This is a genomic window from Clostridium neonatale (genome assembly GCF_900465025.1).
Lineage (GTDB): Bacteria > Bacillota > Clostridia > Clostridiales > Clostridiaceae > Clostridium > Clostridium neonatale.
Window position 1 is genome coordinate 1,095,757 of record NZ_UICR01000002.1, and the last position, 230,686, is coordinate 1,326,442.

The 230,686-nt window shown below is 28.5% G+C and carries 207 protein-coding genes, 3 pseudogenes, 1 riboswitch and 1 other annotated feature (2 of these 212 running past the window's edge); of the genes and pseudogenes, 33 read left to right on the top strand and 177 right to left on the bottom strand.

All coding sequences use genetic code 11. The features are described 5' to 3' along the window. Both dnaG and CNEONATNEC86_RS16630 read right to left on the bottom strand, forming a co-directional pair. Positions 1–1,126, bottom strand: the 5' portion of a protein-coding gene (gene dnaG, locus CNEONATNEC86_RS16625; RefSeq protein WP_058296275.1) for a DNA primase. The gene continues 647 nt to the left of window position 1, outside the view; only the first 1,126 of its 1,773 coding nucleotides appear in the window; the start codon lies at positions 1,124–1,126; its stop codon lies off the left edge, out of view. A 210-nt stretch (positions 1,127–1,336) separates the two neighbouring features. After that, positions 1,337–2,362, bottom strand: a complete 1,026-nt coding sequence (locus CNEONATNEC86_RS16630; protein WP_058296276.1) for a deoxyguanosinetriphosphate triphosphohydrolase — start codon at positions 2,360–2,362, stop codon at positions 1,337–1,339. Positions 2,363–2,573: 211 nt separating this feature from the next. On the opposite strand from CNEONATNEC86_RS16630, the gene CNEONATNEC86_RS16635 reads away from it, so the two are divergent. Continuing rightward, positions 2,574–3,641 (top strand): CotS family spore coat protein, encoded by a 1,068-nt coding sequence (locus tag CNEONATNEC86_RS16635; protein WP_125150127.1) that lies wholly within the window; start codon positions 2,574–2,576, stop codon positions 3,639–3,641. Positions 3,642–3,674: 33 nt separating this feature from the next. Here the strand turns inward: CNEONATNEC86_RS16635 and ppdK are convergent, their stop codons facing one another. From ppdK to CNEONATNEC86_RS16725, 18 genes are all read right to left on the bottom strand, one after another. Next, the gene (gene ppdK / locus CNEONATNEC86_RS16640; RefSeq protein WP_125150126.1) at positions 3,675–6,302 is read right to left on the bottom strand and encodes a pyruvate, phosphate dikinase; all 2,628 of its coding nucleotides are present in this window, start codon (positions 6,300–6,302) and stop codon (positions 3,675–3,677) included. A 94-nt stretch (positions 6,303–6,396) separates the two neighbouring features. After that, positions 6,397–7,035: a transcriptional regulator CcpN gene (gene ccpN / locus CNEONATNEC86_RS16645; RefSeq protein ID WP_125150125.1), complete on the bottom strand. Its 639-nt coding sequence runs from the start codon at positions 7,033–7,035 to the stop codon at positions 6,397–6,399. Positions 7,036–7,236: 201 nt separating this feature from the next. Continuing rightward, on the bottom strand, positions 7,237–7,860 hold the full coding sequence (locus CNEONATNEC86_RS16650; protein WP_058296279.1) for a DUF4342 domain-containing protein: 624 nt from the start codon (positions 7,858–7,860) through the stop codon (positions 7,237–7,239). A 6-nt stretch (positions 7,861–7,866) separates the two neighbouring features. After that, positions 7,867–8,616 carry a DNA repair protein RecO gene (gene recO, locus CNEONATNEC86_RS16655; RefSeq protein ID WP_058296280.1) on the bottom strand — a complete coding sequence of 250 codons (750 nt, stop codon included), beginning with the start codon at positions 8,614–8,616 and terminating at the stop codon, positions 7,867–7,869. A gap of 2 nt (positions 8,617–8,618) precedes the next feature. Continuing rightward, on the bottom strand, positions 8,619–9,509 hold the full coding sequence (era, locus tag CNEONATNEC86_RS16660; protein ID WP_058296281.1) for a GTPase Era: 891 nt from the start codon (positions 9,507–9,509) through the stop codon (positions 8,619–8,621). 443 nt (positions 9,510–9,952) lie between these two features. Beyond that, positions 9,953–10,654 carry a diacylglycerol kinase gene (locus tag CNEONATNEC86_RS16665; protein WP_058296282.1) on the bottom strand — a complete coding sequence of 234 codons (702 nt, stop codon included), beginning with the start codon at positions 10,652–10,654 and terminating at the stop codon, positions 9,953–9,955. A 119-nt stretch (positions 10,655–10,773) separates the two neighbouring features. Continuing rightward, the gene (gene ybeY, locus CNEONATNEC86_RS16670) at positions 10,774–11,274 is read right to left on the bottom strand and encodes an rRNA maturation RNase YbeY (RefSeq protein ID WP_058296283.1); all 501 of its coding nucleotides are present in this window, start codon (positions 11,272–11,274) and stop codon (positions 10,774–10,776) included. Positions 11,275–11,279: 5 nt separating this feature from the next. After that, positions 11,280–13,412: an HD family phosphohydrolase gene (locus CNEONATNEC86_RS16675; protein WP_125150123.1), complete on the bottom strand. Its 2,133-nt coding sequence runs from the start codon at positions 13,410–13,412 to the stop codon at positions 11,280–11,282. 32 nt (positions 13,413–13,444) lie between these two features. Continuing rightward, entirely contained in the window at positions 13,445–14,575 is a 1,131-nt protein-coding gene (yqfD, locus tag CNEONATNEC86_RS16680) for a sporulation protein YqfD (protein ID WP_125150122.1), read from the bottom strand. 5 nt (positions 14,576–14,580) lie between these two features. Continuing rightward, a complete protein-coding gene (yqfC, locus tag CNEONATNEC86_RS16685) occupies positions 14,581–14,859 on the bottom strand; it encodes a sporulation protein YqfC (protein ID WP_058296286.1) in 279 nt (92 codons plus the stop codon). A 423-nt stretch (positions 14,860–15,282) separates the two neighbouring features. Continuing rightward, positions 15,283–15,735 (bottom strand): GatB/YqeY domain-containing protein, encoded by a 453-nt coding sequence (locus CNEONATNEC86_RS16690; RefSeq protein ID WP_058296287.1) that lies wholly within the window; start codon positions 15,733–15,735, stop codon positions 15,283–15,285. Between the two features lie 29 nt (positions 15,736–15,764). Then, complete coding sequence (gene rpsU, locus CNEONATNEC86_RS16695; RefSeq protein ID WP_008429643.1) at positions 15,765–15,941, bottom strand: 30S ribosomal protein S21; 177 nt, start codon at positions 15,939–15,941, stop codon at positions 15,765–15,767. Between the two features lie 137 nt (positions 15,942–16,078). After that, entirely contained in the window at positions 16,079–16,423 is a 345-nt protein-coding gene (locus CNEONATNEC86_RS16700) for a histidine triad nucleotide-binding protein (RefSeq protein WP_058296288.1), read from the bottom strand. A gap of 390 nt (positions 16,424–16,813) precedes the next feature. Next, entirely contained in the window at positions 16,814–18,187 is a 1,374-nt protein-coding gene (gene mtaB, locus CNEONATNEC86_RS16705; protein ID WP_159136423.1) for a tRNA (N(6)-L-threonylcarbamoyladenosine(37)-C(2))-methylthiotransferase MtaB, read from the bottom strand. A 6-nt stretch (positions 18,188–18,193) separates the two neighbouring features. Continuing rightward, a complete protein-coding gene (locus CNEONATNEC86_RS16710) occupies positions 18,194–18,955 on the bottom strand; it encodes a 16S rRNA (uracil(1498)-N(3))-methyltransferase (RefSeq protein WP_125148244.1) in 762 nt (253 codons plus the stop codon). Positions 18,956–18,975: 20 nt separating this feature from the next. After that, positions 18,976–19,920 carry a 50S ribosomal protein L11 methyltransferase gene (prmA, locus tag CNEONATNEC86_RS16715; protein ID WP_058296291.1) on the bottom strand — a complete coding sequence of 315 codons (945 nt, stop codon included), beginning with the start codon at positions 19,918–19,920 and terminating at the stop codon, positions 18,976–18,978. A gap of 623 nt (positions 19,921–20,543) precedes the next feature. Continuing rightward, entirely contained in the window at positions 20,544–21,197 is a 654-nt protein-coding gene (gene trmB / locus CNEONATNEC86_RS16720; RefSeq protein ID WP_058296292.1) for a tRNA (guanosine(46)-N7)-methyltransferase TrmB, read from the bottom strand. Positions 21,198–21,382: 185 nt separating this feature from the next. Beyond that, the gene (locus CNEONATNEC86_RS16725; protein ID WP_159136424.1) at positions 21,383–22,930 is read right to left on the bottom strand and encodes a nitrite/sulfite reductase; all 1,548 of its coding nucleotides are present in this window, start codon (positions 22,928–22,930) and stop codon (positions 21,383–21,385) included. 261 nt (positions 22,931–23,191) lie between these two features. On the opposite strand from CNEONATNEC86_RS16725, the gene CNEONATNEC86_RS16730 reads away from it, so the two are divergent. Continuing rightward, positions 23,192–23,611 carry a FlxA-like family protein gene (locus tag CNEONATNEC86_RS16730; RefSeq protein ID WP_159136425.1) on the top strand — a complete coding sequence of 140 codons (420 nt, stop codon included), beginning with the start codon at positions 23,192–23,194 and terminating at the stop codon, positions 23,609–23,611. 81 nt (positions 23,612–23,692) lie between these two features. Here CNEONATNEC86_RS16730 and dnaJ read toward each other — a convergent pair whose 3' ends face one another. From dnaJ to gpr, 10 genes are all read right to left on the bottom strand, one after another. After that, positions 23,693–24,829 carry a molecular chaperone DnaJ gene (gene dnaJ / locus CNEONATNEC86_RS16735; protein WP_097919306.1) on the bottom strand — a complete coding sequence of 379 codons (1,137 nt, stop codon included), beginning with the start codon at positions 24,827–24,829 and terminating at the stop codon, positions 23,693–23,695. Positions 24,830–25,096: 267 nt separating this feature from the next. After that, the gene (gene dnaK / locus CNEONATNEC86_RS16740) at positions 25,097–26,935 is read right to left on the bottom strand and encodes a molecular chaperone DnaK (protein WP_058296296.1); all 1,839 of its coding nucleotides are present in this window, start codon (positions 26,933–26,935) and stop codon (positions 25,097–25,099) included. A 68-nt stretch (positions 26,936–27,003) separates the two neighbouring features. Continuing rightward, positions 27,004–27,606, bottom strand: a complete 603-nt coding sequence (grpE, locus tag CNEONATNEC86_RS16745; protein WP_058296297.1) for a nucleotide exchange factor GrpE — start codon at positions 27,604–27,606, stop codon at positions 27,004–27,006. Positions 27,607–27,648: 42 nt separating this feature from the next. Then, positions 27,649–28,677 carry a heat-inducible transcriptional repressor HrcA gene (hrcA, locus tag CNEONATNEC86_RS16750; protein ID WP_125148249.1) on the bottom strand — a complete coding sequence of 343 codons (1,029 nt, stop codon included), beginning with the start codon at positions 28,675–28,677 and terminating at the stop codon, positions 27,649–27,651. Between the two features lie 197 nt (positions 28,678–28,874). Further along, a complete protein-coding gene (gene hemW, locus CNEONATNEC86_RS16755) occupies positions 28,875–30,002 on the bottom strand; it encodes a radical SAM family heme chaperone HemW (protein ID WP_125148250.1) in 1,128 nt (375 codons plus the stop codon). Positions 30,003–30,149: 147 nt separating this feature from the next. Beyond that, positions 30,150–30,593, bottom strand: a complete 444-nt coding sequence (locus tag CNEONATNEC86_RS16760; RefSeq protein ID WP_159136426.1) for a tellurite resistance TerB family protein — start codon at positions 30,591–30,593, stop codon at positions 30,150–30,152. Between the two features lie 157 nt (positions 30,594–30,750). Then, positions 30,751–32,556 carry a translation elongation factor 4 gene (gene lepA, locus CNEONATNEC86_RS16765; RefSeq protein WP_125148252.1) on the bottom strand — a complete coding sequence of 602 codons (1,806 nt, stop codon included), beginning with the start codon at positions 32,554–32,556 and terminating at the stop codon, positions 30,751–30,753. Between the two features lie 379 nt (positions 32,557–32,935). After that, positions 32,936–33,277: a hypothetical protein gene (locus CNEONATNEC86_RS16770; RefSeq protein WP_307993373.1), complete on the bottom strand. Its 342-nt coding sequence runs from the start codon at positions 33,275–33,277 to the stop codon at positions 32,936–32,938. Positions 33,278–33,420: 143 nt separating this feature from the next. Next, positions 33,421–34,500, bottom strand: coding sequence for a stage II sporulation protein P (locus CNEONATNEC86_RS16775; protein WP_370468883.1), 1,080 nt, complete (start codon positions 34,498–34,500; stop codon positions 33,421–33,423). Between the two features lie 191 nt (positions 34,501–34,691). Next, positions 34,692–35,672, bottom strand: coding sequence for a GPR endopeptidase (gpr, locus tag CNEONATNEC86_RS16780; RefSeq protein ID WP_159136427.1), 981 nt, complete (start codon positions 35,670–35,672; stop codon positions 34,692–34,694). Positions 35,673–35,841: 169 nt separating this feature from the next. On the opposite strand from gpr, the gene rpsT reads away from it, so the two are divergent. Further along, a complete protein-coding gene (gene rpsT / locus CNEONATNEC86_RS16785) occupies positions 35,842–36,105 on the top strand; it encodes a 30S ribosomal protein S20 (RefSeq protein WP_058296305.1) in 264 nt (87 codons plus the stop codon). 79 nt (positions 36,106–36,184) lie between these two features. On the opposite strand, the gene holA is transcribed toward rpsT, so the two are convergent. From holA to CNEONATNEC86_RS16845, 12 genes are all read right to left on the bottom strand, one after another. Next, positions 36,185–37,219 carry a DNA polymerase III subunit delta gene (holA, locus tag CNEONATNEC86_RS16790; RefSeq protein WP_125148257.1) on the bottom strand — a complete coding sequence of 345 codons (1,035 nt, stop codon included), beginning with the start codon at positions 37,217–37,219 and terminating at the stop codon, positions 36,185–36,187. Positions 37,220–37,277: 58 nt separating this feature from the next. Beyond that, positions 37,278–38,981 carry a ComEC/Rec2 family competence protein gene (locus tag CNEONATNEC86_RS16795; protein ID WP_159116740.1) on the bottom strand — a complete coding sequence of 568 codons (1,704 nt, stop codon included), beginning with the start codon at positions 38,979–38,981 and terminating at the stop codon, positions 37,278–37,280. 31 nt (positions 38,982–39,012) lie between these two features. Then, positions 39,013–41,523, bottom strand: coding sequence for a P-type ATPase actuator domain-containing protein (locus CNEONATNEC86_RS16800; protein ID WP_159136428.1), 2,511 nt, complete (start codon positions 41,521–41,523; stop codon positions 39,013–39,015). Positions 41,524–41,728: 205 nt separating this feature from the next. Then, entirely contained in the window at positions 41,729–42,085 is a 357-nt protein-coding gene (gene spoVAE, locus CNEONATNEC86_RS16805) for a stage V sporulation protein AE (RefSeq protein WP_058296308.1), read from the bottom strand. Positions 42,086–42,102: 17 nt separating this feature from the next. Next, positions 42,103–43,119 carry a stage V sporulation protein AD gene (gene spoVAD, locus CNEONATNEC86_RS16810; protein WP_058296309.1) on the bottom strand — a complete coding sequence of 339 codons (1,017 nt, stop codon included), beginning with the start codon at positions 43,117–43,119 and terminating at the stop codon, positions 42,103–42,105. 434 nt (positions 43,120–43,553) lie between these two features. Then, positions 43,554–44,021, bottom strand: coding sequence for a stage V sporulation protein AC (spoVAC, locus tag CNEONATNEC86_RS16815; RefSeq protein ID WP_058296310.1), 468 nt, complete (start codon positions 44,019–44,021; stop codon positions 43,554–43,556). A gap of 751 nt (positions 44,022–44,772) precedes the next feature. Beyond that, positions 44,773–45,528 (bottom strand): RNA polymerase sporulation sigma factor SigF, encoded by a 756-nt coding sequence (sigF, locus tag CNEONATNEC86_RS16820; protein WP_058296311.1) that lies wholly within the window; start codon positions 45,526–45,528, stop codon positions 44,773–44,775. 9 nt (positions 45,529–45,537) lie between these two features. Continuing rightward, a complete protein-coding gene (spoIIAB, locus tag CNEONATNEC86_RS16825; protein WP_058296312.1) occupies positions 45,538–45,969 on the bottom strand; it encodes an anti-sigma F factor in 432 nt (143 codons plus the stop codon). Positions 45,970–45,983: 14 nt separating this feature from the next. Further along, positions 45,984–46,319, bottom strand: coding sequence for an anti-sigma F factor antagonist (spoIIAA, locus tag CNEONATNEC86_RS16830; protein ID WP_058296313.1), 336 nt, complete (start codon positions 46,317–46,319; stop codon positions 45,984–45,986). Positions 46,320–46,548: 229 nt separating this feature from the next. Beyond that, the gene (locus CNEONATNEC86_RS16835; protein WP_125148260.1) at positions 46,549–48,861 is read right to left on the bottom strand and encodes an AAA family ATPase; all 2,313 of its coding nucleotides are present in this window, start codon (positions 48,859–48,861) and stop codon (positions 46,549–46,551) included. Positions 48,862–49,030: 169 nt separating this feature from the next. Further along, positions 49,031–50,074 carry a DNA polymerase IV gene (locus tag CNEONATNEC86_RS16840; protein ID WP_125148261.1) on the bottom strand — a complete coding sequence of 348 codons (1,044 nt, stop codon included), beginning with the start codon at positions 50,072–50,074 and terminating at the stop codon, positions 49,031–49,033. 70 nt (positions 50,075–50,144) lie between these two features. Beyond that, entirely contained in the window at positions 50,145–51,098 is a 954-nt protein-coding gene (locus tag CNEONATNEC86_RS16845; RefSeq protein WP_159136429.1) for a DUF4003 family protein, read from the bottom strand. Positions 51,099–51,395: 297 nt separating this feature from the next. Between CNEONATNEC86_RS16845 and CNEONATNEC86_RS16850 the strand changes: the two genes are divergently transcribed. Continuing rightward, entirely contained in the window at positions 51,396–51,827 is a 432-nt protein-coding gene (locus tag CNEONATNEC86_RS16850) for a hypothetical protein (protein ID WP_058296317.1), read from the top strand. Positions 51,828–52,077: 250 nt separating this feature from the next. Here CNEONATNEC86_RS16850 and CNEONATNEC86_RS16855 read toward each other — a convergent pair whose 3' ends face one another. The 34 genes from CNEONATNEC86_RS16855 to CNEONATNEC86_RS17015 all read right to left on the bottom strand — a co-directional run bounded on the left by CNEONATNEC86_RS16855 (position 52,078) and on the right by CNEONATNEC86_RS17015 (position 84,675). After that, a complete protein-coding gene (locus CNEONATNEC86_RS16855) occupies positions 52,078–54,672 on the bottom strand; it encodes a calcium-translocating P-type ATPase, PMCA-type (RefSeq protein ID WP_125148262.1) in 2,595 nt (864 codons plus the stop codon). 287 nt (positions 54,673–54,959) lie between these two features. Next, complete coding sequence (locus CNEONATNEC86_RS16860) at positions 54,960–56,606, bottom strand: putative manganese-dependent inorganic diphosphatase (RefSeq protein ID WP_159116745.1); 1,647 nt, start codon at positions 56,604–56,606, stop codon at positions 54,960–54,962. Positions 56,607–56,807: 201 nt separating this feature from the next. Further along, on the bottom strand, positions 56,808–57,575 hold the full coding sequence (locus CNEONATNEC86_RS16865; RefSeq protein WP_125148264.1) for a flagellar hook-basal body complex protein: 768 nt from the start codon (positions 57,573–57,575) through the stop codon (positions 56,808–56,810). A 12-nt stretch (positions 57,576–57,587) separates the two neighbouring features. Further along, positions 57,588–58,358, bottom strand: a complete 771-nt coding sequence (locus CNEONATNEC86_RS16870) for a flagellar hook-basal body complex protein (protein ID WP_125148265.1) — start codon at positions 58,356–58,358, stop codon at positions 57,588–57,590. Beyond that, the gene (locus tag CNEONATNEC86_RS21860) at positions 58,355–58,477 is read right to left on the bottom strand and encodes a hypothetical protein (protein ID WP_268259275.1); all 123 of its coding nucleotides are present in this window, start codon (positions 58,475–58,477) and stop codon (positions 58,355–58,357) included. Before CNEONATNEC86_RS21860 ends, CNEONATNEC86_RS16870 begins: the two co-directional genes overlap by 4 nt. A 74-nt stretch (positions 58,478–58,551) precedes the next feature. Next, the gene (locus CNEONATNEC86_RS16875; protein ID WP_159116748.1) at positions 58,552–59,007 is read right to left on the bottom strand and encodes a hypothetical protein; all 456 of its coding nucleotides are present in this window, start codon (positions 59,005–59,007) and stop codon (positions 58,552–58,554) included. 34 nt (positions 59,008–59,041) lie between these two features. Continuing rightward, complete coding sequence (locus CNEONATNEC86_RS16880) at positions 59,042–59,770, bottom strand: FliA/WhiG family RNA polymerase sigma factor (protein ID WP_058296323.1); 729 nt, start codon at positions 59,768–59,770, stop codon at positions 59,042–59,044. Between the two features lie 27 nt (positions 59,771–59,797). Next, positions 59,798–60,439: a flagellar brake protein gene (locus CNEONATNEC86_RS16885; protein ID WP_159136430.1), complete on the bottom strand. Its 642-nt coding sequence runs from the start codon at positions 60,437–60,439 to the stop codon at positions 59,798–59,800. Positions 60,440–60,450: 11 nt separating this feature from the next. Continuing rightward, entirely contained in the window at positions 60,451–61,320 is an 870-nt protein-coding gene (locus tag CNEONATNEC86_RS16890) for a MinD/ParA family protein (RefSeq protein WP_159136431.1), read from the bottom strand. Beyond that, positions 61,314–62,591: a flagellar biosynthesis GTPase FlhF gene (gene flhF / locus CNEONATNEC86_RS16895; protein ID WP_159136432.1), complete on the bottom strand. Its 1,278-nt coding sequence runs from the start codon at positions 62,589–62,591 to the stop codon at positions 61,314–61,316. Before flhF ends, CNEONATNEC86_RS16890 begins: the two co-directional genes overlap by 7 nt. A gap of 1 nt (position 62,592) precedes the next feature. Next, positions 62,593–64,638 carry a flagellar biosynthesis protein FlhA gene (flhA, locus tag CNEONATNEC86_RS16900; protein ID WP_410470465.1) on the bottom strand — a complete coding sequence of 682 codons (2,046 nt, stop codon included), beginning with the start codon at positions 64,636–64,638 and terminating at the stop codon, positions 62,593–62,595. A gap of 33 nt (positions 64,639–64,671) precedes the next feature. Continuing rightward, positions 64,672–66,516 (bottom strand): fused FliR family export protein/FlhB family type III secretion system protein, encoded by a 1,845-nt coding sequence (locus CNEONATNEC86_RS16905; protein WP_159136434.1) that lies wholly within the window; start codon positions 66,514–66,516, stop codon positions 64,672–64,674. 10 nt (positions 66,517–66,526) lie between these two features. Further along, on the bottom strand, positions 66,527–66,796 hold the full coding sequence (locus tag CNEONATNEC86_RS16910; RefSeq protein ID WP_058296329.1) for a flagellar biosynthetic protein FliQ: 270 nt from the start codon (positions 66,794–66,796) through the stop codon (positions 66,527–66,529). An 11-nt stretch (positions 66,797–66,807) separates the two neighbouring features. After that, positions 66,808–67,587, bottom strand: a complete 780-nt coding sequence (gene fliP / locus CNEONATNEC86_RS16915; protein ID WP_159136435.1) for a flagellar type III secretion system pore protein FliP — start codon at positions 67,585–67,587, stop codon at positions 66,808–66,810. Then, positions 67,577–67,942 (bottom strand): flagellar biosynthetic protein FliO, encoded by a 366-nt coding sequence (locus CNEONATNEC86_RS16920; RefSeq protein WP_058296331.1) that lies wholly within the window; start codon positions 67,940–67,942, stop codon positions 67,577–67,579. Before CNEONATNEC86_RS16920 ends, fliP begins: the two co-directional genes overlap by 11 nt. Before the next feature lie 13 nt (positions 67,943–67,955). Next, the gene (locus CNEONATNEC86_RS16925; protein WP_058296332.1) at positions 67,956–68,432 is read right to left on the bottom strand and encodes a flagellar basal body-associated FliL family protein; all 477 of its coding nucleotides are present in this window, start codon (positions 68,430–68,432) and stop codon (positions 67,956–67,958) included. Positions 68,433–68,437: 5 nt separating this feature from the next. Then, a complete protein-coding gene (locus CNEONATNEC86_RS16930; RefSeq protein ID WP_058296333.1) occupies positions 68,438–69,178 on the bottom strand; it encodes an OmpA family protein in 741 nt (246 codons plus the stop codon). 3 nt (positions 69,179–69,181) lie between these two features. Next, positions 69,182–69,994 (bottom strand): motility protein A, encoded by an 813-nt coding sequence (locus CNEONATNEC86_RS16935; protein WP_058296334.1) that lies wholly within the window; start codon positions 69,992–69,994, stop codon positions 69,182–69,184. Positions 69,995–70,007: 13 nt separating this feature from the next. Beyond that, entirely contained in the window at positions 70,008–70,199 is a 192-nt protein-coding gene (locus CNEONATNEC86_RS16940; protein ID WP_058296335.1) for a flagellar FlbD family protein, read from the bottom strand. Between the two features lie 144 nt (positions 70,200–70,343). Next, positions 70,344–71,372, bottom strand: a complete 1,029-nt coding sequence (locus CNEONATNEC86_RS16945; RefSeq protein ID WP_058296336.1) for a flagellar hook-basal body complex protein — start codon at positions 71,370–71,372, stop codon at positions 70,344–70,346. Between the two features lie 196 nt (positions 71,373–71,568). Further along, a complete protein-coding gene (locus CNEONATNEC86_RS16950; protein WP_058296337.1) occupies positions 71,569–71,967 on the bottom strand; it encodes a TIGR02530 family flagellar biosynthesis protein in 399 nt (132 codons plus the stop codon). 28 nt (positions 71,968–71,995) lie between these two features. After that, positions 71,996–72,931, bottom strand: a complete 936-nt coding sequence (locus tag CNEONATNEC86_RS16955; protein ID WP_058296338.1) for a flagellar hook assembly protein FlgD — start codon at positions 72,929–72,931, stop codon at positions 71,996–71,998. Between the two features lie 12 nt (positions 72,932–72,943). Next, positions 72,944–74,269, bottom strand: a complete 1,326-nt coding sequence (locus CNEONATNEC86_RS16960) for a flagellar hook-length control protein FliK (RefSeq protein WP_159136436.1) — start codon at positions 74,267–74,269, stop codon at positions 72,944–72,946. A gap of 26 nt (positions 74,270–74,295) precedes the next feature. Next, positions 74,296–74,736 (bottom strand): flagellar export protein FliJ, encoded by a 441-nt coding sequence (gene fliJ, locus CNEONATNEC86_RS16965; protein WP_159136437.1) that lies wholly within the window; start codon positions 74,734–74,736, stop codon positions 74,296–74,298. A gap of 35 nt (positions 74,737–74,771) precedes the next feature. After that, positions 74,772–76,088: a flagellar protein export ATPase FliI gene (gene fliI / locus CNEONATNEC86_RS16970; protein ID WP_159136438.1), complete on the bottom strand. Its 1,317-nt coding sequence runs from the start codon at positions 76,086–76,088 to the stop codon at positions 74,772–74,774. Between the two features lie 25 nt (positions 76,089–76,113). Next, positions 76,114–76,893 carry a FliH/SctL family protein gene (locus CNEONATNEC86_RS16975; RefSeq protein ID WP_159136439.1) on the bottom strand — a complete coding sequence of 260 codons (780 nt, stop codon included), beginning with the start codon at positions 76,891–76,893 and terminating at the stop codon, positions 76,114–76,116. After that, a complete protein-coding gene (fliG, locus tag CNEONATNEC86_RS16980; protein ID WP_083498944.1) occupies positions 76,877–77,890 on the bottom strand; it encodes a flagellar motor switch protein FliG in 1,014 nt (337 codons plus the stop codon). The genes CNEONATNEC86_RS16975 and fliG overlap by 17 nt, the downstream gene beginning before the upstream one ends. A gap of 15 nt (positions 77,891–77,905) precedes the next feature. Next, the gene (gene fliF, locus CNEONATNEC86_RS16985) at positions 77,906–79,465 is read right to left on the bottom strand and encodes a flagellar basal-body MS-ring/collar protein FliF (protein ID WP_159136440.1); all 1,560 of its coding nucleotides are present in this window, start codon (positions 79,463–79,465) and stop codon (positions 77,906–77,908) included. Positions 79,466–79,497: 32 nt separating this feature from the next. Further along, on the bottom strand, positions 79,498–79,803 hold the full coding sequence (fliE, locus tag CNEONATNEC86_RS16990) for a flagellar hook-basal body complex protein FliE (RefSeq protein WP_058296344.1): 306 nt from the start codon (positions 79,801–79,803) through the stop codon (positions 79,498–79,500). Positions 79,804–79,811: 8 nt separating this feature from the next. After that, a complete protein-coding gene (flgC, locus tag CNEONATNEC86_RS16995) occupies positions 79,812–80,222 on the bottom strand; it encodes a flagellar basal body rod protein FlgC (RefSeq protein WP_159136441.1) in 411 nt (136 codons plus the stop codon). 13 nt (positions 80,223–80,235) lie between these two features. Continuing rightward, complete coding sequence (flgB, locus tag CNEONATNEC86_RS17000; protein ID WP_058296949.1) at positions 80,236–80,631, bottom strand: flagellar basal body rod protein FlgB; 396 nt, start codon at positions 80,629–80,631, stop codon at positions 80,236–80,238. Positions 80,632–80,953: 322 nt separating this feature from the next. Beyond that, a riboswitch (cyclic di-GMP riboswitch) is annotated at positions 80,954–81,037 on the bottom strand. A gap of 129 nt (positions 81,038–81,166) precedes the next feature. Then, positions 81,167–82,009, bottom strand: a complete 843-nt coding sequence (locus tag CNEONATNEC86_RS17005) for a flagellin (protein ID WP_159136442.1) — start codon at positions 82,007–82,009, stop codon at positions 81,167–81,169. A gap of 1,068 nt (positions 82,010–83,077) precedes the next feature. Continuing rightward, on the bottom strand, positions 83,078–84,304 hold the full coding sequence (locus CNEONATNEC86_RS17010; protein ID WP_159136443.1) for a motility associated factor glycosyltransferase family protein: 1,227 nt from the start codon (positions 84,302–84,304) through the stop codon (positions 83,078–83,080). Positions 84,305–84,336: 32 nt separating this feature from the next. Further along, positions 84,337–84,675: a DUF8042 domain-containing protein gene (locus CNEONATNEC86_RS17015; protein WP_159136444.1), complete on the bottom strand. Its 339-nt coding sequence runs from the start codon at positions 84,673–84,675 to the stop codon at positions 84,337–84,339. Positions 84,676–86,085: 1,410 nt separating this feature from the next. On the opposite strand from CNEONATNEC86_RS17015, the pseudogene CNEONATNEC86_RS22050 reads away from it, so the two are divergent. Then, positions 86,086–86,904, top strand: a pseudogene (locus tag CNEONATNEC86_RS22050) (IS30 family transposase); the annotation flags it as partial. Positions 86,905–86,947: 43 nt separating this feature from the next. Here CNEONATNEC86_RS22050 and CNEONATNEC86_RS17025 read toward each other — a convergent pair. Both CNEONATNEC86_RS17025 and CNEONATNEC86_RS17030 read right to left on the bottom strand, forming a co-directional pair. Then, the gene (locus tag CNEONATNEC86_RS17025; RefSeq protein WP_159136445.1) at positions 86,948–87,238 is read right to left on the bottom strand and encodes an IS30 family transposase; all 291 of its coding nucleotides are present in this window, start codon (positions 87,236–87,238) and stop codon (positions 86,948–86,950) included. Positions 87,239–88,524: 1,286 nt separating this feature from the next. Continuing rightward, positions 88,525–89,223: an acylneuraminate cytidylyltransferase family protein gene (locus CNEONATNEC86_RS17030; protein ID WP_159136446.1), complete on the bottom strand. Its 699-nt coding sequence runs from the start codon at positions 89,221–89,223 to the stop codon at positions 88,525–88,527. Between the two features lie 120 nt (positions 89,224–89,343). On the opposite strand from CNEONATNEC86_RS17030, the pseudogene CNEONATNEC86_RS17035 reads away from it, so the two are divergent. Beyond that, positions 89,344–90,020: pseudogene (locus tag CNEONATNEC86_RS17035) on the top strand (DDE-type integrase/transposase/recombinase); the annotation flags it as partial. 143 nt (positions 90,021–90,163) lie between these two features. On the opposite strand, the gene CNEONATNEC86_RS17040 reads toward CNEONATNEC86_RS17035, so the two are convergent. The 40 genes from CNEONATNEC86_RS17040 to CNEONATNEC86_RS17235 form a co-directional block, all read right to left on the bottom strand. Further along, the gene (locus CNEONATNEC86_RS17040; RefSeq protein WP_243145362.1) at positions 90,164–90,862 is read right to left on the bottom strand and encodes a PIG-L deacetylase family protein; all 699 of its coding nucleotides are present in this window, start codon (positions 90,860–90,862) and stop codon (positions 90,164–90,166) included. Continuing rightward, positions 90,825–91,733, bottom strand: a complete 909-nt coding sequence (locus tag CNEONATNEC86_RS17045) for a formyltransferase family protein (protein ID WP_200848539.1) — start codon at positions 91,731–91,733, stop codon at positions 90,825–90,827. Before CNEONATNEC86_RS17045 ends, CNEONATNEC86_RS17040 begins: the two co-directional genes overlap by 38 nt. After that, the gene (gene neuC / locus CNEONATNEC86_RS17050) at positions 91,726–92,898 is read right to left on the bottom strand and encodes a UDP-N-acetylglucosamine 2-epimerase (RefSeq protein WP_159136448.1); all 1,173 of its coding nucleotides are present in this window, start codon (positions 92,896–92,898) and stop codon (positions 91,726–91,728) included. Before neuC ends, CNEONATNEC86_RS17045 begins: the two co-directional genes overlap by 8 nt. Continuing rightward, on the bottom strand, positions 92,895–93,893 hold the full coding sequence (neuB, locus tag CNEONATNEC86_RS17055) for an N-acetylneuraminate synthase (protein WP_159136449.1): 999 nt from the start codon (positions 93,891–93,893) through the stop codon (positions 92,895–92,897). Before neuB ends, neuC begins: the two co-directional genes overlap by 4 nt. A gap of 9 nt (positions 93,894–93,902) precedes the next feature. Beyond that, the gene (locus CNEONATNEC86_RS17060; RefSeq protein ID WP_159136450.1) at positions 93,903–94,535 is read right to left on the bottom strand and encodes an acetyltransferase; all 633 of its coding nucleotides are present in this window, start codon (positions 94,533–94,535) and stop codon (positions 93,903–93,905) included. Between the two features lie 20 nt (positions 94,536–94,555). After that, complete coding sequence (locus tag CNEONATNEC86_RS17065) at positions 94,556–95,605, bottom strand: nucleotidyltransferase family protein (RefSeq protein ID WP_159136451.1); 1,050 nt, start codon at positions 95,603–95,605, stop codon at positions 94,556–94,558. Between the two features lie 16 nt (positions 95,606–95,621). Next, positions 95,622–96,671 carry a radical SAM/SPASM domain-containing protein gene (locus CNEONATNEC86_RS17070; protein ID WP_159136452.1) on the bottom strand — a complete coding sequence of 350 codons (1,050 nt, stop codon included), beginning with the start codon at positions 96,669–96,671 and terminating at the stop codon, positions 95,622–95,624. An 18-nt stretch (positions 96,672–96,689) separates the two neighbouring features. Further along, the gene (locus CNEONATNEC86_RS17075) at positions 96,690–97,850 is read right to left on the bottom strand and encodes a LegC family aminotransferase (protein ID WP_159136453.1); all 1,161 of its coding nucleotides are present in this window, start codon (positions 97,848–97,850) and stop codon (positions 96,690–96,692) included. A 24-nt stretch (positions 97,851–97,874) separates the two neighbouring features. Further along, positions 97,875–98,891, bottom strand: a complete 1,017-nt coding sequence (locus tag CNEONATNEC86_RS17080) for a radical SAM/SPASM domain-containing protein (RefSeq protein ID WP_159136454.1) — start codon at positions 98,889–98,891, stop codon at positions 97,875–97,877. A gap of 30 nt (positions 98,892–98,921) precedes the next feature. Beyond that, positions 98,922–99,908, bottom strand: coding sequence for an NAD-dependent 4,6-dehydratase LegB (locus CNEONATNEC86_RS17085; protein ID WP_159136455.1), 987 nt, complete (start codon positions 99,906–99,908; stop codon positions 98,922–98,924). Then, positions 99,908–101,698, bottom strand: coding sequence for a motility associated factor glycosyltransferase family protein (locus tag CNEONATNEC86_RS17090; protein WP_159136456.1), 1,791 nt, complete (start codon positions 101,696–101,698; stop codon positions 99,908–99,910). Before CNEONATNEC86_RS17090 ends, CNEONATNEC86_RS17085 begins: the two co-directional genes overlap by 1 nt. A gap of 196 nt (positions 101,699–101,894) precedes the next feature. Beyond that, the gene (locus CNEONATNEC86_RS17095; RefSeq protein WP_159136457.1) at positions 101,895–102,704 is read right to left on the bottom strand and encodes a flagellin N-terminal helical domain-containing protein; all 810 of its coding nucleotides are present in this window, start codon (positions 102,702–102,704) and stop codon (positions 101,895–101,897) included. Positions 102,705–102,877: 173 nt separating this feature from the next. Next, a complete protein-coding gene (gene fliT / locus CNEONATNEC86_RS17100) occupies positions 102,878–103,207 on the bottom strand; it encodes a flagellar protein FliT (protein WP_159136458.1) in 330 nt (109 codons plus the stop codon). Between the two features lie 22 nt (positions 103,208–103,229). Continuing rightward, a complete protein-coding gene (fliD, locus tag CNEONATNEC86_RS17105; RefSeq protein WP_159136459.1) occupies positions 103,230–105,308 on the bottom strand; it encodes a flagellar filament capping protein FliD in 2,079 nt (692 codons plus the stop codon). A 25-nt stretch (positions 105,309–105,333) separates the two neighbouring features. Continuing rightward, complete coding sequence (fliS, locus tag CNEONATNEC86_RS17110) at positions 105,334–105,711, bottom strand: flagellar export chaperone FliS (protein ID WP_159136460.1); 378 nt, start codon at positions 105,709–105,711, stop codon at positions 105,334–105,336. Positions 105,712–105,723: 12 nt separating this feature from the next. Further along, positions 105,724–106,017, bottom strand: coding sequence for a hypothetical protein (locus CNEONATNEC86_RS17115; protein WP_159136461.1), 294 nt, complete (start codon positions 106,015–106,017; stop codon positions 105,724–105,726). 26 nt (positions 106,018–106,043) lie between these two features. Further along, positions 106,044–106,451 carry a flagellar protein FlaG gene (locus CNEONATNEC86_RS17120; RefSeq protein ID WP_159136462.1) on the bottom strand — a complete coding sequence of 136 codons (408 nt, stop codon included), beginning with the start codon at positions 106,449–106,451 and terminating at the stop codon, positions 106,044–106,046. 33 nt (positions 106,452–106,484) lie between these two features. Continuing rightward, entirely contained in the window at positions 106,485–106,703 is a 219-nt protein-coding gene (gene csrA / locus CNEONATNEC86_RS17125) for a carbon storage regulator CsrA (protein ID WP_058296374.1), read from the bottom strand. 4 nt (positions 106,704–106,707) lie between these two features. Beyond that, positions 106,708–107,133 (bottom strand): flagellar assembly protein FliW, encoded by a 426-nt coding sequence (gene fliW / locus CNEONATNEC86_RS17130; RefSeq protein ID WP_159136463.1) that lies wholly within the window; start codon positions 107,131–107,133, stop codon positions 106,708–106,710. Between the two features lie 15 nt (positions 107,134–107,148). Continuing rightward, entirely contained in the window at positions 107,149–108,186 is a 1,038-nt protein-coding gene (gene flgL, locus CNEONATNEC86_RS17135) for a flagellar hook-associated protein FlgL (RefSeq protein WP_058296376.1), read from the bottom strand. Between the two features lie 19 nt (positions 108,187–108,205). Next, positions 108,206–110,020 (bottom strand): flagellar hook-associated protein FlgK, encoded by a 1,815-nt coding sequence (flgK, locus tag CNEONATNEC86_RS17140; RefSeq protein WP_058296377.1) that lies wholly within the window; start codon positions 110,018–110,020, stop codon positions 108,206–108,208. A 244-nt stretch (positions 110,021–110,264) separates the two neighbouring features. Next, positions 110,265–110,675, bottom strand: coding sequence for a flagellar protein FlgN (locus CNEONATNEC86_RS17145; RefSeq protein ID WP_058296378.1), 411 nt, complete (start codon positions 110,673–110,675; stop codon positions 110,265–110,267). Positions 110,676–110,680: 5 nt separating this feature from the next. After that, positions 110,681–110,950, bottom strand: a complete 270-nt coding sequence (locus CNEONATNEC86_RS17150; RefSeq protein ID WP_058296379.1) for a flagellar biosynthesis anti-sigma factor FlgM — start codon at positions 110,948–110,950, stop codon at positions 110,681–110,683. A 121-nt stretch (positions 110,951–111,071) separates the two neighbouring features. Beyond that, complete coding sequence (fliY, locus tag CNEONATNEC86_RS17155; RefSeq protein ID WP_058296380.1) at positions 111,072–112,238, bottom strand: flagellar motor switch phosphatase FliY; 1,167 nt, start codon at positions 112,236–112,238, stop codon at positions 111,072–111,074. Continuing rightward, on the bottom strand, positions 112,228–113,229 hold the full coding sequence (gene fliM / locus CNEONATNEC86_RS17160; protein WP_058296381.1) for a flagellar motor switch protein FliM: 1,002 nt from the start codon (positions 113,227–113,229) through the stop codon (positions 112,228–112,230). The genes fliY and fliM overlap by 11 nt, the downstream gene beginning before the upstream one ends. Positions 113,230–113,250: 21 nt before the next feature. Beyond that, the gene (locus tag CNEONATNEC86_RS17165) at positions 113,251–113,652 is read right to left on the bottom strand and encodes a chemotaxis protein CheW (RefSeq protein WP_058296382.1); all 402 of its coding nucleotides are present in this window, start codon (positions 113,650–113,652) and stop codon (positions 113,251–113,253) included. A 48-nt stretch (positions 113,653–113,700) separates the two neighbouring features. Further along, complete coding sequence (locus tag CNEONATNEC86_RS17170) at positions 113,701–114,060, bottom strand: response regulator (protein ID WP_058296383.1); 360 nt, start codon at positions 114,058–114,060, stop codon at positions 113,701–113,703. A 21-nt stretch (positions 114,061–114,081) separates the two neighbouring features. Further along, positions 114,082–114,681 carry a chemotaxis protein CheC gene (locus CNEONATNEC86_RS17175; protein ID WP_058296384.1) on the bottom strand — a complete coding sequence of 200 codons (600 nt, stop codon included), beginning with the start codon at positions 114,679–114,681 and terminating at the stop codon, positions 114,082–114,084. 39 nt (positions 114,682–114,720) lie between these two features. After that, positions 114,721–116,739: a chemotaxis protein CheA gene (locus CNEONATNEC86_RS17180; protein WP_159136464.1), complete on the bottom strand. Its 2,019-nt coding sequence runs from the start codon at positions 116,737–116,739 to the stop codon at positions 114,721–114,723. A 14-nt stretch (positions 116,740–116,753) separates the two neighbouring features. Beyond that, entirely contained in the window at positions 116,754–117,521 is a 768-nt protein-coding gene (locus tag CNEONATNEC86_RS17185; RefSeq protein WP_058296386.1) for a CheR family methyltransferase, read from the bottom strand. Positions 117,522–117,531: 10 nt separating this feature from the next. Then, positions 117,532–118,599 carry a protein-glutamate methylesterase/protein-glutamine glutaminase gene (locus tag CNEONATNEC86_RS17190; RefSeq protein ID WP_125147446.1) on the bottom strand — a complete coding sequence of 356 codons (1,068 nt, stop codon included), beginning with the start codon at positions 118,597–118,599 and terminating at the stop codon, positions 117,532–117,534. Between the two features lie 14 nt (positions 118,600–118,613). After that, on the bottom strand, positions 118,614–119,102 hold the full coding sequence (locus tag CNEONATNEC86_RS17195; RefSeq protein ID WP_159136465.1) for a chemotaxis protein CheD: 489 nt from the start codon (positions 119,100–119,102) through the stop codon (positions 118,614–118,616). Between the two features lie 9 nt (positions 119,103–119,111). Continuing rightward, positions 119,112–119,561, bottom strand: coding sequence for a chemotaxis protein CheW (locus CNEONATNEC86_RS17200; RefSeq protein WP_058296389.1), 450 nt, complete (start codon positions 119,559–119,561; stop codon positions 119,112–119,114). A 10-nt stretch (positions 119,562–119,571) separates the two neighbouring features. Further along, a complete protein-coding gene (locus tag CNEONATNEC86_RS17205) occupies positions 119,572–121,569 on the bottom strand; it encodes a flagellar assembly protein A (RefSeq protein ID WP_159136466.1) in 1,998 nt (665 codons plus the stop codon). Between the two features lie 125 nt (positions 121,570–121,694). Beyond that, positions 121,695–122,426 carry an aminotransferase class IV gene (locus tag CNEONATNEC86_RS17210; protein WP_159136467.1) on the bottom strand — a complete coding sequence of 244 codons (732 nt, stop codon included), beginning with the start codon at positions 122,424–122,426 and terminating at the stop codon, positions 121,695–121,697. Between the two features lie 26 nt (positions 122,427–122,452). Further along, positions 122,453–123,091, bottom strand: coding sequence for an HAD family hydrolase (locus tag CNEONATNEC86_RS17215; protein WP_058296391.1), 639 nt, complete (start codon positions 123,089–123,091; stop codon positions 122,453–122,455). Positions 123,092–123,256: 165 nt separating this feature from the next. After that, on the bottom strand, positions 123,257–124,450 hold the full coding sequence (locus CNEONATNEC86_RS17220) for a pyridoxal phosphate-dependent aminotransferase (RefSeq protein WP_125147451.1): 1,194 nt from the start codon (positions 124,448–124,450) through the stop codon (positions 123,257–123,259). 421 nt (positions 124,451–124,871) lie between these two features. After that, the gene (locus CNEONATNEC86_RS17225) at positions 124,872–125,231 is read right to left on the bottom strand and encodes a DUF1292 domain-containing protein (RefSeq protein ID WP_159116779.1); all 360 of its coding nucleotides are present in this window, start codon (positions 125,229–125,231) and stop codon (positions 124,872–124,874) included. A gap of 234 nt (positions 125,232–125,465) precedes the next feature. Continuing rightward, positions 125,466–128,972: a pyruvate:ferredoxin (flavodoxin) oxidoreductase gene (nifJ, locus tag CNEONATNEC86_RS17230; RefSeq protein WP_159136468.1), complete on the bottom strand. Its 3,507-nt coding sequence runs from the start codon at positions 128,970–128,972 to the stop codon at positions 125,466–125,468. A 428-nt stretch (positions 128,973–129,400) separates the two neighbouring features. Next, entirely contained in the window at positions 129,401–130,474 is a 1,074-nt protein-coding gene (locus tag CNEONATNEC86_RS17235) for an undecaprenyldiphospho-muramoylpentapeptide beta-N-acetylglucosaminyltransferase (protein WP_159136469.1), read from the bottom strand. 114 nt (positions 130,475–130,588) lie between these two features. On the opposite strand from CNEONATNEC86_RS17235, the gene CNEONATNEC86_RS17240 reads away from it, so the two are divergent. Beyond that, positions 130,589–130,780: an alpha/beta-type small acid-soluble spore protein gene (locus tag CNEONATNEC86_RS17240; RefSeq protein WP_058296396.1), complete on the top strand. Its 192-nt coding sequence runs from the start codon at positions 130,589–130,591 to the stop codon at positions 130,778–130,780. 672 nt (positions 130,781–131,452) lie between these two features. Here CNEONATNEC86_RS17240 and recJ read toward each other — a convergent pair. From recJ to CNEONATNEC86_RS17290, 10 genes are all read right to left on the bottom strand, one after another. Next, positions 131,453–133,219, bottom strand: coding sequence for a single-stranded-DNA-specific exonuclease RecJ (gene recJ, locus CNEONATNEC86_RS17245; RefSeq protein ID WP_159136470.1), 1,767 nt, complete (start codon positions 133,217–133,219; stop codon positions 131,453–131,455). 102 nt (positions 133,220–133,321) lie between these two features. Then, entirely contained in the window at positions 133,322–133,879 is a 558-nt protein-coding gene (locus CNEONATNEC86_RS17250) for a DJ-1 family glyoxalase III (RefSeq protein WP_159136471.1), read from the bottom strand. 287 nt (positions 133,880–134,166) lie between these two features. After that, entirely contained in the window at positions 134,167–137,058 is a 2,892-nt protein-coding gene (locus tag CNEONATNEC86_RS17255; RefSeq protein ID WP_159136472.1) for a DNA topoisomerase IV subunit A, read from the bottom strand. Positions 137,059–137,197: 139 nt separating this feature from the next. Next, positions 137,198–139,147, bottom strand: coding sequence for a DNA gyrase/topoisomerase IV subunit B (locus CNEONATNEC86_RS17260; protein ID WP_159116781.1), 1,950 nt, complete (start codon positions 139,145–139,147; stop codon positions 137,198–137,200). A 403-nt stretch (positions 139,148–139,550) separates the two neighbouring features. Further along, entirely contained in the window at positions 139,551–140,945 is a 1,395-nt protein-coding gene (locus tag CNEONATNEC86_RS17265) for a glycosyltransferase family 2 protein (RefSeq protein ID WP_125147459.1), read from the bottom strand. Between the two features lie 360 nt (positions 140,946–141,305). Continuing rightward, entirely contained in the window at positions 141,306–142,652 is a 1,347-nt protein-coding gene (gene gdhA, locus CNEONATNEC86_RS17270; RefSeq protein WP_159136473.1) for an NADP-specific glutamate dehydrogenase, read from the bottom strand. 174 nt (positions 142,653–142,826) lie between these two features. Next, a complete protein-coding gene (locus CNEONATNEC86_RS17275; RefSeq protein ID WP_125147460.1) occupies positions 142,827–143,441 on the bottom strand; it encodes a DUF2238 domain-containing protein in 615 nt (204 codons plus the stop codon). Then, positions 143,441–144,430, bottom strand: a complete 990-nt coding sequence (locus CNEONATNEC86_RS17280; RefSeq protein ID WP_159136474.1) for a rhomboid family intramembrane serine protease — start codon at positions 144,428–144,430, stop codon at positions 143,441–143,443. Before CNEONATNEC86_RS17280 ends, CNEONATNEC86_RS17275 begins: the two co-directional genes overlap by 1 nt. Positions 144,431–144,831: 401 nt before the next feature. Beyond that, a complete protein-coding gene (gene pepF, locus CNEONATNEC86_RS17285; protein ID WP_159136475.1) occupies positions 144,832–146,622 on the bottom strand; it encodes an oligoendopeptidase F in 1,791 nt (596 codons plus the stop codon). Between the two features lie 170 nt (positions 146,623–146,792). Then, complete coding sequence (locus tag CNEONATNEC86_RS17290) at positions 146,793–147,191, bottom strand: DUF6762 family protein (protein WP_058296405.1); 399 nt, start codon at positions 147,189–147,191, stop codon at positions 146,793–146,795. 302 nt (positions 147,192–147,493) lie between these two features. On the opposite strand from CNEONATNEC86_RS17290, the gene CNEONATNEC86_RS17295 reads away from it, so the two are divergent. The 3 genes from CNEONATNEC86_RS17295 to CNEONATNEC86_RS17305 all read left to right on the top strand — a co-directional run bounded on the left by CNEONATNEC86_RS17295 (position 147,494) and on the right by CNEONATNEC86_RS17305 (position 149,488). Further along, entirely contained in the window at positions 147,494–147,910 is a 417-nt protein-coding gene (locus CNEONATNEC86_RS17295; protein WP_159136476.1) for a hypothetical protein, read from the top strand. Between the two features lie 84 nt (positions 147,911–147,994). Next, a complete protein-coding gene (locus CNEONATNEC86_RS17300) occupies positions 147,995–148,666 on the top strand; it encodes a metal ABC transporter ATP-binding protein (protein ID WP_159136477.1) in 672 nt (223 codons plus the stop codon). Between the two features lie 21 nt (positions 148,667–148,687). Continuing rightward, complete coding sequence (locus CNEONATNEC86_RS17305; RefSeq protein WP_058296408.1) at positions 148,688–149,488, top strand: metal ABC transporter permease; 801 nt, start codon at positions 148,688–148,690, stop codon at positions 149,486–149,488. Positions 149,489–149,626: 138 nt separating this feature from the next. Here CNEONATNEC86_RS17305 and dut read toward each other — a convergent pair whose 3' ends face one another. The 4 genes from dut to CNEONATNEC86_RS17325 form a co-directional block, all read right to left on the bottom strand. Next, the gene (dut, locus tag CNEONATNEC86_RS17310; protein ID WP_159136478.1) at positions 149,627–150,067 is read right to left on the bottom strand and encodes a dUTP diphosphatase; all 441 of its coding nucleotides are present in this window, start codon (positions 150,065–150,067) and stop codon (positions 149,627–149,629) included. A 719-nt stretch (positions 150,068–150,786) separates the two neighbouring features. Beyond that, positions 150,787–151,299, bottom strand: coding sequence for a prealbumin-like fold domain-containing protein (locus CNEONATNEC86_RS17315; protein WP_200847577.1), 513 nt, complete (start codon positions 151,297–151,299; stop codon positions 150,787–150,789). 68 nt (positions 151,300–151,367) lie between these two features. Then, a complete protein-coding gene (locus CNEONATNEC86_RS17320) occupies positions 151,368–155,942 on the bottom strand; it encodes a GGDEF domain-containing protein (RefSeq protein WP_159136479.1) in 4,575 nt (1,524 codons plus the stop codon). A gap of 236 nt (positions 155,943–156,178) precedes the next feature. Then, positions 156,179–156,643: a hypothetical protein gene (locus tag CNEONATNEC86_RS17325; RefSeq protein ID WP_159136480.1), complete on the bottom strand. Its 465-nt coding sequence runs from the start codon at positions 156,641–156,643 to the stop codon at positions 156,179–156,181. A gap of 142 nt (positions 156,644–156,785) precedes the next feature. On the opposite strand from CNEONATNEC86_RS17325, the gene CNEONATNEC86_RS17330 reads away from it, so the two are divergent. Beyond that, on the top strand, positions 156,786–157,505 hold the full coding sequence (locus CNEONATNEC86_RS17330) for a polysaccharide deacetylase family protein (RefSeq protein WP_159136481.1): 720 nt from the start codon (positions 156,786–156,788) through the stop codon (positions 157,503–157,505). A 60-nt stretch (positions 157,506–157,565) separates the two neighbouring features. Here the strand turns inward: CNEONATNEC86_RS17330 and CNEONATNEC86_RS17335 are convergent, their stop codons facing one another. The 4 genes from CNEONATNEC86_RS17335 to CNEONATNEC86_RS17350 all read right to left on the bottom strand — a co-directional run bounded on the left by CNEONATNEC86_RS17335 (position 157,566) and on the right by CNEONATNEC86_RS17350 (position 160,380). Then, positions 157,566–158,084: a tryptophan transporter gene (locus CNEONATNEC86_RS17335; protein ID WP_125147465.1), complete on the bottom strand. Its 519-nt coding sequence runs from the start codon at positions 158,082–158,084 to the stop codon at positions 157,566–157,568. A gap of 44 nt (positions 158,085–158,128) precedes the next feature. Then, entirely contained in the window at positions 158,129–158,653 is a 525-nt protein-coding gene (locus CNEONATNEC86_RS17340) for a tryptophan transporter (protein WP_125147466.1), read from the bottom strand. A 134-nt stretch (positions 158,654–158,787) separates the two neighbouring features. Next, positions 158,788–159,020, bottom strand: a binding site (T-box leader). 180 nt (positions 159,021–159,200) lie between these two features. Further along, positions 159,201–159,389 carry a DUF4250 domain-containing protein gene (locus CNEONATNEC86_RS17345; RefSeq protein ID WP_125147467.1) on the bottom strand — a complete coding sequence of 63 codons (189 nt, stop codon included), beginning with the start codon at positions 159,387–159,389 and terminating at the stop codon, positions 159,201–159,203. A 118-nt stretch (positions 159,390–159,507) separates the two neighbouring features. Beyond that, positions 159,508–160,380: a tRNA 2-thiocytidine biosynthesis TtcA family protein gene (locus CNEONATNEC86_RS17350; protein ID WP_058296416.1), complete on the bottom strand. Its 873-nt coding sequence runs from the start codon at positions 160,378–160,380 to the stop codon at positions 159,508–159,510. A gap of 816 nt (positions 160,381–161,196) precedes the next feature. Here CNEONATNEC86_RS17350 and CNEONATNEC86_RS17355 point away from each other — a divergent pair. The 3 genes from CNEONATNEC86_RS17355 to CNEONATNEC86_RS17365 all read left to right on the top strand — a co-directional run bounded on the left by CNEONATNEC86_RS17355 (position 161,197) and on the right by CNEONATNEC86_RS17365 (position 163,264). Beyond that, positions 161,197–161,406 (top strand): PspC domain-containing protein, encoded by a 210-nt coding sequence (locus CNEONATNEC86_RS17355; RefSeq protein ID WP_058296417.1) that lies wholly within the window; start codon positions 161,197–161,199, stop codon positions 161,404–161,406. 199 nt (positions 161,407–161,605) lie between these two features. After that, positions 161,606–162,196, top strand: coding sequence for an ECF transporter S component (locus CNEONATNEC86_RS17360; protein ID WP_125147468.1), 591 nt, complete (start codon positions 161,606–161,608; stop codon positions 162,194–162,196). Positions 162,197–162,298: 102 nt separating this feature from the next. Then, positions 162,299–163,264, top strand: coding sequence for a P1 family peptidase (locus CNEONATNEC86_RS17365; RefSeq protein WP_125147469.1), 966 nt, complete (start codon positions 162,299–162,301; stop codon positions 163,262–163,264). Between the two features lie 86 nt (positions 163,265–163,350). Here CNEONATNEC86_RS17365 and CNEONATNEC86_RS17370 read toward each other — a convergent pair whose 3' ends face one another. From CNEONATNEC86_RS17370 to CNEONATNEC86_RS17390, 5 genes are all read right to left on the bottom strand, one after another. Next, positions 163,351–164,310 carry a hypothetical protein gene (locus CNEONATNEC86_RS17370; protein ID WP_125147470.1) on the bottom strand — a complete coding sequence of 320 codons (960 nt, stop codon included), beginning with the start codon at positions 164,308–164,310 and terminating at the stop codon, positions 163,351–163,353. Between the two features lie 156 nt (positions 164,311–164,466). Continuing rightward, a complete protein-coding gene (locus CNEONATNEC86_RS17375) occupies positions 164,467–165,000 on the bottom strand; it encodes a GNAT family N-acetyltransferase (RefSeq protein WP_230131900.1) in 534 nt (177 codons plus the stop codon). 225 nt (positions 165,001–165,225) lie between these two features. Next, positions 165,226–166,605, bottom strand: a complete 1,380-nt coding sequence (locus tag CNEONATNEC86_RS17380; protein ID WP_125147472.1) for a cation:dicarboxylate symporter family transporter — start codon at positions 166,603–166,605, stop codon at positions 165,226–165,228. 207 nt (positions 166,606–166,812) lie between these two features. Next, positions 166,813–167,748, bottom strand: a complete 936-nt coding sequence (locus CNEONATNEC86_RS17385) for a M14 family metallopeptidase (RefSeq protein WP_058296423.1) — start codon at positions 167,746–167,748, stop codon at positions 166,813–166,815. Beyond that, entirely contained in the window at positions 167,748–168,683 is a 936-nt protein-coding gene (locus CNEONATNEC86_RS17390) for a M14 family metallopeptidase (protein ID WP_125147474.1), read from the bottom strand. The genes CNEONATNEC86_RS17385 and CNEONATNEC86_RS17390 overlap by 1 nt, the downstream gene beginning before the upstream one ends. 322 nt (positions 168,684–169,005) lie before the next feature. Between CNEONATNEC86_RS17390 and ahpC the strand changes: the two genes are divergently transcribed. The 3 genes from ahpC (at position 169,006) to CNEONATNEC86_RS17405 (ending at position 173,019) form a co-directional block, all read left to right on the top strand. Continuing rightward, positions 169,006–169,569, top strand: coding sequence for an alkyl hydroperoxide reductase subunit C (gene ahpC / locus CNEONATNEC86_RS17395; RefSeq protein ID WP_058296425.1), 564 nt, complete (start codon positions 169,006–169,008; stop codon positions 169,567–169,569). A gap of 331 nt (positions 169,570–169,900) precedes the next feature. After that, positions 169,901–171,577: an FAD-dependent oxidoreductase gene (locus CNEONATNEC86_RS17400; RefSeq protein WP_125147475.1), complete on the top strand. Its 1,677-nt coding sequence runs from the start codon at positions 169,901–169,903 to the stop codon at positions 171,575–171,577. A gap of 119 nt (positions 171,578–171,696) precedes the next feature. Continuing rightward, on the top strand, positions 171,697–173,019 hold the full coding sequence (locus CNEONATNEC86_RS17405) for an IS3 family transposase (RefSeq protein ID WP_159136483.1): 1,323 nt from the start codon (positions 171,697–171,699) through the stop codon (positions 173,017–173,019). Positions 173,020–173,079: 60 nt separating this feature from the next. Here the strand turns inward: CNEONATNEC86_RS17405 and CNEONATNEC86_RS17410 are convergent, their stop codons facing one another. Beyond that, a complete protein-coding gene (locus tag CNEONATNEC86_RS17410) occupies positions 173,080–173,694 on the bottom strand; it encodes a hypothetical protein (protein WP_058296427.1) in 615 nt (204 codons plus the stop codon). Between the two features lie 69 nt (positions 173,695–173,763). Further along, on the bottom strand, positions 173,764–174,600 hold the full coding sequence (locus CNEONATNEC86_RS17415) for a ComEC/Rec2 family competence protein (protein WP_159136484.1): 837 nt from the start codon (positions 174,598–174,600) through the stop codon (positions 173,764–173,766). 205 nt (positions 174,601–174,805) lie between these two features. On the opposite strand from CNEONATNEC86_RS17415, the gene CNEONATNEC86_RS17420 reads away from it, so the two are divergent. The 3 genes from CNEONATNEC86_RS17420 to CNEONATNEC86_RS17430 all read left to right on the top strand — a co-directional run bounded on the left by CNEONATNEC86_RS17420 (position 174,806) and on the right by CNEONATNEC86_RS17430 (position 178,001). After that, the gene (locus tag CNEONATNEC86_RS17420) at positions 174,806–175,480 is read left to right on the top strand and encodes a DUF624 domain-containing protein (RefSeq protein WP_125147477.1); all 675 of its coding nucleotides are present in this window, start codon (positions 174,806–174,808) and stop codon (positions 175,478–175,480) included. A gap of 110 nt (positions 175,481–175,590) precedes the next feature. Continuing rightward, positions 175,591–176,496 carry an ArsR/SmtB family transcription factor gene (locus CNEONATNEC86_RS17425; RefSeq protein WP_058296430.1) on the top strand — a complete coding sequence of 302 codons (906 nt, stop codon included), beginning with the start codon at positions 175,591–175,593 and terminating at the stop codon, positions 176,494–176,496. Positions 176,497–176,577: 81 nt separating this feature from the next. Further along, positions 176,578–178,001, top strand: a protein-coding gene (locus CNEONATNEC86_RS17430) for an IS3 family transposase (protein ID WP_230132317.1) whose coding sequence is annotated in 2 segments (ribosomal slippage) — positions 176,578–177,067 and positions 177,067–178,001 — 1,425 coding nt in all. Because the reading frame shifts where the segments join, the coding sequence is not laid out codon by codon here. 85 nt (positions 178,002–178,086) lie between these two features. Here the strand turns inward: CNEONATNEC86_RS17430 and CNEONATNEC86_RS17435 are convergent. From CNEONATNEC86_RS17435 to CNEONATNEC86_RS17465, 7 genes are all read right to left on the bottom strand, one after another. Then, positions 178,087–179,412, bottom strand: a complete 1,326-nt coding sequence (locus CNEONATNEC86_RS17435) for an arabinan endo-1,5-alpha-L-arabinosidase (protein WP_159136485.1) — start codon at positions 179,410–179,412, stop codon at positions 178,087–178,089. A gap of 79 nt (positions 179,413–179,491) precedes the next feature. Beyond that, entirely contained in the window at positions 179,492–180,385 is an 894-nt protein-coding gene (locus CNEONATNEC86_RS17440; RefSeq protein ID WP_230132077.1) for a carbohydrate ABC transporter permease, read from the bottom strand. A 21-nt stretch (positions 180,386–180,406) separates the two neighbouring features. After that, positions 180,407–181,312 carry a carbohydrate ABC transporter permease gene (locus tag CNEONATNEC86_RS17445; protein WP_083498858.1) on the bottom strand — a complete coding sequence of 302 codons (906 nt, stop codon included), beginning with the start codon at positions 181,310–181,312 and terminating at the stop codon, positions 180,407–180,409. Between the two features lie 106 nt (positions 181,313–181,418). After that, positions 181,419–182,792 carry an ABC transporter substrate-binding protein gene (locus CNEONATNEC86_RS17450; protein ID WP_058296432.1) on the bottom strand — a complete coding sequence of 458 codons (1,374 nt, stop codon included), beginning with the start codon at positions 182,790–182,792 and terminating at the stop codon, positions 181,419–181,421. 618 nt (positions 182,793–183,410) lie between these two features. After that, entirely contained in the window at positions 183,411–184,388 is a 978-nt protein-coding gene (locus CNEONATNEC86_RS17455) for a glycoside hydrolase family 43 protein (RefSeq protein WP_172437823.1), read from the bottom strand. A 550-nt stretch (positions 184,389–184,938) separates the two neighbouring features. Continuing rightward, positions 184,939–185,193, bottom strand: a complete 255-nt coding sequence (locus CNEONATNEC86_RS17460) for a DUF6171 family protein (RefSeq protein WP_058296434.1) — start codon at positions 185,191–185,193, stop codon at positions 184,939–184,941. A gap of 4 nt (positions 185,194–185,197) precedes the next feature. Continuing rightward, complete coding sequence (locus CNEONATNEC86_RS17465) at positions 185,198–186,673, bottom strand: alpha-N-arabinofuranosidase (protein WP_159136486.1); 1,476 nt, start codon at positions 186,671–186,673, stop codon at positions 185,198–185,200. Between the two features lie 311 nt (positions 186,674–186,984). On the opposite strand from CNEONATNEC86_RS17465, the gene CNEONATNEC86_RS17470 reads away from it, so the two are divergent. Beyond that, on the top strand, positions 186,985–187,917 hold the full coding sequence (locus CNEONATNEC86_RS17470) for an ArsR/SmtB family transcription factor (RefSeq protein ID WP_058296436.1): 933 nt from the start codon (positions 186,985–186,987) through the stop codon (positions 187,915–187,917). A gap of 46 nt (positions 187,918–187,963) precedes the next feature. Here CNEONATNEC86_RS17470 and CNEONATNEC86_RS17475 read toward each other — a convergent pair whose 3' ends face one another. The 3 genes from CNEONATNEC86_RS17475 to CNEONATNEC86_RS17485 all read right to left on the bottom strand — a co-directional run bounded on the left by CNEONATNEC86_RS17475 (position 187,964) and on the right by CNEONATNEC86_RS17485 (position 190,093). Then, a complete protein-coding gene (locus CNEONATNEC86_RS17475) occupies positions 187,964–189,427 on the bottom strand; it encodes a glycoside hydrolase family 43 protein (RefSeq protein WP_159116795.1) in 1,464 nt (487 codons plus the stop codon). Positions 189,428–189,650: 223 nt separating this feature from the next. Continuing rightward, entirely contained in the window at positions 189,651–189,953 is a 303-nt protein-coding gene (locus CNEONATNEC86_RS17480) for a hypothetical protein (RefSeq protein ID WP_159116796.1), read from the bottom strand. Further along, entirely contained in the window at positions 189,950–190,093 is a 144-nt protein-coding gene (locus CNEONATNEC86_RS17485) for a beta-L-arabinofuranosidase domain-containing protein (protein ID WP_230132079.1), read from the bottom strand. Before CNEONATNEC86_RS17485 ends, CNEONATNEC86_RS17480 begins: the two co-directional genes overlap by 4 nt. Before the next feature lie 230 nt (positions 190,094–190,323). Here CNEONATNEC86_RS17485 and CNEONATNEC86_RS17490 point away from each other — a divergent pair, with 230 nt between their 5' ends. Beyond that, positions 190,324–190,536: an AraC family ligand binding domain-containing protein gene (locus CNEONATNEC86_RS17490; protein ID WP_159136487.1), complete on the top strand. Its 213-nt coding sequence runs from the start codon at positions 190,324–190,326 to the stop codon at positions 190,534–190,536. Between the two features lie 177 nt (positions 190,537–190,713). After that, a complete protein-coding gene (locus tag CNEONATNEC86_RS17495; RefSeq protein ID WP_159116799.1) occupies positions 190,714–191,214 on the top strand; it encodes a helix-turn-helix domain-containing protein in 501 nt (166 codons plus the stop codon). A gap of 328 nt (positions 191,215–191,542) precedes the next feature. Here the strand turns inward: CNEONATNEC86_RS17495 and nspC are convergent, their stop codons facing one another. The 9 genes from nspC to CNEONATNEC86_RS17540 all read right to left on the bottom strand — a co-directional run bounded on the left by nspC (position 191,543) and on the right by CNEONATNEC86_RS17540 (position 200,586). After that, the gene (gene nspC / locus CNEONATNEC86_RS17500; RefSeq protein WP_058296441.1) at positions 191,543–192,685 is read right to left on the bottom strand and encodes a carboxynorspermidine decarboxylase; all 1,143 of its coding nucleotides are present in this window, start codon (positions 192,683–192,685) and stop codon (positions 191,543–191,545) included. Positions 192,686–192,935: 250 nt separating this feature from the next. Beyond that, positions 192,936–194,135: a saccharopine dehydrogenase family protein gene (locus CNEONATNEC86_RS17505; protein WP_125147484.1), complete on the bottom strand. Its 1,200-nt coding sequence runs from the start codon at positions 194,133–194,135 to the stop codon at positions 192,936–192,938. Positions 194,136–194,274: 139 nt separating this feature from the next. After that, positions 194,275–195,126, bottom strand: a complete 852-nt coding sequence (gene speE, locus CNEONATNEC86_RS17510; RefSeq protein WP_159136488.1) for a polyamine aminopropyltransferase — start codon at positions 195,124–195,126, stop codon at positions 194,275–194,277. A gap of 3 nt (positions 195,127–195,129) precedes the next feature. Further along, positions 195,130–196,590 carry an aminotransferase class I/II-fold pyridoxal phosphate-dependent enzyme gene (locus tag CNEONATNEC86_RS17515; RefSeq protein ID WP_159136489.1) on the bottom strand — a complete coding sequence of 487 codons (1,461 nt, stop codon included), beginning with the start codon at positions 196,588–196,590 and terminating at the stop codon, positions 195,130–195,132. Positions 196,591–196,609: 19 nt separating this feature from the next. Then, the gene (gene speD / locus CNEONATNEC86_RS17520) at positions 196,610–197,428 is read right to left on the bottom strand and encodes an adenosylmethionine decarboxylase (protein WP_172437824.1); all 819 of its coding nucleotides are present in this window, start codon (positions 197,426–197,428) and stop codon (positions 196,610–196,612) included. 369 nt (positions 197,429–197,797) lie between these two features. Then, on the bottom strand, positions 197,798–198,490 hold the full coding sequence (locus tag CNEONATNEC86_RS17525) for a hypothetical protein (RefSeq protein ID WP_125147486.1): 693 nt from the start codon (positions 198,488–198,490) through the stop codon (positions 197,798–197,800). Positions 198,491–198,693: 203 nt separating this feature from the next. Further along, complete coding sequence (locus CNEONATNEC86_RS17530) at positions 198,694–199,053, bottom strand: DUF3892 domain-containing protein (protein WP_058296447.1); 360 nt, start codon at positions 199,051–199,053, stop codon at positions 198,694–198,696. 78 nt (positions 199,054–199,131) lie between these two features. Continuing rightward, a complete protein-coding gene (locus CNEONATNEC86_RS17535; RefSeq protein ID WP_125147487.1) occupies positions 199,132–199,734 on the bottom strand; it encodes an HAD family hydrolase in 603 nt (200 codons plus the stop codon). A gap of 63 nt (positions 199,735–199,797) precedes the next feature. Further along, positions 199,798–200,586, bottom strand: coding sequence for a hypothetical protein (locus CNEONATNEC86_RS17540; protein ID WP_058296449.1), 789 nt, complete (start codon positions 200,584–200,586; stop codon positions 199,798–199,800). A gap of 367 nt (positions 200,587–200,953) precedes the next feature. Between CNEONATNEC86_RS17540 and CNEONATNEC86_RS17545 the strand changes: the two genes are divergently transcribed. From CNEONATNEC86_RS17545 to CNEONATNEC86_RS17570, 6 genes are all read left to right on the top strand, one after another. After that, on the top strand, positions 200,954–203,071 hold the full coding sequence (locus CNEONATNEC86_RS17545) for a methyl-accepting chemotaxis protein (RefSeq protein ID WP_230132080.1): 2,118 nt from the start codon (positions 200,954–200,956) through the stop codon (positions 203,069–203,071). Between the two features lie 259 nt (positions 203,072–203,330). Then, complete coding sequence (locus CNEONATNEC86_RS17550; RefSeq protein ID WP_058296450.1) at positions 203,331–203,771, top strand: hypothetical protein; 441 nt, start codon at positions 203,331–203,333, stop codon at positions 203,769–203,771. 266 nt (positions 203,772–204,037) lie between these two features. Continuing rightward, positions 204,038–205,207 (top strand): galactokinase, encoded by a 1,170-nt coding sequence (locus tag CNEONATNEC86_RS17555; protein ID WP_058296451.1) that lies wholly within the window; start codon positions 204,038–204,040, stop codon positions 205,205–205,207. 176 nt (positions 205,208–205,383) lie between these two features. After that, a complete protein-coding gene (gene galE, locus CNEONATNEC86_RS17560; protein WP_125147488.1) occupies positions 205,384–206,373 on the top strand; it encodes a UDP-glucose 4-epimerase GalE in 990 nt (329 codons plus the stop codon). Between the two features lie 112 nt (positions 206,374–206,485). Beyond that, complete coding sequence (gene galT / locus CNEONATNEC86_RS17565) at positions 206,486–207,979, top strand: UDP-glucose--hexose-1-phosphate uridylyltransferase (protein WP_125147489.1); 1,494 nt, start codon at positions 206,486–206,488, stop codon at positions 207,977–207,979. Positions 207,980–208,098: 119 nt separating this feature from the next. Next, positions 208,099–209,124, top strand: coding sequence for a LacI family DNA-binding transcriptional regulator (locus CNEONATNEC86_RS17570; RefSeq protein WP_125147490.1), 1,026 nt, complete (start codon positions 208,099–208,101; stop codon positions 209,122–209,124). 70 nt (positions 209,125–209,194) lie between these two features. Here CNEONATNEC86_RS17570 and arfA read toward each other — a convergent pair whose 3' ends face one another. From arfA to CNEONATNEC86_RS17615, 9 genes are all read right to left on the bottom strand, one after another. Next, complete coding sequence (gene arfA, locus CNEONATNEC86_RS17575) at positions 209,195–210,709, bottom strand: arabinosylfuranosidase ArfA (protein WP_125147491.1); 1,515 nt, start codon at positions 210,707–210,709, stop codon at positions 209,195–209,197. Positions 210,710–210,747: 38 nt separating this feature from the next. Beyond that, positions 210,748–211,620, bottom strand: a complete 873-nt coding sequence (locus CNEONATNEC86_RS17580; RefSeq protein WP_097919309.1) for a carbohydrate ABC transporter permease — start codon at positions 211,618–211,620, stop codon at positions 210,748–210,750. Position 211,621: 1 nt separating this feature from the next. Next, complete coding sequence (locus tag CNEONATNEC86_RS17585) at positions 211,622–212,512, bottom strand: carbohydrate ABC transporter permease (protein WP_058296456.1); 891 nt, start codon at positions 212,510–212,512, stop codon at positions 211,622–211,624. Between the two features lie 111 nt (positions 212,513–212,623). Beyond that, a complete protein-coding gene (locus tag CNEONATNEC86_RS17590; protein WP_125147492.1) occupies positions 212,624–213,979 on the bottom strand; it encodes an ABC transporter substrate-binding protein in 1,356 nt (451 codons plus the stop codon). A 233-nt stretch (positions 213,980–214,212) separates the two neighbouring features. After that, positions 214,213–216,030, bottom strand: coding sequence for a glycoside hydrolase family 127 protein (locus tag CNEONATNEC86_RS17595; RefSeq protein ID WP_159136490.1), 1,818 nt, complete (start codon positions 216,028–216,030; stop codon positions 214,213–214,215). A 26-nt stretch (positions 216,031–216,056) separates the two neighbouring features. Then, positions 216,057–216,890 (bottom strand): carbohydrate ABC transporter permease, encoded by an 834-nt coding sequence (locus CNEONATNEC86_RS17600; RefSeq protein ID WP_125147494.1) that lies wholly within the window; start codon positions 216,888–216,890, stop codon positions 216,057–216,059. Positions 216,891–216,905: 15 nt separating this feature from the next. Beyond that, on the bottom strand, positions 216,906–217,889 hold the full coding sequence (locus CNEONATNEC86_RS17605) for a carbohydrate ABC transporter permease (RefSeq protein WP_200847578.1): 984 nt from the start codon (positions 217,887–217,889) through the stop codon (positions 216,906–216,908). An 83-nt stretch (positions 217,890–217,972) separates the two neighbouring features. Further along, positions 217,973–219,247, bottom strand: coding sequence for an ABC transporter substrate-binding protein (locus CNEONATNEC86_RS17610; RefSeq protein WP_185738635.1), 1,275 nt, complete (start codon positions 219,245–219,247; stop codon positions 217,973–217,975). A 341-nt stretch (positions 219,248–219,588) separates the two neighbouring features. Beyond that, a complete protein-coding gene (locus CNEONATNEC86_RS17615; protein ID WP_125147495.1) occupies positions 219,589–220,626 on the bottom strand; it encodes a LacI family DNA-binding transcriptional regulator in 1,038 nt (345 codons plus the stop codon). A 310-nt stretch (positions 220,627–220,936) separates the two neighbouring features. On the opposite strand from CNEONATNEC86_RS17615, the gene CNEONATNEC86_RS17620 reads away from it, so the two are divergent. Continuing rightward, positions 220,937–221,998, top strand: coding sequence for an aldose epimerase family protein (locus CNEONATNEC86_RS17620; protein ID WP_125147496.1), 1,062 nt, complete (start codon positions 220,937–220,939; stop codon positions 221,996–221,998). A gap of 269 nt (positions 221,999–222,267) precedes the next feature. After that, complete coding sequence (locus tag CNEONATNEC86_RS17625) at positions 222,268–223,206, top strand: L-lactate dehydrogenase (protein ID WP_058296461.1); 939 nt, start codon at positions 222,268–222,270, stop codon at positions 223,204–223,206. A gap of 69 nt (positions 223,207–223,275) precedes the next feature. Here CNEONATNEC86_RS17625 and CNEONATNEC86_RS17630 read toward each other — a convergent pair whose 3' ends face one another. Continuing rightward, positions 223,276–224,481, bottom strand: a complete 1,206-nt coding sequence (locus tag CNEONATNEC86_RS17630) for an MFS transporter (RefSeq protein WP_159136491.1) — start codon at positions 224,479–224,481, stop codon at positions 223,276–223,278. Between the two features lie 150 nt (positions 224,482–224,631). On the opposite strand from CNEONATNEC86_RS17630, the pseudogene CNEONATNEC86_RS21645 reads away from it, so the two are divergent. After that, a pseudogene (locus CNEONATNEC86_RS21645) lies at positions 224,632–224,817 on the top strand (LysR family transcriptional regulator); the annotation flags it as partial. 578 nt (positions 224,818–225,395) lie between these two features. On the opposite strand, the gene CNEONATNEC86_RS17640 reads toward CNEONATNEC86_RS21645, so the two are convergent. Next, positions 225,396–225,962, bottom strand: a complete 567-nt coding sequence (locus CNEONATNEC86_RS17640) for a beta-class carbonic anhydrase (protein ID WP_058296464.1) — start codon at positions 225,960–225,962, stop codon at positions 225,396–225,398. A gap of 194 nt (positions 225,963–226,156) precedes the next feature. Between CNEONATNEC86_RS17640 and CNEONATNEC86_RS17645 the strand changes: the two genes are divergently transcribed. After that, positions 226,157–226,636 (top strand): hypothetical protein, encoded by a 480-nt coding sequence (locus tag CNEONATNEC86_RS17645; RefSeq protein ID WP_159136492.1) that lies wholly within the window; start codon positions 226,157–226,159, stop codon positions 226,634–226,636. Between the two features lie 58 nt (positions 226,637–226,694). Here CNEONATNEC86_RS17645 and hydG read toward each other — a convergent pair whose 3' ends face one another. From hydG to CNEONATNEC86_RS17665, 4 genes are all read right to left on the bottom strand, one after another. Continuing rightward, positions 226,695–228,113: a [FeFe] hydrogenase H-cluster radical SAM maturase HydG gene (gene hydG, locus CNEONATNEC86_RS17650; RefSeq protein WP_159136493.1), complete on the bottom strand. Its 1,419-nt coding sequence runs from the start codon at positions 228,111–228,113 to the stop codon at positions 226,695–226,697. A 118-nt stretch (positions 228,114–228,231) separates the two neighbouring features. Further along, positions 228,232–228,483 (bottom strand): TM1266 family iron-only hydrogenase system putative regulator, encoded by a 252-nt coding sequence (locus CNEONATNEC86_RS17655; RefSeq protein ID WP_058296467.1) that lies wholly within the window; start codon positions 228,481–228,483, stop codon positions 228,232–228,234. A gap of 410 nt (positions 228,484–228,893) precedes the next feature. Beyond that, positions 228,894–229,730, bottom strand: coding sequence for a DegV family protein (locus CNEONATNEC86_RS17660; protein WP_159116814.1), 837 nt, complete (start codon positions 229,728–229,730; stop codon positions 228,894–228,896). A gap of 153 nt (positions 229,731–229,883) precedes the next feature. Continuing rightward, positions 229,884–230,686 carry the final stretch of a methyl-accepting chemotaxis protein gene (locus CNEONATNEC86_RS17665; protein ID WP_159136494.1) on the bottom strand. Its footprint extends 913 nt past the window's final position, so the window shows 803 of its 1,716 coding nt (coding positions 914–1,716); the start codon falls outside the window, past its right edge; its stop codon occupies positions 229,884–229,886.

Consider the following 230,686-nt stretch of genomic DNA (forward strand, 5'->3'; position numbering starts at 1 on the left):
CTTTAAAATTCACTCCTTGAGATGCTTTCTTTATTCTGTACTCAATCAATGGTAATGCTTCATCAATCAATCTTAAAAATGCTTCTTTACCATTATTTCTTACGAACTCATCTGGATCTTTACCTTGTGGAACTGTAAGAACTTTTATTTCAAATCCAGCGTTTTTTAAGATTTCAAGCCCTCTTAGAGTTGCTGTCTGTCCTGCAACATCAGCATCATATGATATTATAACTTTGCTAACATATCTCTTTAAAAGGCGTGCCTGATTTACTGTAAGAGCTGTACCAAGTGATGCTACTACATTTGTTATACCAGCCTGATGTAATGCTATTAAATCCATATAGCCTTCTACTATTATTATGAAATCTTCTTTAAGATTATTTTTTATAGCAAAATTCAATCCATAGAGATTAATTCCTTTTTGGAAAATAATTGTTTCAGGTGAATTCAAATACTTAGGTTTAGAATCATCCAAAACTCTACCACCAAACCCAATTACATTTCCTTTCACATCAAATACAGGAAACATTACTCTATTTCTAAATCTATCATATAAATTTCCTTTTTTTTCACTCCTTAAGATTAACCCTGCCTCTAAAAGTATTTCTTCTTTATATCCCCTTTTTTTTAAATAATTCATTAGAGCATGCCAGTTATCTAATGAATATCCTAATCCAAAGCGTTTTATTGTTTCTTCTTTTATACCTCTGTTCAAAAAGTAATCTTTTGAGTATTTGTTTTTTTGTAAATTAGCAAAAAAATACCTAGCACTATCCACATTAATTTTATACATTAGTTGCTTTTTTTTTGATACAGCACTATTTTCCTTACTTCCCATATTAAGTGTAATACTAGCTTTATCCGCCAAATACTTTGCTGCCTCTAAAAAATTTAACTTTTTATATTTCATAATAAATGTCAATACATTTCCTGCCTCTCCACATGAAAAACATTTATATATCTGCTTATCTTGAGAAACAGTAAATGATGGACTTTTGTCATTATGAAACGGACATAATCCGATATAGTTTCGCCCACTTTTCTTTAATCTTATATCTTCTGATATTATTTCAACTATATCATTCTGCTCTTTTATTTTTTCAATTAGTTCTTGTGGTATTTGCAAGGAGTATTCCTCCCTCCTCCACTGTTTTTTTCAACAATTATTTAATATTCGACATTTTATCAATTATTCCTTCTTATTTATTTATAAATATTAATTTTAAATGGCGTATGTAAGTAAATAATAAGTTATTTAATATTATCATTAATAATAATAATTCTTTCTTTTAGTTAAAACTCCTCTTTTCATTTTTGATTTTAAAACAACACTCCTCTAATCTATAACTAATTTAGGAACAAAAAGTTTATTAAACAATAGTAAACAATAATCATCACTCATCCCTGCTATATAATCAGCAACACCTCGCTCTAATCCTTCCTCATTCACTATATTCATATATATTTCCGGCATTTCACTTGGATTTTTAGTAAAATACTCTATAAGCTCATTTAATACAAATTTTGCTTTTTTCCTTTCATTCTTTAATGTTTCTCCTAAATATATATTTTTAAACATATATCCTCTTAATTCATTCATTGCTTCATTTATTTCATTACTTAACCCTATAGCCTTAATACCATTTTCAAGATTTTTATTTGAATTATTTATAAAATCGTATATTAATGTTCTGAGTCTTTCATCTGAACTATCCCCTAAAACTTTGACTATTTCTTTTGGTATATCATCTTTACTTAAAAGTCCAGCTCTTATAGAATCATCTATATCATGATTTAGATATGCCATCTTATCACTAAATTTAACTACAATACCTTCTAATGTTATTATATCTTTTGTTGTTCCAAGACCACTATGATGTAATATTCCATTAATAACTTCTTTCGTCAAATTAAGGCCTTTCCCTTCATTTTCTAGTCTAGTCACTACTCTAACACTCTGCTCATTATGTCTGAATCCACCTTTTAAATATTTATTTAAAACTTCTTCACCATTATGTGCAAAAGCTACATGGCCTAAATCATGACCTAATGCTATTGCTTCAATCAAATTTTCATTTAATCCAATTCCCACTCCAATTGTTCTTGCTACTTGTGATACTTCAAGTGTATGTGTAAGTCTAGTTCTATAGTGATCGCCTTGGGTTTTAATATATACTTGTGTTTTATGCTTTAAACGTCTAAAAGATTTACTTTGAATAATTCTATCCCTATCAATCATGTAACATGTTCTAATATCATCTTCTTTCTCTTCTTTTTCTCTTCCCAATGAATTCTTAGAAAATGCTGCCTCTTTTATAAGTGTCAAGCTTTCAAATTCTTGAATTTTTTCTTTCACGCCCATATATAATCACCTCTAATTATATATTCTATATTTATCACCATATTCCTTTATTTATTACCACTACTTATTATTTGCAATAATTTAGAAATAATATTCACATAATAATTTTTTATTCTTTTATTTAATTCTTTATGTATATTACTACCATATTCTTAATATTATTAATAATGAAGATTTTTCTTAAAATGATAATTTGCAAAGGAGATTGCATATGAATAATGAAGTTCCGCCTTCATCAAATTATAATTTATCACCTGAAATTATTAAGCAAAAAGTTCTACCATTTTACAACTTAAAAAATGCAAAAGTTTCAATGGTTAAATTTAAAGATAGCGATAAACAAAGAGCCGTCTACAAAATAACTAACGATGAAAAAAACTACTGTTTAAAAAAAGTCTATTATAATAAAAATGATTTATTATATGTATATTCTGCTATTGAGTGGCTTTATCAAAATAATATAAATGTACCCAAACTATTACCTACTGTTAATAATGGTAGATTTATATCACATGATAATATGTTATTCATTTTAACCCCTTGGATTGAAGGTGAAAAATGTAGCTTTGATAATAACAATCACGTTAGCCTTTCGATAAAAACGTTAGCAAATATTCATTCAGTATCTAAAAATTTTTATCCTATAAACAATAATTCCTCAAAAATTGGTTTTGATGATTATTACATATCTACTCTAAAGCATTTTCAAGATTTACTTAAATCCTCTAATGATGCATTTAAATATAAAGATAGTTTTTCAAAAGACTTTTTAGATAACTTTGATGTTAATATTAAGCTGGCAAAGATATCTTTATATATGTCTAGAAATATAGATAAAGAGCTTTTATCAACTGCTCTATGTCATGGTGATTATGTAAATAAAAATATTATTTTTACTGATTCCAATAATGTATGGATAATTGATTTTGATAAATGTAAAGAAGATTATTGTGCACGTGATTTATCATATTTTATGAGAAGAATACTTAAAAGAGAAAATACAAATTGGGATTCTGATTTAGCAATATCTATTTTAAAAGATTATACTTCAATAAAATCACTTTCATCTTCAGATTTAAAATATATAGTATCATATATTTGCTTTCCTCAGAAATACTGGAAAATTTCCAGAGATTACTACAGAAATATTAAACGATGTAATAAATTAGCTTTCAAAAGATTATTATCAACTGCAACTTTAAAAAGCAAAAATCAATATAAATTTGCTTTAGAAGTAATAAACAAAGTTGAGAATGAGTTTAATATCTCTTTAATATAAAAAACCTGTCATATGACAGGTTTTTTATATTAACTATCTTGGATTTTTTACTTGTGCTTGTGCTGCTGCAAGTCTTGCAAGTGGCACTCTAAATGGTGAACATGATACATAATTAAGTCCTATATTATGGCAGAATTCAATTGATGAAGGATCTCCGCCATGCTCTCCACATATTCCTAAATGGATGTCTGGACGAGTAGACTTTCCTTTTTCTACTGCTATCTTAACTAATGATCCTACACCAGTTTGATCTAGCTTTCCAAATGGATCTTGTTCGTAAATTTTCTTATCATAATATGCATTTAAGAACTTAGCAGCATCATCTCTTGAGAATCCAAATGTCATTTGAGTTAAATCATTTGTTCCAAATGAGAAGAATTCTGCTTCTTTAGCAATCTCGTCAGCTGTTAATGCAGCTCTTGGAATTTCTATCATTGTGCCTACTTTATAATTTAAAGTTACACCTTTTTCTGACATAACTTCTTTAACTGTATTTACAATTACATCTTTTACATATTTCAATTCTTTAATTTCACCAACAAGAGGAATCATTATTTCAGGCACTATATTATAGCCCTTGCTTTGATTAACTTCTATAGCTGCTTCTATAATTGCTCTCGCCTGCATTTCTGCTATTTCTGGATATGAGACTGCAAGACGACATCCTCTATGTCCCATCATAGGATTGAATTCGTGTAAGCTTTGAACTGTAGCCTTTAACTCATCAAAAGTAACACCCATTTCAGATGCTAATGCCTTAATATCTACATCTGTGTTTGGTAAGAATTCATGTAATGGTGGATCTAGTAATCTAATAGTTACTGGCTTTCCTTCAAGTGCTTCATATATTCCTACAAAGTCTTCCCTTTGCATTGGAAGTATTTTATCTAATGCAGCTTTTCTTTGTTCAACATCTTTTGATATAATCATTTGTCTAACAGCCATTATTCTATCTTCTGCAAAGAACATATGCTCTGTTCTACAAAGGCCTATACCTTCTGCTCCAAATTCAACAGCTTGTTTAGCATCTCTTGGACTATCAGCATTAGCTCTAACTTTTAAACTTCTTATTTCGTCTGCCCATGCCATAAATGTTGCAAAATGTCCTGTTATTTCTGGTGCAACAGTTTTAATCTTTTCGCCATATACATTACCTGTTGCTCCATCTATTGAAATATAGTCATCAGCAGTATAAACTTTTCCATCTACTTCGACTATTCTCTTTTCTTCATCAACTTTTAAGCTTCCACAACCAGCTACACAGCAAGTTCCCATTCCTCTAGCAACAACTGCTGCATGAGATGTCATACCTCCTCTTACTGTAAGTATACCTTTTGCTGCAATCATACCTTCTATATCTTCTGGTGAAGTTTCAAGTCTTACAAGAACTACATCTTCTCCAAGTGCTGCTCTTTCCTTAGCTTCATCAGCACTGAATGCAATCTTACCACATGCTGCTCCTGGTGATGCTGGAAGTCCTTTTGCGATTGGATTAGCTTTCTTTAAATCCTCAGTATAGAAAGCTGGATGCAATAATGAATCTAACTGTTTAGGTTCAACCTTCAATATTGCTTGTTCTTTTGTAAGCATACCTTCTTCAACTAAATCAACTGCAATCTTAAGTGCTGCTTGTGCTGTTCTTTTACCATTTCTTGTTTGTAAGAAGTATAATTTTCCTTCTTCTATTGTTATCTCCATATCTTGCATATCTTTATAGTGATTTTCTAATTTATCAACAATTGCTTCAAATTGCTCATATATCTTAGGAGCTTGTTCTTGTAATTTAGATATTGGAAGTGGTGTTCTAATACCAGCAACAACGTCTTCACCTTGTGCATTCATTAAATACTCACCATATATAGCTTTTTCTCCTGTTGCTGGGTTTCTTGAAAATACAACCCCTGTACCTGATGTATCTCCTTTATTACCAAATACCATTTGCTGAACATTTACAGCTGTTCCCCATTCACCTGGTATATCATTTAATCTTCTATATACTATAGCTCTTGGATTGTCCCATGATCTAAATACAGCAGTTACCGATTCTATTAATTGAACCCTTGGATCTGATGGAAAATCTTCGCCTTTTTCTTTCTTATAAATTTCTTTAAAACTAACTACTAAATCTTTTAAATCATCTGCTGTTAAATCCGTATCAAATTCTATGCCTTTTTCTTCTTTTAATTCATCTATTTTATTTTCAAATAATCTTTTTTCAATACCCATAACAACATCTGAAAACATTTGAATAAATCTTCTATATGAATCATAAGCAAATCTTGGATTATTTGTAAGACTAGCTAAAGCTTCAACTGCAATATCATTTAATCCTAAATTTAAAATTGTATCCATCATACCTGGCATTGATACTCTAGCTCCTGATCTAACTGAAACTAGCAATGGATTTTGATTATCTCCAAATTTCTTTCCTGTTTCTTCCTCAAGCTTTCCTAGACATTCATAAATTTGTTCAATTATCTCATTAGAAATAAGTTTTCCATCTTCATAATACTTATTACATGCTTCAGTACTAACTGTAAATCCTCCCGGAACCGGTATTCCAAGATTTGTCATCTCAGCTAAATTTGCGCCTTTACCTCCAAGCAAATTCTTCATTGAAGCATTTCCTTCACTAAATAGATAAACGTACTTTTTTGTCATTTCAATACTCCCTCTCTTCTTCATTAAATTTCTCACCATTTTTATATATACTATCGATAACAATTTGTATCGTAGTTACCCATATAATTTAAAATTATTTATTAACGTCTCCAAGCTTAACAAATAATTTTGTTATATTAGTTTTAGAAACCTTACCTATTATTTGTATTATATTTTTACCCTCATTATTCATATAACTCTTAACTACAGGAATGCTATCAATCTCATGTTCAATAATCTTTTTAGCCAAATCATAAGCATTGTCATTTTCATTGGCACAAATTATATTCGGCATTCTTGTCATTATTACTCCTACTGGTACTTTGTGAATATCTGTTCCACCTATCGAAATTTTAAGAAAGTCTTTTCTTGAAACTGCACCAGTAAGTACTCCATTATTTTCTACAAATAAAGTTCCTACATCATTTAAAAATAAGAATACGATTGCATCATATACCATTGTATCTTCACTTACAGTAATCGGTTTAGACATTATTTCTGAAACCTTAATTTTACTTATGTATTCATAAACCAATCCTGCTGATGATTCTCCTAGGTATACATATCCAACCTTAGGTCTTGCTGCTAACGTACCTATCATAGTTAAAACAGCTAAATCAGCCCTAAGGGCTGCTCTAGTTACACCCAATCTTTCAGCTAAAGCTTCACTAGTTATTGGTTGATTTTCTTTTACTAAACTTATAATTTCCTCTTGTCTAGATGATAAATTCATATCATACCTCTTTCTATAAGCAAAAGAAATATTTAGCTTTTATCCATATATTTCTTGATACAATCTAATTATACCATTTTATTTCATTTTTACTAGACTAAATTTTCAGAAAAATCAAATAAATTCGCCAAACATTTCTTTTATACTTATTTCATTTTAACTTTAATCTCATTTTTATCCAAATTAATACATATTAAGCTCTTACTTGTCAGAATCTTCTTCATCAAATTTTACAGTGTAACTATATATTGTTTCACCGCCTGTATAAATTTTCTCTTTATTTTCATCAGTAAATATAGGATTTTCCTTTTTAACTTCATTAACTTTATTTTTTACTTTTCCTGCTATATCACTAGCCTTCTCTTTAACGTCACTAGCCACTTTAGAAACATATTTATTAACAACCTCAACAGTACCGTCTTCTTTTGTGATCTCTATTGTTATCTTAGTTGCTATGGCAGCAATTAAAGCGGCAGCAAGTATTGGTGGTATTATAATTCCTATAACTGTTGCTGCAACCCCTGCATTCACTGGAATGTCTGCTAATTCTTTTTCATCTTTTTTTATTTTTATTCTTGTAACATTGCCTTTATCAATCAATTCTTTTATATAGGCTTTTAATTCATCTACAGAAACTGAACTCTTATTATTTTCTTCGTTTTCACTATTATCTTCATCCACTATTTTGGGTTGATTTTTTTCTATATATATTAGGGCCTCTAATACATCACCATTACAAAATTCTAATGCTTCTTTAGCTTCTTCATAAGTAACATTTGTTCTATCCTTGACCATATCAACTTTTTCTAGAGTTATATTTTCCATAATTCATCACTCCTTAATATATTTTAGCATTTCTAAACTCTTTGGTTTTTTAGAATAATTATTCGATATCAAAAAAGTTGTTACTCTTTCTATCTCATTCTTTATTTCAGAATTTAAATTTAATCTATATAATTTGCTTATATGCATATTTTTTAGAAACCTCAAAGCATTATATCCACCTTTTGATATATAAGTACCATTTTCTTTAGGACATTCATCACAAACGCCCCCATAATTAGATAAATTTATATAATTTGATGTACTTATTTTTTTACCACATACGCTACAACTATCTAGATTTATATTGTATCCAGTATATCTTAAAAGTTTTATTTCAAATGCTCTAACAAGCAATTCATAATCTAATGCATCTGTATTTAATAGATATAAGGTAGTTACAAAATCCTTAAAGATATACTCATTAGATTCTTCATCTGAACATGCTATATCAACTAATTCACATAAATATGATGAATAAGTAAGCTTATCTAAATTATCTAAAAGTCCTTGAAATGAATTTAAGATTCTTCCTTCTTGAAGAGTATATAAATTCTTTCCTTTATACATTAAATATTCCCCATAGCATAAAGGTAATGTTAATGATAAAAATTTGCTTTTACTCTTTTTAGCGCCTCTAACAACAGCTGTGATTTTACCCATATTTTCAGTGTAAAACCAAACTAATTTATCATTTTCTTTAAAGTCTTGAGTTTTTATTACGACAGCTCTTGTTGTAAATAATGTTTGATTTCCCATTGTTATTTATTCTTTTTATATCCAAGTTCTTTTAATAGATTTTGATTATCTCTCCACTCTTTTCTAACTTTAACCCAAATCTTTAAATTAACTTTTGATCTTAAGAATCTCTCCAATTCATACCTTGCAGTTTCACCAATCTTTTTAAGGCACTGTCCATTCTTTCCTATTATTATTCCCTTATGTGAATTCTTTTCACAAATCAAATCAACTTCAATATGATATGTTCCTTTTTCATTTTGTTTCATTTGAATTATATCTACAGCTATTCCATGTGGAACTTCATCTCTAAGAGTTCTTAACGCTTTTTCTCTTATTATTTCTGATACAACAAATTTTTCTTGAACATCTGTTATCATATCATCTGGATAATATTTAGGCCCTTCAGGTATGGCATTCTTCATTAAATTAATTAATGTATCTACATTCTTTCCCTTTATTGCTGAAATAGGTATTATTTCAGCAAAAGGAAACTCATCGCTAAACATTTGTAATGTTTTTGCAACTCTATCTTGAGTGCTTTCATCCACTTTATTTAAAACAAGAAATACTGGACATTTTTTATCTTTTAAACTTTCTAAAATAAATTTATCTCCTTTTCCTATTTCATCGCATGGATTTGTTAAAAATAATACTAGATCAACATCCTTTGTTGATTCTTTTGCTGCATTTACCATATACTCACCTAATTTGTGTTTAGGCTTATGTATTCCCGGCGTGTCAACAAATATCATTTGAAAATCGTCTTCTGTTAAAATTGTTTGTATATTATTTCTAGTTGTTTGCGGTTTATTGGAAACTATCGATAATTTTTCTCCCATTATATAGTTTAGTAAAGTTGATTTTCCCACATTAGGTCTTCCAACTATTGTAACAAAACCTGATTTAAACATATTTCCTCCTTATGTTCTGCTTAAGTAGTAATTAAGCCTTCCTCTATTGTTAAAATACTTAAAAAGATATTTCGTATTAAATATTATACTCTAAATGTATAAATAGTATATCACTAAGTTCTTTAATTAACAATCCACAGTTGACAGTTGACAGTTGACAGTTGACAGTTGACAGTTGACAGACCATTGTACTTTTGCCTTTATTCATGTCAAGTGTATTTTTTATTTATTTTAGTTCTAATTAGGCTTTTAATTTCATATTTTAACTGTATCTATCATAAAGTTAAAAACATAGATCTTATTTATAAAATCTAAAAAATTAAAGATAGTAAAAAAACAGCTAAAAATTGTATAACAATTTTTCATGCAATACTACATTTCAAAAAAATCTGTAAGTTTTTTTCTCCTTGATTGTCAACTGTTCACTTTCAATTCTAAACTATCTAAAGTCTAAATACAGTAAAAATAATAAGTGTTAATAATGTTCCAAATATTGCCCCAACAACAACCTCAAGTATACTATGAACTTCAGAATCAACTCTGCTTTGAGCTGTAATAAAGGCTAATAAAAAACTAAGAAGTATACATATTGGTTCTTCTGTTATTAATGATATTGCAGTTGCTATAGAAAATCCCAAAGCACTATGACCACTAGGCATACCACCCTTTAAAGGTGTTCCTTCTCCAAAGATTGCCTTAACTATTATAGTTGCTATACATACTATAAATAACACTATAAGCATGGTATACGGCTCTGAATTTTTAACTTTATTTATTAAATTATACGAAAGATTTGATACCTTATCCCAAAATATAACGTATCCTACTACCAATGCATTAATTGCTGTTATAAGAACAGCTCCTGCTGCTGCATTTTTTGCTACCTTTGCTAATGGATGATAATAATTAGTTGTCATATCTATAGTTGCTTCTATAGCCGTGTTAACTAATTCAGCTGCTATTACCATTGATATAGTAACTGTTAGTATTAAAAACTCAACTTTGCTTATATCAAAACAAAAACAGGCTATTAGTACTCCCAAAGTAGCAATTAAATGTATTCTCATATTTCTCTCTGTTCTTACTGTATCAATAATTCCATTTATGGCATTATTGAAACTATCCAATGTTTTTTTTATTTTCATCAATTACAGCCCCTTTTATAAAGAAACACATAGACTTATAAAATATAAATTATTATAATTTTATTATTATTAAATCCTATACTTTATTATTCATATTAAATAGTTCAAGAATTAATAAATTATCTTAATATATTTAACTTTCCTAATATTTCTTCTTCTCTTTTTCTCATAATGATTTTCTCATCATCTTTCATATGATCATATCCAAGCAAATGAAGTACCGAATGTACAACTAAGTATGATGCTTCTCTTTCAAAAGAATGATTATATTCCTTACTTTGCTCTAAGGCCTTTTCTAACGAAAGAACAATATCTCCAAGTACAAGTTCTTCTCCATCTAAGTCACTAGGCAAAAATTCATGATCTTTATATTGTTCTTTAAACACTTTATTTTCTGAGTATTCTAGCATAGGAAATGATAAAACATCTGTTTCCTTATCAATATTTCTAGTTTCATTATTGATTTCTTTTATCTCATCATTATCTACAAATAATAATGAAACTTCACATTTCACACTTACTTCTTCTTCTTTCAATGCGAATTCTATAACATAAGTTAATTGATCAATTAATTCTTTATCCACATTTATCTTTGTCTGCCTGTCATCCACATAAATCATATTTATTACTCCTTATTGTCTTCCTTTTTCTTTTCTTTAGGATACTCTACCCTTTCATGATACATTCCATTTAAACTTGACATAAAGCATTTTCTTATCTTATCTAAGTCTTTTAATGTCAATTCACAATTGTTTAATTGGCCTGTTGCTAATTTATCATTAATTATATTGTTTATCATTTCATCAACTTTTTCTTTATTTGGTTCTTTTATTGATCTTACAGCTGCTTCAGTGCTATCTGCAAGCATTACTATTCCAGCTTCTTTTGAACTTGGTATTGGTCCCGGATACCTGTAATCATCTTCTTTTATATCCTCTAAATTATCAGAATTATTTTTCATTGTATAATAAAAATATTTTACCAAAGTATTCCCATGATGTTGTGCAATAATTTCTTGAATAACTCTCGGTAAATTATGTTTTCTTGCAAGTTCTAATCCATCCTTTACATGAGAAATTATAACTGATGCACTTAAATTAGGTGATATCTTATTATGAGGATTTTCCATACCCATTAAATTTTCACCAAAGAAATATGGTCTTTCTGTTTTTCCAACATCATGATAATATGCTCCAACCCTTGCTATTACAGCATTAGCTCCCACTTCTTCTGCGGCGAGTTCTGCTAAATTAGCAACCAAAATACTATGATGATATGTTCCCGGTGCTTCCATCAACAGTTTTTTTAGTAATGGTGAGTTTGGATTAGATAGTTCCAATAACTTAAGTACTGTAACTTCATTAAATGTACTTTCTAAGAATGGTAATATTCCCATTGCAAATACACCTGATAATATACTGCCTATAAATGATATACCACTTTTAATGAATACATCCATGAAATCACTTGATATCAGCATTCCTGTAGTTACTGTAATTATTGCACTTACAATTGCAATATATACAGTCGTATATAACAATTCATTTCTTTGCTGCATTCTTTTAAGTAAAGTAGAAGCTAATATTGAACTTACAATTCCTATCATCATTACTTGAATATCAAATCCATTTAATGCACTTATGAGAATCATATTTAATGAACTAACAACAAGTGATATCTTATAATTTATTAGCAACGATATAAGCATAGGTGCACATGCAAACGGCATTAAGAGAGGCGATACAAAACCTAGTGCACGTGCAAATACTAATGACATTATATTAATTAAACTTATTAAAGCTAACTTTTTAGTATCTTTATATACAGCTACGTAATTAGATTTTATATATATAAATTGTAAAAACATTATTGTAGCTAAAAATACTCCTACTACAAGATAAACATATGAATATACTTTAGCATTTTCATCATCAAGCATTCCTAAGTCTGATAATAATTGAAGCTGTTCAGCTGTTACAGGTTCCCCCTCTTTTACTATTATTTGATTTTGCTTTATTATAACCTTAGATACATTCTTTTGCGCTTCTTTAATTTTTTCTTCTGTTTTATCTACATCATAAAAGAAATTTGGATTTATCTCATTACTTACAATTGCTGAAAAAGCATTTGATAACTCCTCACTTAATCCCAAAACTTTTACATCCTTCGTTGCATTTTCTCTAGCTTCTTTAAGTGATTCTTCATCATTTTCTTCTAAGTTTTTTTCATATGCCGTATTTATTATGTTAAGAATATTTTTTTGTAAACTATCCAGATTTTCTTTTGGAATATCTAATAAAGCTTTATATTCATTTTGTGTTAAAGTAACATTTATAACTTTTTTAAGCTCTGCGATTTTCTCATATTGAGTTTTTAAATTATCACTTTCTTTATCATTTGAATCTTCTTCATCATTTTTCTCTCCAACTAATGAAACACTTTCATTTAATTTATCAAACAATATTTTTATATTGTTCTCTGCCTCACTTTTAACTTCTCCTCTTAATGTGTATTGTTTTCCAACTTTTTCAATAGCCTGATTTTCTTTTTCAAGAGTTGACTTTTCATCAACAATATCCCTGGTTGCCTTGATATCGACTCTTGGTATATCCCCTTCTTTTAAATTATATTGCTTAGGCGTTACAGTACTAATAAGTAATATATATGCTATCATGTATACTACAAAAAATAACACTATTCTCCTAATCTTTATATTATTATGTTGTACACTATTATTTTTATTCTGTCCATCCTTCATGTATATCACCTTCTCATCTCATAATAAAGCAATTACCATACTTTTTCTGCTATATCTTGCTCTACAGTAAACGTAATTTTAACTATTATTTTGCCATTACCTAAGTCGTCTTCTTCTATTTTTTTGTCTATAATTTTAGCATCCTTACTCAAGCTTTTTTCTAACGATTTTTGTAAATTTAAAGCACATTCATTTATAACTGTATCTTTATCTAAATTTATTTGTTCGCCTTTCTTTTCAAAATATACAACTTTATTTAACAGTCCTTTCCTTTCTTCTATTTTATCATAATATTCAAAATCATTTATAGCCTTTTTTAAGTAAATTTTTTTGTTACAAATATTTATATAGATGTCACTATCCTTATTTCCAGTTCGTTTTAATTTTTCACCACTTATTTGGACTTCCATAAACTTATCATAGAAGGTATTAGCTATTACAGTTCCACTAGGTTTAACCTCTTTTTCAAACCCCTCTCTTCCTTCCTTCTGCAAAATCAATACATCGCCTTTTTTTACTATATCTCCAGGTACAACAGCAGAATTTCCTGAAACTGTAAACACTCTTTTAATTTCCCCATCCATCTTAGCTAAAACTTCATTAGGAAGTTCTTTTTCAGTTAAAGGCGGGTTTATTTTTTCTTTTATAACAACTCTAAGAGTTGATCCTTCAATTCTTACTCGAATCCACATTATTTGATCATCTAAATCTTCCATTTTCCTTTCTATATTGTAAACGTTAATATTAGCTTTCTTTATTCCCGGAGTTATTCCTATTGATGTTAATTCTTTTCGAACCTCAAACGGAGTTAAGTTATTTTGTGTTTCAATATCTATTGCCCAGATATTATTAGATAACAAATATAATAATATGAAAAATACCACAAACCCAACAGCTAAAGAAAGCCTCCTTTTTATTTGTAATATAAATACTATTACCCCATTCATTCCAATAACTTTTATTTTTCCCTTTAACTTTTTTACTACATTTACAGCTTGTTTATATTCTGAATACATTATCGAACATCTAATCGTTGTTAAATTCCTCCTAGTAACATTTGAAGTTTGAATATTATTTTTCCATAACGCATTCAATATTTTTTCTATTGATAAAGCACTTATTTCTATTGTTATTTTCCCAGACTTTAATTTTTCTAAATTCATTTTTTCTACCTCTCATATGAAATACCTTTAAATATTCCGCTTATAGTCATTGTGGTATCTCCAATAAACAATATTTCAAAATCTTTTCCATTTATAGCTATACTACCAATTCTAGAATTTATTTTAATCTGATCACTTTCAAAAGATAATATTCCCTTATGATTTTCAATTGTTATCTCTTTATCTCCAGTTACTATTATTTTAGGTAGGTCTAAAGTAATATCACTAGGAAAATCAAGTTTACTCAAAATCTTCTCTCTACCCTTTTGAAATTTCTCCTCCATAATTTTCTCCTCCATAATAAAGTTATTCATTTTTAATTTATGATATATAATCAAAATTAATGCTATAAATACCACCTTTTATGTTATTACTTTGAATAAAAAAATCGCCAAGGCGACTATGATATAATCCCCTATAAAATATAAATCCAATAGAATACAATAATTTAAATTCAATAAAATCCTTTAGCCGTCGATTTTTTTCAGCGCATTCTGGATTTTCTGAGCTTGCCGAAGAAAAGGCCAGGCGCATATAATTTATTTTTTATTCTTTAGGAGCTGTGCATTTAGTTTAGTGCAATATTTTTTTAAATAACCTATCCACAGATTGTCCGTGAATATAATTTCCTAAAGAATAAAAAAGAGCCGCTTTATAGCGACTCTTTTTAAATAATAAAAGAACTCAAGTATACTTGAGTTCTTTTATTATTTATTATTTAAATATTCTTTAACAATTTGACTAACAAGTTTGCCATCTGCTTTACCTAAAACTTTAGGTCTAACTACTGCCATAACTTTTCCCATGTCTTTAATGTTATTTGCACCCACTTCTTCAGCTGACTCTTTTACTATTTGTTTTATTTCTTCTTCGCTTAACTGCTGAGGAAGGTATTTTAAAAGGATTTCTATTTCAGCCTTATTTTGCTCAACTAGATCTTCTCTGTTCCCTTTTTCGAAATCAGCCAAAGCTTCTCTTCTTTGTTTGATTTCTTTTGCTAATATACTAATAACATCATCGTCTGCAAGTACTTTGTTCTCAGTCTTTTCAACTAATAATACCGCAGCCTTAGCTGTGCTAAGTACATTAGCTGTGAACTTATCTTTAGTCTTTAAAGCAGTTTTCCAATCATTTTGTAATTGTTCTTTAATTGTTGGCATATCCGTACCCTCTTTCAAAAGAAATAATTCTACTTGAACTTTCTCTTTCTAGCAGCTTCTGATTTCTTCTTCTTCTTAACGCTTGGCTTTTCGTAATGTTCTCTCTTTCTAACTTCTGAAAGAACTCCAGCTCTAGCACATTTTCTTTTAAATCTTCTTAACGCACTTTCAAGTGTTTCATTTTCTCCAACTTTAATTTCTGACATTGATATCCCTCCCTCCGCTAGCTAAAATTAATCAGCTATGGGCTTAATAACACATGATATATTATACAATATTTAAATAAACTATGTCAAGAATTAAGTAAAAAAATCAAAAGCTTATATCTAGAAACGGAGACAGTTTAAGTCAATTTCATAGGTAAAGTTTTTCCACCAAGTACGTGGAAATGAATATGATTTACAGTCTGACCACCATCTCTACCACAATTATTAATAATTCTATAACCTGAATCAGCTATTTTTTCTTCTTTAACTAACTTATTTATAACTTTAAATATATGTGCTATTATATCTGAATTTTCTTCATTTAGTGCATTAACACTTTCTATATGTTCTTTGGGCACAACTAAAAAATGAATAGGTGCTTCAGGATTTATATCATGAAAAGCTATTACTTTATCATCTTCATATAGTTTTTTACTTGGTATTTCACCTTTTATTATTTTACAAAAAATACATTCATCCATGCTCTCACCCCCTTAATCAATCCATGTCCTTTAGGATACCCATCATGGCAATTCATAATTTATTTTTATAAATTCAGCATTCAAAATATACATTTCAAAATTTAAGTAAGATCATTTACTTTTTAATGAATGTATGAATTGTATTACTAAATTTATCTTGCCTACCATCTGATTTATCTTTTATCTAAATTAATATTTACTTGTTTTAACATTATATTTTGTAGATACTTCATATTTTTTATTAAATGTACTACTATTTATTATACCAATATATATGTTAAATTTCTACATTTCAAAACAATATAACTTAGATTTTATGTTGTTTCATTTATAAAATACTTTCTTATTTATATATCTACCTTACAAAAGATTTTGTTATAAACATATTAATTATGACAAAATCTTACCACTTACATAATCACCATTTGCTTCTTCTATCTTACATTTAACTATTTTTCCAATTATATCACTTTTTTCACTTTCAAATACAACTCTAACATAATTCCTAGTATAGCCTTCAAAATATCCAGGCTTTTCATTGAGTTCTTTTTCAACTAAAACATCCATTTCTCTTCTAACTAAAGATTCACTAAATTCACCTTCATTTTTATTATTAAGTTCAATTAATGCCTTACTTCGCTTTTCTTTAATTGTCCCATCAACCTGGTTAGGCATGTTTTCAGCCTTAGTACCCTTTCTTGGACTAAATTTAAATATGTGTGTTTTAGTTAGTTTTATTCTTTCTAAAAATTTATATGTTTCATTAAACTCTTCATCCGTTTCTCCTGGAAACCCTACAATAACATCTGTTGTTATTGATGCATCTTTAAGATTTTCTCTTATTTTATAAACAGCTTCTTCATATTCTTTAGCTGTATATCTTCTATTCATTCTTTTTAAAGTTTCATCACATCCACTTTGAAGTGATAAATGGAATTGTGGGCATAATTTTTTCATATGCCTCATTTTTTCAATAACTTCATCTGTAAAGAAACTTGGCTCAATAGATCCTATTCTTACTCTTTCAATTCCATCTAATTTTTCAATTTCTTGAAGAAGACTTATAAGAGTTACATCTCCTTCTAAATCTACACCATAAGACGCTGTATGAATTCCAGATAATATAATTTCTTTAAACCCGTGTTCTTCTAGTCTTTTTATTTCTTCTAAAACCTTATCTGGATCTTTTGAGCAAGTTCTTCCTCTTGTATATGGTATTAAGCAATATGTACAAAATCTATTGCAGCCATCTTGTATCTTTAAGAATGCTCTAGTCTTATCTTGATATTCTTCTATGTTAAGCTCCTCGAAAGTTTTATTCTTAAGAACTTCCCCAACAGCCACCTGCATCTTGCCTTCATCTTTAGCCTTATTTACATAATAAACAACATCACCTTTGTTTCTAGTACCAAGAACAACGTCAACTCCATCTATTTTAGAAACTTCATCTGGAGATACTTGTGAATAACATCCCACTGCTGCAATAACAGCATTTTCATTTTTCCTTCTAGCTCTTCCTATTATTTGTCTAGATTTCTTGTCACTCATATTTGTTACTGAGCATGTATTGATTACATAAACATCTGCGAAATTATCAAATTCAGTTATTTCATATCCTTCCCTAAGGAATTTTTCCGTCATTGCTTCCGTTTCGTAATGATTTACTCTACATCCTAATGTTGCAAAAGCCACACTAGGTTTTCTATTTTTCTTTAGTTCTTCTTCATTTTTTTCTTGAACTATCTTAATTTGGCTTTCTACCATATTAATCTAAATCCCTCCTAAGTCTCCTAATTCATATTGCAATAATGCTGCTAACGTAAATCCTGCTGTTTCAGTTCTAAGTATTCTATTTCCAAGTGTTATAATCTTAGCACCTTTTTCTCTTAGTAGTTCTATTTCCTCTTCTTCGAATCCGCCTTCAGGACCTATTAATATACCAATGTCAACTATATCTTCTAGCTTTATATTATTCTCTTCAAATTGATTTATTAGGCTTCTTATCCCATAATTCTCTGCATTCTCATATGCTACTAGAAATAAATCCATATCTTTTAATTCATCTATTGCTTCATCAAAGTCAACTACTTCTTTTACTTTCGGTATTATGCTTCTTTTAGACTGTTTGCAGGCCTCCAATGCTATTCTATTTAATCTATCAAGTTTTTTAAACTCACCTTTAAGTTTTACATCAACTCTTGAAGTAATAGTAGGAATAAATTCAAAAACTCCAAGTTCAGTTCCTTTTTGAACTATTAAATCCATCTTTTGTCCTTTAGGAAGACCTTGAAACAAATGAATTCTTATACTGCTTTCATTGTTTTTATCTAATTTTTCTATTATTTTTACAATGACTTCAGATTTAGTAATGCTGTCTATTTCACATAAATATTCAATACCTTCACAATTATTTAGGATTATTTTTTCACCTTCATCTAATCTTAAAACTTTGTATATATGTTTAACATCATCACCTAATATTTTTCCTTCACTTGTTGTAATATTACATGGCTCTGTAAAAAATTTATGCATAATCTTCTCCTTTAAAACATTTATTTAATACATTTTGCAACTATGCAATTCCATTCACCATCTTTATTTATTTCAATTACTTCAAATCCACATTCATTTAATTTATTTGTTACCATTTCAACTCTATCATGGATTATTCCTGATGTTATGAATAATCCTCCATCATTAAGTGCTTTCTTAACATCTTCAGTTAATACGCATATAATTTCAGCAATTATATTTGCAACAACAACATCTGCTTTTCCATTTACTACATCTAATAAATTACCTTCTAAAACTTCTATATTATCTAAATTATTAAAGCTTATATTTTCTTTTGAAGAATCAACAGCTACAGGATCTAAATCAACACCTATAACATGTTTTGCACCAAGCTTTGCTGCTGCTATTGCAAGAATTCCTGATCCACATCCAACATCGAATACAGTTGTATCTGGTTTAACATATTTATCTAAAGCTTGAATACACATTCTTGTTGTTTCATGAGTACCTGTTCCAAAAGCCATACCTGGATCTAATTCTATTACTAAATCTTTTTCATTCGCCTCATATTCTTCCCATATTGGCTTAATTACAATTTTATCTGTAATTTTAACTGGCTTATAGTACTTCTTCCAATTGTTGGCCCAATCTTCTTCATGCATTGTTTTTGCTTCAACTATACCTTCACCAATATCTATTCCCATTGATTTTATTTCTTCAAGTTTTTCCTTAGTATACTCAACAATTTCATCTACCTTATCATCTTGTGAAAAATAAGCTTTAACCACTGCTGCGTTACCTTTATGTTCTAATATATTTATATCTGCAAAATCCCATGTTAATGGTCCCTGATCTCTAGATAGCAAATCTTCTGGATCTTCTATTGCAACATTAGGGCATCCTAATCCATAGAAAATACCTGATATTGGTTCTAAAGCCTCACTCTTTGTTATTACACTAACTTCTATCCATATTCCATCCATTATATAATCTTCCCTTCCTAATTTATTATAATTTATTTATCTCATTATTTTTATTAATTTCTAACGCAAAAATATATTGTAATATTATCTCTAAGATAATAAAACAAGTAGAATATATGTATTTCAGCATAGCTGCTCTTTTGCATATAATGCTTAGTTAGATACAAACCTATCGGTATAGCCCATCTTCATCTACTGATGAAGATGTTTCCTTAAGCAGAGAGCCCAAATCTTGTATTTTGTGCGAATCGCTTACACCTATGAATGTATATGATTAGGTGTTTCCTTATTTTTAATTACATCTAATCTCCATAATATAAGCATATTCTTATATTCTTATATTCTTATATTCTTATATTCTTATATTCTTATATTCTGGGCATTTTTTCATTCTTAAAATAATTACACAATAATTTTTTTATTTAACCTGTGTCACTTCTTTACTTTTAGTTGTCGTAACTTCTAGTTATTCACATTTTAAAGGAAACTCACTATTCACATCCGTTCATAGGAGTAAGTTCGATCAGCCAAATATATTCGGAAACTTCTACTCACATTCGTTCGTAGAAGGGCTATACCACTAAACTCGTTCCTCACCAAGTTTTATATGCCAATTTGGGTTCTCACTTAACTGCAATTAAAAACTTTGTCCTTATTCCTTTTTCAGTAAACATCTTTTCATGTTCAGTTTCAACATTACCTATAAAATCACTATTATGTAAATCATAAGTTATATATTTAATTGTAAACTTACTTTCCTTAAAATATTCAAGAGATTCTTCAAATAATTCATCATCATCAGTTTTAAAATAAATTTCTCCATTATCACGCAAAAAAGTTCTATATTGATTTAACTGCCTAGTGTGAGTTAATCTTCTCTTTTTATGCTTTTCTCTTGGCCAAGGATTGCAAAAATTTATATAGATTCTATCTATAACATCATTTTCATCAAATATGTTGCTTATGAGGCTTATTTCTTGTGCCATTAATTTAATATTGGTAAGTGGCATATTTTTTTCTTCATATGCTTTAACAATATTTCTCTTCGCCAGTCCTAATACTTCATCTTTTATATCAATTGCCATATAATTTATATTTGGATTTTCTGAACCATGTACAGCCATAAACGTTCCTTTTCCACATCCTAATTCTAAATATATAGGCTGATCTTTTTCAAAAGTTTCTCTCCATTTCCCTTTATTTTCTTTAGGATTTATAACAAAAAAGCTACAAGCCTCTAATTCAGGTCTCGCCCATGGTTTTTTTCTCATTCTCATAGTTATTCACTCCATTATTTATCATTCATAATAATTATACATATATAAAAATATATTGCAATTTTTTGTTCCTTTTACTCTATAATTCATATAAATATATATATTTTTTTAATCTAAATAAGCCACAATAAAGTTTAAACATATTAATATCGTAAACTTTACTGTGGCTAATATATTATTCTTTACTATGAATATATTTTTACTAGATCCTTTAACTCATTTTCATATTTATCTACAAACTCTTCAAAATTAACATTTTTTTCTTCTACCTTTATTGCAAGTTCGTATAAGAATTCCGGAATTTTTTCACTTAAAATACTTCCATAGACTTTCCCTAATCTTGCATTTCCCTCTTCAAACGATCCATTAATATGAAGTTCAAATACATCTTTAAGTTCACCATCAATTCTTTTACGACTTCCAGCAAATCCTATCATCGAAGCTTCATGAATACCGCACGAATTCATGCAACCTGACAAATGAACCCTTGGAAGAACATCTTTTTTATAACTTTTTTCTCTAAAATATTCTAATATATTAAATAGGGTCTTTTGACTTTCACAGATACCAATTTGACAAGTAGGTACTCCTATACATGATACACTTTCTTCTAGATGTGTTTCTCCCCCACGACCTTCTGTAATATCTAGAACCTTTCCAGCTTCATCACCATTTAAGTTTCTTATATATATTCCTTCTGTCATTGTAAGGCGTAATTCCACTTGCTTCATATCTTCAATACAATCTAATATATCTTCTAAATCTTTTAAGTGTAATTGCCCTCCAAAAGGATGAAAATATACACTATATAATCCATTTTGTTTTTGAGCATATAATCTTTGATTATTTATTTCTGTTTTCTTTCCTTCTTTATCAATTTCAATTGGATGTAAATCTAAAGTTAAATCTTCATCTTTCATCACATCATCAAGCTTTTCTTGATAGCATTTTAGAAATTCTTCTTTTCCCATCCTCTCTACAATATATCTTATTCTTGCTTTATGTTTATTTTCATAGTCTCCTTGTTCAATAAACAGTTTAGTCATTGCTTCAACGTGATATAAAACTACACTTGGATCTATTAACTTTGGGTATTCTATACTTAATTTAGGATTAGCACCTAGTCCACCTCCCAAGTATACCTTAAAATATTTCTTATGATCTTTAATTGTTGCTAAAAACCCTAAATCTGTAATATTACAATGACCACAATCCATATTGCTGCTTGAAAAAGATACCTTTAACTTTCTTGGTAGTTTATATGAAGTTATCTTTTTTAGAAAATGATTATTTACTATTAATGCATATGGAGTTACATCAAATGCTTCAAATCTGTCAACACCTGCTAGAGGAGAAATAGCAACATTCCTTGGATAATTACCACCTGCGCCTCTTGTGTATATATTTTCTTCTAGTGCTTCTTTCATAAGGTCACAAACCTCATCTATTGTTAAATCATGAAATTGTATTGCTTCTCTTGTTGTTAAATGAACCTTTTCCAATCCATACTTTTTAGCTGTATCTAAAATCCACTTCATTTGTTTCTTGCTTGTTATACCAGATGGAATTCTTAGTCTTATCATAAACCCATTTTTATTTCTTTGAGCATATACTCCCATGCCGCCAGATACTTTCTTAAATTCCATAATTGAAATTTCATTTTCTAAAAATTTATGTCCAACTTTTCTAAACTCTTCGATTTCTTTTAATAATTCTTTTTTTAAATCATCCATTTGTTAATCTTCCCCTCAATTTAGATTTGATAAATATATTCTATAAATAATATTCTGATATCCGCTCAAAAATATTCATAAATACTTATATCTTTTGATACACTCCGAATTATTAATAAATTTTACAAAAACTTTTTATAAATTTTTCATAAAATTTATAACGTAATTATAAATTAAATTAACTTTTTATAAAATTAGTAAATTATTGTAGTTTTCCATCGATATATTTTTTGAATATAACAATAAAGGAGATGGAAAGTCATGCAAATAAACAGTATAACAAATAGTACTAATAATAATTATTCTTCAACACAGACCAATAACAACTCAAGCGAACTATCAGAACTAAAATCTCAATTAAAAGAATTACAAAGTGATTTATCAGAAGTTCAAAGCGATTCTTCATTAGATGAAGATACCAAAACAACAAAAACTTCTCTTTTGCAATCACAGATTTCATCAGTTCAAAATCAAATAACAAAGTTAAAAACTGAGGAAAAGGAATCGCAATCTCAAACAAAAGATTCACCAAACAATTCTGATAGTGAAAAAAGTGGAGTAGTTGTATCTGGAAATTTAAGTAGACTCATAGATGCTAATCGCTCTGGTGATAAATCTGTTATTAAGCAAATTAAATCTAAGCAAGAAAAAGAAAAGAATAATACTTACACTATATACTAATATTTTATTTGTATCAATTAGTACACATAATTTATAAAATAAGAGCATTTATTCTAAGTTAATAAATGCTCTTATACATTCCTATTTATTTTTTCCAAACAATTTTTTCTTATGAGTTCCTGTAGCTGCATCTGGTTCTTCACCACTAGCTACCATAAATGCTCGAAGTGCTTCTTCTTGAGCTTTTGTTAATGATTTTGGAATATCAACTATAACTTTAACATATTGATCTCCACGTCCTGATGAGTTAACTCTTGGTATACCCTTGCCTTTTAATCTAAACATAGTTCCAGATTGAGTACCAGCAGGAACTGTATATTTTACATTACCATCTACAGTAGTAACAGTTATTTCTGTTCCAAGAGCAGCTTTTGCCATAGATATATGAGTATCTATATAAACATCATTTCCTTTTCTAGTAAACACTTTAGATGGAGTGACATTAATCCTTACATATAAGTCTCCTGCACTTCCCCCTCTTAATCCATGTTCTCCTTGTCCTCTTAGAGGCATTACATTTCCTGTATCAACACCTGCTGGAATATTTACTGTTATCTTTCTAGATTTTCTTACGTTACCTTTACCTCTACATTCTTTACATGGAGTATCAATTATTTCTCCTGTACCATTACATTTATCACATGTAGATTGTGATACAAAATTTCCAAATGGAGTTTGTCTTTGTACTCTCATTTGTCCTGTTCCATTACATGTAGGACATGTTTTTTTATTTGTTCCAGGTTCTGCCCCTGATCCATGACAATGATCACAATTTTCACTTCTAGTTATTGTTATTTCTTTTTCAACACCAAAGATAGCTTCTTCAAAAGTTAAATTTAGAGTATATTCAATATCATTTCCTCTTACTGGACCATTTCTTCTTCTTGAGCTTCCACCACCGCCGCCAAAGAATGAATCAAATATATCACCAAATCCACCCATGTCAAATCCATCAAAACCACTAAATCCACCGCCGCTGAATCCACCTGTTCCATCAAAGGCAGCTGATCCAAATTGATCATATTTAGCTCTTTTCTCTGAATCTGAAAGAATCTGATAAGCTTCATTTATTTCTTTAAATTTAGCCTCTGCTTCTTTATCACCTTGATTTCTATCTGGATGATATTTAACAGCTAGTTTTCTAAAGGCCCTTTTTATCTCATCGTCACTTGCAGTTTTATCAACTCCAAGAACTTCATAATAGTCTTTACTTGCCATTTATTATATTCACCACCTAGTTTTATTTACATTGTATCCATTATATATATTTTTTATATTGGCTACAACTATACGAACCACTCAAATCAAAAAGCTTTTTTATGCTTTTTACCTAAACAAATTTATTTTACTAAACTTTTATATATTTCTCAATTAAAAATTAATTAATAAAAATATATTTTCATTAATTAATTATTCAATGCTTTATAAAAAGGGAAGACTAAAGCATCGCCTTCCCTTATAGATTATTATTTTAATAACTTAATACTATTTATCTTCATCTACTTTAAAATCTGCATCTACAACATTGTCATCATGTGGTGCACTTTGCTGTGCTCCAGCTGCATTTGGATCCATTCCTGCAGCTGTTGGATCTTGTTGATACATTTTAGCAGCTATTGGATAAAATGCTTGATTAGCAGCTTCTATAGCAGCCTTAATTGCTTCTACATCTTCTCCATCTTTAACCTTCTTAAGTTCATCAAGTTTATCTTGAACTGCTTTCTTTTCATCTTCAGTAGCCTTGTCACCAATTTCACTTAATGTTTTTTCTAATTGATAGATTGTTTGATCAGCATTATTTGCAACCTCTATCTTTTCTTTTCTTTTTTTATCTTCTTCTGCAAATTTTTCTGCTTCTTTTACAGCCTTATCTACTTCATCATCACTTAAGTTTGTTGAAGCTGTAATTGTTATATTTGCTTCTTTTCCAGTTCCTTTATCTAAAGCAGACACTTTAACAATACCATTTGCATCTATATCAAATGTAACTTCTATTTGAGGAATTCCTCTTGGAGCTGGTGCTATTCCTGAAAGTGTAAATCTACCTAATGACTTGTTATCTACAGCCATTTGTCTTTCACCTTGAACTACATTGATTTCAACTGAAGTTTGGTTATCAGCATAAGTTGAGAATACTTGACTCTTCTTTGTTGGAATAGTTGTATTTCTTTCTATTAATGGAGTAGCTATTCCACCAGCTGTTTCAATACCAAGTGTTAATGGAGTAACATCAAGTAATACTACATCTTTAACTTCTCCTGTAAGTACTCCAGCTTGTATAGCAGCACCAACTGCAACACATTCATCTGGGTTAACTCCTTTTGAAGGTTCTTTTCCTGTAAAGTTCTTAACTGCTTCAACAACAGCTGGAATTCTTGTAGATCCTCCAACTAATATTATTTTATCTATATCACTTAATGAAAGTTTAGCATCAGCTAAAGCTTTTTTCATTGGTTCGATACTTCTTTGAACTAAATCATGAGTAATTTCATTAAACTTAGCTCTTGTTAATGTCATATCTATATGCTTTGGACCAGTGCTATCCGCAGTGATGAATGGTAAGTTTATATTTGTTTGAGTTGAAGATGATAATTCAATCTTAGCTTTTTCGGCAGCTTCTTTTAATCTTTGAAGAGCCATTTTATCCTGCATTAAATCAATTCCATTTGCTGCTTTGAAATCATCAGCTATATACTTCATAATTTTTTCATCAAAGTCATCTCCACCAAGCTTTGTATCACCATTTGTAGATAATACTTCAAATACTCCATCACCTAAATCTAGGATAGATACGTCGAAAGTACCACCACCTAAGTCGTAAACTAAAATCTTGTGTGCTGAATCAGTTTTATCTAATCCATAAGCAAGAGATGCTGCTGTTGGCTCGTTGATTATTCTTAATACTTCAAGTCCTGCTATTTTACCTGCATCTTTAGTCGCTTGTCTTTCGCTATCATTAAAGTAAGCAGGAACTGTTATAACTGCTTGAGATACAGTTTCACCTAAATAAGCTTCTGCATCAGCTTTAATTTTTTGAAGAACCATAGCTGAAATTTCTTGTGGTGAATAATCTTTTCCATCTATATTAACTTTATAATTAGTTCCCATATGTCTCTTTATTGATATAACTGTTTTGTCTGGATTAGTTATTGATTGTCTTTTCGCAACTTGACCCACAAGTCTTGACCCATCTGCTTGGAATGATACTACTGATGGAGTAGTTCTAGCGCCTTCTGAGTTAGCAATAACTACTGGTTCTCCACCTTCCATAACTGCTACACATGAATTTGTAGTTCCTAAATCAATACCTATAATTTTTCCCATGATATATTCCTCCTAAAACTAAATAGTTTATTTTCTTCATTTTTAATTTCTGTATATGTTTAATTATATTAATTAGCTACTTTTACCATTGTATGTCTTATTATTTTTTCACCTTTTTTATATCCTTTTTGGAAGACTTCAGCTATTACATTTTTATCTAAGCCTTCATCTTCTATATGCATAACTGCATTGTGGAAGTTTGGATCAAATTCGCCACTTGCATCAATCTCTTCAACGCCAAGTTTAACAAATGCATCTTGACAACCCTTCATTGTCATTTCAACACCTTTTTTAAGATCATCTACATTTCCTTCTGCTGCCATAGCTCTTTCTAGATTATCTATTACAGGAAGGATTTCCTTTATTACATCTATATATGCATCTGCATATATGCTTTCTTTTTCTTTTGTTGTTCTCTTTCTATAGTTATCATATTCAGCTGTCAATCTAAGCAATCTGTCTTTAGTTAGATCTAATTCCTCTTGCATTTTCTTATTTTCTTCTTTAAGTTTCTTGGTCATGTTAAGTTCATCCTCTTCTTCAACCTCATTTGTATTTTCAGCAGTATTCTCCATTACTTCCTCATCTTTTAATTCAGTGTCTTCATTTACTTCTTCATTTAAATTTTCTTCTTTAATTTCTTCATTTTTTAAATCTTTATTATTTTCCATTAGTTTAAGCACACCTCGTCTCTGATATATAAAATCTAGATTTTATTTAACATGATCATTTAATATATTATTAAGTTCTTTAACAACTTCACTCATTATAGCTATTACTTTTGAATAATTTATTCGTCTTGGTCCAATAAGTCCAATTTTTCCTATTGGTCTATTTCCAAAAGAATATTCAGCTGATATTATGCTACATTCTTTAGCCTGAGGTTTATAGTTTTCTTCTCCAATACTTATAGTAATGTCATCTTGCGGATTAAATAATTCCATAACAGCTTGCTTATCACTTAATAATGAAAGTAATTCCTTTGCTTTATCTATATCATGATATTCTGGATAATTAAATATATTTGTTGCGCCATCCATGAATACTTCTGATGAATCAGCATCATTTAATGTCTCATATAGGCTTGGTAATATTGCATTAAATATTTCTTCATATTCAACCAAATCCTTTTTAAGATTATTTATTACTTCAAGGTTTATTTCTGCTATAGAAAGATTAACCAATCTATTATTTAATACCTCATTAATTTTATTTAATGCAGCTAAAGTTGGCATCTTATTTAATTTCATTACATGATTCTTTATAAGACCTGTATCTGTTAAAAATATAGTTACTAGACTGTTCTCATCAACTCTTATAAGCTGTATTGATTTTATAAAACTCTTTTTAACTGATGGAGCCTCAATAATACATGTCAAATTTGTTAATTCTGATAATAAAGCACTTGTTTGCCTTACTACCTTATCAACTTCAAGCATTGCAGAATCTATAATATATTGCTTTATTCTTAGATCTTCTTCTGCTGTAAGCATTTGGCTATCCATGAGTTTATCAACATATAGCCTATAGCCCTTACTTGATGGAATTCTTCCCGCTGAAGTATGAGGTTGCTCTAGATATCCCATAGCTTCAAGATCTGACATTTCATTTCTTATTGTCGCAGAACCAATTCCTAAATCATAATTTTTAGCAAGAGTTCTTGATCCTACAGGATCTCCAGTACGAATATAATCATTGATAATAGCTTGAAGTATTTTTATTTTTCTATCATCAATCCTCATAATCTCACCTCTTTTGTTAGCACTCGTCATCATCGAGTGCTAATGACTATGGTTTTAATATATTCTTTCTTAACTTTTTTGTCAATCCTGTTTATTTTTAAAAATATTAATTATAGCTTATATTTATTAGATTTTCCCATGCTATCTTTAACTTTCTGCTTTTTTCTCTGATTTTCTATCGTATGTATTTAAGACTGTTATGTTAATATAAAATCACTCATAACATAATTACTTAACTCAATTCCTTTAGAAGTCAAATATATATTCCCCTTTTCATTAGCTAATAATTCTTCATCCATATGTTTTTTTATTACCTCTGCATACACATCATATATATTTCTATTAAATCTTTCCTTAAATTCACAAATATTTATTCCATTAATCATTCTAAGTCCCATAAACACAAATTCTTCCATACTATCTTCTAAAGTATTTGTATGAACTTCTTCTTCAACACTTTTCTCTTCATTTATATTTTTTATATATTCTTCTATATTATCAATATTCTTAAATCTAGCATTATCTATAAAAGAACTTGCTGAAACTCCTACGCCTAAGTAATCTTCACATTTCCAATAAATTTTATTGTGGAAACATTCTCTATCTTCTTTAGCGTAATTTGATATTTCATATTGCTTATAATTATTCTTACTTAATATTTCTTTTGTGATTTTATACATTTTCCTTTCAGTATCTTCATGAGGAAGATTAAGTTTATTAGAATTATATAGTTTATAAAAACATGTACCTTCTTCTATTATTAGACTATATGCGGATATATGGTCTGGATTTAATTTAATTATTTCTAATAATGTATTTTTCCACTCTTCTAGGTTTTGATTCGGCAGACCAAACATCAAATCTACATTAATATTGTCAAAACCTAGTTGTCTTGCTAATAAAAAATTCTTTTTAAATATTTCATATGTATGGATTCTTCCTATATCTTTTAGTAAAGAATTATTAGTTGATTGTAAACCAATACTAAGTCTATTTACATTATGAGTTTTCATTATCATTAATTTTTCTTTTGTTAGAGTTCCCGGATTACATTCAATGGTAAATTCAATATCTTCTTTAAATTTCAACTCGTTCAATGTTTCAAGTAAACTTTTTAAGGCTTTTTCATCAAGATATGATGGAGTTCCGCCGCCAATAAATATACTTCTTATGGTATATCCTTCTGCTTTTTCTAATATTTCTTTATTTAATGCTTCCACATACACATCTATATATTTTTCTTTTCCTGAATAAGAAGGAAAATCACAATACATACATTTTTGTTTGCAAAAAGGTATATGGACATATAACGCTATTTCTTTCATAATAACTCCTCCAAATATTTGAATATATTAATTATAGTCTCTTATATTTATTATTTTAATCTATATCACATAGATGATATCATATAATAAAAAATACATGTTTATTTCTATATAAAAAATAAACATGTATCATATTTCTAAAATAAGCTACTTGGCTATAAGTTTTTCTGCTTGTTCCTTTAATAATTCAATTTTACTGTCCGAGTCCACTACAGAGAAATTATAAACATCAATAAAATTATAAAAATAGTTTGCAAATGCTATTTTCTTACTACGAGCTATATTAAATCCTTTTCCTATTTTTTCCAAAAACTCAACTTCTTTTTCTTCATATTCTCCATCAATAAGTGCTAATCCTACTAGTTCAAAATAGATAATCTCTTTAGACCTGTCATTTGATCCACTTAATAATGTAAATACATCTTCAATCTTTGAATCATTTATATCGGATTCTTTTAAATTCAATTCCTTTAGATAATCAATATATAGGTCCTTTTCTTCCTTAGAAAAAGTTTCATCTATATTTGCAAGCTGCTTTACTAATTTGATAAATGCTATCCCCTCATCCTTTTTTAATTCATTTAAAAACATATATTCATCCTCCTTTTACATATACCTGTTATTATCCATTTTAATTAAATATATACAAATTTTAATTCCTATATTAATTTTAATGCACAATAAACATTTTATAAATAGCTTTTTTGCATTTACAAATATTCATTGTGCATAATTTTATTTAAATATATTAATCTACTTTCAAGACTGACATAAATGCTTCTTGTGGAACTTCAACAGATCCTACCTGTCTCATTCTCTTTTTACCTTCTTTTTGCTTTTCAAGAAGTTTCTTCTTTCGTGAAATATCTCCACCATAACATTTAGCTAATACATCTTTTCTCATAGCTTTTACTGTTTCTCTTGCTATAATTTTAGATCCCACAGCTGCCTGAATAGGAATTTCAAATAATTGTCTTGGAATGATTTCTTTTAGCTTTTCTGCTATCGCTCTTCCCTTATGATATGCTCTTTCATCTGGTACTATCATAGACAGTGCATCAACTACATCTCCATTTAATAAGATATCTAATTTAACCAACTTGGTTGTAGTATATCCCTTCATTTCATAATCTAGAGATGCATATCCTCTAGTTCTAGATTTTAATGTGTCAAAGAAATCATATATTATCTCATTTAAAGGTATATCATAATTTACAACAGCCCTAGTTTCTTCTATATATTGCATGTCAATATATGTTCCTCTACGATCCTGACATAACTCCATTACAGCTCCAACATACTCTTTTGGAGTTATAATAGATGCTTTAACTACAGGTTCTTCCATATAGTCTATTTCAGTCATAGGAGGTAAATTAGTTGGATTGGTTATTTCTAACATTTCTCCATCTGTTTTTATAACTTTATATATAACTGATGGTGCAGTTGTAATTATATCTAGATTGAATTCTCTTTCAACACGTTCTTGAATTATTTCCATATGCAATAACCCTAAAAATCCACATCTAAAACCAAATCCTAAAGCAACTGATGTTTCTGGCTCAAAATTAAGGGCTGCATCATTTATCTGTAATTTTTCCAATGCTTCTTTTAACTCATCATATTTAGCTCCATCAACTGGATATATTCCTGAATAAACCATAGGAATAGCTGGCTTATATCCAGGAAGTGCTTTGTCTGTTGGTCTTGCTGCTTCAGTTATTGTATCTCCAACTCTTGCATCTCTTACATTTTTTATTGATGCAGTTACATATCCAACATCACCTGCGCTAAGTTCCTTTATTGGAAGCACTCCTGGTGTAAATACTCCAACTTCAGTAACATCATATACTTTATTAGTGGCCATTAATTTAATTTTATCACCAATTTTTATCTTTCCATCCTTAATTCTTACTATACATACAACGCCCTTGTAACTATCATAGTAAGAATCGAAAATCAATGCTTTAAGAGGTGCCTCTTCATCGCCTTCTGGCGCTGGAATATTTTTAACTACTGATTCTAATACATCTTTTATATTTAAACCAGTTTTTGCTGAAATCATTGGTGCTTCTTCTGCATCTATTCCAATAACATCTTCAATCTCTTGTTTTACTTCATCAGGTCTTGCAGATGGTAAATCTATTTTATTTATTACTGGTGCAATCTCAAGATCATTATCTAATGCTAAATAGCAGTTAGCTAATGTTTGTGCTTGAATACCTTGTGTTGCATCAACTACTAACAATGCGCCCTCACATGCTGCTAAACTTCTTGAAACTTCATAATTAAAGTCCACATGACCTGGAGTATCAATTAAATTAAGAATGTATTCCTGTCCGTCATCTCTTCTATATACAAGTCTTGCTGCTTGTGATTTTATTGTAATTCCTCTTTCTTTTTCTATCTCCATATTATCTAGAACTTGTTCCTGCATTTCCCTTTCAGTTAAGGTTCCAGTAGTTTCAAGTAATCTATCTGCAAGGGTTGACTTACCATGATCAATATGAGCTACTATTGAAAAATTTCGGATATATTTTTGTCTTTCACTTTTCATATAAATAAACCTTAATCAATTCACAATTAATAGTTTATACCTTTTATGGCACACAAACTGGCAATTCACAATTTTATAATGATGAAATTACTTTTTAATTTCTTTAAGATATTTTTTATAATACCTTTTTCATAAGATTTAAAATTAATAAACTATTTATTAATTTTTTTAATCTTCTATATTATTTAAAATATCATCAAAATTTTTAACTGTGATCTGCTAACTGTTAACTGTCAATTGTATTGGTTTTCTCACCCCCGTTTAATTAAATCAGCTAAATTATATCATACCTACCTTTAAAAAGGCTATAAGTTTTATACTTATTATTATTTTAAGGCAATTTATTATTTATTCAACTATTTATTTTAAATATCTTTTATTAATCTTTTATAACGGTATTAATCTTCTCTCTAACATTATTAACTAAGATTTCTACTTGTTTTGTAATATTAGACTGATTAGTTATTCTAAAATTATTTTCACCTATCCTTACTAAAATATCACTATCTTCTTTATATATTTTTAAAAATGAGTTATCTTTTATAAAGTTTGAAAAATCTTCGCCAAATTCTTCACTTACCAATTGGTAGTTTTCATTGGTATTTCCAAGTGGCGATAAAGAACTTGTATTTTTTATATTTATAGATATTATTCCGCTCATCATTAAAAATAAAATTATAATTGAAGGCATAACTTTTCTAGTAATGTACTTCTTTTTCATATATTTCATCTCCTCGTTAAAATTAACATACGTTAAAAGAAAATTTATCTAATATTATTTCCATATTAAAAAACGCTATACAAAAAAATTAAGCTAATATCTTATTAGAAAGAATATAGCTTAATTTTATCAGACATTTCATCCTAATTATTACCATTTAAAATCTCAGCAATAACTCTTGCCATGCATTCAGCTGTTACCTGTGATTCCTGTGGAGTATTATAATGTGACCCTATTTCTAAGAGTACACTATTGTCACTTTTACTTTGATTAAATGCGTTTTTTCCCCTCGGATAAGTAGTTATTTCCCTCGGTAATGTTGGAAATAACTCTTTTGTTTTATTAAAAATCTTTTCTGTAATCTCTTTATTTTTCTCATATCTCTCGCTATTTTGGGCCGTAACAAGAGCCATTCTTGCTGCACTCTTTCCATAAATCTCAGTTGTAGTAATACTTTTATTTGTAATAGAATCTCTATGAAGATCTATTATAAGCCTAAAATCTCCATATTTATTTAGATATTTGTCTACTGTCTCACTTGATCTAGCATAGCTGTCATTATATGATATACAGTGATCTGTCTTATCATGTATCACTGATATACCATATTTTTCTTCCAATTCTTTAGCTAACACATCCCCTACACCAACTACATTTGTTTCCTCATTTATGCTGTCCGGCTCTTCTTGGGAATAGTTTTCATGGGTATGAGTATGATAAATCAATATTTCTGGTTTAGATGCATTAAGAGTTTTCTTTAACGCAGCGTTATAAATTTGGTCTCCTATTGTAGATTCATTCAAATTTATTTTTGATATACTATCTTCATTTATTTTATAAGAATCAAATGTAAGTCTTTCTTTACTTTCACCTGAATCAGTGGAAAATATGTTGAATAAACTTATCTCTTTATTAATTATATTTCTAGACGTAAAGTTATTGATTCCTGTCGCTTCCATAAGTATATATTTTAATGAAATTCTATTTTCAGCATAGTTACCTTCATCATAAATTTGATTTTCTATAATTGGCATCCCAAAATTCAATAACTGCACATACGCAAAAGCGCCTCTTTCATTATTATTTTTTAATACTTCGTAAACCCTAACAAAAGATATCGTTGTAATAGTTAACAAAACTATTATCAGTATGTTTGATACTTCATTCGTTTTAATATTCTTTTGTTTAATTCTTTTTTTTCCTAATTGGTTCATATAAAACACCTCAATTTTCATTGAACTCTTTTATATGTATATTAGGTAATTTACATAATTATTCTATAAAATATTTATTAGTGAGAAGAATTTAATGGCTGCTTCTCACCATTTTTATCAGTGTAAAAGATCCGAATTGCGGCATAGCCGCTCTTTTTATTAGTGATAAGTTCCGAATTGCGGCATAGCCGCTCTTTTTATTAGTGCATAAATTTATTTATATCATCCATATCCATATTGGGCTGGAGGGATATATTTATACCATCTGCTATTATTTTAGAAAGAGAATCTATCACTAAATCTATATCTTTAGGCGTAACAAACATATCTCCAAGTGATTTAGAATATAATACTTCTTTTATTAATGATTGTTTCTCATTTCTATCTAAATTTTTTAGCATATTATAGAACTCGCTACCAGACTGAGTAGAGTTTATCAATGAATCTAATACTAGATCAATTGTATCATTTGCAATTGTAACAGCATCTACCACAGTTGGAACTCCTATAGCTATAACCTTAACGCCTAAGTTTTCTTCATTTATCTGTTTTCTATTATTTCCAACACCAGCTCCTGGTGATATTCCTGTATCACCAATTTGTATTGTTCTATTAACTCTTTCAACTCTTCTTGCTGCTAATGCATCAATACATATTACAAGCCCTGGCTTAGTTTTTTCTACAAGCCCTTTAATTATTTCAACAGTTTCTATTCCAGTTATCCCAAGTACTCCTGGGGCTATTGAAGATACTGGTCTTACACTGTCATCCATAACTTCTGGCATTACTGATTTTAAGTGACGTGTTACCATAATTTTTTCTGCTACTTTTGGTCCTAACGCATCAGGTGTTACATGCCAGTTTCCAAGACCTATAACTAAAGCATTTTTTGTATAGTCTATATCCACCAATCTCGATAATGATTTTCCAACGACTTGTGCTACTTTATCCATAGTTTCTCCGTCATAAGCTGTGAAATCTGGTATATCAATTGTAATATAACTTCCTACAGGTTTTCCTATTTTTTGAGCTCCTTCTTCATTTTTTACTTTTACTGTTGTTATATTTACTTCATCCTGCTTTTCATTTATTACTTCTATTCCTTCAATTTCATTATTATTATTTTTTTGCTTATATATTTCTCTAGCCTCTAAAGCTAAATCTGTTCTTACATTTATCATAACATCACCTCACAAATATAATCATTCTATTTTTCCTCTCTCTTTTAAATTTAATACTTGAATTACATAACTTTTGGTGCTATAATAAAGTTTGTTGAATATGAACTCGTACGCAGATTTCCCCAAAAACTGCAGAGACCCTATAAAAATTTAAGGGGGTGAATGAAGAATGGCAAATATTAAATCAGCAAAAAAGAGAATTAAAGTTATCGAAACTAAGACTTTAAACAACAGAATGATTAAATCAGCTTTAAAAACTACTATAAAGAAGTTTGAAGCTGCAGTTGAAGCTAAAAACGTTGAAGACGCAAAAGCTTTATTTACATCTGTTACTAAGTCATTAGATATGGCTGCTTCTAAAGGAGTAATCCATAAGAATATGGCTGCTAGAAAGAAATCAAGATTAGCTGCAACATTAAATGCAATGGCATAATCTATAACCCACCTTTAATGGTGGGTATTTTTCTGTTCAAAAGCAAAGTTAAAGGAATCGGTTTATCCAATTCCTTTATCTATTTAGGCACTGTTAAAGTATTTATTAATAAAAATTCCATTTCCATATCTTTATCAAAACCTGTAGATTTTAAATTTTTTTCTGTTCTAACACAAAGTTTAATTAACTCCATCAACTGTTTTTCAGAAAAACTTTTACTTTGAATTATTAGTTTTTCACATACGAATTGAGGAATTCTGAATTTCGAAACAAAATCATCAACTTTTTTTCCACTTATAAGCCCAATCTTAATTTCATATAAACGATAAAAATGTCTTTCTATAGCCGTAATCATTAACATATGCTGATCAGATTTATATAAAATATCTTTCATTATGTCTATTGCTCTATCTATCTTCCTTTGCGCTATAAGTTCAACCAAGTCAAATACATCATCTTCATTACTATTTGTAATTAGCAAATCAATATCATTTTTCTTTATCTCACGTCCATCTGTATATGATATTAATTTATCCACTTCTCTTTTTATTATATCAAAGTTATTTTGAACTTTCTCACAAAAATAACTTAATTCTGTCCTTCCTATTCCTTTATCTCTTTCTTTAAAAACTTCATTAACTTTTTTTATGTACCTGTCTCTCTTTAACTTATCACAAAAAACTACTGATAAATTTTTACCTAATTGAGTTAACTTTTTATTTTTATTAGGCTTATCTCTTTTATCTTTAAATAAATAGTACATTATTAAAATTGTATAGGGTGGCAAATCTTCTATATATTTTTTTATTTCATTATATATTTTTGTTCCTGATGAATCACTTTTTTCTTGAAGAAAATTAGCTCTATAAATGATAACCACTTTTTTCTCACTCATAAACGGCATAGTCTCACATGCATTAAATATGTCATCAAACGTTGTATTCATTCCATCTATTTTTATCAAATTTAATTCTTCTAATTCTTTTTCAACTGTTTTTTTTACAACAAGATTTACTCCATCTTTAATTAACTCTTCATCTAATCCACAAAATACATATCCATTTTTTATATTGCCTTTCTCAATTTCTTGCTCATAAAATTCATAATTAATCACTTTATTTCCTCTCATTCTATCTTCACAGTTTATATATCATTAATAAGTGTATAATCTTTTAAAATATCCTATATATCTGATCCTGAAAGATTATAATTTTTTTCACCTTACCGTCTTTAAAATTTATTATATCACAATCTTCAGACTCATATTTATTCATGGTCATTTTTAAAAAATATTTTTCATCATTAACATATAAAATATAATTTTGACCTTTAGATTTAATATTGCATATGTCTTCTATATATATTTCATCTACATCTCTATATAAATGTGTTGCATGTGATATCTTTGAAAGTCTTTTAATATCTATTGGATTTTTATTGGTGATTAATATATTCCTCCCCATATGACTAAACACTATTGCCCCTTCTCTATAATACTCTATATATGGCAATGGACTATAAATCTGTATTATTATAATTATCATAGATATAACTGGTAGATATATGAATTTCTTATATCCCTTTCGATAAAAATAAAAGCAAAATAGTAAAATACAATAAAAAAACGCTACATAATCATTACTGTAAAACATAGGTAGGGTAATATTCTCAAATATATTCACCATGTAATCAAAAATATTCACTAGTTTCAGCATTAAATAACAAATAAAATCAAATACTGGTACGCATGAATATGTTAATATCAAAAGATTTCCAAGTATTACAATAGCATTGACAAATGGTAATAAAAATATATTTCCTATTATAAAGTTTAGAGAAAAATCATTAAATATAACCATTAAATAGGGTATAGTTAAAATTTGTGCACTTAACGTTATACTCACTGTCTCTCTCAAATTTTTCTGAAGTTTATATAGTAAATTATTCAGCTTTTTATTATATAATATTATCCCTATAGTTGCCAAGAATGATAACTGGAATGATATTTCAAAAGCAGAATATGGAGATAGCATTAAGATTATAATCCCCGACAAGCTTATAGATGATAATGAATTATTATTTCTTTGAAAAATATCTGCTCCTTCTACAGCTGCCAGCATTATGAATGCCCTTATACAAGAATACTCACTACCTGTTAAAATTACATATAAAATAGTTCCTAAAAGCCCCAACTTATTTCCTGTTACTTTTTTAATAAATGCATAAACTATTGCTACATGTAATCCAGACACACTAATACTATGTATTATTCCAAAGTTTTTCATATCATTTTCATCTTCTTCATCCAAATATTCTTTATATCCAAAAGAGATAGATGATATTAATGCTGATTTTCTTTGTCCTAGATTCTCTTTCAATAATTCATAAACATTGTATTTCATTTTATATATGTTTGTAATCCAATCATCTTCTATTGGAATACACTTTTCTACTAAAACTTCTCCTACAATTCCTTTTGACTTATCTGTATTGCTTTGAGCTTTACCTTGAATATAATACCTTTTTGAAACCTCTAAATCACTATCTTTTAAATCATCTAATATTATTTTTTTTCCATTACAAGTTGAAACAATATCATAAGAAGTCATTTGCTTTATTCTAACAATTCCATTAAATTTCTCATCAATACTATAATATGAAACATTAATTAGAATTCCTATAATAAAAATGATCAACATTAGAGAAGAAAAATTAATTCCGCAGTTGTAAATTAATATAATAAAAAAGGAGGTTACAACAAAAATTGTAAGCCCCCTATAGTCACCATTAAGTCCATAGCATATACAACTCATTAATAAGCTGATAAAAATATATACTATTGGATTTCCTATATCTTTTACTTTTTTTAGAGTCATTAGCTCACCCATATTCTTATATTTCTCATATTTATGAGTTTTGCCACTTTTCTGATAAAATTTCATATGTAAGCAAAATAACTATTGAAATTATAATTTCAATTATTATTATATCTCTTATGATAATACCATTAATAAATGTTATTAAAAATGCAGAAATAAGTATTATAAATAATGTAACTATTCCAAGTGTCAATTCATTTGATATTTTCCTTATTGAGACTTTGTTGTTTAATAGTGTAAATATTAAAGCATCTGTTCCTAGAAATATCAAAGGAATTATTTGTCCTTCTGAAGGTTCAACTTTATAAATAGAAATTAATGTTATTATACTTACTACAATTGACCTTATTATCATACCAATTATTGATACTTCTTTTCCTGATCTCAATACTGTAATAATTGATAATGGAATCATTACTATAGCATTTACTATTAACATTATCCAAAAATTCATTATACCTATTTGTCCCAAAATTAAACATCCAGATAAAATTATTAATTCTGATAATACTGTCATAAAAAACAATTTTAAAGCTCTTTGAATGTTTGTTTTTATTTCTTTAGAGTATTTTCTTATATTAAATAAACCTTCTAAATAGTTATCTTTAATATAAACATCAGATATCTTTTTAACCATCTCAGTTGCTTCACCTTTACTAATTCCAACATTAGCCAAGTTTAAGACAGGTATATCATTTAAGTTTTCTCCAACTGTCGCAACCTTATATCCATCTTTAACAAATAGTGCAACAATTTTTGCTTTTATTTCTGGAGTAACTCTACAGAATACTCTAACTCTCCCAACAAGCTCTTTAAACTCATCTTGATTTAACGAGTCTAATTCTATGCCTGCTACTACTTGATTTTTATTTCTTATAATCTCACATTTTAAGCAATTGGTAATTGCACTTAATTTACTTTCCTCAGTAAATAATATTGGAACAATACCTCTATCTTTTATATTCCTAATGTCATTTTTTATATTATGTATTAATGGATTTTCTAATCCTGCAATACCTACAAAAACCATATTGCTTTCAATATTTTCTGATTTAGAAGGCTGATAATTAAAATTTCTATAAGCAAATCCTTGAGTTATTAAACCTTCTGTAGAAAAACTCATATCTATAAGTTTTATTCTATTTCTTATTTCATCTGTAAGCTCTCTTTCAATACCTTCCAGCATAATATGTGTGCATTTATCTAACACAATATCTAAATTTCCTCGCGTGTTAGCCCTATATCTTCCTTTGACATTTGTAACTACAGTAAAAAGCTTTTTATCAGGATCCATTGGTATCTCAAATAATTTAGTATTATTAATATCAACAGCTGATTTAAATACTTTCTTTCTAGCTGCATATCCTAAAAATGCAACCTCTGCTAAATCTCCTGTGCCAGTACCTTCAGCTACATTATAACTTGAATTATTACAAATCAAAGAAATTTCAAGCAATCTATCAGAAGTTATTTCTTTTTTATATGTATCATCTTTACCTATTATACTTTCATTTACATATATTCTATCAACGACCATCTCTTCTTTACTTATTGCACCTATTTTATCTAAGAATAATATGTCTATATCATTCACTAGATTAAAAACAGAAAAATTAATAATCTCAATATCATCTTTTGCATATTGGTTTATTATTAAATTATATGATAATATAGCAACTACAGATAATGGCATGCAACCTATTGCAAATAATGCTTTTGTAAAAAATGTTTTATCTGCATCTTGTCCAGATATTATAAAAAACATTCCTACTGAAATTATTATAATAAAGAATATCAATAAATATTTTTCTACGATATTAGTAGTCATCTTTTTAAAACTATGCTTTCTTGTATTAGCTGATTTAAACATAGCTAATAGTTTTCCTATTTGAGTTGAATTTCCAACTTCAATAACAACACCTATTCCACTTCCATCACATACTGTTGAACCTTTGAACAACAAGTTTTTCATATCTGAAATAGATAAGTTACCACTTAATATTTTATTTTCAAATTTTTCTTTTAATAAATCTTCTCCAGTAATAGTCTTCTCATTAACCCTTAAATGATCAGATTTTATTATTCTTATATCTGCTGGTATTAAAGAATTCCTAGAAAATCGAACAATATCTCCAACTACAAGTTCTTCACTTTTTATTATCTTTTCCATTCCATCTCTTATAACCACAGTCTCAGTTGAATTCAACCTTTGTAAATTTGATACTTCCTTATCTCTTTGAAGAAAATATAACGTATTTATCCCCATATCACTTATTAGTATTCCTATGATTATAAGACCTGGTATATATTTTTGAAAAACAAATAATAAAATTGCAATTATTATCTTTATAATAGTATATTTTTCTTTTAAAGAATTTAATATGTATTTATATATTTTTGTTTTATCTGGTAAATCAATTTTATTTGATCCTTTTCTTCTCCTTATTATTTCACAGTCCTTTTCACTTAACCCCATCTCAATATCACTATTTAAAAGCTGAACAATCTGCATCCAAGAACTGTTGCAATATCTTTCCAAAATAACCCCACCATCCTAAATTAATATTTATTATTAAATTAAATCACTATAATTATTTCGATAAAAAAATTTTAATATTAACATACTTCTTTAATATAATTTTTGTATTTTATTACAAAACTAATTTATATTATAAAGCTTTACTATAAAAAAGGCAAAACACTCTTTTTAATTATAGTTTAACTAATAATATTGGATTTTTCTATCACTTTTTAGTTTTTGGATTAAATATAAGAGAAGCTAAATATCCAAAGAATATAGATGCAGTAATTCCTGCTGCACCACCTTTAATTCCACCAGTAAATGCTCCCCAAAAACCAATTTCTTTTACTTCTTTTATAGCTGCTTTAGCAAGAGCATTTCCAAAACTCGGAAGTGGTATTGTAGCTCCTGCACCGCCAATTTCTATTAATTTATCATACCATCCAAATGCACCACAAATAGCTCCTATTGTTACAAATGCTACTAATATTCTTCCTGGAGTTAATTTTGTAGTGTCAATTAATATTTGACCTATTACACAAATAATTCCCCCAACAACAAATGCACTTATATATTCCATTGTTATCTTCCTTTCAATCAATTCATTTCAATAGCAACAGCATGCGCTATTCCTGGTATAGTTTCACCCTGAAGCGATGATGTAGTACTCATTAAAGCTCCTGTTGAAACTAATAAAACTCTTTTTATTTCTTTTTTCATCAGTTTCTTATATAAATATCCTGTAAATACAACTGCCGAGCATCCACATCCGCTTCCGCCAGAATCAGTATTTTGCTTTTCATTATCAAAAATCATTTCTCCACAATCTATATGCACACCTCTTATATTATATCCAAGCTCCTCTATTAATTTATCGGCTAATTCTTTTCCTACAACACCTAAATCACCAGTTGCAATAAAATCATAATCACTAGGCTTTCTTCCTGTATCCTTAAAGTGCTTTGCTATAGTGTCTGCTGCTGCTGGTGCCATAGCTGCTCCCATATTATTAGGATTTTTTTGTTCAAAATCTTTTACTTTTCCAGTAGTTACATATGTTATTTGTGGATAATTCCCTTCGTGTCCTAATACTAATGCTCCTGATCCTGTAACTGTCCATTGAGCTGTCTTAGGTCTTTGTGAACCATATTCTAAAGGAAATCTAAACTGTCTTTCAGCCGAACTAAAATGTGATGATGTTGCTGCAACAACATATTTTGCAAAACCTCCATCCATTATAAGTGATGCTAAACTTAACGATTCTGACATCGTCGAACAAGCTCCATACAATCCAAAAAATGGAATACTAAATTCCCTTGCTGCAAAACTTGATGATATGATTTGATTTAATAAATCCCCAGAAAACAAATAATTTATATCTTTCTCTTTAAGATGAGCTTTATTTATAGCTTCAGAAATAGCTGTAAACATCATTTGACTTTCTGCCTTTTCAAAACTATCTTCTCCATAAGTATCATCACTTAAAACTTGATCAAAATATCCACTTAGAGGTCCTTCTCCTTCTTTAGGTCCAACAATTGAATGTGTTGCTATTATTTTAGGTGGATTCTCTAATTTTACAGTCTGCTCTCCTAATCTTTTATTTATTGTCATTTTTCACACTCCCTTATACAATTCAAAGTTCACAATTCACAATTTTTATATAGCTAACAGTTGACAAGTGACAATTAATTTAGAAATCTAAAAAAGATTTCTTTATTTTAATATTGCATATGGTGCTATCGCATAAAATAATTTGCGTATGCTCCTTTTTGTGGATGTTACAAACTAAAATTTATATTTTAAACGTGAAGATATAAAAATGGTGAATATCTCAAAGTTATAAATTTTACATTCTACAAACTTCATCAAAACATAAAATTTAGAAAGCTTAAATCTTTTTTTCTTAACTATAATCTATTCATTCATACTCTTTCTCTCTTAAATCAAAATTTGTAAGCGCGACAGTCACAAGCAGCTTTTAATAATGTATAAACATTATTTTTCTATTTAAATTATGAATTGTGCATTTTGAACTGTGCATTGTCTTAAAATAATCCAATAACATAATATATTATTCCTATTATTACAGATGTACCTATTCCATATACTAATACAGGTCCTGCAATAGTAAACATCTTTGCTGCTACTCCAAAAATATATCCTTCTTTTTTAAATTCTATTGCCGGTGCAACTACTGCATTAGAAAACCCTGTAATTGGAACTACAGTACCAGCACCACCAAAACTAGCCATTTTACCATATATACCAGTTCCTGTTAATACTGCACCTATAAATACCATTATTATAGGAACTATATTCATTACTTGTTCTTTTGGATAACCAAAACTTTCAATTATATTCATAATTAATTGTCCAATATCACATATAATTCCACCAACCAAAAAGGCTTTTAAGCAATTCTTGAATATTTCTGATTTAGGAGTTGCTTCTTTAGCCATCTGCTTATATTTATTTTTTATTTGTTCTTCTCTTCTTTTACTATTGCTGCTCATTTTTCACACTCCTTTTTCTTATATGATTATTATTCACATTTTTTTTTAAATTAATTATGTTATATTATTCCACAACATAAATCAGGGATGTAGAAAGTTTAGAGTGAGATAACCGAAATAAAACTCATAGTATCTATATTATTTCTGTTATAAATGAATATATTTTTTTAATTAATGAATAGTTATCTATATGTTAAAGATTAAATAATTTAATCTTTTATCAATTTTTAAAAGTAATAAGTCTATGAATATAAAATTTTGATTATTATCTAAACGTAGAAGAAATTTTTAAAGTGAAATATCTTCAGCAGTAGATGAAGATGATCTAAGATAGCCTATCTTGTTAGTTTTGTACATCATCAAGCATTATATACCAAGGAAATACGCACTTTTATTAGTAGCATCATAAGTTATAATAATTGATTGAAAACTGTATTTTAGGTATTGAATATTTACCAAAATATAAATTACATTAAATAATGGGTTTAGAGAAAAACAAAGAAATTCAATATATGATAGGCGTAGTATTGTATTAAGAAATTTAAGCTTTTAACTTCTTAGACAGAGGCTGTTCCAAAATTATTTGTCCAACACTTGCTGTTGGAGCAAATTGTTTTGGGTACAGCCTTTGTCTTTAGATGTTTTAGCTTAAATTCCCCTACAATCGAGCCTATCATATATTGAATTTCGGTGTTATCCACTAAACTATGATTCTACGTCCCTTATTTATATTATAAACATTCATATTTTCTTATTCTTCTAATCTTTTTTTCATCTGAGCTAGAACCTTTTTCTCTATTCTAGATACTTGTACTTGACTTATTCCTAACATCTTTGCTACCTGAACTTGTGTTTTATCTTTAAAGTATCTAAGCATTATGATTTGCCTAGCCTTTTCATCTAGGCTTCTTAATGCTTCTTTAAGTGCTATTCTTTCAATTAAATTATCATCACATTTCTTTTCTTCACTTAACTTATCAATTAATAAAACTGGCGCTCCATCATCCTGATGTATAGTATCATATAAATATTGAAGACTATTTGCTGATTCAATAGCAAATATTATTTCTTCCTTATCTACACCTGCATATTCTGCTAATTCTTCAATTGTTGGACTTCTTTGTAATGTCTTGCTTAGTTGTTCCTTATAGATGCTAATTTTTCTAGCTAAGCTTTTTACATTTCTACTAACTTTAATCATTCCATCATCTCTTAGGAATCTCTTTATTTCACCTATAATCATCGGAACTGCATATGTAGAAAACTTAACATTATAATCCGTATTAAAATTATTAATAGCTTTAACTAAACCAATAGATCCAATTTGAAATATATCCTCATACTCATATCCTCTATTTAAAAACTTTTTACTAATTGACATAACAAGCGGTAGATTCATTTCTATTAATTTATTCATAGCTTCTGAATCTCCATTTTTCGCTAAATTAAGCAGTTCTGGATTATGGTCATAATTATAAGCCTCTCTTTTTCTATCCTCATTTCCCATATCTTTCACCTAACTTACTATGTTAAATTTTTTCTTAATTACAACCCTTGTTCCAATCCCTTTCTCACTTTCAACATGTAATTCATCCATAAATGTCTCCATCACCGTGAATCCCATTCCAGAGCGTTCTAGATCTGGTCTAGATGTATATAACGGTTCCATAGCTTGTTTGATATCATCTATACCTTTTCCCTTATCAGAAATTGCTATAATCACTTCATTTCCTATTATTTCTGTTTCTATTTTTATCATTTTATCTTTTTCATTCTCATACCCATGTATTATGGCATTAGTCACAGCTTCTGATACTGCTGTCTTTACATCACTCAATTCATCTATTGTTGGATCTAGCTGTGAAATAAACGCTGCTACTGCGACTCTTGCAAATGCTTCATTCTCAGATTTAGCTATAAATTCCAAACTCATTTTATTATCAAACATGATAACCCCTCCATTTAAATACACCCTACTGCTTCTTCTATGGTATTGTATTTTTTTATAACTTTATATAAGCCAGCAAGTTCAAAAATTTTATTTACATTTTTATTTACATTACTTATAAAAAGATTTCCACCTCTATAAGAAATTTTCTTATATCTTCCCATAACTGCTCCGATTCCGGAACTATCCATAAATGAGACTCCCGAAAAATCTAGAATTATATTTTTTGCTTCATTCATATCAATCTTATCATCAATTTTAACTCTAACTTCCTCTGCACTATTATGATCTAGCTCTCCTTTTAAAGTTACAATTAAAATATCTCTTTGCATATTAAAATCTAAAAACATATTTTTATGAGATTACCTTTAATAATTTATGTTAATCTGTAAGGTATTCCCTTACCTCCCCTCTTTATTTTTATATTTTTTATCATCTTTACCATATTTTAACACATAATTTTACTGCTAGTCAATTTTTTTATTACGAAAATTAATCAATATTTTTTTAAACATTAAAAAGCTACATCAATAATATTTTGATGTAACTTTTTCTTATCAGATCTAGTATCTATTTTTATTATTTTTTTCTTTTACTTGTTTTATATTTAGAAATTTCATCTTCAATTTCTTTTAGAAAACTCTTCATGGTATCTTCTTCATTAAAAATAAGAACTCTAAGTGCATCTTCCAAGGTATCCATGGAATAAATATGAAATTTATTATTCTTAACATCATCTTCTACATCACACTTTAAAATAAGCTCATTTTTATTGGAACTAGGAATCAAAACCCCCTTACCATCTACTGTGTCCAAAATACTACAAACTCTATGAAATCCTTCTATCTTTTCATTCACTCCACCTATTGGCTGAACTTCTCCAAATTGATTTATTGATCCCGTTACTGCTATATTCTGTCTTATAGGTCTTTTGCTTAAGGCAGATAAAATACATACAATTTCTGCAACAGATGCACTATCCCCATCAATCATTCCATAAGTCTGCTCAAAGCTTAATTGAAAATCTACTGGCAGTTTTTCATACGGAGTTATTAGCGCACTTAAAATTCCTCTCAATATACTAATTGACTTTTCATGAATACTTCCACTCATATTACATTCTTTATGAATATCAATTATATTCCCACTGCCTTGAAGTGCAATACATGTTATTCTCATTGGTTTACCAAAACTATAAAATTCAGTTCCAACTACAGCTAAGCCATTAACGATCCCAATTTTTTCTCCGCTTGTAGTTATTAATATTTTTCTATATTTATAGCTGTCCATAACTTCTTTTAAAATTTCTTCATCTTCATATGCTACTTCTAGTATATCTTCTTTATCGATAGATGTCTTTTTTTTCATTTTTGCATTATTATCTGCTAAATACAAAACTCTATTAATATAATAATCATCTATTGAAATTTTATTTCTACTTCCAGATATTCTTGTTAAAAACTTAATTATCTCTTTTATACCTTCATTGTTTATTTCTAATAAACGATCATTCTCTATTTTTCTTCTTATATTAGATATTATATAATTCTGAGCTTCTTCTTCATAATGTAGTCTTCTTTCTACTTCTATTCTAATTGGAAAAATTCTTTTGAAGTCCTCATCTTTATCATATAATACTTCAAAACTTTCATAATCTCCAATTAAGATAACCTTAACGTCAATAGGTATAGGAGCTGGTTTTAATCCTGCAATAGCTAACATTTCTAAATAACTTTTTGAGTAATTATAATCAACTCGTCCATGCATTAAAGCCTTCTTTAAATAATAATAGCTTATTCCATTTCCACTGTTTATTAATGAAGTCAGTCTCACTATTAAACATCCCTCATTAGCCTTAACCAAACTTCCTGCCTTTATAAGTGACATATCAGTTATATATTCACCATTATGATTTCTATATTCTATATTCCCAAGCAGATTAGCTAAACTAGGATCATCTTCATAAATAACTCTAGGATGTTCTATATTTAAATTGTCTACTATTACATTAACTTGATATTTATCAAGGATTTCTTTTATTTTCCCCTCGTCTTCTTCAAGATTTATAGTATAACAATCCACTATCTCATCATCAATACAATCAAACATTTCTATCAAATATCTATATACATCATCTTCAGTAAGAAATTCTAATAACAAATCATCCTTGTATTGTTCCATAGTACCTTTTAAATAGTCTCTATATATTATTTTTAATTTTTCTATAGATAGATTTTCTATGTCCTTTAGCTTTTCTAAAATTTCTTCTGCTTGAATTTTTAGTTTTGAAGCCTGCTTCTCTATAACTTCTTGAGTATCCTCTTCTAAATTGTCGTATTCTTCCTGTGTCATTTCATTTCCGCCATCTTTTAATGGAATAAATATAAATCCTCCACTAGTAGACTTCACATCAAAATTCTCTACTTTTGCCATTTGCATAAGCTTTGTTATATAATTATTTCTTTCTTCATTTATATTCTCAATTATAGATTCTTTTTCCTCAATAGATGAACTACTATAAAATTCATTTATGTCATACAAGTACTTCTTTTTCACTTCTTCTAATAAATCTTTTAGTAAAACCCCTTTTCCATTTTTTAAGAATATAATTTTAGGTGATGTGGAATCCTGATTTGTAACATAACAAATATCTTTTGGTGCTTCTTTTTCTTTATAAATTTCAGAAATTTGTTCTGCTAATATTTCAACTTTTTCTTTTGAAAATGAATCAACATAATATATATTGAACCCATCTTTTTTAATATTTAAAGCCTTTTTTATTTTATCAAAACCTATATACTTTTTAGATGATACGTCATCATTTAATTTCTTCATTGTATTCTCACACGAAGTGCAAAAAATTATTTCTTTTGGAGTTAACTCTTTCTTCATATATCATCCCACTTTGAAGTTATAATTGTAAATTACATCAAACACTACAAAGCAGTTACCTCCTTATTCAAATTTTAGGTATCTATAATATTTTTAAATACCTTCTATTAATATTAATATTCTTTAAGAGGTAATTTAGATATACTTTTTTCTTAAATATATATAATAATTAAAATAAGCTTATTTGCTCTACTTCATTTTCTTTAAATGATGACGCACTTAATCCTATTAACCTGACCATTCGTAATTTTTCTGCTTCTAAAAGTTCTTTTGCTGCTTCATAAATTTCTTTATTATTAGATATATATTTATTTAATGTTTTGCTTCTAGTATGATTTTCAAAATTTTCAGTTTTATATTTTAAGGTTATCGTCTTTGCCATAACATTTTTTCTTAATAGATAATCTTCTATTTCATATGAGAATTCCCTAAGAAATTCTAATAGCTCTTCCTTATTATTCGTGTTAAATTTTAGTGTTCTCTCTTTACCTATAGATTTACGTTCATGTTCTAATTCTATTTTTCTTAAATCTACACCTCTAATTCTCTCATATATATCAACTCCATTTTTGCCCAAATACTCTACAAAAAACTCTCTTGGCATTTTATATAAATCTTTAACATAATATATTCCCATGTTATTTAGTTTACTTACTGATATTTTTCCAAGACCATGAATTCTATCTATTTTTAACGGAAATAAAACTTCCGGAAGCATATCTCTGCTTATTTCCTTTATTCCATTTGGTTTGTTCCAGTCAGAAGCAAGCTTTGCTAAAAATTTATTATAAGATATTCCTATTGATAGAGTTAAATTTAATTCTTTAAATACTCTATTTTTTATATATCTCGCTGCTTCCATACCATTTTTTATCTTTCCTTGGCTTAAGTCAAGATATGCTTCATCTATAGAAACAGATTCAACCAAAGGTGTTACTTCATTAAATATTTTAAATATTTCCTGGGAAATTTGAACGTATCTGCCATATCTGCCCGAAATATATACACCTGTCGGGCACTTTTCTTTCGCAATAAAAATTGGCATTGCTGAATGTACTCCAAATTTTCTTGCTTCATATGAACATGTTGATACTACACCTCTTTCGCTATTTCCACCAACAATTACAGGTTTACCTTTAAGATTTGGATTATCCCTCTGTTCGACAGATGCAAAGAAGGCATCCATATCTACATGAAGTATATTATTTTTCATTTAAATTCCTACCTTCCCTTATAAATAAAAAGAAGAAATTCATTTAGAATTTCTTCAAAACTTCACATATTTATGCAAGTACTTCATTCAATATTCCTTGATTTTTACTAACTAAAAATGAATAAACTCCAAATGCTAAAATTTCATCTACATACTTAACATCTTTTTTATTATTATACATAAATACAATTACTACTGCAATCATATTTCTAAAATCTTTATCTATATAATAGTAATATTCAGTTTCTTCATTAGATAAATATTTTAAAATTTCTTTGATTTTATATATAGTATTATCAATATTATATTCATTATCAAAGAAACCTACAAGCTGTAAAAATTGATTTCCAATTTTTAAATCATTCTCTTCCAGCTTTATTATCAGCTTTGATATTGGTTCTATTAATTCTTCAGCATTATTTAATAAAATTGAATTTGTTAATCCCTGAAGTTCATTTTTGTTAAATAAATCCAGTTTCTTGAAATAATCAAATATGTTGTCCATTTTTTCATATATATCATTATATTTAACATTTTCTAATGAAAGTAATGCACATAAAACATAATCATCTTGTTTTGTACATGAACCATATTTTTGTTTTATTATGTTAAATATATATTTCATTCGTTTACATATTATTTTTCTTTCTTTTTTATCTCCATATTTAGTTATTGCATAAGCTGCTATTACTAAATGCCCGCATTCAATAAAGTTTTCTTCTACAAGTTCATTAAATGTATCTAATAATTCATCAACAAATTTTTCAGTATCTAAATCATTTTCAACTAATAAAAATGATAATATGTAAAGAATATCTCCCCTAAAAGGTGACATATTCATTGTTCTTCTTTTTATCAAGCTTCTAATTGCTTTTACCCTATCATCTTCAATTTTCATTCTCTTATATCCACTAGTAAGTGCACCAAAATGATTTATATAATCTCCATCGTATCTTAAGTTGTAAATTGCATATCTATAATTTTCTATAATTATATCACAAATTTCCTTTATACTATTATCCATGATAAATTTCTCTCCTTTAGTATATAAATACATATATAATTATACTATATAATAAAATATATAATAACTTATATATTAATATATTTTATAACTTTTCTCATGTAATCTTCACTTAAATATATTACAGTATTATTATGACAAACATATGACGAGAAATCTTTTTATAAAACAAAAGGCATAAGCACAATACTATTATTATCAATAGTATTCTTTAATTAAATATTGTGGTATAATAAGATGATATTATTAGTATAATAGGATTGTTATCCATATATTTATGCAAAGGAGTAAATGATTATGGGCTTTAAAGATAAGTTAAGCGGAAAGATGGGAAAATACTTTCAAGATGCTTACATGCAAAAGTATGGCGATAGAATAACTAGTGTTTCTGGGACAATTTTATCTGTAAAATTAATTGAAAAAAGTTATTTAATATTTCATAAGTTAACAGCTGAAATAATTGTAAAACCTGAAGTTGGTAAAAAAGTTGTTAAATGCTGGTATAAGAAAAATAGATGGTTTAAAAAACCTGAGTTTATAACTGTAAAACAAGGTCATAAAGTTATGATCATGGGAGTTAATGGAGAAAAGGACAGCAAAAAAGAAAATTCTCAAGAAGTTCAAATTATGAATTTATTAAATCTTACAACTAAGAAAGACTTGGTTCCTGTAGACCATAGCCAAATAAAAAAGGTACGTCAACAACAATCAAATATGATGAGACGTTAGGCATTTCACAATTCATAATGCATGATTCACAATTATTTATAAAAAATCCCCAAAAGGGGATTTTTTATTTGCAATAGTATAATATAGCACTTTAATATAATATTAGCATTTCTCTCATAGGCATATAATGCTTAGTGAGGTACGAACTTAACAGTATTGCCCTCCTATGAACGAAGGTGAATAGGAGTTTCCTTAATTTATTCTATACATTCCATTTATTTATGTCATTTTTATTCATATTTTATTTACATTATTTTGACTTTACTAGTAGATATACACTATTAATAAGTGCTATTATTCCTGAGAAAAATAATACAATTAACCATTGTTTTAAATTTAACGCTACAGTATGGAATATTTCTCTTAAAAATGGCACATATAATACTAAACATATTAAGATTATAGAAACAAGCACTGCTCCAACTAACCACATATTTGTAAATAATTTTATCTCAAATATAGAATGTCTTTCTGATCTGCACTCAAAAACATGGATAAGTTGAGACATAACTAATGTACATAATGCTAAAGTCCTACAAGTTTCTAAATCCATTCTATAATATCTACCAACCATAAATGCTAATAATGTACATAATCCAATTAATGTTCCTCTAACCACTATTTTTTCAACTAATCCTCTCGCAAATATACTTTCATTCTTTGCTCTTGGCATTTGCCTCATTATATCACTATCAGCAGGATCTACTCCTAAAGCAATTGCTGGAAGTCCATCGGTTGCCAAATTGACCAAAAGAATTTGTATAGGGCTTAAAGGATTAGGTAAATAAAAAACTGTTGCTAAGAACATTGTAAGCACTTCACCTAAATTACAAGACAATAAATATCTTATGAATTTTCTTATATTATCATAAATTATTCTCCCTTCTTCAACAGCCGCTACTATTGTTGAAAAATCATCGTCCATAAGAATCATTGATGATGCTTCTTTAGTTACATCTGTTCCAGATATACCCATGGCAATTCCTATATCTGCTTCTTTTATTGCTGGTGCATCATTTACCCCGTCTCCAGTCATTGCTACGACATTTTTGTTTTTCTTAAATGCCCTTACAATTCTTAATTTATGACTTGGTGAAACTCTAGCAAATACACGTATTTTATTTACCTTTTCCTCTAATTCCTTATCATCTATATTCTCAATCTGTTCACCAGTCATAACTTGTGAGTCATTATTACATATATTTAAGGATTTTGCAATTGCAAGTGCAGTGTTTTGATGATCTCCTGTTATCATGATTGGCTTTATTCCAGCAAGTTTACATTTAAGAACTGCCTCTCCAGCTTCTTTCCTTGGCGGATCTATGCTTCCTGTTACCCCTATAAATATTAAGTTTTCTTCTAGTTTGGAATTCTTTGATAAATTTTCCTCTTTATAAGCTGCTGCTAAACATCTAAGAGCTCTAGAAGACATAGCAGAAATAAAGTCCATAACTTGCTTTTTCTTTTGATATGTGAATGGCTTAATCTTATTATTTTCCAATATATAATTACATCTATCTAATAATCTTTCCGGAGCTCCTTTAACATAGCAAGTTTCTTTTCCATTTTCATTCATTATAACTGACATCATTTTTCTTGTTGAATCAAAAGGAATATCATATACTCTATGAACTTTTGAAATATACTCTTCAAGTTTTGGCACATCTTTGAAAAACATATTAATAAGTGCTAACTCTGTGGGGTCACCATGCAAGGTTTCACTCATTTTCTTTTTAGTAAAGTCATAGTTACAGTCATTGCAATATACTAAACATTTCATAAGCTTTGTATAATCAGTAAGGTTATCTTTTTCTATGTCTGTTATTTTTCCATTTAAATAAACTTCTTTTACTGTCATTTTATTTTGAGTTAATGTTCCTGTTTTATCTGAACAAATTACTGATGTGCAGCCTAATGTTTCAACTGCTGGCAATTTTCTTACTAGTGCATTTCTTTTAAGCATCCTAGAAACACCTAAAGCTAATGCAACTGTTACTATAGCTGCCAATCCTTCTGGTATTGCTGCAACAGCAAGACTTACTCCTAGTAAGAACATTTCTGTTATGTCATTTCCCCTTATTATTCCCATAACGGTAACTATCGCACATATAACTAAACATATAACAACTAGAACTTTCCCTAATGAGTCCAACCTTTGATTAAGTGGTGATTTTTCTTCTTCTATATTTTGAAGTAAATGAGCTATTTTGCCCATTTCAGTTTTCATCCCAATACTATTTACTTTTAAAATTCCCTTACCTTTTACGATTGTTGTTCCCATAAATCCTGTACTATTTTTGCTATGTGATTCTTTATTTACTCCAACAGATTCTCCTGTAAGCAAAGATTCATCTATTACTAATCCAGAACTTTCAACGAAATCTCCATCTGCTGGAATTCTATCACCTGCTTCCAATATTACTATGTCTCCTATTGTTAGATATATGGAGTTTATAATCTTTATACTAGAATCTCTTAACACCTTACAAGTAGGTGCGGCTAATTCTTTTAATGCTTCTAATGATTTTTCTGTTCTGAATTCCTGCACAAATCCTAAAATTGCATTAATAATAACAATTATAAGTATAGTTAGTGCATCTGCCTTATCTCCTATAATTCCCGAAATTATCGTTGCAGCAATTAAAACCCAAACAATAAAATCATTAAACTGAGATAAAAATATTTTCATTACAGATGTTTTTTCTTTATGCTGTAATTCATTAAGACCGAACTGCTCTATTCTTCTTTCTGCTTCTTTTGTGCTAAGTCCACTAATAAGCTCTTTTTCCTGTATCACAACTTTCTCCTCCCATATAAAGCTATATATACTATATATATTTTTCATTTTAAAAGTTATGCACCTTTTTAAAAGCAGCTATGCTGCAATTGAAATCTTTTCACATTTAAAAAAAGTGCGTTAGCACAATTACGATCTTCTCACATTTTGAAAAAGCAGCTATGCTGCAATTAAAATCTTTTCACATATAAAAAAAGTGCGTCAACACAATTAGGATATTTTAAAATTTTGAAAAAATGCGTCAGCAAAACTCTATTATATTAAAGTAATATAAATAAAATAGAATCGAGATTATTGTTTAATCCTGATTCTATTTTATTTAAAAATCTATTTAATTATTTCATTGAATTAACAGCTGAAGTTAATGGTGGAATTACTTGTTTCTTTCTAGATAAGACACCTGGTAAAAACGCCATTGAATCTTCAAGTTTAACATTAAATGTAGCTTCAACGTAATCAGGTCTATTACCTGCAACTAATATCTGAGAACCTTCTTTTAAAATATCTGTTAAAAGAAGCATTACTGTATCATAGTTATCTTTTTCAGCTTTTGAATTCATGTATCCTAACATCTCATCTTTTAGAGGCATAAATCCATCTATATCCATAGTATTAACTTGTGCCACTCCAACTTTAACATTACCCATTTTAAAAGGTTTGAAGTCTTGATTAAATATTTCTTCTACAGTTTTACCTTTTAAAGAAGTACCTGCTTTAAACATTTCTGTAGCAAATTCTTCTACATCTTTAATTCCAGCCATTTCAGCAAGCTTTAAGCATATTTCTTTATCTTGTTCTGTACATGTTGGACTTCTAAATAATAATGTATCTGAAATTATAGCTCCACATAATAGTCCAGCAGCTTCTTTAGATGGTTGAATATCTCTTTCAAAGAAGCATTTAGCTACTATAGTAGATGTACTTCCTATTGGCTCACTTCTAAAGAATAATGGATTATTTGTTTGGAAGTCTGCAACTCTATGGTGATCAATAACTTCAAGAACTTCAGCTTCTTCTATTCCATCAACAGATTGACCTTTTTCATTATGATCCATTAAAATAACTTTTTTCTTGTGATTTGAAATTAAATGATATCTAGAAATCGTACCAATAACTTTTCCATCTTCATCAGTTACAGGATAGCTATGATATCTTGTTTCAGCCATTACGCTCTTTATATCATCAACTAATTCATCTGTAGAAAATGAAATTAAGTTATCTGTAGCCATCACATATCCCACTGGAATACTTTGAAGTAATAATCTTGATGCAGTAAATGAATCATATGGTGTGCTTATTACTGTTACACCATTAGCTTTAGCTTTTTCAAGTAACTCTGAAGCAAGTTCATGAGAACCTGTTATTATCATTAATGATATCTTAATATCAATTAAAGCTTGTTGAACTTCAGGCCTATCTCCAACAAGTACAACATCACCTTCATCAACTATTTCTTTTAAACTTTCAGGCTGCATTGCAGTAACTGCAATCTTTCCTTTAAATGTCTTACACGAATCATTTATATATAGAGATTTAGCTTCAAGAGTATCTAGTATATTTTCTATGGATGTATTACTTTTAGATAAAATTTTATTATCTAAAATGTCCATAAAAGAAGAAGTTAGGTTTGAAATTGAAAGAATTCCCTTTAATCTCTTATTTTCCCCAACTACTGGCAATGATTTAAGATGATTGTCTCTCATTATATTCCAGGCATTTTTTAATGATAATTCTGGTAATACTGGTTCAATATTATCTATTTCTAAATCTTCCACTTTTAATTTAACTGTTTCCAATAATTGTGGAGCTTCTACACCAAAGTAATCTAAAATAAATTTTGTTTCTTGACTAACATTACCTAATCTTACTGGTATAACTGGAAGATTAGTTGTTTTTTTCTTAAACTCTGAATAAGAAAATGCAGAGCAAATAGAATCTGAATCTGGATTTTTATGACCAGTTACATAAACTAAATCCTTCAAAATAGTCCCTCCTTACGATATATTCCATTTTATGTATTTACATAATCAACACATAATTAATTGTACTTGTAAAATTGTATTATGTAAAGCTATTTTTCGCTATTATAATACATTTTATCTAACGTTATATTATAGTATCTTTTATAAAAAAAATAAAGGCATAGCCTTTATTTTTTTATAAATCACTAATAAATATTACACTTATCTCATACCATTTATCATGCCCCATAAATCATCAGCAACAGTCATCGCTTTTGAGCTTAATTGGAATGCTCTCTGTGATAAAATCACTTCTGTAAATGTTTCGCCAGAATCAACATTAGATGATTCTAAAAATCCTTGTCTTACATCATAATCTGTACTCAGTGTAACTTGTGCATCATCGCTTGGTGTATAGTAGTTATTTCCCATTTGAATAAAACTTTTATCTCCAATTGCAGTGAAAACAGGTATAGTACCTATCTTTACAGACTGATTATCTATCATCATGCTTATTCCGCCTTCTTGATCTATAGATAAATCCTCTGATTTTAGTTCAGGATTTCCTTGTGCAAATCCTGGCTCATAATTTATAACCACTCTATTACCACTTGAATCTACTAAATCTCCTTGAGCATCAATCTTAAAACTTCCATCTCTCGTGTATGCTATACTCCCATCTGATTGATATGCTGCAAAATATCCTTTTCCATCTATAGCCAGATCTGTATTATTTCCAGTAGTTATCAAATTTCCTTGCTTGTCCTTCACATAATTCACTCCAAGCCTAACTCCTGTGCCATTTACTGCTGTTTTATCATTTAGTGGTGTACCTTTTCTATCTAAAGTTTCAGTTAAAAGATCCTTAAAACCTATATCTGTACTTTTATATCCTGTTGTTGTACTATTAACTAAATCATTTGATAAATAATCTAATTTCTCTTGATATGCGTTCATTCCACTTTTAGCTGTAGCGAAAACATTAAACATCTACATTCCCTCCTATACACGTCCAATTTGATTAGCAGCCTTTTCTAATGTTTCATCCTGCATTTTTACAAATTTTTGATTAGTTTCAAATTGTCTTTTAATTTCAATAAGCTTTGTCATTTGCTCTGTAGCATCAACATTTGAATTTTCAACAACAAACTGTCTAACCTTTACTTGTGCATCATATATTGGTGGATCAGATGTAATATAATTTTCTCCTAAAACTTCAAGTGAATCATAATTTTGAAAATCAGCTGTTAGTAGCTTATGAGTTGTTCCTACTCCATTAATATCAATGTTATTTTCTCCATCTAAAGAAAATTCATTATCTCCTATGTATATTGGCTCAATTGCATTTGTTGCAAGATTTCTTCCAAGTACACTAGATCCATCACTTGTTATTAAATATCCTTGATTATTTATTTTAAAATTACCATCCCTTGTATATACTTGTTGATTTCCATTTTGTGCCACAAAAAATCCTCTTCCATCAATTCCAAAATCAGTCATGTTATCTGTTGCTTTAAATGAACCTTGGGTAAAAATAGTCTTTACATCATCTGTCATTACGCCTAAACTTAAATTTCCAATTTCATTTTGTACATTTTTATTTCCAACTACTTTTTGTCTATTTGCAATCAATACATCTTTGAAATTTTGCTTAGTCAATACTGATGACTTAAAACCATTATTATTAACATTTGCTATATTGTTAGTTACTGTTTCTTGTTCATTTTGTAAAGTTATTAACCCTGATACCGAAGTATACAAACCTCTTATCACTTTTCATCAACTCCTTTTATTATTGCCTTTACCTCATTTTCATAAACCATTCCTAATTCTCTAGCTCTCTGTTCTATCTCATAATCTGAAAGGGAATTTTTATAATGATAATTAAACATTAATATAACACCTAAAATCAAACCTATTCCTATTCCCATTAAGATTTTATTATCTTTAAAAAATTCTAATTTTCTTATTGTTGTTTGTATAAACCTTTTACTAATAGTATCTCCCCCTTGGTAACAGATAATTTTTCACTAATTTCTTCATCTGTTAACCCATCTTTTAAAAGCTCTCGTATATTTGAAGCTTTGCTACTTTCCTTATAATAATTTTCGTTTATACTATTATGTACTTTAGTATCATATCTATCTTCATTTATTAAATCTTTTTCATTAAAAAGATTTAAAGCTTTTTTTATTTCCAATATTTCTTGTTGCAATTCATTCAAGCTCTCACCTATGTCTTTTCTTAAGACTCCAAGTTCAAATTTGTAATCTGAAAGATCCCTTTCATTATTCCTTAATATGCTCTTAAATGAATTATCTTCTTTTTTATCATCATTTATGTCTAAATTCTTTTCTTTCTTCATAGATATATAACTATAAACTATAAAAATAAATCCTATAAGAATTAAAATTACTGGCATAATGCATCCCTCATTTTACATTATATAATTAAACTTAATCTATGTAATGTAGTCTTTTCATACAATCTCTTAAATTTTTGATTGCTCTACTATGCAATTGACAAACACGTGATTCTGATACACTTAATACTGTACCGATTTCTTTTAATGTTAATCCCTCATAATAATAAAGATTTAATATTGTTCTATCTTTTTCTTTAAGTAATTCAATTGCTTTAGTTAATATCTCCAGTTGCTCTTTTTCTTGTAAAAGTGAATCAGGACTTGGACTATTTTTATCCTCTATAATTCCCATGAGATTCATATCTTCATCTTCTGAAAAAATTACATTTTCTAATGATATCATAGAAATATAGTTTATATAATTTTCTATTTCAGCAACTTCATTTGTTGTTATTCCCATATAATCAGCTATTTCTTTGTTATTTGGTTCCCTAAGTAGCCTCAATTGTAATTCATCTATGGATTTATTGTATTTATTAAGCTTGTCCATAGCTCCTTTAGATATTGGCCTATTCTTTCTAAGTTCATCTATCATTGAACCTTTTATTCTAATTGATGCATAAGAAGAAAATTTCATGCCCTTGGTGCTATCATACTTCTTTATTGCATCCATAAGTCCAATCATTCCATAACTGACCAAATCCTCATATTCCATGTACTTATTCTTTTCGAACATAACTCTAGAGGCAATATATTTTACTAATGGAATATACTCTTCTACTATCTGTTTTTTTCCATCAATCTCTTTCACCATATTCATATCATTACCCCCTCACCCATACACAATCTATATATTCGCCCTTTGCTTTCTCATTATTTCAAATAATTCTCTTATTATTTTGTCTGATTCCATCTCAGTTATATCTAAGAATTTAACACCATATAAAAAATTATTATCAATAGATGCTTCTATTCTAACTATTTGTCCCTTTAATTTTACCTCAATACCAGTCATCTTTATTCTCATGACTATTATATCATTACCTTTTAATTTTTCTTTTGTTCTTACTTTCAGACCACCACCACTTAAATCAATCATAATCCCACTTTTATATGGTAGTTCTTCAATTTCTTTCTCTGTTTTATTAGTTATATTTTTGTAGGTAACCTCTTCTAATAGATTTACTCTAAAAAAATTTCTTCTTTGTATTCTTCTAACATCATAAGGTAATGTTAATTTATAATATATTACATTATTATCTTTTCCTTTTGATATTACGTTGCAATAATAATTAAAACATTTTCCGTCATCCAAATATGAATTAATCTCTATTTTATCATCTTTATATAACATCAAATATTCATCATTGCGTACAGGTATATTTATTTTTATATTATCGTCTTCGATGTCAATTATTAAAGCCTTATAAGATTTTTCATCAGCTACAACTTCTATCCTACTATTAACTTTCAGATCTAAATTTACCACTACAACCCCTCCTACGAAAATGCACTTAATATTTTTTTAAATAAGCCTTTCACACTTTCAGATGAACTACCACTCTCTCCACTAATTTTTTTAGCTATACTTTCCACGTTTTTAGCTGCATCACAATTAGGATACAATAATATAAATGGCTTCTGAGCTCGTACACTTTGTACTAATTTTCGATCATCTAAAATATACCCTAAATACTCTACTTCTATTTTTAAAAACCTACTAACAGCTCTAAGCATTTTATTGAATGTTTCCTCTCCCTCTTCTTTTGTGAAAGCTTTATTTACTACAATTTTCACTTTTGTTTTTAGTTTAAAATGATCAGTAACCTTTATTAAGCTATATGCATCTGTCAATGAAGTTGGTTCTGGTGTTGTTATTACTATTAGTTCTTCACTGGCGGAAATAAATGCTAGTATATCCTTACTTACTCCTGCCCCCGTATCTAATAATAAATAATCATATTCTCCTATATTCTCCAATTCATTTAAAAACAATTCTCTTTCTTTATCACTTAATTCTTGAACTTTGTTTAAACCAGACCCACCAGGTATCAGATGAATTCCGCATGGTCCTTCTATAATTATATCGTCTATTTTCTTAGTAGTAAATACAATATCAAATATATTATATTTAGGATATAAGCCTAATAATACATCGTCATTTCCCATTCCTAAATCTGCATCAAAAATCAATACTTTTTTACCACTTTTTTGTAGTGCTACTGCCAAATTAACCACAAAATTACTTTTTCCAACTCCACCCTTTCCAGATGTGACAGTAATAATTTTTCTTGGAGACCTTCCTTTATTATCCGATTTATCATCTTTATTATTTACTAAATTTCTCAATGATTCAGCTTGATCTAACATAAAGTTTCCTCTCCTAAAATAAATCTCGTAATGTCTTCTTTTGTTGGTACCTTTATATCATCTGGTACATTCTGACCTACTGTTATGTAATTTATAGGCTTATTGGAAAATTTAGCTATATTATATAAACATCCATATGATGTTGTCTCATCTAGTTTAGTTATAATGACATTATTATAATTTAATTCAGAATAACCTTTTAAAATTGTTTTAATATCCTTATTTTTAGTTGTTGCACTTATTACCATATTCACAATATCCGGATTAGCTTTTTGAACAAATGCTCTAAGTTCTGAAATCTGCATTGTATTTTTACTACTTCTTCCTGTAGTATCTATTAAAACCACATCACAATCTTCCATTTCTGTTATAGCCTGTTCCATTTCTTTTGTAGTAATTACAACTTTAAATGGAATATTCATTATTTCTGCATAAGTTTTAAGTTGTTCTATAGCTCCTATTCTATATGTATCTACCGTTATTAATCCTACTCTCTTTTTTTCAACGAGAGCTAATCTTCCTGCAAGCTTAGCTATAGTAGTTGTTTTTCCAACTCCAGTTGGCCCAACCAAAACCACTTTTCCATTTAAATTCTTAGACGATACTAATATATCTCTTTCAAAAATATCTCTTAAAACTTCATCTACATTCTCATCATCTTTTATGCTTTCATTAATCTCAGAAATTATCTCATTATATAAACTTTCATCAATATCAAGCTCTTCTAATTTTTCTTTAATTTCACTATTTTCATCCACTGTAACTGCTATCTCATCTTTTGATGTATTTTCAATTACTTTATTTATGAGATTTTTTAATTCATTCACTTCTTTTCTAACAGTTTCTACATCTTCATCTTCTTTTTTCAAATAATCATTAGAATTGTTATCATTTGATTCTTCCAGAAACTTTTTATTATGCTCTAAAATCCTTTTTTCCATCAAAGATAATTCTTTCTTATTTTCTTCTAATTTTTTATTTTCTGATAGTAACTGCTCTTTTTCCATGATTTTCTTTATATCTTCAATTGACTTTCTAAAGTCATTCTCTTCTTCTATATCTTTATTTTCTTTTCTAACATCATTTGCTGCTTCTTTCTCAATATTTTCTACAGCAGCAGTTACTTCAATTAATTTCCCAGAAAATAACCCTAAAAATCCATTTTTCCTTATTTTTCTTTGGCTTATTATTATCGCATCTTTTCCCATTTCATATTTAATTCTAGCTAATGCTTCATTAATATCCTTAACAACATACTTTTTGATAATCATATTAGATGCTTACAACCCCTTCACTGTTAATTTGAACATCATTTGGTACTTCATTCAATGATATTACCATTATATGTGGGAATACCATTTCGATAAGCTTTCTAAATACAGATCTTATATTTGGAGATACTAAAATAACTGGCTGATTGTTATAGAAGTAAACTGAATCAACTGTATTTCTAATACTTGTAAGAATTTTTGTTGTTGTTTCAGGATCTACTGTAGGGAATGATCCTTGAACTGACTTTTGTATATTTGAACTAATTATCTCTTCAATATTAGGACTTAATGTTATTACATTAATTGTCTTATTTTCATCAACTATTTGATTACAAATAGTTCTTGCAAGGGCAAATCTAACATATTCAGTTAGTAATTCTAAATCTCTAGTATTTCTAGAATTATCAGCTAATGATTCTAATATAGTTACTATATCCTTTATTGGAACTTTTTCTCTAAGTAAATTTTGTAGTATTTTTTGAATTTCACCGATTGTCATTAAATCTGGTATGAGTTCTTCTACAACTGCACTATATTTTTCTTTTATGTTATCAATAATAAGTTTAACTTCTTGTCTTCCAAGTAATTCATATGAATGTGCTTTTATAGTTTCTGTTAAGTGTGTTACCATAACAGTTGTTGGATCAACTACAGTTAATCCTTTTATTTCAGCTTCTTCTCTTTGATCTTTATTTATCCAAACTGCGGGTAATCCAAATGTTGGCTCTATAGTCTTAATTCCTTGAATATCTGAATTATCACCTGTTGGATCCATGCACAATAACATGCTTGGCATAAGTTCAGAAGAAACAACTACTGTTCCTCTTATCTTTATTACATATTCATTAGTTTTTAACTGTAAATTATCTCTAATTCTTATTGGCTGAACAACAATTCCCATTTCAATTGCACATTGCCTTCTTACAGATGCAATTCTTTGAAGCAAATCTCCACCAGTACTTTCATCAGCAAGAGGTATAAGTCCATATCCTATTTCAACTTCCATAGGTTCAACATTTATTAAATTCATTACATTTTCTGGTTCTTTACGTTCTGCTTCTATTATCTCTTCTTCTTCTGAAATTGTCTCAGTTACTAATTTCTTATTCTCTTCTTTATATAATGTGTATGCTAAAGTTCCTGCTGCTGCAGATGCAATTAAAAAAGGTGGCTTTGGCATGCCTGGTACTATTGCAAGAAATAACATTATTCCACTAGCTACAGCTGAAACAACTGGAAATGCTGTTAATTGCTTAGTTAATGTATTACCTAAATTTTCCTTACTGCCTGAAGTAGTAACTAATATACCTGCAGCAGTAGAAATTAATAATGCTGGAATCTGGCTTACAAGACCATCTCCAACAGTTAATCTAACATATGTTTGTGCTGCATCTCCTATAGACATGTCTTTTTGAAGTACTCCTATAATTATCCCACCAATAATATTTATAGCTGTGATAATTAATCCTGCTGTAGCATCTCCCTTTACAAATTTAGATGCACCATCCATTGCTCCATAGATATCTGCTTCTGCTTGTAAATCTTCTCTTCTTTTGATAGCTTCTCTCTCGTCAATTAATCCGGAGTTAAGGTCTGCATCAATACTCATCTGTTTACCTGGCATAGCATCTAATGTAAATCTCGCAGAAACTTCTGCAACTCTACCAGAACCTGCTGTAATAACCATAAAATTTATTACTATCAATATTAAGAATATAATAATACCAACTACATAATTTCCACCTATAACAAACTCTCCAAAAGCATCTATTATGGCCCCTGCTTTTGCTTCGCTTAATATTAATCTTGTTGATGATATATTTAGTGCTAATCTAAATAATGTTGTTATAAGTAATAATGATGGAAAAACTGAAAGTTGAAGTACATTAGTAGTAAACATAGTTATTAATATAATCACTACTGAAATTGTAATATTGAATGCCAATAATAAGTCTAATACCATTTCTGGTAATGGAACTATCATCATAACTATTATACATATAACTCCAATTGACACTATTACATCAAAGTTGTCTTTTAGATTCATTTTTTTCCCTAACTCCAAACTTGCTCATCCCCTCTATTTTTTCAGCTTCATAACTACTGCTAAAATCTCTGCTACCCCTTGATACAAATCTTGTGGTATTTCTTGATCTATTTCTACTCTTTCATACATAAGCCTTGCAAGAGGCTTATTTTCTACAATTGGAACTTCATTTTCTTTAGCAATATTTTTTATCTTTAATGCAACATAATCTGCACCTTTTCCAACGACTACTGGTGCTCCGTCTTTTCCTTCTTCATACTTTAAAGCAATTGCTAAATGTGTAGGGTTTGTAATAACTACTGTGGCATTGGCCACAGACTGCATCATTCTCTGCATACCTATTTCTCTTTGTTTCTGCTTTTGTTTAGATTTAATTTTAGGATCACCTTCCATATTTTTATATTCATCTTTTACTTCCTGCTTAGTCATCCTCATTTCTTTCTTATGCAATTTTTTTTGAAAATAAAAGTCTATAGCTGCTATTATTATTAATATTAAACATATTTTCTTAAATATATCTATTACAAGATTTTTAATTTCTAATACTATAGATGGAAAGGTTAAATTATAAATAGTAAGAATTTCTTTATAGTTATCTCTTATGAACAGGTATGCGATATAGCTAATTATAGTAACAACTGCAATATTTTTACCAAGATTCAACAAGCTTCGCTTTGAAAAAATCTGCTTAAACCCATTCTTCGGCTTTAATTTTCCTAATGAAAATTTAATTGGTTCTTTAGTAAAAATAAATCCTGTCTGCATTATACTTGCTACAATACCTGCTATCATTATTGGAACTGTAAAAACTAAAATAATTTTTCCAGTATTCAATATACCTATCATTATCCAATTATTTGTTGTAAGCTCATTAAAATGTTCTAATTTGCCAAATGATAAAAAATAAATAGTTACTTCTTTCAGTGTTTTACCTAAAAAATTTGAAAATGCCATTACTACAAATGTGCAAACTACCATTGTAAAAGCTACATTTACGTCTTTACTTCTAGCAATCTGCCCTTTTTTCTTAGCATCCGATAATTTTTTAGGAGTTGCTTCTTCAGTCTTTCCATCTTTATCATCTGCAAATATAAAAAATATTGGAATTACCTGAGCTATACTTATTAAGCTTTCAAAAATACTTGGCAAGTTATCTATTGCACTAGCTATAAGTTTAAATATCATTGGTAATAGTAAAACATATGTAAATATTCCGAGCAAAAATTTAATTGGTAGACCAAATAACATTACTGGAATTGTTGGTACTGTTCTAGTTATAAGTGCTAAACACAAATCGGTAATTAATATTACCAATACTAATGGTATTGCCATTTTAACTCCAAGAACAAAGCATTTTATTATTATTTCTATAACTCGCATCATATTATCTTGATATATTATGCTTGTACCGATTGGTAGTATATTAAAACTTTTTATTAAAGAATTAATAACTAAATGATGCCCATTAACCATAAAAAACAGCAATGTAGCAACCATATAATTAAGATTTCCTAGTAATGTAGCTTGAGTATCAGTTGCTGGGTCAATTATTGAAGTCATCATAAATCCAACATGAAAGTCCATCCATGAACCAGCAAACTTCGCAGCTAGAAAAATCATATTAGTAACTATTCCTAGAACTAGACCTGTCATTACTTCATTTACTCCAAATAAAGCAAGATGATAGTTACTTGTTATACTCTCTGTTAAAAAATTATAATTAACTCCTCCTAGAACAATAAAGCTCATAAATAAGCCTAAAACTCCTTTTAACATTCTAGGCGTTCCTGTTGGAAAAAACACGTCAACAGCCAAAAAAAATGCTGTTAACCTTAATGATATATAAAATAAAGCAAGAAAGTAGGCTGTATCAATCATGCTCTACCTCCTACGTTGTAATCTTAGTTATTATCTCAAAAATCCTTGTAGTATATGATGTTATTGCTTCTAACATCCAACTTCCTAAAAATATCCCAACACAAGCTGCTGCAAATATTTTAGGGAGAAAAGTCAAAGTCTGTTCTTGTATTTGTGTTGTTGCTTGTATAAGACTTATTATTAAACCTACTACAAGCATTGTTATTAGTATTGGGCCTGAAACTTTAGCTGCTGTTATCATCCCATCTTTAATCACTGTATTAAGTAATGCTTGACTCATATTCTCTCACCTCACGTAAAGCTTATTACTAATGATTTAATTAATAGATACCATCCGTCCACCATTACAAATAATAATATTTTAAATGGCAACGAAACCATAGCCGGAGGTAACATCATCATCCCCATAGACATTAAAATACTTCCAATTACCATATCCATTATTATGAATGGCAAGTATATTAAAAATCCTATTTCAAAAGCTGTTGTTAATTCGCTTATTGCGAATGCTGGTATTAATGCTGTAAATGGTATATTATCTCTTGTTACTTCATTTTCATTTAATCCGCTTATTTCAACGAATAATTTTAAATCTTTCTCTCGAGTTTGTTTTAACATAAATTCTTTTAATGGTTTTGATCCTCTCTCGATTGCTTCTTCCTGAGTTATTTGTTCTTGTAAGTATGGTTGAATTGCATTGTTATTAATATCCGTATATACTGGACGCATTATAAATAATGTTAAGAATATTGCTAGTCCAGTAGTTACTTGAGTTGGTAATGCCTGAGTTGCACCCAATGCATTTTTAAGAAAAGAAAAAACTACAACTATTCTTGTAAATGACGTAAGCATTATCATTATGGATGGCATTAATGAAAGTATTGTAAAAAATATAAGAATTTTTATACTTGATACGTAATCTTGGGGTGTATTATTGCCATCTCCTATTGATACATTCACTTGCGGAATGTTTACCGAATTTGGGGCAGCATATGCATCTATTTTAAAAAATGCTATAACTATAAAAACCGTAAACAATACTAAGATTGTTTTCTTTTTGCTACTTTTCATGCTTATCTCCTTTTAACCCCTTTAGTTTTACAAATGCTTTATTATAAACAGACTGCATTTCATTTAATGATTGTTTCTTCATTTCTTCTATAACTTGTAGTTGCTCTTTTTCTAATTCTTCAATTTTTTCCATACCTTTTGGAGAACTAGACATTATATATCCCTTTTTCCCAATCTGTACAATTACTATGCTATTATCTTTGGTTATTTGCAGTCTATCAATTATCTTCATGTATTTTTTATTATTTATATCATTAACTTTATTTCCAAGTACTTTGAATACTAAAAATATCAATAGCAATACTGTAGTTAATGATAAAATTAATTTTCCACATATTTTTAAAAATTCAAGCATATCTTTCTCTTTCTTATTGAACTATAAAGTTAGAAAATCTTATATCTGTTATTCTTCCTTTAACTAGTTCTTTATTAATATTTTCTATTAATTCCTTTTTCATTATTTCCTCATTTGCTGTATCATTAACAAATTCAGAATCATGATTTCTTAAATAAAATATTATTGCATCTTTAACTACTACTGCATTAGTTTCTAACTCTGTTGGTGTTTTTTTATCTTTTTTATCATATCCCACTGCAACTGCACATTTCACATATCTCTTTGCATCCTCATCATTTAAATTAACAGTAAATTCCCCTAAGTCCGTATATAAATTTTCAACTACAACTTGTTGTGCTGACACAGCATTATTTGTTTTCATAAATAAGTACACACCCCCAAAAGTTGCTGCACCTAGTACAAATAACCCTAAAATAAATAAAACGACCATAATTGCTTTATTGCCCTTCCCTGAACTTTCCTTTTTTACATCCTGTTTTTCTGCCATTATTATCACTCCTCATTATTTGCAACAATTAAAATATTTACCCTTCTATTTTTTGCTCTATTTTCATCAGTAGTATTTTCAACTGCAGGCTTATACTCACCATAACCAGCAGCACTTATTTTGGATGGATCTTGTCCACAAACTTCTGTAAAATATCTTACAACTGTTGTAGCTCTCATAGTAGATAATTCCCAGTTACTTGGATATTGTGAATTACTTATAGGTACATTATCAGTATGGCCTTCAACTACAATGTTATTAGGTACCGTTGAAATTAATGCATTTATTTTATTTAATACTTCTGTACTCTCAGGTATTAAAGTTGCCTTTCCAGTATCAAAAAGTATATTGTCTCTAAGTTCTATTATTACACCTCTTTTATCAGATGTAACATCTGCTATGTTAGCAGTCAATTGATTTTTTTCTAAGTATTCTTTTACCTTATCGTACATTTTACTTTGAACTTCATTTTCTGAACTTTCTTCGCCTAAATCTTCGTACTTTGTTTCTCCACCTATCACTGGTTGATTTCCATCATATTGCTGAAATTCTAAAATACTATCAGCTTCTCTTCCCGTCATCATTGAAAATGCTTCAGAAATTGCTTGTACTTTTGCAGCATCTACTGTAGACATAGAATATAATAATATAAAAAAAGTTAAAAGTAAAGTTACACAGTCGGAATATGTTCCTAACCATTCATCACCTGTTAAGCCACCATCTTCTTGTTTCTTTTTTCTTGCCATATATTATGCAACTCCTTCACTTGAATTTGCATTAGCTGCCATATATTCGCTTCTTTCTTGTGGAGATAAATATGATACAAGTTTATCTTCAACAATTCTTGGATTAACTCCTGATTGAATAGCAAGTATTCCTTCTACCATCATTTCTCTTAATGTTACTTCTTTACCACTTTTAATCAGTAAGTTTTGTGATATTGGAGATGCAAAAATATTTGCAATTAATGAACCATAATAAGTAGTTACTAAGGCTTTTGCCATCCCTGAGGCAATTGTTGATGAATCCTGAAGATTCGCAAGCATTTGTATAAGTCCTATAAGTGTACCAAGCATACCAAAACCAGGTGCAAAAGCGCTCCATGTTTTAAATATATCTGAACCACTTCTATGTCTTGCTTCCATTTCTGATATTTCTAGTTCTAATATTTCTCTAATTGATTCTGGCTCAATACCATCTACAACCATTTGAAGACCTTTTTTTAAAAACTCATCATCAAGATTATTAATTGCATCTTCTAATGATAATAATCCTTCTCTTCTTGCTTTCTTTGATAATTCACTAAATTGTAGTATAGTTTCCCCTTTAGATATTTTAGGTTCTTTTAATGCTTGAACAAATAACTTACCAACCTTTTTAAATTCAGACATAGGTGTTACAATCATTACAGAACCTATTGAACCTCCTAATGTAATGGCTACTGATGGTGCATCCCAGAATAGTTTTAAATCATCTACTCCATTGCTTCCCATCATTCCATAAATCATCATCCCTATTCCTACGACTAATCCAATCATAGTCAATGTATCATTTCTTTTCATTACTTAATGCCCCCTATATATTGTAGGTAAAGATTTTATTTTTGTATTTTATCACTTCATTCTTTACTTCATCTATACTCTCTAGCACTATATATTTTTTTCCATTTGTCAGTGTTATTATTGTTTCTGGCATTTCCTCAATTTTTTCAATATGATCAGCATTAAGAATAAATTTTCGCTGATTCATTCCTGTAACCTCTATCATAAGTTCACCCCTTCTTTACAATATATAATTATCAATGATCACTTCTCAATGTAGAAAGAAAAAACTGTTTTTTAATTGCAAATAATTTTCTTCCCTACATCAATTTTTGATCATTGATTATTTATAGTTATTCTTTGTTATTTATTATCTAACTAAACCTGTTATAGTTTGTAATATTTCATCTCCATTAGATATCATCTTAGAAGATGCTTGGAAAGCTCTTGTAGCAACTATCATATCTGTAAATTGTTCTGTTAAATCTACATTTGATGCTTCAAGTGCACCTTGAATAAAGTCTCCAAAACCACCTGAATTATCAGCTGTTGCTGCGGCGCCTTTTCCTGACCTTATCAATGCGCCACCGGTATTAGATCCATCTTGCAATAAGTTTCCACCTATTCCTTTTAATGCTTCTGGATTCTTGAATGATGCCATAGCTACTTGGCCAATTACTGCTCTTCCACCTGATGCTAATGTTACTGTGATAACTCCATCTTTACCTATATCAAATGTTCTTACTTTATCGGCTGCACCATTTACCATTACACTATCTGGTATTGCTAATGGTACTAATTCTGTTGTTGTTGCCGTAGCTGTATCTGCCTGTGTGTCTAAATTAGTAATAGTTATAATTGCATCTCCTATACTTTGATTCTTTGTTGGATCAGCTGCAGTTGCATGAGTAATAGCAGCGCCAGTCATAGCATATCCCATGACTTTATAACCATCTGCTGTCAACAAATTTCCATTTTCATCTAGAGTTAAGTTTCCATCACGTGTATATGCTGTCTGTGATATATTAGTAGCCGTTCCAAGCGCTCCATTTGTCACTGCTATTTTTCCATCATCCGCTGCACCACATACAATCAAATACCCTTCTCCATCTACACATACATCAAGACTTCTACCTGTTGACATTGCATTACCTTGGCTCATCATCTTGTTAATGCTTGAGAGTTGTGCACCAAGTCCCACTTGCTTCGCATTAGTACCACCTTTATATGTTGATGGATTTGATGCATATCCAGCATTTTGGTATAACATATCTTTAAACTCTGCTCTTGATCCCTTAAATGCTGTTGTACTTACATTGGCTATATTATTACCTATAACATCTAATTTAGTTTGATTAACCTTCATCCCGCTTATTCCAGAATACATTGATCTTAACATAAATTCTTCTCCTCCTAAATTTTATAGTACTGTCGTGTCTGCTTCTGTCGTTCCACAGACTAACCCCCTCTACAATGCACAATTCACAATGAGTGATGAAAAACTTCGTTTTTCTTAAATTATATATTTTTTTAGAAATTCCTTAAGGAATTTCATACTTCATTGATCATTGTTAATTGATCATTGTTTTGTCCTGTTATAAAAGTACTACACTATCAATATTTGTGAATATATTTTCGTTTGTCCTATTTTTATCTACTGCTGTTATAAGTGTTCTATTTTCAACACTAGCAATTAATGCAACATTCTTATATAACATTACAGTATTTTTCGAATTCTTATCTTCTGCTATTTTAAATCCTCTTTCAATTTCCTTCATGTCCTCATTAGTAAAATTAATTTCATTTAATCTTAATGCTGCATGCTTTGAAACTGTAAAACCTTCTTTTTTATTTACCGTATCTTTTAATACATCACTAAAACTTTTAGAATTATTGCTTTGCGGTTTTAAAACATCTATTTTTTCTTGTAAAGTGCTTCCTTGTCCAACTTTTCCTACAGAATACATTTGTCCATTTATTATTCTATAACTCATATATTTGCCTTAGCATTAATAACTCTTATTAATTTGATGCATTTTCTGTAGAATTATTATTAGATGTTCCTTCTGTGGAATTGTTGTTAGACTCTCCTGTTTCAGTACCACTACTTGAGTCAGTTTTGTCTTCATCAAAATCTGAAGCCTTTACATTCATATCTTCATCACTCAAATCTCCAGCTTTATATATATCTAGATATGAGTATGTTACTGTTTCATCAGTTTCATTAAGTTTATCATCAAACTTGTTAATTTTCAGCTTAACATCTCCACCATCAATATAAGCACCTTCGACTTTTCCTTTTATAACAATAGTTTTTCCATCATCATCTTCATCAACAATAACCACTCTTTGCCCCTTTAAAGCTGATGCCGCAATAAATTGAGTATTTAAAGCTGAAATAGCACTTGTATTATCTGATGCATTTTCTATAACGCCTGCTACTTTGCTCGATTCAATATTATTCTGCAGTTCTCCATTTGTATCCAATATAGATAAATACTGTTTTCCTGATTTTGTTTGAACTCCAATTACTGTACCTTCTATTGCATTTCCAGTTGCATCATATTGATTTACTATTACATGCTTGCCCAAAAGATTTCTCACTGAAAAATCAGTCATTGTAGTATTCAAATTATTCATCTGTTCTATTGATGCAAATTGAGCCATCTGCGTAACGTAAGCTGTTGAATCCTGATCTTGTGTTGGATCCATATTAGTCATTTGAGCAACTAATAATTTTAAGAATGCATCTTTTCCCATTCCAGTATCGCCATACTCAACAATCTTGGTTCCTCTATTAGTAGTTGAACCTACATTGGTTGCATTTGCATTAGATGCTGCTCCAAGTTCACTTGTTTTTTGACTTTGAGCATATTTTTTCTGCCTTTCAGCTTCTAACTTTGCTGCGATATTGGCATTATTTTCACTTACTGATGCATTATAACTTGTAGATCCCATAACATTCACCTCCTATGCTAAGAAATTTATATTGCTATCATCTGTTGCCATTTTTTCTTCAACTAATTCTTCTTCTGCAACAGAATCTACCCTATTACTTTCTGAAACATTAGTTTGACCATTTTGTCGTCCTTGCATTTCACCTTCAAAGTCTTTTTGTTTAAAAAAAGTAGTATCATCTTGATATAATTCAATATTCACTTCTGAAATTTTTAAGTTTTGATCGGCTAGTTGTTTCTTAATATCAACTAAGTTTTGTGCTAATAATTCAACTGTTTCTTTAGAAGTAGCTTTCAAGTTAGCTTTCATCACTCCATTTTCTTCTATCAAACTTATGGTCATTTGACCTAAGTTTCCTGGATTAATTTTTACTGTTAATTCTTTCACTGCGTTACTAACCATAAGTTTAACATCTTGAATTAAATCATTAGTAAAGCTTATTGAATTAATTGTTGTGTTATTGGCTGCTTGTACATTATTTACTGATTGTCCTTGAAACTGACTTCTTATTGAAAATAAATTAAATTTATCAAGTGAATCCTCTTTATTAAGTAACTTATTTAAGAATTTATCTTCCTTAGTTGTAGCTACATTTTCCTTTAAATTACTTTCATTTTTACTTAAATCCTCTTTACTATTATTAGAGTTATTTTTATTCAATATTTCTTCTAAGTCTAATACTTTCTTACTATCAGCATTATCAACTTTTTCAGAAACATCAGAAAGTAAATTATTTACTAAATTTTTGACTTCTTTATTTGAATTAATATTTTCGTCTAATGTACTGCTCAATTTAGTCAACAACTTTTCAATTAACTTTAATGAATTACTGTCAAGCGCTTCCTTAGAAGAATCATCACCTAATAATTCAGATAACTTTGACATCAAATCATTTAAATTAGTTGTTCCAGTTTCTTTTGAAGAATTCATCTTTTCAATAATTGAATTTAATATGTCATTGTTTATTGTTCCTTGTAATTCCAACGTATTATCAGAATTTTTAAGTTCATTTAATAAATTCAATATATTGTTTAGTAATTCTATAACTTTTTCTTCTGGCAATTCATCAATTTTTTCTTCTAATTCTTCAATTTGCTTTTCTATATCTTCAACCTTAGTTGATGATTCTGCATTTTTTCTATCATCAGTAATTACAGTATTCTTATTATCCTTAGCTTTTGTATCTAAAACCTCTTTGAAGTTTTCCTTTTTATCTGTCTTAGATGGCTTATTATTCGAAGAACTCAATTTATTTAATTCCGATATCACTTTATTTGAATTATTAGTAACCTTAACTGTATTTTCATATTTTTTAGATAAATCTATAGTAACTCCCATCTTATCTCACCCCCTTTCACAGCTTCTTACAATTCTTTCTCTTTTCTCATATAAGAATACAATGCTATCTCATCGATAGTTATTTGTTCCACCCTATTTTGTTCTTTAACATAACTCTCATATTTCTTTTCTTTTAAAGTTTCAACTATTTTTCTATCAACTTGTTTTTCTTTCAATTCGCTTCTTTTATTTTCAACTTCCATTATTTTTTTATTTAACGCCTTCTCTGTTTCCTTCATCCCGGTTTGAAGCCCTTTAAGATAATACCTTTTAAGCTTTTGGTATGCAACATCCTCATTTGGCTTAATTCCTTTGTATTTATCATAATTCTCATTAAGCTCTTGTAATTTATTTTCTATAATTTTTTTCTGCCTTTGACTTTCATTAAACTCCCTTTTGCATTCTTCTTCTTTTTGCATTCTTATCTCAAGAAGTTTGTCTAATCTAAATTTAAATTTTTCAGCCAAATCACATCAACCTCTCACAAAATACAGAATAAAATTTATTTAAACATAGAAATTAACCTATTTTGAACATCTTCAAACTTCGCCTTTTCTTCAATCCCCTGACATAGGAACCCATTCAGCTTATCATTATATTCAATTGCCATATCAATCTTTGGATTAGTTCCTTTTACATATGCTCCAATATTTATAAGATCTTCTGCCTCTTTATATGTAGCTAGCAAATCTCTTGCTAAAGATGCTGCTTGTTTATGTTCTTTAGGTGCAATTGTACTCATAAGTCTACTTACACTATTTAAAATATCAATGGCCGGATAATGGTTTTTATGTGCTAAATCTCTTGATAAGACTATATGACCATCAAGTATACCTCTAACGGCATCAGCTATGGGCTCATTAAAATCATCCCCATCTACAAGTACTGTATAAAAAGCAGTTATAGATCCATCAATAGATGTTCCTGATCTTTCCATAAGCTTTGGCAGTTTCGCAAAAACTGAAGGTGTATATCCTTTAGTTGCTGGTGGTTCTCCTATTGCTAGCCCAACTTCTCTTTGAGCCATTGCAAATCTTGTTACAGAATCCATCATAAGAATAACCTTTTTACCTTGATCTCTAAAATATTCTGCAATTGCTGTAGCTGTAAGAGCACCTTTTATTCTAATAAGAGCAGGCTTATCTGATGTAGCACAAACAACAACAGACTTTTTCATCCCCTCTGGACCTAAATCTTTTTCTATAAATTCTAAGACTTCTCTTCCTCTTTCACCAATTAATGAAATAACATTAACATCAGCTTTTGCTTCTCTTGCTATCATCCCAAGGGTTGTACTCTTTCCAACTCCGCTACCTGCAAATATTCCTATTCTCTGCCCATCACCACATGTTAAAAAACCATCTATTGCTCTAACACCAGTTGGCATAATATCTTTTATTCTTTTTCGTTTTAATGGATCTGGGGCTTCATTTTCAAGAGGATATTCTTCTCCATCAATAAATAGTGATTCACTGTCTAATGGATTTCCAAGGCCATCTATTATGTGACCTAATAAAGCATCTGAACAGCGAACGCTAAGAGGCTTTCTTTGAGGAACAACTCTGCATCCAGGAGAAATTCCTATTAATTCATCTAATGGCATCAGAATAACAAACTCTTCTTTAAAACCTACCACTTCACAGTTTATAGGATTTTCACTTTCATTATATATAATACATAATTCTCCAATAAACGCCTTGATTCCTTGAACTTCAATGGTAAGACCTATTACTTTTCTGACTATTCCTTCACTGTAAATAGCAGAGGTACCATTAACTCTTTTAGTAAGCTTATTAAAATCCAACTCTAAGTCAAGCATATAAGTATCCTCCTAAAGCAGTATTTTATCCTAGTAATGTTTTTCTAATTTGCTCCATCCCAATATCAATTCCAACTTTAACAATTCCACTTGGCTTCTCAAGTATAGCATTTCCCTTTTCCATACTATCATCAGCCATTACAAAAATATCATTCTTAACTGAATATTGCACTTTCCACTTTGAAATGTTATTTTTCAACTCTTCACAATGAAAAGAATTTGCTTTTATTATTATGCTTTCCTCACCCTTTGAGACTTTAAACGCTTCTTCTATCAAAACATTCATTGAATCTTCTTTTGATAATTTTTGTCTAGTTATATTACCAGCTATTTCTAAAGCTAATTTTATTACATCAGTTTTTTTACTTTCTAAATACTCAGAGTAATTTTCTCTAGCACTTTTTAATAATGTTTCTGCATTATTTATAATTTCTTCAGCTTCCAATTTTGCCTTTTCAATTGTCTCTTCATATGCTTTTTTATAACCATCATCATATCCATTTTGAATTCCTTGATTATAGCCCTTCTCATATGCTTCTTTTTCTGCCTTATCAGCATTTAACTGTGCTTTTAAAACTATTCCCTCTTTTTCTCTTTGTGCATCCTGAATTATCCTATTGCCTATATCTTCATATTTTTTTAGCACTTCTTCTGGGTCAATCTTAGGCTCTTCTTCTACCACTTCAATTTCTTCAGGTTCAATTTCTTCAGGAATATAATTTTTCACAACATATTCTGTAGAGATAATCTTTTTTTCACTGTCCTTTGTAAAACTGCTCTTTATAATATTATACGATGATTGCATCTTCTCCACCTCTTGAAATTATAATTTCTCCAGCATCATCTAACCTTCTAATAACAGATACAATCTTTTGTTGAGATTTTTCAACATCCATAAGTCTTACAGGTCCTAAGAATTCCATATCTTCCTTTAAAGAAGCTGCAGCTCTCTTTGATTGGTTTCTATATACACACATAGCCACTTCTTCAGAGCATCCTTTAAGTGCAAGTGCAAGATCTGAAGCTTCAACTTCTCTAAGAATTCTTTGAATAGATACATCATCAAGAGAAATAATATCTTCAAATACGAACATAGAACTCTTAACTTTATCTGCAAGTTCTGCATCTTCTCTTTCTAATCCTTCTGTAATATTCTTTTCAGTTGTTCTATCAACTTGATTTAATATACCTACCAATGTTTCTACCCCACCAATTGTAGTCATTTCAGTTCTTACAACAGAAGATAATTTTCCTTCAAGAACAGATTCAATTTCTTTAATAACCATAGGTGATGTATTATTCATAGTAGCAATTCTATATGCAACTTCACTTTGAGTTTCTTCTGGTAATTCAGCCATGACCTGAGCTGCTTTATCTGGTTGAAGATAACATAATATCAATGCTATTGTTTGTGGCTGTTCTGAAACTATTACATTGAATAATTGATGTGCATCTGCCTTTCTAGCGATTGAAAACGGTCTGTATTGTGCAGTTGCTTCTGATACTTTATCAAGAATTTCACTAGCTCTTTGGCTTCCTAATGCCTTGGATAATAATTGCTTAGCATAATCCATGCCACCTTCAATTATATAATCTCTTGCCTTATTTATTTGTAAAAATTCATTTAATATCTCTTCTCTTTGTTCTGGTGTAACAGATGTTATATTAGCTATTTCATATGTTATTTTTTGAATGTCAGCTTCAGGTAGCTTTTTCAAAATACCTGAAGATGCATCTGGTCCAAGAGTAATAAATAATATAGCCGCTTTTTGAACTCCTGATAATTTGCTTTCACTCTTCATCGCCATAGCCATTCATCACCTCTCATCTTCTGTCAGCCATGATCTGATTATATCAACAACTTGTTCTGGCTTTTCTGTAGCATATTTCTTAATTTCTTGCTCTAAATGCGTCTTTTGATTCTTTACTTCAAAGTCAATAGGCGTAAATACTTCTGGTTCTTTTGGTATTAAACTATCATCAATCAATGTATCCAATAATTGTTCATCCTCAGCTTTCTTCTTCTTTCTAAGCTTTTTGATTAAGAAGAATAATCCAATAAGAACTATTAATCCTGCAATAGAACCTATAACTATTAATCTATTTCTCTTTTGAGCTTCTATTTGCTTATTCATTTCATCAATTTGTGCCTGCATTTGTTCCTCTTCAGTAGTGTCAAATGCAATTCCAAGCACTGATACTTGATCTCCTCTTGTTGCATCAAAGCCAATGGCATTTTCAACAGCTTTTTGTATCTCTTCTTGAGTTGCTGTATCTAAATTTGCATCAATTAAAACTGATGCTGTTATTCTCTTAACTTCACCTGGCGCAGCTATTACTTTAGTTTCACTTTTTCCCACTTCATAATTAGTTTTTTGGTCCTCTTTTGATGAAGTATTATTGTCATTTCCATTAACAATTTCATTACTCATATTATTATCTACTGGGCTTTCGCTGACCTGTCCAGTAGATGAATTGTTTTGTTCCCTACTACTTTCTTGACTAATTATTACTTTATTAGGATCAACAACTGTTTGAGTCTTTTGAGTAGAATCAAAATCTAAATTAGCATTTATCGTAGCCTTAACCTTATTTTTTCCAGCGACTGGTTCTAATAAATTAACTACTTCTTTTTGAAGCCTCTCTTCGTAATTCTTTTCTAAGGTATGCTGCTTTGTTATTGTTTCATCATCTACAGTATTTTGTCCATCTTCAATATCCTTAGTTAGTAAATTCATGTTACTATCAACTACTGTGATATTTTCTTCTGGAATATTTTTATTGCTTTTTGAAACTAATGCTACTATAGCCTTTACTTGATTTTTATCTAAACTTTCGCCTTGCTTTAATTTCAAAGTAACTGAAGCCTTTCCAGGTTCTTTATCTGTTACGAATACAGAATCTGTTGGTTCTGTAATATGTACCCTTGCTTCTTCTATTTGTTCAAACCCCTTAATAGTTCTTTCTAATTCTCCTTCAATCATTCTCTTCTTATTTAATTGAAATTGTTCATCTGTCATACCAAATGAACTAGAATTATCCATAAGTTCATACCCTATAGTTCCTGAGGTTAAACTTGGAGCTAATTTAAGTTTCAATTCATCAACTTTTTCTTTTGGTACTAGAATGGTGTTAGTATCACTTTGACTTTTATATGAAACACCGTCATCTTCTAAAGTTGACATAACCGTTTGAGCATCTTTTGCATCAAGATTTGAAAATAAAACCTTATATTTATTTGCATTTGAATAAATGATAGCACTTATTATTGCAGCAATTATAGCTATCACCGCAACAATTTCTACAATCTTCACTTTTTTGCTCTGCGATTTAAACTTTTCTAAAAGCTCCTTAACTTTCTCTAAAAGTTTTTTCATTTCAAGCTCCCCTTACATATCCTCTTGCATTTTTATTGCATCTTAATTAATTCTTTATACCCTTCAACCAGCTTGTCTCTAGTTGTAGTTAAAAACTGCAAACTTAAATTTGCTTCTGCTGCTTTCACCATAACTTCATCAATTGTAACATCATCACCTTTTACAAATGCATTTGTTGTGGCATTTGATTCTGTTGCGGCTTCATTAACATTGTCTACACATTTTTTTAACATACTAGAAAATTCATTACTATTACTAGTTGCATCCTTACCATCATTTTCTTCAAACTTATTTTGAAACTGCTGTAATCTTAAATTAAAATTATCTTCTATTCTCATCTATATACCTACTTTCCTATTTCTAATGCTTTTGAAAACATTGACTTTAATGCATTAAAGGTATCTAAATTAGCTTCATACGATCTTGTTGACACCATCATATCAGCCATTTCATTTAATACATTTACATTCGGCATAGTTACATATCCGGTTTCAGGATCTGCATCTGGATGAGTTGGATCATATACCTCTCTAAGGGGAGACTCATCCTTTTGAATCTTTACAGCCTTTACTCCTGCCATATTTCCACTAGCATCTAGTGCCTCTTGAAACACTGCCACTTTTCTAACGTATGCTCCACTTCCATCAGCACTTCTTGTAGTCTGAGCATTTGCCATATTAGAAGTTATAGTATCCATTCTTAATCTCTCTGCTGCGAGTCCCGTAGCACTTATCTGCATTGAACTAAATGCATTCATTTCTTCAACCCCTTTACTTTATAACAGACTTAAGTTCATTAATTTTCCCACTTATTCTAGTAATAAGTGCATTATACTTTAGAGTGTTTGCTGCCTGATTGACTTTTTCTATATCAAGATCAACATTATTTCCATCGTTCCTCATACTTGTCCCTTTTTCTTGTTCTATGGATATGTTACCATCAATACTATTATCTCCAGATATATGTTTAGAATTTGTTTTCTTCAACTCAAAGCTCGAATTATCTTTTTCTAAATTTTCTTCAAATACTACTGCAAATTTTTTATAATCTTTTGTATTAATATTAGCCATATTATTAGCTATTACTTTAGCTCTCATATTCGATGCTTTTAACCCTTCTTTTAGCAAATTATAGTTTTCGTCTGAACCAATAGACATTATTCCCATTTCTTCACTTCCCTTTTCTATTTTAAATATATTAAAAAATAACATAAAATTCTGTTATAATCAATTAAATATTATTAATATTGTATTTTCAATATAAAAATACAATATTATCTATATTAATTATAAAATAAACATAACAATTAATCTATATATTTTTCACAGAAATATATTTATCATTAAGTATGTATCATAATAATTTCTTTTGTTGCCTTTAAAATTTTTTAATTGCTTTTTTCCATTTAAAAACAAGCAAAATAAAACTGCTATTTTTATACTAACTTTAAAATAGCAGCTTGCATCATATTTCAAAAGTAAATACTTTCTTAGCAACTGGCTGACTTAGTATTAAACCGTAGTCCCTATAGCTTTGCGTCACAAAATTTCTCTTGCTTTGCTATTAATATTTTATTATATATATAATACTATTTTTTTACAATCTTTTCAAGTAAAATTTGTATTTATTTATATTTAATGTTAAAAGTTGTTCTTAAATTAATTATAAAACATTATTTTAAGAACAACTTAAATATATAATCTATCTTACATTTGCTAAAATATTCAATGCATCCTGTGGTAATTTATTGCTTTGAGCCATTAACCCTATTCCTGAGTCAATCAATATCTTATTTTTTGTTATTTCCATAACTTCCTTTGCAATATCAGCATCTGCCAGACTACTTTGTGCACTTGTTAATACATCGCTTATTTCACTCATGCTATCACTAGTATCATCTAGTCTTGATTGAATAGCTCCATATCTGCTTCTTATATCTGTAAGACATACCACTGCATCATCAACTTTTTCAAGTGACGCCTGTGCTCCAGCTATTGATGTAACATCTATATCATCTATTTTTAAAGCAGCTGTTGATACATTAAAACGAGGAATATCAATAATTTCTCCAGATAATGTTCCAATTGTTGTTTTCATAAATCTAGTAGTGTTGGCATTATCAGTTACTAAATTATCTGATAATTTAACACCATTAAATTCTGTATTATTAGCTAACTCATTTAATGATGACTTTATCCCTTCAATTTCTTTTTGAATTACTGCTCTATCCTCATCATTAATAGTTTCCGTAGCAGCTTGAACTGTTAATTGCTTTAATCTTGATACATTATTATTCATTTCTTGAAGTGCACCATCAAAAGTTTGAAGCATAGAACTTGTATCTTGTATATTAGAGCTTGCTGCATTTCTTCCAATAACAGTCATTCTTAAAGTTTCTGCCTGAGCTATTTTATTTGGATTATCCTTCGCACTATTTATTTTATATCCTGTACTCACGTTATTCATTGCTTTAGAATAATTATCAACGTTCCTTGAATATGTCTTAAATATTCCAAGTGAATACATATTATGATTTAATCTCATATAATAAACCTCCAAAGTACTTTTTCATTTATATTTCGTTTTAATTACTTTATTTATCGGAGATTTAATTATAATCTTTAATTTATTTTCTTAAAGGATATAGTTCTGATTAATTGTAAAATGAAATTGAGCTAACAAAAAATCCATAATGGATTATCTATGCTATAATTTAATCTCTAAAGAAAGTGCAACACAAAAAACAATCACTATGAATCATAACGCGGAATAAATAAAAAATAAACACTTGGATTTCAAAGAAAGTATGACTATTGAACTTCGTCTTAATTATGTTTTTCAACTTACAAAATAGCTAAAAAGCTAAATCACACAATAAATACTATTTTTAATTAGATACATCGTGGCACAACTACACAGATTAGGCAATTAAACTACGTTAAAATGTATCTTGCAGATACTTGCGAAGATATTTATAAAAATAATCGCCAGTATTCTTGTCTCACATTTAAACACCTAGAATACAGTTATTTCATTAATTATGATGTTATAAAAGAAAAAATCATTCATGCTCACCAGATGTGAATAGGTAATGCTATCACCAACGGCAAGTTTCAACGCTTTCAAATAGTCTGTACTAAAACTTTACATGAATATATCAATCTTGACTTGCTATCTGTTCTTAATTCAGATTTACCAATAACCTGTGTAGAAAGGCTAAACCTGCAAAAGTAAATAATCATAAGAAAAAGTTATACTAAGCATCCAACTGATATCGATAATCGTGAAGAATTTGGTTATTGGTAAAAATTCAACAATGACTGTGTTCTTCTGACTATTCTCGAGCGCAAAACAAAGAGTGTCATCATTCATAAAATTACATATAAAACTACTGAACATTTATTAACACGCTCAATAGTATCCGTAACATATATATTAATAAGTTTAACAAAATTTTCAAAACTATAATAAGTGATAATACCTCTCAATTTGTTGATTTATCCACATTAAAACCAGAAACAGATACCTTGTTATTGCAATTTATCTATATAATCCATTGAAAAATTTTATCAATATCATCTATTAGTGTTTCTTTTTAATGTACAAATCAAGTTATATAATATATTTTTCTAAATATTTTTTAAACTCGATATTATCTGCTCCTTCTATAATAGCACCTTTACTCACATTAAAAAATCTGATTTTTCTATTTTTTCTTATGACAGTTTCTATTTTATTTTTAAAAGTTATATATATTTGCGTAGTTTCAATATTTTCCCCATTAATACCCTTGATTTTTTTTCTCTTTAAATTATTATAAAAATCGTCTTTTAATCCATAATTTTTTTCAAACGCTAGAGTATGTGATCTATCCCCTATAAAAGCCAAATCCTGTCCCATAAGTATAATTTCAAGTGCGCTCATTTCTATTGCTATTCCAATAGCTGCAACTGCAACTGTTCCTCCGGTTTCTATGTAGAATTCATCATTTTCACGATTAAATATATATTTAGGTCCTCTATAAAATTCTACCGCCCATCTAGATGCTGAAGCAGAAAAACAAAGTGGGACATTATTACAATCTAGTTTTTTTAATTGATTAATTACCATCTCATTAGGATCTATTATAACTACAATATCCGGTATAATATTATTTTCTATTAGAGTTCTAAAGGCACTTCCTACACATATTATATTAAACTTTTTCCTATACTTAGTTAACAATGATAATTCATTTTCCAATGAAGGTCCTGATGCTACAATTATAAATGGTTTATTAGATCTATTGTAATTTTTGATTAAACTTTTTAATAGTCCATATTTAAGCTTTTTATTAAATTCATAGTTTTTTTCATATTGTCCAATAATCTCTATATTTATTTTTTCATACTGTTTTGCAATATTGAAATCATTAATTAAATTATACATGAATGAACTAGTGTATTTTATAGTTTCCAATGATGATTTATGAATAATTATATTTTTAACTTTACTTAACACTTTAGCAAATTCATCAAAAAAATTTAAATTATTTTTATCAATTATTTTAACTCTTCTATCCATAAATACATCTTTATTCACTCTTCTGCAACATTTTACCAATTCTTGATTGTATTCAAAAACATATATAACTGAATTTTCACTTATTAAATCAACTAATGCTTTTATGTGATATCCTAGCCCTAAACCATACACTACAATAATATCATTTTCATTTTCTTTAATATTAGATTTTGCAAACATATTAGCTTCACTAATTGGATCATATTTACTATGTATATATTTATTATTATACTTCAAAGTTTCAGGTCCACTTCTACTTTTTTCTAAACAGAACATCTTACTCCTTCCTAGAATAATTAATATTCATTTTACACGCATTTTCTAATGCTATCATGTAATTTTTCCAATATCGGAATAATTTCATAATTAAATAAATCACTGACCAAAATAAAATCTTCATTTTCTAACGCTTCACATATTTCTCCTATAAAACCATTAATTTCATTTAAATTTAAATTATTTAAATTATAGTCTTTTGTACAGTTTAGTGCCTCATTTATCCATTCCAAACCGTCTGAAACTTTCACTATTAAATTAACAGCTTCGTATTCTTTTCCTGATTGAATAAGCTCTGAAACAGACTTTATTCCTTCTTTTAAATTATATAAATAATCATTAACTGATTTTAAAATTTCATTTTCACTCATACTATTTTAATACTCCTTAATAAATATATTTCGAAATTTTTAATATTTTCTTTAGTAAATTAATTAATAATTTATGTTTAGATGGTACTTTTAAATTCTCTGCTTATTTTAGATACTCCCAAATATATTGTAAATATAGGATAGTATTCAATACCCAATTATTGTTAATATTTATTTAGAAAATAAATATTAATAATAAAATGTTCAGTTTCTTTTCATTTTGCATATATTCTAGCTACTCCATATTTTGTTTTACTAGCTCGAAGATTTCCTTAAAATAGATTATTATTATTTAAGTCATTTTCAACTTTTCTAACCTTAATAATAATTTCAATCATTTCATTAGACCTTTTTCAAATTATATCGTGAAAAAAGCCTAAATGATGCATAAACCTGAAATCACTTCAATTAAATAAAATATTTAAGATATAGATTTCATACAATATTTGCTATCGTTTCATAATAAAGTAATTTGGTTTATTCTTAATAATTCCCCCCTAGAACTATCCTGAACCGTTTTATATTGTCTCCTTTTTAATAAATTGCTTAAAATATGATCGTTCAAATTCATACCATTGAGTTATTTAAGCTAACCTAACCAATACATTACTTTTACCTAATTTATCAGACAGAAATAAAAAAATCTCCTATTTTTAATTGATTATAAATTTAATGCATATAAATTAACTCCAACGTACAATGCCTTCCCTATATAAAAAGTCCATGAACTAGTATTCCAACAGACCACTCCATAATGTAGTTTTAAATGCTTCATTAACAAGCTTTTTTAACAGATTCTTTATTAAATTAAACTCTGGTTTAATGGCATGTATAAAACTGAATTGTGTAGATGTTAATTTTATTATAACATCAGAAGTACTATTAATATCCTCATATTCTCTGAATTTATATATTTAACATATTCAATTATCTTGACTATCGCATGATGAAGCCTCTATATTTTAAGGTGTTAGTTCTTCATAACTACTATCAGATAAATTTTTAACTTCATCCAAACAAAAACTTAACCATTAAGAGTAATTTTCTTACTTTATAAATAAACTTTTTTATTTCAATATAAAATTGCATAATTCAATTTGTCAATCCAACTATTCAAAATACCACTCTTCTTTTCTTGTTCTTTTACCTTAAATCCATAATTCTAAAAGTTCTTTATATTTTAGAAATTAAATTTCCTCCATATAGTTCACTTCTATACAAAATCATACCATAAAATCCATCAATATCACTGTTTTACAGGCTTTCTATACTGCAAAAATTAATAACAAAGTTCATCATAAATATAATTTAGACTAATTGTAAAATGAAATTGAACTAATAAAAAATTCCCAGTGATTATCTGCGTTATGATTTAATCGCCAAACGAAATCACAAGGGGGGATACTCACTATGAATCATCAAAATCATAACACAGAATTACGTAAAAATAAACATTTGAATTTCAAAGAGCGCATGACTATGAACTACGTCTTAAAGATAGATTTTCAGCATATAATATAGCCAAAAGCTTGACTGTCCAATTAGTACTCTTTTAAATGAGATACGTCATAGCACAACTACACAGATAAAGCAATGAAACTACGTTAAAATGTATCTTGCATATACTGGCGAAGCTATTTATAAAAATAATCACCAGAATTCCTGCCGTAAATTTAAACGTCTAGAATGCAGTGACTTCATTAACTATACGTTTATAATATCAAAAATCAGTCATGGTCGCGAGATGCATATGTATGTAACGCCTTGCCAAAAACAAGTTTCAACGCTCTCAAATAGTTTGCACTAAAACTTTATATAATTATATTAATTTTGGTCTACTATATGTTATTAATGCAGATTTACCAATGAACATACGCAGAAATCCCAATCCAACCAAAGTAAAAAATAAGAAAAAGCTTGGTAAAAGTATTTCTGAACATCCAAGTAATATCTATAATAGTGAATAATTTTGACATTGGGAGATAGACACTGTTGTTAGTAAAAATCCAATAATGACTGTGTCCTTATAACTATTCTTGAGCGTAAAACTAAGAATACCATCATTCATAAAATTGCATCTAATACTGCTGAAACAGTTACGGAATCACTTAAAACATACGTAAGATATATAGCGATAAGTTTAGTGAAGCTTTTAAAACCATAACATGTGATAAAGGCTCTGAATTTGCTGACTTATACAAATTAGAAGCTGGAACAAATGACAAATTGTCAAGCTAAGTGCAGTAGTTAGCTTGTTCTTCGTTAAATACTTCTAATAGAGCTTGAATCCAAGACATTTCCGTGGCATATTATTTAAAATTTTTTCAACAGTATCAACATCTTCTTGTGTCATAGTAGAAAAATAAAACCTCTTAGAAAAAAATTCTCTAATTAGTCCGTTTATATTTTCGTTGGTTCCTCTTTGCCATGAACTATATAGACATGTAAAATACACATCAACTTTCAAAGTACTTTCTAAATCTAAATAAACTGCAAATTCTTTACCAAGGTCTACAGTTAGTGTTTTTAGAGTAGTATTATTGAGCTTTAATGTAATATTCATTAAAAGTAGTAGCTTTTCTGTTAGTCATTAATTTAATTTTATTTAATAGTGTTTTCCTTTCAACGAATTTTGAAAAGCATACTTTTGATTTACCTCTACTGGAAACTGCAGTTTCAAGTTTCCAATAACAAATTTCTTTTCCTGCGCAGTAGTTCAACAGAACATTTTTCTAATAATCTTTTGTAAATCCAGCTATATATACTACTGTATGAAATTATTCTTATTAACAAGATCAAGCTTCATTCGCTCTGCAATTTGTTCTGGAAACCAATGTGAATTTAATTTTTCTTGAACTATATGTGCACTATATTTTCCATTAAAATTGTTTCCTTTAATTTCTCTTGATATAGTTCCTTTATTTCTTCAAGCTCTTTATAAACTCCATCCTAAATTTAAATATTCTAATATACAACAATTTTCATTTATATTAATATGCTTGTAGCTTATATATTCACGTCCTTTAAAGTGGCTTTCTCACAATTATTACTTTAACATGAACGTACCTATATTGGCTATTTCTTTGCAGTCAATCAGTGTTGCACTTGATATTGTAATTTATCAAATAATATTTTTTATCTACATTTAAACTGTTCACCAAATAATCCCTACATTATTCATATCAATTTCTTATTAGAAATGTCATTAACTCTTTCAATGTATTTAGCTCATTTAAGCCTAATTTTTTCTGTAAACTTTTTAGTAATTCTTACAATTCCACATAAGAATTTTTATTGAATTTTTCTTTTATTTTAAAGATAAATATATATTTCAAATCATACATTCCCAGATTAAATTTTAATTTGAAAAGTGGTGAATAAGCTTAAATAAATCACCAAAATTTGCGCAATACCAAAACTATGTAAATCTGTTCAGTGTCTTCCGCTGTATTTGTTAACATACTGAAAATATATATTATGAAACTTTAACTATACATTCTTTATAATAAATTTTAAGTATCTATACTTGGAAATCATTGAAATTTTCAAATTATTAGCTTATCATTTTCAGATTCGAGAGAAACTTCTACTAATTGACTAAATCACATTTATTAGTTGAATTCATTTAACTTATTTTTCTCTTACAGTAAGCATATTGAAAGTGGTTCAACTCATTTTATTTACACATTTTTAAGCTATACCAGATTCTATATACTACTTTAACAATAAAATCATTTCATTATTGCTTTATAAAATGAATATATTCATTCCATTGTATTATTATTTTCTTATGCCATGTATTAAGAATTTAGAAATTTTATTAGAACATATACCTACTTAATATTATAATCATGTGACCTTCTGATTCATTATAAATTCTGCATATTCAAAATCATATAAATCATCTATATCTATTGATTTTCTTTTATCCATAATATAAGCATAACTTTTTTCTTTATAAAAATTTTTATGTTTTAAAAAATAATCTGTTTTTAAAACATATATCGCCCCATTTAATCTATAATATTTTTTTAATTTTTGCCTTCCTGAATTACCTACATTACTCAAAAAACCATCTAAATCCAATGTCGATTCATTTAATTGTTTAGTCCATAGTGGTGAATGCTCACATTCACACATACTGACAACGCTATTTGCATTTTTTTTATTCAATAAATCAAAAGCTTTCTTTATATCAATTTCATCTCTTAATGGTGAAGTTGGCTGTAATATCATAAATTTTTCGTATTCTTTTCCATTTTCTTTTAACTTTATTAAAACATCTTCTACTACTTCTATTGTTGTACTTTCATCTGTAGCCAATCGTTTATCCCTTAAAAAGGGTATAGTAGCCCCATATTTTTTGGCTATTTGAGAATATTTTTCTGAATCAGTTGAAATCATGATATCCTCAAAAACATTACTTTTTATTGCTGCCTCAATAGTATAGGCTATCATTGGCTTTCCATTTAATATTTTTATATTTTTATCCTTAAGGCCTTTTGATCCACTTCTTGCTGGAATTATTGCTAATACATTATTCTTCATCTAACTCCCCCCATTTTATTCGACGTTCTGTTAAGTTATATGAACATTGCTCTTCTCAACCGAAGTGAATACAATAAGTTTGACTAGAACCAATAATCCCCCTTCGAAAGGAGAAGAACAATGAACAAAGCTAAAATAAAATGTCCTCGCTGTCACTCTGACCAACTATATAGTTTGGTTTAGATAAGCAGGCTAATCAAAAATATCAATGCAAGAACTGTAAGAGACAGTTTGCTCCTGACTATGTCAGTAACCGAGTTGCAAAAAGCTATCCTAAATGTCCAAAGTGTGGCAAAGCAACATAGATACACCACACTTATAAACATTATAATCGTTATAAATGTGGTAATAGAAAGTGCAATCATATAATAGTACAACACCATAATTTAAATATTGATAGTGCATCTAGTCCAAATCTAACGGGCACCCTTTCTATGAAAGGAATGCGATTTCCATTACATGTTATACTCACAGCTTTAACCTTATATTTTTTTAATAATACATCTACAAAAGCTATTTCACAATTTCTATATACAACAGCAAATATAAAAGTTTCTCATGTAACAATATTCAGTTGAGTACATAAATTTGCGCCTTTTTTCAGACAAAAAGCTGATTCATTTAAATCACAATTAAATTTGCAATCTGGCGATTGGCACGCTGACGAAACAGTTGTATTTATAAAAGGTGAACGTTATTATTTGTGGCTGGCTATTGATTCAGAAACTCGTTTTATATTGGCATTTCACTTAACGAAATCACGTAGTGAAGATTCTGCTTTCACATTAATTAATCAATATCTTTGATAAACCTGTAAAAAATCTTATCTCTTGCAGGTTTATTTGTCATGCAATAAATTAATCAAACTTATATAATTTTCAAAGATCGAGAAATTCTACGAACTTATTAATCTATTTTTTCATAACAACCTAACAGAATCTTATTCGATAAATTTTACAATTTTAAAAGCCTCTGCATATTTAACTCCTGCACTTATTCCTCTCAATAATCCTAATGATTTTATAGCTTCAATACTTCTCGGAAATGGATGTTCTCCCAATTCACTCTCATAAATTTTTATTACATTAATTTTTTCTTCCATATAATTGCTTATATCAAAAAAATATGTAGGTTCAAATGAATTCTCAGGTAGAGAAAAATTTGTTTCTGACAATATTTCCATTATTAATATTTTTTTTATATATGAATGTCGAAAAATTTTAGTACACGCAAAGCACCAATCGAATACTGCTTTATGATCTGAATGAACATCATTTCTGCTAGGTAAAATAATCATTTGAGGCCTTATTTCAGCTATTATCTCCGATATTCTCTGTATAATTTCATTACTATCATATTGTTCTAGTTTAGTTGGACATAATTCCAGATCAAAATATTTTTCAAATTTAAAAGATTCATTAACTAATTTTATTTCTTTTTTTCTCTTTTCCACCTTTTCTTTATCATATCCATACTCAACTTTTATGTTAGTAATATTTAGCCAATAAATCTTATTCTCTTCTTCCTTTAATCTTAATAAAGTTCCCCCACATCCCAAGGTTTCATCATCAGGATGTGGTGACACAACAAGAACATTCATATCATATATAAACTCCTTCTCTAATAATATTGCACTCATGTTTCTTTATTCTTATTACTCCATCACCTGTTCTAATTATAAATGAATTATTTATCCCTACTGATATAACTTTTCCAAATTCCAAATTTCTATAATCATATTCTATATTATCTACTAACTCAGCTGCCCATACTTTATACTCTTTACCATTATATGTAAAATGAGCTCCTATATATGGCTTTGTTAATGCCCTTACTAAGTTATATATACTTAATGAACTCATTCTCCAGTCAATCTCGCCATCTTTAGCACTTCTTTTTCTCCAAATGTTTGCTTCACTTTCTTGTTGTTTAATTCTTACTATTTTATTTTCTATAAATTGCTTAGTTAAGTATACTATTTGTTTTTTAGCCACATTAAGTATTTTATTATATAAACTGCTCGCATCATCTAATAAGCTTACTTTTATTTTTTCCTGAGAAATTATATCTCCATTATCTGCATCCTTTTCTAGAAAGAAAAATGTGGATGCTGTCTCTTCTAAACCCAAAGCTAACGTCCATACAATTGGATTCCTTCCTCTGTTATGAGGCAACTTAGTCGGATGAAATCCTACACAACCTATATTAGGTATATCAATAATTTCACTTGATAATAATTGAGACCATCCAAAACAATAAATTAAATCTGGTTTTTTATCTTTTATATACTGTACCAAATCTTCTTCATTTATATTATCGGCATAAATAAACTCTATTGAATTTTCCACACAAATATGTGCTAAATCACAAAAATCAGAATTAAAATCAGATCTTTTTTTAGTTATTACAGCAATTAATTCTATTTCTTCTGATAAATCTGCAATTAAACTTTCTAATAATATTTTTGATGATTGTACACAACCAATAAATAAAATTTTAATCTTAATCACTTCCTAACAAATCATAAAATTTCTTTTTTAAATCAATCTTTTGCTGATTTAAAAATCGTTTAATAATTTCTATAATCATATCTGATGTATTTCCTTTGCCATAAGGATTATCAATATTCTCTATATTTTTGCTAAATATCTCTGATAATACAATATTTATTGCCTTAATTATATCTTCCTTTTTTGCTTCACAATTTATGATTGATTCTAATTGAATTCTACCTTTTTGCCTGTCTCCTATATTTATAGTTGGTTTATTTAATACAGGAGCTTCTAAAATTCCACTTGAAGAATTTCCAATAACAAAACTGCAATACTTCATAGCACTTAAATATCGAACCTGTCCTAATGATGAAAAAGCAATACATCTATTGGAATTCTTCCTAACATACTCATCAATTAAATAATTTATAATTCTTCCACCAGTATCTGAGTTTGCTTTAGTAAATATGACTTGCAAATCTTCGAAACAATCTATTGCACTTAACACCTCTTTAAATTGCTTCTCAGCTTTAAATATATCTAATGTTACCGGATGAAATGTTAATAATGCTACTTTTTTTTCAAAATCTATATTTAGTTCTTCTTTTAAAGCTTCTTTATCTATAAACTTTATTTTTTTTATATTTTCGCATCCTAATGCCCCAACGTTAAATACTCTGTCTGGGCTCTCTCCTAGTTGTATTATCCTTCTTCTATATTCTTCAGTACATGGAAAATGAATATAGCTCATTTTAGTTATCGAATGTCTTATAGCTTCATCTATAAGCCCTTCTGTTGTTTCCCCTCCATGTATATGAGCTATTGGTATATTTGCAATCATTGCTGCCGAAGCAACAGCAAAAATTTCATATCTATCTCCTAAAATAATCACTATATCTGGTTTACTTTTTTCAAAAAGTTCTGCAAAACCTATAATGCCTAATCCAATAGACTTAGAAATTCCAACAGGAGTATCAGAACTCAAGAGAACCTCTATTTTATCTGATATTTCAAATCCATCCTGTAATATCTCTTTGTACGTCAAGCCGAACTCTGGTGATATATGCATCCCTGTTACTACTAATTGTAATCCTAATTGTTTATCATCTTTTATCTTATTTATTATCGGTTTTAATAATCCATATTCTGCTCTCGTTCCTGTGATCACACAAATTTTTATCATAATGTTATCATCTCATCTTCTTTAAAATCTCTTATAGCTTTTTTACCAATAATTTCATCCCACTTCATGGGTGATATCCCTGTTCCAGGCCTCTTACAAGCTAAATTGTCATTGGTAAACATTTCGCCTTTTTTTATTTCTCTATTAGCAACTATACTTTTTCTGACGATATCTAAATTCTTTATTTCAGATTTAGATGGATTTTTGATTCCATTCCCTATTGACTTTTCAATAATTCTTATAGACTTGACCAATTGTTTTAATTCTTCTGGCATCAAACTCGCTTTATGATCTGGACCATTCATGTTTTTATCTAAAGTAAAATGTTTTTCTATTACAGTAGCACCCATAGCTACAGCTGCAATTGAAACTTCTATTCCTAAAGTATGATCTGAGTATCCCACTTCCACATTTAGTTTTTCTTTCATTGTTTTCATCGCACTTAAATTAACATCTTCAAAAGGAGTTGGATATTCTGTGTTACAATGTAATACTACTATTTCTCTTGTTCCATTATTTTTTAATATTTTAATAGCCTGCTCTACCTCATCTAATGTACTCATTCCTGTAGATAATATAACCTTTTTTTTAAGCCCCCCAATTTTTTTTAAATATGGATAATTAGTTATTTCTCCTGAAGGAATTTTAAAAACTGTCATTCCTAAATTTATTAGCAAATCTATACTTTCTAAATCAAATGCGGTTGAGCAAAATAATATATTCTTTTGTTCACAATAATTAATAAGCTCTTTATGTGACTCATAATCTAATTCAAGTTTTTTTAACATCTCAAATTGAGTTTCATCCTTATCAGTAATTTCATTTTGATAATCAGCCTTTTTAGCATTTTTACACACTATTTTTTCAGCTTTAAAAGTTTGAAATTTAACTGCATCAACTTTAGCTTCTGCTGCTATATCTATTAATTTTTTAGCTAAAGCAATATCACCATTATGATTTACTCCTGCCTCTGCAATTATAAAAGTTTTATTCATATTTTATTATCATCTCTCCCTGCAATAATTTCCATAAGCTTTTCTACTATTTCCTATATTTTTTACAACTACACTTCCTGCTCCAATCATTACACTATTTCCTATAGTGATCCCCTGTATAACTATACTTCCTGCTCCAATATGAGTCCTTTCACCAATTCTACATTGTCCACATATTGTACTCCCAGGAGCAATATGCGAAAAATTCCCTATTAGACAATCATGCTCAATAATAGATCCTGTATTGATAATGCAATTTTTTCCAATAATTGAATCGGCATTAATAATAGCTTTCTTTCCTACAAAGGTCCCCTCTTCTATAACAACATTTGAAGCTATAATAGCACTTTGATCCACTACTGTAGCAATTTCAAAGCGCAACTCCTTTGTAATTTTATATAACTTCTCCCTTATTTCAACATTACCAACAGAGCCTACTGTTATAAAAACCTTTATATCCTTCTTATTTGTATATTTATATAAATTTTTATCACAATCTATAATAGGAATTGTATTAATTGTATTTCCAATTTTTTCTTCGCAGTCTATAATCCCTATTATTTCATATAAATTAGAGTTCATTATTGAATCTATAACACTTTTACAGTGACCTCCACCACCTAGAAGAAGAATCTTTTTCATAAAATCTATACTCCAAACTTTTATTCATATATTCCCAATTTTTCTCTCATACGTTCCATTTCCTTAAATTCTCCCATATCTAACCATGCATTTTCTGTTATTGGATATGTACCGACTTTTTTACCTTCTTTTATATATTTATTAATTAAATCTGTAATATGAAAAAACTTATTTTGAGGAATATCATAAATACATTCTGGTTTTAAAACATACAATCCAGCATTAACCAAATAATTAAATTCAGGTTTTTCAATAGTATCTATAACTCTACCAAAATCATTTAATTTTATCACTCCATAAGGAATATTATAATTTTTTAAAGATGTAACCATTGTTATCATATTATCTTGTTCATTATGATACTTTAATAAATCCTTATAATCTGCTTCTACTAATACATCACAATTAGTAACAAAAAATGATTCTTTTATCTTTCCTCTAAGCAATGATAGACTTCCTCCAGTTCCTAAAAACCTTTCTTCTTCTATATATTCTAATGAATAATTTTTCTGAATTTCTCCAAGATATGCTTTTATCATATTCTTTTTATAATTTACAGTTACGTAAAACATCTCACAACCAAATTTTATAAACTTATCAATTATTCTTTCTATTATAGACTCTTCTCCAATTGGTATCAATGGCTTTGGTAATATCTTGGTATATGGATAAAGCCTTGTTCCTTTTCCGCCTGCCATTATTACCACTGGATTACTTATTTTTCTTTCAATGAACTTCTCGTTATACTTTTCATTCCAAAATATTATATCCACTACAATATTTTTTTCATTTACTATTGGAAGTGCTGAAATACATTTTTCATTTATAACTTTTTTTGCTCTATATTTTTGCTTAACACATAGAACTATTGGATCCTTATTCATTATTTCAGAAGCAGGTTTTTCTAAATTTCCATTTTTCAGAATCCATCTGCGTACGTCACCATCTGTAATTGTTCCCAAAAGAATATCTTCCTTTGTTGTAACTAATAATATCTTCTTTCCAGTTTCATCAATTTTCTTTATTACTTGTTTTATAGAAATACTCTTGTCAATAAATAATTCTTTCAAATATACCCCTCACTTTTTAATCTTCTAAATATGATAACTCTTTTAATATTTGGATTCTATTAACTCTATCATCATCATATTCTTTTGATATATATTTTTTAGCATACGATTCATTTAAAGGATATACTTCTTCACTCTTACCGAAGATACAATTATAACAAATGATTCCTTCTATTTCTCCACTTATCATTTTTTTTCTCAATCGTGTAGCTGCTTCATTATTCCACGCCTTACTAATTCTCACATCATTTAAATCAGCAACAGCCATATAGTTTCTTTTATCACCACAGCACATTGTCAAGTGTCCAATTCTTGTTACATAACAAGAATTGAATGGTATTGGACATGGTATACTCTTTACCGAAGCCAAACCTTCTGATGTTTCACTCATTAATTCTCTATTTAATGAACATTGTCCTGCATCATCATTTACTTTTAAAATAGTAATATCATCTACAATATTTTCAAATTCTTTCTTTAATATTATACAATCATTTTTTGTATATTTTGTTTCTACCATAGATATTCCTATCATGAATTTTTTCTTGTTTTCGTCCCTATATTTTATTAAATCTTTTAAGTTATTAATTACTATATCATAATCTCCTGATCCATGTATTACTTTGTACTTGTTTCTTCCTGAATTTATCGAAAATCTAACACTATCAATTCCTGCATCTACTACTTTCTTCATTCTATTAATATCTGCTAAAAATCCATTAGTCGTCATAAAAATATATGTATACCCTTTTTCTTTTGCACTTTCTACATATTTTTCAAAGTTAGGATTAGTAAGAGGTTCGCCATTTATGTGAAAACATATTTCTCTTGCACCATTATCATATGCTTCATCTATTAATCTTAATGCTAATTTATCGTCTATCAACCCCTTTTCTTTAAAAAATTTTGAACTTGCGCAAAATAAACAGTCGTAATTGCATATATCAGATATTTCTATATTTATGCATTTAGGGAATTTGGGTCTTACTTCAAATATCTTTGAATCATCAACATTATTATATTTATTTTTCCATCTTTCTGATTGTTTATTTATTTCATTCTCCATTGTTTTTCTCCTAATCTTTTATTTTAATATTTTTTTTATTTGATTTGCGACATATATTATGTCATTTTCTTCAAGATTTGTGCTACATGGTATATTAATAATGCTTTCATGATAATATAACGCCTTTTCAACCTTATACGCTTCACAACTTAAATATGGTTTCTGTTGGTGAATCAACCCCCAAATTGGCCTAGTTTGAATATTAGACTTTATTAATTCTTCTATAACTTCTATATTCTTTTTCTCTTTATTACATAATAACAAAGAATAAAACCAGTAATTAGGTCTTACTTTATCGCTAAAAGACAGCATTTCAATTCCACATTCTCTAAATTCTCTTTTATAAACTTTATAATTGTTTTCTTTTATATCTATAAACTTCTCTAAAGTTTCTAATTGCGCAACCCCAATAGCCGCTTGCACATTTGTCATTCTATAATTATATCCAATCTCATCATGTTTATATTGAAGAGCATCATCTTTTGCTTGTGTTGATAAATATTTAATATGCTCTAAATTGCTCTTATTGTTCGCCACTATTACTCCACCACCGCCAGTAGTCAATATCTTATTACCATTAAATGAATAACAACCAAAATCACCAATAGTTCCTGCAAAACAATTTTTGTACGCTCCTTCTTTATAATATGTCCCCAATGCTTCTGTTGCATCTTCAATTACTATCAAATTAAATCTCTTAGCTATCTCCATTATTCTAATCATATTAGCCATATTTCCAAATACATGAACTACAATAATTGCTTTTACAATCCTATTTGATTTTTTATTCACAAGATTACCACTCACCAAGTTACATTCCTGTTCACAAAATTCCTCCAATTTATTTGTATCAATAGTTAACGATTCATCACAATCCATAAATACTGGATGGGCTTTACAATATGTAACTGGATTAACGGCTGCAATAAACGTCAATGTAGGCACTATAACTTCATTATTTTCTTCTATTTTGCTCTCAAGCAGCGATAAATGTATTGCCGCCGTTCCACTTTGGCAGGCTACAGCCATATTTACATTTAAATATTCAGCAATATTTTCTTCAAATTCATTTATATATGATCCTCCTGTTGATATCCATTCATCTTCTATAGCCTCAGTAACATATTTCAATTCATTTCCCTTTAAATTAGGTACTGATAAAGGAATAATTTTTTTCATTTTTTCACCTTCTTCACAAAAGCATTATTTTTTTGTATTATTAAGTAATTCTATGCGATTTAATATATCTTCCGTTTTATCAAAGTCTTTCTTTTCAATTTTTTCCCCTAATTCTTCTATTAATGGAGTAATTTCTTCATTCAAATTATTTAAACAATTATAACACAAAGTATTCTCCAAAGTACCTTGAATATGCTTTTTTCTTAAACTTATAAATTCTTCGTTATGCCAAGCATCTTTTAATTTAGTATTATTTAAATCTGCTATAACTAAATAGTTTTGAAAATCTGCACAGCATGCTGTTAAGTACCCTTCACTAGTAATATGTAATTTATTAAATGGGAGTGAGCACATATTTTTCTCTTGTTTCTTATCGTCTTCTACAGCAACATTTCCATTTATTTCATACATTACTCCACACTGGTTTTTACAGTTGAAAAACGTAAATTCATCTATGTAATTTTCAAATTCAGACTCTATTATTTTCTTCTCCTTCTTTGTATACTTTGTCAATATACATGACATATATATTTTAAAATTTCCGTCTATATTCTTTCTATAATCAACAAGATTTTTTATGTTTTTTTTAACTAATTCAAATTCATCTTTACCATGTATAAAGTTATAACTTTCTCTTGTTCCTGCATTAAATGAAATTTTTATACTATCAATTCCTGATTCAACAATACTTTTCATTCTATTATATGTCAATAAAGCTGCATTTGTTGTAATATATGTGTACTCATATCCTATATCTTTTGCATACTTTATATAATTTTCCAGTTTAGTATTTACAAGCGGTTCACCAGTCCCGTAAAATCCAACCTCTCGCGTTCCTAAGTCGTACGCTTCTTTTAATATCCTGTAAGCAAAATTTTCATCTAATAACTTTATTCTTCTAGTACTCTTAGAATTAGCACAAAAAATACAATTATGATTACAAGCATTAGTTACTTCTAGTAACATATTTCTAGGAAATTCCGGTCTGATATCCCTATCAAAATTTTCATAATCCTCAATTCTTTCCTTCAAAGTTTTCATATTATCTATCTCCCTAAATATTTATTTAAATTAAATATTATATAAATCCACTTTATAATTCCTTATATTATCTTTGTCTTTAAACCAATCAATTGTTTCTTTTATACCTTGTTTAAAAGTATATTGTGTTTTCCATTTTGTAAGTTCTTTAATTTTTTTATTAGATCCTAGGAGCCTATTAACTTCACTGTTTTCCGGTCTTAATCTTTTTTCATCACAAATAATTTTTGCTTTAGGATTTATTTGCTGTATAATTTCTTCTGTTAATTCTTTAATAGAAATTTCATTTTGAGTAGCTATATTTATCTCTTGTCCTATTGTTTTATTGCTTTTTGAAATTTCTATAAATCCATTTACTGTATCTTTAACGTAATTAAAATCTCTAGTAGGAGTAAGAGAGCCTAATTTAATTTCTTCTTGTCCTGATAATAATTGAGTTATTATTGTAGGTATAACAGCTCTTGCTGATTGCCTAGGTCCATATGTGTTAAATGGTCTTACAATACTTATCGGCATATTAAAACTTCTATAAAAAGATTCTGCTAATCTGTCAGCTCCTATTTTAGTAGCTGAATATGGAGATTGACCTTGATATGGATGCTTCTCATCTATTGGAACATATTGTGCTGTTCCATACACTTCTGATGTTGAAGTTATCAAAATTCTACTAATCTCTAAATCTCTAGCTGCCTGTAAAATATTTAGTGTTCCCTTTATATTAGTATCAACATATGAATCTGGTGAATTATAACTAAATGGAATAGCTATAAGAGCAGCCAAATGAAAAACTTCTTCTACGTTTCTCATAGATTCCCTTACACCATTGGGATCTCTTATATCTCCTGTAAACACTTCTATTTCATTTAATATATATTTAGGTAATGTATCCAACCACCCCCAGGTATTAAATGAATTATAATACGCAAATGCTGTTACTTTATATCCATCTTTGACCAATTGTTCTGTCAAATGACTACCTATAAAACCATCAGCCCCTGTTACCAAAACTTTTTTCATTATTTTTCAATCTCCTTTTTATTACTCAAAAAAATACGTTCACTACTTTTTAACGCATCTAATGTATGTTCTAAATACTTCAAAGAATATTCTATTACATTTTTTATATTTGTATATAGCTTAAGGTTCTCCTCTATTATAAGTTCTCTCTTTATTATTTCATCTTTTTCCTTAACTACAGATTTATCAACTAAAATATTATATATAATTGGATATAGTAATGATTCTATTACTATAAAGTTACTCATTTCTTTTTTTATTTTTTTATCTATTTCATTTATCTTATTAATTATGTCATTATTTTTTTTACTATAATTAAAGTTATTATAACTAATTTTTTTAATTAAAATTAGCGCCTCATTACATTTATTTTTTATATATAGTAATCCTTTCTGCATTTCACTAATTACATCTATTGTTCTTAATTTAATTCTATTATCTGATATTTTATTTGAAAGAGCTTCAACTTTACTACCACTATATTTATTTATTGCATCACAAAGCTTCATTTGCATTGCTCCATGAATCTTAGCTCCTCCTTCTGTTGCATTTATAAATGTAATATTTTGATTATCTTTAATTAATTTTTCTATACCAATTCTAAATCCATCTAATTCCCAACTAGTTCTTACTTGTCCCCCATTAACATCTTCTACAAAGAAATCATTTTCTCTTTTGGAATCTTCAAATTTAGCACCTTTTTGCTTTTCTTCCAAAAAAGGAGAATGTGCTTTGTTGTTAGTATATGCACAATCTTGACCTACAAGTATTATTGGATTACACCCTAAAAGTACAGCAGCTGATATCATTGTATGTGATACCGATCCATATGAAGTTAGCAATTGTACATGAATATATTCAGAAAAAATATCATACATCATTTTATTGTAAGTTGAGCATATTTTTTTTCCATTATAATTTTTAACTATTTTTTCATTAGTAGTATCTAAAAAAAGTAAAGGTGCCTCTATATCTTCAATAAAGTCCTCAATAAATTTATAACTTAATTCATCCGAGTCTATTGATACAAATAAATTTGCATTAATTTTTTTTTCCTTTAACGCTACTAAAGATCGTCCAGCTGAAATTATAAAAAATTCTCCCTCTATTCCTATTAGATTTTCTATATTTTTGTCAAGTGATGGCCCAGAAGAAACAATTATTGCCGGCTTATTTTTATATTCATTTTTATATAAATCTAAGATTGGACTCTCAATCATATGCGGAATATTTTCCATAAGTGCCTCAAACCATCTATCCTTAAAATACATTTTTGTATTTCTCTGAATTATATTATCAACATATATCTTCCTAATCTCTTTGCATAAGCAAAGAAATTCTTCTAAATACAATTTTTTATAATTGGCGAACGGTATGATTTGTATATTTTGCAACTTACACTCATCAAAAAAATCGTCATCTAAATCCTCAATACCATCACTTTTATAACAATCTACTAGCTCAATATTTTCATCCTTTTTTATCCATTCTAAATTTTCAATATATTCTCCAATAGCTTTATTAGGTTCAATAACTTTTATCTTATTTTTTTTATATTTTTTTCTTAATTCTTTTATATGTTCACCTGCGCCAAAACCAAAAATTATAAATTGCTTTTCATTATCTTCTATACCATCTAAAGTATCTATATAATTTAAAAATTTATCTAATTCTGATCTCACATTGTATTTGCTCCCAATATATATATATTTATTATCCTTTTTTATTTTAGCTATATTATAACCATCCTTACTTTTCTCTATTGTAAAGTCCAAATTTTTCTTTTCCAAAACTTTCACCTCTGTTATTTTTCGATAAAATCCCCAAATTCTTTATACACTATCTATTTATTCAAATATTTATTCTTATATTCTCCTTAACTTAGAGATTATTCTATTGATGCTTTTATAATTTATATAATAACATAAAAAAGAACCACTTAAGAATGATTTTTTCATTCTTAAGCGATTCTTCTTACATTAAATTCTATTGTAATAAGCTTAATACTGAGTTTGGAGCACTATTAGCTTGAGCAAGCATTGATTGAGCTGCTTGTGTTAATATATTGCTCTTAGTATATTCCATCATTTCCTTAGCCATATCAGTATCTCTTATTCTAGATTCTGCTGCTTGTAAGTTTTCTGATGTATTATCAGTAGATGAAACTGTATGTTCTAATCTGTTTTGTACAGCTCCTAAAGTTGCTCTATGCTCTGAAACTGTATTAATTGCCTTTTCTATTTTATCTAAAGATTTACTTGCAGAGCCGGCACTTGCCATATTTAATGTAGCTATACTTAACGCACTTGCAGTCATTTTTTTATTAGTAACTTTTATAACTTGTCCAGACTTATTGCCTACTTGGAAAGATATCGAAGCAACTGTTGCTAAAACTTGTTGACCATTAAATTCAGTTTCTTTAGCAATCCTACTTATTTCAGTTGTTAATTGACTAACTTCCTTTTGTATTAAACTTCTATCTGAGTTTTGATAAGTTCCATTAGCAGATTGAGTAGCTAATGTCTTAAGTCTTTGTAACATTGAGTGAGTTTCATTTAATGCACCTTCAGTTGTTTGGATCATTGAAATACCATCTTGAGCATTAGTAGAACCTTGGTTTAAGCCTCTGATTTGAGATCTCATTTTTTCAGAGATTGCAAGACCAGCCGCATCGTCTCCAGCTCTGTTTATTCTTAAACCTGAGCTTAATTTTTCGATAGCCTTCCCTGTTGCACTTGTATTTGTTTTCATTTGTCTATGAGCATTCATAGCATTAAGATTGTGTGAAATTACCATAATAAATTCCTCCTTGATTTTTAAAAATTATTTTTTTGACATCCATGTCTATTAATATATATTAACTTTTAAAAGTTAATAGCTTATAAACTTTACATTTATATTTTCGTTTTATCCTGCATATACTTTAGAGTTTTTTTATATTTTTTTATTTTTTCTACAATATTTTTACACTATCTCTTAGTGCTGAATATTAAGGCATTTCCATTAAAATCAGCATATTTTTTATAAGCTTCTTTAGACTGTTTTATTTTTTTTATTTCTTTTTTCACATTTAGCATGATGCTTTTAATTAATTCCTCTAACTCTTTTTCTATATCCATAATATTTAAATTTTCTATCTTACTGCATATTAATTGTTTATCAATATTTAAGTTATTTATTTCATCTATTATATTTTCTCTTCTTCTTAGGAAAGAAAAGATATCCTCTTCTTTCCTAAGTTTTTCAACCATAATATATGACACATCTTTATATTCTTTTAGTAACTCATCTAAATTCATAATTTATATCCTCTTCTACTATTTACTGAAAATATGAAGATAATGAACTTTGCTGTGCTTGTAGTGATGATAATGAACTTTCTAAACTAGCATATTTAGTATATAATGCATCTTCTTTTTCTTGTAAGGCAGTCTGCATTTCTGTTATCAATTTCTTTCTCTGCTCGATATCTTTTGTCATTTCATTAGTATTTGCTGTTACACCATTTGCAACTCCAGCTTTATTAGCTAATCTTGAAAAAGTTCCTGTTGCATGATCAGATAAATTAGACTTCAATTTAGTAATAATTCCATTTGATCCCGCAAATAATTCTTGAATTCCTTCTGAATTTTCCTCAATTGCCGATAATAGCTTATCTTCATCTATTGTAAATAATCCATTTTGTGTTGAATAATCCTGAACCGGATTTATTCCTATTTTTTCCAAGCTTAATCCCGATTTTTCAAGCATAGTTGTCATTGTAAGTTTCATATCATCAGCGAAGTTTCTTAAATAGCTATCATTTCTTAAAAGCCCCGTTTGAGCTTTAGTTTCAAGTTTCTCTATTTCACTATCGCTTAGCCCTTCTTTGTCCTCATCAGTTAATGGTAAATATGACCTATCATATTCCTCATATAATTTTCCATTAATATGTCCTAATAATTCATTGTAATCATTAATAAATTCTACTATTTTATCCTTAAGCTCTGTTCCATCTGTTTTTCCTGTTAAAGTAACTTGGTTATCACTTAATACCTTTCCAGCACTATCTTTTGTTACTGTTACTCCTGCAAACTTAAATGTAGTTCCATCTAATGTAATTGAATTTCCAGTTATTAGTTTATTATTGAGATTGCCATTAAGTCGTCCATCAATAATCTTATATGAATTATCTCCCTCTGTAATAGTCGCAGTAAGATTCGTTCCTTCTTTTTTTGTACATGTTTCTGTAGAAGCCGCATAAGATGCCACTCCTGCTGTAAATTTAGCCGAAGTTCCTGCACCTGTAGAGCTTATTGCTAATTTACCATCTTTAATCTCAGCCTGCACTGATTTACTACTTAACTGCTTATTCAAAGCATCTATATTTATTTCTGTTGTACCATCTTTATATTCTAATCTAAAATTCTGACCATTAATATTAATTCCTTTATCTTTACTTAACTCCGAAATATTTATGCTACAAGTATATCCCTTATCTAAGTTTACATCTAGATTTGTTTCTTTACCATCAACAATCAACTTAGCTTCAAATTTGTTTACTTCATCATCGCCAGTGTTTGTTGATTTTATAATAATATTCTCATTTTTAGAATCATATTCTGCTTTCAAATTCTTGCTTGATAATGCTGAATTTAAGTTATTTGCAATTTCTTCTTCAGTATCACCAACCATTTCAAATTCAGTATCACCAATTATAATTTTATTTCCTGCTTTTAAATTACTTTTAGCAATACTTGTTGAATAACTTCCATCTGTAGTAACACTTTCAGAACTTGTTGAATCTAATTTTTCACTCATAGAAGCATTTAGCTCGATATCACCTTCTGTTGAGTTTTCTAGAACTAATCCACCAAGTCCTCCATTAGCTAAATCACTATATTTAGCATTTGCTTCAATACCTGCATTAATTAAATCAGAATTCAAGTTTTTTGCCATTTCTTGATTAGTTGATCCTTTTAAAGTAAATTCTTTCTCTTCTCCATCTCCAACTTTTACTTTAATTTTATTTCCTGACACAATAGAATCTTTATTAAAAGTTGCACTAGCTTTACTTGCTAATGTTTCAACTGAAATTTTATAATTAGTTACATTTGATGTTGAACTTCCAGTTGCTTCTACAATACTAGAATTACTTGATGTATATTTAGTAGTGTTATACGTACTCGAAGTTAGAAAATTTCCACCGCTTAGGATATCACAATATTTATTATAAAAAGTCTTCGATTTAGTTATTACTTCTCTATACTGTTCTTGCTTATATTGCTCTACCTTCATTTTTTGAGTTGCAGTATTTAGCTTAGTTTTCTGTCTAAGCAAATTTGCTTCAACTAAAGCATCAATATCAATAAGTCCAGTAAGATTAGTTGCTCTTGATCTTGATACACTTGATGTACTCATAAAAATCACTCCTTAAAATTTTTTATTATTGATGTTTTGCTCTTTTATCTGTCTCATACCATAAATCTCTCACTTCTTCTATTAAAGGAAGGATTTCATCCATTATTTTAATATCCTTTTTCATATTAACTTCTACTAACTTGTCTTTAATATAAGCATAAATTTGCATAAGATCCTTTGTCCATTCGGCTTGATCCATATCTAAGCTCACCATAAGTTCAATGAAAATTTCTTGTGTCTTCATTAAATTAGTATGTGCCTTTTTTATATCCTTATCTATTATCGCTTGTCTACCTATTTTAGCAAACTTTACAGCCCCATCAACAAGCATTAATAGTAATTGGTCCTTTGAAGCATAATTTACACTATTATTTTTATATACATTATAAGCATTTGGATACATTCCTAAATCCCCCTATTTCTTTGCATCTAGAATTCTACCTTTAGAATCTTCTTCGTTTATTGTTACTATTTTTTCCACTTGCACATCTACTGCCATATTATCATGTTTTATACCATCAATTGTAATATATTTTTTACTTTTATTTTTCCTTAATTCGTTCTTATTATTTTTTTCTTTTTGTTCATCATAATCTTTAAGCTTATTAATTCCATTTTCTTCTTTAGTGCCATGAACCTTATCTGATTTTGTGCTTTCATAAATCTTATCTCTTATATCCGTGTCAATCTTGTTCAATTTAAACTCCAAAGCACAACCTCCTTTTAATTAGATTGTTATGCCTTTTTATCAATTAAGCCAACTTGCTTACACATACTAGCTATCATATCTAATACTTTCTTAGGTGGTAATTCAATTACTACTTTTTCTGTCTCGTCATCTACGATTCTAACCATTATAGTTCCTAAATCTTTATGCTTTTCATATTCAGCATGTGTCTTCTCATCTTCTAAAAATTTATTTAATTTTTTCACTGCTTTATCTAAATCTTCTTTTGTAAAATTTTCTTTTTCATTTTTATTTTGATTAGCAAATACTTCTTCTTCCGTTGATGATTTTTGCACCATTGAATTTTTAGATAGATTTTCTTCATTAGAAATATAACCTGTATATTGTGTTACTTCAGCATTTCTAGCATAGTTTTTTAAGTAATCTTGATTCCTATTAATAGAATTAACATCCATGTTACACATTCCTCCTTGAAAATTACTCACTACTTATTTCTTTTTTATATTTTTTAATAAGTCTAAATTCATACTTGCCGCACTTTTATTTTCATTCTTTATTTCTTCTAAGAGTTCTTTTCTTAATATATTCACTTCTTTAGGTGCTTGTATTCCTATTTTTACGCTTCCATCTTCTATCTTACTTATAGTAATTTCTATGTCATCACCAATCATGAGTGACTCACCTTTTTTTCTTGTTATAATAAGCATCTAATCACTCCTTCATTAGTGGTTCTTTTACTCTATACTTGCAATTATCTATAATAATTTGTTCTCCTAAATTATTTAATGTATTAACTACTATAGGTCCCTGTAAGTTTGTTGTGATCTTTTTAGGATCTGAATTAAGTGTTATTGTTGTTACTATTATTGCATCTTCTGGTTTTTTTATTCCTAAATGTTCAACCACATCATCTCCTAGTTTGACTTTATATTCCTCAAAAAAATCATATGGAGAAGTTACTATAAGCCCTAGTTCATCATCTTCCAATGAATGAAATAATTTAAAAGGTTCATATTCTTCTAAGTCAATTAGGATAAATTTTCTTAGATCTTCAAATCCCAAGATTCCCTTATTAAAAGTTAAAATATCCTTTTCTTCATATTCTATTGGTCCATGTACCTTTGAATTAAATATCATTTATTCCACTCCTGCCTAAATATAATCCATTATTGTATTAGTTAATACTTTTGAGCTAGTTTGGAGAGCTGCTGTATATACGGTCTGCATTACAGCATATTCCATTGTCTTTTCTGTAAAATCAATATCTTCTGAACTTGATAGAATATCAGTCATATTGTAATTTTGATCTTCGTTAGTTTCCATTGCACTTTCCATTCTATTTTGCATAGTTCCAACTTGAGCTCTATTAGATAATAAATTTTGAATTATTGAATCCATCCTACTCAATCCATCACCATTTACATATGATAATGCTGCTGACTGATCAGCATCTAATGCATTCTTATCTGATAATACTCCTAAATTTTTAATCAAGCTACTTATTTCATCCATAACATTTACATTGTTAGGTGTTAATTTTGAATCAGTAAATTCAAAAATATCCGTTGCAGTTTTGTTATACTCTACAACTACTCCTTGTGAAATTTCTGTTTTTAAATGTGTTTCTAATTGATTTTGAACATTAGTCAAATCAGTTCCAGTCAAACTTGTAGCTGTACCTGTAAAACTAGCATTTCCAAATCCATTTCCCTCCGGATCTGCATACGCTATATTCCCATCTGCATCAACAGTCACAGGTTTAGTGGTCCCCTTAGTTCCACCAAATATATACGCTCCATCAAATGTAGTATTCATGATTTGTGCTAATTCTTTTGACTTTTCTACAACTTCATTTTTTATAGTTGATATTTCATCCTCACTATAAGAACCATTTCCTGCTTTGACCATAAGTTCTTTAATTCTAGCCATAACATTTCCTGCTTGTGCAAGTGCTGTATCTGTTGTATCACACCAATTTGAAGTATCTTTAATATTAGCATTATATTGCTCGTTTTCAGAAAGCTGATTACTTAATTGTTTATTTCTTGTAGCAATAAAAGGATTTTGAGATGTTCTTAATATCTCTTTTCCTGAAGCCAACTGATTTTGTAATGTGCTCATATTATTTAAATTTCTCTTCATATTGCTTAAAAATTTGCTTGTCATCATTGAATTAGTTATTCTTTGCATTTATTTTCACCTCTTTTTATTAAGCCTTTAATCCGTTTATAACAACATCTAATAATTGATCTATTGTATTTATCATCTTAGCATTTGCCTGATATGCATGTTGAAATGTTATTAAGTCTGTCATTTCTTCATCTAAAGAAACCCCTGATACAGATAATCTCTGCTCTTCATAAGATTCAAGTTCACTTGCAACTGTTGTAAGATTTTCTTTAGCTGCTTTTACATCTATACCCAAATTACTAGTAATTTTTATATAATAATCTTTTATAGTAGATCCTTCTTTATCAGTTGTTAAATCTTGATTTATTGCAGTATCTTTGAATTTAATTCCTGTACCTGAATATTCCTTACTATCTCCGCTACCTACATTTCCGTTAAAGAACTTATCTCTAGTTATTCCATCTATTTCAAAAGCAGTATAATCAATTTTTAGTTTACTTGATAAATTAGCTATTGCAAGTGCTCTTGTTCCAGCCTTATCCCCTTTAATATCTGCTATATCTTCCCCACATATTAATTTACTTGAATCATTCTTTATGGCAGAATTTAAAGATATATTTTTTGCATTTATACCATCATCTGTTGTTCCATCTTTAACAACAAAAATCAATTCTGCACTGGTTCCATCTGAATACTTTAATCCACCAGTTCCGTCTAAGCTTCCTGTTTGTATAGCATTAACTGTATATGCTAAACTTATAGCCAATTTATCCAAATCATCCATAGCATTTTGTATTGATTCTTGCGCTGACTGATTACCTGCTATTTCACCACTCCTTATGCCATTTCCAGAATTGACCATAACCTTTTTCAAGTCATCTATACTTATTCCAGTAGCATCTACTGCAGTACCATCTGTCTTAGTTATATTCCCCTTACTATCTGTTAAAACTACTCTAGTTTCTAATAAACTATCAATTGTTTCTTGCTCTTTGCCTTTATCACATTTTACTTTTATAGTTACTGGATCTTTATCATTTCCAAGTTTATTATAAGTTAACTCTAATTCTCCATCTCCTGTTTTCTTAACATCACTAATATATGAAAATCTCAAATATTCATCATTAGGACTTGATGCAACTAATTTATTAACTCCATCTATTGATACTCCTGATTCTGAAGCTGTAACATTTATAGTTTCATACTTATCCCTATCAACATTAATTCCAAACTTACTACTCAATTCATCTAATAAATTATCCCTTTTATCCATCAAATCATTTGGTGTCATACCAACTGCAGCAACACTTGATATTTGCTTATTTAAGCTATTGATTGAATCTAATATATCATTTATTTCTTGTACATTTTGACCAAGTAGCTTTTGAGCATCACTCTTCTTTTGTTCAAGCTGAGTATATTTGCTATTAATCATATCCGCTAAAGCAGCAGCTTGTGAAATTGCTACATCTTTATTACTTGTCTTTTCAGGCGCTTTGGAAATTTCTTGGAAAGCATCGAAAAATTCATTCAAAGCATTTTGGATACCAGAATCTGATGAATCATTAAGAATACTTTCTGTTTGATATAAGTATTGGTATTTAATATTCAACGTCCCAGATTCTGTAGTTTTATTACGAACTTGATAATCCAAAAATGTATCCCTAACTCTTTGTATCGCAGTAACTTCTGCACCTGTACCAACTTGTCCTACTGTGCATGTATCAAATCTTGAAGCACCACCAAATGGTCTTGTAGTTTCTATTACAGATCTTTGTCTAGAATACCCTACTGTATTTGCATTTGCAATATTGTGCGATGATGTATTGATGTTAGATTGTTGTACATTTAATCCTCTCTTCGAAATATTAAACGTGTCAAATAAACCTGCCATTTTATCCTACCTTTCATTTTTTAACATCCCTGTATATATTCAACTTCCTATCTTTCAATAATTAATATATTTTTATATATGCCTAAGCATATATTGTAAGTGTATATATTTAAAATTACTTAGTACAAAGTAAAATCAGAAATTTAAAATTTCCTTGCGTTAACTTTCACAACATCCTTTCATCCTTAATTCTACTCTTGATATCTACCACTCCATACATTATCAATTGTACATTGACTATGAATTATTTTTTTAAACTTCCATAAGAATTATAAGTTTTAATTTCTCTGCTTGGATTTAATATAGCAAGCATCCTAGAATTAAAACTTAGTCTTTGTTTTAGTAATATATCATTTGTTTCTTTTTTTACTTTAACCTCATCCAATGTCTTTTTTATATTTTCATAAGCTTTTTTCAGTTCTTCGTTATTTTGTTCTGAAACAAACTGTGTCAAACTATTATTTCCCATTAGATTTCTTCTTCGGAGCTCTACTTCTGCTACTCTTTTACTGCAATCATTGATTTGATCTACCAAGTCTTCCAATCCAAATAGATTTTTGTTAACAATAAACTCATATTGCATCTGAAGTAATTCCATCAATTCTTTTAACCTGTTGTCCTGCTCTTTTATTAATCCAATAAGTTCATTTAACATTTAGCTTATTTCTCCTTCATCGCATATAATAAACTCTTAGCTGTAAGCCTTGCATCTATATTATAAGTTCCGCTGTCTACCTTAGTTCTCAGTTCTGCTATTTTTTTAGAATTATCTATTTCACCATTTAATGAATACTCTTGAAGACTTTTACCTAATGATGAAATTTCTATTCTATCAGTAGACTTGGTATTTCTCATTTTATCCATTTGTGTTACTTTACCTGAAGTATACGAATTTATATATGATTGATTACTTATTCTACTAATACTCATAAACATTTCTCCATTCTAATTTTCTTATTTATTTATCGTACACATTAAAATTAAGTTTAGCATTATTAATATTAAGATTTTGGATAAAATAAAAAAACTCCTATAAAAGGAGTCTTTCTTATTATTTTAAATTTCTTATTCTCTCAACATTACTTACAATGCTAGTTATTCTTACACCAAAGTTTTCATCAACTACAACTACTTCCCCAAGTGCTATTTGCTTACCATTTACTAATATTTCAACTGGCTCTTCTGCAAGCTTTTCTAATTCTATCAAAGATCCAGTTCCAAGATTTAATATATCTTGAATACTTTTTCTTGTTCTACCTAGAACAACTGAAATATCTAGTGGCACATCCAATATTAAATCCATATTTTTCATTGGAGGTACACCTTGTTGTGGAACTAATGGTTCAAATGCAGCTTGGTGTACTTCAACCGGCTGCTGATATTGCGGTTGTGCATACTGTGGCTGCTGATACTGAGGTTGTTGATATTGTTGTTGTTGCGGTGCATATTGTGGTTGTGGAGCTTGAACTGGTTGTTCTATTTCTTTATTTTGAATAGGTTCACTTTGTTTCACTGCTTCCACTTCCTCTTGACCTTTATCTTCCCCAGTCATTATTGCAACTATATTTTTAGCAGTCTCAATTGGAAATATTTGCATTATATTACTATCTACTAAATCACCTATTGTTAATCTAAATGAAACCTTAACTATAGGTTGATCTTCTGATATATCGTCAGAAATTGCAATATCATCATTTTCTATAACCTTTGATGTTGGTGGTGAAATATCAACCTTTCTTCCAAACATTGTTGCCATTGATGTTGCTGCAGAACCTATCATTTGATTCATAGCTTCTGATACAGCACTAATTTCTATTTCTGATAATGTTGTAAGATTAGCCTCTATTTTTCCATCTCCACCCATCATCAAGTTTGAAATGACAGCTCCATCTTGTATTTTAATAATTAATATATTTCTTCCCACTATTCCTTCTATATATTTAATATCTAAAATTATATTTGGAGTTTCAAATCCTTGTCTTATTTCTTTTAATGTTGTTACAGATACAACTGGTGTAGTAATATTCACTTGTTGATTTATTAATTGATATAATGCTGTTGATGCAGACCCCATTGAAATATTACCTATTTCCCCAAGAAGATCTTTATCTATTTCTGTTATTAATTCTTCATCTGCTTTATCTGTACTTGTATCACTAGTATCTTCACCTGATAATAATGCATTTATTTCTTCTTGAGATAAAAAATCATTGCTCATACCCATTCACTTCCTTATCTGTTATATCTAATATCATAACTCCCATATTTTTTCCTGTCACACCTGGCTTTGCATAATAGCATTCTTCATCTCCTACATATACTTTTATTGGGGACGAACTCTTATTATCAAGTTTAATTACATCACCTATATTTAATCTTAAGAAATCATCTACAGTTAAACTGCTAGTTTTTCCAAGTTCAGCTATTATCTCAACATCAACTTTATTAATGCCTTCTTCTATCTTAACCCTAGATTCAGCTATTAAGTTTTCATCTATATTGGTAAAGGCATACTGCACTACCAATTTATCAAGTATCTTTTCAATGCTTAAATATGGAATACACATATTTATAAAAGTGCTTCTTTTGTTCATTTCTACTGAAAAAGTTATTAATGCAACTGGATCATTAGGTGCCATAGTTTGATTAATTGCTGGATTGGTTTCTATACCTTCAACTTCCGGCTCAACTTCTACAACTGATTCCCAAGCTAACTTCAAGTTACTAATCATACCACTTGTTATTTGTTTCATTATATTTTTATCTATATCTGAAAATTCCTTAGTTTCAGTTTTCCTAGTTCCATTTCCACCAAGCAATATATCAATTACCTGCAAAGAAAATTGTGGATTTGTCTCAAACAATATTGTTCCAGATAATGGTGGCATTTTGAATATTGTCATAATAGTTGGATTTTGCACAGAATGAATAAATTCCTCGTATGTTATCTGCTCTACAGTTTCTATCTTTACCTTAACATTTTGTCTTGTCTGGCCTGTTAGATAATTAGAAATTATTCTTGCATAATTATCATGAATTAATTCTAACGTCCTTATATGTTCTTTTGAAAACTTCTGTGGGCTTTTAAAATCATATAATTTGACTTTGTGTTTATCATCATCTTTTCCCACTTCTTCAGCTTCCAATTCACCTGTAGATAAAGCTGATAACAGAGCATCTATCTCATTTTGTGATAAAACATCTGCCATATTCCACCCTCATTTCAATAATTAATTTAACAGTTTGTCTATATCTATTATTGTCAAAAGTTTATCTTCATAATTCAATATACCTTTTATATATGGTTGTGCTTTATTTGAATCTTTTTCAAGCTTTTGTATACTATTTTCTTCTATATCTAAAACTTCTTCTACTTCATCTACAGAAATACCTATTTCTTCATCTTCAACTGTTAGTATTATTATATTATTTTGCACTACACTTGAATTAACATCTAATAATAAATTTATGTCAACAAGAGATTTAATACTTCCACGTAAATTAATTAGTCCTTTAATATAACTTGGTGCCTTTGGAACTCTCGTAATACCCATCATATCATTTATTCCCTGAACACGTTCAGTTTCTACTGCGAAATGCTCATCTCCAAGTTTAAATACTACAATCTGCATATTCTCCCCTCCTTTTATTACTCAAAACACTTTAATTCGTAAATAATATTAACCAATTACTTTCTTTATAGCTTCTAAAACTCTATCCGCTTGGAATGGCTTTACTATAAAATCTTTTGCTCCAGCTCTTATAGCGTCCATAACCATTGATTGTTGCCCCATTGCTGAACACATTATTACTTTTGCATCTGGATCAAATGCCTTTATTTGTTTAACAGCTTCAATCCCATCCATATCAGGCATTGTGATATCCATTGTTACAACATCTGGCTTTTCTTTTTTATACATGTCTACTGCCATTACTCCATTGCTTGCTTCCCCAATTATTTCAAAATCATTCTTTTCCAATATATCCTTTATCATCATTCTCATAAATGCTGCGTCATCTACAATTAAAACTTTCGCCATTTTAAACTTCCCTCCATAAACTTAACTTATTCCTATTGATTTTAATATTTTTTCCAAAGACCCCGGCATCGGGATATAATAAAAGTGTCCTCCTATATTTTCCTCTGTATCGTCTAAAAATACTGTTTCTATATCTAATATATATTCATCGTATTGATTAGATTCTATAAATGTTGTTGTAAGAATTGCTCCTAACATATCATATGCAACAGCTGGAACAGATGGTGCCATAGCTAGTCCAGTTAATTGAGCAATGGAATTCATATAAGATGCCGATATAATATTTGCAATCTCACATAATACCGATCTTCCCATTTCGCTATCTGGTTCTTGATCACTTCCAACTAACTTTTTGGTTATATTTTTAGCTGTATCTTTTAAAAATACTAATAGGATGTTTCCTGAAATATCTCCAAGCACTCTTACTACAGTTCCTGCAACTGCACATTCTCCATCTTCTTCTACCACATCTTCTAATCTTACTACATTTACTGCCGGAACAGTCATATCTACTTTTTTTCCAAGTAACATAGAGAGAGCTGTTGCTGCATTACCAGCTCCTATATTAGACACTTCTTTAAGAGCATCTAGCTGTATACTATTTAAGTTAGAATAATCCAAGTTTATTTTCCCCCCTTAAAAAAGTTTCTATTTTTCATTTTATAGTAGCGCTCCTACATCCAATATTAAGGTCACTAGACCATTACCAAGTATAGTTGCACCTATGTATTGATCTAAATTCTTCAATGTCTTACCTAAAGGCTTGATAACTATTTCTTGTTGTCCTAGTAGTGAATCTACTAATAAACCAATTGTTTTATCGCCTACATTAACTATTATAACAAATTTTTTATCAGTTTCGCTAGACTCTATATCTAAAGTTTCATTTAATCTTATTAAAGGAATTACATTTTCTCTATAAACTATTACTTCTTTTCCATTACTTCTCTTTATATTTTCTTCTTTATAATCAATTACCCTATCAATGAATCCTAAAGAAATTGCCAATGTATCTTCTCCAACTTTAACTAATAGAGCTTGTATAATTTGTAATGTAAGTGGTAATTTGATTACAAATGTTGAACCTTTTCCTTCTTCACTATATAGGTCTACAGTTCCACCAAGTGCTGCAATTTTTGTTTTAACAACATCCATCCCAACACCTCTACCAGATATATCAGTTACAACTTCATTAGTACTAAATCCTTGAGCAAAAATCAAATTCTTGATATCATTTTCTGATAGACCTTCTGTATTAATTCCTCTTTCTTCTGCTTTAGCTTTTACTTTTTCAACATTAATTCCAGCACCATCGTCTATAACTTTAATTAATGCCTTAGTTCCTTCTTGGTAAGCAACAAGCTTTACTGTTCCAACTGGTGTTTTGCCTTTAGCAACTCTTTCTTCTTTTGATTCAATTCCATGGTCAGCTGCATTTCTTAATAAATGAATTAATGGTTCTCCAATTTCATCTATTACAGTTCTATCTAATTCTGTTTCAGCACCTTCTATTACAAAATTAATTTCTTTGTTAAGCTCAACAGATATATCTCTTATCATTCTTGGGAATCTGTTAAACACAGTATCTAACGGCAACATTCTTATTTTCATTACTAAGTCTTGTAAATCAGATGTTGTCCTTCCTACTTGTTCTAATGTTTCATTTAATTCTGGCGATTTTTGTGAAACAACTATTTGTTCAAGTCGTGTTCTATATATTACAAGTTCTGAAACCATATTCATCAAATTATCTATTCTCTCTAAATCAACCCTTACTGATTGATGTGCTTTTTTCATTTCTTTCTTAGGAGAAGCTTTCTTAGCTGCCGGTTGGTTTTGTTCTGCCTTAGGAACTCCTTTAAGTTGTTTTGTATTAGATTCAGCTTTCTGTTCTTCTTTTTTCTCTTCAACTGGCTCTAACTCCACTAAATTCCCTTCGACCTTAACAACTTCTGATATACCATTTACCACTTGTAATATCTCATCAACATTATTTTTTGTTATTAGAATAAATTTTAATTCAAAATCAAATTCTTCATTTTCAATTTCTTCTGTTGATGGATCTGATTTTAATATTTCTCCATGTTCTTCTAAGTCTTTTACAATTAAAAATGCTCTAGCTGATTTTAAAAGAGTATTTTCACTTAAGGTTATATTTAATTCTATTGCATTATATCCTTTTTCATTAGCTTGCTTTATTACAGATGTATCATATTGGTTTAATTGCAAGCTTGTATTTGTCCCTGCTGGCGAATTATTTACTTCTACTTCTTTTGGGGCAATATCTCTACCTGAAACTCCTCTTTCTTTAATGTCTTCAAGTGCCTTCATAATTCCATCAATATCAACGCTTTCATCTGAGCCTTCTTGAACATTATCAACCATTCTTTCTAATGTATCCAGACAGTCAAACAAAACTGTTACTACATCTTGAGTAACTTTTAATTCTCCAGCTCTGAATTCTGCTAGCACGTCTTCCATTTTATGAGTTAATTCAGCAAGATCCGTAAATCCCATAGTTGCTGCCATACCTTTAATTGTATGAGCTACTCTGAAAATTTCATTTACTTTATCAGTATCTTCAGGATTTTGCTCTAAATCAAGAAGTGATTCATTTAGTGTCTGTAAATTATCTAATGACTCCTCTAAAAACATTGACATATATTGAGATGTATCCATCTTTATTCCTCCTTTTATACTTTTTTATAAATAAAAGTGGAAGCTTTTTCAAAGCCATAATCTCTATAGTTATATATACTTTCTGTAGCCCCTACAAATAAAAGCCCACCTTTTTTTAATGACCTGCTAAATTTTTCATAGATTTCTTGTTTAATATCATTATTAAAATAGATGACGACATTTCTACAGACAATTAAATCAAAATTATTTTCATAACTATCGAGTATTAAATCATGTTTCTTAAAAGTTACCATCTTTTTGATTTTTTCATCGATATAATATTTATCGTCCACTATTTTAAAATATTTATTTAAATCTGCATTATTAACAGATTTCATTTCATTTTTTGTATATTCCCCTATTTTCGCCTTAGAAAGAATCGTATTATCAATATCTGTAGCTATTATATTATGATTTGATATTGGAGACAACTTATCCAATATAATTCCTAATGTATAAGGCTCGCATCCTATAGAGCAAGCTGCACTCCATATTTTCAAACTTGAATTATTAATTAATAAATTATTTTTTATTTGATTTTCTAATTCTTTAAAAAGTTCTGGATTTCTAAAAAATTCAGTTACATTTATAGTAATGAAATCTAAGAATTTTTGTCTTTGTTCACTATTATTTTTTATTAGTAAAGTATACTCATCTAAAGATTTAACGCCAACTCTTGTCATCAAACTATTAATTCTTCTATTAAGCTGTTCCGGCTTATATGCTGATAAATTTATTCCAAGTTCTCTATGAACCCATCTATGGAATTCATTAAAATCCATATGATTCCTCCTACCTTCCTTGTACAATTTCAATTATTTTTTCTGCAATTTTATTTAATGGCACCACTAAATCTACTTTTCCGGTTTCATATGCTGCTTTTGGCATACCATATATTGTACATGTGGATTTATCTTCTGATATTGTAATTCCTCCATTATTTTTTATATTTTTTGTACCATCAGCTCCATCTCTTCCCATTCCAGTAAGGATAACAGATAGAATATTAGGTCCATATAATTCAATTGCTGAATTAAATAATTTATCAACAGCAGGTCTTACTCCCCATATAGCAGGATCTTTATTTAAAATAATAGTTTTTCTATTGTCTACTATCATATGAGATCCGCCTTTTGCTATATATATTGTATTCTTATCTATATGCATTCCATCATCCGCTTCCACTACTTTAAGATTACATACTTTATCTAATCTTTCTGCAAATACCTTTGTAAAGCCTTCCGGCATATGTTGTACTACAAGAACAGGTACGCCCAAATTTTCAGGTAATTTAGTTAATACCTCCTGAAGCGCTTTAGGGCCTCCAGTTGATGCACCTATGAGTACCGCATCAATTTTTTTATTTTTAGGAATACTTATATTGCTCTTTTCAATATCTTTGTTAATAATTGTTTTTATATTATCTCTTGTCTTTAAATTAGCTTTTTTTTCTCTTTTACTAGCAGTAATGCTTTTAATTTCATCAATTAACCTTCGTTGTATTTTGGCTATATCTAATGATATGCTTCCTGATGGTTTATTTATAAAAGTAATTGCTCCATTATCTAAACATTCTAGTGTAATTTCAGATCCTTCTGTTGTAGCACTACTAAGCATTATTATAGGATAACTTTTTCCCATTCTTTTTAATTCCTTAAGTGTAGCCAATCCATCAAGATCCCTCATATGTACATCTAATGTGATAAGGTCTGGATTAATATCTTCTACTTTTTCTATTAACTCTCTACCATCTCTTAATTTTGCAACTACCTCAAAACTATCTTCTGACTCAATCATATCTGATATAGCTTTTCTCATAAATGCAGAATCATCAACTACTACTATTCTAATTTTATCCATCCATATCACCTCTTTTATAATTCAGTAACTCCTTGTCCTACAACTTTAAGAACAACCTGTCCATCGCTTGCTCTTAAAATCATAGTTCTTCCTTTATCTCCACCAATTTCTTCAGCAATTATTGGTATTCCTAATTTCTTAAGTGCTTTTTTCACAGCTTCACCGTTTCTTTTACCTATATCGCTTATCATACTCTTGTCACTAAAATTGAACATTGAAGCTCCCCCAGCTATTTTAGCCGTTATATTTCTCTTAGCGCACCCTTGTTTCTCCATTTTTTCAACTAGTAAAGGAATAGCTAAATCTGCGAATTTCATTGGGTTAGTAACATTTTTAAATTGTGTGCTATCTGGAAGCATTATATGAGATAAGCCAGCAACTTTATTCACTTTATCATACAAAGCTATTCCTATACATGATCCAAGTCCAATTGTCATTATTTCACCTGGATCTAGCACTAAATTTAAATCTGCTATTCCTACTTTTACCTCTGCATTAGTCATTTTTACCCCCTAAAAGATATTTTCTTCATCCTGAGTTGTTAATATCTTCTCTAAGTCTAATAAAATAACAATATTATTTTCTAATCTTATTAGTCCACTAATATACTTTCTCTCTTTTGAGCCTGTTATAGCTGGAGCTTCTTCTATTAAACTTTCATCAATATCTCTTACCTCATATACATTTTCTACTATTATGCCAAATTTCTTCTCTTGCCTTTTTACAACAATTATCTGCCTTGTTTCACTTTCTTTATCTAATCCAAGATTAAACTTTTCTGATAAGCTTATTATTGGCAAAATGCTATCTTCATAGTTAATAACACCTTTTACAAAATTTGGAGCATCAGGTAATAAAGTAGGTTCTTCATATCCTAAAATTCTTTCTACTGCTTTTATATCAGTTGAATATTTTTCTCCATCCAATCCAAATATCAACATTTTCACTTCATCTGTCGTCATTTTTTTCCTCCTACAAAACAAATTTTTCAATTATTATATCATTCTTTTTATCGAGATATGCTACTAAATCTTTTGATGAAATCTCCAATAATAATTGTCTATCTCCAAAGCAGAAAAGCGTATTACTATATGCTACCTCTGCTGTTATCTTGCCATTCTTAGGTACCTTAAGAATGGTACTAACTCCAGCTGTACTTCCAACAGTTTTTAATTTTATTTCATTACCAGCTATTAACTCTCCACCTCTACATACAGAATTATTACCAGTAAATTCTATATTCCCAAGGGCTAATATATTTGATGTATATTGGCCCTTTCCTGTTATATATACATTTCCTGAAGATTCAATTTTAGCACCTTGGGCATAATCTATATATATGTCAGCTGCTGTAACACTAATAGCTTCCATATCATCAATTTCATCTTGTAATACATAACAAAATTCTGTAAGCTCTCCTGAGTCATTTATTTTTAATGGTCCTAAACCTAACATCTTATTTATAATAAATGATGTTATTTCACTCTCTTTAATGCCATTAGAAACATTATAATTTAAAATCTTTTTAGATAGTTCTGGTATCACTTTAAATTTATTTTCTATAAGCAATTTTATTATTTCACCATATCTACTTTTTCCTAATAAATTACCATCCTTCAACTGACCTGCTGAATCAATTAATTTTTCAATATAGTTTTTATATTGAATTATATTATTTGTATATGTCTTTACTTCAACATTGTCAGCACCTGATTTTACCGTAGAACTTAATACATTACCATTTACAACAACTTGTCCACAAGATTGTATTTCTGCGCTCTCTACATTCTTTCCAATACGAAGTTCTCCACCAGCAATAACCTTCATACCTTCTTCAACATTCTTTGCAATTTCAACGTTTCCAACAAAATCTATATTTCCACTTTTTAAGTCAACTTGCTCAATCTTATACACTCTGTTAACAGATATGGTGTTACCCTTTATAGATGGGCGTCCCTCCACATCAGATATAACTTTATTATTTCGAAGAGTACAATTTTCTCCTGCTTTCAATACTAACTTTTTAGATGTCTTTCTTTTTATTGCAAGTCCCAAAACATCAATACCATCTTTTCCTTCAGATCCTGGTATAAATTCGGCTAATACGTCGCCTACTACCGCATTATATATTAAATATCTATTTCTATAATCTACCTTTGAATCTTTTGTATCATAGTCTATTAATTCATTATTAGAATTGAAATATAATTTAATTTGATCAGCAATATCATCTTCTGCTGGTGTTCCTTTTGCTACTAATCGTTCTTTTACACTATATTCATTGCAAATATCTTCTAATTCTTTTTCTAATATTCCGTTTCTTATGCCTTTATCCTTTAATAATTCTTTTAATTCTTTTACAGTATATTTAGATGGATACTTTTCTCCAATTTTTTTCACATTTAATTTCAAATTTTTTTCATATTGAGTATCTACTAATTTAAATTCATTTTGCGGTTTAATATTAATTGTTAAATAAGCCTCTAATTTATTTGTAGTTATACCTATGTTTGCATTTCTTTCAACTTCTTGTTCAACAAACCTATATTCAACTTCATCATTTGAAGTAACTTGTGTTTTAGCAGTACACTCATTTCCATTAATAATCAATATTACTTCTCTGCATGGTTCTATGGTTATTAATGTACTTTCATCTTCAAAGTCTTTAACAATTATTTTACCATTTTCTACTTTTGCCCCATTATTTAAAATTTTTTCAGAAATGTATATATTATTTGTCGATTCTCTACCTACTTTTTTATTTTTAACATCATTATCGGCTGCACCAGCATCATTATCTTTAGTTAATTCTTTATCTTCTTCCAAGATTTCAATTTCAACTTTTCTTTTAAAGAAACGTTTCTCATCTTTTGTAATATTGTATTTTAGTTTTTCACTTGCTACATTAAAAGCTTTACTTGCTTTTGCAATGCACTCTTCTACAGATGAACCTGAAAATAACGAACCCATAATCAAACCTCCAAGCAATAATATATAATTAAGTATACCACAGCACAAAATAAATTTATATCTAATATTTGTATAATATTATACCATTTAGATTAAAATGGAGTTTTTTCTTTATATTAGTCAATTTAATCATTTAAATATTTGTTTATACTATCCTCATACGCTTTCATTAGTTTTAAAATAATTGAATTCTTTTCATCCAGTTTAACATCATTTACTAAATATATTGGCAATATCTTAGGCGATGTACCAGATATAAACATTCCATCTAATTCATTAATTTTTTTATAATTGTATTCTTGCTCTTCTACTTTAAGATTTAATTGATTTGCCAATTCAAGAACTTTTTTTCGTGTTACTCCTGGCAATACTGCTTTTGTTGGTGATGTCAAAATAACATTATTTTTTATCATAAATATATTTGAACGACTTCCCTCAGTTATAAATCCATTTCTATCTATTAGTATTGCTTCATAAGCATTATTATTTTCAATTTCTTTATTAACCCCGCTTCTAAAATTATCATTTACAATCTTTGCATTTGGATTTTCTCTTTCTCCAAAATACAAAATTGCTTTAACTCCATTATCGTACATTTCATCAGTAGGATATGAATGTTTTATAAAAAATATATCTAATTTTTTTTCAGTAATTGAATAAGTTATTTTTATATTTCCGCATAATTTATTTTCTTTATTTATAAGATTTTTTATTTTCTCTTTTATTTCATCATTCTTTAATAAAAATTCTTCATTTATTAGATCAAAAGAATTTTTCATTCTTTCTAAATGATCTTCTAAAAATAATGGTTTCCCATCTATTACACGTAATACTTCATATACAACTTTATCGTTCATTTTCAATGCACCTTCTTTAAAATTAATTATTTCCATTTTAATATCTTTATTTCATTATCTTTCTTATAATTTATAAGATATGGATTTCCTACTAAGTCCAATAACGGTTTGTCTGATAAAGAATCTGAAAACATATATGAATTTTTAAAATCTACCTGTATATTTTCTTTTTTTAATACTTCTTGTAATCTTCTAACCTTCTCTTCTCCTTTACAGTTTTCACCATCCATTTTTCTTATAAAAGCTTTATTTTCAAATTTAAATTTTGTTCCAATTACTCTATCAACTTCTTTAATTTTATAAAATTCTTTTACATAAAATTCAGGAGATGCTGAGATTAAATATATATCATATCCTTGTGTTTTTAATTCTCTCATCATTTTTATTGCATCATCATATAATATATTCTTTAATGTTGATTCAAAAAATTCACTTGTAAGTTCTAATAATTCCTCTTCATGCATTCCTTCAATAAATTTCAAGAATCCTTCTTTTACTCTTTTTTCATCGTATACCTTTATTAAATACATAAGCCCGCAATATAAAGCTCTTGGTAAATATCTAATATTTCTTTTATCTTTTTTAATCATATATTTAAAAAATTCCATTAGAGTTTCTCTTTTTGTAATTGTATAATCTATGTCAAATATGGCCAGTTTTTTCAAAATAAATTCCATCCTTTTTACTAAATATTCATGTTTAAATATTCATTCATACAGGAATTATCCTGATTTATTAATGATAAATACTTAAAAATAACTATTTGAATAGTACCTGAAAGTATATAGAAATTTTATTAATTTCCATATACTTTCATAAATAATTATATATTATTTTAACTTGTTTAAAAAGCTTGATATTCTCTCAATACCTTTTCCAATTATTTCTTTAGAGGTAGCATAAGATAGCCTTACATAGTTGTCTAATCCAAACCCTGATCCTGGAATTACTGCAACCTTTTCTTCTTCTAATAATACTTTTGCAAAATCTAAAGAATTACTGATATTTGTACCATTTAAACTAGTATTCAAATATTCTGATATATTCACCATTATATAAAATGCACCATTTGGCTTAATTATTGAAATGCCATCAATGCTATTTAGTTTTTCTATCATAAAATTTCTTCTGCTTTCAAATTCCTTAACCATGTTATTTAAATCTTCAACCGGTCCATTTAAGGCTTCTATAGCTGCATATTGTGTAATAGTATTTACATTTGATGTCATATGACTTTGAATGCTAGTCATATGCTTAACAATTTGTTCACTTGCAGCTGCATATCCAAGTCTCCAGCCAGTCATGGCATAAGTCTTAGATACACCGTTTATAACTATTGTTCTTTCATATGCATCTTGTGACAAAGATGCAATACTTATATGTTCATTTCCATCATATATTAACTTTTCATATATTTCATCTGAGATAATGATTAAGTCATTTTCTTTAGCAAACTCAGCTATTTCTACAAGTTCTTCTTTATTATAAATTGTTCCTGTAGGATTATTAGGACTGTTTAATAATATTGCTTTAGTTTTACTTGTTAAAGCTGAATTAAGAGATTCTATTGTATATTTATAGTTATCTTTTTCATCAGTGTTAACAAATACAGGAACACCATCAGCTAGCTTAACTAATTCTGGATAGCTAACCCAGTAAGGTACTGGAATAAGTACTTCATCTCCTGGATTTAAAATAGCCATAAAAGTATTAGCTAAACTTTGTTTTGCCCCTGTGGAAACTATTATTTGGCTTGGTTTGTATTCTAAGTTATTATCATTTTTGAATTTATTACATATAGTTTCTTTTAATTGTAATATTCCTCCTGCTGGAGTATACTTAGTTTTACCATCTTTCATTGCTTTTATTGCAGCTTCTATTATGTTTTCTGGTGTATTAAAATCTGGTTCTCCAGCCCCAAAACTTACTACATCAATTCCTTGACTTTTTAATTCGTTAGCTTTAGCTGTTATTTCAAGTGTAATTGATGGTGATATATTTCCTGCCTTTTTAGATAATTGCATTGCTTTATTCCCTCCACTATACTTATATATCTGATAAATTATTCCTATTAAAATATATCATTATTATAATTAAATATCAATTAACATTACCTATGTAAAAAAATTAAATTTTTTTAGTAAATATACGTAAATAATTACTAAGGCTACTATGATATGATCCTCTATAAAATGTAACTCTAATAGAATACAATAACTTTAATTAAAGAAATCATTTAGCCGTTGATTTTTTCAGCGCATTCTGGATTTTCTGAGCTTACCGAAGAAAGGGCCAGGCGCATATATTTTATTTTTTTATTCTTTAGACTCAATGACATTAGTTTATTAAAATATTTTCAACTAAGTTTATCTACAAATTGTCCATGAATATAATTTCCTAAAGAATAAAAAAACCTTAGCACATTATAATGCTAAGGTTCTAATTTTATTCTTCACTTTCAGCCGCTTCTTGATAGAATGCTGATACTCTTTCAAACTCATCTTCATCCGGAACTACAAGTTCTTCATTATCAACTCTGAAAAGGTATACTGAATCTTCTTCTGGATTTTGTGCTAAAAGATATTCATTTTCTTCAAATTTAAATGCATCTATTACTGGACATGAAGTTAGATTTCCATTTTCATCTTCTAAATCAATTACGAAACTTTCTTCTTCATCACCGCAACCACATCCACATTCATTATCATGATCGTGTTCACCACATCCGCATCCACATTCATTATCATGATCGTGGTCCTCATGTTCATTGCATCCACATCCACATTTTTCTAAATCTTTATCCATTATTCAACCTCCTTTTGGTTTATAATTAATTTTACCCTTTATTCATAAAAATTAAAACCCCAAAATATAAAAATATATTTTTTATTATTAATATTTACCTCAATTCACTTCTTTAAATAATTTAATTCTAATAAATAATACTAATTATAATAAAAAAAGCCTTTATCATAGAATAATTCCATGATAAAGGCTTACATATAAATTTTTTGCGCAAATTTATATTTTTATTTAATATTACTTACCAGCTAATTTCTTATATCCTTCAAGTCTAGCCATAGCATCAGCATGAGTCTTTTCAAATAATGCTTCTGCAGCTTCTGGGAATGCTTTAGCAAGTGAAGCATATCTAACTTCTCCCATTAAGAATGACTTGAAGTCTTCTGTTGGTTCTTTAGAATCTAATACAAATGGATTCTTATCAGTTCCAACTAATGTTGGGTTATATCTATACATTTGCCAGTATCCACAAGCAGTTGCTCTTCTAGCTTCTTCATGGCTGTTAGACATACCAATCTTAATTCCGTGGTTTATACATGGAGCATAACCAATGATTAATGATGGACCATTATAAGCTTCAGCTTCAGCTATAGCTTTAAGTACTTGATTTCTATCAGCACCCATGTTAACTTGTGCTACATATACATAACCATAAGTCATAGCCATCATACCAAGATCTTTCTTCTTAGTCTTCTTACCAGATGCAGCGAATTTAGCTATTGCAGCAGTTGGTGTAGATTTAGAAGATTGACCACCTGTATTTGAGTAAACTTCTGTATCAAATACAAATATATTTACGTCTTCGCCTGAAGCAAGCACGTGGTCAACACCGCCATATCCGATATCGTAAGCCCAACCGTCTCCTCCGAAGATCCATTGAGATCTCTTAACGAAGTATTCTTTTTGTTCTAATATAGACTTAGCAGCTTCAGTTCCTGATTTTTCAAGTGCAGCTACAAGTGCATTAGCTCTATCTCTAGTTCCAGCACCTTCATCTATATTATCTAACCAATCTTGAAGTTCTGCCTTAGCTGGATCTCCTGCTTCTATAGCAGCTTTTGCTTTTTCAGCAATTTCTTCTCTTATAGCTTTAACTCCAAGGAACATACCTAATCCATATTCAGCATTATCTTCGAATAATGAGTTAGCCCAAGCTGGTCCGTGACCGTCTTTGTTCTTAGTATATGGAGTTGAAGGAGCAGATCCTCCCCAAATTGATGAACATCCTGTTGCATTGGCAATCATCATTCTGTCACCAAATAATTGAGTTATAAGTTTAGCGTATGGAGTTTCTCCACAACCAGCACATGCACCTGAGAATTCAAGTAATGGTTGTTCGAATTGGCTACCCTTAACTGTATTCTTATTCATTGGGTTCTTCTTAGGCTTAACATCATGCATTAAGTAATCCCATGGTTCCATTTGATTATGTTGTGATGCTTGTGGTTTCATAACTAATGCTTTTCCAGGCGCTGGACAAATTTGAGCACAGTTTCCACAACCAGTACAATCAAGTGGTGTTATACCCATAGCATAATATAACTTTTCTTCACTCTTTAATGCTTTTGCATCAACTATCTTAGTGTCAGCTGGTGCTGCAGCTTTTTCTTCTTCATTAAGTAAGAATGGTCTAATAACAGCATGTGGACATACTATTGCACATTGGTTACATTGAATACACTTAGCTGAATCCCATTCTGGAACATTAACTGCAATTCCTCTCTTTTCGAAAGCTGCAGTACCTGCTTCAAATGTACCATCTTCCATTCCAGCAAATGTAGAAACAGGAAGATTATCTCCTTCTAATCTGTTCATTGGAATAACTACTTCTTTAACAAATTTAGTTGCATGTTTAATTGGAGCCACTTCTTCGTCTTTAGCATTCTTCCATGAATCTGGAACCTTAACTTCAACTACTGATTCAACACCCTTATCAATTGCTGCGTTGTTCATGTTAACTACTTTTTCACCCTTCTTACCATAAGAAGTCACAACAGCATCTTTTAAATACTTAATAGCGTCTTCTATTGGAATAATGTTAGCTAACTTGAAGAATGCAGATTGCATAATCATGTTAATTCTTCCACCAAGGCCAATTTCTTGAGCAATAGCTACAGCATTTAAAGTATAGAACTTAATATTGTTGTTAGCTATAAATCTCTTGTATGAAGCAGGTAATTCTCTTTCTAAATCTTCTTGATTCCAGATAGTGTTTAATAAGAAAGTAGAACCCGGTTTTAATCCATCAAGTACATTATATTTGTGTACATATGATTGATTAGAACAAGAAACGAAATCTGCTTTATTTATTAAATATGGTGACTTAATTTCTTTCTTACCAAATCTTAAATGAGATACTGTGATACCACCTGATTTCTTAGAATCATAGAAGAAGTATCCTTGAGCATACATGTCTGTATGGTCTCCAATGATTTTGATTGCACTCTTGTTAGCACCAACAGTACCGTCTGAACCAAGACCCCAGAACTTACATGCTGTAGTTCCTTCTGGTGTAGCATCTATGTCTTCAGTTACATCAAGTGAAGTATTTGTAACATCGTCAACTATTCCTAATGTAAATCCGTTCTTTGGTTCTTCTTTTTCAAGGTTAGCATATACTGCTGCAATGTGACCTGGATTTGGATCCTTTGAACCTAGACCAAATCTACCACCAACAACTACAGGAGCATCAGCTTTACCGTAGAATGCATTTCTTACATCTAAGAATAATGGTTCACCAGCAGAACCTGGTTCTTTAGTTCTATCTAAAACTGCAATTTTCTTAACAGTCTTTGGAATAGCAGCTAATAATCTTTCATTTGAGAACGGTCTGAATAATCTTACTTTAACAACACCGACTTTTTGTCCGTTTGCATTTAAGTAATCTACAGTTTCTTCACAAACGTCAGTAACTGAACCCATAGCAACAATAACTTTGTCTGCATCTGGTGCACCATAGTAATCGAAGCAATGATATTCTCTTCCTGTTAATTTAGTGATTTCAGCCATGTATCCTTCAACAACTTCTGGAAGTTCATTGTAGAATTTATTAACTGATTCTCTTTCTTGGAAATATATATCTGCATTTTGTGCAGTTCCTCTTGTTACAGGGTTATTTGGGTTTAATGCTTTAGCTTTGAAAGCTTTAACAGCATCCCAATCTAATAATTTTGCTAATTCATCATATTCAAGCACTTCAATCTTTTGAATTTCATGAGAAGTTCTAAATCCATCGAAGAAGTTGCAAAATGGAATACTTGCTTTAATAGCTGATAAATGAGCTACAGCTGATAAATCCATTACTTCTTGAACTGAACCTTCGGCAAGCATAGCAAAACCAGTTTGTCTTGCTGCCATAACATCTTGGTGGTCCCCAAAGATATTTAATGAAGATGTAGCTAATGCTCTAGCTGATACATGGAATACTCCTGGTAACATTTCACCAGCAATTTTATACATGTTTGGTATCATCAATAATAAACCTTGTGAAGCAGTATAAGTTGTTGTTAATGCTCCAGCTTGTAAAGATCCATGAACTGCACCAGCTGCTCCAGCTTCTGATTGCATTTCCATTACCTTAACAGGTTGTCCAAATATGTTCTTTCTTCCTTGAGCTACCCATTCATCAACATGTTCTGCCATTGGTGATGATGGAGTGATTGGGTATATTGCAGTAACTTCTGTAAATGCATAAGAAACGTGAGCTGCTGCAGTATTACCATCCATTGTTTTCATTTTTCTCATCGCGTTGACCCCTCTTTCATTTGGTAAAATTCAAATTAGAATAATTTAAATTTTTATAAGCAAGTCACAAAATGACCAACTAATAAACACACTTTAAATTTACTTTTTTTATAATCTAAAATTATATTACTTAGGAATGTAATTTTAGTTTACATTCCTAAAAACATACTAAAACACAAATCCATGCTTTTATATACTTCTTGAACACAACTACTAAAAGCATTGAAAGTCCAACATTTTTAATTATATATATAAAAATATAATTTTAAATTATAAATATTGTCTGTTATTTTATTTTGTTAAATAATTAACTTGCACACACAAAATACAATAACCTACTCTCTTATTATATCTCACATAAAAATTTTTTCAAGATTAGATTGTATAAAATGGTCTGATTTATATAATAATTATATTTCTTGTAGTAATTATCTTTTTATACTTTGAAGTAAAATTTTAACTATATTCTCAACTCCACTTTTCATTTGACTATTTTCCATGTTTCTTATAAGATTATTTTTCTCATGTTTAAGTTCCTTTATTTTATTAATAAAGCTCTCAGTATTTAATTCTTCTTCTTCTATCATTAGTGAATAACCTTCTTTTGTAAATGACTTAGCATTTAAAATCTGATCTCCTCTACTGGCTTTTTTAGATAGAGGAATCAATAAAGTTGGCTTTTTTAATGTTAAAAATTCGAAAATAGAATTAGCACCCGCTCTCGATATTATATAATCTGCACATGCCATTAAATGTGGTAATTCTTCATTTAAATATTCAAATTGTTTATATCCTATTTTATTTGCAAGATTCGAATCTAAATTTCCTTTTCCGCAAATATGAATTATATTATAGTCTTTTAATAATGAATCTATGTTATTTCTTATTAAATCATTAATAACTTTTGACCCTGTACTTCCACCCATAATAAATAAAATTTCGCGTTCATCTTTAAATCCACATATTTTTTTCCCTTTTATTTTATCGCCCTTTAATATTTCTTCCCTTATTGGACTTCCTGTCAAAATCCCCTTATTGTCTTTTATATATTTGAGACTTTCTCTGAAGGTTACACAAAGCTTATCACAAAATGGAGCTGACAATTTATTTGCAAGACCTGGAGTCATATCTGACTCATGTGCAACTATAGGTATTTTCTTCAGATGAGCTGCTATTACAACTGGTACAGCTACAAATCCGCCTTTAGAAAATACAATATCTGGCTTTTCTTTTGCCAATATTCTTGTAGCATCAAATACACCTTTTAGAACCTTAAACGGATCAGTAAAATTCTTAAAATCAAAGTATCGTCTTAACTTCCCACTACTGATTCCATAATACGGGATATTATTTTCTTCTATTATATTTTTTTCTATTCCATCTAAACTTCCAATGTATTTTATTTCAAAATTCTTTTCTTTTAACTTGGGTACTAGTGCTAAATTTGGAGTTACATGTCCTGCCGTTCCTCCGCCTGTCATTATTATCTTATATTTATTCAAAAGTCTCATCCTTTCTAAAAATGTTAAAGTTGTCCTATATGTCCTTTAATTTTATAATATATTTTTTCTTTTTTTACACAATATATGATTGTAAACCAAAGGAGGTTGATGATAATGAGTTACAATAGTAATCAAACTTTAGTTCCTGAAGCTAAACAAGGTTTAGCAAATTTTAAAAATACAGTAGCTGGTGAAATGGGTGTTCAATTCACAGACTACAATGGAAATTTAACTTCTAAACAATGCGGTAGCGTTGGTGGAGAAATGGTTAAAAGAATGGTAGAACAGTACGAAAAAGGACTATAATATCCTATTTCTAAAACTAATCATTAGTTAACTACCAAGATGAAAGATTAAGAATTTTATAAATTCTTAATCTTTTTATTTTCTCCATTTGTTTTAATATTTAATCACTCAACTCTAAACTAGTAATAAATTAAAAAGTTTAGGTAACATATACGCTCTTTTTATTCAAGCTTCGTATTACAGTATAGCCAATCTTTATCTACTAATGAAGATGTTTCTTTAAAATGTATATGCATAGGTGCTTCCTCTAAAAGAATTTCTTCTAACTCCCATAAAATAAGCAAATTCGTAAGAATTTATATTCTTATATTCTTATATTCTTATATTCTTATATTCTTATATTCTTATATTCTGGGCATTTTATCTTTATTAAAATATTTATACAAATAAATTTTTTAAAGGAAACTCACTATTCACGTTCGCTCATAGGAGTAAGTTCGATCAGCCAAATATAAAATTTGGGTTCTCACTTATATTCTGGGCATTTTATCTTTATTAAAATATTTATACAAATAATTTTTTTAAAGGAAACTCGCTATTCACGTTCGTTCATAGGAGTAAGTTTAAGCAGCCAAATGCAAGATTTGGGCTCTCACTTAAATTCTGGGAATTTTACAATGTCTAAAATATTTATGCAACTTTTTTATTTCAAACTTTGATATATTACTATGTTTATCTATAATTTTGTATAACAATTTGAATACTAACATTACCATTATATTCATTTATATTTGGATAAAATACAAAATCTAGTTTTACATCATTAAAAATTCCATCATATAATTTTGATAATTCTTCTGAATTGTATTTATCACAAACCGTTTGTTCAAATTCTTCTATATCTCCAAAATATATTCCATCAAATATTTTATCACTATTACTTTTAAGCTTCAATTTTAATACATTTCTATTTTTGCCCAATATCTGTGCTTTAATAACATTAACATCTTTAATTCCAAACAAAGCTTTCTCATTTCCTTTTCCAAAAGGTTCAAGCTTCTCTAAATCTTCTATTAATCTTAAATTTATTTGATCTAACGGCAATACGCAATCTATCTTAATTTTTTTTATTAAATCCTCATCTTTTAACATTGAATTTTCATTTAGTTTTTCTCTAAGTTTGTCAATATTTTCTTCCTTGATAGAAAGACCTGCTGCCATTGGATGACCACCAAACTTTTCTAATAACTCTTTACATTCCAAAAGTTTTTCAAACATATTATATTCTTCAATTGATCTTCCAGAACCTTTTGCAAATTCTTCACCATTTGTAAGAATCAGTGTTGGTGCATTATATCTTTCTCTTATTCTTCCTGCAATTATTCCTGCTAGACTTTCATGAATGTGAGGCAAATAAACTACCAATACTTTATCATTTATTATTTCAGTTCCTTCTATGATTTCTATGGCATCTTCTACGCCTTTCATTGTCATATCTTTTCTTTCTGCATTTAATTTAACTAATTCTTTAGCTAAGTGTACTGCCTCATCTTCTTCATCTGCTAATAATAGTCTTAATCCTTTTTTAGCATTATCTAATCTGCCTGATGCATTTATACATGGTCCTATTATAAAGCCTAGATGATATACAGATATTGTCTTATCTTGTATTTCATTTTCTCTAATTAACTCACCTAATCCTAAGTTAGTCGTATTATTTATTTTTTCTAAGCCTTTTTTAACAAAAATTCTATTTTCATCAATTAAATCAACAACATCGCAAACTGTTGCTATTGCTAAAAACTCTATTAGCTTATAGCATTCTTCTTTATCTATATTAAATTCTTCATATAGCACTTCTATAAGTTTAAATGCAACACCTGCACCACAAAGACTCTTGAATTTATAATTGCAGTCTTTTTGTTTAGGATTTAATATTGCATCAGCATCTGATCGAAGAAATATTTTCTTATTATTTTCATCTTCAACAAAAGGTATGTCATGATGGTCAGTAACAATTACAGTTAAACCTAATTCCTTAGCATATTTTATTTGATCTATTGCTGAAATTCCATTATCACATGTTAAAATTGTATCTATACCATCATCTTTTGCTTCCTTAATTATTTTCTCATTTATTCCATATCCATCTTTTATTCTATCTGGAATCTCATAATCAACATTTGCATTACATTTTTTTAGTGCTGTATACAGCATATAGACACTAATAACGCCATCAACATCATAGTCTCCGATAATTCTTATTTTTTTATTAGTAATTATCTTTTCTTTTAATATATTTACCGCTAGTTCTAAGTCTTTCATTTCTCTTGGATTATATAATTTGTTAAATTCTGGTGTAACATAACTTTTTATAATTTCATCCTCAAATATGTCTCTATTTATTATTAATTTGCTCATCAACTCAGAAATTCCATATTTTAAAGACATGCTCTTATAATCAGCTTTTCTATTCTTTATGAACCATCTTTCCTTCATACTAAACTGTCACCTTTCTATAAACACGCATCAGTTCACATTTTAAATTAAAACACATAACTAAATCCCCTTTCGGGGATTTAGCAATGCATTTTTTCTATATTACTTAATATCTATAAACATTTTATATAACATTCCTGAAGCGATACTATTAACTTTATCTTCATATCCTAAGGCTTCTAATAATTTATAAGAAAAAGTCATTGCTGTAGCTGGACCTCTGCTTGTTATTATATTTCCATCCACTACAACCGCCTCTTCAGAATACTCACAATTTGGTAATTCGTCTTCATATCCTGGATAAGATGTAATTTCTCTATCTTCTGTGAGTCCTGCCTTTCCAAGAACTATTGGAGCAGCACAAATTGCCCCTATTAATTTTCCTTCTTTATTTTGTTTCTTAACAAATTTAATCACTCTATCATCATCTCTTAAGTTTGATGCTCCTGGCATTCCTCCTGGAAGAACAACTAAATCATATTCCATATTTTCATGGAATATTTTATCAGCTTTTACAGTTACATCATGTGATGAAGTAACATATTCTTTATCTATAGATACCAAATCACAAGTTACATTTGCTCTTCTCATTATATCTGATACAGTTAATGCTTCGACTTCTTCAAAACCTTCTGCTAATAATATACATACTGTTTTCATATATATTCCCTCCTAAAATTCAAATAATGAGGATATTCTATTTTATCTTAGAACACCCTCATTCACTACCATTTTATTATATTATACATTGTATAATTACAGTTATCAATTTTAATTTATAATATTAGGCATATTTAAGAAAATAACAAGTTCAAAATGTCATGATTATTTTTCATCAGGCAAGGAAGTAAATTGATCTCATAGCCATGCCTATTAGAGCAATTTGCTGACGCAGCATGGTGGAAAATAGGCTTGACAGATGGACTTGCTATTTTTTTGATTATGCCTTAATTATCAATATTAATATTTTTTATTTCATCTCCCAGTACAAGTACTATCATGTTATTTCCTCGACCTGCCCTGTTTTGTAGCTTTATATCTTTTATATTAATATTTTCTTTTTGCTTAGAATTTGTTGTTAATACAATAGTGTTTCCACCTGCTTCTACATAATCACTAGTGAATTTTCCAAATATAACTTCATCATCTTCTCTTAGACTTATACCTGTAACTCCTGAAGCTATCTTACCCATTGGATTAACATTTTCTACTGGAAATCTTATTGCCATTCCTTTTTTGGTTATCATAACTAAGTAACCTAACTTAATCTTATTTATATCTGCAGCCACAACCTCATCATCTTCAAACTTAAACTTATAACATGCCTGCTTTAATACATCGCCTTCAAACTCTTTTAGTAATGTTTTCTTTACCATGCCCTTTTTACTAAATAGATATACAACAGTATCTTCTTCATAAGAATTAACCGACATTAACGTAACAACTTTTTCTTTTTTATCTAATGCTCCTACAAACGTTTCTACTGAAACTTCTTCTTCCATAAGTTTCTTCATTAAAAATACAGGTATTTTATATACGTTACCTATATTAGTAAATATCATTAGTTCACTTAAAGAATTAGTTTTTACTTTTAAAAGATCTTCTTTAACTGTTTTATATGCTTTTAATTTGCCTTTTTCATTAATTCCTATATTTAATTCAAAGTAATCAATCCCCTCTACTTCTTCGACATTTATGACTTGATCATGATCTGATAAATTAAATAACTGAACAGGCAAAATATTTCTTCCGGCTTCTTCAATCTCAGGAACTTCAAGTGTAAATTCTAATCCTAGTTTTGTTTTGATTTTTAAATTCTTTTCTTCATCCTTAAGTTCTTTAAGATTAACGCTTATTAACTCATCATATTCTTTAAGTTTTAAAGCTTGAAGCTTAGTATAAGATGTTTTAAATTTTTCTAATGAAGTTATTTTAATTCCACCTCTACTTGTCATAAATTTAAATGCCTTATCAGGATTTAAATTATCTAAAGAAATTATGCCGACTATTTTTTCCTCTTCAAGATTTAGGGTTTTTATAATTCTATCTAATCGTTCGCCTTTTTCTTTCCACTTCATTTCTGGAATGTTTATTCCTTTTGTTTGATACATAAATCCTTTATTAGTAAATATCATTAATGTATCTTTTGTATTGGCGCTTATTAAATATTTTAATGAGTCTCCTTCCCTATATTCTATATCCTCAGGATTAGAATTTGATCTATTGTAGTTCTTAAGAGGTAATCTTTTTATAAATCCATCATTAGATACAGTCACCATTACATCTTCTATTACTATCAATTCTTCTAAATCTATTTTACTTACTGTGTCATCATGAATTATTTGAGTTCTTCTTTCATCACCATATTTATCAGTAACTTCCTTAAGCTCTTTTTTTATAACCTTTAATAATTCTTTTTCACTTGCAAGAATCTTTTCTAATTTCTTAATAAGTTGTTCTAGCTGAGCATATTCTTTTTCAAACGCAGTGATTTCAAGTCCAGTTAATCTGTATAGCATAAGTTCTAGTATGGCTTGTGCTTGTATTTCTGTAAAACCATACTTACTTATTAAATTATCTGAAGCATCCTTTTTAGATTTTGATGATCTAATTGTTGCTATTACCTCATCTAATATATTTATAGCCTTTATGAAGCCTTCAACTATATGATATCTTTTTTTAGCCGCCTCTAATTCCTTTATTGTCCTTTTCGTTACTATTTCTTTTTGGTGTTCAACATAATATTTTATGATTGCTTTTAGTCCCATAGTTTCTGGCTTACCATTTGCAAGTGCAACCATATTAAAGCTTATGTTACATTGAAGATCAGTCTTCTTGAATAAATATTTAAGAACTTTATCAGCAGTAGTTTCATCAGTACTCTTTTTAAATTCTATTACTGCTCTTATTCCATTTCTATCAGATTCATCTCTAATATCTGTAATTGACTCTAAGGCTTTAGAATGTTTTTTGTCTCCAGTCATTTCAGAAATAGTTTGAAGTAATTTTGCTTTATTCCTTCTATACGGAAATTCAGTTATTACAATACCAAGTCTACCATTCTCAAGCTTTTCTATAGATGTTTTCGCTCTATAAGCAACCTTTCCTTCACCTGTCTCATACGCTGATAGCAATGATTTTTCACCTATTAATATTCCACCTGTAGGTAAATCAGGTCCTTTTATATACTCCATAAGTTCTTTTGTTGATATTTCATTGTTATCAATATAAGCAAGAACCCCATTGGTTACTTCAGTTAAATTATGTGGCGGAATATTAGTTGCCAGACCAACCGCTATACCAAAAGCACCATTGACCAAAAGATTAGGATATCTGCTTGGCAATACCTTAGGTTCCATTTCACTATCAGAATAGTTAGGAATCATTTCTACTGTTTCTTTATCTATATCTCTAAGCATTTCCAGAGCGATAGGTGAAAGTCTTGCTTCTGTATACCTCATAGCTGCTGCACCATCACCATCTATTGATCCCCAGTTACCATGGCCTTCTATCAGAGGTTTTCTAGTTGAAAACTCCTGTGCTAGAATTACCATGGCTTCATATACAGACGTATCACCATGTGGATGGTATTTACCTAATATATCACCAACTATTCTCGCCGATTTATAATATGGTCTATCAGGAAATGCTTTAAGCATATACGCCCCATATAGTATTCTTCTATGTACAGGCTTTAATCCATCTCTTACATCTGGAAGCGCTCTATCTTTAGCTACTTCAATAGCATATGGTAAATAGTTTTCAGGCATTGCATCTTCTAAAGGCACGCCTACTATATTTTTATCTTTTGGAATAAGTGTATCTTTTTTTTTTGCCATAAAATCAACCTTTCTACAGTTCACAGTTCACAATTTAATGTTGAAATCCCCTAAAGGGGATTTCTTAAGAATATATTTTAGAAAAACTAAAAGTTTTTCATCATTAATTGTGAATTGAGCATTTTGAATTATGAATTGCCTAAAATTCTCCATATTTATACATATAATTTTTTCTTGGCTCAACAATGTCACCCATAAGAAGTGAAACCATTTTTTCAGCTTTCGCCGCATCTTCTATATTAACTTGAAGAAGAGTTCTAGTTTCTGGATTAAGTGTAGTTTCCCATAACTGATCAGGATTCATTTCTCCAAGTCCTTTGTATCTTTGGATTAATGCACCTTTTCCAACTTCTTTTTTTACCTCTTCAAGCTGATCATCACTATAAGCATATTTAACGATTGATTTTCCTTTGCCTTCTTTATATACCTTATATAATGGTGGTTGTGCCAAATATAAATGTCCATTTGTAATTAATGGCCTCATATATCTGTATATGTATGTCATCCATAAAGTTCTTATATGGTACCCATCAACGTCAGCATCACTCATAATTATTATTTTATCATATTTCAAATCTTCTTCTTTATAGTTATCTAATGTTCCTGTTCCAACAGCAGTATTAAAGATTTTTAATTCTTCAGATGCTAATACATTTTCAAGCTTTTGCTTTTCAGTATTCATTATTTTACCTTTTGAAGGCATTATTGTTTGAAATCTTCTATCTCTAGCTTGCTTAGCTGATCCACCTGCAGAATCACCCTCAACAACTATAAATTCATTTACATTTCTATCTTTTAATGTGCACACAGCTACTTTTCCAGCAAGAGGTGCTGTTCCTTTTCCTATTTTCTTCTTTTCAGCTTCATTTATTTTCTTAATTTTGTCTCTTCTCTTTGCAGCTTCCAATGCATTATTTATTATTGTTGTAGCTAATGGCTTGTTATCTTCTATCCATTCACCAAATTTAGTATAAACTAAATCATTCATCATTGTATAAGCTTCATTATTTCCAAGCTTTGTCTTTGTTTGTCCTTCAAAAACCGGATTAGTTATTTTTATTCTAACTATAGCAGTCATTCCCTCTCTTAAGTCATCACCTTCAAATTCTTTATCTTTTTCCTTAACTAAACCTAATTTTTTTGCCCACTCTTTAAACGCTCTTGTCATTCCAGTTTTAAACCCAGTTTCATGAGTTCCTGCTTCCGTAGTTGGAATATTATTCACATAGCTTGCTATGTATTCTGTCGTAGAGTCTGTAAATTGCATACACACCTCGCCATACATCTGAATATTATTTACTAATCTTTCACCATCAAAAATAATAGGTTTTTCGTGTATTGGCGTTTTACTTTCATTTAGATAATTAATAAAATCTAAAAGACCATTTTCCGAATAATATTCCTTACTATTTTCATGTCCTTTTCTTTTATCTATAAGTTCTAATCTTATTCCTTTATTTTGAAATGCAAGCTCTTGTAACCTTTCATCTATTATGTCAAATTTAAAATCAGTAGTAGAAAAAATCTCATTATCAGGTTTGAATGTTACCTTTGTTCCAGTCTTTATACTCTTTCCAACAATCTCAAGATCAGTTACAGGTGTTCCTGGCATATCTCTCTTTAATTCTTTATCATATGCATACTCAAATCTTTGTCTATATACTTTTCCATTTTGATAAACTTCAACTTCAAGGAATTTAGATAATGCGTTTACAACTGCAGCCCCTACACCATGAAGCCCACCAGAAGTTTTATAATTTTTATTATCAAACTTTCCACCAGTATGTAATTCTGTAAAAACCATTTCTACACCTGATTTTTTCTTAGTAGGATGAATTCCTGTTGGTATTCCTCTACCATTATCTAAAATCGTTATACTTTTGTCTTCATTTATAGTTATTGTAACTTTATCTCCAAATCCATTTGATATTTCATCTATGGAGTTATCAATTATTTCCCAAATACAATGATGCAGCCCTTTATTTCCAGTTGAACCTATATACATTCCTGGTCTTACTCTAACTGGCTCTAATTTTTCAAGAGATCTTAAATCTGTTACATCATATGAATCCATCTTTTTTAATTCCATAATACTCCTCCACTATATACTCAACAATTCAATCAACTTTCTTCATATTACTTGTAATATTTACCTAATATATTCTAACCTACAATTCACATATCTAAAAGAGTTAAATGATAAAAATATCTTTATAATTAAATATTACACAAATTTATTTAGAAGTTCGTATTCTAAAAAGTATAGCCTTTCACTTTTACAAAGATAGCACTATTACTTATCGATTGTCAATTTATATTAGTATATTTATTATCAATACTATATTTTATCGATAGTATATATCAAACTTCAATTTATAAAATAAGTTCTATATAAGCTTAATTTTCTCTTCATTTCTATAAATAATTCATATAATTATTTATAGACAAAAAAGAAAGCAGGCAGCTCATTCAAACTGCCCGCATCTTCTGAACTAAACATCGCATATTTCTATCTTTCTAACATGCTTTGTATGGCTCCATTCTTTATTATTTTTATTTAGTATACCTTGAATAGTTATTGGTATCCAAGTCAATGTATATAATCCATATAATAAAAATCTAAAGAATAATATTAAATTCTTCTTTCCTAAGAATACCCATGTAAGTATTAAAAATGCTAAATTATACAATAGCGCGATTCCACCAATAAATAAAAGATGAATATCGCCAATTGTCTTTGAAAGATATGGTACTATAAACACATTTGTTGAGTATAAAAACATCATTGCTAAAAATCCTTTTGAAACCTTTTTATCAAAGGCTAAAACTAATGGTGTTAATAAGAATTGTACTGCTGCAAATGCTTTCCATCCAATATCACTAAATAAATAACTCATTATAAAGATATTTAATCCTTTAGTATTTGCCTGTAATATTGTGAGAAGTGCAGAAACACCAAGTAATAATGTTATAAAAGGTTGTAATACATATAATGCACAATCAAACATGTAGAATTTTCTTTCAACAATAGATTTCTTAAGTAGTTTAAAGAAATATCTTGAAGCTACATCCGTAAAACCTTGCATCCATCTTTTTCTTTGACTCCATGACTGAGCTAGTTTTAATGGTTTTTCATCGTATATTATTGCATCATGGGCCCAACCTACTTTTTCACCATTTAGCACAAGCTTACATGTAAACTCTAAATCTTCAGTTAAACATGTAGCGCCCCATCCTAGCTCTCTTAATGTATCTGTTTCAATTGCAAATCCAGTACCACCTATTTGATTTGAAAAACCAACATTAGCTCTTGCTAATTGGAACATTCTATTTTGTGTCCAGAATGCTATTGAATATGCAGCAGCAATCCATGAATCATTTGGATTTTTGCTATCAATATATCCTTGTACAACTTTATATCCTTGTAACATTTTTGAATTTATTTCTTTAAGGAAATTTTTATGTACTAGATTATCTGCATCAAAAATAGCAATAGCATCATATTGCTCTTCCATTTTAAATAATTTATCAAACATCCATTCTAGTGCATAACCCTTACCTCTTTTGTCACTTACATTTCGCTCACATACATTTACATTATATCCTCTAGCTATCTTAGCCGTATTATCAGTACAATTATCTGCAATAACAAAGATATCATACATTTCTTTCGGATAATCGAGTTTTAACATACTTTCAATTAAATTACCAATAACAACTTCTTCATTATGTGCTGCAATTATTAATGCAAACTTATTTTTAGGATCATAATTTTTCTTTTCTTTGTTTCTAAAAAATCCAAACAAACCTAAAATTAAATAATAGCAAGTTAAACCAAATACAAAAAGTTGAAAAAATGTTGTTATTGTGAAAATATATTTTCCCATGTATTTCACTCCTAAATTTTAAGCAAAAATTGCCTATTATTTTATAAATCTATACTCCCTTATTAATAATATTTCAATAGCTTGAAAAAATCAACATGTAATTCTTAAGATAAAATTAATATTTTCCAAATTTTTTTAATCTAATGCTATTTACTATTATCCTCTTTCATATATAAATATGAATGCCTTATAGTTAATATATTTTGCAATTTGTAAAAATATTATAACCTGTTAATAATAAAAATATAGTTTATATAAATAGAGATGGTATATAATTATCATCAATTCATAAAAAATCGATCTTTAATAATATACCATCTCAATATATCTTATTAATTTAAAATTATATAATCTAAATTACTAAACTATTCCTTGTGCCATCATAGCAGTCGCAACTTTCATGAATCCTGAAATATTGGCACCTGCTAATATATTACCTTCAATGCCATATTCTTTAGCTGCGTTCTTAGAATTATGATATATATTTTTCATAATTTCATGTAATTTTTCATCAACTTCTTCAAAAGTCCAAGATAATCTCATGCTATTTTGAGACATTTCAAGTGCTGAACAAGCAACACCACCTGCATTAGCAGCTTTAGCTGGTCCAAAGAATACATTATTATTTTGGAATACTTCAATTGCTTCTAATGTTGAAGGCATGTTAGCTCCTTCTGAAACAACCTTAACTCCATTGTTAACTAAAATTTCTGCTGATTCCTTATCAATTTCACCTTGTGTTGCACATGGAAGAGCTATGTCACATTTAATAGTCCAAATTCCTTTGCACCCTTCATGATACTCAGCTGATGGAACTGCATCAACATATTCTTTTATTCTTCCTCTTCTAACTTCCTTTATTTCTTTTACAATATGTAATTTGATTCCATCTTTGTCATAAATATAACCATTTGAATCACATAATGCTACTACATTTGCGCCTAATTCTTGTGCTTTTTGTGTAGCATATATTGCAACATTCCCTGATCCTGATATTACTACAGTTTTATCCTTAAATGATGACCCATTATCATTTAACATTTCTTCTGTAAAATAAACTAATCCATATCCTGTTGCTTCAGTTCTTGTTAAGCTTCCTCCAAAAGTTAGACCTTTACCAGTTAATACAGCTTGGTCACTTAAAGATCTTAATTTTTTGTAGTAGCCATAAAGGTATCCGATTTCTCTTCCTCCGACACCTATATCTCCTGCTGGAACGTCCATATTTCCACCAATGTATTTATACAATTCTGACATAAAGCTTTGGCAGAATCTCATTATTTCATTATCTGATTTTCCCTTAGGATCAAAATCTGATCCGCCTTTTCCTCCACCGATTGGAAGTCCTGTTAATGAGTTCTTAAATATTTGTTCAAATCCTAAGAACTTAACTATACTTAAGTTTACTGATGGATGAAATCTTAATCCACCTTTATAAGGTCCTATAGCACTATTAAATTGTACTCTAAATCCTCTATTTACTTGAACCTTACCATTATCATCAACCCAAGGTACTCTAAACATTAATTGTCTCTCTGGTTCGACTATTCTTTCTAATAGCCCACCTTCTATGAATTCTGGATGCTTATCAAAAACTGGTATTAATGAATTTAAAACTTCTGTAACAGCATCTAAGAATTCTTTTTCTCCACTATTAGTTTTCTTAACTTTTTCCAGAACATTAGAAACATATTCTTTGCCGTTCATTTTTATCTCTCCTTATTGCTTATATTTAACTCTTACTCTTAAATAATACAATATTAACAAGTAATTTGAAAGATTTTTTTCATTTTTTTATATATATAGTTTATATTTTTCTATTTCATTAATATGTTTTTTTGCTTTTACCATATATGTTTTTAATAATATTAAGTCTTATTGCTAATATATATCTCTTAAAATTAATTCTATAAATTTACTCTTTTTATTTCTAAAATAAAATATAACTGGTACTAGTGATATTATTCCACCTATTGTTCCACAAATAATGTCTAGCATAGTATCTATTAAGCTTGCATTTTGGGAATTAAATCCAAATGACTGATCAGTAGTAAATTCCCATATTTCCCATACACCAGCTAATGCAATTGAAAAACTCATTACAAACATTAAAAGAAAAACTTTATTAATATTCTTCATGTTCTCTTTATTAAAGTTCATAAATATAATGAATCCAATAAAACCTATTAATATTCCTGATATAAAATGCAAAACTTTATCATAAAATGGTATAACTCTATATATATTTAATATATTCCCAACATACATTGAGCAAAAAACAAATGTAAGTATACAATAATAAGTAAATTTTGATTTTTTAATAAAAGTCTTACTAAAAAGAAACCAAATGATTAACACAGTACTTATTGTTAAAATTATTCTATATGTTTTTTCTCTACTATATAGTAAATAGTCACAGCCTAAAGTTACTATTAAAATTAATAAGAATGCACCTGTTATTAAATCAGATTTCTTACTTATAATATTCTTTTGCATTATTTTCTTCCTTTCTTACTTCTTAGCCTCATTGCATAAAAAATATATCCAACTATTAGCCCCCCTAAAAGTCCTCCAATATGCCCATAATTATCTATATTCCTAATACTCATTCCTATAATTAAATTTAAAACAAGTACCTGTAGCAAACCAGACATAAACCTCTTATCTATTCGCTTTCTTTCTATAAATGCAAAAGCAATTAATGCTCCCATAAGTCCAAAAATAGCTCCTGATGCACCTACTGATATTGTATTTGGTGCGCATATAAGACTCATAAGACTAGATGTAAAGCAGCATATAATATACAAAGATATATATTTATATGTTCCATACACTGCATTTATTTGTGGTCCTAAAATATATAGTGAATACATATTGCATAATAAATGAATTAATCCTCCATGTAAAAATGCACAAGTAAATAACCTATAATATTCTCCCTCTGATATAAATGGTCCAAATTTTGCACCAAATACTAATAAAACATATGTATTTATATCTACAATACTTCTAGAAAAAAATGCTGTTATTAAAAATATCACAGTATTAATTAAAATCAAAATAATGGTTGGTAATTGCTCTTTTAATACAAATCTATCTTCTTTCTTATTTTTAACAATACTATTAAATATATTCTGAAGTGACAAGCATGATTCATCACAAAATATAACTTTATTATCATTTCTATTTATAATAAGTTTATTAAAATGATACAAACTATTAGATATATAATTTTCTGTTGATAATATCAAAACATTCAGAGAGAATTTTTTTCCTATAGTATTAAGAAACTCAATTGCCTCGCTGACATCAATATTTTCATCTACATCATCTGTTATTAATACACAGTATGTTCCACCTTCCACTTCTTTCATTGCTACAAATTTATCTACATTATGAAAATTACTTTTATATTGTTTCATATAAAATCCATGCTTATCTATCAATGTTCTAAAAAACATATCATTAAAACTAATGCTTTTCATCTTTTCCTCCATATAAGTTTAAGAATAAAAAATCGCCAAGGCGACTATGATGTCACTCTCTATAAAATTAAAATCCAATAGAATAAAATAACCTTAATTAAATTAATCATTTAACCGTTGATTTTTTCAGCGCATTCTGGTTTTTCTGATCTTGCCGAATAAAAGGCCAGACGCATACAATTTATTTTTTAGTTATTCCCATACTTCTATAAAAATTATACCATCAAGTGGTACATCGTCCACATATGGCACAGAAATATAATTTCATAAAGAATAAAAAATACAATATACAATGTGTAAGTACTTATTGTATATTGTATCATTTATATTATGAACATAGTGTTAATATTTCACTTCTCACCAGACTTCATGTATTGTTGTAATATCAAAGATCTAATTTACTATTTTACTTTCTCTATCATATCTAATAGTTCATTAAATCTCTTTATTGTTGCTTCTAAGGGTTCCTTTGTTGTCATATCTACCCCAGCCTTCTTTAAAATTTCTATTGGATAGTCACTGCCTCCTGATTTTAAGAATCCTTTATACTTTTCAACTGCATTTACTTTTCCTTCTAAGATAGCATTTGCAAATGCAGATGCAGCGGCATATCCTGTTGCATATTGATAAACATAGAAATCTGAATAGAAATGAGGTATTCTTGCCCATTCTATATCTATATTCTCATCAACAATCATTTCTGGTCCAAAATATTTAACATTTAATTCATGCCATGCTTTACTATAATCTTCACTTGTTAGTGGAATTCCTTTTTCTAAGCTTTCATGTGTATAAAGTTCAAATTCTGCAAACATTAATTGCCTAAATACAGTTGTTCTTATTTGTTCTAATTCAGTATTAATTAATGAAAGTTTTTTCTTTTCATCATTTTCTTTTTCTATTAAATGATGAATAAGCAGTTTTTCATTAGTAGTTGAAGCAACTTCTGCACAGAATAGTGTATATCCTGCATAATGATATGGCTGTTCTTTTCTTGAATAATATGAATGAATTGAATGCCCCATTTCATGTGCCAAAGTAGATACATCTTCTAATTCATTATTGTAATTTAATAATACATATGGCATAGTATCATATCCACCCCATGAATATGCTCCGCCTCTTTTTCCTTTATTTTCATATATATCTATCCAGCCATCATTGATACCGCCTTTAAATATATCTAAATATTCTTCTCCTAATGGCTTTAATGCTTCAAGTACAATTTTTACTCCATCATTAAATTCAACTTTTTCTTTTTGAGTTTCTATTATTGGTACATATAAATCATACATATGAATTTCATCTAAATTCAATAATTCTTTTTTTATTTTTACATATCTATGAAGTGAAGATACATTATCATTCATTACTTTCACAGCATTTTTATATACATCTAATGGTATATTATTAGGCTGTAATGATGCTTCTAATGCGCTTTCATATTTTCTAACTTTACTATTAAAATTAAAGGTTTTTATTGAAGCTGTTAAAGATGTAGCCAATGTATTTTTAAATTTTTCATATTCACTAAACAGCTTTTCAAATGCAGCTTTTCTTACATTTCTATCTTTGCTTCTTATAAATGAAGAATAGTTTCCTTCTGTAAGTTCTACTTCATTTCCTTCTTCATCTTTTATCTTTCCAAAAGTCATATCTGCATTTGTAAGCATATTATGAATTGCTGAAGGAGCATCCAAGCAGTCTGAAGCTGAAGCTAAAAGTTCCTCCATTTCTTTTGATAATATATGTGGCTTTTCCTTTAATATATCTTCAAACAAGAATTTATATTGATGCATCTCTTCAATTCTATCTATTTCATCCATAATAAACTTATCATCTAAAGCTAAAATTTCTGGAACGAAAAATGCAGTATAGCTTGAGAATTCTGCCATATATATGTCTATCTTACTCATTAAAGCTTGATATGTTGCATTAGATGTATCCTCATCACTTTTTAAATGGGCATATATAAATAAATTTTCAACTTTTCTTGATACTTTTTCATTTAACTTTAAGTATTCTAGTATGGTTTCACCATTAGTTAATTTTCCTGAATAGTCTTGAAGCTTTACAGCTTCTTTTTTTACTTCTTCAAAATCTTTTTCAAAATCCTCTATGCTCTTATATACTTTATCAATTTTCCATTTATATTTATCATCAATTTCTTCTCTTTTTTTTAATTCACTCATAATTAAACCCCTTTCTTCAATTCACAATTTAATTAACAATCCCAAGTTTACAATTCACAATTTAATTGACAATTAAAAATTAGCGGTAAATTTTACTTTAGTAAAATCCATGCAATATAAAATATAGAAATCCAGTAGGGATTTCATCCTTAATTGTGAATTGTACATTGCTATAAGTATTCTTCTTCTTTACCTTTTATAGATTCAAATACATTATTCATTTCACTTTCTATTAACGAAACACATTCCTGTATTTTTTCTTTGATTAAAGAATAATCATCTACATATTTAAATTTTATTATATATGTTGGATTATATTCATCTAAATCTTCCTCTATTTCATATCCTTTTTCTTCAAATATATCATCATTAAATAAATCATATATTGCAGAGTATTCCCATTCTTCAACATCCTTATTAGTATCAAAATACATATATACAATATCATCTAGCATATATAATTTTTTAACATATATAGCTCCTTCGCTTACTTCAAAGCTTCCTAATTCTTTTTTTATAAAACCTGTTTCATTATCCTTTTCCATTAAAACTAAACTAGAAAAATCCATACTTACACCATCCTATTATTTTATTGTATATACCTTTACTTATTCTTAAACAAATATATTAGTAATATACCTTTATATATAAACAAATAAATCAAAATTTTATTAATTTAATGAGATTTGTTAATAAAAATTATATCAAAAAACATACAATTCAACAATTAACATTTCCAAGGTTACGTAATATGTCTTATTTTTAGCAATAATAATATATAAAGTCACTCGATTCTTTCCAAGATGCTATTTATTCAACTGTAATAATATGGTAATATTTTTCTGTGATTATTTTTATTGGAGGTGCACAAATGGTTACTAATTCAGTAAGAAAACTTGAAACTATTGAATCTGATGAGAATTATAAACAAAAATCATATAATAAAAGAAAACATGTATCAAAAAAATCATTGAATATGAAAAACAAATCCCGTCACAAAATATATATTATTTGTATTTTACTAACATCACTTTTAACGTCATATTACACCTATGTAAATATACATTGTAAGGATTTATCGTATTCTATTGAATATAATCTTACAAAAGGATTTCCTTCCAATAAAAGATTATTTAGAGTTAACTCTATTTCAGTAATTGAATCAAAAGGTTCTACTGAAATAGTTAAGGTTTCCGGACTATCTAAGAAAGCCCCACATAAAACCATATCTATTATAGCTAATTTTCAGAAAGAAAATGATATTTGGGTTTTAAAACACATATATTAGTTCCTTAAATAATCTTTTATTTATTGCAAATCATTTGCATATAAGTGTATAATATATTCATATGCTTAAGGAGTTGAAGAACTATTGATTAATATAAATAATTTATCATTTTCATATGTTAAAGGAAATGAATTGCTAAAATATATTAACTTAAATATCCCAAGTGGAGTATACCTATCTATTCTTGGTGAAAATGGAAGCTGTAAAAGTACATTAATAAAACTTATATTAAACTTATTAAAACCAGATTCCGGTAATATAGAAATCTCATCAAAAAGGATTTCGTATGTTCCTCAAAAATTGGATAATTTTAATTCTGAATTTCCATTAACAGTTAAGGAATTGTTAACTTCCCATAGTAGAGCTTTAGGAATAAAAGATCATAAAATAATTGATTCTGCATTAAATCAAGTTAATATGAATAAATTTAAAAATTCTCTTATTGGAAATCTATCAGGAGGTCAACAGCAAAGAGTCTTTATAGCAAGAGCTCTTATCGGTGATCCTGATTTAATAATATTAGATGAGCCTTCAACTGGAGTAGATGAAAAAAGTCAGAAGGAAATCTATCCATTATTAAAGCAACTAAATAACGATTTAGGTAAAACTATTATTTCAGTTGAACATAATACTAAAATAGCTATTAAGTATTCAACTCACATTCTTAAAATAGAGAATGGGAAAATGAATTTATATACTACAAATAATTTTATAAACCATTTAAAAGATGATGGTCCTTTATCTGGTATTGTTTAGAAAATAAGAAAGGTAAGATTTATGTTTGGATTAACTTTTATGCAAAATGCATTCATTGCAGGATTTATTGTTTCAATTTTATGTCCGTTCATCGGACTATTCATAGTACTAAGACGCTATTCAATGATAGGCGATACATTATCTCATTCTTCATTTGCTGGTGTTGCTATAGGATTAGTTATTGGAGTAAACCCTCTTTTAACAGCATTTCTATTTACAAGTATTTGTGCCATAATTATAGAATCTTTAAGAAATTATTATAAAAAATATGCTGAACTTGTCATGTCAATTGTCTTAACCTTGAGCTTGGGTATTGCAATTATACTAATCAGTAGTGGAAAAGCAGCTGCTAAAGTAGATTCCTTTTTGTTTGGAAGTATACTTACAGTAACTCGCTCTGATATTTTTCTAATTGGTATATGTGGATTGATTTGTTTAGGTCTTCTAATTATACTTTATAATAAATTAATTTATGTTACTTTTGATGAAAATGGTGCAAAAATAGCTGGAATAAATGTTAAGCTAGTAAATTATTTATTTACTTTAATTGTTGGTGCTACTATTTCTTTATCTATACGAATAATGGGAATCCTAGTTGTTTCATCAATAATAGTAGTTCCAGTAGCAACTGCTATGCAGCTAAAAAAAGGATTTAACAAAACTTTAATTTTATCTATATTATTTGGAATCATAGATGTAATGCTTGGACTTATACTATCTTATTATTTAAATAGTGCTCCAGGTGGAACAATTGCACTCACTTCAGTAATAATACTTATTTTTACATTAGTTTATAAAAGAATTTTTGCATATGAACAATAAAAAATAATTATCAATTTTCATTTATCAATGATCAATGAAGGAAGAAATTCTTACAGAATTTCTATAATATTTTTTCAGATTTTGCTTTGCAAAATCTTCCTTCATTGAAATTTGATAATTGTTAATTGATAATTATTTTTAGATTCCTGATGATCCGAATCCATTTTCCTTTCTTTCAGTATCATCAGATAATTCTTCTACTTCTGTTATCTCGACCTTCACTACTGGTTTAACTACCATCTGTGCTATTTTCATGCCTTCTTCAATCTTAAAAGTTTCACCACTATGGTTAATTAAAATAACTCCAATTTCGCCTCTATATCCTTCATCGATTGTTCCTGGAGAATTTAAAGTTGTTATTCCATGCTTTAATGCCAAACCACTTCTTGGCCTTATTTGAGCTTCTGTATTTTTAGGAAGTTCAATTTGTATTCCTGTATGTACTAATCCTCTTTCCCCCGGTTTTAAAATCAATTCTTTTACTGCATATAAATCTAATCCTGCATCTCCTTCATGAGCATAATTAGGTAATACTGCTTTATCTGAAATTCTTTTTATCTTTAATTTATATTGTTCCAAACTTCTTTCTCCTTTGCTTGAATAATAATGATAATATGATTATACATAACCATAAGTAATATTACCATATGTAAATAAGGTACGTAGAAAGTTTAGATTGGAATAACCGAAATAAAGCTCTTATGTGTGACTCGCTTGCTACAAAAATGACACCGCCAACATAAGAGCTTTATTTCTTTGATTCATCTAAATTCATAGTAGTGGTATTATTGTTGCTATACGTAAATACATTTTTAAATTAAAGAATAGTTGTTTATATATGTTAAAGATTTAAAAGGTTAATATTTTATCATTTTTAAAAAGATATAGATTTATAAATATCAGAATATATATTCTTATGAATTTGCTTATTCTATTCTGGTTAAGGTGATTTTTATAGGTAACTTAATAAGTTACCTCCATTGATTAGAAGATATACTTTAAGGCATATAATATAAAAAAACATTAATCATAATTAAAATAAAGTGGATATATATGATTTTAGAGAAAAACAAAGAAATTCAATATATGAATATACGTAGTATTGTATTGAAAATTTGAGTTATTAAATTCTTAGACAGAGGCTGTTCCAAAATTGTTTGTCAAATACTTGTTGTTGGAGCAAACATTTTTGGGCACAGCCTCTGTCTGTAGAATTTTTAACTCAAATTTTCCTACAATACGAGCATATCATATATTGAATTTCGGTTGTTATCCACTAAACCATGATTCTACGCGCCTTATTTATATTGTTTAGTTCTATTTTTTAATTTATTAACTACAACTACCTTTTGTTTAGAATTATTTTCATCTATTATTATTTCATTCCAATTAATATATTTAGGTTTTTCAAAAAATCTTTTATCTATTATTTCAATTACTCTATAACATCCCTTATCAATATTTGTAAAAACAACTTTTCCATCATTATCTGTAACTTTTGATTCAATTAAAACAGGTGATAGTCCATTGATTCTATATAAATTTATTTTTGTTCCTTGAAGCAATTCATGCTTTCCATAGTCTAATACTGATATAACTGCAATCTGCCCATTTAGGCTCTTATTATCTTCTGAAGTATTAAGTATTCTACTTTTATCTGAGTCAATTATATAATCAGCTTTATCCTCACCAGTATCTTCATTTACAATCTCAAAAATGCAATTATTTTCATTACATTCATAATATTTCACTTTATCATTTCCAGCAGATAAATTAACATTCATATTTCTATTTAATTTATTCTCACCCATAGTGGCTTCCTTTCCAAATTTTCTCTAATAATATAATATGAAAAGAAAACTTTTATGTGATTATGATTTTACAAAAATACAGGTATGCTCAATTGAGCTATGCTATTTAATAAAATACAATCATTATTATCAAATTCTTTATTATTAATGGAATCGTATAAATATAAGACTACTATAATTTTCCCATTACTTATTACAGGTGTTAAACAGACAGACTTCCATTCTGGTATACTATTCCCTTCATATTTTTTTCCGTTATTCCAGTCAATATTATATATACTCTTACCATCACCTATTACCTTATCCACAAAATTTAAATTAAAATTCTCCAAGTCAGATGAAAATTCACCATTTAATCTAGTAACAAAAGTACTATTTATTTTATAATCTTCTATTAAAAATACTCCAATAGTTTCACACTTTATAGTATTTATAATTTTAAGAGAAAATTGATGAATTCTTTCTTTTTTAGTTATGTTATATTTCATTAAATTAACTATATCACTTATTACAAGGTCTAAATTATGGCTTCTTAACATTTCGCTAATCATCCCACCATTAATATCCACATCTTCAATATTCTCGTCAAATTCTTTTCTCCAAAAAGTAACTTTGTTTTTCCCAGCATTTTTAGATTTATATAGTGCTCTATCAACTCTACTGATAATATCCCTACTACTTAGTACTTCATTTCCTCCAATAGCTGAACCTATGCTAACAGTAATTGGTCTTTTTTCACCTAAAATTTTAGCCTTCTCTATATTCTCTCTTATTGTCTCAGCTAAATTAATCATTTTTTCTTCATCTGCATTAGGAATTAATATTAAAAATTCCTCTCCACCATATCTACCAATTATATTATTTTTATATATGCTCTTCTTTACTTCTTTTACCACTTTAACAAGAACTTCATCACCAGTTTGATGTCCATATTTATCATTAACTCCTTTGAAATCATCTATGTCAAACATTATTATTCCAAAAATATTATTTGTTGCTTTTTCATTATCCAACAATCTAGTCAATGCTTGTTCAAAATATCTTCTATTATATGCTCCAGTTAACTTATCTAGTGTTGAACTTATTGTTAAATTATATTTTTCCAACATAAACTTTATGAATGGCACTAATTTCTCAACTAATATTTTTGAGGAGTCATTAATATTATTAATTGCATTATCCGATAACAAAATTAATTTTCCATTAATTTTATTACTTCCATTTAAATATGTTTCTTCATTCCTTATTCTTATATACATGCACCCTTTAATTTTCATAGATTCAATTTCTAGGTTATTGAAATATATATCATTTTCAGATAAAATTAAAACATTATCTTGAGATTCAATCTTATTATTAAAATATGATTTTACTGTATTAACATTATTTATCCTATAACTATATACAACCTCATTCTCTCCATTTTCATTTTCTATTAACAACAGAGCTTTATTTGAAAGAGTTATTTTAGAAATGTATTTTACTATACTTCCTAAATTTTTTATAATATCTTCGTTAAATGTGAAAAATAAATCATATGCATTATTTAAATTATTATAATATAGTCTTTCATATAATCCCTGTGTAAGATTATATATGGACTGATTGTTCAATAATCTAGTTATCTTAATTTCATTTAAAATATCATTTAATTCATTTTCATTATTTATGTTGTGAAAATCTTTAAAATTTATCCTTATTTTTAACTTATCATTGAGGCATTCAACTAATAATCTATATACATAAAAAAAATTACTCTTATTTATATAAATTAATTGTTCCTTTACAGGCAGTTCTTTCAATGTTTCTACATGTAAACTAATTGATTCATAGTAATAATAAAATGCTAATTGATAACACTCCATTTCACTGTATTTTTCACCTATAATTGCATACAAATCTCTTTTTATTTCTTTTTCAACGGACAAGCTGCATACTCTAAGCCCTTTGTTAATTAGATAATTATAATGTGAATTATTATCTTTAAAATATAATTCTAGATATATATAGTATGCTTCCATATTATAATTATTAGGATAATCCTTAATTTCATTAAATAGTTTATTTGCAAGAGTTCTATAGTCAAGTTTTAATATAAATCTTATGGCTTTTAATTTTATTTCAATTTGTTTATTTATATTATTTATATATTCTAATTTATTTTTTAAAATATTATATATATTTTTGACATCTAATTCATTCTCACATTTAAGCAGTAACATCTGATAATAGTTGCATACTATATATCTACTTTTATAATCATTTTTATTTGAAATTTTATTATATATTTTTCTAAGTATTTCATACGCTTCATCATAGTTATAAAATATTAAATTATAATAATATGATGAAATGCTATTATCGATCATGTTTTCTTCTGGATTTTTGGTATTATTTAAAAACATTTGATATAAAGTGTGGTATTTAACTGCCAGCCTAATATTTCCTAATTTTATTTGTAATAGACAAAAAGTACTATAGATAATATCACTATAAAATTCTACTGATTCATCTCTTTGTCTTTCTAATGTTTTTGTTATATATCTCTCCGCTTCAACATAATTATCTATATTTAAATAACATATTGCTATATTTATTAAACTGAATATCTCTCGCTTATAGAGTTTATTCCTATTACTTAATCTGCTTATTTCTATTAGATTGTCAATTATTTTTTCAATTGGTCTGCCTTCCTCTTTTAATAATTCTGTGTATATATTTTTAGAAAATATATATCCATTCATATTTTTATTATTTTCAAATAGTCTAGTAGAATTCAAAATTAGTTTTTTTGCTTGTTTATATATCCCAATCCTTCTATATTCTAATGCAATAGTATTTAAAATCCATCCATGAACATCATCTTTTATCCTAAATTCATCTAATATTCCTAAAACTTTTGAGCCATACTCCAATATCATTTCATATTCTTCTTCTATCCTTGCTTTAAGCATAAGGGCATAATAATAATACACTTCTCCTTTAGGATAATTTATTTCATCTAACTGTTTTCTAATATTTTGCAATAATAATATAATATCTTGATTGCATTCGTTAAAATTATTCATTTTTATTATTATTATCTCAATATTAGTATATATTTGCATATCCTTTTTACTTCTTTTAAAAGAATATTCATTAGCTAATTTAAAATACTTTAAACCATTTTCATGATCTGATATACATTCATATAATTTAGCAATATTTATTGCTATATTACACTTATTTTTATCATCAGAATATTTCAATGTTTTCTTATAATACTGTATTGATTTAGATGGATTTCCATATATCTTTTCAACTTGAGCACATCTAATTGTATAAAAATACAATTTATTAAACTCCTCTATTTTTTCTAAATTATATAAGAATTCTTCAACATATGAATCGTCATTATATATTTCTTCTTCTAAAAACTCAGTTGCATTTTTATGCATTACATATTTTGTTTTTTTATCTATTTTGGAATATAATATGTTTTTTAGTAGCTCATTGGTAAAACCAACTAATAGACCCTTATCACCTATTTTATCTGCTAAAAAGTTTTTTTCTTTAAGTTTATTATATGCTTCTATTCCTTCTTCCCCTGTTATTACATGCTTCAATATTATTCTTTCTGGCAATGGTGTTAGAAAGATTGATAGTTTTTTTAATATATGTATTTCACTTTCTCTTAGTGAAGCTATCATAAAATTCACCTTACTATCTATCTTTTCAGGTATAGCTATACTCTTGAATTCCTTATCTATTTTCCATACTCCAGACTTAAAATCAAAGCATATATAATTATTATTGTAAAGTTCTTCAATAAGGCTAATTATATATTGCGGATTACCCAATGTTTTGGCGAATATCTCCATAGATAATTTATCTATTTCTTTACTATAATTAAGAATATTTTTAATCATTTTAGTTGTATTATATTGGTTAAAGTAATTTATTGTATACTCTTCATATTTCTCTAATTTTTCAAGCTGCTTTAATAACAATGAAACTTCTTCATCACAATAACTATTATTAACTGTAAACACAACCATTATATTCTCTGTATTTCTATCTAGGAGCAATATATACTTTAAAAGCAGCTTAATAATTTCATGTTTTTCTTCTAAATTATCTATCAATATTACTATTGGATTTTTGGCTGAATATTCACTAATACATTTAACTATTCTATTAGCAATCTTTAATTTTTCATTATCATCAATTTCAGATTTATTTTTTATCAGAATCTCCATAAATCTTTTTATATAATATTCATATTTTTCTCGCGTGATTTTTTCTAAAATACCATCAAAGAAATTTATAAAACATGCTTCAAGCTCTTCAACAGATAGATTTATATCTTCTAGATTCTTTATATATAATATCTGTTTTAAATATTTATTGGATATTATATATTCTATTTCATTTAAAATTTTTGTTTTTCCTGTCCCATTTTCGCCCTTAAAGCATATTATATTATATTTATCTTTATTTTCTAAAATATTATTAAACTTTTTTTCTATTATATTCAATTCTTCTTCTCGTCCAATAATATCTAAATTAAATTTTGGTTTATTTATGCCACTCTCAATAAATACTGTATATTCCGCTTTCAATCTATTATTAACATATTTAATAAAATCAGTTATTGTACACATTTTATTTAATGTCTTTATATATCCAAAAATTTTTTTAATTTCTTTTATTTCAGTTAAATCAGAATTAAGATCTTCTTCAGAAAAATTTCATTAAATAAATTAATAATCTCATTCATATTATTTAATTCATTTGAAAATTCATCCCTATTATATAAACTATATGGAAATAGCTTTAAATTCATTGGTGAACTATATAGATTCATTTTTTTCAATTCATTTTGTAAAATATTTTAGCTTTATTTTAATACTATTTTTTTATCAACGATTATTTTAATATCATTTATATTTATTTTATCATAAACATACCCTTTAATATTTAAGGTATTGATTGAAGCGCAAACTTCCATAAATATATCTAGTTTCTCTTTTAAATTGCATCCTTCTATAAAATTCTTAGTATTTTTTTTATAATCATAATCTTCAAGTAAAAAACCATATTGAGGTTTATCTAAATTTATACCATCAATATTATTTATTATTTTAATATTGATTAATTTAAACATATTGTCGAAATTTAAATTCTTAATAGTATTAAATTTACTTAATAAGTATTCTCTAGATTTTTCGTAAATAAATCCACTCTTTAAAATATATAATATAGATTTTTTCTTACTTTTTTCATCCTTTACCAAATATCCAGTAAAAAATTCTTCATTGTCAACTTCTTTTTGGATAATATAACTACCATTAATCCTTTTCATTAACGCCACCCTTTTACCACTCAATTCCATAATATAAATATATAAGTAAATTATACCATAAAAAAAGTATTTCTCTAAAATAGAGCTACTCTTAATAATATTTTTATTAAGTATTGTAAATAATATTCTAAGAGGTGATACAATGAAACTTAGATTTTTCAGTAAAATTATTATTTTAACTCTCATATTATCAAATATAATAAATATCTTTGCATTTGCAGAAGAAACATCCAGTAATACATCTAAATCAAAAGTGATATATTTAACATTCGATGATGGACCTGCTAGAAAAGTAACTACTGATATATTAGATATATTAAGAGAAGAAGATGTAAATGCTACATTCTTTTTAATTGGAGAACAAATTAAAGGACAAGAAAATATTATAAAACGCATGCATGAGGAAGGACATTCTTTAGGTCTTCATAGTATGACACACAAAAAAGGATATCTATATTGTTCCAATGATCATTTTTTAAAGGAAATGCTTGAAACTCAAGAACTAATAAATTCTGTAGTTGGTATAAAAACTAACATATTAAGATTTCCATTTGGTTGTAATAATAACAGTTATAAGCTAACAGAATCCATGGTAAATCTATTACATGAGAATAATTTAAAAATATATGATTGGAATGTTGATAGTGGTGATGGAGCAAAACCTAATTCTGATCCTTCAAGATTAATAAGAAACTCTAAAAGTGATAAAGATAATATAATTTTACTTATGCATTGTGCCTACATGAGTAAAAATACTGTTAAAGCTCTTCCCAGCATAATAAAGTACTATAAAGATCAGGGATATGAATTTAAAGGCATTGACGAAAATACACCTGAAGAGTTTCATTATATAAAAAAATAATTATAAAAATAGTCGCTATATTTACTAATATAACGACTATTTTTATATAAATTTTATCTACTATGAAAATGTTCCTGTTATTTGAAGAGTTTTTTCTGATATCTTATAAATTACCAAACCAATTATTAAATTTAAAACTATTGTTGGAACTACTATTGTCATAAATAGAACTTTAAAAGATGCTCCTCCTGGCAATCCTGCAAATGTTGCAAGAGCCACCAAAAAAGTGGTTCCACTAACTAATGTTCCTAAAGATAATAGCAATGTTATTTGTTTTGTTTTACATATTCTATTCCTTAAAGGCACTAATATTAAATACATAACATTGCAAGTAATTAACTTGTCTAATATATTGGGTATTTGACCTCCTGGTGTTTTTGTTGTAAGAGCTGTGAATATTCCTATAACAATACCAGCTATTAGAGTTGTCTTATAATCTTCATTAAATATCATTATTATAAATAACATCGCTAATGCAAAATCTGGTTGCATTGGCACCCCTATTAATGGTGTTATTTGATGTAATATTACTCCTATTGCTATTAATATTGCATTTGTTGTCATTCTTTTAGTGTTCATATTTCAAATCTACCTTCCTCATCGATTACATATTTAAAAATAATTTACTCTACTGAATAAGCACCTGTTACTGAGGTTGCTCTTTTTACTACCAAATAAAATACCATGCCAATTATAGTATTTAACACTATAGCTGGAACTACAACTGCTAAAAATAAAGTCATAAAAGATTGCCCACCTGGTAGACCTGCTATTACTTTTATAAATATTAAAAATAATGTTCCACTTAAAACTGTTCCTACAGGTAATAGTAATGCTAATTGTTTGCCTTTGCTTATTCTATTTCTTAATGGTGATAACATTAAATACATTATTATTGATGTACAAGTCTTATCTAAAACATTAGGAATTTGTCCTCCTGGTGTTTTGCTTGTAAGTGCTGCAAAAATTCCTACTACAATACCACAAGTCAAAACGGTTTTAAAATCAAAATTATATATCATTATTATAAATAACATTATTAATGAAAAATCTGGTTGCATTGGTACTCCAAGCATTGGTGTAATAACTCTCAATAAAGCTCCTATTGCTATTAATATTGCATTTGTTACCATTTTCTTTGTATTCATATAAATTCCCCCTTATTTTTTAATCTTTTTATATTAAATTCCACTTTTCTTTTCCTTTCATAACATACATATCACAACCTTAATATCATAAATATAAACTTTAAAATTATGTATAAAAAAACTCCGTCCTAAATACATAGGACGGAGATTATCCGCGTTGCCACCTAAATTGCATAAAATGCCACTCAACATCAAGTACTAACATACTCTATTCGCTATAACGTGCGACTTACGGCTTAACTACTTTCAAATGATTTCATCTTGCTTCTAAAAGGTCCATTCATCATTAGCTACCGTACTGATATCTCACCACCATCAGCTCTCTTTAACATTGCACCTGATTACTCTTCCTTCTCACTGAATTTAATATATATTATACACTTTAATTAAATTTTGTCAATATATATTAATTTTTTCCATCATTATTTTTTTTATCATTTACTAGAGATGCAACTAGTGCTGTTGTTGCTGCAAGCAAAGCAATTATCTTTCCAGTCTTTTTTAATTTCATGCCTACTCATACCTTCTCTCATAATATATTTTGATTTTATTTAAATTGATTTTGACTTTCATCATAATCATATCCTATAGTTTTTAGTTTTTCAATAATTTTATGTTTTTCAATATCCATATCATCGCAAAGAAGTTCAAGAGAACTGTAACTATCTCTTAGTTTAGTATTAACTAAGCTTAATAGTATATTGGGATCCATAGTATCTAGTGATTTATTTAGCATAATTACCATTTCCTTTTCATCTAACTAAATTTATAATGATTATAATATCGTATAAATGCACTGATTTATCAGTTTTAATCTAACTTTATTATAACATAATTTTACATATAAATATCTACTATTTTTCCTCTTCATCATAAATATCTAAAAACGAAAACTTTTGGTTTCCTTTTTGCCAGCCTAATATTCCATCCATACTAACATTCTCAGCTGCTTTGAAAATAGATTTTTCAACACCATCAAAATTTTCTTTTAATTTTTCAATTAAATCTTTTATTTCATACCTTTTATTTCCTACTCTTTCTGCTGCAACCATACATGCACAATTTAATGGCCATATTCCACTATTATTTATAAATCTTTTTATATATTTTTCCTCTATATAATACATAGGCCTAATTAACTCTAGATTCTCAAAGTTTTTTGATTTTAATTTTGGAAGCATTGTCTTAAAATTGCCTGCATATAGTATATTTAACATTGTAGTTTCTATAACATCATTATAATGATGTCCCAATGCTAGCTTATTACACCCAAATTCTTGTGCTTTTGCATATAAAGAACCTCTTCTCATTCTCGCACATAAATAGCATGGGTAATCTTTTGCCATTTTATCTACTACATCAAAGATTCCTGAATCATACATATGTATTGGGATGTTTAAATACTCACAATTTTCTATTAATAATTTTTTTATATCTGGATGATATCCAGGGTCCATAGCTAGAAAGACTACTTCAAACTTTATTTGACTATGTCTTTGAAGTTCTTGAAATAATTTTGCCATAAGTATACTATCTTTTCCACCAGATATTCCAACGGCAATTTTATCCCCCTCTTCAATTAATTGATAATCTTTAATTGCTTTAATAAATTTTGACCAAATATGTTTTCTATATGTCTTTACTATACTTCTTTCTATATCTTTTAATGGCTTTTTATCACTATCTGGTATTATTCTTTCACAACCTTTACCTGCAATTGTACTCAATTTATTTCACCTCATTAATATTTAAATATTTAATATTTTAATATTTAAAATTTATATTCTATATTATCATCTTAATTTTCAATCATCAATACTTAACTGTCAACTATTTTAATATATTCCTAATAAAAAAAGTATTCAATATAAATAAGGGACGTAAAATCAAAGTTTAGTGGATAATAACCGAAATTCAATATATGATAGGCCCGATTGTAGGGAAATGCTTAAGATTTTATATTCATATATTTATAAAATTATATCTTTTAAAAAATGATAAAATATTAACTTTTTAAATCTTTAACATGTATAAATAACTATTCCGTAATTTAAAAATGTATTTATTTACAACAATAATAATGTAGTCCTACGAGTTTAGCTGAAACAAAGAAATAAAGCTCTTATGTTGGCGGTGTCTTGCATTCGAAAATGAAGGTGTAGAATTTTTACATTAATGATTGTTCCAAAATCGTTTGTCCAAGGCATATAATTCTTTGCGAGGTACGAGCCTAGCAGTATAGCCCATCTTCATCTACTGATGAAGATGTTTCCTTTATTTAAGATCCTAATTGCAGCATAGCTGCTCTTTTTATTTAAGATCCTAATTGCAGCATAGCTGCTCTTTTTATTTAAGATCCTAATTGCAGCATAGCTGCTCTTTTTATTTAAGATCCTAATTGCAGCATAGCTGCTCTTTTTATATGTGTATATCTTATTATTTTCTTATTTTTATATAAATATAATGTTAAAGTACTATCATTTTTTATATTTGTATTTATAATTATTTTTATATAGATATTTAAACTTAAGGAAGGTATTTTTATGAATTCAGATAAAAAGTTATATAAGGACTCTTCTAGAAAAAAAATTTGTGGTGTTTTAGCTGGAATTTCAGACTACATCAATGCAGATGTTACACTTGTAAGAATTCTTTTTGCATTATTAACAATATTATTTCAGCCTTGCATAATAATTTATATTATTTTTGCCTTTATAATGCCCGACAAAAAGGACATTTATGATAATTATTAATAATTAAAATTTTTATTAAATCATATAATTTTTTACAATAGTTCGATATTTTTTTAACAATAAATATTGAATATTTCTTATCACATGGTAAAATATTATTTGTCGGTATTTCAATATTGAAAACTGAACGGAAATTAAACACTGTTTTTTCCGAATTATATCCATAATATTAAAGGAATAAGAACGGAGGTATTATACCATGGAAAGAAATGATTTTAAAACTAACTTTTCTGTCAGACAGATAACTATGGTTGGAATGTTATCTGCTATATCAATTTTTTTAGGTCTTACGGGCCTTGGATTTATACCAATTCCACCTGTTAAAGCAACTATTATGCACATTCCAGTGATTATAGGATCAATTATTGAAGGCCCTGTTGTTGGTGCTTTAGTCGGACTAGTCTTTGGTTTGTTTTCAATGTACCAAGCATTCACCGCTCCACTACCAACATCATTTATTTTTTGGAATCCAATAATAGCTATAGTTCCTAGAGTATTAATTGGAATTGTATCATATTATGTTTATAGTTTATTAAAGAAAAAAATCAAAAATGAAAGCATAAATGTGGGTATTTCTGCAGTATTAGGAACCCTTACAAATACAATAGGCGTAATGGGATTGACTTATCTTATATATTTAGAAAGATATGCTGATGCTCTTGGTATAAGTAAAGAAGTAGCCACTACAGGTATCTTAACTGTGATTGGACTTAATGGTTCAATTGAAGCAATTGTTAGTGCTGTTATTTCTATTGCAGTAGTATTAACATTATTTAAAATCAGAAAATAAATAACAATAATATATTTATATAAACCTAAATGCACAATAACATATTTGTTGTTTGTGCATTTAATTTATTTAAATTTATTTATGTCTTTTGGAGGATAATTTATGAAAGAAATTCGATTTTGCGATATAGAAGATATAAAACTTGGCCACTGTCATAATGAAAAAGGAGGAACTGGCTGTTCTGTTGTTATATGTGAAAAAGGTGCAACAGGCGGTGTAGATGTTCGTGGTGGTTCACCTGGTACTCGTGAAACTGATCTGCTTAATCCATCTGAGATGGTTGATAAAATTAATGCTGTTATGTTATCAGGGGGAAGTGCATTTGGACTAGATGCTGCTAGCGGGGTAATGGAATATTTAGAAAATAAAAATGTTGGATTTGATGTTACAGTTACTAAAGTGCCTATAGTTTGCCAGGCAGTATTATTTGATTTGCCTTTTGGTGACTATAAAATAAGACCTAATAAAGCAATGGGAATTGAAGCCTGCCAAAACTCTGAAACATATAATGATGATATTAATGGAAATATCGGTGCTGGATTTGGTGCCACAGTAGGTAAATTCCTTGGGCTTGATTACGCTATGAAAGGCGGTCTTGGAACTTATGCAGTGCAAGTTGGTGACCTTAAAGTTGGTGCAATTGTTGCTGTTAACTGTTTAGGTGATGTAATTGATCCATCTAACTCAAATATTATTGCAGGTGCATATGATCGTGAAAAAAATAACTTTTTAAATACAGAAAAATTAATAATTAATAGCATCGAAAATCCTAAGAACCCATTTAAAGGAAATACAACAATTGGAATTATAGTTACAAATGCTGACTTTGATAAAGCACAAGCTACTAAAGTTGCTTCTATGGCTCATAATGGATATGCACGCACTATGAGACCTGCTCATACAATGTTTGATGGAGATACAATTTTTACAATGTGCACAAATAAAGTTAAATCAGATGTTACAACAGTTGGAATGATTGCAGCTCAAGTTATGGAGAAAGCCATATTAAGAGGAGTAAAATCTGCAAAAGGTATGTTTAATATTCCAAGTTACTCTGAAACAGAATAATTTTACAAATTAAAAGTACATATTAAATTAAAGGGCTATGTCCAATTGTCAAAATTAGACATAGCCCTTTTTCATTCAATTACTCTCTAAGCTGCTGTTTTTGTTGTAGTAGTTACATTATCATCTTCCATCAATTTTAAATATTCTTCTTCTGTTAACTTAACAGAACTAGTTGGAATAGTGATTTCTTTTGCATCAGATTTAGTACTTTTTCCCTTAACTGTTATATCCATCTTTCCAAAATCTTTTAATTGGATAGCCATCTTAATATCCTGAGTATAGGTATTATCACTAAACACTTCTTTTAAACTTATATTAGATCCTGCTATCATTGTTTTTAATTCTTGGATTTCTGAATTTATATTTTTATCATTCATTATAGATTTAAATTGAGCTATTTCTTCTGAAGTTAATCCTATTTTAAACTCAGAATTAATATTCTCTATATTACTAGCTGAAGCTTTTATTGCTTTTACAAGTAAATCCACCATTTCATTAGAATTTAAACTCATTGTAAATTCTCTTCCATTTTGAGCATAAGGTAAATCTATGTCTGCATCTCCAAATACAGCTTTTCCTAATTTCAATACTGCTTCTGGATCTGATATTATTTTTTGAAGAGTTGCTACATCTATCCCTGAATCAATGCCTATATATTCAGCATTAATTTTAGCTAATTTTTCTGGTACCTTTTCTCCTGACATAGTGTATATGCCTTCAAAATAACTTTTATTTATATAGCTTACTCCATTATCAACATACACTTTTATATCTGGAAGTTTAAATAAACCTGATGGATCATTAAATTTAACCTCTGCAAATGATTTATCTCCTGAAGTATATCCAGTTCCAGTAAATAAAATATTTAATTTTTGTCCTTGTACATCAATAGCTACATTCCCATTAGTCTCAGTTGAAGTAGCAGTCCACTGTGAAGCCTTAGCCAATTCCCTTGTATAATTTGTTGTTGCTGCACTACACCCTGTAAGAGTTGCTATTCCTAAAGTAGCAGTCATAAATAAAGCTAATGTCTTTTTTAATTTCATATCTCTTCCCCCTTAATTTAGATATACTATTTTAATAAAATAGTATATCTAAATTATACCTAATTTTTTTCCATAAATGTGTTTTATTATCTTAAATTATTCTTAATTTTGTATTACTCTTTCTTCATAATCCAAATTATAATATTTATCTTAATATTAAAGAACTAATGCATATATATATGAATCAATACATTCTCCGCTAACTATATGATATGAGTACTTTTTTAGGAGTCCTTCTTCATTAAACTTTAACTTATCCAAAAGTCTTTTAGATGCTTCATTGTCTTTAAATACTATAGACTGAATTCTTTCTAAATCAAATTCTCTAATTACTATAGGTAATAATTTATCCAAAGCTTCATACATTAATCCTTTTCTCCAATATGCTTCGCATATCTCATATCCTAAATCAGCTCTTTTTCCAATAAACTCTGAAAAAATTATAGTTCCAATCATTTTATCATTACTCTTATTGACTATTGCAAAAGGAAGTATCCAATTTTCTTCATATCCTTTTCTCCAAGTATATATATACTCTTTTGCTTCTTCTAAACTTTTAGGACCATTCCAATCAAGATATTTGCATATCTTTTCGCTAGTATAATACTCAAAGAAATCTTTTGCATCCTTTGCTTGTATTTCTCTTAATATTAAATTTTTTGTTTCTATTTTTTGAATTTTATCAAACATTTTTTTCAACTTCATAGTCCCCCTATTTTTATCATCCTTAAGGTAATTTTCACCATAATTGTACTATTGTTATTTATATTCTTCTATTATTATATTTATATATTACTATATTTTTATAAATACCATTAATTCCTGTATATCTAATGATAATATCATAAAAAAAATCAAACCTTTCTATGCAATAATTTAGGCTTAGAGAGGTTTGATATCTAATTAATTCTTTATTTATTTTTCTTTATTAAATACATCTTTATCTATTTCATTAAGACTTTTTCCTACTATAACAGCTGTTGTCATAGTTCCATTAACATTTAACATTGTACGTCCCATATCTAAAATCGGATCAATAGCAAGTATTCCTCCTGCCAATGGGAAATATGTTCCCATGCCCATTCCTGAAATAACAACTGATACAGACATAGTAGCTGTCCCTGGAAGACCTGCTATTCCAAGCGAACTTATCACTATAATAACTAGTAACATACCATAAAAACTTATGTCCATAGGTGTACCACTCATATTTGCTAAAGTAATTGCCATCAGTGAAGGATATATAGCTGCACATCCATTCATCCCCATATTAGAACCTAAACTTCCTATAAAACTTGCAACGCCTTCTTCAAGTCCTATATTTTTATTTAGTGTCTCGATTGTAACTGGCAATGTTCCTAAACTAGAACGTGAAGTAAATGCTAAAATTAATGGTTCTAAAACATTCTTCACATACCTAATAGGATTTAAACCACTTAATGCAATTAAAATAAGATGAACTATAAACACCACAATTATACTTACATATAGAGCTACTATAAATTTCCCAACACTTAATATAGCTGATAATCCTCTTGATGCAATTGTATTAGCAAGCAATGCAATTACTGCATATGGCATAAACTTTATTACTGTCATTGCTACACTTGTAATGATCTTATAAGAACCTTCAATCAAATCAACAACAGGCTTTATTACATCTGAATATTTTTTAGTTAATCTCTTAATTGCTACTCCAATAAATCCTGCAAATATTACTACTCCAACTATATTAGCATCTGCCATAGCCTTTATTGGATTAGATGGTAATAAACCTCTAAGAGTATCAACAATAGGTTCTATTTCTTTCATTTCAGCAGCATTTTGTATAACGACTGCATCTGTACCAAGCTTAAATAAATTTCCTATAATAATACCAATTATTGCTGAAATAGTGGTTGTACCAAGTAATGTTAATATTGATCGTGATGTCAATTTACTCAAATTTTGGTTAGCTTTCATATTAGTTATTACTCTTATTATTGATAAAAATACTAAAGGTACAACAAGCATTTTTAATAAATCCATAAAGCCATATCCTATTAAACCATACCACTTAGTAGTTTCCGTTATCCATGAAATATTTGCAGTATCTTCTGGGAATCCAGCCACTATCTGAATTATTATTCCGAGAACCAATCCTGTTATAGTTGCAAAAATCATACGCTTAGAAAAGTTGATTTTTTTCTTTTCCATAGATCTAATAATAAAAAAAATTCCAATTAAGATTGCTATAAATAATATAGGCATAAAACTAGTTATCATAAGAAAATCTTTTAAAAATGTATTGTTCATTTTTCTTCTCCTCTTTTGTCGAATTCCTATCTTTTTACTATGAATTATATAATATCAGTTATACTTATACTATGTCAACTATATCGTGTTATATACTATCAAAAATAAAAAGAACATAGAATTTTTTATTAACTAATTCTATGTTCTAATCTAAATAAATTTCAAATATATTTTTATTCTGTTTATAACATTTATACAAATATAATCTTACTGATGTAATCTTCTAATAATTTTATAGGCCACAACATTTTCCATAATCATCGGAGATGTATGCGCAAAGAATATTATTCCATCAGTTGGTGATATTATTTGAGATATTACTTCCCCTTCATATGGATGAATTATTTCTCCAATAACATCTCCTCTTTCAACACTATCACCAGGCTTCCTTAATCTTCTATATATTCCTGATGCTGATGTTTTTAAAGAAAATAAATCTTCTTCTTGAAGTACACTTGCTATATATCCACTATGGCTGTTATATTTTATTACTCCCATTCGTGTTAAAAATCTCAGTACAGCAACAACCGCATGCTTTGCTGATTCTTCATCAATCTGATCTGTAGCATTTGTATATAGTGAAAATGCATTTGTATTCCATAACTGCCAGTTATAATTTAATGTCATGGTGTCATATGGTCTAGGCTTTCTAACAACAACATATTGAAGTCCAAATAAATTAGCAAGACTAGGACTGTGATGTCCTGTTTCCATCATTCTTATATGTGGGATAAAATCTCCTGGCATATAAAAACTTGTGAATTGTATTCCATATGTATATCCTTGAACTTTTTCAAATACACCATTTGCAATTCTTTCAGTGGTTTCTCCATTTTTTTCGCCAGGAAACATTCTATTGATGTCTGTATTATCCATTGCCCAAAATCTTTTTCCAATATTAATTGAATGAGGATTAACACAAGGTATAATTAAAATTTCACAATTCTTTGTTATTGAATTTTTCTTTTCAAGTTTTGTTAGTGTCTTTATTAGTTGAGAGCACGTATATAGCTGTTGTATTTCATTTCCCCTAATGGCACCAACAATACATGCTGTTTTTTCTCCTTTTCCAAAGCTATATCCAGTTATTCTCATATCATCCCTATAAGGAGATTTTAACGTATAGATAACTTCTTTCTTCATTAAAATCCCTCCCCTACTATTCTAGCTATTAAAGATCCTTCATATACTACTGGATATTCTCTTAATGTAAATATCATTCCATTACATGGAGAAATAACTCGTTCTAACACCTCTCCATGTAAAACATCTATGATCTCTCCCATAACATCTCCCTTTTTTATTCCTTTCCAATGGTCAACACATGGAATAAATATTCCTGAACTATTTGAGTTTACAAATGTTACTTGATCATTATTAGCTATTATAGGATTCTTTACTACTGTAGTATCTCCATCCCATATACCAAGTTCTTTCATTAAATTTAATATTCCATTTACTAAATCAAAACAGTATTCCTTAGTAATTCGCATACCAACTCCCATTTCAACCATTATTGTTGGAACATTTATTTTATTAAGATTATATACAAGTGTTGATTGGTTAACTTTTTTTTCTGGATAAATCCATATAAAATCTGTATTTATAAGTTTAGCATATGGTAATAGTTTTTCTTTAGTTTCTTCACTAATTCTTACTTGAGGAGCTTCTTTCAAAAATATGTTACTTGCATGTAAATCTATACACATGTCTGCTCCTTTAATATCGTCTATAACTTTTGCAGCCATATACTCTGCCATAGCCCCATTTTCTGACCCTGGAAAGATTCTATTCATATCCAAATCAAATGTTGGCATTCCTCTATGCACAGAATCAATTCCCAATGGATTTAATGTTGGATATATATCAACAACTCCATGCAAATTTTCTATCTTCTCATTTATTATCCTCATTAATTCGTAACATACATACTGTCCTTCCAACTCATCTCCATGAATTCCGGTAACAATACAAATTCTTTTCATATTATCATCTTTTTTCTCAGAAATAAGTCTATTCTTCTTTATTATTAAACTTTCATCCACTGAAAGTTCTGATGATACTACTGTTTCAATCATAAAGTTTTCCTCCAAAGTTTGCTTATTGCTAATAATTTTAATCTCTATATTTTATTTAAATTTCAAATTTATTACTTTTTAATTTATCTTATTATACACCTTAACTTACATATAGGTAAACCTTCCTTAGCCCTCTATTTTCATATTGTTTATGAAAATTTCTAAACTATATTTTTTTAAAAGACATAATTTTTTTCATCTTGCTATTGACTTTTTATTAAATAATAATTATTATTAATTACAAGGAGTTGTTAATAACAATTCTCAAAGTAAAATTAATATTGAAATTAAAAATAAAATTAAAATTAAAGGAGGACATAATATGTCATTAATAAATAAGAAAGTATCAGATTTTAAAGCACAAGCATACCAAAATGGAGAATTCAAGGAAGTTACACTTGATTCTATAAAAGGAAAATGGTCAGTATTCTTCTTCTATCCAGCAGACTTTACATTTGTTTGCCCAACTGAATTAGGAGATTTAGCTGATAACTATTCAAAATTCCAAGAAATTGGATGTGAAATCTATTCAGTATCAGCAGATACTCACTTTGTTCACAAAGCATGGGCTGATACAACTGAAACAATTGGAAAGATAAAATATCCAATGATCGGTGATCCAACTGGAGCTATCATTAGAGACTTCGGTGTTATGATTGAAGAAGAAGGTTTAGCTTTAAGAGGCTCATTTGTAGTTAATCCAGAAGGAGAAATTAAAGCTTACGAAATACATGATAATGGAATTGGAAGAAATGTTGATGAGCTATTAAGAAAAGTTCAAGCTGCTCAATTCGTAGCTGAACATGGTGATCAAGTTTGTCCTGCTAAATGGACTCCAGGAGCTGAAACTTTAACTCCAAGCCTAGATTTAGTTGGTAAACTTTAATTCTTATATATACTTAAAAACTCTAAAATTATACACTTAAAATATTCATAATCCCTTTTAATAAGAGGCACATTCTCCCTGTGCCTCTTTAATAACTAAAACTCCCCATATTACATAGTTAATAATTAATTTAATAGCTGTTAATTATGTAATGTAGATAAAAGTGAGTCTGTATTACTTATATATTAGAATTTGTAAAACAGTTCTCATAATAATATCTCTTTTTAATGCAGCCCACTACTTATATTCCTTCGTAGTAGTAAGTTTGAGTTAGCAAATATAAAATTGGGCTCGCATTTAAATTTTGAATTATTGGATGGAGGTTATTTATATGAATAAAATATATGATTTAATAATAATTGGTGGTGGTCCTGCTGGATTAACTGCTGCTTTATATGCTGGAAGATCAAAATTAAATACATTAGTTATAGAAAGAGAGTCTGTTGGCGGACAAATAAAAACAACATCTGAAATAGTTAATTTCCCTGGGATAATAAATAGCAGTGGACCTAAGCTAGTTGATGATATGAGAACTCAAGCTGTGAATTTTAATGCTAAGTTTACAGAAGCTGAGGTAATGTCTGTTGACTTTGATGGTGATGTAAAAGTAATAAATACTAATAATGGTGATTTCCAAGGAAGAAGCGTTATAATTGCTACTGGAGCAAGCCCAAGAAAGCTTGGATTTACAGGTGAAAAAGAATTTACTGGTAGAGGTGTAGCATATTGTGCAACATGTGATGGAGAATTTTTTAAAGATCTAGATGTATTTGTTGTTGGTGCTGGATTTGCTGCTGCTGAAGAAGCTATCTTCCTAACTAGATTTGCAAAGCATGTAACAGTTATAGCTAGAGAACCTGAATTTACATGTGCAAAGTCTATTGCAGATAAGGTATTAGCTCATGATAAAATAACTGTTAAATTTAATACTGAGATTTTAGAAGCAACTGGCGAAAATCTTCTAGAAAGAGCTAAATTCATAAATAATGTAACAAATGAAACTTTTGAATATAATGCTTCTAAAGAAGATGGAACATTTGGTATATTCATATTTGTTGGATATGAACCTCAAACTTCATTATTTAGAAATGTAGTTGAATGTGATAAATTTGGTTATATATTAACAAATGAAAACATGGAAACAAATATTCCTGGTGTATATGCTGCTGGAGATTTAAGACCTAAGGTATTAAGACAGGTAGTTACTGCTGTTTCAGATGGTGCTATAGCTGCTACATGTGCTGAAAAGTATGTTACTGAACTAAAAGAAAGGTTAGGAATAGAAGATGAAGCTGAAGAAGAAACTACTGAAAATAACAATGTACCTTCAAAAGCTTCAAATGATAACTTAAATTCTGCTCCAATAGGTGGTCAAAGTAAGTTATTAAATGATAGCTTAAGAGCCCAATTAAAAGGAATTTTTGATAAAATGGAAAAAGAAGTCACATTAGTTTCTATTGTAGATGAATCTAATCCAAAATCTATAGAATTGAGAGATCTGGTACTTGATATAAGTAATTTAGGTGATAAATTAAATGCAGAAATAGCTATCAGGGGTTCAAATAAAGACCTAGAAGAAAAGATACATGCTGATAAGTATCCTGTTGTTGCTTTATTAGATAGTAATAAAGAATATAGTGGTATTAAATTCCATGGTGTACCTGGTGGTCACGAACTAAATTCATTTATCATTGCTATATATAATTTAGCTGGACCAGGTCAAGCATTAGATAACACTATTTTAAATGAAATAAAATCTATAGATAAAAAGATAAATATCAAAGTTGCTGTTTCATTATCTTGTCATCTTTGTCCTGATGTTGTTATGGCATCTCAAAGATTAGCAATAGAAAATAAAAATATTGAAGCAGAAATGTTAGATTTATCAGAATTCCCTGAATTAAAATCTAAATATAAAATTATGAGCGTTCCAGCTATAATACTAAATGATGAACAGTTATTCTTTGGAGCTAAAAAGATTGATGAAATTGTCAGTCTAATAAAATAGAATTATTAAAAAAGTCAGTTGCATTTTAAAATGGACCCTATATAGTAGACACTAATAAAAGAGTGTCTATCTATATAGAGTCTTTTTTTGTACAATAAATTTATGAGGTGATTTAATTAATGAGTAAGAAGACATTTTCAAATGAAGAAATCAAGAATTTATCTAAAAATAAGTATGTTAAAAAAATTAGTGATAAAGCTATTACATATACTAATGAATTTAAAATTCATTTTATAGCAGAATACAATAACGGAAAATCTCCAAGAGTAATTTTTCAAGAAGCTGGATTTGATGCTGAGGTAATTGGTTTAAAACGTATCGATTGTTCATCAAGCAGATGGAAAAAAGCTTATAAAGAAAATGGAGTTCTTGGCTTAGATGATACTCGTCGTAATAATAGCGGTCGTCCGCGTGAGCGTGAACTAACTAAAGACGATATTATAGCAAAACAAAATGCTGAGATTGAATATTTAAAAGCTGAGGTTGAGTTGTTAAAAAAATTAGAGCTGCAAGAAAGGCAGGTGAGAAAAGGTAAATTAATTGCAGCAGAAGCATTTTGCTTAATAGAAAACTTGGCTAAAGGTTCTATAAATAACTTTAGTATTAGACATTTATGTGCTATAGCTGAAGTTTCACGTTCGGGTTATTATAGATATTTAAAAAGTAAATCATTAAAAATCGAACGTGATAACAATGATATAGTCCTTAGAAATAATATACTAAAAGCATTTAATTTTAAGGGATACAAGAAAGGATCACGTTCAATTAAAATGACTTTAGAAAATAGCTTTGGTATTACATATAATAGAAAGCGTATTCAAAGGATTATGAGAAAATATAATATACTTTGCCCAATAAGAAAAGCTAATCCATATAGAAGAATGGCTAAAGCAACAAAAGAGCATAGAGTTGTTCCGAATCTTCTTAACAGAAACTTTAAACAAGGGGTAGCTGGAAAAGTACTTCTTACTGATATTACATATTTACCATATGGTGCTAACAAGATGGCTTATTTGTCAACCATAAAAGACGCTTCAACTAATGAAATATTATCTTATAATGTATCAAATAGTTTGGAATTAGATATAGTTATGACCACCATACGTAATTTAATGTCTAATAAAGATTTTAAACCATCTAATGATGCATTTATTCATTCGGATCAAGGAGTTCATTATACTAGTCCTAAATATCAAAAATTATTAAAAGAAAATAATCTTGGAGAATCTATGTCTAGACGCGGTAATTGTTGGGATAATGCCCCTCAAGAATCTTTCTTCGGCCATCTGAAAGATGAAGTTGATTATAAGAGTTGTACTACATTAGAAGACATCGAGAATTCTATTAATGATTATATTGATTACTACAATAATCATCGTTGTCAATGGAATTTAAAAAAGCTGACTCCTGTAGAATACAGAAATCAGCTTTCAGCGGCATAAGCATCTTTTTTTTATTGTCCTTGACAAAGGGTCCACTTTATTTTCAGCTGACTTTTTTATTTATTTAATAGATTTTATTATTTCTACTCTTGTAATTTCATGATTTTTCATCTTAGCTATTCTAAGTGCAAAACCAGAATAATAAATACATAATCCTGTACCTAAATTTAATTTTCTATTTTCCACTTCATCCAAAATTACTTCTTCTAATGTATGATTATCATTATAAGGAATATCTATATGTTCTAATATATTAATCCTCTTAACTCTCTCATTTCCTCTATATATAGTCTTAGCCACTTCGTCAAAATTGTAAAATAAATATTTTCTTACAGCAAATAAAATTGCAATAGATATTATTCCAACTAAATTTTCTAATGTTGATGTATGCTCGACTATAAGTTGTCTTGCAATAGCAAATAATAATACTTCTATTACTGTAGCAGGTGTATGCTTGCATAGCATTTTTATAAATTCTATCCCTATTACAAGATTAAATGCTGATGCTAAGAAAATATTAAATGATTCTATATCATTTTTATGCATAGCAATTAACTTTAAATCACTAACTAAAAAAATAAGTAAAATACTAATACTAATAGCTAGTAATATTCCAATAATTATTTCTAAAATATCTGCTATTTGAAGAATTTTATTATTAAAAAATTTTTTCATTTTTCCTCCTTATGCTGCCATAATATAATGTCAATACAGTATGATTCTATAATAATAATTAGCCTCTGTTTATTGGGATATTGAAATGTCTTTACCATCAGATTTTATAGTTATATCCCCATTTTCAGTAAAATAATTTTTCACATTATATTTCTCTAAGATAAGTATAGTTTTATCATCAGCAGTTTCTTCTTTTGAGGATGTTATTATCGAATATTGAGGCTTGGTATTTTCTATTAAATTTTCAGTCATATTATTAACTCTTCCATGATGCGGCATTTTAATTACTGAAAAGTATTTTTTATTGTATTTTAAGAACTCTTTTATCCTTTCTTCTTCAGCATCTCCCATAAACAGAAAACTTTTATCTTTATAATTAATTTCCACTATAATAGAATAATCATTTGATTTTTTATATTCATCTTTTTTAGGCGGACATATCTTAATTTCTACGTTATCAATTTTTACACTAATTTCTTCATGTAATAAAGTTGGCTGTATATTGCTTTTTTCAATTGCTTCTTCATATTCTTCATACTGATTACTTTCTTTTTTATAATCAGGCTGTATTAGATTATTTATTTTAAACTTATTTATTATTTCATCAGCACCTCCAATATGATCTTTGTCCATATGTGTTAAAATTAAATATTCTAATGAATCAATACCTTGTGATTTTAAATATGTACTTATTTCATTTTTATTTTTATCTAATCCTGTATCAATCATTATATATTTATCTTGTATACCTATAAGAATACAGTCTGCTTTTCCTGCATCAAAAAATTTTATTATAAGTTCATCATTTGCTTGATTGTAATTATTATATTGCTTGCTACTATAACATCCAATAAACATACAAACAATAACAATATTCAATATAAGTAATAATAATCTTTTAGTCATATCTTGCCACCAATCTATTTTTAATTTTAAATAAATCAAATCTAAATATATAATTATAATATTATACACATAAATCATATGCATCAACAGGTAAAATTTAAATAATATTTTATATAAATATTATTTAAATTATTTTAGACATTTCTAAAATATAATGTTAAAATATAATTATATACTATTTGTTAATTAAAGGTGTGATACTATTATGTCTAAATACGCAGATTTTCAAGATAAGCCAATAAACAAAACTTTAAGTTATATTCATTGGTTTTTCATTTCTAACATTTATTTTGCATTATGTAATATACTATTAATGCTCTCTTTATATTTATTTGATATAAAATTTGAAAATATAGCTATATTTTTCTTAGCTCTAATACCAACTGGGCCTTCACTATGTGCTCTATGTTCTTTTATGAACAAGTTAATAAGAGATAAATACGTTGATACTACTCGTGATTTTTTTAAAGGATATGTTGAAAATTTCAAAGCTTCTTTAAAATTTTGGTGCATTTTTTTATTACTATCATTTATTTTAATTTTTGATTTAAAATTATGTTTAATGAATAGAAAATTTATTTTTCTAATTATACCTATGATTTTTATGTTATTATTTCTTATAATACTATGTTCATATTCAATACCTATTTTATCTAAGTATGAAATAAAACTACTTGATAATATTAAATTATCATTTTACTTAGCACTAAAAACTCCAATTAAAACACTACTCAACTTAGTAATTATTGCATTATCAGCTTATATTTTCTTATATATAAGCAACATAATTGGATTGTTTGTTTTTAGTATTTCATCTTATATATTGATGAAAAACATGGCTTCATGTTTCTTATTTATAGAAAGTAAATATCTAAAATAATATTGATTTGATTTTTGCATATAAATACCACTATAATTATACTATAGAAATTTGGATATTTAGCATTATAAACAGAAAGGGGTAGCTGCTTTACAAGTAGCAAATAAATTATGATACATATAACTAATTTAAAAGACGGAATATCTATTTTTAAAGCCTTAAGTTCTGATGTAAGAATAGATATATTGAATATATTATCTGAATATCAACAGCTGAATATGAATGAACTATCAGAAAAACTTAATCTAACTAATGGTGCTGTAACCATGCATATAAGAAAATTAGAAGAATGCGGGCTTATAACTACTAATAATTTAACTGGTAAACATGGATTACAAAAGATATGTTCGCTACATGAAAATAAAATAGTAGTTGATATGGAGTCAGATACTCCTGAAAATTCTTATGATATTGATATGTGTATAGGTCATTATTCTTCATACGAAATAACTCCTACTTGCGGAATAGCAACAAAGGATAAGCTTATTGGAGAAGTTGATAATCCGAATTATTTTGCTGATCCTGAAAGGATGTATGCTGACATTCTTTGGTTCACTAAAGGCTTTATTGAATATAGAATACCTAACTACTTAAAGCCAAATCAGATATTTTCTGAATTACAAATATCTATGGAAATAAGCTCTGAAGCTCCTGGTATATGTAATATATGGCCATCCGATATACATTTTTCTATTAACAATATAGATATCGGAACTTGGATTAGTCCTGGAGATTTTGGTGATAACAAAGGTTTATTTACACCATCATGGTGGTTTCCTAATTGGAATCAATATGGCTTATTAAAATTACTTGCAGTTAACCATTATGGAACATTTATGGATGGGTTAAAGATCTCTGATGTAACATTGAATGATTTAAATCTAAACTATAAAAGCGATATTGTTCTAAAACTTGCAGTACCTGAAGATACTAAGCATGTTGGAGGATTAACTATCTTTGGAAAGAACTTCGGTAATTATAACCAAGGCATACATGTTCGAATTATATATAACTAGTAAAAAGGATTCATAAAGATATAAAAATGAACCGACCCCAAAAAGTTAGACCAAAAATCTAATGATTTGGAGGTCGGTTTTTTGGCAAAATATAGTTATGAATTCAAAAAAGAAGTTGTTCAAGCGTATTTGGATGGTAAAGGTGGTTATAAATTTCTTGCGAAAGAGTTTGGTATTCCTTCTCCAAGCAAGGTTAAATTATGGGTTGATAATTACCGTACATTAGGCGATGAAGCGTTGATGCGTTCAAGAAAAAATGAATCTTTTACTTTCGAATATAAACTTCATGTAGTAGAATTATATCTAACAAGTGAGGTCTCATATCAGGAGTTAGCCCTTCAAGAAAGGATACATAATCCAACGCAAATAGTTAAGTGGGTAAATGATTTTAGAATTGCTGGTCCTGATGCTTTGCGGCCGAAGAAGAAGGGACGAAAGATATCGTTGGAATCATCAAATAAATTGTCTAGTAAAACAGAATCCGCCGAAATTGTTTCAGTTGACACTACTGCTGAACATGTAAAACAGCTTGAAGATGAATTGCTCAAGCTCAAAATTGAGAACGCATATTTAAAAGAACTGAGGAGGCTGCGTTTAGAGGAGGAAGCTCTTCTGAAAAAACAGCGAGAATCATCCACAGCCTCCGAGGAGAATTCAAATTAAAAGATATTCTCGCAGTTGTAGGCTTTCCAAAAGCGACATACATGTATTGGCAAAAGCGATTTAATAGAGAAAATCCTAATAAAGAACTAGAAGAAAAGATCCTTGAAATACGTAGTATTAATAAAGATTGGGGTTATCGACGTGTATACGGAGCACTACGTAAACAAGGAATACTTATAAATAAAAAGAAAGTTCAGAGAATTATGCAAAAGCTTAATCTTCAGGTGACTTCCTTTACAAGAAAGAGTCGTAAGTATAGTTCATACAAGGGTAAAGTTGGAAAGGTTGCTCCTAACAGAATTCATAGACGTTTTGACACACAGATTCCTCATCAGAAAATCACAACAGATACTACTGAGTTTAAGTATTATGAGGTTGATGATAAGGGACGAATGATAATAAAGAAACTATACTTAGATCCATTCATGGATATGTGTAATAGAGAAATCTTAAGCTATGGAATATCTCAACATCCGTCAGCGGCCAATATCATGGGAGCACTAAACCAGGCAATTGAAATCACAGCTGATTGTCCATACAGAAGAACTTTTCATTCTGATCAAGGTTGGGCTTACCAAATGAAAGCTTATGTACACACTCTTAAAGAAAATCGAATTTTTCAAAGTATGTCCCGAAAGGGCAACTGCCATGACAATTCAGTAATGGAGAACTTCTTTGGAATAATGAAACAGGAAATGTACTACGGCGTTGTTTACTACAGTTATGATGAACTCAAAGAGGCAATAGAACAATACATCAAGTACTACAATGAACAAAGAATTAAAGAGAAACTAGGATGGATGAGTCCCGTAGAATACAGGCTCAACCTCTTGGCTGCATAAAAATAGCGTAGCAGCCATTAAAACTGCTACGCTTAAAAAGTCTAACTTTTTGGGGTCACCTCAAAATTTTTATGAATCCTTTTTGTTACAGTACTTTTTTCCCCCATAAAGCAACTGCATTTTTATCAATAGTAGTAAAAATCAAAGTTTCTTTGTTCTCTTCCCAATCCCATGAAGGCATTACTTTACCTTTATATATTTCATTTTCATCTCTGACTTTTATTTTAATTTTTATTTCATTTATATTAGAAAAACTCCACTTTCCGCCATATTCACCTTCAATATCACCGTTTTCTTTAAAACTATAAGTCTTAGATACAATGACTCTATTAACATCTCTGTAGAGTGGTATAAGCTCCCATTCTCCAATAATTAGTTTCTTATCAATTTCTTGTTCTTTTTCTCCTGCATAACGTTCTGGTGAAATCATTGGCCAACCATCATTTGACCATAATATCTTTCTAACATGCATATAAAACCAACTCTGATTATATTCTTTTCTTATATGATGAACTATATAGAAATCTTCCCCATCATTTAATACAGAATTATGTCCAGGTGCAATCCATCCTTCACCATTTCCAAATCTATATCCTCCAAGAATTTTATTTCCAATATGATTGGGATTTACAGCAGACTTGTTAGTCATCTCATTTCCATTTATATCTATATAAGGTCCATCTATACTTTCAGATCTTCCTACTCTTACATTATAATCAGATGCCAAAGAATCATATGATACAAATAAATAATATTTATCAAATTCTTTATTATAAACAATATATGGTCCCTCTATAGCTCCTTCAGTAGAATGATGTCTTCCAGCTATATTTATTCCTTTATCATTTTCTTTTTGTGGTTTACCTGTTTCTTTATCTAATTTTATCAAATAGATTCCAGTCCAAAATGATCCATATGACATCCACATTTCACCATTCTTATCGAATACTATATTAGGATCTATTGCATTTCTATCGTCACCAATATCACTTTTTACAACAAGTCCATTGTCCTCCCAAGGCCCATCTATTGATTTACTTTTTAGTAAACCTATATATGATCTATTTTTGCCAAATGTTGAAGCGCAATAATACAAATAGTATAGGTCATTTACCTTTGTTATCTCAGGTGCCCAAACTCCTTCGGCATCGGTCCATTCTTTCGCTTCTTTTGGTACATCGTCCAAGGCCTGCCCTACATATTCCCATTTAATCAAATCATATGATTTCCTTATTTGAATAGATGGGGTAGCTTTTCCTCCAATTCTTGCATCAGTTGAAAACACATAATATAAATCATCATCTTTAAATATTGATGGGTCATGAGCTCCTGCTGCTCCCCATTTTGTTATGTCTTCAATATCTTCATCATATTTCAAGTCTTTTATTATAGGCTTTTCTGGATATATCACTTTTTACCATCCTCTCTATTCTTTTAAATAAAAAGGACTTAGTACATATTTAAAACATAGCACTAAATCCTTAACTTTTTTATCCCTTAACTCCTGAGATAGCTATTGATTCTATAATCCATTTTTGGAATACTATAAATACTATAATTATTGGCAACATAGACATTACAGACGCTGCCATAATCAATGGATAATCTGTCTGTATTGCATATGTAGCATTGAATGATTGTATAACAGTTTGTATTGTCATTTTTTCAGGTGTATTTATATATATTGATGGTGCTAAATAGTCATTCCATATTCCCATAAACCATAAAATTATTTGAGCCGATATAGCTGGTCCTGATAAAGGGAATATAATTTTATAAAATATTTTAAAGAAGGAGCACCCATCTATTCTTGCTGCTTCAATAAGATCTGTTGGTATTCCCTGCATATATTGTCTAAGGAAAAATATCATACTTACATTACCAAATAATCCCGGAATAATTAGAGGTTTTAAAGAGTCTACCCATCCAATCTTAGAAAAGATTATAAATTGTGGTATCATAACTATGGCAAATGGAATCATCATTGTTCCAAGCAATGCTAAAAATATCTGATTCTTATAAGGAAATCTTAACTTTGCAAAAGCAAATGCTGCTAAACTAGAAGTAAAAGTTCCTACTATTGTTACACTTAAACATACTTTTAAACTATTAATTAAACCACTAAGCAATGGTCCTTTGGTCCATATTTCTGAATATTTACTCCAATTTATTTCTGTTGGTATCCATACTGGCGGCATAGCAAAAACATCTAATTTATTTTTTACAGATGTTGAAACCATCCATAGTAATGGAACAATCATTACTAGCGATCCTAAAAGCAATACCAAGAATAAAATTGTATTTATTATCTTCTCTTTTTTCTTCTTACTTCTCATTTTTGTGCCAGTTTTTGGCATAGTCTTAACTGTATCTGTACTTACCATTTTAACATTCACCTCTTTCTATCAACTTTCAAATAATTGATCGCCACTATGCTTAAATTGAATAAATGTTAATATGAAAATAGCAATTGCTAATACCCATCCTACAGCACAAGCATACCCCATTTGATAGTTCTTAAATGCCTTATCCCATAAATAATATACAATGGTCGCAGCGCTATAATTTACTCCACCATTATCAACCATTATAGAAGGTTCAATAAACATTTGAGATCCACCAATAACTCCAGTAATAATCATATAAAATGTAACTGGCTTTAACATCGGCATAGTTATATGTTTAAAAATTTGAAGTGCATTAGCCCCATCTATTTGAGCTGCTTCATTATAGCTTCTTGGAATGCTTTGTATTCCTGCTAAGTATAGAAGCATTGAAGTGCCTAATCCTTTCCAAACAGTCATTGCCATTATAGCCGGTTTTACTGTCGTTTCATTATTAAGCCAATTTGGTCCCTTCACTCCAAATATAGATAATATCTGATTTAGTAACCCATAATCTCCATTGTATACCCATCTCCATAAAATAGAGATAGCTGCTATTGAAGATATAACTGGAATGTAGTAAATTACTCTAAAAGTTTTAACTCCAAATACCTTTCTATTCATAGCTAGTGCTAATCCTAAAGCTATTATAAGTCCTATTGGTATTCCAATCATCATAAATACTGTATTAAACATGGCCTTCCAAAAATTCGCATCTGATACCATCTCTTTAAAATTATCTATTCCAATGAAATCTGGAGTTCCAATAGAAGTCCAATCTGTAAATCCAGCATATAAAGAAACTATCAACGGTACTAATGAGAATAAGAAGAATCCTAGTATTGGTGCTAGAACGAAAAGATATCCTGCTCTACGTTCTCTTGCATAATAATCTGATTTAGAATTTATTTTTACTTTTGCCACCATAGTTCATTTCACCACCTAATTACTCCTATTTTTTTCTTCATACCTATCATTAATTAAGTTACTTAATTTATAATATTTCAGCAACTTAATTAATTATTAGAAAAAATTACTTTGCTTTTTCCTTTTGCTCTTTTTCAATAGCTTTATCTAATAATTTTTGCATTTCTGGTTGAATTTTTGCGCAATAATCTTTTGCTGAAATCTTACCATCTAAAACATCTTGAATTCCTTCATAGAATTTATCGTACCATTCACCGTTGTATGTTCTTTCACCTGGTAATGGTTTACCATATGTTTCTATAAGGTCTATAAAAGCTTGTTTGTTATGAGGATTATTATCTGTATTTAAGTAATAGTCTTTTGCCATTGATTTTATATTTGGAACTTGAATTTGTTGATCTGCAACCATCTTATTTGCATCTTTATCTGTAGATAAGAATATTGCTAAGTTAACAGCTTCTTGTGGATATTTAGTATTAGCTGAAACACCAAATCCTACAGAACCAAGCCAACTTGCAGTTTCTCCAGTACTTCCTGCTGGCCATGGAATTATATCATATTCAAATGGAAGATCTTCAAATGCTGCTATATCCCACGGTGCAATGGCAAAGAATCCCAATTGTCCTTTTAACCATCTTTGATAAGTGTCAAGTGTTTGTCCTTGTTCTGCGCTTGGAGTTATTTTATCTACTAAAGTTTGATCTGCAAAAAATTGTAATGCTTCTACAAACTTTGGATCTGTAACTGTAACCTTTGTTGCATCTTCATTGATCCAATCTGCACCGTTACTAAATACAAATGGCGCAAGTGCCCAGTTAACATTAAGACCAGTTCCCCAACTTGAATCATCTCCACCTGTATCATTAGTTAATTGTTTACAAACGTTTATAAATTCATCCCATGTATAAGGAACCTTCGGGTCAGGTAATGGTATTCCCTTTTTCTCAAATAAAGTTTTGTTATATCCAAATCCAAATGGACCTATATCTTTAGGTAATGCATATAGGCTACCTTGTCCAATTTTATCTCCATCGTATCTATATTTATTTAAGCCTAATTCCCATACATCATCTAAATTCAATATTCCATCTGTTTCTGCTTGCTTAAGATATTCATCTAAGTTCAACATCTTGCCTGCATTAACCCATGCTTTTACGTCCCCAGGCCCCATATAAACAACATCTGCCATTGTATTAGATGCCATAGCTGCTTGTATCTTTTGCCCATACTGATCTTGAGTTGTACTTACAAGTTTAACCTTAACATCAGGATATTTCTCTTCAAATTTCTTAATTACTTGTTCATAAACAGCAGTTTCCTGAGGTTGTCCATAACACATCCACGTAATTTCTTTTTTACCATCTGCGGTTTTTGCTCCAGCTCCATTGGATTCTTTAGCTCCACCACATCCAATAAGCATGGTTGCAGCTACTGTTGCAGTAATAATCATAGAAAGTAACTTTTTTGATTTTTTTAACATAATTATTTCCTCCTAATAAATTCTTATATTCTCTACAGCTCCTTTATTTTACACTTATATAAATATATCTAGTTTGATTTTTCAATGCTTATATAAGTCCTCATAAGCATAAATCCTTTTCAAATCGTCATTTGTAAAATTTTTATTATTTTTCTATATTTGTATTATAATCGTTTTCTTTTAAAAGGTCAACGTTTAAAATACATTTTTCTAAACTATTTTAGCTTTTTTTAAATTAATCCCTAAAACTTACCATTTAGTATCATATAGCGTTTTTTTAAAGCTTAATTCTTTTTATACTTATGCTAAACCAGTATACTTCAATAAATTTCCCACCTCATATTATTCATAAAGATCTATATTCTCTAAATAATTAGTGATTTATAAATGTAATTTTTCTAGCTGTTTTATTAGTTACTAATATCTTAATATTTCTATAAACTGTCCGCCTAGTAATATCTTCTATATATTAATTTCAAATTTTAGACCTAGACTATGGATATATAATCAGCTAATGGACTAAATTCCAAACCACCAGCTACTGATGGAAATCATTCACTACTGCAATTAATCTTAAATACTAATCTATTTTTATCCATATCTTTTTTAATCTTTGATTTATACTTCAAATTCTCTAGTATCAGGTGATGGCACTCCAAAATCAGGTGTTCCATCTTCTTTCCATTTGATAACTTCAATTCTTGCATGTCTATTAGGATCACTTAAAGGATCTCCCTTTAATTCTGTATAGTTTCTTGAATGATAAACCAAAAGATCTTCTGTGCCATCTTCTGAAACAGTGAATCCATTATGGCCTGGACCATATTGATGATTCTCATATGAAGTTTTAAATACTGGCTGCTCAGATTTTTTCCAAGATGATGCATTCAATAAATCACTATTTTCATCTGCTGTAAGCATTCCAATGCAATAGTTTTCATCTGTTGCACTAGCTGAATAAGTCAAAAATATTTTCCCATTTTTCTTTAATATAGCAGGTCCCTCATTCACCCAGTATAATTTTATTTCCCAATCTAATTCAGGCTTTGATAATAACACTGGTTTTGATTTTAGTGTCCATGGATTTTCCATTTCAGCTATATATATATTTGAATGAGAATTAGGCTCAGCCTCTCTATCTTCTTGTGCCCAAACATAATACAATTTGCCATTATGTTCAAATGTAGTTGCATCTAAAGAGAAAGACTCCCATCCTGTTTTTATTTGTCCTTTTTCTACCCAATTGCCTTCAAGTGGATTTTCACTATCGTTTTCAAGAACATACATATGATGATTAAAAGTAATTCCTGTGACTTCTCTATTTGGTGCTGCTGCAAAATATATATACCATTTTCCATTAATATAATGGATTTCTGGTGCCCATATTAATTCACTCATCTCACCTTCTTCATGTTTCTCCCATATTGTCGTGGTTTCTGCATCTTGTAATTCAGCTATAGTTTTAGCTCTTCTAAGTTCTATACTATCAAATGCTGGAACCGATGCTGTGAAATAATAGTATCCATCAATATGCTTGTATATACATGGGTCAGCTCTTTGAATGACTATTGGATTGTTATATTTATTTTTTGACATAATGTAAACCTCCTCTTGTTGTTTAATAAATATCATAATTATATTTAACATTATATAAAATAATTTAGTTTAATATATATAATACTTAAATAAATCATTTTCTATTTAGATTATAGTACGTATATATACCTTTTTCAATACTTTATTTTAAATATATTTAAAATCATTTATACTTTTATAAATATTTATTAGCTCAGTATAACTTTTTCCTCAAATATTTATAACTTAAATTTATTCCACTATAAAGTAATATCTATTGTTATATTTCTCATTTGTATATATTCTATTTTTATTTTTAATAATTATATAAATAAGTTATGTATTAATGCTCAACACTAAAATGTGCTTTTGAAAGAATTAAGATGTTAATGCATGTTTATTACATTCTAAAAAAATTCTTGCTTAATATTGTCAAATACAGTTTTTAGTGTTGATCCTATATTAATAAGCCTTATATCATTAATTTTAAAAATATATAAAGCAAAAATAGCAAAAAGGATTCTTTCACTGAATCCTTTTTGCCACTCTTTAAATAAATATTAAATTACCATTACCACTTCTTTTCAATGTCAGGACAGTAGTTATTTTTTACGGCTGCTCGCATCTCAACAAAACATCCACAAATCCTACACATTCCATTAATAAGATTATCACACTTCATACATAAATCTAATCTATTTTTATATTCAATTTCATCTGTCTTTATATAATTATCTATACCTTTAATGTATTCCTGCATGTTTCTATATTCATCTTCTTCAAATATTGAATCAAGCAGACACCTTCTACAAATTCTGTTTTCCATATTATTATTCTACAATTATACTTAACACACTGCATGCTGGTATAGTAAAGTTTAAGCCTTTATCTGTAACTTTATAATCATTAAATTCTTCTGGCTTAACCTTATCAGGTTCAGCAAATGTATTGTATGCACCCATTTCATTTGTTAAAATTGTAGCACTAACAGCTTTAATTTCTTTGTCAACTATTATTCCTTCAATATCATAAGAATCAGTAATAGATAAATTATTCACTGTAATTATAACTCTGCCATCTTTATCAATAGAAACAGATTCATGTAAATTAGGAACTTTATTCTCCTCTTCAACACCTATCATTTCATTTTCTATATAACTTTCAAGTAAAGTTGCTTCTTGATGATACTTATACATATTAAATACATGATAAGTAGGTGTTAATATCATTTTTTCACCTTCAGTTAATATAACTGATTGTAACACATTAACAACTTGTGCTAAGTTAGCCATTTTGACTCTATCTGAATGTTTATTAAATATATTTAGATTAATACCTGCAATTAAAGCATCTCTCATTGTGTTTTGTTGATATAAGAATCCTGGATTAGTTCCTGGTTCAACATCATACCATCCACCCCATTCATCAATTATTAAATCAACTCTTTTTTCTCGATCATATCTATTCATAATATCAATATGATTATTTATTAGATTTTCTATCTCTAATGTTTTCTTCATGCTTATATACCATGTTTTTTCATCAAATCCTGTTGCTGGTCCTTTATTAAGCCATCCACCTGGATGAGTATAATAATGAAGAGTTAATGCATCCATGAAGTTAGCCGCAACTTTCATAACACCTTCTGTCCAATTATAATCATCTACATTTGGACCACAAGCAATTTTATAAAGTTTATTTTCTCCATAATTTCTGCAGTATGTTTGATATCTTCTATACATATTTCCATAGAATTCTGGCGTCATATTACCACCACAGCCCCAATTTTCATTACCAACTCCAAAATATTTCACTTTCCATGGTTTAGCTTGTCCATTTTGTTTTCTTAATTCAGCCATTGGAGATATTCCATCAAAAGTTAAATATTCAACCCATTCAGACATTTCTTGTACTGTTCCACTTCCAACATTACCATTTATATATGGTTCACATTCAAGCTGTCTGCATAATTCTATAAATTCATGAGTTCCAAAGCTATTATCTTCTACAACTCCACCCCAATGTGTATTAACCATTCTCTTTCTATTTTCTTTAGGTCCAATACCATCTTTCCAATGATATTCATCTGCAAAACATCCGCCTGGCCATCTAAGTACTGGTATCTTTATTTCTCTTAATGCTTCTACAACATCAGTACGCATACCGTTTACATTAGGTATCTTAGAATTTTCTCCTACATAAATCCCTTCATATATACATCTTCCTAAATGTTCTGAAAAATGCCCGTAAATTTCTTTATTTATCTTGCTTTTTTTATCATGTGTATTAACTACTAACTTTTTCATAATGACTCCTCCTAAATTTATTTAAGTAAAAACTTTAATATTAAAGTAATCATTTAATATTTATCTTAAATATACTATACTATTTTAAAGTGGTCAATAATTATTTTATATAATAATAAAATAATTTATATAATATTCTACTATTGATAGTGTTTACATAAATTTTAATATTTGATATAATCTCAAATATCATATCTATAACACGTACAGTTGCATTTTATATGATTAAAATATTTTTATAATAATCTGTGTTATAATAATCTTATATCAATCTTTTATAGTATTTATATTTTAATAGGAGATAAAATATTATGTTACATTTTAACTCAATGAATGAAGCTAGTGAAATCTTCAAAGCACTTAGTGCACCAATGCGCTTAAGAATAATGGAACTAATATATGAAGATGATAATAAAAGCTTAAATGATATAGCTAATATTCTTAAATTAACCAATAGTGCTATATCATTACACATAAAAAAATTAGAAGAAGTTGGCTTAATAGAAATACACACCACACCTGGAAGACGTGGTTCAATGAAAATATGCAAACCACTTCACGATATGATGATAATTGATCTAAAACCCAAAAAATTAAATTTAAAATCTTATATTGATGAAATAGATATTGGCTACTATTCTACATGCCAAGTAACCCCTACCTGTGGAATAGCCACAAGCAAAAAAATAATAGGTGAATTCGATGATCCTCGCTATTTTCTGTTCCCAGATCATTTTCAAGCATCAATATTGTGGTTTAGTACAGGATTTATAGAATATAATTTGCCTAATCATTTATTAGCTGGCCAAAAACTTACTGAACTACAACTATCTTTCGAAATATCTTCTGAAAGTCCTGGATTTAATGAAAATTATCCATCCGATATACATTTTTCTATAAATAACATAAGCCTTGGATATTGGATCAGCCCTGGGGATTTCGGATCTAGACCTGGACGATTTACTCCACATTGGTGGCCAAAAATCTGTAACCAATATGGACGTCTAAAAACCTTAAGCATCAATAAGAATGGTACCTTCATTGATGGTGGTTTTAAAATTTCAGACATTAAAATACATGAATTAAACATAGATTATACAACTCCAATAACTTTTAAATTTTCCGTTCCTAGCACAACAAAAAACGCAGGAGGATTTACTATATTCGGAAAAGATTTTGGTGATTATAATCAATCAATAAAAATGCAAATGTTCTATGAAACAGAGCTTGCAGATGAAAAGTAAAAAATTCATCTGCAAGCTCTGTTTTCCATTATCTATAATAGTATTTTTATTTTTCTTTAATTCCCCATAAAGAAACTCCATTTTCAGCGCTTGAAACTGTAAATGTCATTGTATTACATTTTCTATTTATGTCGTATTGTTCTAATACAACTCCTGTATATTCAATGTTGTCAATATTGAGTTTTATCTTATTTCCATCCGTAAATTTCCAAGTTCCTTCTACTGTTCCAGCAATTTTACCATCTCTTTTCAATTGTATATCTGTAAATTCTTTTATCTCACTTGTTATATCATGTCCGTGATTTATAAATTTATATTTTCCTTGAACATCCTTTTTATTATAACTTCCAATTTTCTCTCCACTATATCTATATGGTGCAACAACAAACCATCCATCCTCATTTAAAAACATTTGATGAACTCTAACTTGATGCATCTCTCCTGCTTCTGGAAATCTTGTATGGAATATTAGAAAATATTGATTTTTTTCTTTATCATAATATACAGAATTATGACCTGCAGAAACATATCCTGTTGTAGTTATATCTTCACTTAATTCTGAATCAGGATATTTAAAGTTTCCAAACAGTTTAACTCCATAATTTGTAATAATGTCATTTTGAGCTTCTAAAAACTGTCCCTTTACGCCTTTACAATCAATCATATCATTTCCCATTGAATCATAATATGGACCATCAGGTTTTTTTGAACGACAAATTCTCATATTATATCCTGCATCTGATGTTAATCCTCCAAATGATGTAAACAGATAATAATATCCTGTTTCCTTACTATAAGTCACATATGCTGCTTCGATTTCTGAATGATAGCCACCTAATATCTTCTTTCCGTAAGTACCTTGCCCCTCCTTAGGTTTTCCTGTTGTAGTATCTAACTCAAGTATATATATCCCACCTGAATATGAACCATACATCATCCATAATCTTCCCTCAGCATCAAAAAATACAGCAGGATCTATAGCATTAGGGTGTACATTAGCATCATAAGTTCCAGTTGTTCCATCTGCTTCTTCATATTTTAAAGGTTCAGATCCACTAGACTTTAATAAAATTCCTAAATCTTCATATGGTCCTTCAACACTATCTGAAACTGCATAACCTATAGCACTTTGAGGGCTGCTTCCTTCACATACACAATAATATAAATAATATCTGCCATCAGATAGTTGAATCCAGTCACTAGCCCAAAAAGTATTTGTTTTTCCCCAAGCAAGTGCTTCTCCTAATTCAGTTTTTATATTTTTAAACAATTTCTGATTGTTTACGGAATCAGATATGCTAGTCCAATTAATTAAATCTGATGACTTGGCTTCTGCCATATGTGATCCAGTTATATAATATGTGTCGTTGCTTTTTATTATTGCTGGATCATGTACTGATACCTCATTAAAAGTTATAATTTCTGAGTTATTATTAGAGCATCCAATCATTGATACATTGCTAAAAGTTAAAGTTATAGCTAATACTGATAATATAATTCCTTTTTTCATTTACATTCTCCTTAATTAAATATATAATTATATTTTATATTCACTTCAATTATTTTATGTTTTTATAAAATATAATTATATATTACTATTACTTGTAAAAGTTTTCAATATTTTAGTTAATTTTTTCTATTCTTTTCACTTACTTTATCATTGATTTATGTCTTTAAATAAAATAAAAGCTATATATGACGTAGATAAATCATATATAGCTTTATATATTTTTTTAAAGTTTTTTTGATATAATTCTTACACAAAACACTCTTCCTGCAACCTTACTATATTCTTTTGATTTAAATTCTATCCTGATTATTGATTTTTCTTTAATTATCTCTTTAGGTATGAATAAATAACATCTATCAAATAGCGAATATTGTCTATCTTCATCTAAGCTCTCTTCTGTTATAAGTACATTATCTGCATATATATCAAATTCTCTTTTCATTGTTGTCCCATCACAAAATTCTTCCCTATCACTTCCCCAATAAGTAACTAACAAATAATTTTCTTTATTTATATCTACTTTCATTTCATAAGAGCTGAAAGAAAATGTCCTAAAGAATGTCCACTAATTTGCTTAGACTCCCACCCTCCATACCTTGGCTTTTTAGGTTCTTTTCCTGCTGCTTCATAGCACGGAGCTAACAATCTATCTAAATCTAAATGCATTAAATATTCTTTTCCTTTTTTTGTGAAGTTCTAAATATACCATCTAATAATTGTATCTTTTCCATAATATCCTCCTGTACTTTAACTTATAAAATTTCTTATACATAAAAGATATAGTGCACTATTTTAATTTTAAATTTCATTATTAATAACTTTTACAAATCAACTATATCATAGTAAAATATTGTTGTAAGTAGACTATATTAACAAAAGGTGGGTTATATTGACTAATGATATATTTAGAAGCTAATATAGATAAACCAATTTTATTTTCTATGTGTGGAAATTTTACATCTGATTCTAAATGGATTCATATGAAAAGAAATTTAACTGATTATGAAATAATTATTGTAAATAAAGGCACTGTTTATATACAACAAAATGATAGTAAATATGCAGCAAAAGAAGGGGATATCCTTCTTTTCACTCCTGACTCTATTTAAAAAGGATATGATTATTCTTCTAAAGGAACAAGCTTTTACTGGCTTCATTTTTCATGTCCCAATAACTATAATATGATTTCTAAAAGTTAAGCTATAAATCACATATCTTTATATAATAACAATCCTTATTATTCTGGTTTATATAATAGCATTCTGATTCCAACATTCTCCAATAATTTGAATTTAGATAGAATAAATGTTTTATTTAGACAACTACTTCATTTATCTCAGTCTAAATATTATACAAAACAAAGTGTAAATTACATACTCACATCTTTATTAATAGAAATCACAGAACAAGTTATTTTAAATTTTAGATTTACTGAAAAAGAAGATGTAACTGATAAAATTTCTGAGATTATCCAATGGATAAATATTCACCTTAAAAATAATATTTCTTTAAAAGATGTTGCTTACGAATTTAATTTTTCTAAAGAATATTTAGCTAGATATTTTAAAAAGAAAATGGGCATGAGCATGCAAGAATATATAAATTACCTTAGAATCTCTGAAGCAAAACAACTACTTTGTAAATCGGACTTAAAAATCAAAGAAATATCTACTTCATTAGGATTTGCAGATGATAAGTATTTTCTTAAACTATTTAAAAAATATGAGAATATAACGCCTAAACAATATAAAAATGCTTATAATAAAACTTTTATAAATAATATTTAATCTTTAAATCATCATATCTAATAAACATCTCAATACAAGAATATAAGAATATAAGAATATAAGAATATAAGAATATGCTTATTTTACGGGAATTAGAAGGAATTATTATAAAGGAAACACCTACCATATACATTCGTAGTTATAAGCGATTCGCACCAAATACAAGATTTGGGCTCTCTGCTTAAGAATTTGCTTATTTTATGGATGCTTGATAGATATATGATATATTTAAATTATTATTTTTTAATATAAAATACCCCTAATTTTCAGATATGCATCTAAAAAATCAGGGGTTATAGAAATAGAATTACTAGTTTAGATTTTATTTTTAAGACAATCTATTTTTAAAATCTTCATACCCAAATTTTTTAATTACCTCTAAACCATTTTCTTCACTATACTTAACAATAGCCGGAAGGTTTACTCCATTAAAAGTATTATTCTTAACCATGGAATAAATGGCCATGTCACAAAATATAAGTTTATCTCCAATTTTTAAAGGCTCTTTAAATGAGTAGTCACCTATTATATCTCCAGCTAAACAAGTTGGTCCACCAAATCTATATGTATATTCATATTCATTTGGCATTCCTGAATCAATAATATATGGTCTATAAGGCATTGCAAGCACATCCGGCATATGACATTCAGCTGATGTATCTAATATTGCTATATTCATGCCATTCTTCATTATATCTAAAACTGTAGATACAAGAAATCCTGCATTTAGTGCTATTGCTTCACCTGGCTCTAAATAAACATCCACATTGTACTTATTTTTAATATATAAAATTGAATCTATTAATTTCTCCAACTCATATCCCTCTCTTGTAATATGATGCCCACCACCAAAGTTTATCCACTTAACTTTTTCTATATATTTTCCAAACTTCTCATCAACAACTTTAATTGTACGTTCTAAAACATCTGCCCCTTGTTCACACATTGTATGAAAATGTAATCCATCAATTCCTTCAAATTCATCTTCTTCAAAGTTTTCTAAAGTAACTCCCATCCTTGAATTCTCAAAACACGGATTATATATATCAGTTTCAATTTCTGAATATTCTGGGTTTATTCTAATACCGCATTCTATTTTCTTATCTTTATGATTCTTAACTTTATCTCTATATAGCTTCCATTGATTAAATGAATTAAATATTATATGATCGCTATATTTCATAATTTCATTAAACTCATCCATTCTATAAGCTGGTGAAAAAATATGTACTTCTTTTCCCATTTCCTCATATCCAAGTCGTGCTTCAAATAATGAGCTTGATGTTACTCCATTTAAATACTTTCCTATTAACGGAAATGTAGAAAACATAGAAAATGCTTTTGTTGCCAAAATAATTTTAGCTCCACTTTCTTTTTGAACACAGTCTAATATCTTTAGATTTTTTTCTAATAATCTTTCATCAACTAAATAGCAAGGTGATGGCAGCATAGTTACATCTATATCTTTCATATTATTATCCTTTCATCATAATATATTTATTTTCATATAGATATGTTTTAATAAAATGTTGTTACTATACGATTATATACAATTTTTCTCTATAGAAATCTGATTTATATATATCTTAAATTAATATAACAACATTTATTTAAAACATCCTTATATGATAAATCAATTTACAATCTTTCCTTTACTAAAATATATTAAAAATGATGAAGAAAGTTATTCCTCATCATTTTTAGTTCTTATGCAATAATTCTTATTTTAGTAATGTTGGATTAAAATCTTCTACCCAAGGTAATCCCCATTTATTTAATTCTTCCATGAATGGATCTGGATCAAATTCTTCTATATTATGAACTCCCGGCTTATTCCATAATCCTTTTAAAATCATACTTGCCCCAATCATAGCTGGAACCCCTGTTGTATAAGAAATTGCTTGTGATCCTACTTCTTTATAGCATTCCTGATGATCACACACATTGTAAACATAATAAGTTCTTGGCTTTCCATCCTTTATTCCTTGGAATATGCATCCTATGTTAGTTTTTCCTTTAGTTCTTGGACCAAGTGATGCTGGATCTGGTAAAATAGCTTTTAAGAATTGAAGTGGAACTATTTGTTTTCCTTCATATTCAATTGGTTCTATTGAAGTCATCCCAACATTTTCAAGAACTCTTAAGTGAGTTAAATATTTTTCTGAAAATGTCATCCAGAATCTTATTCTTTTAATGCCTTTAATATTAAGACCTAATGATTCTAATTCTTCATGATGTAATAAATAGATATCTTTTGGTCCTATTTGTGGTAAATCATATACTTCTTTTAATTCAAGTGGTTCTGTTTCAACCCATTCACCATTTTCCCAATAACTACCCTTAGCAGTTATTTCTCTAATGTTTATTTCTGGATTAAAATTAGTTGCAAATGGATATCCATGATCTCCAGCATTAGCATCTACTATATCTATATAGTGAATTTCATCAAAGTAATGCTTTTGAGCGTATGCACTAAATACTCCTGTGACCCCTGGATCAAATCCACTTCCAAGAAGTGCTGTAATACCAGCTTTTTTAAATTTTTCTCTATAAGCCCATTGCCACTTATATTCGAATTTAGCTGTATCAAGTGGTTCATAGTTAGCTGTATCAACATAGTGTGTCTTAGTCGCTAAACATGCATCCATTATTGTTAAATCTTGATACGGTAATGCTAAGTTTATAACAACATCTGGTTTAAAATCTTCAATAAGTGCTATAAGTTCATCTACATTATCAGCATCAACTTTAGCTGTTTGGATCTTTGTCTTTCCACCTTGTAACTTTTCCTTTAAAGCATCACATTTTGATAAAGTTCTGCTTGCTATACAGATTTCTTCAAATACCTCTGAATTTTGACAACATTTATGAATTGCAACACTAGCAACTCCACCTGCTCCAATTATTAAAGCTCTTCCCATTTTTCATTCCTCCAATTTTACAGTTGACAGTTAACAGTTAACAGCTGACAGTTATATTAATTCATTTATTTACATATAATATTAACTACCTTCTATCACTTGTAGACTATACAAACTGAGTAATATTTATTTAATTTTTTTATTTTTCTACTTTTAAAAGTTCTTTTACATAAGTAGGTAATGCAAAGCATCCAACATGTATATCTGTATTATAATATTTAGTCTTAATATCAAGTTTCTCCCAGGCTTCTGCATTTAAATCTTTTATAGGATCGTATTTTTTAGAAGCAAATCCAAATAACCAATGTCCTGATGGATAAGTTGGTATATGTGCTTGATATACTTTGTGTATTTTAAATAATCCATAAATTTTTTCATGTGCATCCTGCATGGATTTTGCGTAATAATCATAATATGGACTTTCGTGCTGGTTAACTAATATGCCATCTTCAGTAAGTGCTTTATAGCAATTGCCATAAAATTCTTTAGTAAACAGTCCTTCTCCTGGGCCAAATGGATCTGTAGAATCTACTATTATTAAGTCATACTCATTTTCTTTATTGCGCACAAACTTTAACCCATCTTCATAAAAAATATTTACTCTTTCATCATCAAGTTTACATGCTGTCTGCTGTAAATATTCCTTACATACCTCTACTACTCTTCTATCTATTTCAACCATATCTATTTTTTCTACAGATGAATACCTTGTTAATTCTCTTACTGTTCCACCATCACCTGCTCCAATAACTAATACATTTTTTATATTAGGATTAGTAGCCATCGGAACATGCACTATCATATCATGATAAATAAATTCATCTTTTTCTGTCACCATCATAAGTCCGTCTAAAGTAAATATTCTTCCAAACTCCTTTGATTCCAATATATCTATTCTTTGAAATTCTGTTTCTTCTGAATATAGCGCTTTATCTATTTTAATCGAAAGCTTAACATTGTCTGTGTGCTTTTCTGTATACCATAATTCCACCTTCTATCCCTCCACTACATTAATGTTCTCAATTTTAGAGTCTTCTGTTCCAGTTAAAAAGCACCCTTTTTCTTTTGCATAACTTATATAATCTAAAATTTCCCGGGTAATTTTTTCACCTGGAGCAAGTATAGGAATTCCTGGCGGATAACACATCACAAACTCAGCACAAATCTTCCCATCACTTTCTTCCATTGGCATTGATCTTTTAGATGAATAAAATGCCTCTTGTGGAGTAAGTACAACTTCTGGATTTATATACTCATGATCAAACATTCCTGCTTTATCTTTTGAATGTAGTCTTTTTATTTCTGATAAAGCTGAAATTAATCTTTCTATTGTAAGCTCCCTATCTCCAACTGATATTATTGCTAATATATTAGCAATATCTCCAAATTCAATTTGTATTCCATATTCATCTCTTAATAAATCATAAACTTCTATACCTGCAAGTCCAGTATCTCTAGTGAATATAGATAACTTCGTTCTATCAAAATCAAAAACTTCATCTCCATCTATAAGCTCTTCTGAAAAAGCATAATAACCACCTATTTTATTAATTTCTTCCCTTGCATATTCAGCCATTTTCTTAACTTTACAAAATATTTCTTTACCATGTAAAACTAGATCTCTTCTTGCCAAATCTAATGAAGACATTAATAAATATGATCCACTTGTTGTCTGTGTTAAATTAATAATCTGCCTTACATACCCTTGGTTTAAATCGCAATTTAAAAGTAAGAATGAGCTTTGTGTTAATGAACCTCCAGTTTTATGCATGCTTACTGCTGCTAAATCAGCTCCAGCTTCTGTGGCAGAAATCGGCATATTATCTCCAAAATAGAAGTGTGTTCCATGAGCTTCATCAACTAAAACATACATACCATGTTCATGCGCTATTTTAGTTATTTCTTTTAAGTTTGAACATATTCCATAGTACGTCGGATTATTTACCAATACAGCTTTCGCATCTGGATTTTCAATAATAGCTCTTTTAACCTCTTCAACTGACATTCCGAGAGGTATTCCGAGTTTTTTATTTACTCCTGGATTTATATAAACTGGAATTGCTCCACTTATTATCAATGCATTAATGGCACTTCTATGTACATTACGTGGCATTATAATCTTTTCATCTTTTTTGCATACGCTCATAACCATTGCTTGTACAGCTGATGTTGTTCCATTAACCATAAAAAATGCATGCTTAGCATCAAATGCATCTGCTGCTAATTTTTCTGCTTCTTTTATAACTGATACAGGATGACAAAGATTGTCAAGTGGCTTCATTGAATTTACGTCAACAGAAAGACACTGTTCTCCCAAAAATTCCTTAAGCATAGGATTTCCACGACCTTGCTTATGTCCCGGAACATCAAAAGGAACTACCCTCGCCTTTTTATATCTCATTAAAGCTTCATAAATAGGTGCTTTTGAATGAATATCCTTATTTTTTAAATTCATAATGCTTGTCCCCCAAAAATCAATATATATTAGTTCCACTAAATATTTCTATCATCTCTTTACGTAGGTTATGTTCAATCTCAAGCCTTTCTTTAGGCTTTATCTCATAAACATCTCTATTAAAAAGATAATTTTGAAGTTCTATTTCTTTAATTAGCATTTTAGTGTGAAATATATTTGATTGATATACATTTATATCCAAGGCATCATACTTTTCTAAAGTTTTTTCATCAATATAATCTTGAATTGATGTTATCTTATGATCTATAAATAATTTTTTTCCATCTACATCTCGTGTAAATCCCCTAACGCGATAATCTATAGTTATAATATCAGAATCAAAACTTCCAATAAGATAATTTAATGCATTTAAAGGAGATACCTCTCCACATGTAGATACATCAATATCAACACGAAAAGTTGCAATAGAATTATCAGGATGATATTCCGGATAAGTATGAACAGTTACATGACTCTTATCTAGATGTCCCACAACACTATCTCTTGTTTTTAAAATATCTATCTCACCACGATTACAAGATGGATCTATCTCTTTCACCGCCAATGTTTCTTCTGAAATTAAAATTGTTACACTTGCTCCTTGAGGATCATAGTCTTGTTTAGAAATATTTAATATATGTGCACCAATTGTTTTGGTTACATCACATAATATTTTTGTAAGTCTTTCTGAATTGTACTGTTCGTCAATATATGCAATATAATCTTTTTGTTCTCGTTCACTTTTTGCATAACAAACATCATAAATATTAAAACTAAGAGTTTTAGTTAGATTATTAAAGCCGTATAACTTCAACTTATTTTCCAACCCTAACATCACAGCCTTTCTTAATAATAAAAATAATTGCTATTTAAATAATTTTTAAATTTTAATTTTTATATTCATATATATAGATACTATTAAAGCCTTTAATATTGCCATCTAGTACATAATAATATTTTTTAGGTTTTCTTAAAAAATATTATTTTTTTATATCTTTTCTTAGTAATACTTAACTATCAGTTTAGTTTTCCTTAATTTTATTAATAACATTTTACATTGTACTATATTTTTTCTTAAAATTCCACTAAAAAAATAAATATTTTATAAATTTTCAAAAAAAAATTAACTGCTATGGAAGTTTTAAAGTCTATTTAACTTCTATGACAGCTAATTTTTTGTTATTAAATCAAATTTTAAGAGTATGCATTACTGTTTCAATTTCATAGCTTTTTCTCTTACAAATTTATTATATTCTTCTATAGTGAATAATTCAGGTTCTCTCACTTCTTCTAACATATGAGAAGCCTCTGCATCTGAATTGCTAAAAGCTAATACTGATTTATAGGTTTCAATAGCTTTATTATAATCTCTGTGCTCTTCTCTAGGTACATAAGCTCCCATATGCCATCTTATCATCAAACATTCTTCTAATGATAATTTAACAAATTGTTGCAATAATATTACACTTTTTTCTCCATGTCCTAATGGAATTTTTTCATCTATTTCATAGGATGCATATCCTATCCATTTTCCTGTAACTTCATCTTTTTTCAATCTCATAGTCTTTTCGTAAATATTACATTTGCATAAATCGTGTAAATATCCTGTTAAATATATGGTATCATTGCTTAATCCTAATTTATATTGCTCATTTTTCTGTAACATTAACTCAACCACATTATGAGAATGTACTGCTAAGCCTCCATCAAAATTTGAATGAAATTTTGTTGATGCTGGTGCTGTAAAATAGTCTGTTCTTTCTAAAAGATAATTAATCAGCTCTTCAATACCATCTCTTTTTATACTTCTTAATCTATCTAAAATAGTATCTTGTAGCTTCCTCATATCTTCCTTTTCTTTTTCTTTTGTTAATCTTTTTAAGTCGCTTAAATCGCTCATTGCAAATCTCCAATCTTAAAACTTTATTTTAGATAATTAAATATTTAAATATATTATATAACTTTCTTCTTAAATCTTCACAATAAATATTTTAACATAAGAACTACATTTCTGTTAGATAATATACAATTATTAATTTTATTTATACCTATATATAAATAAAAAATGAGTAGATATAGTTTAATCTACTCATTGTATAAATATTATTCATTAATAATCGGAAGAGAACTTAAATTATTGTTTTCATTTTGATCTGGCAAACTTCTTAAATACTCCTCTCCATTTCTGCTACTTACAGATACTCCTGATAAAGCATTGTTTTTAGCCAATTCAACAGCATTCTCTTTTGATATTCTCTTTCCATTTGAAAGTTCATATCCTGTAACTGTACCATCCTTTTTTATTAATGCAGTTATTTCTTTTTTATCTGTGTGAGTTTTTAAATCATCGTTATTAAGATTTATAGTAGGATTACTATAGGTAACATCGCTATTAGCTGTAGAAATGTCAGTATTTGAAGTAAGAGGCAATCCACTTATGGCCATATTAGTATCATTTTCCATTAATAACACCACCTTATTCTTCTAACTTAATATCAACATTATCTTTCCCAATAGTAATACTTTAATACCGATATTTTTTTATAGTTCTATTTCATATTTTTTTAAATTTTCTTCAAGTGTATCAATATCTTTTAAATGTATACCATATAATCCGCTTTCCGTTGCTCCATCTACATTTATCTTTGTATCATCTATAAATATGCATTCTTTAGGATTCAAATTATATTTCTTTATTATTCTTTCATAAATCTCACATTCTGGCTTTAAAATTTTTTCTTCATATGAAACTACTCCTCCATCAAACTTCTTGAAAAAATCATATTTCTGAGTTACATATTTAAAAGCCAAATCGTGAAAATTTGACAAGTAATATATTTTATATTTTTTTTCTTTTAAGGCTTCTAAAATTCTAATATTTTTTTCTATTGGAGTTAGCATATCATACCAGTTTTCAAAGGCCATGTTTATATATTCCTTATAATCTATATTTCTATCAATTATATTAGCTTTTGCTTCTTCTTCAGTAATTGTTCCTCTATCTAGTGAAATCCATTCTTCACTTTGAAATATACCTTTATATATTATTTCAATCTTTTCTAGCGGTATTTTTGACCCCAAGTACTTTTTAGCTTCAAAATTTAGCAAAACATTTCCTAGATCAAATATAATATTTTTAATCATAATTATCATCCCCCAGAGCTTTTAAAGTATCTTTCCTAATTATGATTATACACTAAACAAGACTCAGTTCAACTTATCTTGATTTCTATAACTTCTATACAATTTTTTTATTTCCTTATCTTCATTATATATTGTAAATGGCCACATTCTAGTTTCTTTTTTACATTTAATCCACTCAATTTTTAAATATATTTGTATTACTTCATCTAATTCTTCTTGAATAAATTCTAATTCATTTTCATATCTTTGTAATATCTCATTACTATTAGTTTTAATATTTTTTATAGTATTTGTATCATATATTTCCTTAATCTCATGTTTTAATTGCAATATATCTAATTCATCTATATTTTGCTTTTTACCACCTAACTTTATCAGCTCTTTTAAAAAACATTTTTCATTTATAATTTCTAAAATAATATAAAACTTTTCTAAAATATTATTATCATCAACATTATCAAGCTCATCTTTATAATAGTTTAATAATAGATAATTATTTATTATTGATTTTATTTCTTCTATATTATTCATTACTTTTCTATCTAGTTTCTTAGAAAAATTTAAATGCATTTTTATTAGTGCGATACTCCTCTCTAATTCACACCTAAAGTTCATTTTATCTCTAATATCCCTACTTATTATGTATAAATTAGTTACATTACTGAGTTCTTTTAACTTTGATATATGATTTTTTAATTCATCAAGCCAAGTTACTCTATACTTTGTTATATTGTTTATATACATACTTTTCTTATTTTGAAATAAGTTCAAAATGCTTGTAAATAAGGTTATTATCATACCTAAAAATGTAACTATATCAATAGTTTGTATTTCTACTTTTCCTATTTTCATGACATTCTCCAAATTTAATAATAATTTTTATTATTTCTTAAATTCGTTTTTATTATACCCAATAGGTAATTTACAAAATTTTATAAAAAATTTATATATTTTTTTACAAAATATTCTCACATACTTTAATTCCATTTTATTACATTCTTATTTCATATCATTTACATTTTTCTATGACATTAATTAATTAAGATATATTTTTGATTTAATTGGTAATTTTATTGTAATTAAAGTTTAATAAATACTTTTCATATGCTATTTGTTTATGAAATTTTTACACAAATTGACAACATGGTATTAGTTTTATAAAATCTATTTAACCTTTAACTTTAAGTATTCTTAAATAATATAGAGAGGGGCTATCATTATGAATATGCCAAAAAAACGTACATCAAATAATAATTTAAAATTGAAATCAAAAATAAATTCATTAAAATCCAATAAGAATACTAAAAAAGATAAAATAAAAAAACGTAAAATATTTTCCATAAATAAAAATTCAATAAGCTTTAAAGTTCTTTTTAAAGTACTTCCTATTGTTTTAATTACTATAATCATATTAACAGTTTGCACATCTCTTCTCAGCCGAAAAGCCATTTATAATACCAGTAGTACATTGCTAGCTCAGATTAGCCAGCTTGCTTCTCAAGACATCAATAATATTATGGAAGAAAAAATAAAATCTGTAGAAAGCCTAGCACATAATCCACTAATTATGAATCCTTCTACTCCATTAAAAGAGAAATTAGATATTTTAAAAGGAGAAAAGGATTATCAGCAACATTGTGATATTGGATATGCATCTTTAGATGGAATTTTAACACTAAGTGATGGTTCTATACTAGATATAAGCAATTATGATTTTTTCACTGCTGCTAAAAATAAAAGTTCATTTATTTCAGAGCCATCTGTACTTCCAATAAAAGATTTTCCTTTAATTGCAATATCAGTTCCAGTTATGGATGGAAATAACATAGTAGGTATATTAGTAGCCTTCAGATATGGAAATGATTTATCAAACATAAGCAGAAAAATATCTTTTTTAAATTCTGGAGAATCTTTTGTAATCAATTCTTCTGGAAAATTAATTGCTCATAATGTTAATTACTATGTTAATAGTGGTGTGAATCTAAAAGAAATAGTAGATAGTGAGTCCAAACCTTCTATTGATACTCTTATATCTAATTTAGCTTCTAATAATTCAGGTTCTTTAGAAATAACCAAAAGCGGTAAATCAACTACTCTTTCTTATGCTAAAGTTCCTACTACAGGATGGTTCATTATTATAACTGTAGAAAATAATGATTTATTTGCAGCAATGAATCCTCTTACTTTAACTAACATAGTTATTGGTTCAATTGCTTTGATAATAATTTCTATAATTTTAATCATAAGTATATCTAAAGTTTCTAAAGAAATTCTTTATGTGGTTAAAATTATGAAAGAATTTTCTCTAGGTAAATTTACTTACAAAATAGATGAAAAACATTTAAAGGATAAATCTGAAACTGGTATGATGTGTAATTCACTTGCTTCTATCCAAAACTCATTTAGAAAAAGTATGACAGATATAAAAAACAATTCTTCAATATTAAATGAGCAGTCCACAAACCTATCATCTGTTTCTGAAGAATTATCTTCATTAATAGAAAATGTAACTAAAGCTATTGGAGATATATCTGAAGGTACTTTAAGTCAAACATCGAGTCTGACAGAAAGCACATCAAGATTAGAGAAATTTGGTGAAAAAATTTCCAATATGACTAATGATGTTAATGATGTTACCATAACATCTTCTAACATTGGTGATCATGCTAAAAAGAGTAATTCAGATCTAGAAGAATTGATGAATTCAATTAATATATTAAATACAAATTTTTCAGATTTTTCAAACTTATTAAATGTAATGTCACAAGATATTAGAAAAGTTAATGAAATGACAGACCTAATAAATGATATTGCTGAACAAACTAATCTTTTAGCTTTAAATGCTGCGATTGAAGCAGCACGAGCTGGGGAATCTGGAAATGGATTTGCAGTTGTTGCAGATGAAATACGAAAACTAGCTGAAATCAGTAAATCCTCAGCTCAAAAGATATATGATATTGTATCAAATGTATTAAAAAATGCAGATAATATTGTTGTTAGTACCTCAAATATAACAAATGATGTTAACACTCAAACTTTAGTCGTTAATAGTACCATAACAGCATTTAAGGATATTTCAAATTCAGTTGAAAATATGGTTCCTAAAATGTATTCAATTGCTAAAGATTTTGTACAACTAGATAAAGAAAAAGATTTACTTGTAAGTAGTATCTCTAATATTTCAGTAGCTTCAGAACAAATCTCTGCTACTACTGAAGAAATATACGCTTCTTCTCAAGAATTAAGCTCTGCAAGTAATCAAGTATCAAACTCTGCTCAAAAGGTTAATGGACTCTCTGATGATCTATATGATAGTTTTAAACAATTTGAACTTTAATTAAAAAGATACCTTTGCAAAACGAAATACCCCGTTAAGTAGACACAGTAAAAGTGCTATTCAAAATCTATTTAACAAAGCTCATTTCAAAATGCCAGGTGTCTTTTTAATATTATCTAATTGTAAAATTTACATTCAGTTTCTAACCTCCTTTCATTATAAATATTTTGAATTATAAATATTTATAAATTTATGTACCATTTTATAGAAATTGAAATAGACTATAGTAAAAGCACTATTGAAAGAATGGGGTGATTATATGAATCCTTTAATAAATATGCTACTTGGATCTCTTTTGGGTGGTATGGGCAACAATAACATGATGGGTGGAAATCCTCTTCTAAACATGCTTATGGGAAACATGGGTGGCGGCATGAATAATAATATGATGAACGGGAATCCGCTAATGAATATGTTCATGGGGAATCAGCCAAATAATCAAATGGGAAACATGAATAATGGTATGAACAATATGAATAATAGCATGAATAACATGAATAATGGTATGAATAATATTCCTAACAATAATATGGGAATGAATCCCCTTTTAAGTATGTTAATGGGCAATATGAATAGAGGCATGCCTAATAACAATACGAATAATAATATGATGAGCAATCAAAATATGATGAATAATCAAAACATGATGCGTAATAACATGATGAATAATCAAAATATGAATTCTCGTAGAGGAAGATAAATTATAATCTTTCATGTTAAAGCTGGTTTCTATTTTTTTAGGTACCAGCTTTAATATTTTGCTCAACATAATATTTATAGGTTTATTAGAAATCGCTTTCTATATTTTTATATATCTTTTTATGGTTATTTTAAGGATATAACCATCATTTTCTTATGATAGAATAAAAAATTATAAAATTTTATATTTATATCTTTACTTTTTAATAGAAAGCGGTTACTATTATATTATAAAATAAAGTAAACGTTCTAAAGGGGGAATTGTCAATGGAAAATCTTAATAACTTGAAAGATCAGTTTAAAAAAATTTTTACTAAGGATTGTGAAAGCATATTCTTCTCACCTGGAAGGGTAAATTTGATTGGAGAACATACAGACTATAATGGTGGAAATGTTTTTCCTTGTGCTCTTACTATAGGTACTTACGGACTTGTTTCAAAAAGAGATGATAAAAAATGCTTAGTTTCATCTTTAAACTTTCAAGATTTAGGAGTTATTGAATTTGACTTAGATAATCTTATTAATGATAAATCTCATGATTGGGCTAATTATCCAAAAGGCGTAATAAAAACTTTTAAAGATCATAACTTTGTTGCCTCTCACGGTTTTGAAATTCTATTTTTCGGTAATATTCCAAACGGATCTGGACTTTCTTCTTCCGCTTCTATTGAAGTTTTAATGGGAACAATATTAAATGAATCATTTAACTTTAATATAGATATGGTAGATGTAGTGAAAATGTGTCAAGAAGCTGAAAATAAATTCATAGGAGTCAATTGTGGAATAATGGATCAATTCTCAATCGGTATGGGAAAAAAAGACTGTGCTATTCTTCTTGATTGCAACACTTTAAATTATACTTACAGCAAATTAAATATGGATGGATATAAAATAGTAATTGGTAATACTAACAAAAAACGTGGACTAGCTGATTCTAAATATAATGAAAGACGCAGCGAATGTGAAACTGCATTAAAAGAAATCCAAAAATATAAAAATATAAATTCACTTGGTGAACTTACAGAATCTGATTTCGAAGAAGTTAAATGCCATATTTCTGATCCTATAAAAGCAAAAAGAGCTAAGCATGCTGTATATGAAAATGCAAGAACCTTAAATGCTGTAAAAGCTTTAGAAAATAATAATTTAGTCTTATTCGGGAAATTAATGAATGAGTCACATATTTCATTAAGAGATGATTATGAAGTAACAGGTATAGAATTAGATACTCTTGTATCCTTAGCCTGGGAATGTGATGGTGTTGTTGGTTCTCGTATGACTGGTGCTGGTTTTGGTGGATGTACTGTAAGTATAGTTAAAGAAGATTGTGTAGATAAATTTATCTCATCAATTACTCCTAAATATACTGAAAAAATTGGATATGAACCAAGCTTTTATATTGTTAGTATTTCTGATGGAACTAGAAAATTATCATAATCATATCTATATAATATAGCCCATAATACTTTTAAATATATAATTAAGGATGCCTCAAATTGTTAGTAATATTTCTTTTGAGGCATCCACTTAACTGGAGTATAATAATAAACGAAATATTATTATTAATTAAAATAAAGAAATTATATAAATAATTAATATGGAGGAATGTTAATATGTCAATTTTAGTTTGTGGTGGTGCTGGATATATTGGTTCGCACACAGTTTATAAGCTTATAGAACAAGGAAAAGATGTTGTTATTATAGATAATTTACAAAGTGGTCATATAGGTGCTGTCCATCCAAAAGCAAAATTTTATAAGGGTGACATAAGAGATGCATCAATATTAGATAAAATCTTTACTGAAAACAAAATAGAATCTATTGTTCACTTTGCTGCAAATTCATTGGTTGGAGAAAGCATGGAAAAGCCTTTGCTTTATTTCAACAATAATGTTTATGGAATGCAGATATTACTTGAAAGCATGGTAAAACATAATATTAAGAATATAGTATTCTCTTCCACTGCTGCTGTATATGGTGAACCAAAAAGAGTTCCAATTCTTGAAGACGATGAAACAAATCCTGCTAATACTTATGGTGAAACAAAGCTTACTATGGAAAAAATGATGAAATGGTGTAATAAAGCTTATGGCATTAACTATGTTGCCCTTAGATATTTCAATGTAGCTGGTTCTTTAGGTGATGGAAGCATCGGTGAAGATCATAATCCTGAAACTCATCTAATTCCACTTATACTTCAAGTTCCACTAAAAAAGCGTGAATTTATAAGTGTATATGGAACTGACTACCCTACTCCAGATGGTACGTGTATACGTGACTATATCCATGTACTTGACCTTGCTGACGCTCATATTAAAGCTGTTGAATACTTAGAAGCTGGAAATGAAAGCAATATTTTCAATTTAGGAAATGGTGTAGGATTCAGTGTTAAAGAAATGATCGAAGCCGCTAAAGAAGCTACAGGTAAAGAAATTAAAGTTGTTTTAGGAGATAGAAGAGCTGGAGACCCTGCTCAATTAATAGCCTCAAGCGAAAAGGCAAATAAAATATTAGGATGGACTCCTAAGTTCACAGATGTTAAAGATATTATTAAAGATGCATGGGCATTCCACACTGCTCATCCTAACGGTTTCGAAAACTAATTAATTGAAATAAATTCACAATTAACGGAAATATCCTTTTATAGACATTCATAATATCTTTTTTCCTCTAATTGTGAATTTTAAATTCAAAAATTAAGAAAGAGGTTTTATTATGATTAATCATGAAATAAACAGACTAATAAATTTTGGATTGCAACAAGGGCTTATTTCTGAAGAAGATAAAATTTATACTTCAAATATGCTTATAGGATTATTAAAATTAAATGAGTTTGAAATCGAAGAAATAAATGAAACTTTAGATACTGCTACACCTATTTTAGAAAATATATTAGATTATGCTGTAGCAGAAAATATGATTGAAAATACAGTAACTGAAAGAGATTTATTAGATACAAATATAATGAACTGCTTAATGCCTAGACCTTCAGAAGTTATAAGTAAATTCAATAATTTATATACAAAATCCCCAAAAGATGCTACTGACTATTTCTATAAATTAAGCATAGCTTCAAATTATATAAGAAAAGATAGAATAGATAAAAATATTATTTGGAAAGCTTCTACTGAATATGGAGATTTAGATATAACAATAAATCTTTCCAAACCAGAAAAAGATCCAAAAGAAATAGCAAAAGCTAAATTATTTAAATCAACATCATATCCAAAGTGCTTATTATGCAAGGAAAATGAAGGCTTTTATGGTAATATGAATCATCCTGCAAGACAAACACATAGAATAATTCCTTTAAATCTTGGGCATGAGGAATATTTCTTACAATATTCACCTTATACTTATTATAACGAACATTGTATTATTTTTAATGGTGAACACATTCCAATGAAAATAGATAGAAAGGCATTTACAAATCTACTTAATTTCGTAGATATATTACCTCATTATTTTGCAGGTTCTAATGCTGATCTGCCTATAGTTGGAGGCTCAATCCTTTCACATGATCACTATCAAGGTGGAAGATATACCTTTGCAATGGAACTAGCCCCTACAGAAAAAGAATATAAAATACCTGGATATGAAGACATAACTGTTGGAAGAGTAAAATGGCCAATGTCCGTTATTAGAATAAGTGGTAATAGCAAAGATAAGTTAATAAATTTAGCAGAACATATTTTATCTTCATGGAGAAAATATTCAGATGCTTCTGTTCATATACTGCATGAAACAAATGGCGAGCCTCACAACACAATAACGCCTATTGCAAGAAAAAGAGATGGTAGATATGAATTTGATTTAGTTCTAAGAAATAATAGAACTAGTAATGAATATCCTCTTGGAATATTCCATCCTCACAATGAAGTTCATCACATAAAAAAAGAAAACATAGGACTTATAGAAGTTATGGGACTTGCTGTTCTTCCTGCAAGATTAAAAGACGAACTTGGACTTTTAAAAGAATGTCTAATAAAAAAAGTAGAGGATATATCTGAAAATGAAGCTATAGCTAAACATAGCGATTGGTATAAATATCTTTTAAATAAATATAACCATATAGATGAAAATAATGCTTATGGTATACTTCAAAAGGAAGTTGGAATCAAATTCTCAGAAGTATTAAATCATGCTGGTGTATTTAAAAGGGATACTGTTGGAATGTCTGCATTTGATAAGTTCGTAAATTCAATATAAGTTTATGTAGACAATCAACTCATATAAGTATATTATAATTTATTAGAAAACATTTTATAGAAAAGCCCTAAATGGGCTTTTCTTATGCAATTCTCAACTTAATAGAGTAGGTGATATTTATGAAAGTAACTATACAAGATGTAGCAAAAAAAGCAAATGTTTCAGTTGCGACTGTCTCTAGAGTAATGAACGGAAACTATCCTGTAAAAGCTGAAACTCGTGAATCAGTTTTAAAAGCTGTAGATGAATTGAACTATATTCCAAATATGCAAGCACGTGAACTTACTCAAAAGAAATCAACTACTATTGGAGTTGTTGTTCCAAGTATTAATAATATGTTCTTTCCAGAGGTCATAAATGGTATAGAAAATCATTTAAAGAAAAACTCTTTATCAATAATACTTACATGCACTGATAACAATCCTGATGAAGAAAAATCATGTATAAATAATTTAATTTCTAGGAATGTATCTGGAATAATTGTTATAGGACCTACATCCAGTACGATTAAATCTAAGTTTTATAATAATATCTCTAATAAAATTCCTTTGGTCTTCATAAATTCAGAATCTATAGATTCAAATATATCATACGTTTCTAATGATGAAGCATTTGGAGCTGAGACAGCCTTAAATTATCTTATAGATAATAACCATAAAGATATATTATTTGTTCGAGGAAAAGATACATATTCTTATAATATAAAAGAAAAGGCATATAAAGATGTAATGTCTAAATTAAATAACTTTAAATCAGAAAATATTATTAACATAGGCAATGGAAATAGTAGCGAAACTGTGGATAATACAGTTGATATATTATTAAATATATTACCTACAACTTCTGCAACCGCTGTATTTGCATGTAATGACCTTATGGCTCTTGGTGTACTTAATGCCTGTAAAAAACTAGGTAAAAAAGTTCCAGATGACATCTCTATAATAGGATACGATAATATTCCTTTAAGTCAATTTATTGAGCCAAAACTAACTACAATGGATCAAAACATGTTCCTTCTTGGAAGTAACGCTGCCATTTTACTTCTTGAAAAAATTGAATGTGAAAATAAATATAGTAAAAGAATAATTTTAAATAATACTCTTGTAGAAAGAGAAACAGTAAAAAAATCTATTAATCTAAAATAAAAGGAGCGCTCGCATTAGCGGATTAAAATTCGTTAGCGATAGCTCCTTTTTCTACTTTATATTTGCTTTTTTATTTTCCCAATCTTATAACATTCCAAGATGCTTTATTTAACATTACTTGAAGTACTCCATCATTTAACTCACTTCTATCTACATTTTTAGGTAGAATAGACTCATTTTTTACTGAATTAACTGCTTTCATATCATCACATTCTAAAACTATATGTTCTATTAGTCTATAATTATTAAAGCTTCTAATATCACATGTTAAAGTAATGTCGTCTTTCAAATTACGATTAACTGCAAATATAGTTACTTCTTCTTTTTCTTCATTATATACTGCTATAGATTCAACATCATTTACATCAGTAAAATCTTTTGTATCATGCTTTGGAGAAGATAGAACTGGCTGTAGTGCAATTCCTCGTCCATACTTTGAAGCATGTAAATAAGGATAATATATAGTCTGTTTCCAAGCTGCTCCTCCATTTGGATCAGTCATAATTGGTGCAATTACATTAACAAGTTGTGCTAAACATGCAATCTTTACCCTATCAGAATGTTTTAAAAGTGTAATCAACATTAATCCTACTAAAAGTGCATCTTCAAAATTATATATATCTTCTAATAAAGCAGGAGCCTTCTGCCATGGATGATTTGTCATTATATCATCATCTTTTTCATTTGAGTGGAACCATACATTCCATTCATCAAAACTTAAATTAATAGTCTTTTTACTACGTTTTTTTGCTTTTATATAATCACAAGTTGAAATTATAGTTTTTATGAAATCCTCCATATCAATAGTTTGAGCTAAAAAATTATCCGTGTCATTTGTTCTATTTCCATAATATTGATGCATAGAAATTAAATCAACATATTCATATGCATGATTTAAAGTGGATGCTTCCCATTCCGGAAATGTTGGCATATCTTTATTTGAGCTTCCACTTGAAACTAATTGTATAGTTGGATCTATTAACTTCATTGCCTTTGCTGTTTCAGCAGCAATTCTACCATATTCTTCTGATGTTTTATGTCCAATTTGCCATGGTCCATCCATCTCGTTTCCTAAACACCATGTCTTTATGTTATGTGGATCTTTAAATCCATGCTTTATTCTTAAATCACTATACTTTGATCCACTCTCATGATTACAATATTCTAATAAATTACAAGCATCAGCTATTCCCCTAGTTCCTAGATTTACTGCCATCATCATTTCTGATTCTACTTTATTACACCACTTTGAAAATTCATTAAGACCTATTTCATTTGTTTCTAAACTTCTCCATGCTAATTCCAATCTTTTAGGTCTGTCTTCCACAGGACCAACACTATCTTCCCAGAAAAAATTTGATACAAAATTACCTCCTGGATATCTTATAATTGGTACATTTAGTTCTTTGACAAGATCCATTACATCCTGTCTAAACCCATCTTCATCTGCATTCTTATAACAAGGATCATATATTCCTCCATATACTGCTCTACCTAAATGTTCTATAAATGAACCATATATTCTTTTATCTATTTCAGAAATTTTAAAATCTTTGTCTATTACCATTTTTGCTTTCTTATTCATATTTTTTAACACACTCTCCTTAAATAAGTTTTTAACTATTAACCTTTTACTGCACCTGCTGTCATACCATCAACAAAATACTTTTGGAAACATAAGAACAAAATAAATATAGGAAGTATTGAGAAGAATGATCCAACAATCAATAAATCATAATTATTACCATAAGGAGTTAATAATGTATTCAATCCGATTGGTAAAGTAAATTTAGTATCACTCTTTAATACTAATAATGGCCATAATAAGTTATTCCAACTATTCATTGTATTTAATATTGCCATTGCTGCAAATGAAGGCTTCATAATAGGAAGAATTATTCTAAAGAAAATTCCATACTCTGATGCACCATCTATTCTTCCTGCATCTATAAGTGATTTCGGGATTCCAGATAAGTATTGTCTAAAAAAGAATATAGTGGAAGCATTCGCTATGCTTGGAAGAATTATTCCTGCATAACTATCAACTAGATTCATGCTATTTATTTGGTTATATAAAGGTAACATTAAAATTTCAAATGGAACCATCATTACAAATAATACACATACAAATAAGAAATTTTTAAATCTAAAGTTGTATGCTGCAAATCCATATCCTACCCATGCACTAACAAATAATGTTAATGCTACTTGTAGAATAGTTAATATCATACTGTTAAAAAACCATGTAAAATAACTATGGTCACCAGTAAATAAATATATGAAATTCTTAAGTGACATTTCATTAAAATTAAGAGATAAATTAATTCCATGTCTTATTAAATCATTTCCATCTTTAAATGATGATATAAAAACTGTATAAAAAGGAATGATTAATACTATACCTATAACAGAAAATAATGCACATATTAAAATCTTATATGCTATACTCTTTTTTTTACTCATAATTTTGCTATTATTTATTGATTTAGAACTCATATTAATCCTCCTTACTAAATGTTCCATTTAGTTTTAACTGTATTAAATTTATTATCATAGCAAAAGCAAAAAGTACAATACCAACTGCTGATGCATACCCCATAGCATTTTTTTCAATTCCTTGCCTATATAAATATCCTACAATTGTTAGTCCTATATTTTTAGGTGAATTATTACCAGCCCATAACATATAGCTTTCTGTAAACATTGCCAATCCAGCATATACTGATATAGTAAGTACATATATTGTTGTTGGTTTAAGTTGAGGTATTGTTATATATCTAAATTTTTGCCATACAGTTGCACCATCAATATCTGCCGATTCATATAATTCTTCTGGGATATTTTTAAGTCCTGATAAGAAATATAGCATATTTACTCCCGTCCATCTCCAGCAGGCCAGAACTAAAAGTGTAATAAATCCTGTAGATCCAATCTTTAGCCATTTAATAGGATCCATTCCAAAAAGACCTATAAATTGATTCATTAGTGATGTACCTTGTTCTCCAAATGCTAATCTAAAAACCGTACCCGCAACTACAACTGATGTTAATGCTGGCAAAAAGAATACTGATTTGAAAAACTCTCTGCCTACCATAAGTTTACTATTAATAATGCATGCAAATATCATAGGTATTGGTATAAGTAATATTAATGTCCATACCATATATTTAAAGCTATTATACATAGCTTTTAAGAATACTTTATCTCCTAAAAGCTTTGAATAATTCTTAATTCCTACAAATTCTCTTTGACCAGGTAATACTTCTTGAAAACTCATAATTACTGTATTTATCATTGGAGATATAAAGAAAATTATAAATACCAAAATAAAAGGCAATATAAATACATATGGAGCTATTTTTTTGTTGTACATAAGTTTCTTAAACATTGCTTTACTTCCTCCTTTATTTTTTAGTCTTAATTATAATTTCTAATGGACAATTAGCACCTATAACTAAAACTAAAATCTAGTGCTAATTGTCCAATACATCACTGAATATTATTGCAATTCATTTTGTACTTGTTCTTGTGCTTCATTTAAAGCTTCTGTAACATCTTGTCCATCTTCAAAAATGCTATTAAATGTTACTGTACATAGAGTATTATTTATAGTTGGAGAAGCCTCTGTTGACTTAATTAATTTGATTTCATCTTTAATTTCATTTAATACATCAAATGGATTGTTCTTAAAGTATTTAACAAAATCATTATTTGGATCATGAGTTATATTTTCATTTGTCCATATATCAGTGTTACATGGATCAAATCCAAGCTTTTGCCATATCTTAATATTTCCATCTTCTGAAAGTTTAGCAAATGCTAAAAATTCCTTAGCAAGTTGTGGATTCTTAGAAGTTTTAGTAACTACAGTTCCTGTACCACCACCACCTACAGAACGTGGCATTCCTTCCTCTAAAACCGGAACTGGAGCTATTGCAATTTTTCCTGATAATTCTGGCATGTAATTCACATATCTAGACATTTGCCAAAATGGCATAATTGCACATGCATAGTCACCTTGATTGAATGCACCATATGCTTCTTCAGTATCAGGTTGTCCCCCTGGAACTGTAGCAATAGCATTTGCATCTTGTAATTCCTTTAGAGTAGTAAGAGCTCTTATCATCTCTTTACTATTTAATTGTGGTTTGCCATTTTCATCAACATAATCTGATCCTTGCTGAGCTAAAAGTGCGCTAGTTTGCCATCCTGCACTTGTATCTGCTGTTCCCAAATGTTTGCCTGTTGCAGCATAGTATTTTTCTCCTGCTGCCTTAAAATCATCCCAAGTCTTAATAGTTGTATAATCAATGTCTGCAGCTTCTAATAGTTCTGTATTATAAAATGCAACTGTTGCTCCAACATGAGTTGGTAATCCATATACCTTTCCATCTTTACTATATAAATCTAAACGAGATTTTACTATTTTATCTTTATATGGTCCAATCACATCATCAAATGTCTCTAATTGTGGTTCTCCTTTTAAAAAGTTTGGAAATTTACCAACTTCAATATCACACATATCAGGTGCACCTTTTCCTGATAACAATGCTGATTGTAACTTATTGTGCATATCATCATACGGAAGAACAGTAAATTTAATTTTTATTTGCTTATCTGGATTCTTTTCATTCCATTCTTTTAACATTTCTTCATAGAACTTTGCATGTAATTCTACAAATGTCCACATTTGTAATTCTTCCCCGTTTTCAGCTCCAACTGTTGAAACTTTAGCATCCTCTTTTTTTGCTTCACTTTCAGTATTACCTGAACCACACCCTGCAAACATAGTAAAACAAAGAGATGTTGTAATCAAAATACCAGCAACTTTCCTAAACGTTTTCACAATACCCATACCTTTTCCTCCTAATTTAATTTAATATTAAACCACTATATATATAAATTATTTTATTTAATTATAAACCATTTATATATATAGTGGGTTTAAAAACAACTTTTATCTCCTTTAGGGCTATATATCCAACTTTATTTTAAAATAATCTAAATCTTTTTATATGAATATATTATCCAAAAAATACTTTTATGTCAATAATTATTAATAATTTATTTTTTTGTAAATAACTATTTTTATAATAAATCATATAGTCTTTCTTCTTCATTTTTTATCCATACTTTCATTTTTCCTGGCTTTCTATTATCCCATGCATAATATGGTATAGCCACAACTTTTTTATCATCTTTTTTTCCTATGATGGCTACACAACCATTTAGCAGATTGCTTTTATATTCTGATAAAAATCTCATTCTGCTATCTATTTTGATATCATCAATATTTTCATTATCAACTTCCTCTATACAATAAATAAGGGGCCCTCTTTGTATAGCAACTTTTCCTAAATTCTGTTTTACTTTTACATTACTTTTTACTAGTTCTATTGGCATAATCATATTTAAATGTATTTCATCATTTTCTGACCATTTTCTAATTAATTTAATATAGCCTTTTTGAATTTCATAATTATTAATTTTCTCTTCATTAATTTCAACATTCATGGTTTTACACCATGATGGATATCTAATAAATAATCCCATTTCTTCATCTACTGATTTCTCTATTTTTATATTAACTCTCCCATCCCATGGATAATTTGTTGATTGAGTTATTTTTATTTCCTTTCCTCTAAACTCCGTAGTTAGTGTATTGGAAATATATAGATTCAAATATACCCCGTCTTCATCTTTAGCATAAATATAATCTCCTACAGATGGTATAAATCTCGCTATTTGTGTTGGGCAGCATGAAACATCATACCACTCTTTTCTATGGTGATCTCCATGAGATTCTAATGGATTTTCATAAAAAAACTTAGTTCCGTCTAATGATACTCCTGAAATAACCCCATTATAGAGCTCTTTCTCCACAATATCTACATACTTAGAATCTTTAGTCATTAGATTCATTCTGTGATTCCAATAAACCATTCCAACTGCTGCACATGTTTCACAATATGCTGTATCATTTGGTAAATCATAATCTCCAGTAAAACCTTCATTATCTCTTGATGAACCTATTCCACCAGTTATATACATATTTCTATTTACAGTATTATCCCAAAGCCTATACAATGCTTCCATATAACTTTCTTCATCTTCTATAGCTGCAACATCAGCTACTCCACAGAAATAATACATTGCTCTAACAGCATGTCCTGTTATTTTGCTTAGTTCTCTAACAGGCTTATCATCTTGATTATATTTTTTACCACCATATTTTTCTCTACTCCACACTTTATCTGTCCATTCATTATTATGACCTCTTTGTTCAATAAACCATTTAGCTAAATTTAAATATTTTTTTTCACCAGTTTCTCTATACAATTTTACTAATGCCAATTCTATTTCTTGATGTCCAACAATCCAATTCTTTTTTCCTTCTCCAAAAACATCTACTATATGATCTGCAAACCGTATGGCAACATCTAAAAATTTTCTTTTTCCTGTAGCATTTTTATATGCTATTGCCCCCTCAATCATATGGCCTGCACAATATAATTCATGTGCCATCATATCTGTCCATTTTTCATCCATTCTTCCAAGAACAAAATAGTTATCTAAATATCCATCTTCCTGCTGTGCCATTCCAATTTTATCAATTATACTATCTACATATTCTTCTAATTCTTTATTAGGATTATTTTGTAGTGAATAGCCAACTCCTTCAATAACTTTATATACATCTGAGTCATTAAAAGCAACTCCTGTGAAACCTTCATCTGCATTACCATTATAGGTTCTTTCGAAATTCAAAATTCTTTCTTCTGTCTCACATTTTTCTAAACAAGCCTTTATTGTTGTCTCTTGATGATTTTTTAATCTAGGACTCCAGAAATCATCATCTATATTAACACTAGTAAAATATATTTTTTCTAATTCATTTCTAATCATATTTTTCATCTCCTATCTTTCGTTCATTATTTAAGTCCAGATGTTTTTATTCCATCAACCAAATATTTTTGAGCAAATGTAAATAATATTATTGGTGGTATCATCATTATTACTGAAAACGCCATTTGTAAATGCCATTGATTTACAAATTGAACTTTAAATGCAGAAAGTACACCTATAGTCAACGGTTTCAAGCTCTCAGTATTTATATATATAAGTGGTTGGAACATCTCATTCCACCAGAATACTGATGATAAAACACCTACTGTTATAAATGCTGGTTTTGCTAATGGAGCTAAAATTTTTGTAAATATCTGAACTTTATTACATCCATCAATAACTGCTGCTTCATCTAAATCTCTTGGTAATCCCTTAAAAAATTGTCTGAATAAGAATACATTATATGGATATGCAAAGAAAGCTGGAACAATCATAGGTTTAAAACTGTCTATCCATCCAAAAGTTCTAAATAATATGAATTGAGGAATTATAGTAGCAATAGCTGGAACCATCATTGTTGCAAGTATTAGTCCGAATACCACATTTTTTCCTTTAAACTCCATACGAGCTAATGGATATGCAACAATTGAACTAGAAATTAAAGTTCCTAAAGTGTTTCCTAACATTAATATCAATGTATTTTTTAAATAAGTTAGTATGTTTCCTTTGCTAATAGCTTCTGAGTAATTGCTATACTGTAATTCATCCGGAAATAATTGTGGCGGGTATTGACTTATTCCATTTAATGTTTTGAATGAATTTGATATTACCCAAAATATAGGGAACAAAGCTATTAATGCTACAAAGATCAATACTGCATATTTCATACATGTTCGTATACCAGATTGTTTTTTCTTCATAAATATTTCCTCCATTTACTCTTCATAGTGAACCCATTTTTTTGATGCCTTAAATTGTGCAAGTGATATTATTGCAACAATTACAAATAATACTGTTGATAATGCTGCTGAATATCCCATTCTATAAGTTCCAAATGCATTTCTATAAATGTCTAACCCAATAATATTAGTTGCATCATTCGGACCACCCGCTGTAAGAGGATATATCAAAGAGAAAGATCCATTTAATAAATTTACAGTTGAAACTATCATATTAAAAAATACTATTGGTGAAATTGAAGGAAGAGTTATATTCCAGAATTTTTTCATAGTACTTGCCCCGTCCAAATTTGCTGCTTCATATAATGAAAGTGGAACTTCTTTCAATGCTGCACTAAATGTAAGCATCATTTGCCCTGTAGAAAAAGTGTATATACATGTAAAAACCACAACTGGCATAACCCAATTTTTATCCATCAACCAGTTCGGTCCATTTATTCCTATTAAAGATAACATATAATTTATAATACCAATTTCTTTATTAAACATTAATTGAAATATAAATGCCATAACAACACTTGGCATAACTGCTGGAATAAAGTATAAGAATTGAAATATTCTCATTCCTTTTGCTTTCATATTTAATAAACTTGCTAAAAATAATGCCCAAGATACTGATATTAGCACACCAAAAAACGTAAATATAACAGTCACTTTTAAAGTATTCCAAAATGTTGAATCCGCCGAAAACATTTCTATATAATTTTGAAATTTGATAAATTCAGGGCTTCCTACTAAATCCCACTTAGTTAAACTCAATCCAAAACACGCTAAGATAGGTACCCCAGAAAATAATAAAAACCCTATAATCCAAGGTGACAAAAATGCATATGCAGTTATATTATCTCTAGCGCTTCTACTTAATTTTAAAGCCCATGTTGCACTAATCTTTTTTTTGATATTCTCAACAAAATTCTTCTGACTACTCAATATATTATTATTTGGCTTTGACGACATCATCTACATCCCTCCATATGTTAGATTATTTAGGAACTACTTATTAGATAGCATAAGCATCTAATAAGTAATTTCCTTTCATAAAATTATTGATTACTTACAGTTTCTATTTCCTTTTGTGATTCTTTTAATGCTGTATCTATATCTACTTGTCCTGCTGCTGCTGAATTAAATTTATCAACTAATTTATTTGTAAGACCAGGAGGTGTTAATACATATCCAAACTTAGCGAACTCAGCTGTTTTATCTATAACCTCCCAATTGGTTGGCCCATTTTGGCCTTCATATTTGTAATGTCCTTGAGCCATATATTCTTTTACACATGATGGATTATTAGTTGCCTTAGATATCATTTCTTGACCTTCTTCACCCATACAATAATTTATAAATTTCCATGCTGCATCTTTATTTTTACTGCTATTAGATATTGAGAAGAATCCTGTGTGTAATGATGAATAAGATTGTTTGTCTTTTGGAAGCACTGCTATATCCCAATTAAAGTCCTTTATTTCAGCATAAGTTTTAATTAACCAACTTCCACCTCTATTCATAGCTGCTTTTCCAGATGTGAATAAATCGATTCCATTTCCTGAAGTAGCAGATGGTGCAGGTACTACTTTGTCAACATTTATAAGATCATATTCAAATTGTAATGCTTTTTTAGCTCCATCTCCAAGTGATAATACTCCATCTGAAGTTACAATTTCATCACCAGCTTGTCCCATTTGTGAGTACCATATCCCTGGAAAATCAATTGAGTTTGCCCCCCATTGAGTCACATTATCTCCATCTCTAATTGTTAATTTATTTGCTGCATCTCTGAAATCTTCCCAAGTCCACTCATCATTTGGATATTCTACACCAGCTGCATCAAATAAATCTTTATTATAATATAGTATTTCTGATGCATAACTCCAAGGAAGTCCATATGTTCCATTATTCATTTTAGTCATATCTTGAACAGCTGGTATCAAGCCACCTACATCCAGTCCTGATTCCTTCATATAATCATCTAATTGGACTATTGCACCATTTTTAGCAAATCTATTTATATCACATTCCCAAGATAATATAACATCTGGTGCACTATTCCCTGCTATCATAGAATTAATTTTTTCTGAATAACTATCTTCTGGTATTATCATTAAATCAACTTTTATATCTGGATTTTTTTCTTCAAATGATTTTATAAAATTATATTTCTCATTCATGCTTCCCCACATGCAGAATTTAATAGTTGTTTGTCCACTATTTCCTGATGATTCATCCGCTTTCTTCCCACATCCAGCAAACATAGATACACTTAACATCGCTACTGCCGATGTAGCTGCTATCACTTTCAATATTTTATTAATTTTCATAAAGCTCCACTCCTTTTAATTTTTAATAAAACGTTTTATAAAATTCCCAAAATAATAAGCAATTTCATTAAAAATATTGTTATTACTTTACTATCAATAGATTTATTCATTGCCAATCCCTTAATTTTATAGCTTTTGTAAATGTTTTCTAAGTATTTTATACTATATATTTATAAATTAATAAATTCTTATATTTGGCTATTTATTAATATTATAATCCATTCTCTCTTATTCTCTCTATTTTTCTTTAGTATGCTTATTTTATTGTATTTTTTACTTAATTAAACGTTTTTGTAAGTTTTAAATGAAATGGATGTGAGTATATTACACTCACATCCATTTCATTTAAAATCAAATATGGATTTTCTTTCTGCTAAATTACAATTTATTTTATATATATCATGATTTATTTTCTCATTTTCATTTTCTATTGAATTTATTAATAACTGAGCAGATTTTTTTCCTATATCATATAAAGGCAATTCCATTGTAGATAGCATAGGATTATACGCTGTACTTATTTCTCTATTATCAAATCCAATAAGAGAAATATCTTTACCTACTCTTTTTTCAATACTTTCTAAATAATCATAGACGCCGCCTGCCATCATATCATTCATTGAAAAAATAGCTGTTACACCTAATTTTATTAATTCTTTGCTTATTTTTCTTCCAGACTCCCTATCCCAATCACCATATAAAATTAATCTTGGATTAAATAAAATTTGATTATCATACAGTGCTCTCTGATATCCAAGTAATCTTTCTTGTGTATGTATGCTTTCTTTAATTCCAGCAATTACTCCAATTTTGGTATGTCCCGCTTTTATAAGCTTTTCCGTTGCATCATATGCTCCTTGTTCATCATTAAATATTACAGATGTAAAATTTTTATCTTGATCAAATACATAAGCAGTTACAATCGGTATGCCTAAATCATAAGGAATGCATTTTATCTCTCTACAATGGCACCCTATATATATTATTCCCTCAACTTGTTTTGATTTCATCATTTTAAACTCTTCTTCTACATGCTTATAATATTTATTTTCTGTATAAAACTTTTTATTATATTTCTGATATAATCTTAAATTTCCAAGAACAAATTGATAATTATGATCATCACAATACTCATTAATTCCATCAACAATACTAGGTGTATTAAATACTGTTAAATCTTCTGTTATTATTCCAATAGTCCTGTTTTTCTTTTGTTTCAAATTTTGTGCTATTACATTTGGAGTATAATTAAGCCTTTTTATTGTTTCTAGCACTTTTTTTCTAGTTTCATCACTTGCTCCTGGCTTACCATGAATAATATTAGATACTGTAGCAATAGATACTCCACTTTCTTTTGCTATTTCTTTTATTGTTGCCATAATTACCTCCAATATTAAACGTTTCATAAATATATAATACCAAATTTAATATGCTATTTCAATAAAGTACACTCAACAATAATTAATATATATTTTACATATAAAAAAATTAATCTGTTGATATTATTCTCCTTATATATAATATTACAAATTTAATATTTCACAGTTGTTTATCTATAATTACTATATTATAATATAAGTATGCACATCTTGTACATACATGTCTGTATACATAGTTTAATACACTAAAAAATATACCTACAGAAATATATTCAAAATATAAAGCAGTTGATTTAAGGAGGCTAATTTTATGTCTATAATAAAAAGAGAGTTTGGAAAAACTAAAGATAACGTTAATGTAAACATTTTTACTATAACAAATAAATCTGGAATGAAAGCTGAAATTTCTACCTATGGAGGAACTATAGTTTCTCTTACTGCCCCTGATAAAGAAGGAAATTTTGATGATATTGTACTAGGTTATGATACTATTGAGTCTTATGAAAATGGTGATAAATTTTTCGGTGCTTTAATTGGTCGTTGTGGCAATAGAATTCAGAATGGTAAATTTACTCTTAATGATAAAGAGTATTCGTTAGTGATAAATGATGGTCCTAATCACCTTCATGGTGGAACAAAAGGATTTGATAAAGTTATTTGGAATGCTGAAATATTAAGTAATGAATATAATCAATTAAAGTTATCTTATTTTAGTAAAGATGGCGAAGAAGGATATCCTGGTAATTTAAATGTTACTGTTATTTACACATTAACTGATGATAATTCTCTAGAAATACATTATCATGCAATTAGTGATTCTGATACAATTGTTAACCTTACTAATCATTCATATTTTAATCTTGGTGGACATGCATCCGGAACTATACTTGATCACGAATTGATGATTGCTGCTGATACTTTCACAGTAAATGATGAATTCTCAATCCCTACTGGAGAAATTGGAAATGTTTCTGATACACCTATGGATTTTAGAAGTTCAAAAAATATTGGAAAAGATATAAATTCTGATTATGAGCAAATTAAATTTGGATGTGGATATGATCATAACTGGATATTAAATTCAAATGGAGATATTTCAAAACTGTCAGCTAAATTAATTGATAAATCTAAAGGCAGAGTTATGGATATGTATACTACTAGTCCTGGCGTACAATTTTATAGTGCTAACTTCCTTGATGGTAAAGGCACTTCTATTGGGAAAAATAATACTCCTTATGTGAAAAGAAGTGGTGTATGTCTTGAAACTCAATTTGTTCCTAATGCTATAAATAATAATAACTTTGCTTCACCACTACTTAAAGCTAATGAGGAATACAATCATACTACAATATATAAATTTTCTACGCTATAAAAAATAAATATATTTAAACAAAAAATACCTATCACTTTAATTAATAGTATAGGTATTTTTTTTATTAAACTACAAGCTTATATTTAAATAACACCTTTAATAATTTAATTTTACTAATAAAATATTAAATTATTAAACGTCTATTCATAGTAAAAATTAATATTAAAAAGTATTAATTGTAATATTTGAATCCTTTAAATATATGGTATATTATTAATTTATAAGTTTATATTATATTAAAAATTTTTGTAGAATTGAGGTAAACATTTATGAAGATAAATAAAGTAGCTGTTATTGGCGCTGGCGCAGTTGGAACATCTATAGCTTTTGATATTATACTTCAGGGTATATGTGATGAGCTTTTAATGATTGATATTAATAAAGCTAAAGCTGAAAGTGAGGTTCTAGATTTAAAGCACTGTACAGGGTATTCAAATTCATCTATAAAAATAAAATGTGGCGAATACTCAGAATGCTATGATGCTGACATAGTTGTAATTACTGCAGCTGCACCACTTATAAAAGGTCAGACAAGACTTGATATGCTTTCTACTGCTAAAAAGATTACTAAATCAATTGTAGATCCAATTATGAAAAGTGGATTTAATGGTTATTTTGTAATTGTTACAAATCCAGTTGATATAATAAGTTATTATGTTTATAAGTTATCTGGATTACCTAAAAATAAGATAATTGGAACTGGTACTGCTTTAGACTCTGCAAGATTAAAAGTACTACTCGCAGATTTAATTGGTGTTGAAGCTAGAAGCGTTCAAGCATACACAATTGGTGAACATGGTGACTCTCAATTTATCCCTTGGAGCACTGCAAGCATTGGTGGTAAACAATTTGATGATATCTTAGTAGATAATAAAGAACGTCTTGATGGATTTAATCCAGATGAAATCTTAGAAGAAATAAAGAAATCTGGATGGAAAATCGCAGATGTAAAAGGAACTACAAACTATGGAATTGCTGCCACCACTGTTGATATTATAAAATCAATTTTAAATGATGAAAGAAAAGTAATTCCTGTGTCAGCATTTCTAGAAGGTGAATATGGCATAAATGATGTTTTCATAGGTGTGCCTGCCATTATTAATAGAAATGGAATTTCTGAAATTGTTGAATTACATTTAAATGATGAAGAGCAAGATTTATTTAATAACTCTGTTTCTATAATAAAAAAATATATAAATCAACTATAATAACATAAAAAACCGCTATATCAATTAATAATATTCTTATTGATATAGCGGTTTTTTATGTTACTATATTTAATTTTCAGCAACTACTTGACTTGCATTATTTTTTAATATAGCTTTATTTTTTAAATCTGCTTCTTTTACTGGAAGTTTTCTTGCAAGTACTACCGCTATTATCGGCATTACTATTAAGCAAGAAAGAGCAGCGTGTATTCCATGAGTATCGGAAACATAACCTAGTATTGGAGACACAAGTCCTCCCATTGTTACACCTAATCCAAGTGTTATCCCTGAAGCTAATCCAAGATGATTAGGTAAATATTTTTGTCCAAGTGCAACCATAGGACTATATGGCATATATAAGAAAAATCCTAGTGGGATTAAAATTATAGTTGCTAATATAGGATTCTTAATATTTAAGAATAGAATTAATAGTGGTAATAAACAAGAATATCCTATTATTATTAATTTCTTATTTCCAATTTTAATAGAAAGCTTTCCTGCAAACAATGTTCCAACCGCACCAACAACTATAAGTGTAGATAAAGCAATACTTCCTTGCACTTCAGATTGTTTTAAAATATTCATATAGTATAATGTTAAAAAAGTATTAAGACCAAAGAAAACTGTCGATCTACAAATTAATGTCAAAGTCAATCTTCCAAAAGCTCCCCACTCATCTACTTCTTCTTTTTTATCAATATTATCTAACTCTTTATCCGAACTAACTTCATTGGAAAAGTTCTTTGATTCATATAAGAGAATTCCACCCATAACTACTGCTGGAATACATAAAATTAAAGTTCCTTTTAATCCAAAAGCTAACACCATAGTTGTAGTAAGTATTGGTCCTACTGCAAAACCTATATTACCACTAGCTGCAAATATACTAACTGCAGATGTTTTATTTTCACCTGCGAATCTATCTGTAAGCCTTGCTCCTTCTGGATGGAATAAGGCTAGTCCTATACCACTTAATGCAACTAATAAGATTATCAAATAATAATTTTGCACTATTCCTACAAGCCCAAGTCCAATACCTCCTAATAATACTCCAACTCCAAGGGCCCAAGGAAGTGAAATTTTATCCGCATAAACTCCAAATACTGGTTGAATTATTGATGAACTTGCATTTGCTGCAAAAATTAAAAAAGCTGCTGTTGCATAGCTAAAATGTTTTTCAGATATAAGAAATGGCAGCATAGCTGGTAATGCTCCCTGATATATATCTGTAATCAAATGTCCTGCCCCAAATAATCTAATATACTTTTTATTCATTTTTATCCTTCTTTTCTTAAATATATATTTTCTATTTATTGATATTTTTGTACTTATCTTTTATTATTATATCAATATTGAATTCATATTAAAAATATTTAAATTGAATAGATTTATATGAAAAACATATGAATTAACAGGAGATCTATGATGGATATAAGACAAATTAAATATTTTATGGCTATTGCAGAAGAGGGGCAAATAACTGCTGCTGCCAAAAAATTAAACATTTCTCAACCACCTCTTAGTCAACAATTAAAACTTTTAGAAGAAGAATTAGGTGTAACTTTATTTGATAGAAATAGCAGAAATTTAGAGCTAACTGAAGCTGGAATTGGAATATCCATCCTTCCTTTTACAGCTTCTAATATAATATCTGATTTGAATTTAGTTGTAAAAAAAATTATCAACCCAACTTTAGAATCACGTCCAGTACTTATATGGAACAAGAATAAATACTTATCTAACATTGCTATAAATTTTATAAACTTCTTTAATCATTAATTTAAATATAGGATGTAGAATCAGAGTTTAGTGTATAACAACCGAAATCCAATATATGATATGCCATTTTTTTAAGGATAAGATATTAAGTTTTTAAATCTTTAACATCTATAAATAACTATTTTTTAATCTTAATATGATTATATTTATAACAACATAACATTGATACTATAATTTAGATGAAACAAAGAAAAGAAGTTCTCTTGTTGTGCGGAGAATCGCATTCAAAAAATGAGCTTTAGAATTCTTGCATGTAGACTTGTTCCACAATTGTTTGTCCAATTTTACATTGGAGCAAACAGTTGTAGATGCAAGTCTGCATGTTTGAATTCTTAGCTTATTTTTTGTAGCAATCGAGCATAACATGAGAGCTTCTTTTCGAGTATTATCCTATAAACTTAGTACATCCTTTATTTATTTTCATCACCATTTATAATAATATCTAATTTTCCTGTTTCCGGAGAAATAATTAGTCCATGCACTCTTACGTCTTTTGGAAATAACGGATGATTTTTTATCATTTTAACACTTTCTCTTATTGATTCTTCTGCACATGAAAAACCATAAAGCCACCCCTCCACATCAATTCCTGCATACTTTAGAATATCAAATGTATCTTCTTTTATTCCTCTATTTTTAATTTTATCAATAAGGCTCTTTGTATCTAAATTGCTCATGCCACAGTTATGGTGTCCAATTACAAATACATCTTCAGCTCCAAATTCATAAACTGCCACTAATATGCTTCTCATTACTCCACCAAATGGATGCATGATAGTTGCTCCTGCATCTTTAATGATTTTAGCATCACCATTTTTTATATTCATAGCTTTAGGTAAAAGCTCTGTAAGTCTTGTATCCATACACGATAATATGGCCATTTTCTTTTTAGGAATCTTATCAGTCACATATTTCTCATATTGCTTATTATTCACGAATTCTTTATTATATTCCATTATACATTGTAAACTACTCATAGTTACCTCCCCATATACTTATGTAAAATTATTCTATTAAGTATATAAATTGCCTTAAGGTTTATTATAGCAATAATTTATTTAAATTCAAATAAATTATTTAGTAAAAATTATTATTAAGTATATAAATTTCTTATCAGTATAATCGATAAATAAATACCTAGATTAACATATTTTTGAAAGAGGGTTTTTATATGGAAATAGCAAAAATTGATGATATTATTTCTAGCACATCTCGAAAAAAAACAAATACAACTAATTCTGTTTTTGGTTTTAATGCTCAATTAGAAGCAGTCAGAAATTCATTTCTTCAATCAAATTCAAGTGATAAATTATCTGAAGAAGTTAAATCAGCTTTGGCTACAATTGAAAAAGTACTTGATATGAATATAACAGGTAACGATTATAAAGGTAATGGTAAGTTAGACATTATTTCTATAATGAAAAAACATGGTAATAAACTCTCATCATCTGATACTAAAGATTTTACAAAATCCCTGAATACATTATTAGATAATGATATGATTGATTATAAAGATTTTATTGAAGTTATCAAAATGTTAACCTTACAAAATAAGTATAGAAATATTTCTGATAAATTAGAAAGTGATACTATTACGAATACAAAGAACACTTCTGAAAATAAATGCGGTGATTCTAAAAATATAATATAGTAATAAGGAGTAATAAGATTTTGAATAAATCTTATTACTCCTATTTTAATCATATTTTTTAGAATCTGAAGTCACGTTGTCCTTCATGTAAATCATGAAGATGTTCTAAAACTACTTTTCTTACTTTTTCATTTGGTATTTTATCAACTTCTTCTTTTATTAGTTTTTCGCCATTTTTTCTTGTAATTTCACTCGCATAATCTTCTAAGTATTCTTTTAACGTTATTAATGCATTAGGCTGACAGCAGTTTGCTATTTGGCCTGACTTAACGAGACTCATAAACCTGTCCCCTGTTCTTCCTTCTCTATAACATGCTGTGCAAAAGCTTGGCATATATCCAAGTTCAAGAAGCCAATTAACTATCTCATCTAATGTTCTATTATCATTCACATCAAATTGTGCTGAATTATCCTCTTCTTCTTCTTTTTCAACATAACCGCCAACACTTGTTGATGAACCACCACTTATTTGAGATACTCCAAGTTCTAAAACTCTTTCTCTAGTCTTTTTAGATTCTCTTGTAGAAACTATAAGTCCTGTATATGGTACAGCTATTCTAAGTACAGCAACAATCTTAGCAAAAATATCATCTGAAATAGCATTTGTAAATTCATCTGGATTTATATCATCTGCTGGCCTTATTCTTGGTACACTTATAGTATGTGGTCCTACTCCCTTAGAAGCTTCCAAATGCTCTGCGTGCATTAAAAGCCCAATAAAGTCATATCTATATAAATTTAAACCAAATAAAACTCCACACCCTACATCATCAATTCCGCCATCCATAGCTCTATCCATAGCTTCTGTATGATAAGCATAGTCATGCTTTGGGCCTGTTGGATGAAGCTCTTCATAGGCCTCTTTATTATAAGTTTCTTGAAATAATATATATGTTCCAATTCCAGCTTCCTTAAGTTTAGTATAATTTTCAACTGTTGTAGCTGCAATGTTTACGTTAACTCTTCTTATAGCACCATTTTTATGCTTTATACCATAAATTGTTTTTATACTCTCTAAAACATATTCTATAGGATTATTTACTGGATCTTCTCCAGTTTCTAGTGCTAATCTTTTATGTCCCATATCTTGAAGAGCTACTACTTCTTTTTCAATTTCTTCTTGTGTAAGCTTTTTTCTTCTTATATGCTTATTCTTATGGTGATAAGGACAATATGTGCACCCATTTACACAATAATTTGATAGATATAATGGTGCAAACATAACTATTCTATTTCCATAAAATTTTTGTTTTATTTCTTTAGCAAGCTTGTATATCTTTTCATTTTCATCTTCTAAATCACATTCAAGAAGTACAGCTGCTTCCCTGTGGAATAATCCCTTGCAAGTTTTTGCTTTTTCTAAAATTTCATCAATCAGCTTACGATTGCTTTTATTCTCTTCAGCAAATTTGAGTGTTTCTAAAATCTCCTCATGATTAATAAATTCTGTTGCCACATTTGATTTTACATTATACATCTTTACATCTTCTTTCTTAAAATAAATTGTATAACTCGTTCTGACAACAAATGAATTATTTTAATAATAACTACATCTTAATACAAGGATACATTTCACAAGGCTCACTAAATATCATTTATTTTCCACTTTTTGAGTACATTGTCTTAACGTTTATGCCTTTAATCATCCCAAGCTTTCCTGACAATGAACTTATAACATCGTTAGTCGCATCTACAACAATGCTTATTACTGAAATTTTCTTTTCTCTATAAGGAATTCCCATTCTTCCTATTATATATTCTCCATATTCATGTAATATTGAATTTAATTTTTCAGTTGCATTTATATCTTCAACTATAATTCCAATCAATGCAATTCTAGTTTCCATAAAACTCATCCTTTCAAGATAAGATTTTAAATATACTCATTTAATATTAATATAAGATATCGCCTTATTCTTAGGATTTAATCCTTGTGTATTTCAGAACGTTTTATATTTTTTAATCTTCTCTCTTAGAAAATTCTTCAAGATAAGATTTGTTATTATTTTAACATATATATTTTTACTATAAAACCCTTTAATTACAGAATACATTACATACAAATAAAAAAGGTTCCAAAACTTGCTTTTGGGTTCTTTTGCGGGACTATAATTTTTTTTAACGTATTGGAATATCTAAGTTACAGAATAGATCTATTCTTAAGGCTTTTGCTATAATAAAAATTTTATATTTTCCTATACGTTAAAAAAACATCTAAAACTATTAGAATAGTCTTAGATGTTTTATTAGAAAACTATTAGAATGATACTACAATCCCACCATCATCAGCATAAATTGTACTTAAACCACCTGCTTCAAATATTATGATATCTTTAAAATCATATCTATTTTTAATTTCTTCCTTTAATTTTTCAGCTTTTTCTCTAGCATTTACATGTGTTATTCCAATAACTTTATTTTTAATATCAGTACCCTCTTCTCCAATTATCTCAATAAGTCTATTAAAAGCCTTCTTTTTTCCTCTTACCTGCTCTTTTAAAATTATTTCTCCATCACCATTATCGCACATGATAGGCGAAATATTAAGAAGTGTTCCAACAAATGCTTTAGTACTGCTTATCCTTCCGTTTTTAGCTAGATTATCTAACCTTTCAGCTAATAAAAATGTTTTTGTCTCCTCAATATATTCATTTATACTTTTAACGATTTCAGTTGGATGAATTTTTTCTTCTATTAACTGTTTTAATTTTAATACTATTAAACTTGCACCAGCTGTAGCATTTTTGCAATCAAATACATGTACAAATGTTTCTGGAGACTTTTCTTCCATCATAGATTTTGCCAGTATTGCACTGTTATGTGATCCACTAAGCTTCTCTGAAATTGTAACAACAAAATTATTTTTCTTTTCTTTTAACGCTTTAAAAAATTCATCCGGTGACGGACATGCTGTGGCTATTTTATTTTTTGTATTTTTCATTTTAGTTATTAATACTGATTGTTCTAGATCCTTATCTACAATTTCTTCACCATCAATTAATATCTTAAATGGAACTCTTTCCATACATGCTTCATTATCAAATATTTCATTGTTATAATCTATGCATGTGTCCATTATAATTTCATTATTCATTTTAATCCTCCGTATACTTACAATATATATACCCATAAAATCCTTAATATAATATAATAAATTTCTATATATAATATTGTATTTATCCTATGTTTATAAAAATTTTTTAATTATATTGTTTGTATTATATCATAAAACCATCTATATATGGAATTATCTTTTTGTATATATTATTCTTTTTAAGTTATACTTTAATAATTCTACTTCTATTACTTTTAATTCTTTTGATAATCCCTTAGTTGATGAGGCAATTTCATCTGAAGAAATGGCATTAAGCTGTACGGATTTAGAAATTTCATCTATTTCATTATTAGCTTTTTTTATTAATGCTTCTTGTTCATTCGTATCACACGTTATTTTTCCAATTAAATTTTTCACTTCATCAACATCATTAACCAAATCATTTATTGATTTAGCTGTATTATCTGCTAATTCTTGTCCTTTCCTTACATCTTTTATTGATTTTTCAATAAGAATTGTTGTTTCTTTAACTGCATTCACACTTTCTTCTGCTAACTTCCTTACTTCTTCTGCAACTACAGCGAATCCTTTTCCACTTTCACCTGCTCTTGATGCTTCTATTGCTGCATTTAACGCTAACAGGTTTGTTTGCTCTGCTATCTCATTTATTGTTTCTATTATATTTTTTATATTTTTAGATGAATGTTCTATTTCTTCCATAGCTTTTAACATTTCCATCATTTTATTATTGCTTAAATTTATTTTAATGTTTAAATCATTTGTAATATTATTTGTATTTATAGAATTTTTATTTGTTTCTTCTACTTTTTTATTTATACCTTCTATAAAATTTGAAAATCTATTTATTGTATCTACTTCATTTTTACTTCTTTCAGATAATAATTCTATATTTTGTGATATTACTTCTGAGCTATTATTTACATTAATAACAGAAATCTTTAAATTCTTAAATATTGTATTTAATCTATCTATTA

Excerpts from the sequence above, each read along its gene's own strand:
- CNEONATNEC86_RS16910 (WP_058296329.1), bottom strand. The coding sequence starts at position 66,796 with ATGAGTCAAGCATTACTTAATACAGTGATTAAAGATGGGATGATAACA.
- CNEONATNEC86_RS17210 (WP_159136467.1), bottom strand. The coding sequence starts at position 122,426 with ATGAACGATAAAGTTGTATATGAAGTATTACGTGTAATAGATGGGAAA.
- CNEONATNEC86_RS21860 (WP_268259275.1), bottom strand. The coding sequence starts at position 58,477 with ATGTTTAATTATCATTATAAAAATTCCCTTTCAGATTATGAGATAGAA.
- CNEONATNEC86_RS17075 (WP_159136453.1), bottom strand. The coding sequence starts at position 97,850 with ATGAAAAAAATTATTCCTTTATCAGTACCTAATTTAAAGGGAAATGAA.
- CNEONATNEC86_RS17595 (WP_159136490.1), bottom strand. The coding sequence starts at position 216,030 with ATGATTAGAAATGAATTAGAAAAAATATATTTTACTAGTGTTAATATA.
- dnaK (WP_058296296.1), bottom strand. The coding sequence starts at position 26,935 with ATGGGAAAAATTATAGGTATTGATTTAGGAACTACAAATTCATGTGTA.
- dnaJ (WP_097919306.1), bottom strand. The coding sequence starts at position 24,829 with ATGGCAAGTAAAGACTATTATGAAGTTCTTGGAGTTGATAAAACTGCA.
- ppdK (WP_125150126.1), bottom strand. The coding sequence starts at position 6,302 with ATGACAAAAAAGTACGTTTATCTATTTAGTGAAGGAAATGCTTCAATG.
- CNEONATNEC86_RS17405 (WP_159136483.1), top strand. The coding sequence starts at position 171,697 with ATGAGTAAGAAGACATTTTCAAATGAAGAAATCAAGAATTTATCTAAA.
- CNEONATNEC86_RS17005 (WP_159136442.1), bottom strand. The coding sequence starts at position 82,009 with ATGAGATTAAATCATAATATGTATTCACTTGGAATATTTAAGACATAT.
- nifJ (WP_159136468.1), bottom strand. The coding sequence starts at position 128,972 with ATGAGAAAAATGAAAACAATGGATGGTAATACTGCAGCAGCTCACGTT.
- CNEONATNEC86_RS17475 (WP_159116795.1), bottom strand. The coding sequence starts at position 189,427 with ATGAAAAAAGGAATTATATTATCAGTATTAGCTATAACTTTAACTTTT.
- CNEONATNEC86_RS16840 (WP_125148261.1), bottom strand. The coding sequence starts at position 50,074 with ATGAAAAATAATATACTTCATGTAGATATGGATGCCTTCTTTGCATCT.
- CNEONATNEC86_RS17580 (WP_097919309.1), bottom strand. The coding sequence starts at position 211,620 with ATGAGTTCTAAATCAATAAATAATAGCAAAATTATGAGTAAAAAAAAG.
- grpE (WP_058296297.1), bottom strand. The coding sequence starts at position 27,606 with ATGGAAAATAATAAAGATTTAAAAAATGAAGAAATTAAAGAAGAAAAT.
- arfA (WP_125147491.1), bottom strand. The coding sequence starts at position 210,709 with ATGAATAAGAAAGCAAAAATGGTAATAGACAAAGATTTTAAAATTTCT.
- recJ (WP_159136470.1), bottom strand. The coding sequence starts at position 133,219 with ATGAAGGAAAGATGGTTCATAAAGAATAGAAAAGCTGATTATAAGAGC.
- lepA (WP_125148252.1), bottom strand. The coding sequence starts at position 32,556 with ATGAAAAGTGAAAGACAAAAATATATCCGAAATTTTTCAATAGTAGCT.
- neuB (WP_159136449.1), bottom strand. The coding sequence starts at position 93,893 with ATGAATAAAACTTTTATAATTGCAGAGGCAGGAGTAAATCATAATGGT.
- CNEONATNEC86_RS17265 (WP_125147459.1), bottom strand. The coding sequence starts at position 140,945 with ATGGGAAAATATATTTTCACAATAACAACATTTTTTCAACTTTTTGTA.
- fliG (WP_083498944.1), bottom strand. The coding sequence starts at position 77,890 with ATGAAGAGTGAAAGCAAATTATCAGGAGTTCAAAAAGCGGCTATATTA.
- CNEONATNEC86_RS17180 (WP_159136464.1), bottom strand. The coding sequence starts at position 116,739 with ATGGATACATCTCAATATATGTCAATGTTTTTAGAGGAGTCATTAGAT.
- CNEONATNEC86_RS17345 (WP_125147467.1), bottom strand. The coding sequence starts at position 159,389 with ATGCTAAATAAATCACTAGATACTATGGATCCCAATATACTATTAAGC.
- CNEONATNEC86_RS17625 (WP_058296461.1), top strand. The coding sequence starts at position 222,268 with ATGAAGATAAATAAAGTAGCTGTTATTGGCGCTGGCGCAGTTGGAACA.
- CNEONATNEC86_RS17460 (WP_058296434.1), bottom strand. The coding sequence starts at position 185,193 with ATGGAAAACAGAATTTGTAGAAGGTGTCTGCTTGATTCAATATTTGAA.
- CNEONATNEC86_RS17355 (WP_058296417.1), top strand. The coding sequence starts at position 161,197 with ATGAATTCAGATAAAAAGTTATATAAGGACTCTTCTAGAAAAAAAATT.
- hydG (WP_159136493.1), bottom strand. The coding sequence starts at position 228,113 with ATGTATAATGTAAAATCAAATGTGGCAACAGAATTTATTAATCATGAG.
- fliP (WP_159136435.1), bottom strand. The coding sequence starts at position 67,587 with ATGAAAAGTAGCAAAAAGAAAACAATCTTAGTATTGTTTACGGTTTTT.
- CNEONATNEC86_RS17240 (WP_058296396.1), top strand. The coding sequence starts at position 130,589 with ATGAGTTACAATAGTAATCAAACTTTAGTTCCTGAAGCTAAACAAGGT.
- CNEONATNEC86_RS17040 (WP_243145362.1), bottom strand. The coding sequence starts at position 90,862 with ATGAGTGCAATATTATTAGAGAAGGAGTTTATATATGATATGAATGTT.
- CNEONATNEC86_RS17370 (WP_125147470.1), bottom strand. The coding sequence starts at position 164,310 with ATGAAATTAAAAAAGACATTAGCTTTATTTATGACTGCTACTTTAGGA.
- CNEONATNEC86_RS16795 (WP_159116740.1), bottom strand. The coding sequence starts at position 38,981 with ATGACTCTAAAAAAAGTAAAAGATATAGGAAATCCAATAGTATATATT.
- CNEONATNEC86_RS17360 (WP_125147468.1), top strand. The coding sequence starts at position 161,606 with ATGGAAAGAAATGATTTTAAAACTAACTTTTCTGTCAGACAGATAACT.
- CNEONATNEC86_RS17525 (WP_125147486.1), bottom strand. The coding sequence starts at position 198,490 with ATGAGCGATTTAAGCGACTTAAAAAGATTAACAAAAGAAAAAGAAAAG.
- CNEONATNEC86_RS17185 (WP_058296386.1), bottom strand. The coding sequence starts at position 117,521 with ATGGATTTTAATGAATTCCATAGATGGGTTCATAGAGAACTTGGAATA.
- CNEONATNEC86_RS17545 (WP_230132080.1), top strand. The coding sequence starts at position 200,954 with ATGAATATGCCAAAAAAACGTACATCAAATAATAATTTAAAATTGAAA.
- hemW (WP_125148250.1), bottom strand. The coding sequence starts at position 30,002 with ATGAAAGAAATAGCGTTATATGTCCATATACCTTTTTGCAAACAAAAA.
- CNEONATNEC86_RS16760 (WP_159136426.1), bottom strand. The coding sequence starts at position 30,593 with ATGTTTTTAAATGAATTAAAAAAGGATGAGGGGATAGCATTTATCAAA.
- CNEONATNEC86_RS17600 (WP_125147494.1), bottom strand. The coding sequence starts at position 216,890 with ATGAAGAAAAAACAATCTGGTATACGAACATGTATGAAATATGCAGTA.
- pepF (WP_159136475.1), bottom strand. The coding sequence starts at position 146,622 with ATGAGTGAATTAAAAAAAAGAGAAGAAATTGATGATAAATATAAATGG.
- CNEONATNEC86_RS16865 (WP_125148264.1), bottom strand. The coding sequence starts at position 57,575 with ATGTTTAATGTTTTCGCTACAGCTAAAAGTGGAATGAACGCATATCAA.
- era (WP_058296281.1), bottom strand. The coding sequence starts at position 9,509 with ATGTTTAAATCAGGTTTTGTTACAATAGTTGGAAGACCTAATGTGGGA.
- CNEONATNEC86_RS16730 (WP_159136425.1), top strand. The coding sequence starts at position 23,192 with ATGCAAATAAACAGTATAACAAATAGTACTAATAATAATTATTCTTCA.
- CNEONATNEC86_RS17540 (WP_058296449.1), bottom strand. The coding sequence starts at position 200,586 with ATGAAAATAGGAAAAGTAGAAATACAAACTATTGATATAGTTACATTT.
- CNEONATNEC86_RS17335 (WP_125147465.1), bottom strand. The coding sequence starts at position 158,084 with ATGAACACTAAAAGAATGACAACAAATGCAATATTAATAGCAATAGGA.
- CNEONATNEC86_RS17530 (WP_058296447.1), bottom strand. The coding sequence starts at position 199,053 with ATGGAAAATGATACTAATATGGCCATAAGTGGATTGCCTCTTACTTCA.
- neuC (WP_159136448.1), bottom strand. The coding sequence starts at position 92,898 with ATGATAAAAATTTGTGTGATCACAGGAACGAGAGCAGAATATGGATTA.
- CNEONATNEC86_RS16950 (WP_058296337.1), bottom strand. The coding sequence starts at position 71,967 with ATGAGTTATAGAATAATAAATGGACAAATGTATTCTGTAGGAAAAGTT.
- CNEONATNEC86_RS16960 (WP_159136436.1), bottom strand. The coding sequence starts at position 74,269 with ATGGGAGTTACTATAGATTTATCTAAAAAATATGAAAATACAGTTAAG.
- CNEONATNEC86_RS17030 (WP_159136446.1), bottom strand. The coding sequence starts at position 89,223 with ATGAAGAATAATGTATTAGCAATAATTCCAGCAAGAAGTGGATCAAAA.
- fliF (WP_159136440.1), bottom strand. The coding sequence starts at position 79,465 with ATGAAAAAACTTTTAGAGAAAGTTAAGGAGCTTTTAGAAAAGTTTAAA.
- CNEONATNEC86_RS17585 (WP_058296456.1), bottom strand. The coding sequence starts at position 212,512 with ATGTTTAAGAAACTTATGTACAACAAAAAAATAGCTCCATATGTATTT.
- CNEONATNEC86_RS16945 (WP_058296336.1), bottom strand. The coding sequence starts at position 71,372 with ATGTTAAGATCAATGTATTCTGGAATAAGCGGGATGAAGGTTAATCAA.
- CNEONATNEC86_RS16710 (WP_125148244.1), bottom strand. The coding sequence starts at position 18,955 with ATGCATAAATTTTTTACAGAGCCATGTAATATTACAACAAGTGAAGGA.
- CNEONATNEC86_RS17385 (WP_058296423.1), bottom strand. The coding sequence starts at position 167,748 with ATGAAGAAAGAAGTTATCTATACGTTAAAATCTCCTTATAGGGATGAT.
- CNEONATNEC86_RS17490 (WP_159136487.1), top strand. The coding sequence starts at position 190,324 with ATGATATATTTAGAAGCTAATATAGATAAACCAATTTTATTTTCTATG.
- CNEONATNEC86_RS17340 (WP_125147466.1), bottom strand. The coding sequence starts at position 158,653 with ATGAATACAAAGAAAATGGTAACAAATGCAATATTAATAGCAATAGGA.
- CNEONATNEC86_RS17590 (WP_125147492.1), bottom strand. The coding sequence starts at position 213,979 with ATGGGTATTGTGAAAACGTTTAGGAAAGTTGCTGGTATTTTGATTACA.
- CNEONATNEC86_RS17645 (WP_159136492.1), top strand. The coding sequence starts at position 226,157 with ATGGAAATAGCAAAAATTGATGATATTATTTCTAGCACATCTCGAAAA.
- CNEONATNEC86_RS16665 (WP_058296282.1), bottom strand. The coding sequence starts at position 10,654 with ATGAAAATAAAAAAAACATTGGATAGTTTCAATAATGCCATAAATGGA.
- CNEONATNEC86_RS16770 (WP_307993373.1), bottom strand. The coding sequence starts at position 33,277 with ATGAAAAAGAAGTACATTACTAGAAAAGTTATGCCTTCAATTATAATT.
- gdhA (WP_159136473.1), bottom strand. The coding sequence starts at position 142,652 with ATGAACGGCAAAGAATATGTTTCTAATGTTCTGGAAAAAGTTAAGAAA.
- CNEONATNEC86_RS17190 (WP_125147446.1), bottom strand. The coding sequence starts at position 118,599 with ATGGATAAAATTAGAATAGTAGTAGTTGATGATTCTGCATTTATGAGA.
- CNEONATNEC86_RS17375 (WP_230131900.1), bottom strand. The coding sequence starts at position 165,000 with ATGTTTGATAAAATTCAAAAAATAGAAACAAAAAATTTAATATTAAGA.
- hrcA (WP_125148249.1), bottom strand. The coding sequence starts at position 28,677 with ATGAGGATTGATGATAGAAAAATAAAAATACTTCAAGCTATTATCAAT.
- CNEONATNEC86_RS17515 (WP_159136489.1), bottom strand. The coding sequence starts at position 196,590 with ATGAATTTAAAAAATAAGGATATTCATTCAAAAGCACCTATTTATGAA.
- nspC (WP_058296441.1), bottom strand. The coding sequence starts at position 192,685 with ATGAAAGATATAGATGTAACTATGCTGCCATCACCTTGCTATTTAGTT.
- CNEONATNEC86_RS17570 (WP_125147490.1), top strand. The coding sequence starts at position 208,099 with ATGAAAGTAACTATACAAGATGTAGCAAAAAAAGCAAATGTTTCAGTT.
- csrA (WP_058296374.1), bottom strand. The coding sequence starts at position 106,703 with ATGCTTATTATAACAAGAAAAAAAGGTGAGTCACTCATGATTGGTGAT.
- CNEONATNEC86_RS17010 (WP_159136443.1), bottom strand. The coding sequence starts at position 84,304 with ATGTTCTGTTTAGAAAAAAGTAGAAGTGGACCTGAAACTTTGAAGTAT.
- CNEONATNEC86_RS17445 (WP_083498858.1), bottom strand. The coding sequence starts at position 181,312 with ATGGTGGCAAAAGTAAAAATAAATTCTAAATCAGATTATTATGCAAGA.
- CNEONATNEC86_RS16920 (WP_058296331.1), bottom strand. The coding sequence starts at position 67,942 with ATGCTTGAATTTTTAAAAATATGTGGAAAATTAATTTTATCATTAACT.
- CNEONATNEC86_RS16930 (WP_058296333.1), bottom strand. The coding sequence starts at position 69,178 with ATGGCAAGAAAAAAGAAACAAGAAGATGGTGGCTTAACAGGTGATGAA.
- CNEONATNEC86_RS16955 (WP_058296338.1), bottom strand. The coding sequence starts at position 72,931 with ATGGGATCTACAAGTTATAATGCATCAGTAAGTGAAAATAATGCCAAT.
- ahpC (WP_058296425.1), top strand. The coding sequence starts at position 169,006 with ATGTCATTAATAAATAAGAAAGTATCAGATTTTAAAGCACAAGCATAC.
- flgC (WP_159136441.1), bottom strand. The coding sequence starts at position 80,222 with ATGAATGCATTTAGTTCAATGCAGATAAGTGCTACGGGACTCGCAGCA.
- yqfD (WP_125150122.1), bottom strand. The coding sequence starts at position 14,575 with ATGAATTTAGAAAAATTAAAGTCTGGGAAAATAACAATAGAAATAAGT.
- CNEONATNEC86_RS17145 (WP_058296378.1), bottom strand. The coding sequence starts at position 110,675 with ATGTTAAATGAACTTATTGGATTAATAAAAGAGCAGGACAACAGGTTA.
- CNEONATNEC86_RS16845 (WP_159136429.1), bottom strand. The coding sequence starts at position 51,098 with ATGGATAATAGTATAAAGGAAATTTGTGATATAATTATAGAAAATTAT.
- CNEONATNEC86_RS17505 (WP_125147484.1), bottom strand. The coding sequence starts at position 194,135 with ATGGGAAGAGCTTTAATAATTGGAGCAGGTGGAGTTGCTAGTGTTGCA.
- CNEONATNEC86_RS17275 (WP_125147460.1), bottom strand. The coding sequence starts at position 143,441 with ATGCAAAAGAATATTATAAGTAAGAAATCTGATTTAATAACAGGTGCA.
- CNEONATNEC86_RS17555 (WP_058296451.1), top strand. The coding sequence starts at position 204,038 with ATGGAAAATCTTAATAACTTGAAAGATCAGTTTAAAAAAATTTTTACT.
- CNEONATNEC86_RS16630 (WP_058296276.1), bottom strand. The coding sequence starts at position 2,362 with ATGGGCGTGAAAGAAAAAATTCAAGAATTTGAAAGCTTGACACTTATA.
- fliI (WP_159136438.1), bottom strand. The coding sequence starts at position 76,088 with ATGCTTGACTTAGAGTTGGATTTTAATAAGCTTACTAAAAGAGTTAAT.
- CNEONATNEC86_RS17295 (WP_159136476.1), top strand. The coding sequence starts at position 147,494 with ATGGTTACTAATTCAGTAAGAAAACTTGAAACTATTGAATCTGATGAG.
- CNEONATNEC86_RS17205 (WP_159136466.1), bottom strand. The coding sequence starts at position 121,569 with ATGGGTTCGTTATTTTCAGGTTCATCTGTAGAAGAGTGCATTGCAAAA.
- CNEONATNEC86_RS16725 (WP_159136424.1), bottom strand. The coding sequence starts at position 22,930 with ATGGATGATTTAAAAAAAGAATTATTAAAAGAAATCGAAGAGTTTAGA.
- prmA (WP_058296291.1), bottom strand. The coding sequence starts at position 19,920 with ATGGATGGAATATGGATAGAAGTTAGTGTAATAACAAAGAGTGAGGCT.
- CNEONATNEC86_RS17080 (WP_159136454.1), bottom strand. The coding sequence starts at position 98,891 with ATGAAAACTTTGAAGGAAAGAATTGAGGATTATGAAAATTTTGATAGG.
- flhA (WP_410470465.1), bottom strand. The coding sequence starts at position 64,638 with ATGAATCTAAAAGACAACTTTGATGTAATAGTGTCAATTGGAGTTATA.
- spoVAC (WP_058296310.1), bottom strand. The coding sequence starts at position 44,021 with ATGAGCAGCAATAGTAAAAGAAGAGAAGAACAAATAAAAAATAAATAT.
- spoIIAA (WP_058296313.1), bottom strand. The coding sequence starts at position 46,319 with ATGTTTTTAGATTTTAATATGCAAAGAGATATTTTAATTGTAACTTTA.
- CNEONATNEC86_RS16890 (WP_159136431.1), bottom strand. The coding sequence starts at position 61,320 with ATGTTAGATCAAGCTGAATCATTGAGAAATTTAGTAAATAATAAAGAT.
- CNEONATNEC86_RS17410 (WP_058296427.1), bottom strand. The coding sequence starts at position 173,694 with ATGAAAAAATTTTTTAATAATAAAATTCTTCAAATAGCAGATATTTTA.
- CNEONATNEC86_RS17170 (WP_058296383.1), bottom strand. The coding sequence starts at position 114,060 with ATGGCGAAAGTTTTAATTGTAGATGACGCAGCATTTATGAGAATGATG.
- CNEONATNEC86_RS16635 (WP_125150127.1), top strand. The coding sequence starts at position 2,574 with ATGAATAATGAAGTTCCGCCTTCATCAAATTATAATTTATCACCTGAA.
- fliS (WP_159136460.1), bottom strand. The coding sequence starts at position 105,711 with ATGTATCCAAATGCTTATAATGTATATAAAAATAATAGTGTAAATTAT.
- CNEONATNEC86_RS17200 (WP_058296389.1), bottom strand. The coding sequence starts at position 119,561 with ATGACGACAGATGAAGTGAAAATGTTGATATTTGGATTGGATGGAGAA.
- fliM (WP_058296381.1), bottom strand. The coding sequence starts at position 113,229 with ATGGCAGATGTTTTATCACAAAATGAGATAGATGCTCTGTTATCAGCT.
- CNEONATNEC86_RS17485 (WP_230132079.1), bottom strand. The coding sequence starts at position 190,093 with ATGCATTTAGATTTAGATAGATTGTTAGCTCCGTGCTATGAAGCAGCA.
- CNEONATNEC86_RS17610 (WP_185738635.1), bottom strand. The coding sequence starts at position 219,247 with ATGAAAATTAATAAAATATTGAAAGTGATAGCAGCTACATCGGCAGTA.
- CNEONATNEC86_RS16925 (WP_058296332.1), bottom strand. The coding sequence starts at position 68,432 with ATGGCAGAAAAACAGGATGTAAAAAAGGAAAGTTCAGGGAAGGGCAAT.
- CNEONATNEC86_RS16975 (WP_159136439.1), bottom strand. The coding sequence starts at position 76,893 with ATGCAATCATCGTATAATATTATAAAGAGCAGTTTTACAAAGGACAGT.
- rpsU (WP_008429643.1), bottom strand. The coding sequence starts at position 15,941 with ATGTCAGAAATTAAAGTTGGAGAAAATGAAACACTTGAAAGTGCGTTA.
- sigF (WP_058296311.1), bottom strand. The coding sequence starts at position 45,528 with ATGGGAAATGAGGATAGAAAAAGAGAGGCTTATAATTATGACCATAAT.
- CNEONATNEC86_RS17280 (WP_159136474.1), bottom strand. The coding sequence starts at position 144,430 with ATGAAAAGCATTAGTTTTAATGATATGTTTTTTAGAACATTGATAGAT.
- CNEONATNEC86_RS17015 (WP_159136444.1), bottom strand. The coding sequence starts at position 84,675 with ATGAGTGAAAATGAAATTTTAAAATCAGTTAATGATTATTTATATAAT.
- CNEONATNEC86_RS17615 (WP_125147495.1), bottom strand. The coding sequence starts at position 220,626 with ATGGCAACAATAAAAGAAATAGCAAAAGAAAGTGGAGTATCTATTGCT.
- recO (WP_058296280.1), bottom strand. The coding sequence starts at position 8,616 with ATGGGAAATCAAACATTATTTACAACAAGAGCTGTCGTAATAAAAACT.
- CNEONATNEC86_RS16905 (WP_159136434.1), bottom strand. The coding sequence starts at position 66,516 with ATGATTGATACAGCCTACTTTCTTGCTTTATTTTATATATCATTAAGG.
- CNEONATNEC86_RS17290 (WP_058296405.1), bottom strand. The coding sequence starts at position 147,191 with ATGGATTTTTCTAGTTTAGTTTTAATGGAAAAGGATAATGAAACAGGT.
- flhF (WP_159136432.1), bottom strand. The coding sequence starts at position 62,591 with ATGATTATCAAAAAGTATGTTGTTAAGGATATTAATGAAGCATTAGCT.
- CNEONATNEC86_RS17165 (WP_058296382.1), bottom strand. The coding sequence starts at position 113,652 with ATGCAGATTGTAGTATTTAAACTTGGAGATGAGCATTTCGCAGTAGAA.
- CNEONATNEC86_RS17120 (WP_159136462.1), bottom strand. The coding sequence starts at position 106,451 with ATGGATGTTAATTCTATTAATAGGAATCAAGATTACTTAAAAAACTAT.
- CNEONATNEC86_RS17320 (WP_159136479.1), bottom strand. The coding sequence starts at position 155,942 with ATGTGTACAATAACTGATTTTATTAAATATGTTAATAATAGATTGAAA.
- CNEONATNEC86_RS17260 (WP_159116781.1), bottom strand. The coding sequence starts at position 139,147 with ATGGAATTAAAAAAGATGGATTCATATGATGTAACAGATTTAAGATCT.
- CNEONATNEC86_RS17255 (WP_159136472.1), bottom strand. The coding sequence starts at position 137,058 with ATGGCAAAAAAAAAAGATACACTTATTCCAAAAGATAAAAATATAGTA.
- galE (WP_125147488.1), top strand. The coding sequence starts at position 205,384 with ATGTCAATTTTAGTTTGTGGTGGTGCTGGATATATTGGTTCGCACACA.
- CNEONATNEC86_RS17465 (WP_159136486.1), bottom strand. The coding sequence starts at position 186,673 with ATGAAAAAGTTAGTAGTTAATACACATGATAAAAAAAGCAAGATAAAT.
- CNEONATNEC86_RS17455 (WP_172437823.1), bottom strand. The coding sequence starts at position 184,388 with ATGTCAAAAAATAAATATAACAATCCAATAGTCATTCAAAGAGCTGAC.
- galT (WP_125147489.1), top strand. The coding sequence starts at position 206,486 with ATGATTAATCATGAAATAAACAGACTAATAAATTTTGGATTGCAACAA.
- CNEONATNEC86_RS17095 (WP_159136457.1), bottom strand. The coding sequence starts at position 102,704 with ATGGTAATTTCACACAATCTTAATGCTATGAATGCTCATAGACAAATG.
- CNEONATNEC86_RS17390 (WP_125147474.1), bottom strand. The coding sequence starts at position 168,683 with ATGATTGAAACAGTAGTATCATCAGAACTTTCAGTGGATGAAAGTTTA.
- CNEONATNEC86_RS16880 (WP_058296323.1), bottom strand. The coding sequence starts at position 59,770 with ATGAATATGGTGAAAGAGATTGATGGAAAAAAACAGATAGTAGAAGAG.
- CNEONATNEC86_RS17325 (WP_159136480.1), bottom strand. The coding sequence starts at position 156,643 with ATGAAAAGGATTAATGGTAGTTATATTATCCAAAAAGAAGTTGACAAT.
- fliD (WP_159136459.1), bottom strand. The coding sequence starts at position 105,308 with ATGAGTACATCAAGTGTATCAAGATCAAGAGCAACTAATCTTACTGGA.
- CNEONATNEC86_RS17605 (WP_200847578.1), bottom strand. The coding sequence starts at position 217,889 with ATGATGTCGTCAAAGCCAAATAATAATATATTGAGTAGTCAGAAGAAT.
- fliW (WP_159136463.1), bottom strand. The coding sequence starts at position 107,133 with ATGATATTTAATTCAAAGGTACATGGACCAATAGAATATGAAGAAAAG.
- CNEONATNEC86_RS17655 (WP_058296467.1), bottom strand. The coding sequence starts at position 228,483 with ATGGAAACTAGAATTGCATTGATTGGAATTATAGTTGAAGATATAAAT.
- CNEONATNEC86_RS17660 (WP_159116814.1), bottom strand. The coding sequence starts at position 229,730 with ATGAATAATGAAATTATAATGGACACATGCATAGATTATAACAATGAA.
- CNEONATNEC86_RS17640 (WP_058296464.1), bottom strand. The coding sequence starts at position 225,962 with ATGAGTAGTTTACAATGTATAATGGAATATAATAAAGAATTCGTGAAT.
- CNEONATNEC86_RS17085 (WP_159136455.1), bottom strand. The coding sequence starts at position 99,908 with ATGAAAAAAGTTTTGGTAACAGGGGCTGATGGTTTTATAGGTAGTCAT.
- CNEONATNEC86_RS17630 (WP_159136491.1), bottom strand. The coding sequence starts at position 224,481 with ATGAATAAAAAGTATATTAGATTATTTGGGGCAGGACATTTGATTACA.
- spoVAE (WP_058296308.1), bottom strand. The coding sequence starts at position 42,085 with ATGGAATATATAAGTGCATTTGTTGTTGGGGGAATTATTTGTGTAATA.
- CNEONATNEC86_RS17620 (WP_125147496.1), top strand. The coding sequence starts at position 220,937 with ATGTCTATAATAAAAAGAGAGTTTGGAAAAACTAAAGATAACGTTAAT.
- CNEONATNEC86_RS17550 (WP_058296450.1), top strand. The coding sequence starts at position 203,331 with ATGAATCCTTTAATAAATATGCTACTTGGATCTCTTTTGGGTGGTATG.
- ybeY (WP_058296283.1), bottom strand. The coding sequence starts at position 11,274 with ATGATTTATGTGGATGACAGGCAGACAAAGATAAATGTGGATAAAGAA.
- CNEONATNEC86_RS16855 (WP_125148262.1), bottom strand. The coding sequence starts at position 54,672 with ATGAAAAATATATATAGTATATATAGCTTTATATGGGAGGAGAAAGTT.
- CNEONATNEC86_RS16675 (WP_125150123.1), bottom strand. The coding sequence starts at position 13,412 with ATGAAGGATGGACAGAATAAAAATAATAGTGTACAACATAATAATATA.
- flgB (WP_058296949.1), bottom strand. The coding sequence starts at position 80,631 with ATGGGAATAATGTCTATTGGTTCAGACGAAAACTATAATTTGCTAAAA.
- fliT (WP_159136458.1), bottom strand. The coding sequence starts at position 103,207 with ATGAATTTAGATGAGTTACTAAAAGAATATAAAGATGTGTCATATATT.
- CNEONATNEC86_RS17365 (WP_125147469.1), top strand. The coding sequence starts at position 162,299 with ATGAAAGAAATTCGATTTTGCGATATAGAAGATATAAAACTTGGCCAC.
- trmB (WP_058296292.1), bottom strand. The coding sequence starts at position 21,197 with ATGAGAATGAGAAAAAAACCATGGGCGAGACCTGAATTAGAGGCTTGT.
- CNEONATNEC86_RS17060 (WP_159136450.1), bottom strand. The coding sequence starts at position 94,535 with ATGAAAAAGATTCTTCTTCTAGGTGGTGGAGGTCACTGTAAAAGTGTT.
- CNEONATNEC86_RS17400 (WP_125147475.1), top strand. The coding sequence starts at position 169,901 with ATGAATAAAATATATGATTTAATAATAATTGGTGGTGGTCCTGCTGGA.
- CNEONATNEC86_RS17070 (WP_159136452.1), bottom strand. The coding sequence starts at position 96,671 with ATGGAGAATGAAATAAATAAACAATCAGAAAGATGGAAAAATAAATAT.
- CNEONATNEC86_RS17535 (WP_125147487.1), bottom strand. The coding sequence starts at position 199,734 with ATGATTAAAAATATTATATTTGATCTAGGAAATGTTTTGCTAAATTTT.
- CNEONATNEC86_RS17305 (WP_058296408.1), top strand. The coding sequence starts at position 148,688 with ATGTTTGGATTAACTTTTATGCAAAATGCATTCATTGCAGGATTTATT.
- CNEONATNEC86_RS17150 (WP_058296379.1), bottom strand. The coding sequence starts at position 110,950 with ATGAGTATTAGTAGAATAAGTAATCAATCATATATAAATTCGTATACT.
- mtaB (WP_159136423.1), bottom strand. The coding sequence starts at position 18,187 with ATGGTAGAAAGCCAAATTAAGATAGTTCAAGAAAAAAATGAAGAAGAA.
- flgL (WP_058296376.1), bottom strand. The coding sequence starts at position 108,186 with ATGCAAAGAATAACTAATTCAATGATGACAAGCAAATTTTTAAGCAAT.
- CNEONATNEC86_RS16935 (WP_058296334.1), bottom strand. The coding sequence starts at position 69,994 with ATGAAAAGAAATGATACATTGACTATGATTGGATTAGTCGTAGGAATA.
- CNEONATNEC86_RS17315 (WP_200847577.1), bottom strand. The coding sequence starts at position 151,299 with ATGGGTGAGAATAAATTAAATAGAAATATGAATGTTAATTTATCTGCT.
- CNEONATNEC86_RS17480 (WP_159116796.1), bottom strand. The coding sequence starts at position 189,953 with ATGAAAGTAGATATAAATAAAGAAAATTATTTGTTAGTTACTTATTGG.
- spoIIAB (WP_058296312.1), bottom strand. The coding sequence starts at position 45,969 with ATGTTTGATAATAAAATGAGTTTGGAATTTATAGCTAAATCTGAGAAT.
- CNEONATNEC86_RS16875 (WP_159116748.1), bottom strand. The coding sequence starts at position 59,007 with ATGCCAGTAATTTTAATTCTTATAGGATTTATTTTTATAGTTTATAGT.
- CNEONATNEC86_RS16690 (WP_058296287.1), bottom strand. The coding sequence starts at position 15,735 with ATGCCAACAATTAAAGAACAATTACAAAATGATTGGAAAACTGCTTTA.
- CNEONATNEC86_RS17420 (WP_125147477.1), top strand. The coding sequence starts at position 174,806 with ATGTCTAAATACGCAGATTTTCAAGATAAGCCAATAAACAAAACTTTA.
- CNEONATNEC86_RS16850 (WP_058296317.1), top strand. The coding sequence starts at position 51,396 with ATGGGCTTTAAAGATAAGTTAAGCGGAAAGATGGGAAAATACTTTCAA.
- CNEONATNEC86_RS16650 (WP_058296279.1), bottom strand. The coding sequence starts at position 7,860 with ATGGAAAATATAACTCTAGAAAAAGTTGATATGGTCAAGGATAGAACA.
- CNEONATNEC86_RS17425 (WP_058296430.1), top strand. The coding sequence starts at position 175,591 with ATGATACATATAACTAATTTAAAAGACGGAATATCTATTTTTAAAGCC.
- CNEONATNEC86_RS17440 (WP_230132077.1), bottom strand. The coding sequence starts at position 180,385 with ATGGTAAGTACAGATACAGTTAAGACTATGCCAAAAACTGGCACAAAA.
- CNEONATNEC86_RS16940 (WP_058296335.1), bottom strand. The coding sequence starts at position 70,199 with ATGATAGAGGTTACAGGAATGAATCAGCGAAAATTTATTCTTAATGCT.
- CNEONATNEC86_RS17450 (WP_058296432.1), bottom strand. The coding sequence starts at position 182,792 with ATGTTAAAAAAATCAAAAAAGTTACTTTCTATGATTATTACTGCAACA.
- CNEONATNEC86_RS17415 (WP_159136484.1), bottom strand. The coding sequence starts at position 174,600 with ATGACTAAAAGATTATTATTACTTATATTGAATATTGTTATTGTTTGT.
- CNEONATNEC86_RS17225 (WP_159116779.1), bottom strand. The coding sequence starts at position 125,231 with ATGGATAAAGATTTAGAAAAATGTGGATGTGGATGCAATGAACATGAG.
- CNEONATNEC86_RS17220 (WP_125147451.1), bottom strand. The coding sequence starts at position 124,450 with ATGCAATTATCTAAAAAGGCAGGAAATATATCACCATCAATTACACTT.
- CNEONATNEC86_RS17195 (WP_159136465.1), bottom strand. The coding sequence starts at position 119,102 with ATGACTAATGCAGAGGTAAAAGTAGGAATAGCAGATTTAAATTTAGTG.
- CNEONATNEC86_RS16835 (WP_125148260.1), bottom strand. The coding sequence starts at position 48,861 with ATGAAGAAAGAGTTAACTCCAAAAGAAATAATTTTTTGCACTTCGTGT.
- fliY (WP_058296380.1), bottom strand. The coding sequence starts at position 112,238 with ATGAGCAATGATTTTTTATCTCAAGAAGAAATAAATGCATTATTATCA.
- CNEONATNEC86_RS17470 (WP_058296436.1), top strand. The coding sequence starts at position 186,985 with ATGTTACATTTTAACTCAATGAATGAAGCTAGTGAAATCTTCAAAGCA.
- CNEONATNEC86_RS17025 (WP_159136445.1), bottom strand. The coding sequence starts at position 87,238 with ATGAATATTACATTAAAGCTCAATAATACTACTCTAAAAACACTAACT.
- CNEONATNEC86_RS17250 (WP_159136471.1), bottom strand. The coding sequence starts at position 133,879 with ATGAAAACAGTATGTATATTATTAGCAGAAGGTTTTGAAGAAGTCGAA.
- ccpN (WP_125150125.1), bottom strand. The coding sequence starts at position 7,035 with ATGAATTTATCATCTAGACAAGAGGAAATTATAAGTTTAGTAAAAGAA.
- fliE (WP_058296344.1), bottom strand. The coding sequence starts at position 79,803 with ATGAGAATAGAAGATAATTTTAATTTAAGATTACAGCAGTTTCAAAAT.
- CNEONATNEC86_RS17380 (WP_125147472.1), bottom strand. The coding sequence starts at position 166,605 with ATGAACAATACATTTTTAAAAGATTTTCTTATGATAACTAGTTTTATG.
- rpsT (WP_058296305.1), top strand. The coding sequence starts at position 35,842 with ATGGCAAATATTAAATCAGCAAAAAAGAGAATTAAAGTTATCGAAACT.
- CNEONATNEC86_RS16700 (WP_058296288.1), bottom strand. The coding sequence starts at position 16,423 with ATGGATGAATGTATTTTTTGTAAAATAATAAAAGGTGAAATACCAAGT.
- flgK (WP_058296377.1), bottom strand. The coding sequence starts at position 110,020 with ATGGCAGGTTTATTTGACACGTTTAATATTTCGAAGAGAGGATTAAAT.
- gpr (WP_159136427.1), bottom strand. The coding sequence starts at position 35,672 with ATGATAAATGTAAGAACAGATTTAGCTTTAGAGGCTAGAGAAATATAT.
- yqfC (WP_058296286.1), bottom strand. The coding sequence starts at position 14,859 with ATGGAGGAGAAATTTCAAAAGGGTAGAGAGAAGATTTTGAGTAAACTT.
- CNEONATNEC86_RS17330 (WP_159136481.1), top strand. The coding sequence starts at position 156,786 with ATGAAACTTAGATTTTTCAGTAAAATTATTATTTTAACTCTCATATTA.
- spoVAD (WP_058296309.1), bottom strand. The coding sequence starts at position 43,119 with ATGACAATAAATAAAAGATTAGGAGAGCAGACTGTAAAATTAGAGAAT.